The organism is Parazoarcus communis (assembly GCF_003111665.1).
Taxonomy (GTDB): domain Bacteria; phylum Pseudomonadota; class Gammaproteobacteria; order Burkholderiales; family Rhodocyclaceae; genus Parazoarcus; species Parazoarcus communis_B.
The window spans coordinates 1647114-1877799 of record NZ_CP022188.1 but is presented as its reverse complement, the minus strand read 5'-3'; the positions used below and the strand labels follow the sequence as shown (position 1 = coordinate 1877799).

Sequence of the window (230686 nt, the reverse complement as noted above, 5' to 3'; positions counted from 1 at the left end):
TGACCTTGGGCTGATAGTGAAGCCGAAACTCTCCCCGCTCGAAGCCCTGCCGGACGGCCTGGCGGCTGGCGTGCAGGGATTTGAGCTCAGCGTCGTAATTGACGTCGAAAAAGTAGCAGCGATTCTTGCCGCCCTGCTTGGCCAGGTACATGGCCTGGTCGGCATGGCGCATCAGCACTTCGGCCTCAGCAGCATCCTGCGGGTACAGCGTGACCCCGATACTCGCGGAAACACGCAGCACGAGCCCATCGACGGTCACCGACTCTGCCACCCCCTGCAGCATGCGATCAAGCACGACTTCACCGTCCTCCCGTGTGTGAAGGTCGGTCAGCACTGCGACGAACTCGTCGCCGCCAATGCGCGCCAGCGTATCGCCGTCCCGCAACGCATCCTTCATGCGTTTGGCAAGGACGATCAGCAGCTTGTCGCCGACATTGTGGCCATGCGCGTCGTTGACCGGCTTGAAGCCATCCAGATCGAGATAGGCGACGGCAAGCGACAGCCCCCGCCGCTGACTCTGCGCCATCGCATGCTTCAACCGGTCCGCCAGCAACACGCGGTTCGGGAGCCCGGTCAGTGCATCGTAGTGCGCGATATGCTCAAGCTGCTTTTCGTGCGCCTTCATCAGGGTGATGTCGGTCAGCAGGGCGACGTAGTTCGTGATGCCGCCGCTGATGTCCCGCACCGAACTGATCGTGAGCATCGCCGCATAGTGTTCGCCGCTCTTCTTGTCGCTCCAGATCTCGCCATACCAGTGACCGCGTTCTCGCAGCATCCGCCACATGGCGGCGTGATAGTCAGGCGTCTGGCTGCCCGACCCGAGCAAGTCCGCGGGCTGGCCGATGAACTCTTCGCGCGCGTAACCGGTGATGTCGCAGAAGGTCTGGTTTGCATCGACGATCCTGCCCTCGGCATCGGTGATGAAGATGCCTTCGCGGGCATGGGTGAAGACACTGGCGGCCAGACGAAGACTGGCCTCGGCCTGCTTGTCCGCGGTCACGTCCTCGACACTCGACCAGATCAGCCGCTCCCCACCGCGCTCAAGCACCATGCTGGATACGCGCACCGGAATGCTGTGGCCATCACGGTGCCGGTAATCGACTTCGTAACGGCAGCATGACTCCATGACGCGAAGACGTTCCAGCTGACGGACTTCGTCGTCGGCCCGTTCCGGCTCGATGATGTCCCGATAATTGAGCGCTTTGGTTTCCGCAATCGTGCGCCCGAGAATGGCGGCAAACGCCGGGTTGACGTCGAGCAGCCGCCCGTCCCGGGAGCGCAGCGCCAGACCGATCGGCGTCGTCTCGAACAGCATGCGGTTGTAGTTCTTGCTGTCCTGCAGCTGCTTCTCGGTCTCCAGCCGCTTTCTCGCCATGCGCGAGAAACGCTCCTGCAGCCGGACCAGCTCAAGCGCGCCCTTGAACTGCGCGACATGTTGATGCTTGCCTGACTCCAGCGCCCCCGTCGACCGGGTCAACTGCTCGAGAGGCTGCAGAATGCTCACCCGCACGCCCCACATCGCCGTCACGAACATCAGCGCGACGAAGAACAGCAGCATCAGCGCGCCCTTGATCGCCTGCGATTCGATCGCTGCCATCTGTGCATCGAAAGGGATGCCGACGCCGACAAAGACCGGACTGCCGAAATCGCGATCGACCAGCCGCATGAGGGCGAAGATGCGCGTTATTCCGCTCCCGTCCTTGCTGACCGCGACCGTGTAGTTCGAGGTACTGTCAGCGTCCGGCGTCTGGATGTTCAGCTCGCCGAGCTTCAGCCCCAGGCGATCCCGGGCCTCGGGAAAATGCGCCACGATCCGGTTGTCCGCATCGGCAATATAGGCAATCGAGTTCTCCGGCAGCCGCGTCTCGGCCAGGCGCTCGCTCCACCACGAGAGCGAAATGACCGCAACCGCGGCACCCGCGATGCGGCCGTCGGCCGGCGCAAATACAGGGTAGGCAAAATTCACGCTGGTCACGCCCGCGGCCCGGTCGGTCTGAAACTCGCCGATCGAAAACGCCCCCTCGTCCAGCGCGCGCCGGATGTAAGCCCGGTCTGCAACATTGACCCGCGCCTCCAGCGGCAAGGCGTTGCACAACAGTTCGCCGTCCGCACCCGGTACGCCCAGGTTGACGTAACGCTCCGTCAGCCCCAGCACCTTGGTCAGAAACGCGCTGCATGCAGGGGATGTCGGCTGCTGGACTTCCGGAAACTGGGCCAAGCGCTCCAGGTAGCGCCGCGTCTCCTCGATCAGGCGAGCCTGATCACTCGCCAGGAGGCTGGCGGTATCGATCGCCTTCTGCTGGGCACTTTCGATCGCCTCGATGCGCCCATTCCATGCGTTGACAGCCAGCATCGCCACACCCGGAAGGGCTACGAGTAGAACCAGTGCAACCAGCCTGGCGCGCAGTGAATGCAGAAATTGACGCATAAGTTAGCTGAACACGATCTGCAAACGGGAAAGTGCATGCCGGCCAAAAAAAGACTTGCCTTGGAAGGGCATTCTACGCTCAGCTTGCACACAAACCGGCAGCGCCCTGTCGTACCCTCGCACGTTTCACGAGTACAGGAGTGTCTGCCTCATGAGCCAACGCACGGCGGTCGATCTGAACAAGTCCTACCTGCTGCTGAACCACGGCCCGGTCACGCTCGTCAGCAGCGCAGCAGGCGCGCGCCGGAACGTCATGGCCGCATCGTGGGCAATGCCGCTCGACTTCGACCCACCCAAAGTTGCAGTGGTGATAGACCGCAGCACCCTGACGCGAGAACTGGTCGAGGCCAGTGGCGAGTTCGTACTCAATATCCCATCCCTGAGGATCGCCGAGACCGTGCTGCGGGCGGGGTCGGTAAGCGGCCGCGAGGGTGACAAGCTCGCAGCGCTGAAGATCACGACGAGCCCGGCCTCTGCCGTCGGCGCCCCACTCGTTGAAGGCTGCCTCGGCTGGCTGGAGTGCAGGGTGATTCCCGAACCGGAAAATCAGCGCAAGTACGATCTGTTTGTGGCCGAAGTGGTGGCCGCCTGGGCAGATCCGACCGTATTCAGCAACGGCCGGTGGTCATTTCAGGAGGAAGGAAAACGCACCATCCACTATCGCGCCGGCGGGCACTTCTTTGCGACCGGCGACGGCTTCGAGGTGTGACCCGGCAGACTCAGAAGCCGCCCGTCTCCAGCCAGCGCTCGATCTGAGGCAAGCGGTCGACACCCCAGAAGCACTCGCCATCGATGACGACATACGGCGAGCCGAAGATCCCGCGCGCAAGCGCCGCCTCGCATTCGGTCTTCAGTCTGGCCTTGATGGCATCGGCTGAGACAGCAATGCCGAGTTCGTCACCCGCGACGCCGACAGATTCGGCCACCTGCTTCACCGTGTCGAGCGACGAGATATCGCGACCGTCAACAAAGAACGCGCGATATACCGCCAACGCAAAGCGTCGCGCCAGCGCCGAGTCGGTGTCCTGCAGATGGTAGAACGCACGTGCGGCATGCTGGGTTGCCACCGGAAAGGGCTCGGGCACCACGAATGGCAGCCCAAGATAGCGCGCGCTGCGGATGATGTCGTGCAGCGAGTACTCGCCCTTCATCGGCAAGCCGGTCAGCGGCGCGCCGCCAGTGACCTTGTACACGGCACCCAGCAAGTACGGATGCCAGGCCACCTCGCGACCGTATCTGGCTGCCAGCGCATCGATCTTCTCGGCCATGAAATAGCCGTAGGGCGAGGAAAAGTCGAACCAGAATTCGATCGGGTTTGCAGTACCGGACACGGCAGTCACTCCATCAAGAGCGGAAAAAATCCTGCGGATTCAGCGCCGGGAAGAGAGGGAGGGAAACCCGCCACCACAACCCGCAGGACCGGAAACACGGCTGACGATCAGCCGGCGAGCGCGCGACCGATCACCAGCTTCTGGATATCGCTCGCACCCTCATAGATCTGGCACACGCGGACATCGCGGTAGATGCGCTCAACCGGAAAATCGCTGACGTAGCCATAGCCGCCATGCACCTGAATCGCGTCTGAACAGACCTTCTCCGCCATCTCGGAAGCAAACAGCTTGGCCATCGACGCTTCCTTCAGACAGGGACGGCCGGCATCCTTGAGCGTGGCGGCATGCCACACCAGCTGGCGCGCAGCCTCAAGCTGGGTCGCCATGTCGGCAAGGCGGAAGTTGACCGCCTGATGCTCGAAGATCGGCTTGCCGAAGCTCTCGCGCTCCTGCGCATACTTGACCGCCGCCTCCAGCGCGGCACGCGCCATGCCCAGGCACTGCGCGGCGATGCCGATACGGCCTGCCTCGAGGTTGGACAGCGCGATCTTGTAGCCCTGACCTTCCTCACCGATCACCGAGTCGGCCGGAATGCGACAGTTCTCGAACAGGATCTGCGTGGTGTCGGAAGCCTTCTGGCCCATCTTCTCCTCGATGCGCCCCACCTGGTAGCCCGGCGCGTTGGCGGGAACGAGGAAACAGGTAATGCCCTTCTTGCCCGCCGCCTTGTCGGTGACTGCGAACACGATGGCCATGTCGGCATGCTTGCCGGAGGTGATGAACTGCTTGACCCCGTTCAACACCCACTCGTCGCCCTCACGCACCGCCGAGGTCCGGATGGCAGAAGCATCAGAGCCGACATGCGGCTCGGTCAGGCAGAAGCAGCCCAGCTTCTCGCCGCGGGCGAGCAACTTCAGCCAGGCCTCCTTCTGCGCGTCCGTACCGAAGCGGTTGAGGATGCCGCAGGGCAGCGAGTTCTGCACACTGACGATGGTCGAGGTCGCACCGTCGCCGGCGGCGATCTCTTCCAGGGCCAGCACCAGGCTCATGTAGTCCATGCCGGCACCACCCCACTCCTCGGGCACCACCATGCCCAGCGCGCCAAGCTCGGCGAGTTCCTTCAGCGCCTCGCGCGGGAAGGTGTGGTTGCGGTCCCAGTCGGCCGCAAAGGGGGCGAGGCGCTCCTGTGCAAAAGCACGGATGGAGTCGCGGATCATTTCCTGTTCAGCAGTCAGAATCATTGTCTTTTCCCACGGAAGGCGGAGGCCTTCTTCGTTCGTATGTGTCTCAAATCACCCCGGACCCAAGCGGGTCGTGGCGCGGACTTCCGCAGCTGTCGAGGACTGTCCGAGCCCGCAGGGCGAGTTCCGCAGACTGCGGAGGAAGTCCCCGCCGCGGCCCGCGACGCGTGGCACGCACCCTCGCGCCCACCCTTCATCGCAGGCCGCGGCAGGCTCAGCCGCAGCTCACCGAAGCATTCACCTCGATGGCCATCGCAGTGGCCTCGCCCCCGCCGATGCACAGGCTGGCCACACCACGCTTGAGTCCCTGACGACGCAGCGCGCCGATCAGCGTCACCAGGATGCGCGCACCCGAAGCACCGATCGGATGACCGAGCGCGCAAGCGCCGCCATTGATGTTGACCTTGTCGTGCGGCAACTTCATTTCCTTCATGGCCGCCATGGTGACCACGGCAAAGGCTTCGTTGATTTCCCACAGGTCAACGTCCTCGACACTCCAGCCGGCCTTTGCCAGCACCTTCTGCATCGCACCGACCGGCGCCGTCGTAAACCACGCCGGCTCCTGCGCATGTGTGGCGTGCCCAATGATCGTTGCCACCGGCGAAAGGCCGAGCTTTTCCGCCGTCGACTTGCGCATCAGCACCAGCGCAGCCGCACCATCGGAGATCGACGACGAGTTTGCGGCCGTGACCGTACCGTCCTTCCTGAACGCAGGCTTGAGGCTGCCGATCTTGTCGAGCTGAGCCTTCGGCGGTTGTTCGTCCTTGTCGACCACGACGTCGCCCTTGCGCCCAGGTACGGTCACCGGAGCCACTTCCCAGGTGAATGCGCCATCCTTGATCGCGGCTTGAGCGCGGACCGTGGAGGTCGCGGCGTACTCATCCTGCGCCGCACGGGTAAAGTCGAAGTGCGACGCGCAATCTTCAGCAAAGGTGCCCATCAGGCGCCCCCTGGTCTCCTTCGAATAGCTGTCCTCCAGGCCGTCGAGGAACATGTGATCGAGCATCTGACCATGACCGAGGCGGTAGCCGCTGCGCGCCTTGGGCAGCAGGTAGGGCGCGTTCGACATCGACTCCATGCCGCCCGACACCATGACATCGTTGGTACCGGCCATCAGCAGATCGTGCGCCAGCATCGTGGCCTTCATGCCCGAGCCACATACCTTGTTGACCGTGGTGCAACCGGCCGACAGCGGCAGACCTGCACCCAGCGAGGCTTGACGTGCGGGTGCCTGGCCGACGCCTGCGGGCAGCACGCAACCCATGATGACCTCCTCGACCTGCTCGGGCGCCAGCCCGGCGCGTTCGACCGCCGCCTTGATGGCAACTGCGCCGAGCTGGGGGCCGGTCAGTCCGGACAGATCGCCCTGAAAGCCACCCATCGGGGTGCGGGCAACGGATACGATAACGACGGGATCAGACATGCAATTCTCCATTTTCGAACAATGACTGCACTCAGTTTCCGAGTGCTTCGAGCGCCGCGGCATAGCGCGGCATCAAATCTTCGCTGCGGCTGACGTTGATCCCGAGATCGCGAATCAGTCCGTTCTTCAAGCCATAGATCCAGCCATGCACGGTCAGGCGCTGGCCGCGCGCCCAGGCGTCCTGCACCACCACCGTCTGCGCCACGTTCACCACCTGCTCCATGACATTGAACTCGCACAGGCGGTCGTGACGCTGCTCCAGCGGCAAATCGTCCACAGCCCCGCGGTGCTTGACGTGGACGTCCTGCACATGACGCAGCCACAGATCGACCAGGCCGACACGATCGCGGTTGAGTGCTGCTTTCACGCCACCGCAGCCGTAATGGCCCACCACCATGATGTGCTTCACCTTGAGCACATCCACCGCGAACTGGATGACTGACAGGCAGTTGAGGTCGGTATGCACCACCACGTTGGCCACATTGCGATGGACGAACACCTCGCCCGGCAGCAGGCCGACGATCTGGTTGGCAGGCACGCGCGAATCCGAGCATCCGATCCACAGGTATTCCGGGCTTTGCAGATGTGACAGCTTCTCGAAGAAACCGGGGTCGACCTCCTGCATCTGGCGCGCCCACGCCACGTTGAAATCGAAGAGGTGGAACAGGTTCTCGTTGTTCACCTCGGCCTCTGACCAGTTGTCCAGATCGAGGGTCATGAACACCGTACCCTCGACCGGCGTCTGGTAGTAGGCAGGCGCCTCGGTAAAGCCGAGCTCGCGATACAGCTTTACCGCGATCCGCATCGCGGGCAGCGTATCGAGCATGACCCGGCGGTAGCCGAGCCCCTTCGCAGCCTGAATCGCGGCCATGGCGAGCTGACGCCCCACACCGGTGCCGCGCGCCTCGGGCTCGACGTAGAGCCGCTTCATCTCGCACATGCCGTCAGACAGGCGGCGCACACCGACACACCCGGCCGGACGACCATCCACCTCAGCGTAGAACAGACGCCCGTCGACTGCGCCATAGGCGCCGGGAAGATTGGCCACCTCCTCGGCGAAACCCTGAAAATTCATATCGACGCCCAGCCAGGCCGCGTAGTTGCGAAAGAACTGGCGCACGTGCGCAAGCTCAGCGGCGTCGCTGGCAGTAATCGTGAGCAGGCGGACGGTCATGCTTCGGTCTCCTCATTCCCTTGTGTCGGACGCCGCAGCACGCCGGCCATACCGACCTCAGGCTGCGCCGTCTTTCTTACCGTGCATGGCGATGATGGTCTGCTGCATCACCGCGCACAAGGTCCAGCGTTCGTCGCGCACCGCATACACCTCGGCGCGCGTAATCAACAGCGTGCGCCCGGGCTTGATCACCTCGCCCCGCGCCACCAGGCGCTGACCGTCCGCCGGCGCCAGCAGGTTGAGCTTGTACTCCACCGTCAGCACGCTTGTGTCGTGCGGTGTCAGCGTATTGGCCGCATAGCCTGCGGCCGAATCGGCAATCATGCCGACCACCCCGCCATGGATATAACCGTGCTGCTGGGTAATCTCCGGCCGGTGCGGCAGGTGAATCTCGGCAAACCCGGGTTCCAGTTCAGCCAGTTCTGCCCCGATCAGTTGCATCGCCTGCTGCATGCCGAAGCTTGCTCGCACACGGTCAGCATAGTCCGGATCCTTGGGCTGGAACTGAGGTGCCTCGTGTCTCATGGGTGTCTCCGTGGTTTAATTTTTATTTGTTTTTACGTTTACGTCAACGTAAACTGAAATTCAAAAAAATCAAGCCGGGTCTGCCGGCGAAGGACTCAGGCGGTGCTCGCGCTGTCGATATGCTTCACCAGTTCGGCCCGTGCTGCAGCAGCCCCTTCGGGGTTGTGACCCAGCAAGGCGTTGCACTGGCGCTCAAGACTGTCGATCTCGATCAACACGGCTTCGATGTCGATGCGCTGCTGTTCGAGCGCGGCACGGCGCTCGGCCAGCACCTTGGTAAAGCGCTCAAGCTGCGGCGCCGAATTGCGCACACCGCCGTACATGTCGAGCAACTCGTTGATTTCGGCCAGTGACAGGCCAAGACGCTTGCCGCGCAGAATGAGTTTGAGACGGGTGCGATCGGCCTTGGTATAGACCCGGGCGCGCCCGGTGCGGGCCGGCATGAGCAGGCCCTGGTCTTCGTAGAAGCGGATTGCACGCGGGGTGATGTCGAACTCGCGCGCAAGCTCGGTGATCGTGTAAGTCTGTTCGCTGGCCATTTTGAGCTGTTGCGGTCGCCGCCACAGGGCTGCGGACGGACGCGTGATTAGCGTGAGAAGGATTGACAATGGGTTCCGTACTGCGGAAAAGTTAAGCAGATTCCGGGGGTTTGGGCAATGTGAATCTCGCCCTCCGCCACACGACACGAGATCAGGAATGACGACAACAAACGAAATCGACTATCCCTTTGAGCATCTGCCGGACGGCGGCGCCGTTACGCCGGTCGCCCCCGGCATCGGCTGGGTGCGCATGCCCCTGCCCTTTGCGCTGGACCACATCAACCTGTGGCTGCTCGACGACGGCGAAGCGCTGGCCGCGGTGGACACCGGCTTCGGCCTCGAGCCGATCAAGGCCCACTGGTCACAGATCCTCGGTGCCGACGCCCGCCCCCTGTCACGCCTGATCATCACCCACTGCCACCCGGACCACCTTGGCCTGGCGACCTGGCTGACGGCGCGCAACGGTGCGACGCTGCATATGACGCAGGGTGAGTTCCTCGGCGGTCACGCCCTGTGGCATCAGCTTCCCGGTTATTCGGTCGCCGACATGATCATGCAGTTCCGCAGGCACGGTCTCGACGAAAAGCGCCTCGACGCCCTCACCGAACGTGGCAACGGATATCGTCGTGGCGTGCCCGAGATGCCCTCGAGCTACCAGCGCATGTTTGCGGGCGACCGCATCCGCGTCGGCGAGCATGAGTGGGAGGTCATCGTCGGCTATGGCCATTCGCCTGAACACGCCAGCCTGTATTGCGCTGCGCTCGGCGTGCTGATCTCGGGCGACATGCTGCTGCCGCGCATTTCCACCAATGTCAGTGTTTTTGCAGCAACGCCGGATGACGATCCACTGGGCTGGTTTCTGGATTCATTGCGCCGCATCAATCACTTGCCTGAAGACACGCTCGTGCTACCATCCCACGGCAAGCCTTTCCGTGGCATACGTAAAAGAGTCGACCAATTGATCGAACATCACCGCGAACGCTGCGCTGCACTATTGGCAGAATGCCGCACTGCACGGAGCGCTGGCGAGTTGCTGGGTACGCTTTTCCCCCGCGAACTGGACACGCATCAGGTCATGTTCGCCATGGGAGAGGCCATTGCCCATTTGAACCATCTCGTGAAGCGGGGAGAGCTTTGCAGGGTGGAGGGAGATGATGGGGCGATTCGCTTCATCAAGATAAGCTGATTGGTCTCCGGACCGATCCAACAAGGAGCACAACAACGATGGCTGCACCCAACGAGAACGCTCAAGCCGAGCTACCGGACCCGCAGGAAGTCGCTCAGACCTACGCCGAGGTCGCCAAACGCGCCTCCCACCTGATCAGCGATCATGTTCAGCGCCAACTCAAGAAGGGCGTGTCCACGCCCGCCGACGAACTCGGCATTGCACAGGCTTTCATGGACATGATGGCCAAGCTGCTGTCGAACCCGTACAAGCTCGCTCAGTCCCAGATGAACCTGGTGTGGGACTACTTCACCCTGTGGCAGCACTCGATGCTGCGCTTCGCCGGCATGCATGCTGCGCCTGTCGCCTCGCCCGAGCGCTCCGACAAGCGCTTCAAGGACGAAGAGTGGCAGGAACACTTCATGTTCGATTTCGTGAAGCAGTCCTACCTCATCGCCGCCCGCCACATCCACGACACCGTGAGCGGTGTGGATGGACTCGACGAGCAGTCGCAGAAGAAGGTCAACTTCTACACCCGTCAGTACATCGACGCGCTGTCGCCGTCCAACTTCGCCCTGACCAACCCGGAAGTGTTCCGTGAAACGGTCAAGAGCCACGGTCAGAACCTGATCAAGGGCCTGAACAACCTGCTGCGCGACGTCGAAGACGGCGGCGGTCAGCTGCGCGTCAAAATGACCGACACCACAGCCTTCGAGCTGGGCAAGAACGTTGCCACGACGCCGGGCAAGGTCGTGTTCCAGACCGACATGATGCAGCTGCTGCAATACACGCCGAGCACCGACAAGGTCCTCAAGCGCCCGCTGCTGATCGTCCCGCCCTGGATCAACAAGTTCTACATCCTTGACCTGCGCGAAAAGAACTCCTACATCAAGTGGTGCGTCGATCAGGGCCACACGGTGTTCGTGATCTCCTGGGTCAACCCGGACGAGAAGCAGTCCGAGAAGACCTTCGAGTCCTACGTCAAGGAAGGCATCCTCGCTGCGCTCGACGCCATCGAACAGCAAACCGGCGAGAAGGAAATCAACGCCGCGGGCTACTGCCTCGGCGGCACGCTGCTGGCCACCACGCTTGCCTACCTGGCAGGCAAGAAGCAGAAGCGCATCGCCTCGGCAACCTTCTTCACCACGATGACCGACTTCTCCGATCCGGGCGAGCTCGGCGTGTTCATCGACGAGCAGCAGGTCTCCAGCCTCGAGAAGAAGATGTTCGAGCGTGGCTATCTCGAAGGCTCGGAGATGGCTGGCACCTTCAACATGCTGCGTTCGAACGACCTGATCTGGTCCTTCGTGGTGAATAACTACCTGATGGGCAAGGATCCGTTCCCGTTCGACCTGCTGTACTGGAACTCCGACTCCACGCGCATGCCGGCCAAGATGCACAGCTTCTACCTGCGCGGCATGTACATGGAAAACCGCCTGGTACAGCCGGGTGGCGTGGTCATTGACGACGTGCCGATCGACCTGAGCAAGATCAAGGTGCCGTGCTACTTCATCTCGGCAATCGAAGATCACATCGCACCGTGGAAGAGCACCTATGCCGGTTCGCTCAACTTCGGCGGCCCGGTTCGCTTCGTCCTCGGCGGCTCCGGCCACATCGCCGGCATCGTCAACCCGCCGGTCGCCAACAAGTACGGCTACTGGGTCAACGCCGCAGCCAAGTCACCGGCCACCGCCGACGCGTGGTTCGAAGGTGCCCAGCAGAACGCCGGTTCGTGGTGGACCGACTGGCAGTCATGGGTTTCCGGCCATGACGCCGACCAGGTCGACGCACGCAACCCGGCCAAGGGCAAGCTCAAGGCCATCGAAGATGCGCCTGGCTCCTTCGTCAAGATGCGTCTCGACGCACCCAAGGCAGTAGCCTGATCCCAGGATAAGCGCCTGCTGACCGGGGGAAGGGTTCGCCCTTCCCCCTTTCTTTTTTCTGGAACCCCAATGACGGCCGCACGAAATCTGGTCCTCGACACCAATACGGTGATGGCCCTGTGGCACTTCAAGGACCCCGCGCTAGAAACACTGTCCAGAGCCATCGATGCCGGTACACTGAAACTGTTCAGCCGTGACGATGCACTCGAGGAATTCCGGCGGGTGCTGGCCTACACCCAGTTCGGCATCAGCCCCGACGATCAGACCCGGCTCTTCGACGTATATCGCAGCCGCATCAATCCGGCGCCCGCCACTGCAGCCGACGCATTGCTGCTGCCGGCCTGCCGCGACCGTGACGATCAGAAGTTTCTGGAAATTGCGCGCGACGCCGGCGTCGACCACCTGCTGACCCGCGACAAACTGCTGCTCAAGCTCGCGCGCCACAGCGTGCTGCGCGATCGCTTCCGGATCCTGACGCCGGAGCGCTTCATTGCCGAAGGTCTGTGCTAAGGCCTCGCGTCAGCGCCTTCACCCGGCCCGCTTCGGGCCAGGCTTCGCCTCAGCCCAGCCAGGTAGCGCAGCCCCTCGATTGCACGACTGCCGTACCACGACGCCATCTCGCCATCGATCAGGCCGGACGGCCGCTGCGCCAGCGCCCCGACTTCGGCCAGGTGCCGGGCGGTGAAGCGATAAGGCTCCGACGACAGAAAAACCCGCGCGACACCACTCATCCAGGGCGCACTCCAATCCAGCTCGGGATAGCGCGGCTCGTCTTCAGCCGGCAGACTCTGCCAGCCCACAGCCCCCAGCATCGCCGAGATGTAGGTCGCACGGGATACCGTCATCCAGGGCTCGCGCCAGATGAGGTAGAGCACCGCTTCCTCGCCGTACTCGGCCTTCACCGCTGCCGCCTCGTCAAGGGCGTCCTGCAGGCCGGCTGACAGTGCGGCCGCCTCCGCCTCGCGCCCGAAAATACCGCCAAACAGGCTGTAAAGCGCGAAATTGTCCTGTGGCACGCAGGGATGGGTCACGATCACGTTGGGCACGAACCCGGCCAGCGCCTCCACCGTCTCGCGCCGGTTCTCGTCGATATTCACGACTAGGTGAGTCGGTTCGAGCGCACGGACCACATCGAGCTTCACATCCTTGGTGCCACCAACCTTGGCCACCTTGCGCAGCGTCTCACGCGGGTGGATACAGAAGCCCGTACGTCCGACCAGCGCTTCGGAAAGCCCCAGTTCGCACAACAGTTCGGTCAGAGAGGGCACCAGGGACACGATCCGGGGCGCGGCGCCCGCCGGCAGATGGCGATTTCCGAACGCATCGCGCAAGTCGGCAGGCGCGTGCGCCGAGTCAAAGCCGGGAGTTGTCTTGGATGTCATGCGCAGATGATAACAAGCGCAGCACAGGCTGCACGCAAGTGACTCAGCCGCCTCGGACACGCCCCGGGAAACCGCGGTCAGGCCTGACGAAACTGGTACGGTGAATGCCACTGGCACCCGGACGTCACTTCGGGGTATCCCTCATTGGCGCGAGCCCGTATTCCATGTAGTCTGACTATCGCAAGACGTAATTTGTCCAGATTGTCACGGCAGGCCGCACAACAAGCGCGGCCAGCCTTCGCCAACGCACCCGATCTGGTGCGGTCCTCACTTGCACGGTTTCAGGAGAACTCATGAAGAAGCTCACCACGCTCGCAGCAGCACTCGTAATTGTCGGCTCCCTCGGCGCAGCGCCGGCTCAGGCCGAGACGAAGTTTGTGACCATCGGTACCGGCGGCGTAACCGGCGTGTATTACGCCGCAGGCGGCGCAATCTGCCGCCTGATGAACAAGGATCGCGCCCAGCACGGCATTCGCTGCTCGGTCGAAAGTACCGGCGGCTCGGTCTACAACGTCAACACCATCAAGGCCGGCGAACTCGACTTCGGTGTCGCCCAGTCTGATGTTCAGTTCAATGCAGTGAAGGGCCTCAACCAGTTCAAGGACGGCGGTGCCGTGACCGAACTGCGCGCCGTCTTCGGCCTGCACCCCGAGCCACTGACCGTCCTGGCCCGCAAGGAAGCCGGTATCACCAAGTTTGAGGACTTCAAGGGCAAGCGCTTCAACGTCGGCAACCCGGGTTCGGGACAGCGCGCGACGATTGACGTGCTGCTGCCGGCGCTCGGCATGAAGACGTCCGACTTCTCGCTGACCTCCGAGCTCAAGCCCGATGAGCACAGCGCTGCACTGTGCGACAACAAGATCGACGGTTTCGCCTATGTCGTCGGCCACCCCGCCGCCAACATTCAGGATCCGACCACGACCTGCGGTGCGAAGCTCGTTCCGGTCACCGGCCCGGGCGTCGACAAGCTGATCAAGGAATTCCCGTACTACGCAGCCGTCACCATCCCCGGCGGCATGTACGCGAACAACCCGGACGCCACCAAGACCTTCGGCGTGGTTGCCAGCTTCGTCACCTCCTCCAAGGTGTCTGACGACGTGGTCTACACCATGGTCAAGGCGGTCTTCGAGAACTTCGATGACTTCAAGAAGCTGCACCCGGCGTTTGCCAACCTTGAGCCGAAGAGCATGATCAAGGACGGTCTGTCTGCTCCGTTGCACAATGGCGCAATCAAGTACTACAAGGAAAAGGGCTGGATGTAATCCGGCTGCCGGCGTAACCATGCCGGCCTGGACGTCCCCCAAACTGCATAGCGGCGCGGGAGACGTCAGTTATCCAGACAACGCAGCGACAGGCCAAAAGTCTGTTGCTGCGTTTGCGTATCACCTGAATCCGGGGAGGCGTGGCGTATGACCCGCTCGAAGAAAACCAATACAACCCACGAACTGACCGACGAACAGCTGAAGCAGATCGTTGCCGAAGCCGATACCGGTGGTCGCAAACCCACGGGTCTTGCAGCGCAGTTCCTCCTTGTCATTGCGCTGGCGTGGTCTCTGTTCCAGCTCTGGATTGCCTCTCCCCTGCCGTTCTCGCTCGGCATTTTCGTCCTCAACGATACCGAGTCCCGCGCCATCCACCTGGCGTTCGCTGTCTTCATGGCCTTTGCCGCCTACCCGGCATTCAAGAGCTCACCTCGCGCCTACATCCCCGTCGTAGACTGGATACTGGCAACAGTCGCCGCATTCTGCGCAGGCTACCTATTCCTTTTCTACGCTGAACTGGCGTCGCGCCCCGGCATTCCGACCACGCTCGATCTGGTCGTCGCAGTCACCGGCCTCGTTCTGCTGCTCGAAGCAGCCCGTCGCGCCCTCGGCTTGCCGATGGTGATCCTGGCGGTCTTCTTCCTGATCTATATCTTCTTCGGCCAGCACATGCCGGACGTCATCGCCCACCGCGGCGCGTCGCTGTCCAAGGGCATGAGCCACCTGTGGCTCACCACCGAAGGCGTGTTCGGCGTCGCGCTAGGCGTGTCCGCCAGCTTCATCTTCCTGTTCGTGCTGTTCGGCGCCCTGCTGGAAACCGCCGGCGCAGGCAACTACTTCATCAAGTCCGCAATCGCGCTGCTCGGGCACATGCGCGGCGGCCCGGCGAAGGCTGCAGTCGTGGCCTCTGCCTCGACCGGCCTGATCTCGGGCTCGTCGATTGCGAACGTGGTCACCACCGGCACCTTCACCATTCCGCTGATGAAAAGCGTGGGCTACCGGGACGACAAGGCCGCCTCGGTCGAAGTCGCCTCCTCGGTGAACGGCCAGCTAATGCCGCCCGTCATGGGCGCGGCAGCCTTCCTGATGGTGGAGTACGTCGGCATCACCTACGTCGAGGTGATGAAGCACGCCATCGTACCGGCACTGATCTCCTACATCGCGCTGTTCTACATCGTTCACCTCGAAGCAATGAAGATGAACCTGCAGGGACTGCCGCGTCGCGAACCCCTGCCCTGGCAACGCGCCACCGTCACGACCTTGATGACGGTGTCCGGAGTGGTCATTCTGGCCGCCATTGTGTACTGGGGTTTTGGCTGGCTCAAGAACGTCGTTGGCGAGTCCGCCTTCCTGATCGTCGGCACCCTGATGCTCGTCGCCTACATCGCGATCATCCGCTTTGCAGCGAAGTACCCCGAGCTCCACATGGAGAAGCCGGGTGACAAGATGGAGTACCTGCCCGAGATCGGCCCGACCCTGAAGTCCGGCCTGCACTACCTGCTGCCGGTTGCAGCCCTGATCTGGAACCTGATGGTGGAGCAGCTCTCGCCTGCACTGTCCGCGTTCTGGGCCACCCTGTTCCTGATCTTCATCCTCGTCACGCAGCGCCCGCTGTTCGCCTTCTTCCGCGGCAAGGGCGAGTTCGGCGTGGCCCTGCGCCACGGCTTCCAGGATCTGTTCGACGGGCTCGTCACCGGCGCCCGCAACATGATCGGCATCGGCATCGCGACCGCCACCGCCGGCGTGATCGTCGGTACCGTCACCCTGACCGGTATCGGCCTGGCCATGACCGAACTGGTCGAGATCCTGTCCGGTGGCAACCTGATGATCATGCTGTCGCTGGTTGCGGTGATCTGCCTCATCCTCGGCATGGGCCTGCCGACCACCGCCAACTACATCGTGGTATCGACGCTGATGGCGCCAGTGATCGTCGAGCTCGGCGCCCAGCAGGGCCTGCTGGTGCCGCTGATCGCAGTCCATCTGTTCGTGTTCTATTTCGGCCTGATGGCCGACGTGACGCCACCGGTCGGACTGGCCTCGTATGCGGCGGCGGGCATTGCCAAGAGCGACCCGATCAAGACCGGCTTCACTGCATTCGGCTACAGCGCTCGAACGGCCATCCTGCCCTTCATGTTCATCTTCAACACGCAGTTGCTGCTGATCGGCATCACGGACGCTTTCCACCTGATCATGACGATCGTCAGCGCCACAATCGCCAGTCTGATGTTTGCCGCAGCCACCCAGGGCTGGTTCGTGACCCGTAACAAGATTCACGAAACGCTGATTCTGCTGCTGGTGACCTTCAGCCTGTTCCGCCCCGGCTTCTGGCTGGACATGGTGTATCCCGCATACGACGAAGTGCCGGCAAGTCAGCTTACCCAGCTGGTGGAAGCCGCACCGCCCAAGGGCGACCTGCGCGTGTGGGTGCAGGGCCTCACGCTCGAGGGAGATGAAGTGTCCAAAGGTGTGCTGCTGCCGCTGGGCGAGCCTGGCAACGCACGTGAGCGCCTGTCACGCATGGGTCTGACCCTGATGACACTGGGCGACGACGTTCAGGTGGCTGCGGTGAAGTTCGGTAGCCGCGCTGAAAAGCTCGGGCTTGAGCAGGGCTTCAACATCACCTCGATCGAACTGCCCGCAGCGGGTCGTCCGGACAAGGAATGGGTCTTCGTGCCCACACTCCTTCTCCTGGCAATGGTCTGGTTCATGCAGCGTGCCCGTGCGCGCCGCGAGCCGCCAAGGCCACCCCACAACCCGAATGCCTGATGACAAAAAGGGCGCTCCTCGGAGCGCCCTTTTTTTGTGTGCTGTGGCACACCAAGCGGGTCAGATCAGGGACGGGCCACTCACGATGGCAGCGGCCTCCCGCTCATTGATGCGCACGGTGGCACTCGCGAGGACATGCGCAATCAGCCAGTCCTTCAAACGTGCGACGCCCTCTTCGTCCAGTTCGACGAACCGGCAGCCAGCCTTGCGCGTATGACCTTCGCCCACCTGATTGACCACCTTTGCATGACCTTCGATACGATCCGGCACGCCTTCACGCTGAAGCACGAAGCGAAATTCGGCGCCGGGATCGAGGTCGTGCGAGACGGGCAGCGAAAACCCCTCCAGCGACAGGTCGTTGAGTGGACGGCGCTCACCGTTGACCATTGCCCAGAAACAGATATCACCGCGACGCGTTGCGACGAATCTCTGACGCGCACGACGCTCAGCCGCGTCATCGCCCACCGCTGCATTCATCAATTCGCTCCATGACGTGATTTTTCGCCTATGTTAGCGCAGCCTCGCCGCGCAAGGGCGTGAGGAATACCTCAGAGAGGAAGCCCGCGCGGTTTGCGTCCGGCCCGGGCAAACACACGGTCGAACACGCTGCGGGGCAGAATGCGCAAAAGCTTTGCCACCCAGCCCATCTGCCAGGGCGTCACGGCAAAGCGATCACCACGCTCGATAACGCGCGCAATCCGCTGCGCGGCCACATCGGCGTCGAGAATGAAGGGCATGGGATAGGGGTTGATCGCGGTCATCGGCGTGCGGATGTAACCGGGCGCCACGGTGACCACCTTCACACCGCTGTCGTGGAGCTCGACACGCAAGCTTTCCAGGTAGGCAAGCGCACCCGCCTTCGATGCGCTGTAGGCCCCCGCACCGGGCAAGCCGCGAATGCCTGCCACCGAGGCAATCCCGACCAGTCGCCCGCTACCGCGAAGACGCATGGCCTCGACGAAGGGCTGGAAGGTCGACACCATGCCGAGCAGATTCGTGCGCAGCACGCGCTCGAACGCATCGACGTCCTCTGCATATTCGGTGAGCGTCCCGACCGACACGCCGGCGTTGGCAATGACGATGTCGGGCACACCGAAGGCTTCGACAAACTGGTTGGCAGCGCCACGCAGTGCCAGCGGATCACCAACATCGGCGACCAGTACCTGGTGCGTGCCGGGGAGCGACGCCACCAGCGCGTGCATCGGCTCGGCACGGCGTGCAATCAGTCCCAGCGTTGCGCCCATGCCTGCATAGTGCCGGGCAAGCGCTTCGCCCAGGCCGCTGGACGCCCCCGTAATGAGGACGCGCAGCGGCAGCCCCGGCTCAGTCACTGCTGCAGCCGTTATGCAGGCACAGACACACCATCAGGTCTTGCGCGCTTCGCTGCGCACGCGTGCCAGCAGGCTATCGACCTGCTTCAGCGTACCTTCGTGGCTGCCGGTGAGAGAGGCCGAAGTGATGAAACGACCATCCACCGCCATCGTCGGCACGCCCTGAACCTTGTACGCGCGAGCGATCTGGTCCGCACGCTTGACGAGCGACTCCACGCCGAAGGACTTGTAGGCCTCCATGAACTTCGCGGTATCGATGCCGCGCTTGCCCACCCACGCGCGCACGCCGTCTTCGGTATTCAGCGGTTCCCTGTCGTCCTGAACCGCACCGAAAACCGGCTCGTGCAGGGCGTCGACCTGACCCGTCACCTCGAAGGTGTAGTAAAGCCGGGCCAGTGCCTGCAGCTGCGGGTTGCCCCAGATGGCCGGCACGCGCACGAAGCTGATATCGGCCGGCAAGCGCTTCTTCCACTGCTCAAGCAGCGGATCGAAGTCACGGCAGTGCGGGCAACCGTAGTGGAAAAACTCGATTACCTCGATCTTGCCCTTGGTCGCCGTCGGGACGGCCGGCTCCAGCACCTGGTACCCCTGACCGGAACCACTTTGGGCAAGCACCGCAGCTGCTGGACTGGCCAAAAGCGCAAACGCGCCAAGTTGCTGCAGGGCATGACGACGATTCATTCTTTACTCCCGTATTGGTTGACGCCGGTCTGACGCATGCAGAGCGCGCTTCGTTCCGCGTCAGCGCTAAAAATCACTGACCGGCGCGGGTCACAGTGGTGTTGAAGCCAGACGAGGCGAGACGGCTGCGAACCGGATTCAGCTCATCCGGGCCGGCGAAGGGACCGATCCGCACCCGGTGCACAGTGCGTCCATCGGGCAACTGGCCACGCTGCGAACTCGCCTCGACGCCGGCCAGCGCCAACCTTGCCTTCAGGTTGTCCGCCTCGGCCGCATTCTCGAACGCACCGAGCTGAAGATAGAGCTTTTCCACCGCGCGCTCTTCGACCGGTGCCCTCGGCGTTTCAGCCGGAGCCTGTGCCGCAGGCACGTTGTCGCCCTGCGGCAGGATCTTGTAGAACTCGAAGTCCTGCTTCACGACCGGGCGGTCGCCGGGCTTTCCGGGCAGCGCGGCAGGCGGCTGATTGACCGCTGGCACGCGTGGCGCGACCGGCGCCGACTGGAACGGGTTGGCGCGGGTGAAGAACCATGCCGCACCCGCAGCAATCAGCGCGCCCAGCATCAGGCCGATGAAAATGCCGATCAGGGTCCCGCCACCGCTGCGAGCGGGAGCACGACCCGACTTGCGGGGGGCTTTACGAGGCTGAGTCAAAACAATCTCCGGATTACATCGATTCAGGTGCGGACACACCGAGCACGGCCAGGCCGCTCACCAGCACCTGACGCACCGCCTCGGCAAGCGCCAGACGGGCGAGCTTGACGGCCTCGTCATCGACCAGCATGCGCTCGGCGTTGTACCAGCTGTGGAAGTCTGCCGCGAGGTCCTTCAGGTAGAAGGCAATCTGGTGCGGCGCGTAGTCAGCCGCTGCCGACTGCACCAGCTCGGGAAAGGTCGACAGGCTGGCACACAGCGCGAGCTCACGCTCGTTCTGCAGCTGGCCAAGATCGGCCTGTGCCAGTTCGTCACGCTCTCCGCCCCACTGATTGAGCACCGAGCACACCCGCGCATGTGCGTACTGCACGTAGTACACCGGGTTCTCGTTGCTCTGACTCTTGGCCAGATCGAGATCGAAGTCGAGGTGCTGGTCGGACTTGCGCAGCACGTAGAAGAAACGGCATGCGTCGTTGCCGACTTCCTTGCGCAGCTCGCGCAGGGTGACGAACTCGCCGGAGCGGGTCGACATCGAAGTCTTCTGCCCGTCGCGGTACAGCACCGCGAACTGCACCAGCGCCACGTTGAGCTTTTCCGTCGGCAGGCCAAGCGCAGCGATGGCGCCCTTCACGCGCGGGATGTAACCGTGGTGGTCTGCACCCCAGATGTCGATGATGCGGTCGAAGCCACGCTCATACTTGTTCAGGTGATAGGCGATATCCGACGCAAAATAGGTGTAAAGCCCGTTCTCGCGCTGAACCACGCGGTCCTTCTCGTCGCCGAATGCTGTGGAGCGGAACCACTTGGCACCGTTCTGGACGTAGATATGGCCCTGCTGCTCGAGCTGGGTCACCGCACGCTCGACCAGGCCGGTATCGAACAGGCTCTGCTCCGAGAACCACTTGTCGAAGCGCACGCCGAATTCCTGCAGGTCCTCACGACCGTCGCCCAGCTGCTCGTTGAGTGCAAAGCCATGCACCCAGGGGTAGTCCTCGCCGAGCAGACGCTTGGCATTGGCGATCAGGGCATCGAGGTGCAGTTCGCGCTGCTGCTTGGCTTCGTCGTCCTTGCGTTCGACGGGCGGCAGGCCGGGCGTGCCGGCCGTCACCTGCGCTGCGGTAAACCTGGCGAAACGGTCCTGATGGGCGTCGCGCATCTCACGCCCCATGGTCACGACGTAATCGCCCTGGTAGGCATTGGGCGGGAATGCGACCTCGATCCCGAAGAAGGCGAGGTAGCGCAACCAGGTCGACAGGGCCAGGATGTCCATCTGACGGCCGGCATCATTGACGTAGTACTCGCGGCTGACATCGTAACCGGCGAAGTCCAGCACGTCCGACAGCGAGGCGCCGTAGGCCGCACCACGGCCGTGGCCGACATGCAGGGGGCCGGTGGGGTTGGCGGAAACGAATTCCACCTGAACCTTCACGTTCTTCTTCTCGCCGCGTCCGAATGCAGCGCCCTTGGCGAGCACCTCGCTGACCACGGCCGTCTTGGCGGCAGTATTCAGCGTGAAGTTGATGAAGCCCGCACCGGCCACCTCGGTCTTCGCCACCAGCGTCGAGGCCGGCAATTCGGCCAGCAGTTTCGCCGCGAGTTCGCGCGGGTTGCGCTTCATCGGCTTGGCCAGCTGCAGCGCAAGGTTGGTGGCGAAATCCCCATGGCTCGCCTGCTTCGGGCGCTCCAGCAGGATCGGGGTATCGGCCAGATCGGGCGCAACGCTTTTCAGCGCGGCTTTCAGGAGATCGGCAAGTAGAACTTTGGGGTCGGCGCTCATGACACTTTCAGGGACATCGAAACCGTCGATTATAGCGGATCAACCCATCCCTCTCCCGCCCGGCATGTGAGCGCAGGTTACGTTCTCTGCCTTCCACCGCCCCCCCTTTCCCGCTAAAGTCCCGGTTCTCCTGCTACCGGTTGTCCAAAGTGCGTCTCCTGCGTCTCACCAAGATCGTTTCCGTCAGTCTGCGTTTCGGTCTGGACCGAATGATTCTTGACGCCGACGCCAGCGGTCGACTGGCCCGCGTTTGGAACGTCGTGTTCTTCTGGCGCACCTACGACGAACCTCGTGGCGTACGCCTGCGTCGGGCGCTCGAGTCGCTCGGCCCCATCTTCGTCAAGTTCGGGCAGATGCTCTCCACGCGGCGCGATCTGCTTCCGCCAGACCTCGCTGACGAGCTTGCAATGCTGCAGGACAGGGTGCCGCCCTTCCCCACCGAGCAGGCACTTGCGCTGCTGCAGACCATGTACGGCAAGCCGGTCGATGACGTGTTCGGCAACTTCAACCGCACGCCGGTGGCCTCCGCCTCGGTGGCGCAGGTGCACTTTGCCGAGCTGCCCGATGGCACCGAAGTGGCGGTCAAGATTCTGCGTCCGGGCATCGAGCATGTGATCGCGCACGATCTGGCCTTGCTCGAAGTCGCGGCCATGCTGCTGGAGAAGGTCTGGCCCGAGGGCCGGCGGCTCAAGCCGCGCGAAGTCGTTGCCGAGTTCACCAAGTATCTGAACGACGAACTCGACCTCATGCGCGAAGCCGCCAACTGCTCGCAGCTGCGGCGCAACTTCAAGGACTCGTCCCTGATGATCGTGCCCGAGGTGCACTGGGACTGGTGCGGCCGCAACGTGATGGTGATGGAGCGCATGCATGGCGTGCAGATCTCCCAGATCGAAGCGCTGAAGGCGCAGGGCACAGACCTGCCCGCACTGTCGCGGGCCGGGGTGGAGATCTTCTTCACCCAGGTGTTCCGCGACGGCTTCTTTCATGCGGACATGCATCCGGGCAATATCTTCGTGCATTCCGACGGGCGCTACATTGCACTCGATTTCGGCATCATGGGCACGCTCAACGAAGTCGACAAGAACTACCTCGCGACCAACTTCCTTGCCTTCTTCCAGCGCGACTACCACCGCGTCGCACTGGCCCATATCGAGGCGGGCTGGGTGCCGGCCAAGACCCGGGTGGACGAATTCGAAGCCGCGATCCGCACCGTGTGCGAGCCGATTTTCGACAAGCCGCTGAAGGACATCTCCTTCGGCAAGACCCTGTTGCGCCTGTTTCAGACCGCGCGCCGCTTCGAGATGGAGGTGCAGCCGCAACTGGTGCTACTGCAGAAAACCCTGCTCAACATCGAGGGCCTCGGGCGCCAGCTCGACCCTGAGCTCGACCTGTGGAAGACAGCAAAGCCTTTTCTCGAGCGCTGGATGAACGAGCAGATGGGCTGGCGTGCGCTGATCCGCGAAATCAAGACCGAGGCACCGAGCTGGGCCGGCACCCTGCCGCAACTACCCCGACTGATACACAACACGCTTACCGAAGGCAGCAAGCAGCAGGCTGCACAGCAGGCGCGCATGGAGCAACTCGCCCGCCAGCAGCGCCGGCAAGGGTGGCTGTTGTCGGCCATCGGCGTGCTTGCCGCGGCCCTGGTTGCGCTGGAGGCATACCGGATTTTCGGCGGCTGAGCGCCGGGACGGGCGCCATCCGGATAGGTTCGCAGCGAACGATTCTGCGCCGGCGCCCTCCAATGTTGTAACGTCACACAAGCACCCGCCGATCGGCGGAATGGGAGGTGCCTCATGACGAATACAACCCACCTGCCGGCCGGCCCCCACACCCGGCTCACCATCATCAGCGCGGCATCCGCGCTCGGCGCGCCGCATCCCGGCTCGGCCGCGGCAGCGCAGTACCTGCGCAGCAATGGTTTGAGCGAGCGCCTCTCGAACGCTGGCATCCATGCCGAATGGTCGGATGCCGTGCGCCCCACCCAGCCTCCGGCCCACATGGAGGGCACGGAGGACATGGCAGCCCGACTGGAAGCCTGCGCGGCATTCGCGCGACGCCTGGCTGACCGCCTGGCCGTACTCGACCCGGACGCGTTCCCGTTGATCCTCGGCGGCGATCACGCCATTGCCGCAGGAACCTGGCGCGGTATCGGCCGGCGCGCCGACGGTGCGCCCGGCCTGATCTGGATCGATGCCCACCTCGACAGCCACACGGCCGAGTCCACCCATTCGGGCAATATCCACGGCATGCCGCTGGCGGCCCTGCTGGGCGAGGGTGACCGCAGCCTGGTCGGCATCCCCGGCCCACGACTCGATCCGGCACGGGTGTGCGTCATCGGCGCCCGCGCCTGGGAAGCGGAAGAACACGAACGTCTGACTCAGCTCGGCGTACGCATCTTCGACATGAACGAAATCCGCGAACGCGGCCTGCCCGCCGTGTTCTGCGATGCGCTGACGATCGTGCGCGGCAGTGGCAGCCAGCCCGGCTTCGGCCTCAGTCTCGACGTCGATGCCCTCGACCCGCTGGCCGTGCCTGCCGTGACCTGCCCGGCTCCCGAAGGCATCGACCCCCAGGCGCTGGCCGACGTCCTGCTCACGCTCAGGACCTGCGGCGACTTCATCGCGATGGAGATCACCGAGTACCGGCCCGACCTCGACACCGACGGTCGCAGCGGGGACTGGGTGGCCGAAATCGCCTGCGCTGCGCTGGGACCGGGGAGCTACTGGCTGCGCGAAAAGGAGCGTCACTTCGGCGCCAGCAACTACGCGCCGCTGCCGGTCGTGTTTCACCGCGGCGAAGGCGTATGGCTGTGGGACGTCGAAGGGCGCCGCTACCTCGACATGATGAGTGCCTACTCGGCGGTGAGTTTCGGCCATGGTCACCCGCGCCTGCTGCGTGCGCTCGAAGACCAGGCGCGACGGCTCGCGCTGACCTCACGCGCGTTTTCCAACGACCGCCTTCCGCTGCTGCTCGAACGCATGTGCGGGCTGTTCGGCTTTGAACGCGCACTGCCGGTCAACACCGGACTTGAGGCCGTCGAGACCGCGCTCAAGGCTGCACGCAAGTGGGCCTATACGGTGAAAGGCGTCGCAGCAGACAAGGCGGAAATCATCGCCTGCGACGGCAACTTCCATGGCCGCTCGATCGCGATCGTCGGACTCTCTGCCAGCGAGCAGTACCGCGACGGCTTCGGCCCCTTCCCGCCCGGGCTGCGCCGCATCCCCTTTGGCGACTCGGCGGCGCTCGAAGCGGCAATCACGCCCGAAACCGCTGCCTTCCTGGTCGAACCGATCCAGGGCGAAGGTGGCATCATCGTGCCGCCCGCCGGCTACCTGGCGCGCTGCGCCGAGATCTGCCGTCGCCACCGCGTGCTGCTCATCGCCGACGAGGTGCAGACCGGGCTCGGCCGCACCGGCCGACTGCTGGCCTGCGACCACGACGGCGTGCGTCCGGACGGCCTCATTCTCGGCAAGGCGCTGGGGGGCGGCCTGCTGCCGGTATCGGCCTTCCTCGCCGACCGGGAGGTCATGGACGTCTTTCATCCCGGCGACCACGGCTCCACCTTCGGCGGCAACCCGCTCGGCGCAGCCGTCGCGCTGGAAGTGCTCGCACTGCTCGCAGAGGGCAGTCCCTGGAAGCGCGCAGACCAACTCGGCGAGCGCCTGCGAAGCCGCCTGGAAGCGGCAAAACTACCCAGCGTTCGCGAAATCCGCGGCCGCGGCCTGCTGATCGGCATTGCCATCGACCCGAACATCGCATCCGCCGCAAGCGTCGCCGAAACGCTGCTTGCCCGCGGCATTGCAACTCGCGACACGACCGGCAACGTGATACGCCTTGCGCCACCGCTGATCATCGACGAGGCAACGCTCGACGACAGTGCGGACACGGTCATCGACACCTTGGCCGCACTGGGCGGCTGATGCATGCAGTGCCGGGATGCAGTGCCGGGATGCGGAGCCCGCAGTGGCTGCACATCCCGGCACTGCCGAAAATCCCGACATTGACAGCGTATACAGGCCCTTAGCACGCATTTCGGCGCCACCTGCCAGCCATTCGTTGCTACACTCCGGCGCCCCCGCTCACCACGCTCCGGAAGAGACCTGTTCATGCTGCTCTGGCTCGTCGTCACCTACCTGCTTGTGTCCATTGCCATCGGCCTGATTGCAGCAACACGCGTGCACAACACCCGTGACTACATCACTGCCGGTCGCAACCTGCCGATGTTCGTCGTGCTTGCCATGGTGTTTGCCACCTGGTTCGGCGCCGAAACCGTACTCGGCATCTCCGCCACCTTTCTCGAAGAAGGCTTTCGCGGCCTGATTTCGGACCCGCTGGGTGCGGCGGTGTGCCTGGTGCTGTTCGGCCTCATCTTCGCCCGCCCGCTGTACCTCATGAACCTGCTGACGCTGGGCGACTTCTTCCGCCAGCGCTACAACCGCAGCACCGAGCTCATCCTGTCGATCTGCATCGTGCTGTCCTATCTTGGCTGGGTTGCGGCCCAGGTCACCGCGCTGGGGCTGGTCTTCAACGTGCTTTCTCAGGGCATGGTTTCGAGCAACGAAGGCATGCTGATCGGTGCCGGTGTAGTGTTGCTCTACACTCTGTTCGGCGGCATGTGGTCGGTGGCGATGACCACCTTCGTGCAGATGATCGTGATCGTGCTCGGCCTGATCTACGTCACCTGGCTTGCAGGCGACATGGCCGGCGGCTTTTCCAATGTGGTGGGCCAGGCGGCCGCCGAGGGCAAGCTCGACTTCCTGCCCACACTGGACTCAGCCGACATGATCGGCTGGATTGCGGCCTTTCTGACCATGGCGCTCGGTTCGATCCCGCAGCAGGACGTGTTCCAGCGTGTCAATTCGTCGCGCAACGAACGCATCGCGGTGTGGGGAACGACGCTGGGCGGCGTGTCGTATTTCTTCTTTGCCGCGGTACCGCTGTTCCTCGCCTATACCGCCCAGATCATCGACCCCGCCATGGTCGAGCGCCTGATCGAGGAGGACTCACAGCTCATCCTGCCGACCCTGATCATTCAGTACATGCCTTTTGCCGCACAGGTCATCTTCTTTGGCGCCCTGCTGTCGGTGATCATGAGCACCGCCTCCGGCACCTTGCTGGCACCCTCGGTCACCTTCTCCGAGAACGTGCTGAAGGGCTTCTTCCCCGGCATGAGCGACCGCCAGTTCCTGCTCAGCACGCGGGTCACCGTGGTCGTGTTCACCGTGCTGGTCACGCTGTACGCAACCAGCACCGAGTCGAGCATTCATCAGATGGTCGAGAACGCATACCGCGTTACCCTGGCCGGCGCTTTCGTGCCACTCGCGGCGGGGCTGTTCTGGAAGCGCGCCAACAACCTCGGCGCGGGCCTGGCCATTGCACTCGGCCTGTTCACGTGGATTTTCTTCGAACTCTTCGTCCCCGAAGGCGACATCGAGCCCCAGTTGTTCGGCCTCGCAGCCAGTGCGATCGGCATGCTGATCGGCGGTCTGGTGGGGGCACCGTCCCATCACCGTCCGCGCGCCGGTCATCACGGGGCTGCTGCCGCAACCCACCACACTTCGCGCTGAACACTGCCTGCGTTTGACCCGGGTCAAAGCACCCGGGTCAGTCGGCCACTAAGGTGGCGGAGCTTTGACTCCGCCACTCTGGTGCCCCCAATGAATTCGTCCCAGCAGATCGAACTCGTCTGCCCTGCCGGCAGCCTGCCGGCACTCAAGACCGCCATCGACCACGGCGCGAACTGCGTCTATCTCGGCTTCAAGGACGCGACCAACGCGCGCAACTTCACCGGGCTCAACTTCGACCCCAAGCAGATGCGCGACGGCATTGCCTATGCGCACCAGCGCGGCGGCAAGGTCCTGCTCGCGCTCAACACCTATCCGCAGGCCGGCAACTGGTCGAGCTGGACGGCAGCCGTGGACCGCGCCGCCGAGATGGGCATCGACGCGGTCATCCTCGCCGACCCCGGCCTCATGGCCTACGCCGCAAAGACCCATCCGCAGCTGCGCCTGCATCTGTCGGTGCAGGGTTCGGCCACCAGCTACGAGGCGATCAACTTCTATCACGAACGCTTCGGCATCCAGCGCGCCGTGCTGCCACGTGTGCTGTCGCTGCCGCAGGTGGAGCAGGTCATTGCCAACACCACGGTCGAGATCGAGGTATTCGGTTTCGGCGGCCTGTGTGTAATGGTCGAGGGCCGTTGCGCCCTGTCAGCCTACGCCACCGGCGAGTCGCCCAACTGCAACGGCGCCTGCTCACCCGGCAAGCACGTGCGCTGGGAACAGACCCCGAAAGGCATGGAGACCCGGCTCAATGGCATCCTCATCGACCGCTTTGCCGACGGCGAGCGCGCCGGCTACCCGACGCTGTGCAAGGGCCGTTTCGAGGTCAATGACGAAACCTATTACGCGATCGAAGAGCCGACCAGCCTGAACACGCTGGAGCTGCTGCCCGAGCTCGCCCGCATCGGCGTGCGTGCCATCAAGATCGAGGGCCGCCAGCGCAGTCCGGCCTATGTCGCCCAGGTCACCAAGGTGTGGCGCGCGGCGCTCGACCAGGTGATGCGCGCACCCGACGACTTCAAGGCGCTGCCGGCCTGGATGGCCGATCTCAACAAGGTTTCCGAGGGCCAGAGCCATACCCTCGGCGCCTACTACCGTCCGTGGAAATAAGCCCGATGAAACTCTCCCTTGGCCCCCTGCTGTACTACTGGCCCCGCCAGAGTGTGCTCGACTTCTATGCCGACATCGCCGACAGCGCGGCAGACATCGTGCATCTGGGCGAAACCGTGTGCTCGCGCCGCCACGAACTGCGCCTCGACGACTGGCTCGAGGTCGCCGCGATGCTCGCCGATGCCGGCAAGGAAGCGGTGCTCTCCACCCAGTCGCTGATCGAGTCCGAGTCCGACCTCAAGACCCTGCGCCGGCTATGTACTCAGCCACGCTTCCGCGTCGAAGCCAACGACATGGGTGCGGTACGTCTGCTGGCCGAGGCCGGTCGGCGCGACTGGATCGCCGGCCCCACGCTCAATATCTTCAACCCGCACACCCTGGATCTGATGGTGCAGTCCGGTGCGACGCGCTGGGTGGTCCCGCCGGAAATGTCCGGCACGCAACTCGACGAAATCCGCAACGCCCTGCCAGGCGCACTCGAAGCAGAGGTCTTCGCCTACGGCCGGCTGCCGCTGGCGCATTCCGCCCGCTGCTTCACCGCACGCCACTACAACCTGCAGAAGGACACCTGCGAGTTCCGCTGCCTCGGCATCAGCGACGGCCTGAGCCTGAGCACCCGCGAAGGCGAGCCCTTCCTCACCCTCAACGGCGTGCAGACGCAGTCGGCCCGGGTGCACAACCTGCTCGCCGACCTGCCCGCGCTGGCGAACAGCGCCGAGGTGCTGCGCATCAGCCCGCAGGGCAGCCACACCCGCGAGATTGTCGAGCTCTTCCGCGCCGCCCTCGACGCCCGTCAAACCCCCAGCGCGGCTTTCGATGCCAGCCTGCCCCTGATGCCCGACGCCCCCTGCAACGGCTTCTGGCATGGCAAACCCGGTGTCGATCAACTGGTCAGCGCCTGAAGGAATCAAGAGCATGCCCCACACCCATCCGCTTCCCGTCCCCCGCCTCTCCCATCTGCTGCCGGGCAGTCTGCGCCAGCGCGTTGTTCGGGGTCTGAGCAGTCTCAAGGTACCCGCCTTCACCCTGCCGGCAACACTCGCCCGTGTCGTCGCCCGCCTGCCGCAGCAGCCGCCGGCACAGGCACTCGTGAGCGCGCTCAACCTCGCGCTCGACCGCGTTCTGCCGCGGGATCAGCTCGAACCCCTGATCGGACGCAATCTGCGCATGCGCGTCAGCGATGCCGGCCTGACCCTGGACTTCAGTTTCAGCGAACGCGGATTTCATCGCGCCAAAGACGTCCTGAAGCCGGATCTCATTCTGTCGGCGACCGCCCGCGACTACCTCGCCCTGGCGCTGCGTGAGGAGGATGCCGACACCCTGTTCTTCAGCCGCCGCCTGATCATGGAAGGCGATACCGACCTCGGTCTGCTGGTCAAGAACACGCTCGATGCGGTTGACTGGGACGCACTGCTGGGTCGCCGCGGCTGAGCCCGGCAAAGCCACACCCACACTGCTGAAGCCCACGTCCGGGGGCATTGCGCCCCCGGACCACATCCGTTACAGATAACCCAGCCGTCCCGGCAACCACAGCGCAAGCTGCGGAAAGACGATCATCGCAGCCAGCCCCATCGCCATCGCCAGCACCAGCCAGATCACCCAGCGGAAGGTCTCCTCCATGCCGATGCCGGCAATGCGCGAGGTGATCATCAGCGAGATCGCCATGGGCGGCGTGAACTGGCCGATGGCCAGATTGATGGTCATCATCACGCCGAACCACACCAGATCCCAGCCCATCGCCTGCGCGATCGGCACCAGCAGCGGCAGCAGGATCAGGAAGATCGACACCGCGTCGAGGAACATGCCGGCGACCAGCAGCAACAGGTTCACCGACAGCAGCATCACCCACTCACTCGGGTGCATCTCGACCAGCGCCTTCGCCGCGGCATCAAAAATGCCCAGCGTATTGCCCGCCCACGCGAAAACAGACGCCACCCCGATGATCATCAGCACGACGGCAGACAGCTCGCCGGCTTCAATGAGCAGTCGGAACAGGTCTTTCACGCCGATGCTGCGATAGATCACCATGCCGACGAACACGCCGTAGGCCACGGCCACCACCGCCGCCTCGGTGGGCGTGAAGATGCCGGCGCGCAGACCGCCAAGAATGATCACCGGCGCCAGCAAGCCCCACACCGCATCGATGAGGCTCTTCAAGAACGGAGGCCGTTCGGCCTTGTAGTCGCGTCCGAACCCATGCTTGCGGCTGATCACCACAGCCGGTATCAGCAGGCACAGCGCCGCAACCAGACCGGGAAACAGGCCTGCTGCGAACAGCGCGGGCACGGTCGCCGCCGGCACCAGAACGCTATAGACGATGAAGGCGACCGACGGCGGAATGACGATGGCGGTCGAACCCGCCGCCGCAATCAAGCCAGCTGAAAAACCTTTCGAGTAACCGCGCTTGATCATCGACGGCAGCATGACCGCCGCCACCGCTGCAGCATCGGCCGGCCCCGAGCCGGAAATGCCGCCCAGCAGCATGGACACCAGCACCGCCACAACGGCGAGCGATCCGGTCCATTCGCCGACCATCGCGGTCACGAAGCGGACCAGGCGCAAGGCCACGCCCGAGCGCTCGAAGATCATGCCCGCGAGGATGAACATCGGGATCGCCAGCAGCGGATACTTCGCAATGCCCGCATAGATGTTGGTCGGCACGGCGAGCTGGTCGAAACCGGCCATCGCCAGCACCGCGATACTGGCCACCCCGAGCCCGACTGCGAGCGGCAGGCCCGCGACCAGCGCGAGCAGGAACAGGCCGACGAGCGTGGCGCCGATCATGTCCGCCTCCGCAGGCGCCCGTGAATCAAACGCAGCACGATGACCACCGCGAGCACCGGCATCCACACCGTGTACCACCACTGCGGCACACCGAGCGCCGGCGAGGTCTCCTCGAAACGGTACTGGTCGAACGCCAGCCAGCCCCCGTAGAACGCGATGAAGCCGAACAGCGCGGCGGTGACGACGAAGGACAGCCACTCTGCCGCGTGCCGTCCGGCACGGGGCAAGCGTTGAACCATGAAATTGACCCGGATGTGACGATCACATGCGAACGCGGTCGATGAACCGAGGAAGGCCAGCACGATCAGCAGCGCGATCGAGAATTCTTCTGTGGCCGCAAAGGACTGCGACGTCAGGTAGCGGGCAATCACGTTGCCCAGGGAAATCAGGACGATCAAGCCCATGACGACGCCGGTGAGGGTCTGTTCGATACTCAGCCTCCCCGCCGTTGCACCGGCTTCCAGATCATCGGACGGGCTTGATTCTGTTGTCATTACAGCATCCGTAAACATGAAAACGGGCAGGCCGGTGAAGGCACTGCCCGGAAAAGCATCGAAACCGCAGTTAAATCAGCGCTTGGCGATGTCTTCCTCGGCCTGCTTCACCAGCTCGGCGCCGATCTTGCCTGACCACTCCTTGTACACACCTGCAGTCGCCTTGCGGAAGGCCTCTCGCTCGGCGTCGCTCAGACGCACGACCGACACGCCGTTGGCTTCGATCTCCTTGAGCAGCGCGTCGTCGCCGGCCGAAATGCCGGCGCGGGCGCGGGCGACCTCTTCCTTCGCCGCCTGCAGCGCAGCTTCGCGCACCAGACCCTGGTCCGTCGCCGACCAGCTGTTCCACACGTTCTTGTTCACCACGAAAATCAGGGGATCTGCGACATAGCCCCACAGCGTCAGGTGCTTCTGGCTGACGGTATGCAGCTTGGCGGCATTGAAGACGGCAAGCGGATTCTCCTGACCGTCGACCGCGCCGGTCGCCATCGCCGGTTGCGCATCGGCCCAGCTCATCTGCGTCGGGTTGGCGCCCAGTGCGTTGAAGGTGGCCAGGAAGAGCGGCGAGCCGACCACCCGCATCTTCATGCCCTTCACATCTTCCGGCGTGCGGATCGGATGCTTGGAGTTGGATACCTCGCGAAAGCCATTCTCGCCCCAGGCCAGCGGCACCACATCACGCATGGCGAGCAGCTCGAACACCTTCTTGCCGACACGACCCTGCGTCAGGGCGTCGATCGCCTTGTGGTCGGGCATGAGGAAGGGCAGCGCAAACAGGTTCAGTTCCTTGACCTGCGGCGACCAGTTGATGGTGGAGCCGACTGCGATATCGATGATGCCCTGACGCAGCGCGGTGAATTCCTTGGTCTGGTCGCCCGACACCAGCGAAGTGCCGGGATAGACCTTGATCTTGATCCGCCCCTCGGTCTTTTCCTCAACCAGATCGGCCCAGCGCTTCGCCCCCCAACCCCAGGGGAAAGCCTCGCCGAGCACGGTCGACAGTTTGTATTCGTCCTTGTAGGGCGTCGCAGCCGCAGCGGGTACCGAAATACCCAGCACGGCAGATGCCATCAGACCGGCAATCAAAGTGGCGAAACGGCGTTTCTGCATTGAAGATCTCCAGAATCTGCTTTGTAAGTTCAGGGCCCAACCGACGGAAATGGCCATGGACCGCGGATTCTACAAACAACGGGGCAAATGACAAAAGCGAACCGGCAAATGAATTCATCATCAAGCCCCTCCACAGCAGCATGTCACGACACCAAAGCGCCCCGATTTGGTGCATTTAAATTATTGATTAATATGAACTTGTGCCGCACGGTACGACGGCCTCAGAATCCGCCCTGATTTTTTTCAGAGAATTTCAGTCCGATGCCGTATTCAGATCCCAGCAACCAGTACATTCCGCCCACCACCGCACTGATCGGAAGCGCCCACGGCTACGTCTTCAATGCAGACGAAGTCACGCTCGAAGCCGAGATTCATGCGGTCGACCCGCTTGCCACCAGCTACCTGAACTGGTCCCTGCAGCTGTGGGCAGGCGACGTCCTGGTTGCCGAAGCCTCCTTTGGTGCGCTCTATCCCGACAGCTTCGGCATCGCCCGCGTCGGCGCCACCGTGAGCGCCAATCTGCCTGCCGGCACGAACGAGCACATGCTGACCCTGGTCCTGGCCGGCGACGACGGCACCGGCCTGCAGCGCTATGACGCCGTGACCTACCCGCGCAGCGAGCGTTTCGTGCTGCCGCTGATCGAGGGCTCGGTTGCCTACCGGCTCGACACCGACTGCACCGAGATCAGCGCCGAGTGCATCCGCAACCCGCGCGCCGCCGACAACATGAGCGGCTCGCTGGTGCTCGAACTCTGGGCCTTGCCCGCTGCCTATCAAGGCGGCGCATTCAGCGGCATCCTGATCGGCAGCGAGTTTGTCGGCGCCCTGGCCGGCCAGTCGCAATGGAACAATGTCTCTGCCCGGCTTCCCGCATGCGAGCTGCCTGCGGGCAACTGGCATCTGGTCCTGATGCTGCGCGAGTGGGTCGGCAACACCTACCTGACCCGCGACTACCGCAACTTCGAACTCACCGTAGATGGCCCCGTGCCCGTGCTGCAGGAGTCCCCGGTAGCGGAGCCTGCGCCCGAAGCTGCGCCAGCCCCGGTCGCCGCCCCGACAAAAAAGCCCGCTGCAAAGACCACTGTGAAGGTCGCTCAGAAGCCGGTCGCAAAAGCCGTCGCCAAGACCGCTGAGAAGGCCGTTGAGAAAGTGGCGACCAAGACGAGTAAGCCCGCAGCAGCGGCAGCGTCGCCCGCCGCCGAACCGGTCAGTGCAGCCAAGCGCAGCGCCAAGCAGTCAGCCCCCGCCCACAAGCACGGCCGTGTTTCGGTGAATACGGCGAGCGTCAGCGACCTGAGCGCCGTGCGCGGCATCAACGGCGCTACCGCAGAAGGCATCGTCGCCGGCCGCCCCTGGAAGACGCTCGACGAGCTGATCACGGTCAAGGGCATCGGCACCAAGTCCCTCGACAAGCTCAAGCACCTGCTCAAGCTCTGATGCAAGCGGTGGGCACGCAATGTGCCCACCACGCACCATCGCCCGGCGTCGCAAATGGCCGGGCACGCTGCTGCGAAGACCGTGCGGGCACGAAAGCTGCGTTGACACGGCCTCCAACCTTTAGCAGCGAACCACCATGAACAAGCTCGACAGCGCCCTGCTCGCCATTCTGATCAAGGATGCGCGCGCCTCCTTTGCCGACATCGCCAGACAGCTCGACATCTCGCGCGCCCATGCGCGGACGCGGGTGCAGGCCCTGGTCGAGAGCGGCGTCATCGAGCAGTTTTCGGCAGTGGTCAATCCCGAGAAGCTGGGCAAGGTGGTGTCCACCTTCATCGATCTCAAGGTCACGCCCGCACGGCTGGAGCCGATTGCCGACGAGCTGGCCAACTGTCCCGAAGTGGTCAGTCTCTACATCATGAGCGACCTGCAGAGCCTGCACATTCACACCCTCACCGACAGCTACGAAACCTTCGATGCCTTCGTCCGGCAGCGCATCTTCAATCGTCCCGAGATTCTCTTTGTCGACTGCAAGACACTGATGTCGCGGGTGAAAAATCGCCGCGGCGGGGCCCGCCTGTAGTCCTTCACGGCGGCAAACGGGCGCACATGTTCGCACCGCCATGGTGCAAAAACGCCAGCGCAGTGCATACAAGACATTCGGCACGCTGCACAGCCGATGCTCCAACATCCGGCGCCAAATGGTATTGCGCACCTTCCGAATGTAATCAGAACCCGATGAAGCGGGTCATTTGTATGCCCACTTCTTTCACCCCGCGCCCCACTTTGTGCACCGCACTACACCTAAAGGCTTATCCACCCACATTGACTAATCGTTAAAAATTAACAGCTTACGAAAATTAACAAGCTGGCACGGCCATTGCTAAACCTGTCTCGAGTCACTTTACAAATGGCACCTCACAAGGGCGCCACATCGAGATCCCAACAGGAGCACGCAGCCATGACCCTGAATCGCCGCAAATTCCTCACCGGCGCAGCCGTTTCCGGCGCCATCCTCGGCGCACCTGCCATCGCCAGCGCACAGTCGAAGACCACCTTCAACTGGAAAATGACCAATGCCTATGGCCCGGGATCGCCCTTCTATGTTCAGGGCCCGGGCAGCCCGATGGATTTCTGCAAGAAGGTCGAGGAAATGTCGGGCGGCCGGCTCAAGATCCAGCACTTCGCCGCCGGCGAGCTGATTCCCGCACTTGAGGGCTTCGATGCCGTGTCCAAGGGCATGGTGGAGATGAACGCCGCCAACGCCTATTTCTGGGCCGGCAAGATTCCCGCCGCACAGTACTTCACCACCGTTCCTTTCGGCATGAACACCCAGGGCATGAATGCCTGGATGTATCACGGCGGCGGCATTGAACTGTGGAACGAGCTCTACGCCGCGCACGGCCTGGTTGCCATGCCCATGGGCAACACCGGCACCCAGATGACGGGCTGGTTCCGCAAGCCGATCGAGAAGGTTTCCGACTTCGACGGTCTCAAGATGCGCATTCCCGGTCTGGCCGGCAAGGTCTATGCCCAGCTCGGCGTAGCCGTGCGTCTGCTCCCGGGTGGCGAGATCTTCCCCGCGCTTGAGCGTGGCGTGATCGACGCGGCCGAGTTCGTCGGCCCCTACCAGGACCGCCGCATGGGCCTGCACAAGGCGGCCAAGAACTACTACACCACCGGCTGGCACGAACCCACCAACGTCACCGAGCTGATGATCAACAAGAAGGCGTGGGAGAGCCTGCCCAAGGACCTGCAGGCCATCGTCAAGGCAGCGGCCTCCGCCTGCAACGTCGAAAGCCACGCCTGGTGCGAAGCGGTGAATGCCGATGCGCTCACCGACCTCGTCACCAACCAGGGCGTGATCGCTCGGCCGCTGCCCAACGACGTCATTCTCAAGCTGAAGGAAGTCACCGCCGACACGCTCGAGAGCCTGGCCAAGGCCGACGCCGACACGCGCAAGGTGCACGACGCCTTCATGGCCTTCCGCAAGAAGCACGAGTCGTGGGCCGCCGTCAGCGAAAAGGCATTCCTGTCGCTGTAAGCACCCTCCGGAGACGCTGATGAACAAGCTGTTGAAGCCGCTCGAACTCGCGATTGTCGGGTTCGGGTGGGTTGCACGGGCCGCGGTCCTGGCGCTGGTGTTGATGGTGGCCTGCAATGTGTTGCTGCGCTACGTCTTCTCCTGGAGCCCGGTCGCTGCGCAGGAACTCGAGTGGCACCTGATCTCCCCGATCGCGCTGCTCGGCATGGCCTACGCGGTCTATCACCGTGCGGACGTGCGCGTGGATTTCATCTACGACCGTCTCGGCACCAGAAGTCAGGCCGTGATCGATCTGGTGAGCGGGGTGTTCACCCTCGCCGTCGGCGTGATCATCGCCTGGCTGGCCGTGCCCTACGTGATGCAGGCCTACGACATCGGCGAGGTCTCGCCCGACCCCGGCGGGCTTCCCATGCGCTACCTGGTCAAGGCCTTCATCCCGCTCGGCTTCTCCCTGCTTGCCCTTCAGGGTCTTATCGACACGCTACGCGCCGCCGCGACGCTGATCAGCGGCGCGCCGCACACCCCTCACGATTCGCTGGAAATACGCACATGAGCCCCAACGAATGGATTGCGCTCGGTCTCATCGGCGGCTTCCTGGCGCTGATGATGATCGGCATACCGGTGGCCATCGCGCTCGCGGTCTCCGGCTTCGTCGCCGGCTACCTCGGTTTCGGTTCGATGCTGTTCTCGCTGCTGCCGGCGCGCCTGTTCGGCGTGGTGACCAACTACACCATGCTGGCGATTCCGCTGTTCGTCTTCATGGGCGTGATGCTGGAGAAATCCCGCGTCGCCGAGGACATGCTCGAGACCATCGGCCGCGCCATGGGCGGGCTCAACGGCGGCATGGGCATCGCCATCATCCTGGTCGGCGTGCTGATGGGTGCCTCGACCGGCATCGTCGGCGCCACCGTGGTCACGGTCGCAATGCTCACCCTGCCCACCCTGATGCGTCGCGGCTACAAGCCCAGCATCGCCTGCGGCACGATCTGCGCATCCGGCACGCTGGGCCAGATCATCCCGCCCAGCCTGGTGCTGATCCTGCTCGCCGAGATCGTTGGCGAGTCCGTCGGCACGCTGTTTGCCGCAGCGTTCATTCCCGGCCTCGCGCTGGCACTGATCTACGTCATCTTCCTGCTCGTGGTCGGCAAGCTGCGTCCGTCGTGGGTGCCGGCGATTCCCGCCGCCGAACGCGCGCAGGCCGCCCCCGGCACGCTCGGGCGCGACCTCGTCCGCTCGGTGGTACCGCCGCTGCTGCTGGTGGTCGCCGTACTGGGCTCCATCATCGGCGGCATTGCCGCGCCGACCGAGGCGGCCTCGATGGGTGCGCTGGGCAGTGCGCTGATCGCGCTGTTCGCACGGCGCATGAGCTGGAAGCTGATCAGCGAGACCCTGCACGGCACGCTCACCATCACCGCCATGGTGTTCTTCATCCTGCTGTGCGCACAGCCCTTCTCGCTGGCCTTCCGTGGGCTCGGCGGCGAACAGATGGTGCACGACCTCTTCAGCCTGCTGCCTGGCGGCGAACTGGGTGCCCTGATCTTCCTGATGGTCCTGCTGTTCGTGCTCGGCTTCTTCCTGGAGTGGATCGAGATCTCCTACATCGCACTGCCGATGTTCCTGCCGGTGTTCCACGCCTACGGCACCGACATGGTATGGCTGGCCACCCTGGTGGCGCTGAACCTGCAGATGTCCTTCCTCACTCCGCCCTTCGGCTGGGCACTGTTCTTCCTCAAGGGGGTGGCGCCACCGGGCATCACCACGCGCGACATCTACGTCGGCGCCCTGCCCTTCGTGGTGCTGCAGATGCTCGCCGTCGCCCTTCTCTTCATCTTCCCCGGCATCGCCACCTGGCTGCCCAAATTCATCGGCTGGTAAGCCCCCGGAGGCAACACAATGGAATTTTTCGACGGCTACAGTGCCACCTGGCTGGCAGGGCTGGTCATTGCCCTGATCACCACCGGGGTGGTGGCCGGCATCCTTGCCGGACTGCTTGGCGTGGGTGGCGGCATCGTCATCGTGCCGGTGCTCTACCACCTCTTCACCCTGCTCGGCATCGACGAGTCGGTACGCATGCATGTGGCGGTGGGCACCTCACTCGCCACCATCATTCCGACCTCGATCATGTCGGCCCGCGCGCACCGCCGCCGTGGCAGCCTCAACCCCGAACTGCTGCGCAAGCTGATTCCGCCCGTCGTGGTCGGCGTCCTGATCGGCTCGGTCGCCAGCGGCTACTTCAGCGGCCAGGTGCTCACCTCCATCTTTGCCACGGTCGCCCTGCTGGTCGCGCTCAACATGGCCTTCAAGCGCGACGGCTTTGCGCTTGGCGAGGGTCTGCCGGGGCCGCTCGGCACCTCGATGATCGGCGTCACCATCGGCGGCATCTCGACCCTGATGGGCATCGGCGGCGGCACGCTCAGCGTGCCCACCCTCAACGCCTTTCGTACGCCGATGCATGTGGCCGTGGGCACCGGGGCCGCACTCGGCATGATCATCAGCCTGCCCGGTGCGATCGGCTTCCTGATCAACGGCATGGGCGTGCCCAACCTGCCGCCGGCCACCGTCGGCTATGTGAACCTGCTCGGGATGGCACTGATCGTGCCTGCGACCATGGTCACCACCTCATGGGGTGCTCGTCTGGCCCACGCCATCGACGCGCGCCGTCTGCGCCAGGTGTTCGCGGCCTTCCTCGCGCTCACCTCGCTGCGCATGTTCTACGGCCTGCTCGCCTGACCGGGCGCGGGCCACGCCACCAACAAGGAGACACTCATGCTGCACACCCTCACTGCCCTCGGCGGCATGCAGGTTGCCCCTCACCACCTCGCTGCCCAGGCCGGACGCGACATCCTGCGCGAAGGCGGCAACGCGGTCGAAGCCATGGTCGCCGCGGCCGCCGCCATCGCGGTCGTCTATCCGCACATGAACGCGATCGGTGGCGACGGTTTCTGGCTGATCCACGAACCGGGCAAGGCGCCGGTCGCGATCGACGCCTGCGGCTTTGCCGCCGGGCTTGCCGACCGCCAGTTCTACGCCGGGCTGGATGCCATCCCCGCTCGCGGCCCGAAGGCGGCACTCACGGTTGCCGGCACGGTCGGCGGCTGGAACAAGGCCCTGGAAGTCGCCGCCGAGTGGGGGACTGCGCTGCCGCTGTCGCGCCTGCTCGCCGACGCCATCCGCCATGCGCGCGACGGCGTGGCCGTCACCGCCAGCCAGGCCGCCCTCACGCGCCAGAAGCTCGACGGGCTGAAGGACGCGCCCGGATTCGCCGACACCTTCCTGGTCGATGGCGCGCCGCCCGAAACCGGACATCTGCTGCGCCAGCCCGCGCTGGCCCGGACGCTCGAGACCCTCGCTGCACGCGGACTCGATGACTTCTATCGCGGCGAGATCGCCGAACTGATCGGCGCCGAACTCGAACGCGTCGGCAGCCCGGTTCGCACCCACGACCTCAACGCCTACGCCGCACAGATCGTCGATCCGCTATCGGTGCGGCTCGGCGACAGCACGGTGTACAACCTGCCGCCCCCGACCCAGGGCCTGGCCGCACTGATGATTCTCGGCATCTTCGAACGCCTCGGTGTCAGCGAGGGCGAAGGCTTCGCCCATGTCCACGGCCTGGTCGAAGCCACCAAACGCGCCTTCCGCGTGCGCGACCGCGTCGTCACCGATCCGCGCCGCCTGCCCGCCGACCCGCGCAGCTTCCTCGACGCGCCTGCGCTCGACGCCCGCGCCGCCGATGTGGACATGCAGGTCGCGCTGCCCTGGCCCGATCCCGCCGCACCGGGCGACACCATCTGGATGGGCGCGATCGACCGCGAAGGGCGCGCAGTGAGTTTCATCCAGAGCGTGTACTGGGAATTCGGCTCCGGCGTGGTGCTGCGCGACACCGGCATCACCTGGCAGAACCGCGGCATGAGCTTCTCGCTCAACCCTGCCGCGCTCAATGCGCTGGAGCCCTCACGCAAGCCCTTCCACACCCTGAACCCGTCAATGGCGCTGTTCGACGACGGCCGCGTGATGCCCTACGGCACCATGGGCGGCGAAGGTCAGCCACAGACCCAGGCCGCCGTATTCACCCGCTACGCCCGCTTCGGCACGCCCCTGCAGCAGGCGGTCAGTGCGCCGCGCTGGCTGCTGGGCCGCACCTGGGGCGATGTCAGCACCAGCCTCAAGCTGGAGAGCCGCTTTCCGCCTGAGCTGGTACAGGCATTGCGCGACGCGGGGCATCAGGTCGAAGTGCTGGACGAGGCCTACAGCGACACCATGGGCCACGCGGGTGCACTGGTCAGACACCCGAACGGGCTGATCGAAGGCGCGGTCGACCCGCGCAGCGATGGCGTGGTTGCGGGCGTCTGATGAAAAGGGTGGCGCCGGCCCTTGCAGAGCATGAAGTCTGCAAGGGCCGGCACGCCATGAAAACAATATCGTGCGCAGGGCTCAGGCCCCATCTCAGACCGCCTTCAGCACCGGGGCTTCCCAGTCCTGATAGTCGTCGGCGGGGGTCGCCTGCAGGCTGCGTTCGGCCGAGCGCAGCGTGTTCTCGATCAGCATGGTCACCGTCATCGGCCCCACGCCACCGGGCACCGGCGTGATCCACGAGGCTTTCTCCTTCACCCCGTCGAAGTCCACGTCGCCGACGATGCGGTTGTCCGGCAGGCGGTTGATGCCGACGTCGATGACGATGGCGCCTTGCTTGACCATCTGCGGCACGATCAGCCCCGGCTTGCCTGCGGCCACGATCAGGATGTCGGCCAGAATGGTGTGCTGAGCGAGATCGCGCGTTTTCGCGTGGCAGATCGTCACCGTGGCTTCGCGCTGCAGCAGCATCAGCGCCATCGGCTTGCCCACGATGTTGCTCGCCCCCACCACCACCACGTTCTTGCCCGCGACCTCGGTGCCGGTGGTGTCGAGCAGCAGCTGCACGCCGTAGGGCGTGCATGGCGGGAAGATGGTGTTGCCCACCACCAGCCCGCCGACGTTGTAGAGATGAAAGCCGTCGACGTCCTTGTGCACCGAGATCGCTTCGAGCACCCGGCGCACATCGATGTGGCCGGGCAGCGGCAGCTGGATCAGGATGCCGTGCACCGTCGGGTCGGCGTTGAGCTGGGCGATGCGTGCCAGCATCTCCACTTCCGGCGTATCGGCCGGCAGCGCCACGTGCAGCGAACGCACGCCGCACTCCTCGCACGCCTTCACCTTGTTGCCCACGTACACCCGCGAGGCCGGGTTGTCCCCGACCAGGATGACCGCCAGCCCGGGGCGCACGCCCTGCTCCACCAGCCGTCCCACGCGCTCGCGAAAGCCCACCCGAAGCTGCTTCGACAGCGCCTTGCCGTCGATGATCTGTGCCGTCATGGCGGCCTCTCAGCGGAACACGACGGTTTTATTGCCATGCACCAGCACCCGGTCTTCCAGGTGGTAGCGCAGGCCGCGGGCGAGGACCGCTTTCTCGATGTCCTTGCCGTAGCGCACCAGATCTTCCGGTGCGTCCGAGTGGTCGATGCGGATCACGTCCTGCTCGATGATCGGGCCCTGATCGAGCTCCGAGGTCACGTAGTGGCAGGTCGCGCCGATCAGCTTCACCCCGCGCACATAGGCCTGGTGGTAGGGCTTGGCGCCGACGAAGCTGGGCAGGAAGCTGTGGTGGATGTTGATGATCTGGCCCGGGTAGCGCTCGCACAGCCCCGGCGACAGGATCTGCATGTAGCGCGCCAGCACCATCACGTCGCCCCGCGCCTCGCGGTACAGGTCCTCCACACTGGCATAGGCCTCGGCCTTGGTCTCGGGCGTGACCGGCACGTGATGGAAGGGAATGCCGTGCCACTCCACCAGACCGCGGAAGGTCTCGTGGTTGGAGATCACGCACGGGATCTCGATGTTCAGCTCATCGGCATGCCAGCGCGACAGCAGGTCGTACAGGCAGTGCTCCTGCTTGCTCACCATCACCACCACACGCTTCTTGCGCGCGCTGTCGCTGATCTTCCAGTCCATGCCGAATTCACGGGCGATCGGCGCGAACTTCTCGCGCAGCACATCGATCTCGAAGGGCAGCGAGTCGGCCAGGATCTCCTGGCGCATGAAGAAGCGCTTGCCGTCCACGTCCGCGTGGTGGTTCGCCTCGGTGATCCAGCCCTGATGGCTGGAGAAGAAGCTGCTGACGGTGGTCACGATGCCAACCCTGTCCGGGCAGGACAGGGACAGGGTGTAACGTCTCTCTGAGGGGCTCATGGGGGTGCTGTTTCCTGTTTTCGGTCTTGTTGCGCGGGGGCGTAGCGGGCGCACTCATGGCGCCCTTGCAAGGCTTCGCCCCTCAGCCCTTGGCGGTACGCTTGAGCTTTTCGGGATCGTCGAAAGGCAGCGTATGGGTGGTCGCCGCACAGCGCAGGGTGGCGCCGCGCAGTTCGAGCGCACGCCCGGGAACGGCGTAGGCCGGGTCCATGCGGGCGATGGCCATGCCGCGTCCGGTGAGACGGGAATACATTGCGCAGGTCACGAAGCCGACCTTGGTGTCGCCGTCCCAGATGGCATCGCCGCCTTGCGCGATTTCCTTGGTATCGAGCTCGACGCCGTAGATCTTGAAGCGCTCCCTGCCTTGCAGGCGGAAGTGCTCGGCCGCGCCGCGGAACTCCGTCTTGCCCGGCGACACGGTGAAGTCGAGGCCCAGCTCCCACAGGCTGTCGCCGATCGCTTCGCCTTCCATCGGGTACATGTCGGAGTTGTCGTAGGGATAGAACAGCAGGTAGCTCTCGACCCGCAGCCAGTCCAGCGCGGTGAAGGAGCAGGGCATGATGCCCATCGCCTTGCCTTCCTCCACGATGGTGTCCCAGATCAGCGGCGCATCGACACCCTTGCAGAACAGCTCGTAGCCACGCTCGCCGGTATAGCCGGTGCGCGAAATCGTGACTGGGCAGCCGAAGAGCCTGGTCTGCATGTGATGGAAGTAAGGCAGATCGCGGATGCCCGGCACATGCTTGGCCAGGTACTCCACCGCCAGCGGCCCCTGCAGCGAAAGGTCGTGCAGGTCGTCATCGAACAGCACCGCCACGTTGCGTCCCACCGCGCCGCGGGTCAGGATCTCGTGGCCCTGGCCCGAGCCATGCACCACCATGAAGGCGTTGGGGCCGTTGCGGTAGATCACGCAGTCGTCGATGAATTTGCCGGCTTCGTTGAGCATGCAGGCATACACCGACTTGCCCGGATAGAGCTTGCTGACATTTCGCGTGGTCGCGTAGTTGAGCAGGGCTTCCGCATGTGGCCCGACCAGGTGCACCTTCTTGAGCCCGGACACATCCATCAGGCCGGCGCGGGTGCGAATGGCCTCGTGTTCGTCGGCGAGATCGGTGTTGTAGGTCCAGGCTGTCGCCATCCCGTTCCAGTCTGCGAGGGTCGAACCCAGTGCGCGATGCCGGTCAGCCAGTGTCGACTGTCTCCATGAACTCATTTGAAACTCCCTTTTCAGCGAAGAGTGAAATTGAGTTCATTAAGCCAGTGTGCCGGGCACGCGAAAATACTCCTCTGGTACTACGCCCCGGCCTCCCACCACGGCGTCAGGCCTGGTGCCTCTCGTCCTCGCGCAGTTCGCGCAGCCACACCGCCGCCTCAAACCGGTTACGCAGATTGAGTTTCTGCAGCACGTGCTTCACGTGCACCTTCACCGTGCTTTCGGCAATGCCAAGCGCACGCGCCACGATCTTGTTCGATGCGCCCTTGGACACCAGCTCCAGGGTTTCCTGTTCGCGTGCGGTCAGCGAAGACCAGTGCTCGTCGAGCGTTTCCCGCGACGGCGGCGAAGGCTTGGCCAGCAAGCCCCCGACCTCGGCCGACAGCACCGTGCCCCCGGCCGCGACCTGGCGCAGCTTCATGCAGAACTCGTCCGGCTCCATGTCCTTGAGCAGGTAACCGCTGGCGCCCGAGTTCAGCGCCTCCATGATGTCGAAACTGGAGTCGGACACGGTGAGCATCACCAGGCGGGTGGTCGATCCCGCGGCCTTCAGCGCCCGCAGCACCGAGATGCCGTCGAGCCCCTTCATGTGCAGATCGATCAGCGCCACATCCGGCCGGTGCGTCAGCACCGCCTCGATCCCCTCCGCACCCGACGCTGCCTCGGCGACGACCTCGACATCGTCGTACATTGCCAGCAGCTGGCTGACCCCCTTGCGAAACAGTGCGTGGTCATCCACGACCACCAGTCTGATCGGTGTGCCGTGTCGATCCGGGTCGCCCCCAGCCGCGTTGTCCATGCTGTCCGTCCTCATTGCTTGATCAATCCGTTTCAGGCGCTGCCCGGCCGCGGCCGGAAGCGCATCTCGACGCAGGTGCCCTGCCCGCTCGCAGCCGCCCGCAAGCTCAAGGCCCCGCCAATCTGCCGGGCGCGGTCGCGCATGATCGACACCCCGTGGTGGCCATCGCCGCCGCTGCCCTCGCGCAGCCCGCGACCATCGTCCTCGACCGTGAGCACGACCTGTCCGTCGTCCTCCTCGTCGAAGCGCACCTGTGCGTGCTGCGCCCGCGCGTGACGCACGACATTGGTCAGTGCCTCGCGGACGATCTGCAGCAGGTGGAACTCCTCGTTGACCGACAGATGCCTGCTGCCCAGCCGGTAGTCGAAGCCGAGTTCGGTGCCCGAGCGTGCGGACAGCTCGTCCACCACCTCGCGCAGCGCCTGCTGCAGGCCGCCCGGCGGCATACTGGTGCGAAAGGCCGAGAGCAGTTCGCGCAGGTGGCGGTAGGCGCTGTCGAGCCCGTTCTTGATCTCGCCCGACACCTCCAGCACACGCTCGCCGGGACCACAGGCCGCACAGCTGCGCCCGATCTCCAGCTGCAGGCGCGCCACCTGCAGCTTCATGTAGGACAGGGCCTGGGCGAGCGAGTCGTGCAGCTCCCCGGCGATCGCGCTGCGCTCGTCCATCAGCGCCAGACGCCGGCGCCGGTGGTTGCGCTGCAGATTGCCCAGCGACAGCGCGAACAGCGAGGCCACCGCCTCGATCAGGCGGCTGTGGCGGCTCTCGAACATGAAGTCTCCCGGCGCCTCAACAATCAGTACGCCATAGGTGTCGCCGGCATCGCGCACCGGCACCGCCAGCTCAACATGCTCGCCTTCGGCTGCAGTCGATGCCCGGTGCCGGCCGTTTCCGCGCGACAGCTCCTCGACCGAAAACGCTTCCAGCAACTGCAGGCGGCGGACATCGCCCAGCCGTGACGGCACCCCCAGCCCCTCGGCCACCGGCTCCAGCAGCACCAGCGCACACGCACGCACCGCCAGGCAGTCGGCCATGTCCTCGAGCAGTGAGTTCAGCCAGGGTGCGCTCGCGCTGTGTTCGGCAAGGCAGAGGCTGGCCTGACAGATGAATTCGAGTGTCCGGGTGGCGAAGCGCTCATGCTCGGACGCCTGCCGCGACAGCCGTTCGCCCTCCGCAAGGTGGCAGGCGAGCTGGGTCGACACCCCATCCAGCGCCCGGTGCAGCCGGTCCACCTCATCCACGCCCTCGTCCCACGCCACCGTGGCACCAAAGACGTGCCGGTTGAGCCGCTCGAGGGCGAAATCGGTGCGCACCACGAGCATCTTGCGCGCGATCCGCAGCGTGGCCCCGCACCCCAGAAGGAACATCAGCGCGAGCAGGACCTGCAGCAGTTGCAGGACCGCAAGACGGGACGAAAGCGTCGGGTCCGAGGCGGTTCTGAGCGTCGCCTGCAGCCCGGCGGCAATGCCGGCGCTGACGAACAGGGTCGCGCACAGGCAGGCGAGACACACCAGAACGAGCACAAGACGCGAGAACAGCGGGTGTTTTTTCAAGATGGGCGGTCAGCAGGATGCAATGATCAGGCGTTAAATCGTTTAACCTGAAGCAACTTTTGCGCCCAGCAGGAATCAAGCATCACAGCATATCCCTGCGTGCCAGCCCACGTGCTGGAGTGAATCCTGCTTTGAGTAGCGCACCCGCCACCCACCTACAGCCCTGAACACTGCACCGATGACGCTTTACCTGATCGCCACCCTCCTTGCCTGCTCGACGGCCTTGCTCGTGCTCGGCGATGGCAGCGACACCTCACCCCTGCTGTGGATGCTGGCCATGATTCCACTGCTGACCTGGATCGCGCTGCGCCACGGCGCCCGCCACGGGCGCAGCAGCCCGACGACCGACGCGCTCTCCGCGCTGCAGTCGCTGAGCCGCTTCGCCGAACACAGCGGCCAGCCCGCCCTGCTGCTTGAAGGCGGGAACATCGCCAACGCCAACCGCGCCCTGCTCAAGCTCATCGGACTGGAGGATCGCGGCGACGAACTGGTCGGCATGCCGCTGGACAACATCGTGCATCCGAAGCATCACCGCCGGCTGGCCGCCCTCTTTTCACCCGGGGCGGACAACAGCGACGCCGGCACGCTGTCGCTGATGCGTGCCGACGGCACGCCGTGGCCTGCCCGTGTCAGCGTGTTCCAGGGGCACAGCTCACAGCTCACCCTGCTGCAGTTCTCCGCACCCCAGGATGGCCCGGTCAACAGCGGACATGAGTATCTGCAGGCGACCCGGCTGACCCATTTCTCGCGCGAGATCCTGTTCTCTCTCGACGCGCAGATGCAGCTCAGCTATGCCAATGCGCAATGGGAGCACAGCACCGGGCGCAGCGTTGCCGAGAGCCTGCAGCAACCCCTGCTGTCGATCTTCCACAGCGATGACCGCGCCGCCCTCGGCACCGGACTGCGGCAGCTGCAGGCGGGCAAGCGCGACAACCTCACGCTGGAGGTGCGCATCCGCGCCACCCGCGCCCACGCCGCACGCTGGGTCGAGCTGCGCGCGTGGCCGATGCCTCTCCCGGCGCTCGGCGAAACCGGGGTGAGCGGCATTCTGCTCGACATCGACCAGCGCCGCCGCGGCGAAGAGGCTCTGCGCGCACAGCGCCGCGGCCTGCACACCATGCTGGATAACCTCCCGGGGATGATTTACCGCGGCCAGAACGATCGCAACTGGACGATGGAGTTCGTCAGCGAGGGCTGCTTCGAACTCACCGGCTACACCCCGCTGGAACTGGTGGATAACCACTCGGCCTGCTTTGCCGAAATGATCCATGAGGAGGACCGCGATTTCGTGTGGAATTTCGTGCAGATGCGGCTCGACCGCCGTGAGCGCTACGAACTGAGCTACCGCATCGTGGACCGCGACGGTCAGACCCGCTGGGTATGGGAACAGGGGCGCGGCATCTATTCCAGCCGGGGCGAATTCCTCGGTCTGGAGGGCTTCATCACCGACGTCAGCGCCAGCCGGGGCGCGCAGGAGGAAGCGCGCCGGCGCCTGTTCTTCGACAACGCCACCGGTCTGATGAATCTGAGCCTGTTCCTTGACCGTCTGCAGCATCTGTACCGCCACGCGGCGATTGCCGATTACCCGTTTGCGCTGATCCACATCGAGATCGAAACGATCACCGAGATTGCCGAGCACTACGGGCCGGCAATGAGCGAACGCGTCAGCGTCGAGATCGGCAAGCGCCTGCGGCTTGCGCAGAGCGACTGCAACGGGGTTGCGCGTCACGCCGGCGGCTTTGCGGTGCTGATTTCGGACTTCCGCCCGCAGACGCTGAGCTGGGCCGGGCCGCCGAGTGCCGAACCGTCCTCGGCAGCCGGCCTGCTGCATCTCGCCCATGCACTCGCGGCGGAGATCAGCCGCCCGCTTCGCATCGATGCCCATAGCCTCAGCCTGAGCGCGCGCTTCGGCATCGCGACCGAGCGCGAAGCCCACGCCGATGCGAACGCCATGCTCGAGCAGGCAGCGCGCCACGACCATCCCGGCGCGCTGACGCCGCCGCCCGAGCAGGCTCACTGAGCAGGCAGGCTGAAAACCGGCCTAGCTGCGCACCCTGGACTTGGTCGGATCGTAGTGCGGGAAGGCCACGACGCGTGCATCGAGGCGCTTGCGGTGGCCGTCGAGCTGACCCACCTGCAGCGCCGTATCGAGCTCGGAACAGGCGACATCCACCCGCGCCAGCGCGACCTGTGCATTGAGCACCGGAGAGCGCACCGCGCTGGTGATCTCGCCCACCCTGGCGCGACCGATATAGACGCCGTCGCCGTGATGCACCGCTTCGTTGCTGTCGATCGCGAGCCCGACCAGCTTGCGCCGCGGGTGTGCCTTGCGTTCTTCGAGCGCCGCCCGGCCGATGAAGTCGTCGGGTTTGGACAGTGCCACGGTAAAGCCGATGCCGGCTTCGAAGGGATCGGTCTGGTCGCAGAATTCATGACCCGCGAACGCCAGCCCGGCCTCGATGCGCAGCATGTCGAGCGCATCGAACCCGAGCGGCACCAGACCGAGAGGGGCTCCGGCCTCGGCCACGACATTCCACAGCTCGAGGCCATCGCCGGGGTGACACCACAGCTCGAAACCGAGCTCGCCGGTGTAGCCGGTGCGGGAGACCACCAGCGGACGGCCGGTGGGTCCGCCCAGACGCGCTGCCATGAAGCGGAACCAGCCGAGTTCGGCAATGCCCGGCTGTGCCGGTGCGGTCCACAGGATCTTTGCCAGCAGCTCGCGGCTGCGCGGCCCCTGCACCGCAATGTTGTGCAGGCTGTCGGTGGCGTCACGGACATGCACCTTGAAGCCCCCCGCCGCAGCCTGCTCCTTCAGCCACAGGCCGGTCGTGTCCTCACCGCACACGAAGCGGAATACATCGCGCCCGAGGCGGAACACCGTGCCGTCGTCCATCATGCCGCCGTGGGCATGGCACACCGCGGTATAGACCACCTGCCCCACGGCCAGCTTGCGCATGTCACGGGTCACCACCTTCTGCAGCAGCGCCTCGGCGTCGGGCCCGGTGATGTCGAACTTGCGCAGCGCGGTCAGATCCATCACCGCGACCTTCTCCCGGCACGCCCAGTATTCGGCAATCGTGCCGTGGCCGACGAAGCTGCGCGGCAGCCAGAAGCCGTGATAGTCGATGAAGTCCCGCGTCAGTGTTTCGGTCACGCCGGCAAAGGCCGTGGGGCGGGTCAGGCGTACAGGAGCGTCGGGAGTCATTCGGTGGGCCATCGCGCGAGGGAATGAATGGGCCGCGTCATAGATGCGAACCTCGATGTCGGTCGGCTGCCAGGCGTTGGCGGGGTCGATGTCGTCGGCGCAGGACGACACCGCCACCACCAGATCCTTGAGCGCCCTGAGCAGCACGTAGTCACCCGGCTTCGACCACGGCTCGGCAAAGCCGAGGCTGCCGCAGGGCTGGATGAAGGTGTTGTAGAAAAAGTTGATCGCCGGCCAGCCTGCGCGGGGACGAACGCCCATCGGTTCGAGCACGGCGTTGAAGTTGTCGCTGCAGTTGGCGTGACCGGGAAAGCCCTGGTCCTCGTAATACTTCGCGGTGCAGGCAAGGGCAAAGGCATCGTGCCGCCCCACGGTGTCCTGCACGGTCTCAAGCAGGGGCTGCATGCGCGCATCGAAATACTTCGCGTGCAGACCGGGCATGGGATAGGACGAACCCGCCAGGGTGCGGGTCACCGTCGGGTCCAGCCCCCACTCTTCACCGGCGGCAAGCGCTGCGGCATCGAAGGCGAGGACATCCGAGCACTGACGCCCCTCCACATCGATGACCTGAATGAACTGCCCGGCCTTCAGCTCGAAGGCCCGGGCGCTCGCTGCCCCGACCCGGATCACCGTCAGCGGCTCGGGAAAGACCTGCTGCAAAGCGGGCTGTGCGTCCGCCTGCAGCAGGAAGGGGTCCTCTTCGATGAACGGCGGTGCCTTGTCGTTCATGCGCAGGCGTCCTTCGCAACCAGCTTGCGATAGCCACCGGCGCAGAACACCAGCGGTTCGCCATCGCGGAAACGCAGGTTGTCGACTTCGGCGACGAAGATGATGTGATCGCCGCCCGGATACTGTGCGAACAGGCTGCACTCGAAACTGGCGAGGGTGTCGTCCAGCAAGGGGGCGCCGAGCTCGCCCGGCGCATAGTTCAGATCGACCCACTTGTCCCCGCCGCCGCGGGCAAAGCGCGACGACAGCTCGCTCTGCTCGTGGCCGAGCACATGGATCGCCAGCGCCCCGCCGGCGGCGAACGCCTCGCAGCAGGCGCTGTTCCGCGCCAGGCTGAAGAGCACCAGCGGCGGATCGAGCGACACGGTATTGAAGGAGCTCACGGTCGCCCCCACCGGCCGTCCCTGATCGTCCCATGTGGTAACGATGGTGACCCCGGTGGGAAACAGGCCGAGGACCTGACGAAACAGCCGGCCATCGAACGGTGCGTGATGGGCGGCAAGGGGTTCCGGCCCGGGGGCCGGAACCTGCTTGAGTGCAACAGCGTGCATGGCAGGCTCCGTGGGTTGGCTCAGGCCTGAGCGTCTTCGAGCAGCTTGGCGGCGAACGCAGCCTTTTCCGGTTTGCTCATCTTCTTCAGTTCGTTGTTCAGCACGCGCTGATTCACCGACTGATTCCAGTAGTCGAGCACCTCAAAACCGAGCAGCGCCGACTTGCCGACGAACTGGCGCAGCACCTCGTTGGTGGGGCCCATCACCCAGCCCGCCTTGCCGTCACGCAGCAGGCGCTCGATGCCCAGTGCCGGCTTGTAACCGGTGCCACCGCAGGCGTGGAGCATCTTGTCGACCACGTTGGAGACGTTCTTGGAGGAGAAGAACTTGACCTGCCACAGCCAGTTCAGCAGGCCGGTGCGCGGCAGGTAAGTAACGTCGGCATGGCCGGACCAGTCGCAGCCACCGGTCTGATCGTCAAGCGCCTTGGCGGCCAGATAGACATAGCTGCGGCTTGCATTGGTGTCGATCAGGCATTCGCCCACGTAGTCCTGGATCGTCGGGTAGTCGGCGACGCGCATGCCGACGTCGTTGTGCACCTTGCGCGTGGTGTGGTTCTTGGCGATGTCCATGGCGGCCAGGCTGATGCCGTTCCAGCATGCGGACGAGCACACCAGGAAGAAGGGGTCGACCACCTCGTCGTTGGACTTGGCGCCGTCGCCGACCGGGCCGACCAGCGCATCGGGGGCGATATCAACCCCATCGACCGAGATCGGGCCGGACTGGTTGCCGCGCATGCCCAGGCCATCCCAGTTGGCGGGGTCGGCCTGGATCTGGTCCTTGGTCACCAGGAAGCAGGACAGGTCGGAGTAATTGCCGCCGAAGTCAGGCGAGGTGGTCTGGATGATGTACCAGTCGGCGAAGCCGCCGGAGGTGGTCCAGGATGCCTTCTTGAAGACCTTCCAGCCGTTCTCGGTGCGCTCGGCACGCGACGACATCGGATACCAGAAGTGCGAGCCGGTCTCCGGGTCGGAGAAGGACAGGGTGCCGATCAGCACGTCCTTGTCGACGCGCTTCAGGATGGCCTTGAGGCGTTCGTTGTCGTGGTGGCGCAGCAGCGCGGCGGCACATGCGCCGAGGTGCATGGTGTAGCACATTGCGGTGGAGGGGCAGCCGTAGCGGGCAATGGTCTCGACCACCATGGCGGCGCACAGGTGGCTCTCGCCCCGGCCACCCAGCTCCTTCGGCACGGTCAGGCCCAGCAGCCCCATGGCCGCGAGCGCCTCGAAGTTCTTGCGCGGGTAGATGTACTTCTTGTCGCTCTCGATCGCGTTCGGGCGCATGGTGCTCATGCACACGGCGATCAGTTCGGCCTGCAGGGCCAGCTGTTCGGGGCTGAGCATCCACTGCGGGCTCCATTCCGAGCTGATACCGGTGGGGGCGAGTTCATTGATGGCGTTCATGTCAGTGTCCTTTGTGGAAAGTGATGAATGGGCTGAAGTCGGATCAAAGGGGTGCGAGTTCGGTGATGTCCGGGCCGATGCCGGTGGCAAGCTCGGCGCCGTCATCGAGCGGTGCTAGCCAGGCCAGCGTGGCCGGCAGGTAACGGGTCAGGCCCTTGTACTCGACCAGTTCGGGCGGCAGCGAAGACAGCACCCGGTGCAGGCGCTTGCCCCACTTGGGCACACGCGCCAGCTCTTCGACCGAGATCAGGAAGCAGCGGATCGGGAACAGGATTGCGTTGCTGCGCGGCAGGCGCCACAGGGTCTGCAGTTCGACCCGCAGGTGCACCTTGCCGCCGGCGTTCTCAACGGTGACCGAGGCGCGGTCCGGGCCCCACTCCGGGTAACTCTCGGGCGAAGTGTCGAGTCGCGGATTGATGCTCATGGTCCAGTTCAGGCGACGCACCGGCTGGCCGAGGCGCAGCATGAGCAGATACTTGAGCGCACGCTCGAACACGCCGGCCTGATGCGCGAGCGGCACCGGACCGTGCCACTCCATGAAGTTCATGCCGACGTTGAACGCCAGCGACCAGTCGGCCTGCGAGGTGACCATGCCGGCGTCGAGGTAGAGGTTGTCCTCGCGCTGATCGCAGATCGCGAAGTCACCTTGGGCCTGACGGGTGATGTATTCGAAGGGCTCGCAGGGCAGCGTGTCGGGGTCGCCGAAAATGAAGCTCTGCTCGATACCCAGCGGGCGGTTGATCCAGGTCCAGCGGCTGCCGAACACGTCGCCTTCCTTGGTCAGCGAGAACTGCTCCGGATAGTCCGCTGCCATGTTCTCCATCAGCAGCTCGAGCGTGTCCCACTGCGCCGTCATCATGTGCGGCAGCGCCTGACAGCGGCCGGGGTCCTGCTCCAGCGTCAGCGCACGGTCGCGGCACTCGGCAACGTAGTGCTCGTCGATATCGAAGGGGCGGTGAAAAACGTCGGTCGGGCCACTGCGGACATGGGGCTCGATGTTGACGCTGTACATGTAGCGGTCTTCCGGAAACGGAAACGGGAAGCGCAGGATGGCTGCATCGCTGTTGCGGTAGGTGTAGTCGCCGCGGAAGGTTTCTTCGGGCTTGAATACCAGGCTCATGATTGCCTCCGGCTGATTGGGTTGTATGGGTTCAAAGATCGAGGACGAGACGGGCCGAGCGTGCCCGCGACACGCAGGGCATGATCAGTTGTCCGCCCTCACGCTCGTCCGCGCCGAGATAGTGGTCGCGATGCTCCGGCTCGCCCTCGAGCACGCCGGTGACGCACACGCCGCAGGCGCCACCACGACACAGGCAGGGCGCGCTCGCCCCGATACGCTCGATGGCTTCGAGCAGGCTTTCGCTCTCGCCCACCTCGACCTCGATGCCGGAGCGGCTGAGGAAGGCGGTGAAGGGCGTGCCGCCCGACAGCGCGGCACCGAAGTGCTCGCAATGCACATGGCTGGCAGGCCAGCCTGCATCGGCTGCGGCCTGAATGACCTGGTCGTTCAGTGCAGCGGGGCCGCACACATACAGGTGGGTCCCTGCGGGCTGCTGTGCGAGCAGTGCCGGGATGTCCAGACGATGACCGTCGGCGTCCCAGTAGTAGTTCAGGTCGCCGCAATCCTGCAGCCAGGGCGCGAAGGTGGCGGTCTCGGATTCGCGGCAGCACACGTGCAGCGCATGGCTCGCGCCGTTGTGGGCAAAGTCCGCGACATACGACAGAAAGGGCGTGATGCCGATACCGCCGGCGATCATCAGGTGATGACGTGCCGTGCGCTGCGGCGCGAACAGGTTGCTCGGCCAGCTCGCAACCAGGCGGTCGCCCGGCTTGAGCACTTCATGCACGAAGGCGGAGCCGCCACGCGATTCCGGCACCCGGCGCACGATGATTTCATACACATCGCGCCGACCCGGCTGACTGATCAGCGAGTACGCGTTGCGCCAGGTGCGCGCTTCACCCTGCAGCCGCAGCTGGATGTTGGCACCGGCCGAAGCTGGCGGCAGCTGCCCGCCGTCTGCCGCAGCCAGGCGCACGTGACGCAGGCTGGGTGCGATGTCGTCGACGCCGACGACGGTGAGTTCGAGGGTTTCGCCGATCATGGAAATACCTCCTCGCGCTGCGGCACTTCGCCGGGCGCTTCCGCATCCACCATCACGCCCATGAAGGCACCGAGGCGGCGCGAGAAGTGATCGCGAACCAGCAGCTCACGCCCGCAACCGGCACAGGTCGCGATGTTGGTGGTGACGTTCTCGGTGGTCTGGTGACAGTGGGTGCACCACACCCGGCGCTTCAGACTGCCGGCGTGCTGCATGCGGATCTGGGTCGGGCTCAGCCCGGCGCGGGTCGCAGCCGCCGCCAGCATCCACATGAAGGGCTCGGTGCCCTGCAGGTAGAGCCGGTCGGCAATGCCGAAACCTTCATCCATGTGCTCGAGCGTTGCAGCAGCCTCTTCGACGGTCTGCAGCTTGCGCACCCTGCCGGGTGCGAGCGCGGTGGCCGGTGCGCTCACCAGCCAGGTCTGCATGCGCTCCGCGACCGGGGCAAAGGCCGCCGCAAGCGCGGCCATCTGTCTGGGCGTGAGGGTGTCGCCCTCCACGATCAGCAGATGGGCACCCGCAGTGTCTTCGGCCACCAGCTCGCGATAGCGCGGACGGCTTGTAATCTGCGATTGCATCATGTCCGCCACCCTCAGAGCACGGCCACGGAGTGGGCGATGTAGACCACCGCGGCACCGGCAGCAAGCGTCACGTAGGGCAGGATGCCGGCCCGGCTGCGCACGCCTTCCTCTGCGCCGAGGTGCATGTCTTCGAGCATCGCCGCAGGGAACTTGCCCTTGTCGGTGATGTAGTGACGGAACATGAAGACCGGCACGATGCTCGCAGCCATCACCAGGCCGGACACCAGCGTGCCTGCGCCCCAGATGTCGGCGCCGATGCCCATCAGCCCCATGTTGCAGAAGGCCAGCACGGTGCCGACTGCGAGCAGCCAGTTCGGTGCCTTGAACGGACGCGTCCAGGTCGGACGGTCGAGGCGGTGAATCCAGGCGGCGTTGAGGTTGAGGAAGTTGAACAGGACGTAGCAGACGTTGGAGATGGCGAGGACGAAGATGTAGTCCGACATCATCAGCAGCAGCAGGTTGAAGCCGAGGTCGGTCCACATTGCCGGGGTCGGCGCACCGTTGCGATTGACGTGGGAGAGGTACTTCGGCAGCCAGCCATCGACCGAGGCCTGGTACAGGGTGCGCGAGGAGCCCGCCATCGAGGTCATGATCGACAGCACCAGTGCCAGCACCAGCATCGCCATCAGCACGCGCTCGACCATCGCACCGCCACCGATCATGTGCGCCATGGCCTGTGCAACGCCCATGCCGCTGTAGATCTCAGGCGCGAGGATTCCGTCATACACGGCGGCGCTCACCACGTTGCCGGCGGCATCGGTCACTTCCGGCGTCACCAGCTGACCGAGGCCCAGCGTGCCCTGGAAGGCAAGCGGCACCACGGTGAACACGAAGATGCACAGCAGACCCGAATACAGGATCGCCTTGAAGGTATCGGTGCGCGGGTTCTTGAATTCGCGGGTGTAGCACACTGCCGTCTCGAAGCCGTAGGTCGACCAGGCGGCGATGAAAAGGCCACCGGCGATCAGGGTCAGGCCACCCATGTCCCAGGCACCGTCGATCACCGCACCGGAAGCGTCATGGGCCAGCGGATACATCGGCGCCAGATTGGCGGTCGATACATCACCTGAGAGCAGCGGCCACAGGCCGACGAGCATCAGCGGTGCGAGTGCGGCAATGCCGAGCACCATCTGCATCCGTGCAGCCTGCAGGATGCCCCGGTGCTGGATCGCAAACGCGCCGAGCAGAACCGCTGCGCCCAGCACGAAGGTGGCGTTGATGCGCAGCGCCAGATCCGCACGAATCCAGCTCAGATCCAGCAGCGTGAGTTGCCAGGTGTTGATCGCCGCATCGGGTGCAAACAGGATGCTCAGGATGTAGCCCGCAGCCAGGCCGGAGCCGATGGCCAGCACCGGCGACCAGGCCAGCCAGTTGCACCACACCGAGAGCGGCGCGAGGATCTTGCTGTAGCGCACCCAGGCCACGGCGCCATACACCGACGCACCGCCCGACTTGTGCGGAAACAGGCCGGCGATCTCGGCATAGGAAAATGCCTGCAGAAAGCCGAAAGCGATCGACACGATCCAGATCGCCCACGATGGCTTGCCCACCGTTGCGGCAATCGAGCCAATTGAAAAAAGCACCAGGGCAGGTACGCCACTGGCCACCCAGAACGCCCCCGCCCATCCGATCTTGCGGTGGAGCGTCGCGCTCTGCTGGCTGCCCCCTGCGAAACCGGCGGCAAGCGGGTCAAGCACCGTTGTGTTCATCCGAGTTCTCCTGAAGGTCGAAACAAAATCGCAAACCGCTTGAATGCGATACGGCCTTCAATGTCCGCTTTGGTGCTGCGACGCACAATCCGACTTTGGGAGTAGCCCGGGGGAGTAAGCCAGGGGAGTAAGTCCGCATGTGGAGGCAGGCGCTCTCGACACATGCAGACAGAAAATGGACGAAACAGGCAGCTGCAGGGGCGGCCGCTGCGGGGCGGAAGAACGGAAGGAAGACGCCTGCCCGCACAGGGCGGGCAGGCCTCAGCGGGCCGGCAGCAAGATCAGGCCGCGGCCCTGACGGCCGACACCTGTGCCGGCCATTGCGCCATGCGGCTCACCGATACCCGGCGCGCGCCCGGCACCGCCGCCGGCTTGGCGATCGTTACCTCCAGCCGCCGGATGGCGAAGCGTTCGCCCAGGGTGTCGAGCATCACCTGGCTCAGGTGTTCGAGCAGGTTGAAGTGGCGCGCCGCGATCAAAGCTTCGAGACACGCCACCACTTCGTCGTAATCCACCGTGTGGCGGATGTCGTCGCTGCGCCCGGATGCGGCGCCGTCGATGCACAGGGTCAGATCCACCAGCAGGGTCTGGCGCGCGGCCAGTTCGTGCGGGTAGATGCCGATCGATGCTTCAAGCGCCAGCCCTTCGAGACGGATCACGCACTCGTCGGCGCCCATCTCAGACCGCCTTCAGCACCGGGGCTTCCCAGTCCTGATAGTCGTCGGCGGGGGTCGCCTGCAGGCTGCGTTCGGCCGAGCGCAGCGTGTTCTCGATCAGCATGGTCACCGTCATCGGCCCCACGCCACCGGGCACCGGCGTGATCCACGAGGCTTTCTCCTTCACCCCGTCGAAGTCCACGTCGCCGACGATGCGGTTGTCCGGCAGGCGGTTGATGCCGACGTCGATGACGATGGCGCCTTGCTTGACCATCTGCGGCACGATCAGCCCCGGCTTGCCTGCGGCCACGATCAGGATGTCGGCCAGAATGGTGTGCTGAGCGAGATCGCGCGTTTTCGCGTGGCAGATCGTCACCGTGGCTTCGCGCTGCAGCAGCATCAGCGCCATCGGCTTGCCCACGATGTTGCTCGCCCCCACCACCACCACGTTCTTGCCCGCGACCTCGGTGCCGGTGGTGTCGAGCAGCAGCTGCACGCCGTAGGGCGTGCATGGCGGGAAGATGGTGTTGCCCACCACCAGCCCGCCGACGTTGTAGAGATGAAAGCCGTCGACGTCCTTGTGCACCGAGATCGCTTCGAGCACCCGGCGCACATCGATGTGGCCGGGCAGCGGCAGCTGGATCAGGATGCCGTGCACCGTCGGGTCGGCGTTGAGCTGGGCGATGCGTGCCAGCATCTCCACTTCCGGCGTATCGGCCGGCAGCGCCACGTGCAGCGAACGCACGCCGCACTCCTCGCACGCCTTCACCTTGTTGCCCACGTACACCCGCGAGGCCGGGTTGTCCCCGACCAGGATGACCGCCAGCCCGGGGCGCACGCCCTGCTCCACCAGCCGTCCCACGCGCTCGCGAAAGCCCACGCGAAGCTGCTTCGACAGCGCCTTGCCGTCGATGATCTGTGCCGTCATGGCGATCGAATCTCCCTGAAAAAAAGGGCCGGCCCGGTAGCTCCGGACCGGCCCGATATCGCCTCATCGAGGCGATGGCGGAAATGCGCGAATCAGAAGCCCTGACCCGGAATCCAGTTGGTGCCAGCCAGCGGCAGACCGGCCATGGCGGCCGCCTCGATGGTGAGGGCAACCAGGTCCTCGCGTTCGAGGTGATGCACGTTCTGCTTGCCGCAAGCCCGGGCGATGGTGGTGAGTTCCATGTTCAGGGTCTTGAGGTAGTTCCTGAGGTGCTTGGCGCCAACTTCCGGCGACAGGCGCTGCTCAAGAATCGCATCCTGCGTGGTGATGCCAACCGGGCACTTGCCGGTGTGGCAGTGATGGCAGAAGCCGGGTGCTGCACCAATGGCGGTGTAGTCGGCTTCGGCACCATGCAGGGCGCCATTCTGATAGTAGGTCTCGCCGTTACAGCCCAGCGCAACCAGCACGCCCTGACCGATGGCCACTGCGTCCGCGCCCATGGCCAGCGCCTTGGCGACGTCGGCACCGGTGCGGATGCCGCCGGACACCACCAGCTGAACCTTGCCGATCATGTCGAGGTCTTCGAGCGCATTCACCGCCTGACGCACTGCAGCCAGGGTCGGGATGCCGATGTGTTCGATGAAGCAGGTCTGGGTGGCAGCGGTGCCGCCCTGCATGCCGTCAACCACGATCACGTCGGCACCGGAATGCACTGCCAGCTTGACGTCGTGGAAGGTACGGGTCGCGCCCACCTTCACATAGATCGGCTTCTCCCAGTCGGTGATCTCGCGCAGTTCCTGGATCTTGATCGCGAGATCGTCCGGACCGGTCCAGTCCGGGTGACGGCAGGCCGAACGCTGGTCGATGCCTTCCGGCAGGGTGCGCATCTTGGCCACACGCGGGGACACTTTCTGCCCCAGCAGCATGCCGCCACCGCCGGGCTTGGCGCCCTGCCCGATCACCACTTCGATCGCATCGGCGCGACGCACGTCGTCCGGGTTGAAGCCGTAACGCGACGGCAGGCACTGATAGATCAGGGTCTTGGAAGACTGGCGCTCTTCGGACGTCATGCCGCCATCACCGGTGGTGGTGGAGGTGCCCATCTCGGTCGCCGCTCGGCCGAGCGCTTCCTTCACGTTGGCCGAGAGCGAGCCGAAGCTCATGCCGGCGATCGTGATCGGGATGTCGAGTTCGATCGGCTTCTTGGCAAAGCGGGTGCCGAGCAGGGTCTTGGTGACACACTTTTCGCGATAGCCTTCGAGCGGGTAACGCGACATCGACGCACCGAGGAAGACCAGGTCGTCGAAGTTGGGCAGCTTGCGCTTGGCGCCCATGCCACGGATCTCGTACAGACCATGGGCGGCAGCGTTGCGGATGTAGTCGAGCGTCTTGCGGTCGTAGCCGTGGGACTCTTCGCGCGATACGTTCTTGAAATGCACGGGTTTGGTTTCCATCATCGAGCTCCTCTTGATTCCTGCTCAATATTCCTGGTTCGCGTCAGCGTTCCAGTGGTAGAGGGAACGCTGCGAGGCGATCCGCTTGAATGCCTTGGGGTCGTGATCCAGGCCAGCCTTGTCCAGCATGCCGGCCACGGTGGCGATGTCGGCGTCGGTCATCGGCTCGTACTGCGCATCGGCGCCGAGCGATTTCACCGAGCCCTTCACGTACAGCACCGCCTCGTACAGCGAGTCGCCGAGCGCGTCGCCCGCGTCGCCGCAGATCACCATGGTGCCGGCCTGGGCCATGAAGGCCGAGAAGCTGCCGACCGAGCCGCCAACCACGATGTTGCCGCCCTTGAGCGAGATGCCGCAGCGCAGCCCGGCATCGCCTTCGATCACCAGCAGTCCGCCCTGGGCGGAGGCGCCGGCGCCGTTCGAGGCAAAGCCCTTCACGTGCACCTTGCCGCTCATCATGTTCTCGCCCACACCGGTACCGGCGCTGCCGTTAATGGTGATGGTGGCCGACTTGTTCATGCCGCCCGCGTAGTAGCCGGCGTGGCCGACCACCTCGACGTTGATCGGGCAGTCGAGCCCGACTGCGATGTTGTGGGCGCCGTCCGGATTGACGACGGTAACCGCCTCCACCTTGCCTTCCTTGGCATCCGTGTGCAGGAAGGTGTTGAGCTCCCGCAGCGAAGTGGTGGCGAGATCGAAAGTCAGGCGTTCCATACGTACATCTCCTCGGGCGCAGGTTCAAACACATGGGCGTGCTTCACGCCCGGCAGGTGGGCCAGCGAACGGAATTCGGAGGCAATGGCCACGTAGTCATCGGTTTCCGCCACGACGGCGGGCTTGCAGGCAAAGGGATCGCGGATCAGCGCGAGCTTGTCCGGGGTGCCCATGAGGAAGGTGTAGAAGCCGTCGAGCTCCTCGAAGCCCTTCTGCAGCGCGGTTTCGAGGTCGTCGCCTTCGCGCAGGCGCCATTCCAGAAAGCGGCACGCAGCCTCGGTGTCGTTGTCGGTCTCGAAGCTGATACCGCGCGGCTCCAGCATGCGGCGGATGCCGTTGGGGTTCGACAGCGAGCCGTTATGCACCAGGCAGAAATCCTCGCCTGCGGTGAAAGGGTGGGCGCGATCCGGGGTCACTGCCGATTCGGTCGCCATCCGCGTGTGACCGACCAGGTGCGAACCCTTGAGACCGGCAAAACCGTAGCGCGCAGCGACTTCAGCCGGCGTGCCGATGTCCTTGTACAGGTCGATGCTGCGACCGGTCGAGAGGATGTGCAGCTTGGGGTAATGCTCCTTCACCCAGCGCTTCACCACCTCCGGCGCGAGGCCGAAGCTGAGGACCGCATGGTTGCCCTTGGCCTCGACCTGGGCGCTCACACCCAGGTGCGACTTCAGTTCGTGACTGAGGCCGAGCCAGTTGAAGTCCGCGCCGTCTTCGGTGAGGCCGGAATACAGGCTGATCTTGCGCTCGCTCTCGGGCAAGGGCTGGCCGAATACCGCGAGGCCGGCCGAGTCGGGTCCGCGCTCGGTCATGCCGATCAGCATCGGGACCATCAACTCGCCCAGTCTTTCACGCAATGCCGGTGTCTTGACCAGCAATCCGACGATTCCACACATGTTTGCTTCTCCTTGTTTCCAATCTTTTTGCGTCAGGCCGAATCAGAAGAATTCGAGGTAGTTTTTGACTTCCCAGTCCGACACGTGACGCATGTATTCCACCCACTCCATGTGCTTGAGGCGCAGGAATTCGTCGGCCACGGGGCCGAGTGCCTTGCACAGCACGGTGTCCTGCTCGAGTGCGATCAGCGCTTCATGCAGGTTCTGCGGCAGGATGCCGATCCCGGCTTCCTTCAGCTGCGCCGGGCTCATCTCGTACAGGTTCTGGTTGTGCGGCTCACCCGGGTCGAGGTTGCGCTCGATGCCATCCAGGCCGGCGGCGATCACCGCTGCAGTGGCCAGATAGGGGTTGCAGGCGCCGTCCGGCAGGCGCAGTTCGAGACGGCCGCCGGGGATACGCACCATCGACGAACGGTTGTTGTCGCCGTAGCTGATGTAGGCCGGTGCCCAGGTGGCGCCGGTCAGCGAACGACCCACCACCAGACGCTTGTAGGAGTTGACCGTGGGCGCGCAGATCGCGGCCAGCGCCGGGGCGTGAGCGAGGATGCCGGCGAGGAACTGGTAGGCCAGCTTCGACAGCCCGAGGCCGTACTTGTCGGTCTTGTCGGCGAACAGGTTGGCGTTGCCTTCCTTGTCACCGATCGACATGTGGATGTGCATGCCGTTGCCCGGCCGGTTGGCGAAGGGCTTGGGCATGAAGGAGCAGATCATGCCGAGGTCGTTGGCGATCTCGGAGGCCGCCATCTTGAACAGCAGATAGTGGTCGGCCGAGGTCAGGCAGTCGGCGTAGGTGTAGTTGATCTCGAACTGGCCGTTGGCGTCCTCGTGGTCGATCTGATAGACGTCAACATCGACCTCGCGCAGGCTCTCGACCAGTTTTTCGAGGAACTCGCGATTGCGCGACAGACCCTTGTAGTCGTAACAGGGCTTGGGCAGGGTGTCGGTCGGATCGGTCGGGATGATGTTGCCCGCGGCATCCTTCTTGAGCAGTGAGAACTCCGGCTCGAGCCCGGTGAAGAAGGTATAGCCCTTGGCATCGAGGCGCTTGATCTGATTCTTCAGCACCACACGGGTATCCAGCGGCCAGGGTTCGCGCTTGACGTGGCCGTCGCAGGCGATGCGGGCATAGCCCGGCTGCCAGGGCACCAGCGACAGGGTGTCGAGGTCGCCCACCGCCATGAAGTCGGGGCCGTTGGGTTCGATACCCAGACCCGTCACCGCGAAGCCGGCAAAGCCGGCGCCGTTGGTGATGTTCTCGTCGAAATGGGAGACAGGAACGGACTTGGTCTTGGCAGTGCCGTGAATATCGACAAACTGGGCCAGGATGTACTTGACCTTGTTGTCGGCGAGGAACTGCTTGGCTTCGATGGGCGTCATTGACACTCTCCGGATAGGAATGTTGGGATTGGGTTATGCGTATAGATGCTGGGGTAATACCGTGCCGCCACCGAGCTCGTGCGCGATGTCGTGAAGCGTTTCAAACAGATACCGGCCATAGCTGCCGTCACACCAGATGCGGTAAATCAGTCCCTTTGCGCTCTGCTCCGGGAGCACCGTCACGCCGACGCCGACCAGACTGGTGAGCACCACCGGACGGTCGGCGGGCTTGAGCGCGGCGAAGTTCACGTTGCAGGTCTGGCGCAGCAATTCATTCACCCGTTCGCCGCCGAGGATCAGCGCGGCATCTTCGTGCTGCACCGGATACACACCGGCGGCCCGCGGCGTCGTGGTGAGGCGCTCGACCACGGCCGCGTCGCCCTCGACCAGAAACTCCGTCATTCCCAGACGTGCGATGCGTCCGCCCTCGCCCAGCGGCAGCCAGGTATTGGGCTTCTCGGGCACCGGCACCGCCAGGCTGTCGAGCCAGGCGATGGTGCCGGGGCCCTTGCAGCCACAGCGCACATCCAGCGACACATCGGCAATGCCAAGGACTGCGGCGGCCTCGGCCTGCCGCGCTACGTCGGTCAGCAGTTCGGCAACGATCTCCGCCACCGGGCTGCTTGCTAGCGCCTGACTCATACCGCCTCCTTCTGCTTCATGTTTTCAGGGTCGTAGAACGGGGTTGCGCTGACCTCGACCTCGACCATGCTGCCGTCGGTCAGGCGGACGCTGACCTTGGTGCCCACGGTGGCGAGGTCAGGACGCAGGAAAACCAGTCCGATGTGGCGACCAAGGGCCGCGCTCCAGGCAATGCTGGTGACGCGACCGGCGATGTCGCCGTCGGCGATGACCAGGTTGCATTCCAGCGGCACGCCACCGCTGTAGCCCGGCGGCAGCGTGAAGCCTGCCAGCTGCTGCTTCAGCTTCTTCGAGGCGATGGCCTTGAGGCTGCGCTGACCGACGAAGAAGGGCTTGGCCATCTTCACCGCCCAGCCCATGCCGACTTCGAGCGGCGTGGTGAGGCCGTCGGTATCCTGGCCGATGATGATGTGGCCCTTCTCCAGCCGCAGCAGACGCTGGGCTTCGACACCGAAGGGGCGAACACCATGCGCAGCGCCAGCCGCCATCAGCGCATCCCACAACGCGCCGCCGAAGCGCGCCGGAACGTGAATCTCGTAGCCCCATTCGCCGACGAAGCCCACCCGCATCAGCCGGGCGGGGATGTCGGCCACGGTGCATTCACGTACCGCGAGGTAGGGGAAGGCAGCGGCCGAGAGATCGGTCGTGGTCAGTGTGGCCAGCACCTCGCGGGAGCGCGGACCGGCCAGGTTCATCGCAGCAAAGGCGCCGGTGTGATTGACGATGCCGCAATCCAGCCCCCACATCGTGTTGAGGCGCGACAGTTCGCGGTAGATCGTCGCCGCACCCGAGGTCGTAGTGGTGAAGTAGAAGTGGTCCTCTGCCAGTCGTGCGACCACACCGTCGTCGATGACCACACCCGACTCGTCGCACATCACCGCGTAGCGGGTCATGCCGACCTTGAGGTTGGCGTAGTTGGAGGTATAGACGCGCTCAAGGAACTCGGCGGCCTGCGGCCCGATCACTTCGAGCTTGCCCAGCGTGCCGACATCGATCAGGCCAAGGCCGCCACGCACGGCTGCGACCTCTTCGCGAATGCAGTCCAGCCTTGCCTTGCCTGCCACCTGGTAGAACTCGGGACGCTGCCACACGCCGGCCGGCATCCACTTCGCGCCCAGCGCATCATGGCGCGAGTGCAGCGGGGTGCGGCGCTCGGGGTTGAAGCCGCGTCCGGCCAGGATCGCCATCGGTACCGGGTGGTAGAAGGGACGCGCCGTCGTGGTGCCGACCTGCTGCGGCTCCTTGCCCGAGAGCCGGGCCAGAATGCGCAGGCCGTTCATGTTGGAGTGCTTGCCCTGGCTGGGGCCCATGCCCACGGTGGAGTAACGCTTGAGCAGCTCGATGTTGTCGAAGCCTTCCTGCACCGCGTTGTGGAAATCCTTGAGCTGCAGGTCCTCGTCGAAATCGACGAAGTTCTTGCCCTCGGGGTGGGCCACGATCGGCCACGGATGGCTGGGCGATTCCACTTCCGGCGCAAGCGCGCTGCCGACGGCCTCGCCGAAGCCTGCAGCCGCTGCGGCGTGACTGCCGGCACGGGTGCCATCGGCCATGCGCCGCGAGAGCTCATGCACACCGTTGACGCGGCCGCAGGCGAACACGCCGTCGGGCAGCACATCGGGTACGAACTGCTCGACCGCGCGGTCGAAGCGCATCCTGGTGCCAGCCTGATACAGCAGGTTGGCAGCCGGCGCCCAGCCCACACTCATCAGGATGCCGTCACAGGCGATGTCACGCAGGCTGGCGGCAGGCGAGCCGTCCGCCTGCACCGCGCCGACGCGCGCTGCGGCCACGCTCGCACCATCTGCACCCGGCACCGCCTCGACGACGCAGCTCGACATCAGCACCTCGACCTTGGCATCGCGCAACTGCTGCGCCAGCGGAGCCGCCATGCCCGCATCCGCACGCAGATCGACCACGGCCGCCACGGCCACGCCACGCGCCAGCAGATCGAGTGCCGCACGGTAGCCGTCGGCGTTGGCCGTCAGCACCACCGCACGCTGCATCGGCTTGACCCCGTAACGATGCATCAGGCGCTGCGCCGCCGAAGCCAGCATGATCCCGGGCAAGTCGTTGTAGCGGAACACCGCCGGCTGTTCGAAACCGCCGCTGGCCACCACCACGCTGCCGGCGCGCATCTTGAGCATGCGCTCGGCGCTGACCAGGGGCAGCCAGTGGTCCTTGTAGTAGCCCGCCGCATAGGTGCTGGTAAGCACCCGGATCCTCGGGTTGGCAGACACTTGGGCCATCAGGCCGGTGAGGAGCTCGACCCGCGCCGGATCGTTGCCGATCTGATAGCCGGCACTGCCGCCTGCGCGTGCGTTCTCATCCACCACCACGACCTCAGCACCCTGGGCAGCGGCGGCGAGCGCAGCGGACAGACCGGAGGGGCCGGCACCGATCACCAGCACGTCGCAGAAATCGTAAGCCTTGGGGGTACGACGGGTGGGACTGTTGAGATCGACCTTGCCCAGGCCGGTCATCGCACGGAACATGCGCTCCCACATCGGGAACAGACGCTTGGTATGAAAGGCCTTGTAGTAGAAGCCCACCGGCAGGAAGCGGGCAAAGCGGCCAAGTACCCGACCCTTGTCGCCGTCGAGGCCGCCGAAGGTGTTGACCGCGGTGAGATCCATGCCGGCCTGCAGCGGCACCACGTCGGCACGCACGTTGGGCTGGTCGCCCCACTGATGCAGCGCGTTGGTGTCGTGGTTGGCGAGCGAGAGCACGCCACGCGGGCGGTGATACTTGAAGCTGCGGCCGAGCACGCGGACATCCGCGCCCCACAGGGCAGAGCTCACCGTGTCGCCGGCGTAGCCGGTGTAGGTGCGGCCTTCAAACTTGAATTCGATGGGTGCGGAGCGGTCAATCCACTCGCCGCTGGTGGCGGGCAATCGCATCACGCATCTCCCTGATAGAAGTAGGTCTTGAGCACGATGTCCTTCTCGGTGTCGCGCTCGGCGATGAACCAGGTGTTGCTCGGGGTGTGGCACCACCACTCGCGCTTCACGCCGGGGGCGCCGTTGCGGTTGAATACGTAGTCGGCCCACTCGACGTCCGTGCAGGCGTCGGGGTCCGGCATCGGGCGCACTTCGCCCCAGTAAAAGAACTCGGAGACCGGGCGCGGGCCGTTCAGGGGACAGGTCATGATCTTCATGGCGTGATTCCTTTAGTGGCCGACCGAAGCCGCACCCTTTTCACCGGTCAGCGCGTAGTTGCTGAAGCGGTCGAGGGAGAAGCCGGTGATCAGGGGGTGCGGCGTGTCATTGACGAGGGTGTGGGCCATGGTCTTGCCGCACACCGGCGTCGCCTTGAAGCCCCAGGTGCCCCAGCCCGAATCGAGGTAGAAGCCTTCCACCGGCGTCTTGCCCATGATTGGCGCGAAGTCCGGCGTCATGTCGGCCATGCCGGCCCACTGCCGCATCACCTTCACGTTGGACATGAAGGGGAACATGTCGAGCATGTGCGAGGTGAGGCCCTCGACGAAGTCCAGCGTCGAGCGCGTCGCGTGCAACTCGTACGGATCGAGCGAGGCGCCCATCACCAGTTCGCCGCGTGCCGACTGGCTGATGTACACGTGCAGGCTGCCGGACACCAGGATCGGATCGAGCCAGGGCTTGACCGGCTCGCTGACCATGGCCTGCAGCGGATGGATGTAGATCGGTGTACGCACGTCGACCATCTTCAGGATGCGCGGGGTCGAACCGGCGACCGCACACAGCACCTTGTTGGTGGAGATGTAGCCGCGCGAGGTGTTGACCCCCTTCACCTTTCCGCCCTGCACATCGATGCCGAGCACTTCGGTCTGCTGGTGGATTTCCACCCCGCGCTGGTCGGCACCGCGGCCGTAACCCCAGGCCACCGCGTCGTGACGCGCAACCGAACCCGGTGCGTGATAGAGCGCACCGAGGATGGGCGAATGACCGGCGCACGAGAGGTCGATCATCGGCGCAGCTTCTTTCACCGCTTCCGGCCCGACCACTTCGGAATCGACGCCGTAGTGCTTGTTGACCTCGGCACGCCAGCGCATGGTGCGCAGCGCCGAATCCGTGTGCGCCAGCGTGAAGTGGCCGCGATTGGCGTAGAACAGGTTGAGGTCGAAGTCGCGCGACAGGTCCTGCCACAGGTTCACCGACTCGTCGTAGAACTTCACGCCCTCGGGCGTGAGGTAGTTGGAGCGGATGATGGTGGTGTTGCGGCCGGTGTTGCCACCGCCGATATAGCCCTTCTCGAGCACGCACACGTTCTTGATGCCGTGCTCGGTGGCCAGGTAGTAGGCCGCGGCGAGGCCGTGACCGCCGGCACCGATGATCACGACGTCGTAGCTCGACTTGAGCTTGTCGTGGGTGGTGAACATCCGGGGCTCCGGATGCTTCTTGTTCAGGGCGAAGCGCAATAGACGCCAGGGCATGGCTGTTCCTTAGCGGAAAACGACGGTTTTATTGCCATGCACCAGCACCCGGTCTTCCAGGTGGTAGCGCAGGCCGCGGGCGAGGACCGCTTTCTCGATGTCCTTGCCGTAGCGCACCAGATCTTCCGGTGCGTCCGAGTGGTCGATGCGGATCACGTCCTGCTCGATGATCGGGCCCTGATCGAGCTCCGAGGTCACGTAGTGGCAGGTCGCGCCGATCAGCTTCACCCCGCGCACATAGGCCTGGTGGTAGGGCTTGGCGCCGACGAAGCTGGGCAGGAAGCTGTGGTGGATGTTGATGATCTGGCCCGGGTAGCGCTCGCACAGCCCCGGCGACAGGATCTGCATGTAGCGCGCCAGCACCATCACGTCGCCCCGCGCCTCGCGGTACAGGTCCTCCACACTGGCATAGGCCTCGGCCTTGGTCTCGGGCGTGACCGGCACGTGATGGAAGGGAATGCCGTGCCACTCCACCAGCCCGCGGAAGGTCTCGTGGTTGGAGATCACGCACGGGATCTCGATGTTCAGCTCATCGGCATGCCAGCGCGACAGCAGGTCGTACAGGCAGTGCTCCTGCTTGCTCACCATCACCACCACGCGCTTCTTGCGCGCGCTGTCGCTGATCTTCCAGTCCATGTCGAACTCACGGGCGATCGGCGCGAACTTCTCGCGCAGCACATCGATGTCGAAGGGCAGCGAGTCGGCCAGGATCTCCTGGCGCATGAAGAAGCGCTTGCCGTCCACGTCCGCGTGGTGGTTCGCCTCGGTGATCCAGCCCTCGTGGCCGGCGAGAAAGCTGCTGACAGCGGCGACGACCCCCACCCGATCCGGGCAGGAAAGCGACAAGGTGTAGCGACGCGGTGGTGACATGCAAGGCCTCTGAAGTTTCATGTGACGAACTAATGATTCACATTCTGCACAGCAGCATTTTCTAAGTCAACTTTATTTCTTTACAGGAAACCCGAGTTTCCGGACCTTATGCAATAATTCTCGAAACGCCTGTTTTTCAAAGGAGAAAACATGTCCGAGTCGACCTCGACGGGGAGTCTCGAGCGCTATCTGGGCAACACGCTGCGCGAGATCCGGCTCAAGCACGGACTCACGATTGCCGACGTCGCCACGCTCGCCAACATCAGCCGCGGCATGCTGTCCAAGATCGAGAACGCCCAGACTGCGACCAGCCTGGAAACCCTGTCCCGCCTTGCGCAGGCGCTGGGTGTTTCACTCGCCACGCTGTTCAAGAGCTATGACGTTCCGTCCGGCAGCGCCCAGCTGGTGCCGAAGGGCGACGGCATGGAAGTGGTGCGGCGCGGCACGAAGCGTGGCCACACCTACCATTTGCTGTCTTACGGCCAGGGGCCGACAAAGACCTTCGAACCCTTCCTGATCACGATTGATCACGAATCCGAAACCTTTCCGATCTTCGAGCACCCGGGCACCGAGTTCATCTACATGCTCGAGGGCAGCATCGAATACCGTCATGGCCAGCACACCTATGTGCTCAACCCGGGCGACGCCCTCACCTTCGATGGCGAGGTTCCGCATGGGCCGGAAAAAATGATCCAGTGCCCGATCCGCTTTCTGAGCATCCTGATGTACCCGAACCCGGCCTGACCCTGAATGCCTGTGGCCTGCCGCCGATACCGGCGGCAGGCCACGAACACCCTTCCAATCAGGAGTGATAGGCGGTTTCGCCGTGCGAGCTGATGTCCAGGCCTTCGCGCTCTTCTTCTTCAGAGACACGCAGACCGATGGTCAGATCGACCAGCTTCAGAGCAATGAAGGACACCACGGCAGACCACACCACGGCTGTACCCACACCCCAGGCCTGGGCGATCACCTGCGACACCATGTCGTACTCGGCGACCGAGTCGGTCACGTAGTCCCACACCCCGGTACCGCCAAGCGCAGGCGCGGCAAACACGCCCGTCAGCAGCGCGCCGACGATGCCGCCAATGCCATGCACACCGAACACGTCGAGCGAGTCATCCACGCCGAGCGCACGCTTGAGGCCATTGACGCCCCAGTAGCAGATCACGCCGACCAGACCGCCCATGATCAGGCTGCCCATCGGGCCAACGAAGCCGCACGCGGGGGTGATGACCACCAGACCGGCGATCGCACCCGAGATCGCGCCAAGCATTGAAGGCTTGCCCTTGCGCGCCCACTCGGTCAGCGTCCACGCGAAGGTGGCGGCGCAGGTTGCGAGCATGGTGTTGATGACCGCCAGCGTGGCGACACCGGTGGCTTCCATGTTGGAGCCGACGTTGAAGCCGAACCATCCCACCCACAGCAGCGAGCCGCCGACCATCGTCATCGGCAGGTTGTGCGGAGCCATGGTTTCGCGGCCGTAACCAAGGCGCTTGCCCACCATGATCGCGGCGACCAGCGCGGCGATACCGGCATTGATGTGCACCACCGTGCCACCGGCAAAGTCGAGCGCACCCTTCTGGAACAGGAAGCCTGCCGTCGCGGTTGCGGCATCGGCAGCCTCGGCGCTGGTATAGGCGTCAGGACCGGCCCAGAACCACACCATGTGTGCCAGCGGCAGATAGGAGAAGGTGAACCACAGCGCCATGAATACCAGCACTGCCGAGAACTTGATGCGCTCGGCGAAGGCACCCACGATCAGTGCCGGGGTAATGGCAGCGAAGGTGAGCTGGAAGGCGATGTAGATGAACTCGGGCACAACCACGCCCTTGCTGAAGGTGCCGGTCAGCGAATCCGCCGTCACACCCTGCAGGAAGAGCTTGTCGAAGCCGCCAATGAAGGCATTGCCTTCAGTGAAGGCGAGCGAGTAGCCGTAGATCGCCCACAGGATGCCGAGCATGCAGAACACCACCAGGGTCTGCATCAGCACCGAAAGCATGTTCTTGGCGCGAACCATGCCGCCGTAGAACAGCCCCAGGCCAGGTGCAGCCATCATCACCACGAGCAGGGTCGACACGATCAGCCAGGTGACGTCGCCCTTGTCGGGTACCGGTGCAGCAACCGTGTCCGCCCAGGCGGGCGACATGAACAGCATGGCGAACAGCATCGCCAGCGGCGCGAAAATTCTTTGCATCATGTTCTCCTTACAGGGCCTGCGCACCGGACTCACCGGTGCGGATTCGTACGGCATTGAGAAGATCGAAAACGAAGATCTTTCCGTCGCCGATCTTGCCGGTGACGGCAGACTTCTCGATCGCGGCGACGGCGGCATCGACCAGCGCATCGTCCACCGCGACCTCAAGCTTGGTCTTGGGCAGAAAATCCACCACGTACTCAGCCCCGCGGTAGAGCTCGGTGTGCCCCTTCTGGCGTCCGAAACCCTTGACGTCGGTGACGGTGAGCCCCTGCACACCCACCTCTGCCAGTGCCATACGCACTTCGTCGAGCTTGAACGGCTTGATGATTGCGCTGATGAATTTCATTGCGCACGCCTTTGCGCCGGCATCGGCACCGCTGCTGTCCTGTTCATGTTCATGTTTTAGAAACTCCCTGTATTACGCTTGACGAAAAAATGTTTCCTCACATGAAAAGCAGGAGCCGTGCCAAGTGCGTGCCACCAGAAAAATCAACGATTTACCTGTATGAATATTTGATTCATGCACAAGAATGCGGCCTGAGGCCTGAATGCGCACCACGATGGACCGCGAATGCGCCGTGGCGCGGCAGTGACGGGAGGTCCGGGTGTCGGGTGCGGCGGGCACGTGCGCGGCGGAATGCCGACCGGCGCGGCGATGCCTGCTTCGCCAGCAGGATGGGTCGGCGCTGATTCTTTCAGACTGAAAGCAGATCGAAAGCAGTGCCTCGTATCTTCCGTCACGCGTCGTCAGCGCCCTTTGCGCGACGGCTGGATGAGATTACATAACGGAGGAGACCCGAGATGTTGAACAAGACCCTTATTGCCATTGCTGCCACCCTTGCCCTGGGCAGCGCCCACGCCGCCGCGCCGGAGAAGCCCGAGTGCATCGCGCCCGCCAAGCCCGGCGGCGGTTTCGACCTGACCTGCAAGCTCGTGCAGGGTGGCCTGCAGAACGGCAAGTTCATCGATGCCCCGATGCGCGTGACCTACATGCCGGGTGGTATCGGCGCAGTTGCCTACAACACCGTGATCGCACAGCGTCCCGATGAAGGCGGCACCATCGTGGCCTTCTCCGGTGGCTCGCTGCTCAACCTGGCCATCGGCAAGTTCGGCCGCTACAGCGTCGACGACGTGAAGTGGCTCGGTTCGGCCGGTGCCGACTACGGCGCCATCATCGTTCGTGCCGACTCGCCCTTCACCAACCTCAAGGAACTGATGGCCGCGATCAAGGCCGACCCGAGCAAGGTCGTGTTCGGTGCCGGTGGTTCGGTCGGCAGCCAGGACTGGATGAAGTCCGCGCTGGTCGCCAAAGCGGCCGGCATCGACTTCAAGACCATGCGTTACGTTGCCTTCGAGGGCGGCGGCGAGGCCATGACCGCGCTGCAGGGCGGTCACGTCCAGGTGTATTCGGGCGACGCTTCGGAAGTGGCAGCGCAAATGAAGGGCGGGCGCATCCGTGTGCTGGGCGTGCTGGCCGCAGACCGTCTGCCGGGCGAGCTGAGCGGCGTGGCCACGGCCAAGGAGCAGGGTTACGACGTCGAGTGGCCGATCATCCGCGGCTACTACATGGGCCCGAAGGTCTCCGACGCCGACTACAAGTGGTGGGTTGGCACTTTCGACAAGATGCTCGCCTCCCCCGAGTTCGCCAAGCTGCGTGAAACCCAGGGTCTGTTCCCGCTCAACCTCACCGGCGCCAAGCTCGACGCCTACGTGAAGGAACGCGTCAAGCACTACGCCGAACTCGCCAAGGAGTTCGGGATGGTCGCGCAGTGAGCATCTCTGTACCGGTTCCGGTGTGCTGAGCAGACGGGTACCGCCACGGCGGTGCCCGCGACTGTACACGGGCCCATTTCACGCGACTGGAGGACACCATGAGCGAACGCATTTTCGGCGTTTTTCTGCTCCTGCTCTCTGCAGGCGGCATCTATTCCGGTTGGGACCTCAAGGCCCCGATCTCGTATGAACCGGTGGGCCCCCGTGCCTTCCCGCTGCTGGTCTTCGCCCTGCTGGGCGTGTGCTCGCTCGGCCTGATGCTGAGCAAGCGCCCCGCCACCGAATGGGCGCCATCGCCCACGCTGGTGCGCGTTGGCGGCATGTTTGCAGTGATCCTGGCCTACGCATTCCTGTTCGACAAGCTGGGCTTCGTCATTTCCACCGCGCTCATGAGCATTCCGCTGGCACGCTTTTTCGGCGGCACCTGGAAGCAGTCGCTGATCGCGGGCGCCGGGCTCGGCGTATCGCTGTTCCTGATCTTCGACCGGCTGCTGGACGTCGTATTGCCGACGGGCCTCTGGCTCAAGCCACTACTGGGGTAAGTCATGGAAGTCATTTCACATCTGCTTGACGGCTTCGCCGTCGCCGGGACCCCGACCAATCTCCTGATCTGCCTGATCGGCGCCTTTCTGGGCACGATCATCGGCATGCTGCCGGGACTGGGGCCGATCAACGGGGTCGCCATCCTGCTGCCCATCGCCTACGCCATGAAACTGCCGCCCGAGTCGGCGCTGATCCTGCTCGCCGCAGTGTATTCGGGCTGCGAGTTCGGCGGCCGCATCTCGGCCATCCTGATCAACGTACCGGGTGATGCCGGCGCGGTCATGACCACGCTCGACGGCTATCCGATGGCCAAGATGGGACTGGCCGGACCGGCGCTGTCGATCTCGGCCGTCGCCTCGTTCACCGGCGCCATCATCGCCACCTTCGGCATCGTCGCCTTCGCCCCGCTGCTCGCCAACTGGGCGCTGGCGTTCGGACCCGCGGAGTATTTCGCGCTGATGGTGCTGGCCCTGTCCTGCCTCGGCGGCCTGGTGGGCGACTCGCTGCTCAAGGCCATGGTCGGCGTGCTGATCGGCCTGATGCTGTCATGCGTGGGTATTGACGCCAACAGCGGCGTCTATCGCTACACCTTCGATCTGCTCCATCTGTCGGACGGCATTCCCTTCATCGTGGTCGTGATCGGCCTGTTTGCGGTCAGCGAACTGATGCTGATGCTGCAAAGCCATCATGGCGGCGTGCAGCCGGTCGAGGTGACCGGGCGCACGATGTTCAACACGCAGGAATTCATGCGTGCCAAGTGGACCATCCTGCGTTCATCGGTGGTGGGTTTCTTCGTTGGCGTGCTGCCCGGCGCGGGCGCCTCGATCGCATCCGCGATGACCTACTCGATGGAGCGTCGCATGGCCGGCAAGGATCACAGCTTTGGCGAAGGCGACGTCCGCGGCGTGGCTGCGCCGGAAGCGGCGAACAATGCCTCGGCCTACGGTTCGCTGATCCCGATGCTGACCCTGGGCGTGCCCGGCTCGGGCACCACCGCGGTGATGATCGGCGCACTCACGCTGTACAACATCACGCCGGGCCCGACCCTGTTCCAGGACCAGCCGGTGATCGTGTGGGGCCTGATCGCCTCGCTCGCCATCTGCAGCGTGATGCTGGTGCTGATGAACATCCCGCTGGTAAAGCTGTTCGTGAAGTTCCTGCAGATCCCGAACTGGGTCCTGGTACCCGGCGTTGCTGCAGTGTCGATGGTCGGCGTGTATGCGGTGCATGGCACCACCTTCGACCTCATCGTCGGCACCCTGCTGGGCGGCTTCGGCTTCCTGCTGCGGGCGATGAACTTCCCGATGGCGCCCTTCATCCTCGGCTTCGTGCTCGGCGACATGATGGAGCAGAACCTGCGCCGGGCGCTGTCGATCAGCAATGGCGAGCTCGACATCCTGGTCTCGAGCCCGATCTCGATCGGTCTGTGGGTGGCCGCAATCGCGATGCTCGTCGGCCCCCGTCTGGCCAAGGCGATCGATGCACGCCGCAACCCGCAGGCTGCCGCGTAGTTCAAGGGCCTGGCGGACCTCCTCCCCGTCAGGCCTGCAACGATGTGTCGTGTCCAAATTCGCGACATATCCTTTTTTCGGGGCGCTTCGGCGCCCCGATTTTTTTGCCCGCGCTCAGGCCGCTGACTGCGCGCGCGGGAACTCCACCAGCACCATCAGGCCACGGCCATCGGCTCCTGCGTCGAGGGTGATGCTGCCGCCATGCGCAAGGACGATTTCGCGCACGATCGCGAGCCCCAGGCCACTGCCCGGCGCCTTGTCCTGCCCAAGAATGCGGTAGAAACGCTGGAACACCTTGCCCCGCTCCGCAGGCGGAATCCCCGGTCCCTGATCACTGACGCACAGTGCCACGCGGTCAGGCGTGACCCCGGTGGCAATCACCACCTGGGTATCGGGGGGGCTGTAGCGAATCGCGTTATCGAGCAGATTCGCGGCCAGCTCGCGCAACATCTGCAGGTTGCCGGCGACCATGGCTTCGCCACCGTCCTCGAAGGCGAGGTCGATGCGCTTGCGCAGCGCCACGGGCACCAGCTCGCCAGCCACCTCCCGCGCAAGCCGGCTGACATCCACCGCCTGCAGCCCCTCGACCGAGCGATCCACCGACTCGGCGTGCGACAGCGCCAGCATCTGGTCCGCCATCCGGCGGGTGCTGCGAATGGTACCGAGCTGACTCTTGAAGGCATGGCGAATCTCGGTCAGGTCGTCCAGGCGCAGACCATACTCGGCCTGGGTGCTGAGCACGGCCAGCGGCGTGCGGATCTGGTGCGCGGCATCGGCGAGAAAGCGCCGGCGCGCGGCGAGCATGCCCGACAGGCGCTCGGTGTGGTGATTGATGGCGTCGATCAGGGGCCGCACCTCGCTCGGCGCCCCGTCAGCCACGATTGGCGTCAGATCCTCTTCGTCCCGCCGGCGAATGGCTTCGCGCAATTCGAGCAGCGGCCTGAACGCAGAGGTCATCACGAACACCAGCACCACCGCGCCCAGCACCACCAGCAGCAACTGACGGCGCAGGCTGTCGAAGAACAGCTCCCGCGCCAGGGTCACGCGGGATTCGGTCGTTTCGGCAAAGACGATTGTTGCTGCATCGCCGCCCTCGAGGGCGGGGTCGTACAGGCGCTTCTTGATGGCACCGACGCGCACGCCCTCGCCGCGGTATTGACTGTCGACGATGCGCAGCGGACCGTCGTCGACCAGACCGTCGGGCGGCACGAGATCGTCGTAACCGGTCACCAGGCTGCCGTTGGGGCCGAGCACCGCATAGAAGATGCGCTCCTGCATGCCCTCGTCGAACACCTCGAACGCCGAATACGGGACATTCACCGAGATCGTGCCCTCCAGCGAATGCACCTGCTCGGCGATCGACTGGATCGAGGCCGTCAGCGAGCGGTCGTAGGCGCGATTGACCGCAGCGAGCGCGCCCAGATAGGAGAGCACGGCATTGATGAGCAGCAGCACGAGCAGCGAGGGCAGCAACCAGACCGCAACCCGTCGCCGCAGGCTGACGCTGCGCTTTACCGCCACGGTGCGTCAGTCCTCGACGGCTTCATCGATCAGGTAACCCAGACCGCGCAGCGTGGTCACCACCGCACCGGAGCCTTCAAGCTTCTTGCGCAAGCGGTGAACATAGATCTCGATCGCTTCGGCGCGCGCCTCCTCGTCGAAGGCGAAGATCTTTTCGAACAGGGTTTCGCGCGCGACCGGCCGCCCCTGGCGCGATATCAGCACTTCAAGCACCGCCAGTTCGCGCGGCGTCAGGGCCAGCGGCTTGCGCTCCACACTCGCAAGGCGGGAGGTGACGTCGAACTCAAGCCTGCCGATGCGCACGGTCGGCACCAGGTTGCCCGCACGTCGCAACAAGGCCTTGATGCGGGCCTCGAGCTCCGAAAGGTCGAAGGGCTTGGGCAGGTAATCGTCCGCCCCGAGGTTGAGGCCACGCACCTTGTCCTCGGTGCTGCTGCGTGCGGTCAGCACCAGCACCGGGATCTGCGCGGTCGCCTCGCGCTCGCGCATCCGCCGCAGCACCTCAAGGCCATCCAGGCCGGGCAGCGACAGGTCGAGGATGACCGCATCGTAGGGCTGCGTCACCAGCGCATGGTCGGCATGGTCGCCGCGGGTCATCACGTCGACCGCGTAACCGGCCTGAATCAGGGCCTTCGACACCCACTCGGCCAGGTCCGCATGATCTTCAACGAGAAGCAGACGCATGGTAATGAAAGTGGATCGAAAGGTTGATGGCCGATTATCCTGCCGGAAAAAATATTTCGTGCAAAGCTTCGCCCATGAAAACAGGAGGAAGCTCGTGATTCGACTGCCACCCGCCCTGACCCGGCTGCTGCTCCTCGCATGCGCATTGTTCGGTGCAGCGCAGACGACGCTCGCCGCAACCACGTCCGACATCGAGGCTGCAGCAAGGCGCGAAGGCGTTGTGGTGATCTACGCCGCCACCGACATCAGCGTCGCCCGGCCCCTGATCGAGGACTTCGGCAAGCTCTACCCCGATGTCCGCGTCGACTATCGCGACATGAGCTCCACCGATCTCTACCGCCAGTTTGTATCCGAGGCCAGGACAGGCGGGGGTGCCGATCTGGTGTGGAGTTCGGCCATGGACCTGCAGGTGAAGCTGGTCAACGACGGCTATGCTCAGGTCTACCATTCCGACGAGACTGCGGCGCTGCCGAAGTGGGCGGTGTGGAAGGACGAAGCCTTCGGCACCAGCCTCGAGCCGGTCGCCATGGTGTACAACCGCGAGCTCATGCATGCCGACGATGTGCCCCGCAGTCATGCGGAGCTGCTGCGCCTGCTGGCCCGCGCCCCGGCGCAGTTGCGGGGCAAGCTGATTACCTACGACCCTGCACGCTCGGGCCTCGGCTTTCTGCTCCACAGTCAGGACGTGCTCGCCAATCCGGTCGTGTTCTGGCGCCTCGCCGAAGCGTTCGGACGCCTCGGCGTGCAGACCGAACCCTCGACCGCGGACATGCTCGACCGCATCGCGGCAGGCCAGGCCACGCTGGGTTACAACCTGCTCGGCTCCTATGCCCAGCTCCGCGCGGAACAGGACCCGAGACTGGGGGTGGTGCTGCCGAGCGACTACACCCTGGTAATGAGCCGCGTGGCCTTCATCTCGCGCCAGGCGAAGCATCCGAATGCGGCGCGCCTGTGGCTCGACTACCTGCTGTCGATGCGCGGCCAGCGCTTGCTGTCGCGCAGCCCCGGATTCTACTCGGTGCGCACCGACGTACCCGCCGACGAAGCCGCAGACAACCTCAACAGGGAGCTCGGCAGCGCCTTCCGCCCGATTCGCATCGGTGCCGGCCTGCTCACCTACCTAGACCAACTCAAGGGCCGTGACTTCCTGATCCAGTGGCGCGACACCATCGCGCCACAGCCGTGAAGCACCGCATCGAACCGAAATCATTCCATGGCTCAACGTCCGCTCGCCGGCCATCTCCGCGCGCCTGCCCTCATCTGTCTGACGCTGGTCCTCGCCACCGCCGCCGGCGCCGCCGCACAGGCCGTTCATAGCCCCCTGCCGTGGATGATCGGGCCGCTGTTCGCGATCGCGCTGCTGCGCATTCTCGGCGCCCCGCTGCAAGGGCCACCGGGCGGACGGCACGCGGGCCAGTGGGCCATTGGCACCGCGCTCGGGCTGTACTTCACCCCGGAGGTCATCCGCCTGCTGCTCGACAACCTGTTGCTGGTCACCATCATCTCGGGGGGCGCGCTGGTGGTAGGTCTGCTGTGTGCCCTGCTCACCGCCCGCCTGGCAGCGGTGGACAAGCCCACGGCCTTCTTTGCGTCGCTGCCCGGCGGCGCCTCCGAAATGGCGGTGGTCGCCGAACGCTTCGGCGGCGCCATCGACCGCATCGCCGCCGCCCACGCCCTGCGGGTGATGGTGGTGGTGGCCGTGGTGCCGTTCGGCCTGAGCTGGTTCGGCGCACACGGCTCCGACCTGTACACGCCGCTGTCGACCGCGGTGCTGCCGGAACAACTGCCTGCGCTGGTCGGGGCCAGCCTGTGCGGGGTGGGCCTGCTGACAGCGCTGCGCATCGGCAATGCATGGGTGCTGGGGCCGCTGATCGGGGTGGGGCTGGTGACCGCACTCGGCATCAGCCTGTCGGCGCTGCCCTGGTGGGTGATCAACGGCGGCCAACTGCTGATTGGCTGCGCGCTGGGTTGCCGCTTCTCCCCCTCGTTCTTTCGTGCAACACCGCATTTTCTGGCGGTCGCCACCCTTTCCGCGCTGTTCGCCGTCGCCCTTGGCTGCGTGCTCGCCTACGTTGCCACCAGCGTGTCGGACACCCCGTTTGCCACCCTGGTGCTGTCTGCTGCACCGGGTGGCGTGGCGGAGATGTGCATCACCGCAAAGGTACTGCACCTCGGCGTGCCGATGGTGACCGTGTGCCATGCCTTGCGGGTCATGGTGCTCACGGTCGGCGCCCCATCGCTGTACAAGGTCTTCCTGCGCATCACCGGCTGACAGGCGCCGGGGCGCCGGCAGGCATTCGGCGCACCATCGTCGTCATGCGCCTCGACTGCCCGACACCGGCCTGGCAGCGGAGACGGACCATGCCGCTGCAGTTTGCGACAGCAGGGCGACCTCTTCTTCCGTACTGATGCCGTCCGCTTCGACGATGTCGTGCATCGTGCGCAGGATCAGCTGCTGGAACGCCGGGTCGCGAATTTCATCAAGCAGTCCGCGCAGCACCTCTGGTGCCAGGCGCAAGGCGATGCCGTCCAGATAGTCGGCGCCCTGCAGCAGGTCCTGGCAATATTCCTGCAACACCTGCTCGAAATCCGCCTCGGCGATCTGCAGCCGTCTGGCGGCCTCCGAGCGGGTGACGGAATTCAGCTCTGCCTGATCCAGGCCACCATCGGCCAGGATGGTGAGGGCCAGGATACGGGCGGCGGCCTGGGTGCTATCGGTTGCATATTGACGCATGTCTGTTTCTCCATGATCGAATTGGGCCACGCAGTCGGCTGCGATTGCTGCCGAGCGCTGCGGGCCCATCGACGGTCAGGCGAAATGCGCTGACTACGTAATCAAGATAGGCGATGGGCAACGCACGATAAAGTCGAATATATTGACGTCTGCCATCGATTTTTTGGATGTATTCGCACGATGACGCTCAACTACAAACATTTGCGCTACTTCTGGACCGTGGCGCGCGCGGGCAGCATTGCGCAGGCCGCCAGGCTGCTGCACCTGACGCCGCACTCGATCAGCGCCCAGCTCACGACCCTGGAAACCAGCCTGGGCGCCAGCCTGTTCCGCCGCGTCGGGCGGCGCCTCGAGCTCACCGATGCCGGGCGACGCATCCTGGGGCACGCCGATGAGATCTTTGCGCTCGGAGACCAGATCGTCGATCTGATGCGCGACGAATCCCTGAGCATCCCGTTGCCATTTCGCATCGGCATCGCGGACGCCATGCCGAAATCGGTCGTGTATCAGCTGATCGAGCCCGCGCTTCAGCTCGACAACGCGCCGCGCCTGGTGTGCCGCGAAGGCCGGCTGGAGAACCTGCTCGGAGAGCTTGCCGTGCATCGGCTCGACATCGTCATCGCCGACCGTCCCCTGCCCCCCGGTGTCAGCGTGCGAGGCTTCAGTCATCTGCTGGGCGAGAGTCCGTTATCGGTTTTTGCCAGCGCGGGCCTCGCTGCCCGCCTGCCGGCCAGCTTTCCCGCACTGCTCGACCGCGCGCCCTTCCTGTTGCCGGGCGAAGACGTTGCTTTCCGGCCAGCCTTGATGCAATGGCTTGAGCGCAGCAAGGTACAACCCCGGATCGTGGCCGAGTTCGACGACAGCGCGCTCATGAAGGCATTCGGCCAGGCGGGCGCCGGGCTGTTCGTGGGGCCACGCGCAATTGCGCCTTATATCTGCGAGCAATACAAGGTGCAGGTCATGGGTGAAATCGACAAGGTCAGGGAGCAGATCTTCGCCATTACAACCGAACGCAAACTCTCCCATCCCGCCATGCAGGCGATCAGTCAGCGCGCACGCGAGGCCATGCCCTGACCGGGCGCACCGGTCCGCAACCGCAACAGCGGACCGGATGCGCTTCAGATGGCATTGCGCCTGCGAGCAAGGCCTGGTAACGCCTGACAGGCGAAGGCCTCATGAGCCGGCACCGGCAATGACTGGCGGCAGGTTCTTGGGCACGAACTCGATGTACGGGGAGCTCACCGCCTGTCCGGGCGGCACGTATTCGGGCGCCGGGACGCCCGTCCCGCCAAGCTTGCGGATGTAGCGGTAGATGGCCTTGAGGTCTCCGTCACTCATCGCGATCAGGCTGGGCGACGGCATCGGCGGTCGCATCACGGTACGTGCATGGGCAATCCACTGCGCCTCGGTCATCTTCTGTACCGACAGGCGCAGATTGGATGGGTAGGTCACGCCCCACGGCCCCTGGAACCCCACCGGGCTCCCGACCAGCCATTGCTTTTCGGGCAACTTGCCCCCGGCCTCGGGATAGCCGGGTGTGTGACAATCGTTACAGCCACTGATCACGACCAGATAGCGCCCCCGGTCGTGTGCCTGCGGTGCCGCACCGTCTGCAGCCCGGGCCGGCATGCCGCAGAAAAGTCCCAGTGCCAGCAGCGCGCCCCAGGACATGTAAGGTATTTTCATCGTCTTCCTCGCCATACGTTACGTGGACGAAATTCCACGCCGCAAGCGTAATCCGGCGACATACCCCGGCTTGCTAAAAGAGCCCTATGCGAATCCTAAATTTTTCCTAGCCCGACGGGGACAGCAAACTGCAGCGTCTGCGCCAGTCGGATAGACTCGGGCATCGCCACCACGCTCCGACGCCATTTCGTGCCTCGTTCATCGCTCCCCCGCAACCTCGCCTTCGCATACGCCCTGCTGGTGGCCTACGCCTGCCTGCACCCGTTTGCCGGCTGGCGCGAGAGCGGTTTGCCGCTGTTCGACTACCTGATTGCGCCGTGGCCGAAATACTTCCAGATCGAAGACCTGGTGTTCAATGTGCTCGGCTACATCCCGCTGGGCTTCATTGTCGCTGCCGCGCTGCCTGTGAGCTGGCCGCTGCTGCGCATCATTGCCGTGGCGGCGCTGGGTGCGAGCCTGTTCAGCTTCGGGCTCGAGACCGTTCAGCACTTTCTGCCATCGCGGGTATCGAGCAACATCGACCTCGGTGCCAACAGCGCGGGCGGTCTGATCGGCGCGGCACTGGGCGCGTGCTGCGGCAGGCGACTGTTCGCGCCCCACGCCGGACTGGCACGCTGGCGCAGCGAACATTTCATCGGCGGCCATACCGGCGATGCCGGCCTGATTCTGCTCGGACTATGGCTGCTCACCCAGCTCACCCCGGACAGCCTGCTGTTCGGCAGCGGCGACATCCGCCGCATGCTGTTGATTCCGCCGCCACTGCCTTTCCGCCCCGAGCGCTTCATCGCCTTCGAAACCGCACTGACCGCCTGCACCATCGTCGCCATCGGCCTCTTTGCCCGCTGCATGATGCGCACGGCCGCCCCCTGGCCGATCCTGGTCCTGCTCGCGCTCGGCGTCGGCGCCAAGACCCTGGCTGCCGCCACCTTCTTCATGCCCACCGACCCCCTGGCCTGGGTCACGCCCGGCGCAGAAAGCGGGCTGCTCGTCGGTGCGGCCCTGCTTGCCGCCGCCTTGCTGCTGCCGCGGGTGGTCCAGCACGCCCTTGCCGGCACCATGCTGCTCGCCGCCACCGCACTGGTGAACCTGATGCCCGAGAACCCTTACCTCAGCAGCGGCCATACGATCCTGAGCCGTGGCAACTTTCTCAATTTCCACGGTCTGACCCAGCTCGTCGCCAGCATCTGGCCCTTCGTCGCCCTGGCCTACCTTTCGGCTCTGGGCCTGTGGCGGGGCGAACACCTCGACAACCCACGGCGCCTATAATCCGCACACCAACGGAGACCTGAATGAGCTACTTCAAACACCACGTCTTCTTCTGCTGCAATCAGCGCGCAGCCGGAGAAGACTGCTGCAACAACTTCAAGGCCAGTGAGTTGCAGACCTACGCCAAGGAGCGCAGCGCCCAGCTCGGCCTCAAGGGCAAAGGCAGCGTGCGCATCAACAAGGCCGGCTGTCTGGGCCGGTGCGACGACGGCCCGGTGCTGGTGGTGTACCCGGACAACGTCTGGTACACCTATCTGGACAAGGACGATGTCGACGAGATCATCGACCAGCATCTGGTGCATGGCCGCATCGTCGAGCGCCTGCGCCTGCCTGATGGAGGAAACGCATGACCCGGGCCCTACCCACGGAATCCGCCCTGCTGCGCGGCGCAGCGGGCAATATCGAAGTCCTCATCGACGCCCCGCAAACCGTTCGCGGCGTTGCCCTGATCTGCCACCCGCACCCGCTGTTCGGTGGCGCCAATACCAACAAGGTGGCGCACACCCTGGCGCGCAGCTATCGCGACCTGGGCTACGCGGCCATCCGCCCCAACTTTCGCGGCGTAGGCAAGAGCGAAGGCGAGCATGACCACGGCGAGGGCGAAACCGAAGACATGCTGTCTGTGATTGCCTGGGCACAATCGCGCTGGGGCAGTCTGCCGCTGGCACTGGGTGGCTTCTCTTTCGGCGGCTTCGTGCAGACGCGTATCGCCAATCGCCTCGCCGGCGACATCAACCCGCCGCGGCAGCTGATCCTCGTCGGCATGGCCGCAGGTGTGGCCGCAGATGGCGCACGCAGCTACGACACCCCGCCGGTGCCCGACACCATCCCCACGCTGATCATCCACGGGGAAGTCGACGACACCGTCGCGCTGAGCAACGTGCTCGACTGGGCACGTCCGCAGGAGCTGCCGATCATCGTCATTCCGGGCGCCGACCACTTCTTCCATGGCAAGCTGCATCTGATCCGGGACCTGATCGCCCGCAACGTTGCGCCGGCCGCCGGCCGCGCCTGACCCAGGAGAGAACAATGAAACTGCTCGCCTCGCTCACCAGCCCCTACGCGCGCAAGATCCGCATCCTGCTCGCGGAAAAGTCACTGCCCTTCGAGCTGGTCGTGGACTCTCCGTGGGAGACCAACACCCGCGTACCCGACGTCAACCCGCTGGGCAAGGTGCCTGCGCTGGTGCTCGACAGCGGCGAAGTCTTCTTCGACTCGCCCGTGGTTGCCGGCTATCTCGAAACCCTGAATGCCGCACCCGCCCTGCTCCCGGCTGGCGGCATCGAGCGCGTGCGAGTGCGCCAGACCGAAGCCCTCGCCGACGGCATTCTCGATGCCGCCGTTGTGGCCTTCCTCGAAAGCAAGCGCCCGCCCGAGCAACAGAGCGCCGTCAGCATCGAGCGTCAGCTGGACAAGATCCGGCGCTGCCTCGACGAACTGGAGAAGCACGCGAGCGGTCGTGAATGGCTCAGCGGCAAGACCATACAGCTCGACGACATCAGCGTCGGCGTGGCCCTTGGCTACCTTGACCTGCGCCTGCCGCAAACCGACTGGCAGACGGGCCGCCCCGCACTGGTCGCCCTCAGCAAACGGCTGTTCGCACGTCCGAGCTTCGCCGACACCGTGCCGCCCGCCGGCTGATGACGGCAGCGCTCGCCGGCACAGCCCTGGCAACACCCGCGGTATCGTCCACCCGTCCATCGCCGCTGCTGATCCACGGCCTGGTGAAGCGCTATGACGACACCGAGGTGGTTCGCGGCATCGACCTCGAGCTGCGCGCCGGCGAATGCTTTACCCTGCTCGGCCCCAACGGCGCCGGCAAGACCACCACGCTGCGCTGCGCACTCGGCCTCACTGCGCCCAGCGCAGGCAGCATCCGCCTGTGCGGCGAAGCGGTGCCCGAGCGCGCCCGCGAGGCGCGCATGCGGGTGGGCATCGTGCCGCAGATCGACAACCTCGACCCCGACTTCACCTGCGCCGAGAACCTGCTCGTCTATGGCCGCTACTTCGGTCTTGCCGATGCTGCGATCAAGGCCCGCATCCCGGAGCTGCTGGCCTTTGCCGGACTCGAGAACAAACGCGACGCCCGCATCCAGTCGCTGTCGGGCGGCATGAAGCGGCGCCTCACGCTGGCGCGCGCGCTGGTCAACCGGCCCGAGCTGCTGGTGCTGGACGAGCCAACCACCGGGCTGGACCCGCAGGCCCGCCATCTGATCTGGGAGCGCCTGAAGCAGCTCATCCGCAGCGGCACCACGGTGCTGCTGACCACCCATTTCATGGACGAGGCCGAGCGCCTGTCCGACCACCTGGCCATTCTCGACAATGGTCGCGTGCTCGCAGGCGGCAGCCCGCGCGAAGTCATCGCCGAGCATATCGAACCGCAGGTGGTGGAAGTCTTCGGCGACTGGACCGGCCACGCGCTGCCTGCGGGCGGTGGCGCCGCAGCCTGGGCCGATGCGCACGCGGCTGCGCTTTCCGACCGTTTCGAGATCAGTGGGGAAACCGCCTTCTGCTACCTGCACGATGCCGCGCCCCTGCTCACCCACCTCGCCACCCAGCCCGGCCTGCGCTACCTGCACCGCCCGGCAAACCTGGAAGACGTCTTCCTCAAGCTCACAGGTCGCGACCTTCGCGACTGAGACTGAGGCACGAAAAGAATGCATTCAATCTTACGGCTCACGCGCGCACGAACCTGGAGTGCGACCATCAGCCTCGCCCTGCTTGCCGGCTGTTCGGGCACGATTCGCGACTTCGAACCCGCCCCTGCAAGCCCGGCCGAGATACGCGCACACGTCGCGCGCCTGCTGCCACCCGGCACCAAGGACCGCGACGGCTGGGCCACCGACGTGCAGGTCGCGTTCACGAGCCTGGAGCTCACCCCAAGCGTGTCGAACCTGTGTGCCGCACTGGCCGTTGCGGAGCAGGAATCAGGCATCACTGCGGACCCACCGGTTGCCGGTCTGCCGAAGATCGCGTGGAGCGAAATCGAGCGGCGCGCCGACAAACTCGGCATCCCCATGCTCGCGGTGCGCATTGCGCTGAAACTCCCCTCGCCCAATGGCGACTCGTATGGCGAACGGCTCGACACGGTCCGGACCGAGCGCGAACTGAGCCTGATCTTCGAGGACTTCATCAGCATGGTGCCGCTGGGCAAGCGTCTGTTCGGCGACCTCAACCCGGTACGCACCGCAGGCGCGATGCAGGTGAGCGTCGCCTTTGCCGAGCAGCATGCGAAACGGCGGACCTATCCCTATCTGGTGCCCGACTCCATCCGCCGCGAGGTGTTCACCCGCCACGGCGGCATGTACTTCGGCATCGCTCATCTGCTCGATTACCCAGCAAACTACGACAGCCCGCTATACCGCTTTGCTGACTTCAATGCGGGGCGCTATGCCAGCCGCAATGCGGCTTTCCAGAAAGCGGTGAGCGCAGCGTCGGGGATCAAGCTGGCGCTCGACGGCGACCTGATCATCCACGGGAAAGCGGCATCCGATCCAGGTGCCACCGAACGCGCAGTACGCACGCTGGGCAAGTCGATCGACATGGACGAGCGCGCCATTCGCCGCGCACTCGAGGAAGGCGATACCGAAGGGTTTGAAGACACCCGCTTGTACAAACGCGTATTCGAACTGGCAGAACAGCGCGAGGGGCGCCCGCTGGCACGCGCCGTGCTGCCGCAGATTGCACTCGCCGGCCCCAAGATCAGCCGCAAGCTGACGACGGGGTGGTTCGCCAAGCGTGTCGAAACGCGCTATCGGCGCTGCCTTGCGCGCGGCGGGGAATCTGCCGATGCATAGGCATGTCCCCGTCCCCGGCGTGCCGGGCGCCGGCGAACGTAACGGACTCCCCAGATGACGCCCAATCACTGGCGCCTGCCGCAACTCTCGCTGCGTTTCGTCCCCGTATGGCAGCGCAACTTCCTGGTGTGGCGCAAGCTTGCGCTGCCCTCCGTGCTGGGCAATCTGGCCGACCCGGTCATCTACCTGTTCGGGCTGGGGTTCGGCATTGGCATGCTGGTGCCCGAGGTGGGCGGCGTGTCCTACATCAGCTTTCTGGCTGCGGGCATGGTGTGCTACTCGACGATGAACAGCGCCACCTTCGAGGTGCTGTATTCGAGCTTCTCGCGCATGCATGTGCAGCGTACCTGGGATGCAATCCTCAACGCGCCGGTGTCGCTGGACGACGTGGTGTTCGCCGAGCTGATGTGGGCGGCATCCAAGGCCTTGCTGTCGGGCGCGGCCATTCTGCTGGTGATCAGCCTGTTCGGGCTGGTCGACACGCGCTACGTGCTGTGGCTGCTGCCGCTGATCTTTCTGGTCGGGCTCACCTTTGGCGCACTCGGGCTGATCGTCACCGCGCTGGCGCCAAGCTACGACTTCTTCATGTACTACTTCACCCTGTTCATCACCCCGATGATGCTGGTGTCGGGGGTGTTCTTTCCAGCGGACCAGTTGCCACCCATCATCCGTGCGGCGACCACACTGCTGCCGCTGTCCCACGCCATCGAGCTCGCGAGGCCACTGCTGCTCGGCCGCATGCCCGAGCAGACCATCCTGCATCTGCTCGTGCTGATGGGCTATTGCAGCGTCGCGTTCTGGCTCGCCCTCTCCCTCACCCGGCGACGCCTGCTCAAGTAGGGCGCGGCCTGACTAGCTGCCGTTCTTGAGCTTGGCGATGCCGATGGCGCTCATCACCACCCGCTCGTAGACCGGCTCGGTCGTGCCCTTGCGCATCTTGCGCAGGAAGTACTTCTCGAAGCCGATCTTGGCCAAGTGCACCCACTTGCCCTGGCCGAACCAGTTCATGTTGCGCGGCGGGATCTGCGGGATCGCCACGAAAGCCGCGCCGGTGTCGCCGAAGTCGGCCAGACACACCGCGTTCCAGGTCGCCTTCTCGGTCGCCGGCTCGCCGTCGAGCAGCGAGCGGATGTTCATCGCCGTGGCGGTCACCATCGATTCGATCATGTAGCCCGTCTTCGGCGTGCCGGTCGGCACCGGTGTCGCCTCGACCGGCGGGATTGCCACACACACGCCAACGGAGAACACGTTGCGGAAGGTCGGGTTGCGCTGATGCTCGTCGATCATCACGAAGCCGCGCGGATTGACCAGCCCCTCGATGCCGAACACTGCCTCGACGCCCTTGAACGCAGGCAGCATCATCGAGTACTTGAACGGCAGTTCGTGGCGGCGCTTTTCCTTGCCCTCGTCGTCATGCTCGATGACATGCATCTTGCCGTCCTCGATACGCTCCACCTTGGCGTTGCAGATCCACTTGACGTGACGCTCGCGGAAGGCCGACTCCATGATGCCCTTGGAATCACCGACCCCCGCCAGGCCCAGGTGACCGATATAGGGCTCGGAGGTGACGAAGGTCATCGGCACGCGGTCGCGCAGCTTGCGCTTGCGCAGATCGGCGTCGAGGATCATCGCAAACTCGTAGGCCGGCCCGAAGCACGAGGCGCCCTGCACCGCGCCGACGACGATCGGCCCCGGATCGGCAACGAAGGCCTGCCATGCCTTCTCCGACGTGACGGCATGATCGACATGACACACCGACTGCGTGAAACCGCCGTGCGGCCCGAGGCCGGGCACTTCGTCGAAGGCCAGCCGGGGGCCGGTGGCGATGACGAGATAGTCGTACTCGATGCGGCGCCCATCCTCGAGTTCGAGTGCATTCTCGCCCGGTTCGACGCGCTTTGCCGCGACCGGGATGAAGTCGATATTGCGCCGGGCGAGCACTTCGGCCGGATCGACCTCAATGTCTTCGCGCGAGCGCCAGTTCACCGCAACCCAGGGGTTCGACGGCACGAAATGAAACTTCGCGTCCTTTGAAACGACGGTGATGCGATCCTCCGGGCGCGCGTGGTCGCGCATCTCGTAGGCCATCGGCAAGCCGCCGATTCCGGCGCCAATGATGACGATATGGGCCATGCTGTGCTCCTCCTCGTTATAGTTTGTTGATGCATGCATCACGGCCGAACGGATGCCGGAAACTGTCGAAGTGCACATTCGACCGCCGTCATCGAACCGAACGGCCATGCGAGCGACCTTGAAGCGCTCCTGAGCTCGGGCATCACCACGGGAATACGCCTGTATATTAGTAAGCGCTTATTTTATTGACAACAACTGTGTACGCGGCGTCGCAACAGAGGTTGCGTCTCATCCGGGGTCTATCTCAATAAAGGGGGCTCTCGACGCTGCTGCGGCACAGCAGCGATTGCTTGGCTCGGCACCGGCGCCAAGGCCACTCAGGGCGAAATGAAGTGGTCATTCGCTGAGTTGTTACGCGCAGCGCCCAAGGTACGACGGCAAACCGATCAGACCCGGGATCTCATCCGGGCGTCTTCGGCGGCAGCGCTTGCACGAATCGATGGCTGCGCTCGATCCAGCATGACAAATCCGGATCTCTCCTCCAATCCCGGGGGTCTGCATAGACACAGCCCCTCATGGGATATTCCTGTGGCCTGCGCCATCAGGAGGCAGCCGTCGAAGCGGAGGACGTGCTGCCCGCCAGGCACCTGCGCAAGGAGCCTGGCGCCGGTCAGTCCGGACTCAGGACTCAGGACTCAGGACTCAGGACTCAGGACTCAGGACTCAGGACTTCTCCAGCATCTTCCGCACCGCATCCAGATGCTCGGGCTCGTTGTGGCACATGCCCTGGAAGGCGGCACTGAGATCGAGGAAGTCTTTCAGCTCCATGCGCTGCGCCATCTTCATCAGGCGCTTGGTCAGACGCACCGCCTTGGGCGGTTGGGCAGCGAAGCGGGCGGCGATCTCGCCGGCACGGGTCATCAGTTCGTCGGGCGCCACCACGTCGAGCACGATGCCGATCTCCTTGGCCTCGGCCGCGCCCACGATGCGCCCGCTCAGGGTCAGCTCGAAGGCACGCTGGTAGCCGATCAGGCGCTGCATGAACCACGCGCCGCCGTCACCCGGGATGATGCCAAGGTTGAGGAAGGTTTCGCCGAACTTGGCTTTCTCCGACCCGATGCGGATGTCAGCCATGTTGGCGAGATCGAAACCGGCGCCGATGGCCGGACCGTTGACCGCGGCGATGATCGGCACCTCAACCTGCTGCAGCGCCAGCGGGATGCGCTGGATGCCGCGGCGGTAGCGGGTGGCGACTTCGGCAACGTCGCCGGCAAAGTCGCCACCGCGATCGGCCATGTCCTTGACGTTGCCGCCGGAGGAGAAGGCAGACCCGGCGCCGGTGATGACGAGCACCGACACCTCGTCGCAGCGGTTGATCCACTCTGCGACCTTGATGATGTCCTCGATGAGGCCGGTGCCGGTCAGTGCGTTGCGCACGTCGTGGCGGTTGAGGGTGAGCGTGGCGACCCGATTGCTGACGTCCAGCAGGGCATCGGTGAGTTGGGGCAGATTCATTGTGCAGGCTCCGGCAGGATCAGAGTACGGAACGGTTGATGATGATGCGGGCATCCACGGCGGCATAGCCGTCGGGATAGGCGATCACCGGATTGAGGTCGAGCTCGGAGATCTGCGGGTAGGCGCTGACGATGCCCGACACCTTGAGCAGCAGATCGACCAGCGCCGCCTTGTCGGCAGGCGGCTCACCGCGCGCGCCTTCCAGCACCTTGCGCGCCTTGAGCTGATCGACCATCGACTCGGCATCGAGCTGCGACAGCGGGATGGCGCGGAAGGCGACGTCCTTGAGGATCTCGACAAAGATGCCCCCCAGGCCGAACATCAGCACCGGCCCGAAGATGGGATCGCGGCTGACGCCGATGATGACCTCGGTGCCCTTCTTCGCCATCGGCGTCACCAGCACACCGCGGATGTCCGCATTCGGATCGTAGGTGCGACACGAGGACATGATGCTGTCGAAGGCCTGGCGCAGATCGGCCTCACCGCGCAGACTGAGCTTCACCCCGCCGGCATCGGACTTGTGCAGGATGTCCTTGGACACCACCTTCATCACCAGCGCCTGTTCGCCGAACTGCGCGGCAACGGCAGGCAGTTCATCCGCACTGCGCACGATCACTTCCGGCGCCACATCGACACCGTGGGCACGAAGCAGGGTCTTGGCCTCGAACTCGAACAGGTCGCGGCCTTCGTTCTGGGCGCGGGCGAACATCGCCTTCATGTCCTCGCTCGGCACCACCGAGGGCGCGAGCCTGTCGCCCGCATGGCTCTTGAGATAGATGCCGCGTTCGCCGAGGGCGGCAAGCACGCGCACCGCATGTTCGATCGAGGTATATACCGGCAGACCGGCCTCGTGCAGCCGACGCAGCGCGGGCGGTTTGACCGGCGCATAGAGGCTATAGACCACGACCGCCTTGTCGATACGGCGGGCGAGTTCGATCATCGACTCCGCCCCCCGCATCTCGCCGCCAAGCAGGTCTTCGGCGAAGCGAATGCTGTAGCCACCGAACATGCCGACCAGGAAGATGCTGTCCACGTTGTCGTCTTCGGCCACGATCTCCATGCACTCGGCGAGTAGCGCCGGGTTGGCATCGCTGCTGCCGGCCACGTCCACCGGATTCACCAGCGAGGCCTGGGGCAGCAGGATCTCGCCCAGGCGGCGCCGGGTGTGCTCGCTGAGCTCGGCCAGCTCAAGCCCGGCCTCGGCGAGACGGTCGGAGGCAATCGTGGCCTGACCGCCGCCGTCGGCGATCACTGCCACGCGCTTGCCCGGCGCCTTCTGCATGAGGCCAAGACCTTCGGCAACCGGCAGGATCTCGTTGGAATGCTGCACCACACTCACGCCCACCTGGCGCAGCAGATCGACCGTCATCGCATAGCTGCCGGCGAGCGATCCGGTGTGCGAACTGGCCGCCTTCTGACCCTGCTCGGTCGAGCCCGACTTGTACACCACCACCGGCTTCGTCGCCGAGATCTCGCGTGCCACCTCGAGGAAGCGCTGCCCGTCGCGGAAGCCCTCGACATAAAGCGTCGCCACCTTGGTCTGCGGATCTTCGCCGAGATAGCGCAGATAGTCGTTGAAGCCGATATCGGTCTGGTTACCCGGACCGACGTAGGTCGAAAAGCCGACGTGGCCGTTGTGCTCTGCCTCCAGCACCAGGGACAGCAGCATGTTGCCCGATTGCGAGATGAAGCCGATGTCACCTGCCTTGACGTTGGCCAGCGCGAGCAGGTTCACCTTCTTGTGCAGGTTGAACATGCCGGACGTATTCGGGCCGATCACCCGCACGCCGCCGGCACGCGCGGCGTCGAGCACCTGCTGTTCGAGCTTTGCGCCTTCGGCCCCGGTCTCCTTGAAGCCGCTGGCGAGCACGATCGCGCCTTTCACGCCTTTGCGGCCGCACTCGGCGAGGATGCCGGGCACCGTGCTGGCGGGCGTGCAGATCAGCGCCAGGTCCACCGGCCCCGGCACCGCATCGAGCGAGGCGCAGGTCTTCACGCCGAGGATCATGTCGGCCTTGGGGTTGATCGGATAGATCGCGCCACCATAACCGTCCTTGATCAGCCCGATCATGGCCTTGTAGCCGCGCTTGGTCGGGTCGGCCGAAGCGCCGACGATGGCGATCGAGTCCGGCGCCAGAAAGTCGTGCAACGGGCTCTTCATCGGCAGCACTGCAGGCTGGTCATGCATACTCATCTCATTCTCCCTTGAAGACCGGCGTACGCTTATCGGCAAAGGCATCGATGCCTTCCTGCCAGTCGCGCGTGGTGCCAACAAACGTCATCCCTTCCAGCTCGGCAGTGAGCGCCGCATCCAGCGTCCGGTCGGCTGCCATGTTGAGCTGCTCCTTGGCGAGCGCCATCGAGAACGGTGCCTTGGTCGCCAGCTTGTGCGCGAATGCACGCGCCGCCTCATGAAAGCCCTCATCCGCAAAGCTGCGATTGGCGAGGCCGATCCGCACCGCTTCCGCGCCGCCGATACGCTCACCCAGAAAGACCAACTCGCGAGCCTTGGCCAGCCCCACCAGCCGCGGCAGCAGCCAGGTCACCCCGCCACCGAGAAAGTTGCCGATGCTGATCTCGGGCAGGCCGATCTGCGCGCTTTCGGCCATCACGATGAAGTCGGACGCCATCGCCAGCTCGGCCCCCGCACCCAGCGCGTAGCCGTTCACCGCGGCAACCACCGGCTTGCCCAGCTGGATGAGCCGCTTGCACACGATCTGCTCGCCCTGCAGATACTGCCGGCGGTCGAAGGCCGTGCGCCCGACCTTGTGCTCCTTGAGGTCGGCGCCAACGCAGAAGGCGCGGCCTTCGCCGGTAATCAGCACGACGCGTGCGTCCTTGTCAGCCTCGGCAAGGCCAAGCGCCTCGTTGAACTCTTCATAGAGTTTCGCCGTGACCGCATTGAGACGGTGCGGGCGATTGAAACGGATCTCGGCAATGCCGTCCGTCATGGAATAGAGGATGTTTTCGTAGCTCATGGTTGTCCTTTTTTGCGTCGTACCGACGACGTGACTCATGTGCATCAGGCGCGCTTCGCGCTCAACGCATTTCGATATCCAGCTTTGCGATAAATTCTTCCTGGCGCTCGAGTGACTTCAGGGCCTTGCTGCCGAGCGCCTTGGCAACAAGATTGATCAGCCCTTCGCAGAACACCACATAGGCGCCAATGCTGTTGCTGATGAAACTGCTCGCATGGGGAATGAAAAACGCGTGATCTGCGCAGGCCGTCAGCGGAGATGCGCGGGAATCGGTGATCGCGATCACCTTGATACCAGCCGCGGATGCTGCGCGAGCCACAACCACCGCCTGTCGGCTGTAAGGGGAAACGCCCGACAGCAGGAGCACGTCGCCGCGCCCCAGGTGCGCAAGCGAGGCCGCGATGCTTTGCCCCGGCCCGTCGAGCAAGCCGACTTCGGGGCGGATCAGGCCAAGGCCATAGGACAGGAAGCTCGCCACGGCATGCATCTGCCGCGCGCCGAACACGCGCACCCTGTGCGCCCGCGCCAGAAGTGCTGCGGCAGCCGTGAGATCGCCGGCTTCAAGCTGGGCGAGACAGCCGTCGATATTGCGGATCGATTCCTGTGCCAGTTGCGCCACCACTGCAAGCGGACCGTCCGCAGCGTGCACGTCATCGTCGAGCAGACGCTGCCCCTGCTCGCTGTAGAAACGTTGCTGGCCGCGCGTCAGCGCGTTGCGAAACACCTGCTGGAACTGGGCGAAGCTGTCGTATCCAAGGCTGCGTGCCAGCCGGGACAGGGTGGAGGCATTTACCCCCACGCTGGCGGCGAGCGACATGATGCTGCTGACGGCAACCTCTTCCGGGCGTTCAACCAGACTCGCCAGCACCTTGAGTGCCTTGCTGCCGAGGGAAACCTCGGCTTCTCCGCGACTGATGCGGACCACCAGTTCGCGCAAGGCCTGCACCGTGGCCGGCGCCATTGCCACACTGCCTGCTTTCGTTTCTTCTGCCATGCGGGGCCTTAACAGGTCTTGCTTCCTCATCGCCGACATTGCGCATTGCGGACGAACAATGTGGAAAAAGGAGCAAGATAGATTTGCGCAAAACAATTTGCACATCCAATCTCCATGCAAGTTTAATTGCACGCAGATCAATCGTGCAAGCTGCATCGCAGATACCGGATGCAGGCTTGACTTGCGTTCGGCCCGCCACAGCAGGCGGAAAAACCAGGGTCATGCCGGCAATGAGCGGCGAGGGGGAGTAATGTCCATCGAGAGGTAACGCGCGCCAGGCGAGTGTTTCCGGCGCACCGGACCGGGTCGCGTTCGAGTGATTCGAACCAGACCTTGAAGTCGCCTGCGCCAACACGAGCGGCGCCCTTGCAAAAGTCCTGCGTTGCGCTAGAACACAGCAATAAGGCTCAAAGCGGATTTCAAGGTGGCCACAAGGTGGCACTGTTCGACGTCCCTACCCCGATTGGAAGGAGGCATCATGTCACTGCGTTCAATCACCTTGCTCGGGCTCACCGCGCTGTTCGCGGGAAACGTTCAGGCCGCCCTCTTTACCTACTCAAGCAGTCTGTCCGGCGCGGCAGAGGACCCGCCGAATGGATCGGCAGCGACTGGCACGGCAATCATCCTGTACGACGATGCTGCGCACACGCTGGTTTTCAATATCGATTTCGCGGGCCTGACTGCCCCCCCCACTGCCGCCCATTTGCACTGCTGCACAGCGCTGCCCAAGTCAGGAAATGCCAGCGTGGCGGTGACCTCCCCCTCCCTTCCCGGCTTCCCTGTTGGGTTGAGCTCGGGCACTTACAATGCGACCTTCGACCTCACGCTCGCAGCGAGCTTCAACAGCCAATTCCTTACTAACTCAGGAGGCACCCTCGCAGCCGCCGAAGCCGCACTCGCAGCCGGACTCGCGAGCGAACGGGCTTACTTCAACATCCATAACGCGATTTATCCTGCCGGCGAGATTCGCGGCTTCCCAACGAACGCAGCCCCCGAGCCGTCCGTGCTGTCGCTGCTCGGCCTCGGCCTGCTTGCCGGCCTGACTCTGCGCCGCCGTTCCTGACCGGAGCTCAGGGTCTCATGTGAGAGCGGCAGCCCATGAGGCCGCTCTCGCAAGTGCGACTCGGGGCATAACGCGCCAGTCCCTCCCCGCTTACTCCTGATCGTCCCGCACGGCACCGGCGCGCTTGCGCCCGGTTCCCTTTTGCGCGCCCGCGGACAGCGCCGTCACGGGCAATGCCACATGCTCGACCGGGCGCGACTCGTACTGCAACACGCGATCGAGCATCGCATACAGCTGATTCAGCATGTCCTCGCCCACCGCCGCCTCAAGATGGTGATACTGCGCTTCGATCAGCGGCGCCAGTTCTTCGACCATCGTCTGGCTGTGTGCGGTCAGCCGCACCAGCACCCGGCGCTGGTCTTCCGGGACTCGTCTCCGCTCCACCAGGCCAACATCCTCCATGCGTGAAAGCACTCCTGCGAGACTGGGGCTCAGGATCTGACATGTCTCGCAGATCTGCCACGGCTCAAGTTCCTCCTGCTCGCTCAGCGCACGCATCACCCGCCATTGCTGCTCGGTAACACCGTAGTGGGCGAGGATCGGACGAAAGTGACTGAGAAAACTCTCACGCGCCTTCAGTAACAACAGCGGGAGATTGCGATAAACGATCTTGCGCGGCATGGCCAGCGCTCCTTGCGTCAGTGGGTTGAAAAACGGAGATCACCAAAATTTTCGTGAAGCCATTTTAGCGCTTGACTTACTAAGATGTTAGCAGTTTAATTACTAACATATTAATAAGTTTCACGCGGCCTCGTTAATCACAGGCCCTCAACAAGGAGTGGAGACAATGACGATCCGGCAATTGCTGGCTAGCGCATGCCAGAAGGTGGCAGGGCTATGAGCACGACAGCCACACACGACCCAATGGGTCAGCCCCACGAACTGGTTGAACACAACCTCACCGAGCACTACCTGGTTACCGCGGCCAAGGGCATGGCGCTGATCGGCGGATTCCTTTTCATCGGCCTCATCTGCATGTCGCTCGTGTCGATCATCGGACGCAAGATTGGATTCGGTTCGGTCACCGGCGACATCGAGCTGATGCAGGCGGGCACCGCCGTTGCGGCAGCCGCCTTTCTTCCTTATTGCACCCTGCTCGGCGAGCACCTCAAGGTGGATTTCTTTACCGAAGGCATGCAGTCGCGCCTGAAGCGGTCGATCGATGGCTTCGCCGAACTGCTCGTAGCGATCTTTGCGGGTGTGCTCGCATGGAGAACGGCCCTCGCCGCAATCTCGATTCACGAAGCCGGCGAGGTTACACCGCTGGTGTCGCTGCCGGTCTGGATTCCGGTCGCAGCGCTGGTCCCCAGCCTGGCCATGATGGGCGTGTGCGCAGCGTATCGCTTCGCAGCCGCATTCTCTCAACGCAAGATGCTGACCGGAGGTGAAGCATGAGCGGCACGATGATCGGCATGATCGGCTTTACCGGCCTGCTCGGCCTGCTGGCCGTGCGCATCCATATTGGCATCGCCATGTTCATTGCTGGCGCGGCGATCTACCTGGCAGTGAACACCTGGGAGCCTGCAGGACTTCTGTTCACCCTCAACAACCTGGTCTATGCCCGCCTGTCGAATTACGACCTGGCCGTCATTCCCCTGTTCATCCTGATGGGCCAGTTTGCCACCCACGGCGGGCTGTCGAAGGCGCTGTTCCGCGCCGCCGGCACCCTGATCGGACACTGGCGCGGCGGTCTGGCCATGGCGTCCACAGCGGCGTGCGCGGCCTTCGGCGCGATCTGCGGCTCCTCACTGGCCACCGCGGCAACAATGGGTCAGGTCGCACTGCCCGAACTGCGCGCACACGGCTACTCCGGCAAGCTCGCCACCGCCACGCTGGCGGCGAGCGGTACGCTTGGCATCCTGATCCCGCCTTCCGTGCCACTGGTGATCTACGCCGTGCTCACCCAGGAGTCGATCGGCAAGCTCTTCGTCGCTGCGGTCATCCCGGGCATTCTCGCGGCCCTCGGCTATCTGCTGGTCATCCGCATCATGGTCACCCGCGATCCGTCAGCCGGTCCGGCCGGCGAGCGCGCCAGCCTGGGCACCATGCTGCGCGCCCAGCTCGGCATCCTGCCGGTACTGATGGTGTTTCTGGTGGTGATCGTCGGCATCTACGGCGGCTGGGCAAACCCCACCGAAGCTGCATCGATCGGTGCGGCTGCATGCGGGATCATTGCTGCGGTGTCGGGCGGGATGAAAACGAAGGACTTCGTGCAAAGCGTCTATGGCACCGCCCACGCCACTGCGATGATCTTTGTCGTGCTGCTCGGCGCCGACCTGCTCAATGCCTCGCTCGCACTGTCACAACTGCCGGTCGAGCTCGCCAACTGGGTGAAGGACAGCGGCTTCGAGCCGATGCTGGTGCTGCTCGCCATCCTGCTGATCTACCTGGTGCTGGGCTGCGTGATGGATTCGCTGGCCATGATCCTGCTGACCATCCCCATCTTCTACCCCGTGATCATGGGTCTGGACTTCTACGGCATGCCCGATTCGGACAAGTCGATCTGGTTCGGCATCGTCGCCCTGATGGTAGTCGAGATCGGTCTGGTCACGCCGCCGGTGGGCATGAACCTCTACGTGATCAACAAGCTCGCCCGCGACGTACCCCTGAAGGAGACTGCCAGCGGCGTGCTGTGCTTCCTCGCCTCGGATCTCCTGCGCATCGCATTGCTGATCTTCGTACCCGGAATCTCGCTGTGGCTGGTCCATGCAACCGGCGGCTGACCCCTAAATTCATTACCCAGAGTCCGAATCATGACGCCTAAATCGTCCTCTCCCCAGACACTGCCCCCGCAACCGGGCACGGTCTACGGTGTGGTCCTGAACGACCACCGCTCACTCGCCCGTTTCGGCGATGCACTTGAGGCTGCACCCTACAAAGGCGCGCCGAAAGCGCCGGCGATGTACGTGAAGCCGGCCAATACCGTCGTCGGCGACGGCGCCACGGTGCGCCTGCCGAATGGCGAAACCGCCGTCGAGATCGGCGCCACGGTCGGCATCGTCATCGGCCGCCCGGCTGCACGCCTGACTGCGGAAACTGCATTGGCAGCGGTTGCGGGCTATGTGCTGGTGGCGGACCTCAGCCTGCCGCACGCAAGCTACTACCGGCCGGCGATCCGCGAGAAATGCTTCGACGGCGCCTGCCCGGTCGCTGCACGGACCGTGCCCGCAGCCGAGACCGGCAGACTTGCGGCACTCAAGCTCACCATCTGCGTCGATGGTGCAGCCGTCGGCACACGCACATTTGCCGAACTGGTGCGCGACGTTCCCCGCCTGCTCGTCGACGTGACCGAGTTCATGACCCTGTCGGTCGGCGACGTATTGCTGCTCGGCGTCGAGTACCAGGCTCCTCAGGCCAGGGTCGGCAGCAGCGTGCACATCGAGGCGGGCCCGCTCGGCACGCTCGGGTTCAACATTCAAGCTGCAACGGAGGCCGCACAATGAGGCGCGCACGCATCGCCTGGCAGGGCGCAGTCCACGAAGCCGTGCCGCACGGCGAACATCAACTCAAGCTTGCCGACGGCCGCATCGTCGACGAGACCGAAGTCATCTGGCTGCCGCCGGTCGTACCCGGCACCGTGTTCGCGCTCGGCCTGAACTACGCCGACCATGCGAAGGAACTCGCGTTCAAGGCGCCCGAAGTGCCGCTGGTCTTCCTCAAAGGCCCCAACACCATCACCGGACACCGCGCTTTCAGCCGCCGCCCCGCCGATGCGACCTACATGCACTACGAGTGCGAGCTGGCAGTGGTCATCGGCAAGACCGGCACCCGCATCGCGAAATCCGATGCGATGGACTACGTTGCCGGCTACACCGTGGCCAACGATTACGCGATCCGGGACTACCTCGAGAACTGGTATCGCCCCAATCTGCGGGTGAAGAACCGCGACGCCTGCACACCGATCGGGCCATGGCTGGTCGATCGTGACGACATCGCCGACCCGATGCAGCTGGCACTCACCACCCGCGTCAACGGCGTCACCACCCAGCAGGGCACGACCGCCGACATGATCTTCGACATCCCGACGCTGATCGAATACCTGTCGTCCTTCACGACGCTCCGACCGGGCGATCTCATTCTCACCGGCACCCCGGAAGGCCTGGCCGATGTGAAGGCGGGCGATGTCGTGGAAACCGAGATCGAAGGCATCGGTTGCCTGATGAACACCATCGTCGATGACGAAACCTGGTTCGCCAACGACCCTTTCAAGAAAGCGAGAACAGCATGATCAAGCACATCATCAACGGCCAGAAGGTCGAGAGCGCGGAAACCTTCCAGACCATCAACCCGGCCACGGGCGAGGTTCTCGCCGAAGTCGCGAGCGGCGGCGCAGAGGAAATCAACGCGGCCGTGGCCGCCGCCAAGGCCGCCTTCCCGGGCTGGGCCGCCACGCCGGTCAAGGAACGCGCCCGCCTGGTACGCAAACTCGGCGAGCTGATCGCCGCCAACGTCGAACCGATCGCCGACATGGAAACCGCCGACTGCGGCCAGGTGACGAACCAGACCAAGCGCGTGCTGGTCCCGCGCGCGTCCGACAACTTCAACTACTTCGCCGAGCTGATCCAGCACATGCATGGCGAAACCTACGACTCCGACACCGGCCACCTCAACTACACGCTGTGGCAGCCGGTCGGCGTGTGCGCGCTGATCTCGCCGTGGAACGTGCCCTTCATGACCGCGACGTGGAAGACGGCGCCCTGCCTGGCCTTCGGCAACACGGCCGTGATGAAGATGTCCGAGCTCTCTCCGCTGACCGCCAACCGTCTGGGCGAACTGGCGCTGGAAGCCGGCATCCCCCCGGGCGTCTTCAACGTGGTGCAGGGCTTCGGCGACAAGGCAGGCGAGCCACTGGTGTCGCATCCTGACGTGCGCTCGATCTCCTTCACCGGCTCCACCGCCACCGGCAACCGCATCGTCAAGGCGGCAGGGCTGAAGAAGTTCTCCATGGAGCTGGGCGGCAAATCGCCCTTCATCATCTTCGACGACGCCGACTACGAGCGCGCCCTCGACGCTGCGATCTTCATGATCTTCTCGAACAACGGCGAACGCTGCACTGCCGGCTCGCGGATCATCGTGCAGGCCGGCATCTACGACAGGTTCGTCGCCGACTTCGCCGCCCGTGCGTCGCGTCTGACCGTCGGTGACCCGATGGACCCGAACACCGTGATCGGCCCGATGATCTCCAAGGGTCACATGGACAAGGTCAATTACTACATCGAACTCGGCAAGCAGGAAGGCGCTGAAGTCGTCTTCGGCGGCGGCACACCGGTCGTCGATGAGAAGTTCAGGAACGGCTTCTGGGTGCAGCCCACCGTTTTTGCCAACGTCGACAACAAGATGCGCATTGCCCAGGAAGAGATCTTCGGGCCGGTGCCCTGCATCATCCCCTTCAAGACCGAAGAGGATGCGGTGCGCATCGCCAACGACACCATCTACGGCCTGTCGTCCTACCTGTGGACCAACAACACCGGCCGCGCCATTCGTCTGGCCAAGGCCATCGAGTCGGGCATGACCTTCGTCAACAGCCAGAACGTGCGCGATCTGCGCCAGCCCTTTGGCGGCTCCAAGGCCTCGGGCACCGGCCGCGAGGGCAACCATTACAGCTTTGAAGTGTTCTGCGAGGCCAAGAACATCGCGGTTTCGTATGGCAACCATCACATCCCACGCTGGGGCATCTGAGCTGCGCACCGCAATAAGAACGAAACATCCATTCCGGATTAGAGAAAGAGGAGAACACCATGGGCAAACTCGCGCTCGCAGCAAAAATCACCCACGTCCCGTCAATGTACCTGTCGGAGATCGACGGACCGCACAAGGGCTGCCGCCAGCCCGCCATCGACGGCCACATCGAAATCGGCCGCCGCTGCCGCGAACTCGGGGTGGACACCATCGTCGTCTTCGATACGCACTGGCTGGTCAATGGCGGCTACCACATCAATTGCGCCCCACAATTCGAAGGTGTCTATACCAGTAACGAGTTGCCGCACTTCATCAAGAACATGCCTTACGCGTACGACGGCAACCCGGCGCTGGGCAAGATCCTGGCCGAGGTGTGCACCGCCGACGGCGTCCACACCCGTGCCCACGACGCCACCACGCTGGCACTGGAGTACGGCACCCTGGTGCCGATGCGCTACATGAACACCGACCGTCACTTCAAGGTGGTGTCCGTGTCAGCGCTGTGTACCGTGCATAACCTCGAGGACTCGGTGCGCCTCGGCGCTGCGATGCGCAAGGCCGTGGAGGAGCAGTACGACGGCACGGTGGCCTTCTTCGCCAGCGGTTCGCTGTCGCACCGCTTTGCGCAGAACGGCACGGCCGAAGCGTTCATGCACAAGATGTGGAGCCCCTTTCTCGAAACCATGGACCACGCGGTCGTCGACCTGTGGGAACGCGGCGACTGGAAGACCTTCTGCGCGATGCTCCCCGAGTACGCCGACAAGTGCCACGGCGAAGGCTTCATGCATGACACGGCGATGCTGCTCGGCGCCGTCGGCTGGGATCAGTACCAGGGCAAGGTCGAAGTGATCACCCCCTTCTTCGGCAGCTCCGGCACCGGCCAGATCAACGCCATTTTCCCACTCTGACCCCCCGACCCGGCCGCAGCCCCCCTCACCCAATCAAGCACGGAGCCCGCACAGATGGCGCACCTCATCTTCGAATACACCGACAACCTCGGCACCGCTGCAGACATCCCCGGTCTGCTGCGCAAGGCCAATCAGGTGATGATCGCCCAGGACGTATTTCCTGTCGGCGGCATCCGTTCGCGCGCGATCGAACTCAAGGACTACTGCGTCGCCGACGGCAGCGCCGACGACGCCTTTGTTCATGCAACGGTCAAGATCGGCGCGGGCCGCAGCGCAGAAGCACGGCAGAAGACCGGCGACGACCTGTTCGAGATGATGAAGGCCCACTTCGCTGCGCTCTACGCCAGTCGCGGCCTCGCGCTCTCGCTCGAGCTCATCGAGTTTTCCGAAGCCGGCACGTGGAAGCACAACAACATCCACGCCCGCTACCGCAAGACCTGAACCAGTTACAGGACCCGAAAACCATGCTCCCAACGGATACCATTGCCGCCATCGCGCAACGCCTTCACCACGCAGAGAAAACCCGCGAACAGGTGCGCGCGCCCTCGCTCGACCACCCCGAGATCACCATCCCCGATGCCTACGCAGTGCAGCGTGAGGGCATCCGCCTCAAGCTTGCTGAAGGCCGCACGATCAAGGGCCACAAGATCGGCCTGACCTCGCGCGCCATGCAGATGTCGTCGCAGATCGACGAGCCCGACTACGGCACCCTGCTCGACGACATGTTCTTCGACGATGGCGCCACCATCCCAAATGGCCGCTTCATTCTGCCGATGGTCGAGGTCGAGCTTGCCTTCATCCTGTCGCACCGCCTGGAAGGCGAAAACGTGAGCCTGTTCGACGTGATCTCGGCGTCGGAATACGTCACCCCGGCCATCGAGATCATCGACGCACGCTGTCACCGGGTCGACCCCGAGACCAAGCGCCCGCGCAAGGTCATGGACACCATCTCGGACAACGCGGCCAATGCCGGCATCATTCTCGGCGGACGCCCGATCAAGCCGCTCGACGTCGACCTGCGCTGGATCTGCGCCCTGCTCTATCGCAACGGCGTGATCGAGGAAACCGGCGTCGCCGCCGGCGTGCTGAATCACCCGGGCAACGGCATCGCCTGGCTGGCGAAGAAGTTTGCGCCCCACGGTGTCGCACTGGAAGCCGGCCAGGTGATTCTCGCCGGCTCCTTCACCCGCCCGGTGGCGGCACGCCCGGGCGACACCTTCCAGGCGGACTACGGCCCCATGGGCAGCATCAGCTGCCACTTCGCCTGAGGAAGCCGCCATGCAGATGCCCAAGAATCACTTCAAGCGCGCGCTCGCCGCGGGCGAGTTTCAGGTCGGTGCCTTTCTCGGCCTGATCGATCCCTGTTGCGCCGAGATCATGGCCAGTGCCGGATTCGACTGGCTGATGGTGGACGGCGAGCACGGGGCCAATGATCCGCGCTCGGTGCTTGCCCAGCTTCAGGCCATGGCGCCCTACCCGGTCAAAGTGGTCGTTCGCACCGTGGATCACGATGTTGCACGCATCAAGCAGTACCTCGACGTCGGCGTCCAGTCGCTGCTCGTGCCGATGGTCGAATCGGCAGAACAAGCGCGCGCGCTGGTTCGCGCAATGCGCTACCCGCCGTCCGGCATCCGCGGTGTCGGCACCGCACTGGCCCGCGCAGCGCGCTGGAACGGCGTCGAAGGCTACTTCGATCAGGCCGATGCAGAGATGTGCCTGATCGTGCAGATCGAATCACGTGCCGGACTCGAAGCAATCGACGAAATCCTCGCAGTGGAAGGTGTCGATGCCGTTTTCGTCGGCCCCTCCGACCTCGCCGCATCCCTCGGCCACCTTGGCAACCCCGGCCATCCGGAGGTGAGCGCCGCGGTAAGCGACGCCCTTTCGCGCATCGCCGCCGCCGGCAAGGCTGCCGGGGTGTTTTCCGCCGACCCCGCAGCTGCCGAGCGCTACCGCCAGGCCGGCGCCAGCTTCGTCGCCGCCGGCGTCGACACCCTGCTGCTGCGCAACGCCGCCGTGCAACTCGCCGGCCGCTTCAAGACTGCCGACGCCCCGCGCGCCGGCGCAGCTTACTGATCATCAGGAACATGCCATGCTGAACCTCAAGGATCCCGGCCTGCTGCGGCAGGCCTGCTACATCGACGGCCACTGGGTCGCCGCGGACAGCGGAGAACACTTTCCGGTCACCGATCCGGCCGACGGCCGCGTCATCGCCAGCGTACCCCGTGCCGGTGCGGCCGAAACCGAACGCGCCATCGCCGCGGCGGAGAAGGCACTGCCGGCCTGGCGCGCACGCACTGCAGCCGAGCGCGCCCGCGTCCTGCGGCGCTGGTACGAACTGATGCTCGCGCATCAGGACGACCTCGCGCTCATCATGACGGCGGAGCAGGGAAAGCCCCTCGCCGAGGCGAAAGGCGAGATCGCCTATGCCGCGGCCTATCTCGAATGGTTTGCCGAAGAGGCCAAGCGCGCCTATGGCGACGTGATTCCCTCACCATTCGCCGACCGCCGCATCGTGGTCACCAAGGAGCCGGTCGGCGTCTGTGCGGCCATCACACCGTGGAATTTCCCCTCGGCGATGATCACCCGCAAGGCGGGCCCTGCTCTCGCGGCCGGCTGCACGATGATCCTCAAACCCGCCGAACAGACCCCGCTGTCGGCGCTCGCACTGGCTGAACTGGCCGAGCGTGCCGGCGTACCCGCTGGCGTGTTCAGTGTCGTCACCGGCGATGCGCGTGCCATCGGCGGTGTGCTCACCGCCAGCCCTGTGGTGCGAAAGCTCACCTTCACCGGCTCCACCGAAGTCGGCCGTCTGCTGATGCAGCAATGTGCGCCGACGATCAAGAAGCTCTCGCTCGAACTCGGCGGCAATGCGCCCTTCATCGTCTTCGACGACGCCGACCTCGACGCCGCGGTCGCGGGTGCCATGGTGTCCAAGTACCGCAACGCGGGCCAGACCTGCGTGTGCAGCAATCGCTTCCTGGTGCAGGAAGGCGTGTACGAAGCCTTCGCCGACAAGCTCGCCACCGCTGTGGCGGCACTCAAGGTCGGCAAGGGCACTGAGGACGGCGTGACCCAGGGACCGCTGATCGATGAGGCCGCCATTGCCAAGGTCGAATCGCTGGTCGCGGATGCGGTCGGCAAGGGTGCGCAGGTCGTGACCGGCGGCGCTCGCCACGAATTCGGCGGCACCTGGTTCCAGCCCACCATCCTCACTGACGTGACCCCCGAAATGGCGGTGGCGAAGGAAGAAATCTTCGGCCCGGTCGCCCCGCTGTTCCGCTTCCGCACCGAAGAAGAAGCGGTCGCCATGGCCAACGACACCGAGTTCGGCCTCGCGGCCTATTTCTACGCACGCGACATTGGCCGCGTATGGCGGGTCTCGGGCCAGCTCGAATACGGCATGGTCGGCATCAATACCGGCCTGATCTCGACCGAGGTTGCGCCCTTCGGCGGGGTCAAGAACTCGGGCCTTGGCCGCGAAGGTTCGCACCATGGGCTCGATGAATACATGGAGTTGAAGTACCTGTCGATGGGCGGGCTCTAGCACCGTCTTTCGTATCTGCACAGCACACCCCAACCGCTCGCGCACCCGTTCGCGAGGCAATCTGATCATCAGGAGACAACCATGAACACCCTGCGCCTTTCATCCCTCGCCCTGCTCGCCGGCTTTGTTGCCCTTCCCGCCGCAGCGCAGGAAGTCACCCTCAAGGTGAGCCACTTCCTCCCCGGCATGGCGCTCGCCCAGAAAGCCGTACTCGAGCCCTGGTGCGACGATCTCGGCCGCGCCTCGGCCGGTCGCATCAAGTGCCAGTTCTTCCCGTCCATGCAGCTTGGCGGCACCCCGGCGCAGCTGCCCGACCTGGTCAAGAACGGCGTGGCCGACATCGTGTGGACCGCGCCGGGCTATTCGGCCGGTCGCTTCCCCAAAACCGAGGCGCTGGAGCTGCCCGGCGTGCTGCCGCTTGGCGGCGCCGCTCAGGGCCGGGCGATCTGGCCCTTCTTCGAGCAGCAACTGCAAGCCGAATACAGCGCATTCAAGGTGCTCGCAATGCACGGCGATGGCGGCATGAACATTCACACTGCAAAGACTGCCATCAATGTCTCTGACGACCTCAAGGGCCTCAAGCTGCGCGCGCCCAACCGCACCATCGCCCGCACCCTGACCGCACTCGGCGCCACGCCGGTGGCAATGCCGCCTGCGCAGATGACCGAAGCCATCTCCAAGGGCGTCGTCGATGGCGCGTCCGCGGTGTGGGAAGTCATCGTGCCGACCAAGCTCGACGAGGTCACCCACTTCCACATGGAAACCCCGGACGATCAACCGGCAATGGGTGCGACCATCCTGACCGTGCTGATGAACAAGGACCGTTACGCCGCCCTGCCCGCCGATCTGCGCGATATCATCGATCGCCATAGCGGCCCCGCGCTGGTGTCCCGTTTCGGTCAGGCATGGGACGGTGCCATCGCCACCGCGCGTGACAAGGTCAAGGCGGCCGGACACACCGTGACGCAGGTTGAAGGCGCTGCCTACACAAGCATGCGCGAACGTGCCCTTCCTGTTGAACAGGAATGGGTCGCCGATGCCAAAGGCAAGGGCTTCGATGGCGCTGCGCTGATTGCAGCAGCACGCACTGCAGCCGCCAAGTCCCGTCCCTGATTACACACATACAAAATCAACTGCCGTTGCCCCGGATGGGGTGGCGGCACAGCGCTCAAGGAGAACTCCGATGCCGAACACCAAACGCTACTACGAACACCCCGCCCGCTTCAGCGACACCGAATGGCAGGCCCGCGTGCAGCTTGCCGCGATGTACCGCATCTTTGCCTACCTCAAGTGGGACGAGTCGATCTACAACCATATCTCGCTGCGCGTACCGGGCGAGCCCGGCCACTTCCTGATCAATCCCTTCGGACTGCATTACAGCGAAGTCTGCGCATCCAATCTGGTCAAGATCGACATCGACGGCAACATCATCGGCCATGCTGACTGGCCAATCAATCCGGCTGGATTCACCTTCCACAGTGCGATCCATGCAACCGTGCCGGACGGCCACTGCGTGATGCACGTCCACACCACGGCGACTCAGGCCGTGTGCTGCCTGAAGGACGGCCTCTCGTTCAGCAACTTCTACGCCGCCCAGCTCTACGGCAAGATTGCCTATCACGACTTTGAAGGCATCACCGTTCATCTGGACGAAGGCAAGCGCATCCTTGCCAGCGCAGGGGACAAGCCTGTGCTGCTGCTGCGCAACCACGGTCCGGTCGTGATCGGGGCAACACTGGCGCAGGCTTTTTCCCTGATGTGGCTGGTCAATCGCGCCTGCGAAATTCAGCTCGCCACCCAATCCATGGGGCAGGAGCTTGAACTGCCGACACCGGTTCTGGAAAAATGCGTCGCGGATTCGCTGAACTTCGACCCCAAGTACGGTGCAGGAGAAGACGCCTTCGCCGCGTTCGTCCGCCTGGTCGAGCGGCAGGACCCGAGTTTCCGCCACTGATCAGCCAGGTTCAGGCTGCCTGCCACATGAAGGAGCACGAATGAAGATCTGTCTTTATGGCGCCGGCGCGGTGGGCGGTCTGATCGGCGCACGCATCGCCGCTAGCGGTCAGCCCGTGTCGGTGGTCGCGCGCGGTTCGACGCTGACGGCACTGCAGCGCGATGGCCTCGGCCTTCGGGACGCGGAAGGACTGCGTCACTTCCCGGCACGGGCAGTGGCCGACCCGGCCGAACTCGGACCGCAAGACCTCGTGATCGTCGCCGTCAAGGAACCGGCGATGGCCACGGTCGCAGCGGCCATCGGGCCGCTGATCGGCCCCGCCACCAAGGTCATGACGGCAATGAACGGCGTGCCGTGGTGGTTCTTCGACGGCCTGTCCGGACCGCTGGCCGGCGCCCCCCTCACCAGCGTCGATCCTGCAGGCGAGTTGCGCAGCCGCATTCCGTCCGCTCAGGTCATCGGCTGCGTCGTACATATCGCCTGCGCCACCCTGGCGCCCGGCGTGAGCCTGCACAGGATGGGCAACGGCCTGATCATCGGCGACGCCACCGGCCCCACCACGCCCGCCACCCGGGCAGTGGCTGAAGTGCTCACTGCTGCGGGTTTTGATCTCACCGTATCCGATCGCATCCAGCGCGACATCTGGTTCAAGCTGTGGGGAAACATGACGATGAACCCGGTGTCGGCGATTACCGGCGCCACCAGTGACCGGATCCTCGATGACGAACTGGTCGAGGCTTTCTGCGTGCAGGTCATGGAAGAAGCTGCTGCCGTGGGGGAGCGCATCGGCTGTCCGGTGACGCAAAGCCCCGGCGAGCGCAATGCGGTCACGCGCAAGCTCGGGGCAATGAAGACCTCGATGCTGCAGGACGTGGAAGCCGGCCGTGCGCTGGAGGTCGACGCGCTGCTCGGCGTGGTGCATGAGATCGCAGGCAAGGCCGGCGTCGCAGTGCCCAACGTGGCCGCCCTGCTCGGCCTGGTGAGACTGTTTGCCCGCACCCGCGGGCTGTACTGAAAAGACAGGGCGCCCCGCTTCGGACGCCCTGATCCTGCCGGTCACGGCAGCGTCGGCGTTATTCCGGCACGGTAATCGCGCCGCGCCGGATCTGGTCGCGTTCGAGCGATTCGAACAAGGCCTTGAAGTTGCCTTCGCCGAAGCCATCGTCACCCTTGCGCTGGATGAACTCGAAGAACACCGGCCCGAGCAGGGTCTCGGAGAAGATCTGCAGCAGCAGACGCTGCTTGCCGCCTTCGGTACTGCCATCGAGCAGGATGCCCCGCGCCTGGAGTTCGTCCGCATTCTCGCCATGCCCCGGCAGGCGTTCGCTCAGCATCTCGTAATAGGTGGCGGGCGGCGCCGTCATTAGCGGCACGCCTGCCGCGCGCAGCTTGTCCACGCTGCCGATGAGGTCGTCGGTGAGCAGCGCCACATGCTGGATGCCCTCGCCGTTGAACTTCATCAGGAACTCCTCGATCTGGCCCGAGCCTTTGGACGATTCCTCGTTGAGCGGGATACGGATCTTGCCGTCGGGCGCGGTCATCGCACGCGAGGTCAGGCCGGTGTACTCGCCCTTGATGTCGAAGTAGCGGATCTCGCGGAAGTTGAAGATGCGCTCGTAGAAACTGCCCCAATGGCTCATGCGGCCGCGATAGACGTTGTGCGTCAGGTGGTCGATGAGCTTGAAACCGTGGCCGACCGGATGGCGATCCACGCCTTCGATGAAGTTGAAGTCGATGTCGTAGATCGAGGTGCCATCGCCGTAGCGGTCGATCAGGTACAGCGGCGCGCCGCCAATGCCCCGGATCGCAGGCAGGCGCAGCTCCATCGGGCCGGTCGGCATGTCCAGCGGCTGGGCGCCGAGTTCGATTGCGCGCTTGAAGGCAAACTGCGCATCGCGCACGCGAAACGCCATGCCGCAGGCAGAAGGCCCGTGCTCGGCGGCAAAATAGGCGGGAATGCTGCGCGGCTCGCGGTTGACGATGAAGTTGATGTCGCCCTGACGATACAGCGTGACATCCTTCGAGCGATGCTGCGCCACGCGGGTGAAGCCCATCATCTCGAAAATGGGTTCGAGCACATTCGGCTTGGGCGAAGCGAATTCGACGAACTCGAAGCCCATCAGCCCCATCGGATTTTCAAACAGGTCGGTCATTGTGCTGCTCCTGATAGAGGGTCGGTAAAACCGTGGAACGGGTCGGTTTCTATCGGAACAGGGGTGGTGCACAGGGCACGCCGCGAACGCTGCGTGCAAGGTGATCTCCTACGAACAGCAGACTGCCCCGCTCACGGCGGTGCAACTGCACAGGGCAGTCGGCACGGCGGATTGCTGGGCGGCGCTTGAACATGATGTCTTCTCCGGGGGGCGTGACGCTTCTGCGAGCGCCATCGAATATTCATCATAGTCTAATAGTTTTACCAGCATCCAACATGGCCTTTTGATCGCATCAGACCGCCTGCCCCGCATCCGCCCCGAGCGCAAAGAACGTTCGCATACGCGCTTTCTGCCGGGAGAAGAGGCACAATCATCCCTCGTCGCATCCACAGGAAAGGAGCCCGCCAGTGACCGATCGTGTCTTTCATGCAGACAGCTATGCACGCCAGTGCGACACCGTGGTGACCCGCAGCGAACCGGGCATCGTCGAGCTTGAGCGCACGGTGTTCTACCCCACGGGTGGCGGGCAGCCCGGCGACCGCGGCGTGCTGATCCTTGAGGACGGAAGCCGGCTGACGGTCATCGACACGATCAAGGGAGAGGGCGAAGCCATCGTGCACCGCATTGCCGACGACGCTCCCGTGCCCGCCCCGGGAACGCGGCTTCAGGCCGAGATCGACTGGGAGCGGCGCCACACCCTGATGCGTTACCACACCTGCCTGCATCTGCTGTGCGCCGTGGTCGATGCGCCAGTGACCGGCGGCAGGATGGCAGAAGACAAGGCCCACCTGGATTTCGACATCGACATGGAAAAGCTCGTGGCCGCAGACATCGAAGCCGCGCTCAACGCCCTCATCGCGCGCGACCAGCCGGTGGAAACCGGTGCCATCAGCGACGCCGAGCTCGATGCGAATCCGGGGCTGGTGAAGACGATGTCGGTGCAGCCACCGCGCGGCCAGGGCAGCGTGCGCACCATCCGAGTAGGCGACATCGACTATCAGCCCTGTGGCGGCACCCATTTGCGCCGGACCGGCGAGATCGGCACGGCCAGCGTGGTCAGGATCCGCTCCGAGGGCAAGCGCAACAAGCGCGTGACGATCGTGCTCGGCGACTGAGCCGCCACGCGGCCCGATCGCTCACTGCAGACGAAAACGCAGCAGCGCCTCACGATCCGGGATGGTCACGAAACGGCGGCTGACACTGATCAGGCCGCAATCGGAGAGCTGCTGAAAATTCCGCGACAGCGTCGCGCCGTTGATATTGAGGTAGGACGCGATGATGCCCTTCTGCGCCGGCAGCACGGTATCAACACCACCGTCGCCGTTGTCGGTGCCGTGCGCGAGCAGAAAGTCGATCGTGCGCTCCATTGCGGTATGCAGGGTCAGGGCCGCGATCTCGCGAACCCGCTCGTGCATGCGCCGCCCAAGGTGCGCCGTCACCGCAGCAGCAAAAGCCGGGCTGGAAGACTGAAGCGCGCGCAGGGCGTCGGCTGGAATCATCAGCAGGGTGGAGGACGAGAGGCTGCGGGCCGTTGCCGGCGAAGCCCGGCGGGCGAGCACCTCGACTTCGCCCACGATCTGTGGCGCGACCATGATGTCGAGCACCTTCTCGTCGCCACGCTCGTTCGCGGCAAACACCCCCACCTGACCGCTGATGACAATGTAGAGCCCGGCCGGATCCGTGCCGTTCGCGAACAGCTGCTGCGACTTGTCGAGTCGAACCAGGCGTGCCTGCTGCTCGAGCGCAGTCATTTCATCCAGCGTCAGGCACATGAACAGGGGGTGGCGCGAGAGCGCAGTCCTGCCTGCATCTTCCGGAACTGCAGCCCGCTTCCCGGCCACCTCGCGCTGGGCTGCCGACAGCAGCACCAGAATGACGATGCGGCCATTGAGTACGAGATGGGTCACGCGGGCCGCTGCGGCCCCGGGCTTCCCGTCTGCACCGACGCACTCAAGCACGCCTTCGAAGCTGCCGTGCATCAGCACTTCGCTCATCACCACCGGCAGACGTTGAACCTGGGCATCACTGAACAGGCTGGTGCCGGGGCGTCCGCCAAGCGCCCCCGCCTCGGCGCCGAAATACGCCTCGGCAGCGGCATTGGCCTGAATCACCTCCCCGGGCAGCAAGGCCGCATCGAGTGCGACCACCAGTGCCGCGGAGCGGTCCCCGGAGATGAACGCCAGCACATCGGCTTCGCTGGCATGGAGCGCGGCGCTGCCCTGGGCGAGCGCATCCGCGAACATCAGCGGCGCGGCGGGTGCGGCCTGCGCGCGTGCGCTCGACTGCGCAGTGCTCAGGGCGGCATCGGTCGCCTGTCGTGCATCGCGCAGCCGCCGGGCGAGCCCCTGATCCTCGCCACGGATATGACGAATCAGCCAGTCACCGAGAAACGCCAGCAACTGCCGGCCGTCCGGCACTGCATCGTCGCCGAGTTCATCTGCCATGTCGCCCACGAGCGCGAGGAAGCGGTCGTGATTATGGTGGTGTGCCTGCGCGTAGGCAGGGGACAGTCCGCACAGGCTCATCAAGGCCTCTTCGGTGCTGAAATGGACTTCGGTGTAGTCCTTCAGGAAGCCCACCAGCGAGCGGACCTCCTCAGCGCTGAGTTCGGACTGATCTTCCAGCCGCGCCGCGGTGGCGTTGATCATGTCGACCAGCCCCCGGTGCTGCCGGTCGATGACGTCGATTCCCGTCAACAGTGCGTCACTCCACGCCAACTCTTGCATTCAGCCACTCCCCCGAGAATTAGGCCACGCCGCCCCCGACATGCGTCCCCGCGCAGCGGTACAAACGCAGTTTAACTTGAACGGGTGATGCCCGAAGCATTGTGCAGCGCGGCCGACGCGGTGTCTGCATCAGGCAATGGCGGCACCGCCGCCGTCCTGCCGTGCGCGACTTGGTCACGATCAAGGCACACCACACATCCGGGTGCTAGGATTTCTCCATGGATCAGTCCCTTGCGCATGACTCGAACAGCACCCGCGATCGCCTGTCGCACCTGCTCTCGCATCTCGAAAGCGGGTTGATCGAGCGTCGACGCGCGGTACGCTTCACCCTGCTCGCGGCACTCGCCGGCGAACACAGTCTGCTGATCGGCCCGCCCGGCACGGCGAAGAGCGAGCTTGCCCGGCGCCTGCACACGGTGTTTGCCAACGCACGCTATTTCGAGCGCCTGCTCACCCGCTTCTCGGTACCCGAAGAGCTGTTTGGCCCACTGTCGATCAAGGCCCTCGAGGAAGACCGCTACGAGCGTCACACCGCGGGCTTCCTGCCCGACGCCTCGATTGCCTTCATCGATGAAGTGTTCAAGGCCAACAGCGCAATCCTCAATGCGCTGCTGACGCTGCTCAACGAGCGCGAGTTCGACAACGGCGCCGGCCGCCAGCACTGCCCGCTGATCAGCGTCGTCGGTGCCACCAATGAAGTACCGGAGGACGAAGTCGCCGAAGCCTTTTTCGATCGGTTCCTGCTGCGGGTGCCGGTCGAGCCGGTCAGCCGTGACGGCTTCGCCCAACTGCTCGACACCGCGCACAAGGCCGACTGGACAGCCCCGCCAGCGGCGCTTCGCCTTGACGCAGACGCGCTGACTGCACTCACCCGACAGGCTGCGGCGGTGACGCTGCCGCACGCGGCGAGCACGATTCTGACCGAACTGCGCGAGCATCTGGCCAGCCTGCAGACCTGCGTTTCCGACCGCCGCTGGGTGAAGACCGTGTGGCTGCTGCGCGTGGCGGCCGCGTGCGAAGGGCGCACGGCGGTGGCGCTGTGGGATCTGCTCCTGCTGCCCTGGTGCACCGCGCCCGACGCTGCCCGCCAGGCTGCCGTCGGCACCTGGCTGCAGACGCGCATCGGCGTGAACGAGTGCTTCTCGCCGCCACGCCTAACCCGTGTGGTCGAAGCCTTCGAAGCGCAGCTCGACACCGAGCTGAAGGCCAACGACCTCGACTACGACGCGTCCGGCCGTCTGCGCTTCTCCGCCACCGAGCTCGCCGACGAAGTGGGCGATGCCAAGGGCGGCGCCGGCGCGCTGCGCATGCGCTACAGCCGCCAGCGCCGTTACGGTGCCCGCCACATCGCCGCCCGCACCGGCCAGATCGACGACCTCATCGAACGCATCTCAGGCTATGCCGAAGAACTGGCCGCACAGCGCCAGCACCTCGCCGCCTACCGCAGCACCAGTCTGTGGCTGGAGAGCGAACTGGCAGACCGGGTCGATGCAAACCTGTCGGCGGTCGCCGAAGCGCTTTCAGACCTGCGCCAGCGCGCCGCCGCGACGCGCGAAGGCTTCACCCGCCTGCCCCGCCTGCCCGAGGGCGAAGACCACGGCACGGCGCCGGAGCCGGTCGCCGTGCCGCTGCAACACGACGCATGAGCGCGCCTGCACCCTGCCCGCTGCTGTTCGAGGCCCGCGAACAGCGCCTGGCCGCGCTCGACGCGCTGGCGCGCAACTTGTGGCTGGGCGGCATGACCAATGCGCAGGGCACGCTGGAGGCCCGGCTGTCGGGCCTGCGCCTGCTCGTCGACAGTCTGCTTGCCGGCTGCCTGCCACCGCCCGCCGCGTGGCCGTGGCCACCACCGCCGCTTGCCGCCGCCCTGGCCACCACCATGGCGCAGCTCGGCCTGCCCGGCTACTGCCGCGGGCAACGCGACCTCAGTGTGACCGTGGTGATGAGCATCCTCTTCCACCTCGACCTGATCGTCGATTATCGCGACCGGGGTGCAGACGAGGACACCGCCACCGCCATGGCGCTCGACGCCTTTGCTGCCGACTGGCAGGAGCGCTGCGGCCACATCGACGAACTGGTGGAAGTCTTCGGCATGCTGCCCGATGGCGACCAGAACCTGCGCTGGGACATGATTTGCGGCCAGCTGCGCAGCGAGGGCTGGCAGGAGGTATTGCGCATCCGCCGACTGCTCGAACGCCTGCCCGAACTGGGTCGCCTGATCCGGCAGCTGGGGCGCAGCCGCCAGACCGACGAACCCGAGCGCCGCAGCCAGCGCACGGTGCCGGTCATGGAACGGGCGCTTGCGCAACACCCGCAGCCGCATGCAGTGCATGTGCCCGACCTGCCCGGCGAAACCCGCGGCATCAAGCGCTCGGACCGCATCGCCCGCATGCTGCCGGCCGAAGCCATGCTGCTCGGCCACCCGCGTCTGCGCCTGGTGTGGCACGCCCGCCGCGCCGAACGCACCCTGCTCGCGTACGAAGACGACGACCGCATGGCAGAAGTTCACCAGCACCGCTCACCCGTGTTGCGTCCGCAACCGCAGCCTGCGCCGGACCGACGCATGGAGATGGGCCCCATGCTGATCTGCGTCGACACCTCGGGCTCGATGCAGGGTGGCGCAGAGGCCGTTGCCAAGGCCACTGTCCTCGAAGCGGTGCGCAGCGCCCACGCGCAACATCGCGCATGCCATGTGTTTGCGTTCGGCGGCCCCGACGAGCTGGTGGAAATGGAGCTCGGCGTCGACGCCGGCGGCATCGAACGCCTGATCCGCTTTCTCGGACAGACCTTTCGCGGCGGCACCGACATCTGTGGTCCACTGGAGCGGGCGATCGAAAAACTCGATGCCGCACAATGGCGCCAGGCCGATCTGCTGCTGGCGTCGGACGGGGCATTCGGCGCCACCGCCGATGTCGTCAGCCGCCTCGATCAGGCCAAGACGACGCTGGGCCTGCGCGTTCAGGCCATCCTGATCGGCGACCGCGAAACCATCGGCCTGCTCGAACTGGCCGACGACGTCCTGTGGGTGCGCGACTGGCGTCGCTTCGGCGCATCGGATGCCGACTCGCCGGTTCATTCCAAGAGCCTCACCGCAATGTACTTCCCCGGGGCGCTGCGCAGCCCCGAAAACCGTCGCTCGACCGTTGCCGGCGACACCGCCTCTGCCGCCGTCCGTGCAGGATTGCACCGCGGCGAGCACCTTCCGGATCAGGAACAGACATGACCACCGCCAAGCCCGCACGTTTTGCGGACGACTACCTCGCCCAGCTCGAACGCTTCGCGGCCCGCAGCCCGCTGCCCCGCATCCGCGCACTGCACCTGCCGCCCGCGCAGCCCAACAACGATGGCCGTGGCGAGTTCTGCGCAATCGAACTGGACGATGGTTCGCTCGGCCTGTCCTACGTGCTGCTCGACGACACCCTCGCGCATCTGCACGCACACCCGAAGCACGCGGCCCTCACCGGCACCGATGCGCTCGACCTCGCCCGGCGCTACGCCAGCGGCAGCGGCATCGACAAGACCCTCGGCTTTGCTGCCGCCAACGCCCTGACCCGCTGCCTGTACGACCGCGCCGGTTTCCGCCCTGACGACAGCACCGACTCCATCGGCAGCCTGCAGCCCGCGCCAGGCGAAGCGATCGGCATGATCGGCCTGTTCAAGCCCCTCCTCGGCCGCATCATCGAGGCCGGTGCCAGGCTGACCGTGGTCGAACTCAAGGCCGAGCTCGCGGGCGAGCATGAAGGCTACCGGGTCACGACCGACGCCGAAGCACTCGCCACCTGCACCAAGGTGGTTTCGACCAGCACGCTCCTGCTCAACGACACCCTCGACCGGATGCTCGGCTGCTGCCGCCAGGCACGCTGGTTCGCAATGATCGGCCCCAGCGCCGGTTGCCTGCCCGACGCCCTGTTCGCCCGCGGCGTCACCTTCGTCGGCGGCAGCTGGATCACCGACCCTGCAGCCTTCATCGACGCGCTAAGAAGCGGAACGCGCAGCGCCAGCGCCAGCAAGTACGGCCTGACCCGCGACAACTATCCGGGCTTCGAGGCGCTGCTGGCACGGGTCTGAATTCGCCCGCCTGCTCCGCGATCAGCGCAGCCCCGTGCGCCACCTTCAGGCTGACCCGGCAAGGGAGTTGGAGATACCGATATTGCGGCTGCGGGGCGGCCGACCGGCCTCGTCAACCACTTTAAGGAACATGAGACAAATCAGCTGCTGCAGACAGTCGCGATGGCTCGCCCCTGCGTCGCACAGCGTGATTCAGAAGCGCCGGACACGGGAGGCAAACGATGCGCTTGCGTTCATACGGAATTAGCCTCGGATCAGATTCATGATCAGGTGAATCATCAGTCGCTTTTGCACCGGATCACTCTGCGCCACCAACAGTGCAATCGCCGCCAGCGCGTTGTCATTGATCTTCAGTTCGCCATCCGACTTCAGATGGTGCCGGTTTCGTTGCAGGAACCAGATAAACAGGAAGGCGCCAATGCGCTTGTTGCCATCCGTGAAGGGATGGTTCTTGATGACGAAATAGAGCAGGTGCGCCGCCTGCTCCTCGATGCTCGGGTACAGGTATTCGCCGCCGAACGATTGCAGGATGTTGCCGAGGATGCCGGCAAAGCTGTCGTCCTTCTGGTTGCCGAAAAGCGCCGACGCCTCGCCGCGTCCCAACAGATCCGCCTTCAGCGCAGCGATGCCGGCCAGCGCTTCATTTTCGCGGATTTCATAGTGAATCGTCGTCGCAAAGTCGCCGAGCGGCAGGCGTTCGCTGTCGAACTGATTGAGGAGCACGAAGGTGCGGGCGTAACCCGCGATCACACTCACCAGCCCGCGCGCCTCCGGCAGGCTGGCCTGCTCGATCAGGTTCTGCTGGAACAGGCTCAGCGTACGTTCCAGCTGGCGGATGTTTTCCTGCTGCTGCGCCAGCCGCTGCTGGTTCAGCGCATAACCCCGCACCAGATAATCCTTGAGGATGCGGTTGGCCCAGATGCGGAAGCGGGTGCCTTCTGGTGATTTGACCCGGTAGCCGACGGAGATGATGACGTCGAGGCTGTAGTGCTCGACCTGATAGGTTTTTCCGTCACTGGCAGTATGTGCAAATTTTGCACACACTGACTCTGCCTCAAGCTCACCCTCGACAAATACGTTACGCAGGTGCTTGGAAATCACCGAACGCTCTCTACCGAATAGCAGCCCAAGCTGAGCCTGCGTCAGCCAGACCGTTTCACCCTCCAGGCGCACTTCGGTCGCAATTGAGCCGTCGGCAGATTGATAGATGGCAACCGGCATTTGGGGACTGGTTTGGCTGACCATGATTGACCTCGACAAGTAACCCTATATTCCGAAAGCATGCCATCCACATTATCCTCGCTCCCCGGAATTTTCGTACCATCTTAGCAATTTGCGCGGATGCGTCCGAATAGGGCAGCAGCGCATCGTTGTTCGGGGCTCTGGTTTCAGGTCGCGTCAGCGGACGATGGTGCCCGGCGGTCTTCATCTACCGTCCCTGCTGCCGATCGCCAGCACCGCAAAAGGCCGTCGAGTTTCAGTCGTTCGAGGCTGACGGTGATCACGTAACAGTCCATACGCATGCAGCCCTTATAATCCTGCTCCATGGACACGCTGACCGCCGACGACGGCGAAACCATCCACTTGCGCATTTCCGGCCAGGGGCGCCCGCTGGTGCTGCTGCACGGCTGGACCTCGAGCCACCGCGACTGGACGCCTTTCATCGAGCCGCTGGCGGCGCACTTCCGCATCTTTCGCTGGGACGCCCGTGGCCACGGCGGGCACGCGCCGCTGACCACCACGGTGCCGACCGTGCAGCGGATGGCGCAGGATCTGCACCTCCTGCTGGCACACTACGATGCGCGCGACGCGGTTGTTGTCGGTCACTCGATGGGCGCGCTCACGCTGTGGCAGTACGTGCGCGACTTCGGCTGCGAGCGACTGGGCGGTGCAGTCATTCTCGACCAGTCTCCACGCCTGCTGACCGACTTGAACTGGACTCTCGGTGTCTATGGCGATTTCGACGCGCAGCGCAATGAAGCCTTCATGGCTGCGCTACGCAAGGATTTTGCCGAAGCGGTACTGCGCCTGGTGGCAGACGGCCGGAACGCAGCGGCTGCACAGGCTTATGCGGAGAATACCGAGGGCATCCAGGCCATGCGTCAGCGCCTGCGAAAGCTGGCACCCGCCCCCCTGATCGCCTGCTGGGACAGCCTGACCGCAGCCGACTATCGCCCGGTGCTGGCACAGATGAACATTCCGACCTTGCTGATCTACGGCGGCGAGAGCAATTTCTACTCGACCGCCACCGCCGAGTACGTGGCCAGCCATCTGCCGAACGCGAAACTGCACATCTACGAGGGCGTGGATCATGCCCCGCACCTGTGGAAGCGCGATGCGTTCATCGACGATCTGCTCGAGTTCGCGGGGATGAGCACACGCGTCTGAGTACGCGGCCACGCCGAAGCACATCTGCCAGGGTCACGCAGAAAAGTGGCCGCTCCGCTTATCGGCTATATTTCCCGATGCAGAAACCCGTCCTCAAGAGAACCATCATGTCCGAAGCACCTGCCGTCACCGAAGCCCAGATCGCCGAACTCGTGCAGGTTTTCTACGATCGGGCCCGGCTGGATGACGACCTCGGCCCGGTGTTCAACAACGCCGTCGGTGACTGGGATCACCACCTCGCCATCGTTACCGACTTCTGGTCCAACGCCCTGCTCGGCACCAAGCGCTACGCCGGCCATCCATTCCCGGTGCACATGCGCCTGCCGATCACACGCGAGCACTTCAGCCAGTGGCTGGCGCTGTTCCGCGAAGCCGCCGAAGAGATCCTGCCCCCCGAAACCGCCAAGCTCGCCATCGGCCGCGCCGAATTCATGGCAAAGAGCTTTCGGGCGGGCCTGTTTCCCTTCGATCCGGTCGTCCCATCGTCAGCGACCCGATCAAAAGACACCCCGGCCTGAGCCGGGAAGGCACGCGCAGCAACGCGTGCAATCAATTTGCTGACGTTTGCAGAGCAGGACGAGCACCAAAGCCGGCGTGGAACTGGATAGAATTACAGTCATGACCCATTCCCAGACTCCGTCCGCCACGCCTTCAGACTGGCTCGACCGCCTCAACCCCGCCCAGCGCGAAGCGGTGGAATTTGGCATCGGTCACGGCAGCAACGAGACTCCCGGCCCGCTGCTGGTCATTGCCGGTGCCGGCTCGGGCAAGACCAACACCCTGGCCCACCGTGTTGCACGCCTGATCGTCGGCGGAGCCGACCCTGGACGCATTCTGCTGCTCACTTTCTCGCGCCGCGCAGCGGACGAGATGGGACGGCGGGTGCAACGCATTCTCGGTCAGGCGGCAGCCGACACGCCCTGGCTGGCGCAAGCCAGCCTGCAATGGTCGGGCACCTTCCACGGCATCGGCGCACGCCTGCTGCGCGAGTACGCGGGGCGCATCGGGCTGGACCCAGCATTCACCATCCACGACCGCGAAGACTCCGCCGACCTGATGAACCTCGCCCGTCACGAGGCGGGGCTCTCATCACGCAGCAAACGCTTCCCGCAGAAGAACACCTGTCTCGCAATCTATTCGGCAGTGGTCAATACGCGTGCGCCGCTGAAGGACGTGCTGCAATCGACCTTTCCGTGGTGCGCAGAGTGGGCGGACGACCTGAAAGCCCTGTTCCGCGCCTACGTCGCCGCCAAGCAGGCGCAGCAGGTGCTCGATTACGACGACCTGCTGCTGTACTGGGCGCACATGGTGGCCGATCCGGCGCTGGCAGCAGAGGTCGGCGGCCTGTTCCAGCATGTGCTGGTGGATGAATACCAGGACACCAACCACCTGCAGGCCGAGATCCTGCTGGGCATGAAGCCGGACGGGCGTGGCCTCACCGTGGTCGGCGACGATGCGCAGTCGATCTACGCCTTTCGCGGCGCCACGGTGCGCAACATCCTCGACTTTCCCGCCTGCTTCGAGCCGCCCGCCCATCGCGTGACGCTGGAACAGAACTACCGCTCCACCCGCCCCATCCTCGACGCGGCCAATGCGGTGATCGCGCAGGCGGCGGAGCGCTACAGCAAGGATCTGTGGTCCGAGCGCGACAGCAGCGCCCGGCCGCAACTGGTGTCGGTGCGCGACGATGCCGATCAGGCCGCTTACGTGGTCGAACGCGCGCTCGCCCGCCGTGAGGAAGGCATCCGGCTCAAGCAGCAGGCGGTGCTGTTCCGCGCCGCCAGCCACAGCGCCCGGCTGGAGATGGAGCTGACCCGGCGCAACATCCCCTTCGTGAAGTTCGGCGGGCTCAAGTTTCTCGAAGCCGCCCACGTCAAGGACGTGCTCGCGCTGCAGCGCTGGGCAGAGAACCTGCGCGACCGCGTTTCCGGTTTCAGGGTCGTGCAGTTGCTGGCCGGCATCGGCCCCAAGACCGCCGGTCGCATCCTCGACAACGTGTGTACCGCGCCCGAGGGCTGCGCCCTGCTCGCCGAACAGCCGGTACCCGATGCGGCTCAGCAGGCGTGGAACGAGTTCGCCGCGCTGGTCGAACACCTCGGCCGTGACGATGCACCGTGGCCGACCAGCTTCGAGCTGGCCTGCCGCTGGTACGAAGCGCAAATGCCACGCCTGTACGACGATGCGGCCGTGCGCCAGGGCGACATCCAGCAGATCGGCCGCATTGCCGCCACCTATCCCAGCCGGCAGCGCTTTCTCACCGAGCTTACGCTCGACCCGCCCAGCGCCACCAGCGACGAAGCCGGCATGCCGTTGCTCGACGAGGACTACCTGATCCTGTCCACCCTGCACTCGGCCAAGGGTCAGGAATGGAATGCAGTCACCGTGCTCAACGTGGTGGATGGCTGCATTCCGTCCGACATCGCCACCCGCCACACGGCCGAGATCGAAGAAGAGCGCCGCCTGCTCTATGTCGGCATGACGCGCGCAAAGGACCACCTCGACCTCATCGTGCCGCAGCGTTTCTATGTCACCCAGCAGCAGGGCATGGGCGACCGTCATGTGTATGCCGGGCGCACCCGCTTCATTCCCAACCGCCTGCTGCCGCACTTCGAACAGCACACCTGGCCGGAACCGCCTCCGGAACTGCGCGGCACGCCCGCATCGCGTCAGGCTGCACTCGATCTGGCCGCGAAAATGCGCGGCATGTGGGACTGAGCCCGCCCGCCCCGCAAGACTCGCCTTGAAACTCCGCCAGCACCGACTACGCTGGATGGATGGAGAAAAGCCGGCCCGGCATCGGCGACACCCCGCAGGCTCGTGCGCGGGACTGAAGATCCGCAAAGGCTCCTTCTCCAACATGCATCTGCCACACAAGGCGAGGTCCGGACCTGCCGGGCAGTTGCATCCAGACCGGGTCAAACCCGGCGTCGAGCAAGGAGCGGGCAATGAGAGAGACAAAGGAACACGGCGCTTCAGCCGAGGTGATGGAGCGTCTTCACGCCATGACGCGTGGCCGCAAGATCGTGCTTGCGGTGTTTGTCATCTGGGCGGCACAAGCCATCCCGAAATGGACCGCTGCAATCCTGGCTGATGGCGAGGCATCGGCAACGATCATGAGCTATTTCATCAAGCCACTGGGCTGAGTCTGCTGCCCCAAGGGGCGCGCAGCAAGAACGTCCGGACCGCGGCAGTCAATCGGCTGCGAGCGCGGCGTCCCCGCCTGCAGGCGACACGCCGCAGACACAGCCGCGTCCGGCGCGCTTGGCCTCGTACATGCAACCGTCGGCCTCGCGGATCAGGGCTTCGAGCACCTCATGCTGCCTGCGCTCGACAACCCCGAGGCTGGCCGACAGACAGGCGGCACCGACCTGATCCGCAACCGACATGGCGCGGATATCCGACAGCAGGCGGATGGCCATTGTGCGGGCCTGCTCCGCACTGGTTTCCGGCAACAGCAGGATGAACTCCTCGCCGCCCCACCGTGCGGAGATGTCTCCGCGCCGGCAGTTGCGGTTCAGGGCGCCGGCAACCGCCATCAGCGCCCGATCACCGGTTTCATGCCCGTAGGTATCGTTGATTGCCTTGAAATGGTCGAGGTCGATCAGGATGATCGACAGCGGGCGCCCCTTGCGCACCGCCGTACTCCACACCCCCTCGGCCAGGCCGAGAAAGGCGCGCCGGTTCAGCAAGCCGGTCAGCGGATCGATGCGTGACAGATGCTCGGCCTCGGTGCGTGCAGCCTGAACCAGGCGCATGCGGTAAGCCAGGGCCAGCGCCAGCAGGCTGCCCTCGAGCACCATGCCCAGTTCCGCGGCATGAAAGAAGGCTTCGGAGTACGGCAAGCCGGCCCACACACTCGTCGCGGTCACCGCAGCCCCCGCCATCGCCACCACCGCACCGGCCAGGAAATAACTGGCCGGCCGCCGCCCGTGGCGCAGGCTCAGCACGCCGAGCCCGACCATCAGCACCGAGAAAGCGAGCACGAAAACAAACGCCACCACCGCTGCCGCAGCCTGCGATTGCATGACGACAGTGAGTGCAATGGCCCCCAACCCGATCCGCATGAGGACGCGCACACCACGCTCGGCCTGCGGATGCAGCCGTCCGAGCTCAAGAAAGCTGGAGGCAAAGCGCAGCCCGGCACAGCCAAACAGCACCATCAGCACCAGCGTGACGTACTGCTGGAAGATGACACTCTCCGGCCACAGCCATTCATAGCCGCGCCCCGAGTAGGAGATATTGAGCAGGATGAAGGTGGCGAGATAAAGCGCGTAGTTCAGGTGACTGCTGTCCCGCAGTCCGGCGTAGAGCATCGCGTTGTAGGCAATCAGCGCCAGCAGGAAGCCATACACCATGCCGTAGCCGTAGTCCTGCAAGCGCATTGCCGCCGTCGCGGCATCCGGACTCAACAGGCGAACCGGCAACACCAGCGGGTCGGCGGTCTCGGCACGCAACAGGATCTCGGTGATTCCCGGCTCGAAGTCGTGATCGAAGGCGTAGCCCAGACTGCCCAGCGGATGACGGCGGCTCGCGTCGCCATCGCCCGCAACCCACTGCGAGACAGGCACCCCGCCGCGCACGATGAAGACGTCGAGGCGCTCGATCCAGGATGCTCCCGCCAGCAGTCGCCGGGACACGGCATGACCGCCACGATTGTCGACGGCCAGGTGAAACCACACCGGCTGCGATCCGATACCAAACTTGGGAACCGCCACCCCGGGACGCTCGAACGCGCCCTGCCGCTGCAGTTCCAGGGCCTCCTCCGCGGAGAACGCACCGCCATGCTCAAGCATCACGGCACCCGCACGCCCGAGTGGTTCGGACGTCAGGCTGTCCAGCGCGACGCCCTGCGCATGGGCGGGCGACACACTCATCAATGCAATCCACAGGAGGCCGGACGCCAGCGCCGACCGCATCGCTGCGACACGCACACGACGCAGGCAAAACAGCACAAAGATGGCAATGCGGCCCGGCTTCAGCATGGATCTGACCGGGATTTCAGGCGCCCGGGGGCCGGGCCGTTCGTGAATCGTTTCTGGTATGCGCGCATCAATGCCCTGCTGCCTCATGACTGCGGTGTGCCGCGCGGCACAACCCGCACATCATATTTCATAAATTCACGCAAATGCAGTGGATTTATGTTTTCACGAGACCGAAAACATTAATTTGTGCACAAATACAACGTCCACCAAAGTGAAGCCGCGGACTGGCAAACCCCAAGCCCGCAGGGGCCGCACATTGGAGGGCGTGGACAGGCGATGCCGGTCAAAACTGTGACGACCTGAGCTCAGCCGCGAATCACGCCATCAGTGGAGAAGGCCCGGCACAGGGCCGCGACGGACCTTCATCGACTCACTTTTTCTTGAAGTCGTTGTGGCAGGACTTGCAACTGTCGTACACCTTTTCGTAAGCGGGCCCGACCTGCTCAAGCTCGCGCGTCTGTGCCGCGGCAAGCAGCGCGTCGGTCGCATCGAAGAAGGTCTGACGCTCGCGCTCGAATTCATCTGCGCGCTCCCACACCGCGGCCTTGGCCTTGGTCGGCGGATAGAGCGTATCGGCGGTGAAGTAGGCCCACGGGGCTTCCCGGCGCGCCACCAGATCGGCAGACAGCTCGGCGAACTTCCCGGCGTCGTACTGTTTGTCGCGAAGCATGACGCCCATCGGCTCAAACGCGCGGAGCATCGCCTTGAACGCGTCCTGGCGATGCTTCACCGGCTGCCCCGGCCCGGTATCCTCCACCTGCTGATTACAGGCGGCAAGGGCAAGCACCATGAAAAGGGACGAAACAAACAATCGCAGCATGCGGGCATCCAGAAAGAGGGGTCTGAAGGTGGTCGGGCGGCCTGCGCCGCACGTCCGGGGTGACGATTATAGGGTGCCCAATCCGGGCTAAGTTCCCCATGCCCCTGAATCCCGTTCTGCAGAAGGGGTTTTGCGACCTGCGGGCCATGCCCTCGAACCGTGTCATGACATGCGTCACACAAGGCCGGGCCGCCGTGCTTGCACCCCCGGATGCTCCTCAGTATTTTGTACACCCTCGCCAGCCCGATCGGCGTGCACTGTCCCCATCAGCAGGCCACCAGCCGAAGGAGTTCGCATGGCGCTCAAAAACAAGGTGCAGCTCATTGCCTATCCGAACCGGATCGGCACCCACCTGAACGATCTTGCCGATTTCATCGAACAGCATCTGGGCAAGGCGATCGGCGGACTGCACCTGCTGCCCCCCTTTCCGTCGAATGCCGACGGCGGCTTCTCGCCCCTGACGCACAAGGAGATCGATCCGGTCTTCGGCGACTGGGCGGACGTTGAGCGCATCGCAAGCCATTACGACGTCTGCCTCGACCTGATCCTGAACCACATCTCGGATCAGTCGCGTGAGTTTCAGGACTTCAAGAAGAAGGGCAAGGCCTCCGAATTTGCGGCGCTGTTCGTCGATGTCGATGCGCTGGGCGAAATCGGCCCTGACGATCTCGCCAAGATCCACATCCGCAAGGAGAAGGAACCCTTCCGCGACGTCACCTTCGCGGACGGCACGCATGGCCGCGTGTGGTGCACCTTCAGCGAGAGCCAGATCGACCTCGACTACAATGCCGAGGAAACCTACGCGATGATGACCGACACCATCACCTTCCTCGGCGAACGTGGTGTCAAGCTGCTGCGACTTGACGCCTTCGGTTACACCACCAAGAAGATCGGCACCAGCTGCTTCCTGGTCGAACCGGACGTGTGGCGCATTCTGGAATGGTTCCGCAAGACCGCCGCCGAACGTGGCATCGAAATCATGCCCGAAGTCCACGACCACCCGAGCTACCAGTACGCGATTGCCCGCCGCGGCATGTGGGCCTACGCCTTCGCCCTGCCGCCCCTGCTACTGCACGCGCTGATGGACCTCAACAGCAGCTATCTCAAGTCCTGGCTGCGGATGTGCCCGCACAATCAGGTCACCGTGCTCGACACCCACGACGGCATCTGCATCCCCGACGTCGAGGACATCCTGCCGCGCTACCACGTCGAAGCGGTGATCAAGAACGTCTCCGACCGCAGCGCCGACCCCATCCTGCGCCGCTCGGCGGCCAATGCCCACAGCGTCGGCGCCATCTACCAGCTCACCTGCACCTTCTTCGAAGCCGTGCAGTGCAATGACGACGCCTATATTGCGGCGCGCGCGATCCAGATGTTCGCGCCCGGCATCCCGCAGGTCTATTACGTCGGCCTGCTGGCCGGTCGCAACGACTTCGAGCTGATGGAGAAAACCGGCGAGGCGCGCGACATCAACCGCCACTACTACACCGTGGACGAAGCGGTCGCAGCCCTCGGCAGTGAAGTCGCCCAGCGCCAGTGCAAGCTGATGGAGCTGCGCTCGACGCACCCGGCCTTCGACGGCGAATTCGAACTGCATTATTCGAACGACTCCAGCGTCTCGATGGGCTGGCGCAATGGCCCACACAGTGCGCTGGTATTTGTGGACCTGAACTTCCGCACCGCCACCGTGACCTGTACCGACCCGGACACCGGCCACGAGATCAGCTACCGGGTCTGAGCCTTACGCCGATGTCGATTTTCGAGATCCTCGCCGAACAGCGCATCGCGGACGCAATCCGTCGCGGCGAGCTGGACAACCTGCCCGGCGCGGGGCGTCCGCTCGTGTTCGACGACGAACTCTTTCTGTCCGGCGAACAGCGCATGATCAACCGGGTGCTCAAGAACGCCGGATTCACCCCGCCCGAGGTGCGACTGCGCAAGGAACTGGCCGATCTGCGGGAAGCGCTTGCACGGCACCCCGATGACGAACGGCGTGAGCTGCTTCAGCGCGAGCTGAACATGGTGCTGCTCAGACTGGGCGCACTGCGCCGCCACTGAGCCCCTCGCCCCGGCGCTGCACGTACCGGGGCGTTTCCGGCCGGTGTGCGGCGCAAAAATTTTGCACCGAACGTGCAAACAGATCACGGCAAATCCGGGCCTTTGCGATACTCTCAGCGGTATACAAAATTCGAGCGTACGCGGCGAAGGCGCGATGATCATGAGGGTTGCGGACAAGAGCGTTAACCGGTTGCAGCTGCAGCCACACCCACCCGCTTCCGCGGCACCCGGCCTTCCGCATCGCGGGGATCCGCTGCGACCGGAATGACACAGATGCAAGCGGACGCAGCTTCCACATCGACACCACCCGCAGTGCGCAGCGACGCAGCGTGGCAGTTCGCACGCATGGCCCGGGACTACTGGAGCTGCGACCGCAAATGGACCGTCCGCGGCGCCGTGCTGTCGCTGTTCGTGCTGACAGCAGCCCAGGTCGGCCTGGTCATCTGGGTCAGCTACTGGCACCGCGAGCTGTTCGACGCCCTGGAGGATCGCTCGCTCAGCGAGTTCCTGCGCCTGATCCTGACCTTCGTGCTGATCTTTGCCCTCACCATGGGGGTCACCGCGCTGCACATGCACGTCAAACGCTGGGTCCAGCTCGACTGGCGACGATGGATGACCAGCCTGCTGCTCGACGAATGGCTGTCGCATGCCAACCACTACCGTCTGCAGTTCTCCAGCGGCGAGCACGACAACCCCGACGGGCGTATCGCCGAGGACATCCGCATCGCCACCGAGGCGGCAGTCGGGCTGGCGCATTCGCTGCTGTATTCGATCCTCATCCTCGGCAGCTTCATCGACATCCTGCTCAGCGTATCGGGAAGCGCGAACCTGCCCGGCACCGAGTACTCCGTACCGGGTTACATGGTGCTGATGGCTTTCGTCTATGCCGGCGTTGGCACCGCTTTCGGCTTGCTGCTGGGGCGACCGCTGATCCGCACCACCAACCGTTTGCAGTCAGTTGAAGCCAGCCTGCGCTTCGGCCTGGCGCGCGCACGCGAGCACTCCGAAGCCATTGCCCTGATGCATGGCGAGCCATTGGAGCGGCGCAGTGCCGATCGCCTGTTCAAGGACGTCGGTCGCGGCTGGGACCGCCAGACCTTTGCCTATCTGGGCATCATCTCGTTTTCGACCGGCTACGGCACGCTGCTGCCGGTGTTTCCGATCCTGATCGCCGCGCCGCAGTACATCGCCGGTGCAATGAGCCTTGGCTTGCTGATGCAGGCCGCCCAGGCCTTCCAGCGCCTGACCTCGGCGCTTTCGTGGCCAATCGACAACCTCGGCGAACTGGCACGCTGCCGCGCCTCCATCGACCGTATCGTCAGCCTGCATGAGGAAATGCTGGAACTCGAAGCGCAGGATCGGCAGAAAGTTACCGGCAAGGAAAAGATCGAGCTGCAGCAATCGGTCCACGCCGAACTCGACATCCGCCACCTGCAACTGGCCTCGCCTTCGGGGCAGGTGCTGCTGGACGATTTCAACCTGCACGTACGACACGGCGAACGCATCCTGATCACCGGCGACCCTGCGGTCACCATCAGCCTGTTCAAGGCCGTGGCCGGACTGTGGCCGTGGGGCAGCGGCGTCATCAGCCTGCCTGCAGGACACAACATGATGTTCATTCCGCAGCGCCCCTTCCTGCCCGAAGGCAGCCTGCGCGCGGTGCTCAGCTACCCGCACGACGCCAGCCACTACACCGCTCCCTGTCTGCACCGTGCGCTGGAGTGCGCCGGCATTGCCTGGCTTGCGCCCCGGCTCGACGATCATGACGACTGGGGCCGGGCACTGCCACTGCGAGCGCAGCAGCGCCTGGGCGTCGCACGCCTGTTCCTGCAGCAACCGGGCTGGGTGTTCATCGAAGAGGCGACCGACGCCTTCGACGCCAAGGACGAGATCGCCACGCTGGAACTGCTGCACCACGAGTTGCCGAGCGCGACCCTGCTCAACATCAGCCTGCACAACGGCCTGGACCATTTTTACGACCGCAAGCTGGTGCTCAACCGCGTGCGCGGCGGGCGTGTTCGCCCGGCTGATGCACCCGGTGCAGCGGGTACGACGCCGGCTGCGGCTGCGGCCACCTTGGCGCCCGCAGCGCGCACGAATAACAAGCTGTTACCTGAAGCTTGAGGGCAGCCAGCCGCGTTCTACCGACTCGCGGAAACACCAGGCCGGCGTGGTTTCGGTCTTGTAGCTCCAGAAAAACCACCCGAACAGCTTCTCGAAGGCCAGCAACTGTGCCGAGGCATAACCACGGCTGGCCACATCCTGCTGGAACGCGTCCATGTGCTCCAGCGCATGGTTGTACGGCCCCTCAGCCCACAGCGACACCACCCGCAGATCCAGCCCCAGACTCCACTCGCCACATACCGCCGGCAGGCCCATCGCGGCGTTGATCGAGTCGGCCTCGTCACGCCATTCGACAGCAGCCTTGGTCATGTGGCCGTAGATGTCGGTATCGATGTCGCGGCGGTCGAAGCACTGGTAGCGGTGGTAATCGAAGATCACGTTCTGCCACTGCGGCGCCTGCATGAAGCCAAGGAACTCGCGGTAGGAGCGGAAGCCGTCATGAAACACCACCGCCACGCGCTCTGCCGGGCAGTGTTTGCGGATGCGGTCGTAGGCCGCAAGGTAGTAGGCCTTCAGGTACTCGGTCGGCACATCCCAGCGCGGCTCGTTGAGCACCTCGATCGCATGCAGTGCAGGATGCGCGCGGTAGCGCTCGGCCAGGCGCTCGAGCACCAGCAGCGAATGCTCGAGGTACTCCGGTTTGGTATGCCACTCGACCACGCCCATGATGCCGCCGTTGTCGAAGCCGTTCTGGCACCCCGGCGCGGCATGGAGATCGAGCATGACCCGCAGGCCGAGCTTCTGCGCCCAGTCCATCGCCCGGTCGAGCACATCGATGCCGCCGGTGACGAAGGGGTGGCGGTTCTCGCCATAGCTGGGGTGGTAGGGATAATCGGGGCCGAAGATCCAGTGCCCGACCGGAATCCGCACCGCATTGAGGCCGCGCTCGGCAATCCAGGCGAAGTCCTCGTAGGTCACGAAGCTTTCCCAGTGCTTGCGCAGCCTGTCGCTCGCTCCCGAACCCATCTCCGCACACCAGGTGGTTTCATCGGTCGCCGCCAGCCCCTCGAACACGCTGGGCACCATCCACTTTTCCAGCAACAGCCAGCTACCGAGGTTGACGCCACGCAATTTCATGCCTGTCGCATCCATCGCACACCTCCCGCAAAAGGGTCATCTTCACGCGCCCTGAACAAGGAACGCACATGCGCTGCCATGCCGACAAGATTACGCCTGGGCGCGCGCCTTGGGGCGATTACCCGCGTCATCCGGCGCGAAAATCCATGCGCAGAATCCACTCGCCGGCGGCATGCACGAAGCCTACAATCGACGACGCAGCAGGATCGCAGAATGGCACCCGGGAGCCGCGAGAAATGAAGAACAGATGGTGGCGCGAAGCGGTTGTGTATCAGCTCTACCCGCGCAGCTTCATGGACACCAACGGCGACGGCATCGGCGACCTGCCCGGCGTGCTCGCCCGCCTCGACTATCTGCAATGGCTCGGCATCACGGTGATCTGGCTGTGCCCGGTGTTCCGCTCGCCCAACGACGACAACGGCTACGACATCTCGGACTACCAGGCCATCATGGACGAGTTCGGCACCATGGCCGACTTCGACCGCCTGATGGCCGAGACCCGGCGCCGCGGCATGCGCATCATTCTCGACCTGGTGGTCAATCACACCAGCGACGAACACCCCTGGTTCATCGACTCGCGCAGTTCGCGCGACAACCCGAAGCGCGACTGGTACGTGTGGCGCGATGGCAAGGACGGCCACCCGCCCAACAACTGGGAAAGCATCTTCCGGGGCCCCGCCTGGCAGTACGACGCTGCCACCGACCAGTACTTCCTGCACCTGTTTACCGCCCGCCAGCCCGACCTCAACTGGGAGAACCCGGACGTGCGCAGCGCCATCTGCGACATGGTGCGGTGGTGGATGGACAAAGGTGTGGATGGCTTTCGCATCGACGCCATCACCCACATTAAAAAGGCGCCCGGCCTGCCCGATGCGCCCGGTGCGGCACCTGACAGGCCTGTGCCGGCCTATGACTTCCACATGAATGTCGACGGCGTGCTCGATTACGTCGACCAGATGGCCCGCGACGCCTTCGACCACGGCGACATCATGACCGTAGGCGAAGCCAACGGCATCAGCGCACATCAGGCCGAAACCTGGGTGGGCGACACCCGCGGGCGGCTGTCGATGATCCTGCAGTTCGAGCACTGGCACCTGTGGTCGGGCAATCCGCGCGCCGGGCTCGATGTGCGCCGGCTGAAGACCATCCTGAGCCGCTGGCAGCGCGAACTCGACGGCCGCGGCTGGAACGCGCTCTACCTCGAGAACCACGACCTGCCGCGCGTCGTATCGCGCTGGGGCGACCCGCAGCATCACCGCCACGCCAGCGCCACCGCGCTCGCCACGATGTACTTCCTGATGCAGGGCACGCCCTTCATCTACCAGGGGCAGGAACTCGGCATGGCCAACACCGTGTTCCACAGCCTCGCCGACTTCGACGACGTGTTCGCCCGCCACCGCATCGCCGAGATGCGCGCCAGCGGCATGGACGAAGCCGCCATCTTCGACGAGATGGCGCTCACCGCCCGCGACAACTCGCGCACGCCGATGCCGTGGGACGACAGCCATAACGCGGGTTTCAGCACGGGTACACCATGGCTGCCGCTGAACCCCGACTATCCGGACGTCAACGTCGCGCAGCAGCAGCGCGATCCGCACTCGGTGCTGAACTTCTACCGCAGCATGATCGCCCTGCGCGCCGCCGAGCCGGCGCTGGTGCATGGCCGCTACACCCTGCTGCTCAGGGACAACCCGCAGATCTACGCCTACACCCGCGTGCTTGGTGACGAAGGCTTCGTGGTGATCTGCAACCTCAGCGCGCGACCGGCACGCTACCGCCATGCCGGCTTCACCCTTCGCCATGCCGATTGCGTACTGGCCAACATGAAAGTCGCCTCGCATGACGATTTAATGTCTTTTGCATTGAGTGAGTATGAAGTACGCGTGTATCGGATTTCCCCACAAGGGTCCGATAACCTAAACTAGCGGGCTCACTGTCACTGGAACACGATCATGTCCGCCATACCCGCCTGCCCCCAATGCACCCTGGAGAACACTTACCCGGACGGCGAAAACTACGTGTGCGCGGACTGCGGCTACGAATGGCCGATGGCCGAAGTGGCCGGCGCCGACGAAGATGACGAGGCTGTGGTAAAGGATGCCAACGGCAACGTACTCGCCAACGGCGACTCGGTGGTGCTGATCAAGGACCTCAAGGTCAAAGGTTCGTCGACCACGCTGAAGGTCGGCACCAAGGTCAAGAGCATCCGCCTCGTCGGTGGCGATCACGAAGTCGACTGCAAGATGGACGCCGGCAACTTCATGCTCAAGGCCTGCTACCTGCGCAAGGTCTGAGCCCGGGCGCCTGCCCTACGGGGCGGCAGGCAGAGAACGCATTGTTCGATTACGAATGGATGGATAACGCCATGAAAAGACTGCTTCTGCTTGCTGCCCTGTTCACTACCCCCGCCCTCGCACAGGACACGCGCTTTCTGGCGCCGCTGCCGCCCGCAGCACAGGAAACCCTGCGCAAGGAAATGCTCGACAACCTTCTCGCCCTCAACGAGATCATCACGCTGCTCGCGTCCAACAAGGTGCGCGAAGCCGGCGAAGTGGCCGAACTGCGACTCGGGCAGACCGCCATGGGCAAGAACGCCGCCCTGCCCTACGACGCCCGCCCCGGACCGCAGATGCCGATCGAGATGCACGGCCTCGGCCGCGACGGACACGCTGCGGCCAGCGCGTTCGCCCGCGCAGCCGCCACCGGTGATGCCACCAAAGCCATGGCCGCGCTGCCCAGGCTGACGGGTTCCTGCGTCGCCTGCCACGCCCTCTATCGCACGCGCTGACGCCCCCCGGACCGGCCCGCGCCCGGCCAGAATCCGCCAGGCATGTCCTTACGGAGCCGGCCCGAATTGCGCATCCCGCTCACTCGGACGTGCCCTGTCCGTCTTCGCCAGCGCTCATGTCTGCAACGGGCAAAATGCTGCACCGTCCTCACTGCGGATCGCTCCGCAGCACGAGCGACACACCGCATTTGTCTCGCAACGCAGCATGCTTCGTTTCAGTGCGTGGCCGCACCCGGAAAGTCGCAAAAACCGAACTTTCCCTTAATGCTCAATATCTTGCAGCGCACAATGCTGGTGCCCTAAGTCCACTGCACGCACCACATTGGAAACAATAATTTCAAACTTGCGATTCTGAAATTTGTGTTTTAGAGTGAATTCAACACGCCGCTATCGCGGCCCGAAAACACTCAACACATTATTCAGGAGTCATGCATGAGCTTGACCGCACTGGCGCAAAGGATGGAAGGCATCGGTCGCCGCTTGAACCGGGTGGTCGAATGGCTGTGCGCCGGCCTGATCGCGGTCATGGTGCTGGTGGTGTGGCTCGGTGTCGGCGGGCGCTACTTTACCCAGGACGGCATCAGCTGGACTGAAGAGCTCTCGCGCTACCTGATGATCTGGGCCGCGCTGCTGGCCGTGTCCTGCGGGGCATGGTGGCGCGAGCACGTCGGGCTCGACCTGATCCCCTCCCGCCTGCCCGAGACCGCACGCCGCTTCCTCAAGCTGGCCACCGATGGACTCACCGTCGGCTTCTTCGTCTTCATGTTCATCTACGGCATCGACATGACGCTCGAAGGCCGCACCCAGTTCTCCACCCTGTTCGGCATGACGATGGAAGTCCCCTTCGCCGCCGTACCGGTGTCCTCGGCGCTGGCCGCCTTCCAGTTCGGGGTGCGACTGCTCACCGACTTCGTCAACCTGCCGCGCGCCGAAACGGCCGCGGTTCCTTACTGAGCCGGCCATCATGTGGATTGTTGCAGTCGCCTTCTTTGGTCTCATGTTGCTGGGCATGCCGATCGGCGTCGTCATCGGCATCTCCGGCGCAATCGGGCTGGTACAGCTCGGCGACGTGTCTTTCCTCGCCATGGCGCCCAAGCGCTACTTTGAAGGCCTGGACATGTTCACCTTCATGGCCATGCCCTTCTTCATCCTCGCCGGCGAGCTGATGAACGCCTCCGGCATCACCCAGCGCCTGATCGCATTTGCGTTGTCGCTGGTCGGCTACCTGCGCGGCGGCCTCGCCCACGCCAACATGGTGGCTTCGGTGCTGTTCGCCGGCATGACCGGTGCCGCGGTGTCGGATGCCGCCGCGATGGGCAACACCCTGGTGCCGGCGATGGTTAAACAGGGCTACAGCAAGCCCTTCGCCTGTGCCGTCACGGCAGCGGGCTCGATCATCGGCCCCACCATTCCGCCGTCCAACCTGATGGTGATCTACGGCTCCATCATGGGCGTGTCGATTGCAGGTCTGTTCGCAGCCGGCATCGTCCCCGGCCTGCTGATCTGCGCCATCTGCATGGGCGTCATCGCCGCGCTCGGCAAGAAGCTCGGCCTGCCCAAGGGCGAGAACCGCCCCAGCCTGATGTCCATTCTGATCAGCTTCAAGGACAGCCTGATCGGACTCACCATGCCGGCGATCATCCTTGGCGGCATCCTGTTCGGCATCGTCACGCCCACCGAAGCGGCTTCGATCGCGGTGGGCTATGCGATGTTCGTCGGCTTCGTCATCTACCGCACCCTCACGCTGCGCCAGGTCGGCATCATGCTGATCCGCACCGCGCGCATCACCGGCAGCGTGTTCCTGATCATTGCCGCCGCCTCCATCCTGTCGTGGTGGCTGACCTTCCACCAGATCCCGCAGATGATCGCGCAGGCCATGCTGTCAGTGGCGTCGAGCAAGGAAGGCGTGCTCGGCCTCATCCTCCTGCTGCTGCTTTTCGTCGGCATGTTCCTCGACATCACCGCCGCGCTGATCATCCTCGCCCCGGTGCTCGGACCGCTCACCGCCGCCGTCGGCATCGACCCGGTTCATGCGGGCATCATGATCATCCTCGCCCTCAACATCTCGCTGATGACGCCGCCTGTCGGCGCCTGCCTGTTCGTGCTGTGCTCGGTCACCGGCGAAAAGATGGAGCGCATCGCCCGCGCGCTCATGCCCTTCCTGCTTGCCGAGGTCGCGATCCTGTTCCTGATCACCTACTGGTCAGATCTCACCCTGTTTGTCCCCCGCCTGTTCGGCTACGTCCAACCCTGAGGAGTTCCACCCATGAAGCTCAAGACCCTGCTCACCGCCGTCGCCACCACCATGGTCTTTGCCGTTGCGCCGGCCCATGCGGAAAAGATTCTGAAGATCCATCACCTCAACGTCGACGATCCGTTCGAGAGCACCACCGGCGCACTGGTCACCGTGTTCAAGAACCTGGTCGAAGCCGGCACCGGCGGCTCGGTGAAAGTGCAGACCTTCCCCAGCGGCCAGCTCGGCAAGGACAACGAGGTACTGTCCCAGGTCAAGGCCGGGCTGGTGCAGTCGGGCGTGTTCTCGGTGGGTGGTTTCGCCAGCACCTACCCGATGATCGGCGTGCTCGACATGCCCTTCGTCTTCCCCGACATCTCCACCACCTACACTGTGCTCGACGGCCCCTTCGGCCAGAAGCTGGGCGACGACATCGAGAAGAAAACCGGCATGGAAGTGCTTGGCTTCGGTGACTCGGGCGGCTTCTTCGCCATCACCAACTCGAAGCGGGCAATCAAGACCCCGGCCGACATGAAGGGCCTGAAGATCCGTACCCAGACGCTCGAATCGCACAAGCGCGTGATCAGCAGCCTCGGCGGTCAGCCGGCAGCCATCGCCTGGGCCGAGGTGTACACCGCCCTGCAGACTGGCGTTGCCGACGGCCAGATGAACCCGATCCCCATCGTGGCCATGGCCAAGTTCAACGAAGTGCAGAAGCACATCACCCTCACCGACCACCTGTTCGCACCGTACGTGTGGGTGATCAACCGCAAGTTCTTCGACAGCCTGACGCCTGAAGAACAGGTCGTGGTGAAGAACGCCGCCAAGAGCGCCATCGTTGCCAACCGAGGCATCAGCCGCATCATCGAAGCCTCGTCCAAGGGCCTGCCGGAACTGGCCAAGACCATGACCGTCACCACGCTCACGCCCAAGGAAAAAGCCGCCTTCCGTGACGCTGCACAGCCGGCCGTGAAAGCCTACATCGTCGACACCTTCGGCAAGGAAGGCGAGGAGATGCTCGGTGCCCTGCAACAGGCTGTAGAAGCCGCCTCCAAGTGAGCATGTCCATGTCCACGCTAGACCTTCCCGGTCAGCTCGCCGTCCTGCCGCTGGCGCATTGCGCCGGCGTGGCAGGGCCGGCAGCAGGCCCCTACCCTGATCGGCTCAAGCCCATCCTCAGTCTGGCCGCACACGCCGAAGCCATGACCGAGATCAGCGAGTGGCCCGGCTACGCGCCGACGCCGCTGGTGAACCTTGCCGGCATGGCCCGCGCCGCCGGCGTGGGTGCCATTCACTACAAGCATGAGTCCAGCCGCTTCGGCCTCGGCAGTTTCAAGGCCCTGGGCGGCGCCTACGCCGTGCTGCGCCTGCTGAAAAAGGAGATCCTGCGCCGTACCGGGCAGGACGCCAGCAGCCGCGACCTGATCGACGGCAAGTTTGCCGACATCGTTTCCGGCATCACCGTCACCTGCGCCACCGATGGCAACCACGGCCGCTCGGTGGCCTGGGGGGCGCAGACCTTCGGCTGCAAGTGCGTGATCTACATTCACGCCACCGTGTCCGAAGCTCGCCGCGAAGCGATCGCCCGCTATGGCGCCGAGGTGATCCGCACCACCGGCAACTACGACGACGCCGTGCGCACCGCTGACGTCGACGCCAAGGCGCATGGACGCTTCATCGTCTCCGACACCTCCTACCCCGGCTATACCGATGTGCCGCGCGACGTCATGCAGGGCTATTCGGTCATGGTCGAAGAAGCGCTGCGTCAGTGGCCGGAAACCCAGCCCCCCACCCACGTCCTCATCCAGGGCGGCGTTGGCGGACTGGCTGCAGCCGTGTGCGCGCAGATGTGGGAACGCCTCGGCAACAAGCGCGGCCGCTTCATCGTGGTCGAGCCCGACCGCGCCGCCTGCCTGTACGCCTCGGCGCTGGCCGGTGCCCCGACCGCCGTCCACGGCGATCTCGACACCCTGATGGCGGGCCTGGCCTGCGGTGAGGTTTCACTGATCGCGTGGGAAGTGCTCGAGGCCGGCACCAGCGACTTCCTCACCATCCCAGACGCAGCGGCGGTAACGACCATGCGCCTGCTGGCCGACTCGCCTTTTGGCGACACCCCGGTCGCCGCCGGCGAATCCGCCGTGGCCGGACTGGCTGCGCTGCTGATGGCGTGTTCGCGTCCGCAGATGGCCGCCACGCTTGGGCTGGATTCGGACAGCCGGGTGCTGCTCTTCGGCAGCGAAGGCGCCACCGACCCCGAGCTGTACACCAAGCTCGTGGGGCGCAGTGCCGAAGCGGTGGAAGCACAGCCAGAGGCCAGATCATGACCGCCACCCTGCGCATCAAGGGCGAACGCCTGCAACAGCGCATCGCACAGCTGGCCGAAGTCGGCGCCATCGACGGCGGCGGTTGCGCCCGTCTGGCCCTTTCCGACGAGGACAAGGCCGGGCGCGACCTGGTCTGCGACTGGATGCGCGAACTCGGGCTCAGCCTGACGGTGGACGCCATCGGCAACGTGGTCGGCACCCGTGCCGGCCGCGTGCCAGCCGCGGCGGTGATGACCGGCTCGCACATCGACACCGTGCGCACCGGCGGCCGCTACGACGGCAATCTGGGCGTGCTCGCCGGGCTGGAAGTGATTGCCAGCCTCAACGAGGCCGGCATCGAAACAGAACGCCCGCTCGCGGTGGCCTTCTTCACCAATGAAGAGGGCGCACGCTTTGCCCCCGACATGATGGGCAGCCTCGTGTTCACCGGCGAGCTCGCGCTCGACGAAGCCCTGCAGACGAAAGGCATCGACGGCAGCACCGTGGCGGACAACCTCGCCCGCATCGGCTATGACGGCACGGCACCGACACCGGCCGCCGCCCCGCACGCCTTCGTCGAACTGCACGTGGAGCAAGGCCCGGTGCTCGACCGCGAAGGCATCGAGATTGGCGTCGTTGAATCCGTGCAGGGTATCTCCTGGACCGAGATCGAGATCCTCGGCACCTCCAACCACGCCGGCACCACGCCAATGTCGCTGCGTCGCGACGCGGGCTGGGCGGCAGGGTCGATCATCAGTTTCGTGCGCGAACTGGCGCAGGAGTTTGGCGGCGACCAGGTCGCGACCGTCGGCCGAATCGAGTTCTTCCCCAACCTGGTCAACGTGGTGCCCAACCGCGCCGTGCTCACCGTCGACCTGCGCAACACCGACGAGGCCCTGCTGCAACGCGCCGAATCCAGGCTGGCCGCACACCTCGACGCCCTGCGTGACGCCGAGAAGGTGGAGATCAACACCCGCAAGCTCGCCCGCTTTGCCCCGGTGCCCTTTGCCCCGGAGATGACCGACCGCATCGAACGCCACGCCCTCGCCCAGGGCCTGAGCACCCGGCGCATGCCCAGCGGCGCCGGCCACGACGCGCAGATGATGGCGCCGGTGTGCCCGACGGCGATGATTTTTGTGCCCAGCGTCGACGGCATCAGCCACAACGTCCGCGAATACACCCACCCCCAACATATCGAAGCCGGAGCCAATGTGCTGCTCGCCGTTCTGTGCGAACTCGCGGGCGCCACACTGCCGGCAGGAGAACCCACATGAGCCGCAAGATCACCGTCGGCGCCGCCCAGCTCGGCCCCATCGCCCGCTCGGAATCGCGGCGTCAGGTCGTCGCACGCATGATCGACCTGATGCGCGAAGCCAAGTCCCGTGGCTGTCACTACGTGGCCTTTCCGGAACTGGCACTCACCACCTTCTTTCCGCGCTGGTACACCGAGAACCAGGCCGAGATCGACGCCTGGTTCGAAACCGAGATGCCCGGCCCGGAAACCCTGCCTCTGTTCGAGGAAGCCAAGAAGCTCGGCATCGGCTTCTACCTCGGCTACGCCGAACTGGCACAGGAAGACGGCGTCACCCACCACTACAACACCTCGATTCTGGTCGACCCGACCGGCACCATCGTCGGCAAATACCGCAAGGTACACCTGCCCGGCCACCGCGAGAACGAACCCTGGCGCGCCTTCCAGCACCTCGAAAAGCGCTACTTCGAGCGCGGCAACCTCGGCTTCGGCGCCTGGCGCGCACAGGCCGCCACGGAAAAGGGCATTTTCGGCATGGCGCTGTGCAACGACCGCCGCTGGCCCGAAACCTACCGCGTGCTCGGCCTGCAGGGCGTGGAAATGGCCTTCATCGGCTACAACACCCCCATCCATTACCCGCCGGTGCCCGAGCACGACCACCTGCAGGGCTTCCACAACCACCTGGTCATGCAGGCTGGCGCCTATCAGAACGGCATGTGGATCGTCGGCATCGCCAAGGCCGGCAAGGAAGAAGATTGCGACCTGCTGGGCCAAAGCTGCATCATTGCGCCCACCGGCGAAATGGTGGCGATGTGCTCCACGGTGGAAGATGAACTGGTGACCTCGGTGTGCGATCTCGACCGCTGTCGCGAGCTCAAGGACAATGTCTTCAACTTCGGCCTGCATCGCGAACCGGAAACCTATCGCCTGATCGTCGACACCAAGGGCCCGGTCGAACCCGCCTGAGCCCTTGCCGGCGCCGCGGGTGGCGCCGGCAGCAACACCCCGTCCATGAGAACCCACGCCCGAGAGCAGCCCCGCGCATGACGCCCAAGCCCGCCAAACGCTTCAAGCCGATCGACGAACGCATCGAAGCGCTCAGCGAAACCCTGCCCGACTCCGAGCACAAGCTCGCGCAGCTGCTCACCGCGCAACCCGCCCTGCTCGCCACCCACTCGGCCACCGAGCTGGCGGCCATCGCCGGCAGCTCCAAGGCCGCGGTAACGCGCTTCATCCAGCGTGTAGGCTACGACGGTTTCGCCTCCGCCCGGCGCGAAGCGCGCGAGGCGCAACGCTGGGGCGCCCCCGGCCTGCAGGCCGCACCCGGCCTCCCTGCAGCCTCGGAAGAAGCCTTCGGCGAACACCTCAGGCGCGACCTGCAGAACCTTGCCCGTACCTTCGAGAAACTCACCAGCGGCGTCGTAGAGCCCGCCGTCACCACCCTCGCCCGCGCTCGCCGGGTCGGCGTGATCGGCTACCGCAACAGCCACGCCCTGGCGCAATACTTCGCCCGCCAACTCGTGCTGCTCAAGGACCACGTCGCCCTGCTCCCCCAGGCCGGCCAGACCATCGGCGAAGACCTCGCCGCCTTCGGCCCCGACGACATGCTCGTCATCCTCGCCTTCCGCCGCCGCGTGCCAGTGGTCGCAGAGATCGCCCGCCACGCAAAGAAAGCCGGCGTGCCGGTGCTGGTGCTGATGGACGCCACCACGCCCGCAAAGGAAGTCGACGCCACCTGGCGCATCGCCTGCGAGACGAGCGGCTCCGGCCGATTCGATTCCTATGCCGCGGCAATGAGCGTACTCAACCTGCTCGTATCAACACTGGCAAACCGGCCGGAAGTGGAAGCAGGCAACCGACTGCGCGCAGCAGAAAGGCTGCATGAGGGGCTGGAAGAGCTGTAACGATCGCATCAAGGGCGATGCAGGGCAGGCTGCGCGCTTCCCATTTCACCGGGAGGATCAAAGGGGTCAGAGTCGTTTGAAAATGCGTTTCAAACGACTCTGACCCCTTTGATCCTTTGAGTTCCGGACGTTCTGACTACGGTCACCTGTCCATCTTCTACTCCGACCGCTTTTCCCGACCCGTATCCATCTGCCGCCATGAGAATGGCCGCATTGGTAATTGCTGGGGTAGATGCAGGCTGATAATCCGGATTCTCAATCATGTTTCCGATTAGCTCTACCAGTTTGGTCGCAATTCCAGAAGGCTTCTCGGAAACTTCTCTTACCGAAACCTCAGACGCGCTCCGCTCTTTCACGTACTCGTGGAGACTTTCCCAGAGTCGGCCGAATAGTGGGTTCGGGGGAAAACCTTCGCAGATAGTTCAGTAAAGCGTTGAAAAGAACTGAGCTTGGCGTAGAAGGCTTTATAGTCCGATACCGGCTCCACATAGCACCCGACGAAAGAATTTTCGTAGGTCGCCTCAATGATTGACTTAAAGCGCCGCGGGAAAATTTGTTCCTGAATGCCATTCCAAACATGCAGAAAAGCTAAGCCAGAAAATTCTGGCAGATACACGAATGGTGCGCTGGCCTCGAGCAAGTTTGGAGCAAGCGCCTTGATTTGTTGGCGCGAGTTCTCGTCGACAATCATAACTCTTCCTTATTTGGCATATTTTGCGAGATTTCCAAAGATATATGGTTGGGAAGAGTCTCTTCCGTCGACTACACCAGTGATCGTCCAATCGAATTTCCCGATCTCAACCACAGGTGGATGAAGCAGTGCATTCTGCAGTCGTTCTTGGTCGAGAGTACCGAGTTTTACAACTCGGCCCATGTAATATCTCCCTCTTCTCATACTCTGGCTTTTAATTTTCTTAGGTCACTTGCGAAGGTGCTAACGTCATAGCTTTAACGCCAAGCTTTGCGGCAATTTTGTAGCCGCGAAGCGGTGGAAAAATTGTCCGGCAAGAGCGCCGTGTTAGTTGTATTTCTCAAGTACATCCGTTGCCTTCATTAAGTCTTCAATTTCGTTCTTTAAGTCAACAGCGACTTGGTATTGATTGCAGGTATTATTAAACATCCCAAGCTTCAAAAGTTCCAAGATGGAACAGTATGCAACCTCTCCTGTAGAGAGTTCGCGTTTCACATTCATCAATGTATCTGTTAGTTCCGCAAGCTCTTCGCACTCCTTCCTGTCGCGACTTAGGTCAACATTGCAAAAGTTTTCATGAAGTTGAGATATCCCGGTAAATTCCGCTCTTAACTGGTGTGCCGCCAAGAGACTTATCAGTGTGACAACAAAAATTAAGCCGACTAACCAACAGAGACCTTTTATATATTTCATGTACTTCTCGATTAACGCCAATGACAACTAACGTGTTGTAGACCGCAAATCTGCGGACTCATCTGCTGCGTTGCGGTATATCTGACTCGAATCCGCAGCCGTAAGCGTTTGATGTAATTTATTTTTCATAACAAACCATGTTTATTAACATTTATAAACAGCCTGACAAACCACGCACGCCTTTTTGAGAGGCACCAGCTCCGTTACAGTCCGTTCGCTTGCTTAACCCGATTCGAACATGCAATCGCAAGAAGCGTTACAGCTATCAACTCGATCCGCAATATGTCTTTTGGGTTCGCCTTGCCTGCAATGTTCAGACTCGGTTGAGAGTGCAAAGCCCACTTAAAACCCACATTTCAGCCCCCACATCTCATCCTTCACTTCCTTTCGCCGCGTCTTCAGTCGCTCCTGCTGCTGTGCGCTGATACCGTTGCGTGCAGCAGCATCTATCCGCGCAACCTCCCTCTCTAAACCAGCGCACAGCGCAACGTTCCCGCTACCAAGACTCGGTGTGCGCGAGACGAATCCGACCTTGCCACCTTCAGCCTGCGCCAGTGGCGCTGGTGCAGGGGCTGACTTCGCAATGGGCGGTGGGCTGACGACGCTCATGGTGCCGCGGTCAACCTGAGCCTGGCGGGCGCCCGATGGGCAGGGGCTGGACTGGTAGGTGACAGCGCCACGGTGTTCGCAACGGAAAAGCGCGTTGGCCCCTGGCGCCGGACGGGTTGCGCTCGGGGGCGGTGTTGGGGTCTGTGCGAGTGAGCGTGTCGGTGGCTGTGCTGGCTGAACATGCGGAGCAAGCGTTGCCGCGGGCTGTTTGTTCGCATCCCACCACAGGAACGCGCCAGCCCCCGCTGCAATCAGCAGTGTCAGACCTGTCGCAAGCGCTTTCTCGTTCGCCAATCTGCTCTCCGGAAGTTCGTCCCGTGCTTGCTCGCGATCAGCCAACGCGCGTTCAATGGGTTCAGGCGATGAAATAGCACAACGCAATAATGCGAGGCAAGTACTACCCTACATCCCGTCAGCACATCACCGTTGCAATCTCTATGCCTAAAGCAAAACGGACCACCCGAAGGCAGCCCGCTTTTCAAAGGGGTCAGAGTCGTCAAAGGGGTCGGAGTCGTTTGAAGTTCTGTTTACGTATCTCCGAAAGAATCAATCGACTCTGACCCTTTCGACTCGCCCACGTCATAAAAGCAAATTTTGTTACGCCCAGCCTCTTTTGCCTGATACATGGCTGTATCCGCACGCCTGAGGATGTCGCCCTCGGTCGCATCATGGCTGATGAACAGTGCAATGCCGATGCTCACCGTACATTGGTGCTCCACAATGCCGTCAGCTTTGTCTTCGTGCTGCACTGTAAGGACGTAGGCTTTGGCTAAAGAACTGCGAACCTTCTCGGCAATGCGCATGGCCAGCACTTCTGAGCCAGCTCGGTCCTCCATCAGTTCGCTGATCAACACCACAAATTCATCGCCGCCGAAGCGAGCCACGGTGTCGGTTTCACGCACACATTTCTTCAGCCGGTCCGCCGCCTCGATCAGTAGCAGGTCTCCAACGGCATGCCCATATTTGTCGTTTAGTGGCTTGAAGTTGTCCAGATCGAGAAACATCACTGCAGCGTAGCAACCTCCGCGCTTGCTGATCGCCATCGCTTGAGTGAGGCGATCGTTGAGTAGCCGACGATTTGGCAACTTGGTCAACGGGTCATAGAAGGCGAGCAGCCGCACCTGATCTTCCATCTGCTTGCGCTTGGTGATGTTCCGGGTCACGCCCAGAATGCCAAAAAACTCACCGGCAGCGTTTCGCATGCCAGAGGTGCTCACTTCGGTCCAAACGGTCGACCCGTCCTTGCAAGGCTGTTCGAGTTCTCCCTGAAACTCTACAAAGGGCTTGCCTTGAACCATCGCTGCAATGGAGCTTGCAAGTGCTTCCTTTGCAATCGGGATGGACGCTGCGGTCAATGCCTGTTCCATGGGCTGCCGCATGACCTCTTCGCTGCTATATCCCCGCAGCTTCTCCACCGATGGGCTGACATAGGTGAATTGACCATCGAGATTCATCGTCCAGATCACGTCGGTGGCGTTATCGGCCAACAGGCGATGCCGCTCCTCACTGACCCTGAGCAGCTCGTGATCCCTTTTGCTGGTGATCAGTGCCAGGGTCAGGCGCCTGTTGATTCGATAAATATAGAATGCGACGGCGCTCACGATGACAAGCAGGATGCCTGCGAGGTAGAGCCAGGTCAGATCACGCTCTGATTCGGCGTTATAGACGAATCCGTCGAACACAAAGTTTTCCGGCAGCAAGCCAAGCTGGGCGTAGGTGTCCGCAATATGACGCCAGCGACCTGGGTTCATGTACCCGATCTCGATCAGATCCGTTCGAAAGAGCGGCTCCATGCGGCTGGCCTCGAACAGGTAGAACTCGCGGGGATGTTGCTGCGAGTATTTGTCCAGGATCAGGTCGGCGATTTCTTCAGGATGCGCCATCGCGTACTGCCATCCGCGCAGACTCGCTTCACGAAACGCTTTTACACGGGCCGGATGCTTGCTCAGCTCATGTTCGGTTGTGAACAGGTTGTCGCCGTAAAAGTCGATGCCAGCGGAGCGCGGGGTGTAGGTGTGATACTCGAAGCCCGTGCGATCCAGAAAGTAGGGCTCGTTGGTCACGTAGGCAGAGATCGCATCTGCCTTGCCGTCAATCAGGTCCTGTGGCCGGAAACTGTGCTCGACGCGGGTAATACCGGCCAAGGGGATGCCCTCTTGCTTGAGATAGGCCAACAGTTCGTCGGACTGGGGTTCGATCATCAGGCGCTTGCCCGCCATGTCGTGAATTCCCTGAACCGGCCCTTCGCGGCGGACAAGCAGCACCACAGGCGAATGCTGAAACAGGACGGCCAGCACCACCACGGGCTGCCCCGAACTTCGCGCCAGAAGCAGACTGCTATTACCAACCCCATACTGGGCATTGCCATCAAGCACGTTTTTTACCGGGTCATCTCCCGGACGCGCTTCATGTATTGCGACATCAAGCCCCACCTCGCGGTAGTAGCCCTTTTCCTTCGCGGCGTAGTAGCCGGCGAACTGGAAAGCGTGGCTCCATTTGAGTTGAAGCGTGACAGCGTCCAAGGCATGAGCAGCAGCAGTCCATCCGCACAACGCAATCAGGATTGCGCCCAGCGGGAACCGAAGGAAAAACCCGAACCGTGCGCGTGGCGAAGGCATACATCAAGTCTAACGTGATCGCGGATGTTGCTGAATTTATCCCCCTTCTCGCCTCCGAGCACAACTGACAGGATCAAAGGGGTCGATCAAAGGGGTCAGAGTCGTTTGAAGCCGCAGGAAAAGCCAGAGCGGTCGGAGCATCTTGGCATTTGCGCATCCGTGAAAGGATCAAACGACTCTGACCCTTTTGATTCTTCTAACCTGTTCGTCCTCCTCGCCTTTCGCCTCCGCCTGCCAGTGCGGGCGAAGGGGGAATTGCCCGCGAGCGACGGAGCAACGGTATGAGAGCAGTAGGTCTGAGGGGGATGCGGATGCGCGCTCTATGGCTTTCGTCCAATTTACATCTCCCCGAAAGATAGCGACGATGCAGAGCCCATCATCAGGAACATACTTGTTCCTGTTTACCGGGCCTTTCCGGGCAAGGATCACGACCCGACATGGTCACAAAGCTGAACTCTCTTGCCGATTACAAGCGGGCGCTGCTGCTGCCTCTTGCCGCAGGCTTGCTGACCTTGCTGCTGGTGGTTGGCGTGGCAGAGTTCTTGCGCGAACGCGGAGCGATCGACGAACAGCGTGCGATTGCGGTTGAAGGCGTCAAGTCCGCGCTGAAACTTGCAATCGACCGGGACTCCGACAAGCTTAGCGGTCTGCTCGAACTGCTCACGCGAAATGCCGACTTGCAGCAGGCCTTCGTCCGTCGTGATTTTGACGAATTGCTCGCTGTGGCACAGCCCTACTACACCGTCCTGCGCGCCAGGCACAACATCACCCATTTCTATTTCATTGCGCCGGACCGCCGCATGTTCCTCCGTGTGCAGGCCCCGGAACGCCGCGGTGACGAGATCAACCGCTACACGCTGGGTGAGGCTGAGCGCACGGGCAAACCGAGCGCTGGCCTGGAGCTGGGGCCGATGGGCATCTTTACGCTGCGCGTGGTCCATCCCTGGATTGACGCCACCGGCCAGCGGATTGGCTACATCGAACTCGGCATCGAGATTGACCGCACACTGGAGCAATTGCATTCGCTGACCGGCGTGAGCCTTTATTCACTGGTCGAAAAGAAATATGTCCAGCGCGAGCGCTGGGAGGCCGGCATGCGCATGATCGGGCGCAACCACGATTGGGACCGTTTTCCGGACCACGTAGTGGTGGGGCGTCCCGAGGGCTCCGACCGCACCAACGTTCCGCACAGTCTGCTGCTTGAAGCGACCTCGTCGGCCGACGTAAAGCGCGCGCGGGTGGCCGCGCGCAGCCTGGTCGTGGAGACCACGCCACTGACCGACGCTTCCGGGCGCAGCGTGGGCCGGATGCTGCTGGTGATGGATGTTTCCGCGAGCGAGGGCCGATACGGCCGCGCGATTGCACTCCTGGTGGGGGCTGGTCTGCTGATCGGGCTGGGCACACTGCTGATCGCCGACCGGGTCATCACCCATGTCTATCTCCGCCTGAACGAAACCCGGCAAGAGCGCGATGACTATCTTGAGCGCGCAGAGCGCGATGCGCTGACCAGCCTGCTCCGGCAGGACGTCTTCATGCAGGCCCTGAACAAAGAATTGCACCGTATCCGCCACGATGACAGCACATCCGGACTGCTGATGATCGACATCGATTTCTTCAAGCGGGTCAACGACACTTACGGCCACCGCAGCGGCGACCATGTGCTGCAGTCGGTGGCCCACCTGATCCGCGACTGCGTGCGTCCGCAAGACCTCGTCGCACGCTACGGCGGGGAGGAATTCACCGTCATCCTGCCCGGCGCAGGGCACGACACCGCCTGGGCAGTCGCCGAGCGCATCCGCAGCAGCGTCGAGCAGTTTCCCTTTCTGGTCGACGGCACCACGCTGAAGATCACCCTGAGCATCGGCATCAGCATCGCGCACGGAGGGGGCACGACCACCGAAGCCCTGATCCGAACCGCCGACCGTGCGCTCTACGACGCAAAGAACAGCGGCCGCAACCGCATCATCAGTCACGCAAGGAGCTGAGGCGCACCGCCTCCCCAAAGAACCGCGCACGCGAGTTCAAAGGGCTCAGAATCCATCGGTCAAGGGAAAGCGGGTACCGTGGAACGCCGGATGACCGCTCGCCCTCCAATGGGGGGCGAGCCCGGCGCCAGTTGAGGACGGCATCGACGCTGCCTGCCCCCATTGGTGCTACGGTATCGTCTATCGTATCGGGGGCGACGCGATGCGGATTGCACAGTCCCGATTCACTACCACGCGCTAGAGCCGGGGCGTTCCCTGCATTCATCAGGCTAGGGACGTTTCATCCAGGGAAGACAAAATGCCACATTGCATCATCGAGCACTCGACAGACTTTGATAGTGACCAGCTGGTAAGCGAGGTATTCACTGCTGCCCTGCATTCCGGCCTTTTTGACCCGGATGGCAATGACATAAAGGTACGGGCACTGAGTTTCAGCAGCTATCTGACAGGCCCGCGGAAGTCCCCATTCATTCACGTTGCGCTGAAAATCCTGTCCGGACGAACCCCCGAACAGCGATCAAATCTATCCAGTACCGTTGTCGCGCAATTGCGCGCACTTGGCTTCAGCAACACCTCGATCACAGCCGAAGTTGTGGAAATGGAACGGGGTAGCTACGGCAAAGTGATCGTATAGATGAACGCTGCTGCCAACGCCACCGATCAAACGACTCTGACCCCTTTGATTCACCCCTCAAGACGGCCGGCCCCATGCCAACTGAACGCCAGCGCCTGATCCAGTCTCTGTTCGAGGACTACATCGAGATGTATGCCTCGCGCGACGCGCGCCTGATAACGTGCTTCAGCGAAAACTTCAGTGGCTACGCAGGCAGCAGCGATGTTCTGGTCACCGACAGGGCTGAGTGGATTCGCATCACCGCGCTGGATTTCGCACAAGTGCCCGAGCGCCTCCACATCGAAATGCTGGATCTGGCGCTTCAGGATCTGGCCGACGATGTGGTCGCCGTGACCGCTTTCTTTCACATCCACCTTCCTTTTCCGGAAAGCATTCTGGCGCGAGAAACGGCGCGCCTGGTGCTGATCTTCCGCCTTGAGGGCGATGCCTGGAAAATTGCACACAGCGGCATCTCAATTCCATTCGGTCTTGCCGGGGACGATGAAATCTACCCGATGGTTAACCTGCGTGAGCGCAATCGCGAACTGGAAGCGCTGATCGAAACGCGCACTCACGCCCTGGCGGAAGCAAACAGAAAGCTGGAGGCCTTGAGTAACACCGACGGCCTGACCGGCGTCGCTAACCGCCGGAGCTTCGATCAGGCGCTTTCCCGGGAATGGGACCGCGGGCAGCGCTCCGGCGCGCCGCTGTCGCTGGTCATGCTCGACGTCGATCTGTTCAAGCATTTCAACGACACAAATGGACACCTCGCAGGCGACGCGTGCCTGCAGGCGTTGGCCAGGCTGTTGGCGCAGTCGGCGCGCCGTGCAGGAGACCTGGTGGCACGTTTCGGCGGCGAAGAGTTCGTGGTGCTATTACCCGAGACTGGCGAAGATGACGCAGTGAAGTTCGCCACCCACCTGCTGGATGAAATCCGTTCACTGGCACTGCCACATGCCGGCGTACCCGCAAGCATCGTCACCGCCAGCATTGGCGTGGCCAGCCTGACACCTTCCCGGCACAACCCACCCGAGTATCTGGTGGAGCATGCCGACCGGGCGCTGTACCGCGCCAAACAAGCCGGGCGCAATTGCATGTACTTCGCCGGCGAGTCGCTCACGGACTGAGTCGACCTCGACGGTATCCTGCAGGCGATCAAAGATTCCGGCCAAGGCTTTCAGCGCCAAGATCACTCATTCCGGTCGCGAGGATCAAACGACTCTGACCCCTTCTGCCCTCAGATATCCGATGCCGCCTGACGCCCAAGGAAGCGTTTTGTTATGTAATTCAAGAATACTCATATGCATAGAGAAGCAAAGGGAGAACTGCAATACATAAATTGATGGCCATACCGAAAAACCCGGGCTTCACCAAGTAGCTTTTCGCGGGGTTTTTTGGGTGATAAAACACATTAACAGTGCCATCTTCATTTTTCTGAACACCGTTCAACTGCTTCTTCAACAAGAATCTGGCATTGTGAGATGCGATTATTATCCAAGGCGATACTCGCTTTCCTTGGTAACTTTTTTCGGAAACATGATACTCATACAATGAATCAACTTTGTAATCCTGGTCCGATAGAACCAGCTCCGAAATCCCCCACTTCTCAACAGAAGCACTTAGCAGACGGCCTTTTGCTACCGGCCACCGTCTTATCAGAACTTGTCTGAAGAAAGAATACAGGCACACAATCAACGCATAAACTACTACAAAGAATAGTACTCCTTGCTTATCCCCTTCAAAGGCAAGCGCCCACATATCGGTTGCATACTCAATCATATTTTTTGATTTCCCCTCACATAACCTAAAGCTGACCAGCAACCGAAGGGAGCGAGGCCGAGTGCAATTTTATGCGCAATCAAAGGGATCAGAGTCGTTTGAAGCCGCAGGAAGAGCCCGAGCGGTCGGCGCATCTCGCTTTTTACGTTTTTCTGGAAGAATCGAACGACTCTACCCCTTTTGATCTTCACAGCGGATGATCGGCCGTCACGCGCGATTCCAGCGAAAAGTAGTGAAACATTGAGAACCGGGGATCAAGTTGGCCGCACGTCATTTCAGTGCAGGGGGTATCGAGGCTCATCTATGACAAAGATTTTATCTGATTGTTCGCCGAATTCTGCCTCACCCGATTAGGGATAACTTCCCGGCCGGTTGCTGTTGTGCTTGGTAGGCATGTTTGCGATCAGGTAATACTTAAGCGCAATTGCAGTATGCCAATAGCCTAGATGAAAGCCTATGGTTATCAATGCTCCTGCCTCTGCCAGCCTCTCGTCATGGGCACGGTATAGCCCTTGTTTTTCAACGCGAACATAACCGCCGATTCTGGCTCCAAGACCATGACCCTCATAGCCTTTTTTGCGTCGGCTTACTCCGCTACCTACGTAGGTGATTTCTCCGTCTTTAACAAAAGCGTATACACCTTGTTTGTCGTAGTTTGGGGCAGAACCTGAAAGCCTCCACTCCTTTGACCATTTTGGAGCAGCCTCGCCGATTGCTTGTTCATTCCAGTGAAGCTTGAAGAAATCGCGGGTATCCTTTTTTAGGGATTTTAGAGATGTCGGCATAGCACTTCCTAACGTGGCGCTTCAGCAGACGGAGAAATGCACAGCGTTCTGACGATCCGCTGCAAGCATTTTTTGGGCTCGTCGGCTGCGCACTTATCATTTTTCACGGTTCTTCACCTTCTCGATGAATTCGTTTCGCGCGAGCTCGTCCAATGGCGCGAAGCTGCCGAGATAAATGAACTTGCAATCTGCAATCCAAGTCGAGCCGTACGTGCCGTCCGGGGCATAGTTGTACCAGTAACAAGTCGTGAGCCAGGAGACGTGCTCATTCCATGTGAAGGAGTCAGGGCTGCTCGGTGCGGAGCGCGGCGCCCACGCTAACAACTCTCCCTTGCCAATAAAGCCGTTACGGTCGCTTCTTGGCATAAGAAGGATGTCTTCGTTGACAGCGACGGTTAAGTGAAGGCGAGTGCGGAAAGTGGTTTGTCCCAAGAGTCCAACTATGTCTGGAGGTACTGCGGTGCACGCATCAACTAGGCGGCAGCCGAAGGATTTTGCGAAGTACTTGTATAGGTTGCGCTGTAAGACCTCCCACCCAACACCGTACACTTCTTCAAAATCGATGAAGCGACGACGGAGGACTAGATCGTCATTCGCCATTACCCAACTGATCAGCGCGTCGTACGCACGGTCGAACGGTTGGGTGTAAGTATTGTTGCAGTGCTTACAAAGGCTCGGGAGATATTTCAGGGATTGTGAGCCAGGTCCCTGTACTAAACTTTCCATTCCGGCGCGAACGTGGGATAACGCCGATGGCCCGACATAAGGGCCGCGACCGTGGGCACGAACTAAATCTGCTTTCTTGAAACGGTGCTCGGCGCTATCAGCGTTCGCACCGCAGATCCAGCATGTTCTGCTCACCTGTCGCCCCCCAACCCCTCAACATCCACAATCCGCCGGCTGAACTCGTTCTCCCCTGAACTCGCCATCAACAGATACCGCCGTGCCCGCGTCATTCCCACGTACAGCAAGCGTGCCGATTGCTGGCGTTGCTCGCCTTCATCTTCCATCTGCCCGATGCCAATCATGATCACGCGCTCGAACTCGAGGCCCTTGCTGCTATGGATGGTCAGCAGCGTGAGTGCATCGCTTTCGGCGTCGTAGGCCATCTTCTGGGCGCGGCTGCCCAGCCACTGGTGGGGAACGTCGTCTTTCTCCAGGCGCCGGCTCAGTTGGGCGCCTTGGGTGTTGGTGGCGTACAGCACCCCAATGTCCTTCAGTTCCACGCCATTGCTGCGCCACTTCCGGATGCAGGCGCAAGTGTAGTCGAGCTCGTCGGCAAAGGACTTCAGGCGTTTGGCGACCGGGGCGGGGCCGCTGATGCCGGCGGCTTCGGGCTCGACCAGGGGGATGTGGTCGTCGTCCGATTGCTGCGGGTCGAGGTAGTGGCGGGCGAAGCCGAAAGCAAAGCTGAGGATCTCGCGGGTGTTCCGATAGTTGAGGCGCAGGATTGAGGTGCGGCCCTGAGCCTGGATGCCGACGCTCGACAGGGTGAAGCCGAGCCCCGCCTTCTTCTTGTAGATGGATTGGGCGTCGTCGTAGAGCAGCAACAGGGAATTGCTTTCGGGGTCGACCATCTGCACCACCAGCTTGAGCCAGTCGGCCTGCATGTCGTGGCCTTCGTCGATCAGCAGCGCGCCGTACTGGGCGCGCGGGATGAAGCCCTGCTCCACCGCGTGGATGACGGCGCTGACCTGACGCTCGAAGTGCGGGCCCTCGCCCGCAGGAACATCGACGCTGTAGGTTCTGAGCTGCTGCCCGCACCAGTCATGAAAGTGATAGACCTGCACCTGGGCACCGATGCCCTTGGCCGAAATGAAGGCGCGCAACCGCGCCGCCAGGGTGATGTTGAAGCACAGCACCAGGATGGGCTTTTGCAGCGTCTGCGCCAGATACAGGCAACGGTAGCCCAGGATCATGGTTTTGCCCGATCCGGCCACACCGTGGATGACGCGGTGCCCTTCGCCCAGGCTGCGGGCAAGCTGCTCCTGCTGGATGTCCATGATGCGGATGATGTCGGGCAGGGTCTGCTCGATTTCGCCGGCGGCCTGCAGCGGGTCAGCGAAGAGTTCGGTCTGCAGCGGCGCGTCGATGCGCACTTCGGGGAAGAGGTGCCACCGGATGCGGTCAATCTGCGGCAGGCTCAGGGGCTGGCCAAAGCGGTAGGTGAACATGTCCCACAGCCTTTGCTGGAAGGCTTCGGGCTCCGTGTTCTCGGAAAACTCACCCTTGTAGATCATCAGGTGCTCGGGCAGCAGAATGTCGCGACTTTCCTCCGGCATCGAAGCGGCGATCTGCTTGCGCGTGATATTGGTCAGCACCACGCCCCAGCCGTAAGGCATGACGAGCTTGCCCTGATGCGGGCCGGACTGATGGCACAACTGCGGGTCGCGCGACAGCAGGGCGATGACTTCGTAGGCGTACTGGCGCGCCTGCTCAAGCGGGTGGACTTCGAGCACCTGCCCGCGTTCGGTGTGCAGGGTGACCTCGCTCTTGCTCAGGCGCTTGAGCGTTTCCGGCTTCCAGTCCTTGATTTCCAGAAACAGCAGGCCGCGCGAGGGATGCAGGATGATGAAGTCGGGGTAGCGCCTGCGTCTTGCAACCGGAATGTCGTACCAGACGAGGTAATCATCCTCCAGCACCGCAGCGAGCGTTTGCGCTACACGCCGTTCACCCGAGGTCATGCGGGCGAGCGTGTGGCGATTGAGGCTGGGGATGATCTTCGCCATGCTAGCGCACGCGAATGGCGACTAATGAGCGGAGCATGGCAGCGAATAGCACGGAAAATCGAACAATGCCGATATGCTATGCCAAATACCATGCCGCGATAAGCCTACTTCATCACACTCGACTGTCCGGACGGCCCGCCGAAGCTACCGTCCGCCATGCCAAGGTGATAAGCCATCGGCACATCGTCTGCACGATGCGCCGATGGCTTTCCTTCACTTCTTGGCGACTTCGAAACCCGTCTCACGATAGATCGATTCGAGGAATTCCTGGCCAACGCGAGGTGCCATCGTGGCATGCACCTTTACCATCGCGCGCTTCCACTCGTTGCGCTCCTGCGGCGTCGGCGTGAACACCGCCATCCGTCCGCTGCTCTTGATCATCTCGAGGGCTGCTTCGTTGTCCTTGCGTGCGACGTCGTTGGCGAATGCGGTCGCGTCCTTCATTGCGCCTTCGAGTTCAGTGCGGATCTCAGGCGGCAGCTCGTCCCAGAACTTCTTGTTGGTCACTACCGCGTAGCCCGTGTAGCCGTGGTTGCTGACCGTCATGTGCTTTTCGACTTCATAGAACTTCTGCGTCCAGATGTTCGGAGTCGATTGCTCGTCACCGTCGATGACGCCCGTCTGCAGCGCGGTATACAGCTCGGAGAAGGCCATCACCTGCGGCAGCACACCGAGGGACCGCATCTGCTCTTCGATGACCTTGGACGACTGAATGCGAATCTTCATGCCCTTGAGGTCTTCCGGCTTGTGCATCGCCCGGTTGCCGGTGAATTGCTTGAAGCCGCTGTCCCAGAACGCAAGTCCGGCCAGTCCACGTGTTTCCAGCTTCTTCAGCAGCCCACCGCCGATCGGGCCCTGCAGCACCTTGTGCACATCGTCGTAGTTGTCGAAGATGAAGGGCAGCGCGAAGGCGTCGAACTCCCTGAACCCGAGCGGGCCGAACTTGGCGGTGGACGGCGCAAGCATCTGCACCGCGCCCAGTTGCAGCGCCTCGAGCTCTTCCTTGTCCTTATAGAGCACGCTGTTCGGATAGACCTCAACCTTGACGCGACCGTTGGTGCGCTCTTCCGCAAGCTTTCTGAACATCTCGGCAGCCTTGCCCTTGGGCGTCTCGGCGGCCACGACGTGGCTGAACTTGATGACGATGGGCGCAGCGTTCTGAGCCTGGGCCGACGCGCCGAAAAGGATGCCGGTCGAGGCGATCAGGGCGGCAAGCAGTTGGTTCGTTTTTTTCATAGTCTCCTCCGAGATGAGTGTTGTTGCGGGTACGTGAAAGGTTCTCAGGCCGCTTCGGGGCAGGCCTGACGTTGTGTGCGCTTGCCCGCCTGCAGCACCTGCCCGGGTACCGGGTGGCCAAGCAGCGTGGGCAGTTCGCGAGCAAGATCGAGCAGCGCATCGAGGTCCACACCCGTGTCGATGCCACAGGCCTCGAGCATGTGCACGGTGTCTTCGGTGCAGATGTTGCCGGTAGCACCTGGCGCGTAGGGGCAGCCCCCGATGCCGCCGAGCGAGGCGTCGATGCTGTCGACGCCGGCATCGACCGCAGCAAGCACGTTCGCGAGACCCATGCCGCGCGTGTTGTGGAAATGCGCGGTGACAGGGACGCCCGGAAAAGCGGTGCGCACGGCGCGGCAGAAGTCTGCCACCTGCTGCGGGTGTCCCATGCCGGTGGTGTCGGCCAGCGTCAGGCTGTGCATGCCCATCGCAAGATATTCGCCGGCCGCCCACAGCACGCGATCGAGCGGCTGCTCGCCGTCGAAGGGGCAGCCGAAGGCCGTCGCAATTGTGCCATTCACGCGCACTGGCGCAGCGGCGACCAGCTTCATGATGTTGCGGAACTGCGCGAGCGACTGATCGCAGCGCATGCGCATGTTCGCGAGGTTGTGCCGCTCACCGATCGACATCACCAGGTTGATCTCGTCGGCAGCACAGGCGAGTGCGCGCTCGGCACCCTTCTCGTTCGGGACCAGCGCGGTATATATGACACCCGGTACGCGGGTGATGGCCTGCATGACCTCGGCCGCATCGCGCAGGTTCGGAATCGCTTTCGGCGACACGAAGGACGTGACCTCGATCCGGGCCAGGCCGGTGGCGGAGAGTGCGTCGATCAGACGGATCTTGTCTTCGGTCGGGACGAAAACCGCTTCGCTCTGGAAACCGTCGCGCACCGAGACTTCATTGAGGCAGACGCGCCGGGGCGCATGTTCGAACAGCATGGTGGAACTCCTTCAGATCACGCCGTCGGCTTGCAGCGCCGCCAACTCGGTAGTGTCGATGCCCAGGCCTGCGAGCACTTCGGCGGTGTGTTCGCCAAGTGCGGGGCCGAGCCAGCGCGTCTTGCCTGGCGTTGCCGAGAGCTTGGGCACGATGCCCGGCAGCTCGATCGGCTCGCCGTCCGGCATCTCGTAACGGCCGATCATTTCGCGCGCGGCGTAGTGCGGGTCTTCGTGGATATCGGCGGCGGTGTAGATGCGACCGCTCGGCACCTCGGCGGCCTCGAGTGCGCCGAGCACCTCCTCCAGCTCACGCTGCGAAGTCCAGGCGGTGATCGCGGCGTCGAGCATGCCGTTGTGCCTGACCCGGCCGTCGTTGCGGGCCAGTTCCTTGTCCTCGGCCAGATCGCTGCGCCCGATCGCGACCATCAGGCGGCGGAAGATGCTGTCGCTGTTACCGGCGATGATGACGTAGCGCCCGTCCTTGCAGATGTAGGTGCTCGACGGCGAAATGCCGGGCAGGCTCGCGCCGGTGCGTTCGCGGATATGGCCGAGGGCGGCGTATTCGGGGATCAGGCTCTCCATGATGCCGAACACCGCTTCGTACAGCGCAACGTCGATGTACTGGCCCCCGCCCTTGTTCACGTTGATGTGATGCAGCGCGAGCATGGCGCCAATGGTGCCGTAGAGCGATGCGAGGGTGTCGCCAAGACTCACACCGACGCGAACCGGCGGACGGTCCGGGTAGCCGGCGAGGTTGCGCAGCCCGCCCATCGACTCGGCGATTGCGGCAAAGCCGGGACGATCCTTGTACGGGCCCGTCTGGCCGTAGCCGGAAACGCGCACCATCACGAGCTTCGGGTTGATCTTCGACAGTGCATCCCAGCCGAGCCCCCAGGCTTCAAGCGCACCGGGGCGGAAGTTCTCGATGACGATGTCAGTGTTCCTGACCAGATCCCTGACGATCTCCTGCGCACGCGGCGACTTCAGGTTCAGCGTGACCGACTTCTTGTTGCGGCTCTGCGAGTACCACCAGTAGGACGTCCCCTTGTGCAGCTTGCGCCAGCTGCGCAGCGGGTCGCCGCCGCCGGGCGACTCGACCTTGATGACCTCGGCGCCGAACTGCGCGAGCAGGCTCGCTGCATAGGGTCCGGCGATCAGCGTGCCAAGCTCGAGGACCCTGACGCCAGCGAGCGGCTGCGGTTGATCCTTGGTGGAACTGTCAGCCTGCTCATTGGGGTTAGGGCTTGCCATCTCGCTTCTGTCCTTTCGCATCTGTTGAGGTCGGACGGTCGTACGCGATCTGTCCGTTTCGGGACGCGATAATGACGAAGACAAGGCGGTGTGAAAATCGACATTTTGCGAGCTTGCCATCGCGAATCGCGATGGCAAGCCGTAATTCCAAGATATTGCACCGCACAATTGCCAGAATGAGATAGCTACAGCAGCAGGTAACACGCTGCAGGCGCAGCGGCAATCCAGGGCAATGGGGCCGCACAGACCTCAGTCGTCGTGGCGAAGGTGATCCAGTAACAGCCGCGCCGCGACCGGGAGCGCCGCGCGAGACCGAACGCACAGTTTGAGCTCGCGCTCGGCCCACGGCTCGTCCAGACGCAGCTGTGCGATCTCCAGGGTGCCGAGGTAACGCCGCGCGACAGCTTCGGGGAGGACGCCGATGCCGAGACCGGTTTCAACCATCAGGCACAGCGCCTCGTAGCTTGTTACCTGAATGCGCATGCGTACCGTGCGATCGAGGTCGGTCGCGGCCTTGACCAACTGCAGGTTGATCGCACTGCCGACATGCAGGCCGACGAACTCATAGTCCAGCGCCTCGGCAAAACTCACTTGCCCGCGCGCTGCCAGCGGGTGGTCACGCGGCGTGATCAGAACAAGGTGATCCTTGCGGTAGCGGTAGGTCTCGACCTCCTGCCCGAACGGCACGTGGGCGAAGATGCCGATATCGGCCTGATTCTCGGCCACCGCCTTGGTGACCATTGTGCTGATCAGCTCTTCAAGGTGAATCTGAACCTGGGGATGCAGCCCGAGGAACTGCTTGATCTCGCTGGGCAGGAACTGCGTGATCGCCGACAGGTTCGCTGCAACGCGCACCTGGCCGCGCACCCCTGTCGAATACTCGGCCATCTGCGCCGCGATCTCGTCAAGGCTGTGGAGTACGCCACGCGCCAGGTTCAGCAGCGCGAGTCCGGCGGCAGTCGGCTCCACCCCTTTGTTGGTCCGCCGCAGCAGCGTGGTCTTGAGCGCCGTCTCAAGATCGCTGATACGCCGGCTCACCGCAGACGCGGCCACATGCTCGCGCTCGGCTGCTGCGGAGATGGTGCCGGTTTCGACGATGCTGACGAAGAGCTTGAGTGAAACCGGGTCGAGGCGCATCGAGGATCCTGAAGATTCGTAATCTGAACGGCCTATTCTAGTGTCTCGCCCTTCAGATGGCGGAAACCCGGGCCATGGCTGAAGCCTTGACCCGGGTTCTTCAGGCAGCCGACGGTAGTGCCAACTCCGTGTGCCGGCGGAGGCACTGGCTCCCAGGCCCCCACCGCTAGCTACCTGATGGGGCATCCCGTCATGCGACGTGGTCGTTCGCGCGTTCTCAGACTTCAACCACCACCTTGCCAATAGCCTGTCCGCTGCTCAGACGGGCGTATGCCTTGCCGATTTCGTCGAGGCCAAAGCGGGTTTCGTCCAGCAAGGGCTTGAGTGCGCCCGCGTCGACGATCTCGGCCAGCTTGGCCAGGATGGCGCCGTGCTGCTCGCGCTTGTGCGTGTACAGCATCGGGATGAGCATGAACACGACGTGCAGCGACAGGCCCTTGAAGTGCGCGGGCGAGAGGTCAAGCTCCAGCAGGGATACGGTAGTGGCAACCTGCGCATTCAGGGCGGCGGCCTCGAAGGAGTTGCTCATGTTGGCGCCGCCAACGGTGTCGAACACCACGTCGAAGCCTGCTCCGGCGGTATGTTTAGCGACGTAGTCGGCGACTTTCTCGGTCTTGTAGTCGATGGCGGTGGCGCCATAGCCTTGAATGATCTCCGCCTGCTTCTGACCGCCGCAGGTGGCATAGACGTCTGCGCCAAGGTGCTTGGCCAGTTGCACCGCAAGGTGTCCGACACCGCCCGTGCCGCCATGAACCAGCACTTTCTGCCCGGCCTGGGCGCCAGCGCGTTGCAGGCCTTCGTAGGCGGTGATGCCGACCAGCGGCAGTGCGGCCGCTTCGCGCATCGAAATGCTCTTCGGCTTGTGGGCGATCAGCCTGGCGTCGGCCAGCATGTATTCGGCAAGCGCACCCTGCAGATCGGCGAGCCCGCCGGCGCAGCCGTACACCTCGTCGCCCGGCACGAAGCCGGTGACACCCTCGCCCACTGCCTCGACGGTGCCGGCGAAGTCCATCCCGAGCACGGCGGGCAGGTCCGGCGAGAGCGGCAGATCCTTGCCCATCTGGCGGATCATGGTATCGACCGTGTTCACGCTGGTGGCGGCAACACGCACGACCACATGACCCGCCTTGACTGCGGGCTTGGGCAGGTCTGCGACCTGGAATTCGGAACTGACGCCATATTCATTGAGGACCATCGCTTTCATCGAAACTCTCCTGAGGCTGTGTGATTAGCTAGTGCATGCAAGATATCTTTCGATCAAACGATGTAAAAGCCCATCAAAACGAGTTCAGTATTCGTCAAATCCATATAATCGAATGAGTTCTCTGCGGCCCCCGAAGCCGGCGCGATCAGGTGGACCGCGGCCAAGGCATCGATCAAACGACTCTGACCCCTTTGATCCTGCTGACCCTTTTGATCCTGAAATTCCGTGGTGCCATCTGCTGCGCCGCAGCGCCGCCGGCGGTAAACGGACGCCGCGCCGGGATAAACGTTGCGATAGCCGGAGTTAATTAATGCTGCACTGCGCCAATACAGCATAACTATGTAGCCGATGAATTTAATTCGTTAGAAGTGGTCATACCGCACAGCTATTGTGACTACATGGCGTATCGCTTACCTCGATCAACAATGACAACGGGAGACATCCATGAGTAACGAAAGCAAGTGCCCCTTTGCAGGACATCATGCGGCGAGCGCTGCGGCCGGAACGCGTTCCAACCGTGACTGGTGGCCGCACCAGCTGAACCTGAACATCCTGCACCAGCACGCGCCGGCCTCCAGCCCGCTGGGCGAGGACTTCGACTACGCGGAAGAATTCAAGAAGCTCGACCTGGCCGCGCTGAAGAAGGACCTGGTTGCGCTGATGACGACCTCGCAGGATTGGTGGCCCGCTGACTGGGGTCACTATGGCGGCCTGTTCATCCGCATGGCCTGGCACAGCGCCGGCACCTACCGCACGGCGGACGGGCGTGGTGGCGCGGGTACCGGCAACCAGCGCTTTGCCCCGGTCAACAGCTGGCCTGACAACGGCAACCTGGACAAGGCGCGCCGCCTGCTGTGGCCAATCAAGCAGAAGTACGGCAACAAGATCTCGTGGGCCGACCTGATCGTCCTAGCCGGCAACTGCGCAATGGAATCGATGGGCTTCAAGACCTTTGGTTTCGCTGGCGGCCGCGCCGACATCTTCCAGCCCGAAGAGGACATCTACTGGGGCGCCGAAGCGGAGTGGCTGGCCACCAGCGACAAGCCCAACAGCCGCTACTCCGGCGACCGCGAACTGGAAAACCCGCTCGCCGCCGTGCAGATGGGCCTGATCTATGTAAACCCGGAAGGCCCGGACGGCAATCCAGACCCGGTGGCCTCGGGCCGCGATGTGCGTGAGACCTTCGCCCGCATGGCGATGAACGATGAAGAGACTGTAGCGCTCACCGCGGGCGGTCACACCTTCGGCAAGGCCCACGGTGCGGGCGACCCGGCCCTTGTCGGCCCCGAGCCGGAAGGTGCGCCCATCGAGGAACAGGGCCTGGGCTGGATCAACCAGTTCGGCTCCGGCAAGGGTGGCGACACCACGACCAGCGGCATCGAAGGTGCGTGGAAGCCCAACCCGACAACGTGGGATAACGGCTACTTCGACATGCTGTTCGGCTACGAATGGGAGCTCACCAAGAGCCCGGCCGGCGCCCACCAGTGGGTGGCAAAGGACGTGAAGCCGGAACACATGATTCCGGATGCCCATGATCCGTCGAAGAAGCACCCGCCGATGATGACCACGGCGGACATGTCGATGCGCTTCGATCCGATCTACGAGCCGATTTCGCGTCGCTTCCACAAGGACCCGCAGGCCTTCGCAGATGCATTTGCGCGTGCCTGGTTCAAGCTCACGCACCGCGACATGGGCCCGAAGGCGCGTTACCTGGGCGCGGAAGTCCCGGCGGAAGACCTGATCTGGCAGGACCCGATCCCCGCGGTCGACCACCCGCTGATCGACGCCGGCGACGTCGCTAACCTCAAGGCCAAGGTCCTGGCATCCGGCCTGTCGATTGCCGAACTGGTATCCACTGCCTGGGCTTCGGCCTCGAGCTTCCGTGGCTCGGACATGCGCGGCGGCGCCAACGGCGCTCGCATCCGGCTTGCACCCCAGAAGGACTGGGCAGTCAATCAGCCCGCCCAGCTGGCCAAGGTGCTGGCAGCCCTCGAAGGCATCCAGCAGGCCTTCAACGGCGCGCAGAGCGGTGGCAAGAAAGTGTCGATGGCCGACCTGATCGTGCTGGCCGGCAACGCAGCCGTCGAAGCCGCCGCCAAGGCCGGTGGTCATGCGGTGGACCTGCCCTTCACGCCGGGACGCACCGACGCATCGCAAGCGCAGACCGACGTTGAATCGTTCGCGGTGATGGAGCCGGAAGCCGATGGCTTCCGCAACTACCGGAAGGCGAACTACACGGTGCCGCCCGAGGCCATGCTGGTGGACAAGGCTCAGCTGCTGAAGCTGAGCGCGCCCGAAATGACGGTGCTGGTCGGTGGCCTGCGCGTGCTTGGCGCCAACACCGGCGGCTCGAAGGACGGCGTGTTCACCCAGCGTGCCCAGACCCTGAGCAATGACTTCTTCGTCAATCTGCTCGACATGGGGACGACCTGGAAGCCGACCTCCGAGAGCGGGGAGCAGTTCGAGGGACGCGACCGCAAGACGGGCGTGGTCAAATGGACCGGCACGCGCGTGGATCTGATCTTCGGCTCCAACTCGCAGTTGCGTGCGCTGGCCGAGGTCTATGCGCAGGAAGACGCGAAGGAGAAGTTCGTGCGCGACTTTGCGGCAGCCTGGACCAAGGTCATGAACCTCGACCGCTTCGACCTGAAGTAAGCACCACGAGCGAGTTCGGCGCAGGCCCACGAGCTTGCGCCGAACTCGTTTCAGCCCGTCAGCACCCGAAGATCCATCTGCCCGTCGCACATCGGCGGGCACCAGTAATAGCCGCCCGTTGTCGGCTGGCTGAAACGGAACAGTGCATCGGTGATGCCGTCGTCCAGCCCCGCCATGCGACGCAGCTGCGCCTCGTAGGCGTCGAGCGAATGGCCAAAGGCGACGAACAGCAGCCCGGCCTCGCGCCCTTCCACCCACGGCATCGAGCGTCGCAGCACGAAGGCTTCGGGCTCGAAGCTCTCCTGTGCGGTGCGCTTCACGTGCGCCGAAACCGGCGCGTCGTCCAGTTCTTCGTTGTCGCTCCTGCGCCGCCCGATCACGTTATCCTGCTCCGCCGCCGGCATGGCAGCGAAGGTGTCGAGATCGTGCTGCCAGTGCTGAACCGCAACATAGCTGCCACCCGCCGCACCCGGCCCGGCACGCTCTGCCACAAAAGCCGCGGCCAGCGCATCGTCGCCTTCGGGGTTCTCGGTGCCGTCTTCGTAGCCGGTCAGGTCGCGACCGTTGTCGTAGCAGAAGGTGTCGGTCGCCTGCACCAGCACCAGCGCCGGCGCCACTGCGGCCTCGATCGCGCGCGCGCGGTGCAGCAGTTCGCCGCGATCCCCTCCGCGCAGCCAGCACCACAGGGCATGCTGGGTTGACGGCACATCAACCCCCGCGCCCGAGATCGGCGGGAAGGCACGCAGACCGCCCAGCGAACCCGACAGCGCATGGCGCACCGACTCGCCGAAACCCACCACCGTCGCCTCGCCGTCCACCAGCGCCGCGAGCGCATCGAGCGCAGCCGGCAGTGCCTCGGTCGACTCGATGGCGAAGAAGAGATGGCGCGCCTGCGCCGGCAGCGGGGCGAGGATGCCTTTCTGGAATTGGCTCATCGCATATCCTGTCAGATAAAAGGGTGATTCTACGTCGCACGCCACCCGGTGCAAGCGCGGACAAGGACGAAACGCCGCAACAGGCCCCGAAATTGCTCGGCATCCGGGTTCGAGGGCACACTCCCGCCTTCCTGCCTCAAACCCGACGGAGATCGAAACATGCCTTACACCCCGGTGTGCAGGCTGAGCAGCCTGATGGAAGGCGATGCGGCGCCCTACACCGTTGAAGGACGCGAAGTCATCCTGCTGTGGCCGGAAGGCGGCGAGCTGCAGGCCTTCAACGGCCTCTGCCCGCATCAGAACGTGCCGCTCTACCGTGGCGAGTTCAACGGCCGCTACCTCACCTGCCCCGTCCATGAGTGGGTGTTCGACGGACGCGACGGCAGCTGCGTACGGGGCGAGGAATGCAGCCTGCCGAAAATCCCGCTGCGCGTGGTCAACGGAATCGTGGAGATCGAAACGCGCGCCAGCACAGCGCCGTCAGCGGCGTAAGCCAGCAACACTCACGAGCCCCGGTCAGCGTGGTGCGCGACGCTCGGCCAGTGCGCAGAAAAAGGGCACGTACTGCGCGTGACCGCCACAGAACACAAAATCGAGCCGCAGCGGGTCGGCGGGGTCGGTGATGCCTTCCAGCGCGGGCCAGGGCTCGAGCGCTGGGTCCGCAGCACGCTGCTGCAGATGGGTCGCGTCCAGCCCGGGACGACGCACCTCGCCGCCGCTGCTGTCGATATAGATCACGGTGCTGCCGGCTCCTGAGGTTTCGCCCAGCGCCTGCACCAGCGTGAGAAAGCCGCGATCGCTGCCGCCACGCAACTGGAGGCGCTGCCCGTCCACCGTCTGCGTACTGGACGTGACCGTATCGCCGACACCCACGATGTGGGGCATGTGTGCGGGATCGAAACGCTCACGCGCCAGTCGCAGCAGTTCGCCGTGATCGCGCGGCGCCTGGCGGGCGTTGAAGTGCTCACCCAGCGGATAGTGGCCGGTGTGATCGAAGTAGTACTGATTGAGGATCACCAGCACGCCGACTTCCTTGACTGCCCCCCGGATCATGAACTGGAAATCGGTGGTGCCGGCGCTGCTGTCATCTCCATGCCTGATGCGCTCCCGTCCCTGCGCATCCGTGCCGAGGTTGGGCGCGAGGTGCACGAAAAAGGCCTGCTCCAGCCCGGCGCTCGCCGCCTCGCGTTGCAGCCCGTCCATGAACGCTTCGACTGCCTGCTGCAGCTGGCGGTAGCGCGCGGGCTGTGCGCCGAAGCGGTGGTAGAGCTGGTTGATGTTGATGGTGGGCGAAGCGATGTTGTCGAGCACGGTCGACGCCACTGCGTCGTCAATCTCGCCCGCATCGAGCCCGTACGGTGCCGTCGCCAGCAGTTCGCGCAGAAAGCGCTCTGCCCGCGCGGGCACGGCCTGCAGGAAGGCCAGCTCATCGTCACTCACGCCGGGGTGCGACACCGCGCCGTAACGGTCCTGAAACTGCACGCCACCGGCGGCCAGTCCAGGCAGGTAGAGGCCGTGATCCTGCGCACCTGCAGCCGCATCGAGCGCCTTGTCGACGATGTCATTCACGCCGCGGCGGCCGACGTGTTCGCCATTGGTGAGCACGTAGAACTGCCCCGCAAGCCTGCGCGCCGCTTCGACGTAGCGGGCTTCGATGCTGCGGGTCAGCGGGTCGCGAACCAGGCCCATGCAGACACCATCGAGGTCCTGGATGATGAGCAGCCTGTCGTGAGCGGCAAGGGTGCCGAGCAGGCCGGCATGGTCGAGCGAAAAGGCAGGAGCGGCATGTGTCATGGCCTCATTCTATCGCCTGCAGCAGGCCACACCCGAACACCACGGCTGCGGGCCCTGCCCGCGCGCCTCAGTCGAGCCGCGCCAGCGCCGGGTAATACCAGCCGAGCGAGAAGGTGCGCGCCACGTAGTTCACATAGAGCGCAGCCCACAGGCCGTGATTGCCCCAGGGCTGCAACAGCCACCAGGCCAGCACGAAGACCGCAGTCGAGAACAGCATGGCGTTGCGCATCTCGACGCTGCGCGTGGCACCGATGAAGATGCCGTCGAGCTGGAAGGCCAGTACGCCGGCAAGCGGCGCCAGTGCGGCCCAGGGGAGATAGATGCGTGCCGCCGAACGGGTGTCCGGGTCGGTGGTGAGTGCATCCACCACCCAGGGCCCTGCAATGAAGTAGACGCTACTGACCAGCAGGGCCACCAGCACCGCCCACAGGGTGCTGACGCGGACCGCCGCGCGGAAGCCGGCGCGGTCGCGCGCACCCAGCGCACGCCCCACCAGCGCCTCTGCAGCAAAGGCGAGCCCGTCGAGAAAATAGGCGCTGATCGATACGAACTGCATCAGCACCGCATTGGCAGCCAGCGTGACGTCGCCATAGCGTGCGCCCTGGGCCATGAACCAGACAAACACGAAGATCAGCGCCAGCGAGCGGATCATGATGTCGCGGTTCACCGCCAGCGTGCGCTTCAGCCGCTCGGTCACCAGCAGATTGCCAAAACGCAGCTGCGCACCGTGACGGCGCATGTAGCGCACGGCGATCACCAGCCCGACCAGGGCGGCGAAATACTCGGCAAACAGAGTGCCGAGCGCCACACCGCGCACGTCGAGCCCCAGCCCGAGCACGAAGAGGGCGTCGAGGGCGATATTGACGAGGTTCAGCACCAGCTGCAGCACCAGACCGATGTCGGTGCGGCCCAGCCCGATGAACCAGCCCAGCAGCGCATAGTTGGCCAGGGTGGCAGGTGCGGCCCAGATGCGGATATCGAAATAGCTGCGCGCCAGCCCCTCGGTCCTGTCACTGGCTTCGAGCAGCGCAAAGGCGATCTCGCGTATCGGCCACTGCAGGCTGACCAGCGCAGCTCCGACCACCGCGGCGATCAGCAAGGCCCGCCCCAGCCCGGCCACCAGCTCTTCGGTATCGCCGCTGCCTAGCGCCTGCGCAGTCAGGCCCGTGGTGCCCATGCGCAGGAAGCCGAAGCCCCAGAACACGAAGGTGAACACCAGTGCGCCCAGTGCCACTGCTGCGATATAGGCGGGATCGGGAATGCGCCCGACGATGGCCGTGTCGACAACGCCGATCAGCGGCGTAGACGCGTTGGAGAGCATCACCGGCAGGGCGATGCGGAGAACAGTGCGGTGATTCATGAAAGACGGGGGGTGTTGGGGGCGACCGGCCGAAGCCTAACCGTTCAGGCGTGGCGGTGGAATGAAGGGCAGGAAATTCCCTGCCTTATCCGGCGCTCAATAGACGCCCGACCACATGCACACCCGGTTACGCCCGCCTTCCTTGGCTTCGTAAAGGGCCTGGTCGGCGCGCGAGAGCATGCTCTCGGCCGGGGCGCCATCGAACACGGACAGGCCAATACTGATCGTGATCTGGATCAGACCACAGTCGCAATCGAGCGGGGCATTGCATACCGCCCGCCGCAAACGTTCGGCAAGGCCGAAGGACGTCTCGTTCGTCGTGCCGCGCAGCAGGACGGCAAACTCCTCGCCCCCCAGACGCCCGGCGACATCCTCTCGCCGCAAGACCTTGGTGATCACGTCCGCCAGGTGCTTGAGTACGCGATCGCCTACCGGATGACCGTAAGTATCGTTGACCCGCTTGAAGTGGTCGATGTCAAGCATCAACAGGGCTCCCGGGCGGTCGTCCGCGCCCTGCTGCTCGGCCACCGTGCGTTCGAGCTCGGCCATGAAGCTGCGGCGGTTGGGCAGCGTGGTCAGCGGGTCCGTGGCCGCCAGCGTGGCGAGCTTTCTTTCGTAGAGCTTGCGCCCGGTGATGTCGCGCACCAGCCATACATGGCCGAGGCGCTCGTCACCATGCATGATCGTCACCCAATCGACTTCAAACGACTGGTTGCCCGCCGAGTCGACTTCGATCGTGTGTGCCAGCCCGACGTGTGCCCCCTCTTCCAGTTGCAGCCATCTCAGGTCGAGATCGGGGAAGCGCTCGCCCAGCGACTGTCGCGTCATGCCCACCAGCGAAGACGACGGCAAGGGAATCGACAGCAGTTCGCACAAACCCTGGTTGACCATCACGATACGGTCGGCCGAGTCCTCCAGCAGCACGCCACCCGGAAAGCGCTCGAGCAGGGCGGTAAGGCGCGTGCGCTCGGTGATGAGTGCCGCTTCTGCGGCCTTGCGTTCGGTGATGTCCACCAGGGTCCACAGCATCTCGCTGTCGGGCTGCTCCAGATCGAGCAGCGTGCCGTGCATGTCGAACCAGCGCGCCTTGCCTTCGGCCTCGCGCAGCGGGTATTCGAAGCGCGTGAACCCGGTTGCGCGCAGCCCTTCGACGTACTCGCCCATGGCCCGCCACGACGCGTCGTCGACATGCAGGGTGCGCAACTCCGCCCCCTGCAACATCTCACCCGGCGGCGCAAAGATCTGGTGTGCGCGCTCATTGGCATACAGCACATACCCGTCCGGGGAGGACACCACGATCGCGGCTGCGTTCTGGTCGAGCAGCGCACGGCGGAACTGGTTGGCGGCCACCCTCTGCGTGACGTCGGTAATGGTGCCGATCATCTTTTTCGGGACGCCGTTTTCACGCTCGACGACGCGTCCCCGCCATTCGATCCACAGCCAGTCGCCCGACCCCTTCTTTACACGGAACTCTTCGGTCGCGACCTCATCCGGTCTGAAGCGGATCTGATTGGCCAGACTCGACTTGATGCGCGCCCGGTCCCGGGGATGAACGAGCGCCATGAACGCGTCGTAGGTGGGCTCGATGGCCCCCTCGGCGTATCCCGCCATGCTGTAACAGCGCGCATCCCATTGAGCCTGGCCACTTACGAGATCCCATTCCCACAATCCGTCCCGAACCGCTGCCACGGTCATGCGCAGACGCGCTTCGCTGCGGCGCAGGGCGTCGGCCGCTGCATGGGCTTCGCTCACGTCCTGAATGTAGCCATGCCACAGCGTATGGCCCTCGGGCGTACGCTCCGGACTGGAATGCCCGAGCAGCCAGCGCACCTTGCCGTCTTCGGTACACACGCGATACTCGCAGCGCCAGATGGAGAGCTGACTGGCTGAATCGCGAATCGATGCCTTCACCCGCAGCAGATCGTCTGGATGAATGACGGCAAAGACCTTTTCTGCCGAATACTCGACCTCATCCGGCGAAATGCCATAGATGTCGATAATCCCGGGACTGACGTAAGAAAAACAGTCCGTACCGTCGGTGCGTTCGAGATACTGATACACCATCCCCGGCACCTGCGCGACCAGCTTGGCCAGCCGCGCCCGCAGAGCGAGCTCACGCGCTTCGGCCAGCTTGCGCTCCGTAATGTCCAGATGCGTGCCAACCATCCGCACGGGTTCGCCGTTCTTGTCGCGGGCCATGATCTGGCCACGGCTGTGCACCCAGACCCAGTGCCCGTCGCGGTGACGCGCCCGGTAGTCGGCTTCGTAATAGTCGCGTTCGCCCCGGAAGTGCGCATCGAGCGCAGACTGCACGGCGTCCCAGTCGTCCGGGTGCGCGAGCCTGGACAGAGACTTGAGGTCATGTTCGGCCTCGTCCGCCTCATAACCCAGCATCTGCGCCCAGCGCGCATTGCCCTGTATCTTGCCGCTCGACAGATCCCAGTCCCACGATCCGAGGTCTCCCCCGCGCAGAGCAAGTTCAAAGCGCTCCCGGCTTTCGTTCAGATGTGCAAAGTCCCGACGCTTCTGCGCAAACAGCCAGGTAATCCAGGCCGCGGCCAGCACGAGCAGCGCCGAACCGAACAGGTTGTGCAGGACCGCCGCATCGACGGCTTCCGCGATCCCACCCATCGCCACGCCTTTGTGCAGCCCCAGGCTGACGACCACCGGGTAAGCTGCCACGCGCTGCCAGGCGTAGAAGCGCTCCACACCATCGACGGCGGCCACGGCATCGTAGCTGCCGTGTGGCGCTCCGAGACCATCGATAAAGGGCCGTGCGTCAGGAACGCGCTTGCCCAGCACCTCCTCGAGCATCTGCGAACGCGTCAGATATGCGCCGTCTTCGCGCAGCAGCATCACGACGTCGGACGGATCAGGGAAGATCTGACGGAAAGACTGGGCGAGATACTCCGGCGAGATCGAGATCACGACGACGCCCGCAAACACGCCATGCGTCAGGACCGGCCGGGAGAACTGCACCGACCAGCGCTGCGACACACGACCGAAGACCGGGTGACTGATGTAGAGCGCAGGCACAATGCCGGACCCGTGCGCCTTGAAATGGGCGCGGTCGGCGATGGACACCCGGGATTCACCTTCAGCGGGCAGGCCGAGATTCGAGAACACCATGTGGCCCTCGCCGTCGGCCACGCTGGCCTGAACCAGCGCCCCTTCAGGAAGCGCGTCGCTCGCCTCGGCAACGGCTTGGCGCAAGCGCTCATCGTCACCCGAAATCCACGCCGACGCCATGTTGCGGGCAATATGGTCGATATCGAGCACCATCGACTCGACCTGTGCGGCCAGCGCCTGTGCCGTCTGGCCGGCGCGAAGGCGGGCCTGACGCTCGGCATCGAGAAGTTGCTGCTCGTTCGAGTTCAGCAGCGAAGCCCAGTAGATGAACAGGGCGACAAGCAGCACCGCCCAGCCGATGACGACACGCGGAGACAGCACGTACTTGAGCGAAGCCAGAACTCTCATTGGCTCCCCGCTCCCTTCATGGCACGAGGGGATAATGCTTTAGCTATAAACATGGGCAGACGCATCATAGCCGACACCTCCACCTCCCTTCCATGCGATTTTGCGCAGCGCCGATCAGATCGGATGCCCGGCATGCACGCTCTTTGCAAGCGTCCGATGCTTGCGCAGATAGTTGGCAAGTTCGCTCACCGGCATCGGTACGCCTAGCAGATAGCCCTGCAACACGTCGCATCCGTTGGCACGCAGGAAGTCTGCCTGAGCCTCGGTTTCGACGCCCTCGGCCACCACGTTAATGCCCAGTGCATGCGCCATCTGGATGACGGCAATGACGATCGCCGCATCCTCCTGGTCCGCCGGCAGGTCACGCACGAAGCCCTGATCGATCTTCAGCGTACTCACATCGAAACGCTTCAGATAACCCAGCGACGAGTAGCCGGTGCCAAAGTCGTCGATGGACAGTTTGAAGCCGGCAAGGCGGAACGCCTCAAGCACCGTGGCACCACGCGCATCGGTCAGCGCACTTTCGGTGAGTTCGAACTCGAACCTGCACACGGCTTCGCCGTGGGCGGCAATCGTGTCGCAGAAGCGCTCAACCAGGGCCGCGCCCTGGAGCAGCTGGTGCGAGGACACGTTGACCGCGACCGTGGGCAACTCGAAGCCGGCGGCTCGCAGAAGGCCGAGATCCGTGCAGATCCGTTCCAGCATGCAGTCGCCGAGCGCGGAGATCAGGCCCGTGCGCTCCGCCACCGGAATGAACTCGCCCGGTGAAACCGCCTGACCATCCGGCATGCGCCAGCGCGCCAGCGCTTCCACACCGACCACCTCTCGCGTTTGCGCGCACAGCTTGGGCTGATAGGCGACCCACAGGCCTGTGCCGTTGTTCTCCAGTGCCTGGCGCAAGGCGGACTCAAGCCTGAGATCCTGGCGCACCTTGCCGTCGATCGCTTCGGAAAAGAACTGGAAGCGGTTCTTGCCCAGCGCCTTGGCGACATACATCGCCATGTCGGCGTGGCGCAGCAAGGCAGCCGGATCGTCGCCATCGACCGGCATCATGGAGATGCCCACACTGAGCCCGATATGGGTCGGCGTGGGCTCGGTCGAGAACGGCTTGCCGATCGCCGCAATCAGGTTACGGGCCACCATTGCCGCATTGTCCGGGCCACCGATATCGAACAGCACCACGGCAAACTCGTCCCCGCCAATGCGCGCAACGACATCGCCGTTGCGCACGGTGTGCAACAGGCGCTGCCCGATCATGCACAGCACCTGATCACCGACCTCGTGGCCGAAAGAGTCGTTGACCTTCTTGAAGTCGTCGACATCCAGGAAAAGCAGCGCAGCCGAATTCGCGTCGCGCCCGACACGGCCAACAGCCTTGCGCAGCTCCTGTTCGAACAGGCGCCGGTTGGGCAGGCTGGTGACATGGTCGTACAGGGCGAGGCGCTCCAGGCGTCGTTCAGTGCTGGACACCTGCTTGCGCAACCTGCCGGTGAGACGATAGGCGAGGCTCAGCGCCACCGATGCAATACCGAGCACACCGCCCGCATATTCGAGCAGGCGCCAGTACAGGGAGCTGAAATCCACGTTCAGGACCAGGGTGCCGACGGTGCCATCCTCCACCCGAACCGCTTCGCGCATCACCCCACCCATCAGACCCAGCGTGGTTTCGCTCGGCAGCGCATTGGCGCCGAGCCAGTCGCCGTCGATGTCCGGCTCCAGCGAGGGCGGAAAAGCCGGATCATTCTCCGGCCACGAGGCCAGGAAACTGTTGTCGGCACGGTACAGTGCCCCCGACAGGATGCGCGGCGTCAGGCGGATGGCCGCAATGATCTCGCCCGCTGCGCCGGCATCGTTGAACACCACCGCAGCGTTGCTGTTCTCGGCAATGATCGCGGCTTCGGTCGCGAGCTCGTCAAGCAGGACCTGGCGTCCGACGAAATACTGATGAACGATCAGCAGGACGAAGGCAATGAGCAGCGCCAGGCCGGTCGACAGGAAGCTCAGACGGTGAGCGCGCGGAAGGCGGTGTGCGACGGCCATGCCTACTCCCTCACCGAGCGCGCAAGACGCAGCGCCTTCGAGCTCAGGTTCAGCCCGGAGCGGCGCAGCGCAGGCAGGTCGACATCGAAGGCGACTTTCCCCGCGGCCAGCTCGAGGTTGATCATGACCCCACGGTCAAGATAGCCCGGCGTGTCACCGGCAAGCAGCACGCCGCCGGGCAGCACGTCGCCGCGCATGCGGCTCAGCAGCGCATCGTCGCCCGGCGCAAGATAGGCCGCATGGCAACGACCGAGCGCACTGGCATCGACCTGCTTCACGCTGAGCAGCCTGTTGCGGATCATCCGGCCATCGAGCGCGACCAGCGCGTCCGCAACCGGACTGCTTCTGAAGTAGCACACGGACAGGGCTTCGCCCGGCTGCGCGTCAGACACTGGCCAGTCGATGAACAGCAGCATGTTGATCAGGATGGCCGCCTTGAGGTCGGGTTCGGGGGCCCGTTGCTGAGCCATCGCATGGCCAGGCAGCGCGACCGCGAATGCCAGCACGGCGGCGCAGACCAGAACGAGAAAACGCATCGCAGACTGGCTCACAGCGCCACCTGCCAGCGCACGCGAATCTGCCGCCGGTCCTGGTCGATGCTGTCCTGCACGAAGGCGGACGAGGCGGGGTCGGCGTAGCGCTGATCAGTGAGGTTGTAGACGCCGACGCTCCACTCGCCCCAACCGGCAAGCGGGGCCGACGACAGCACGACGTTGAGCACGCCATGACCGGGAACCCGGTCCGATTTCGACTGCCGGGACGTCATGCCCTGCCACTGGCCGGACAGCTTCCAGCGTGAATCCAGCGGCATCGAAAACACCACCTTCCCGAGCAGGTCCGGCGAGTTTTTCAGGCTGCCGCCATCGCTCAGGCGCGAACGCTGCCATGCAAGGCTGCCGCGAAGCACATACCCGCCCGACCAGCTGTGTTCGGCATCAACTTCGACGCCATGAACCCGCACTCGCGGCAGATTGGCATAGGCCCACATGCCGTCGTTCGCGTCGAGCTGCTCGCCGATCATGTCGTAGATGACGTTGCGATAAATACTGACGCCAGCCCTGCCGCTGCGACCGAGGCGAACATCGGCCGCGAGCTCGACGCTGCGGATCCGCTCTGGATCGAGGTCCGGATTCGCCTTCTGCAACACCCCGTCGACGTAGTAGCGTTCGTAGGCATTGGGCGGCCGATACGAATGCATGTAGGCCGCTCTCAGGGTCAGGTCCCGGTCGGGCTGGTAGATCAGCGCAATCCGGGGCGAAATGATGGCGGCGTAGTCGCTGTGCTTGTCGTGACGCAGGCTCAGATTGAGCAGCCACTGCGGGTGGAAGCGCCATTCGTCCTGCACGAACACGCCGAACGTGCTTGAGGGATCGTTGGTGTTCAGGACCTCAGTGTAGGGCTCCCGATCGAAATTGCGCTGCTTCAGGGTGGTGTTCCACTGCGCTTCGGTACCGAGCATCCAGCGGTGACTTTCGCCTGCAGTTCCGTTCAGCCGGTAGTTCAGTCCGCTCCAGTCGGCAACAGCCTCGTCACGATTCGCAACCCCGCCCACGTAGCGGTAATCACCCTGGTAAAGGTAGGCACCGCTGAAGACCGAAAAATGCTGCTGCCACCCGGTGCTCAGGGTGTCATCGTAGGACAGTTCGAGCAGCGAGCTGCGGTCGAGGATCTCGCTGCCGGGTTCGCCGAACACCGTGCCGAATGGCGCGCCCGGCATCGCCTTGTCGCGCGTCGAGAAGCTGCCCAGCAGACGCCAGTTGCCAAGTCTCAACTTGCCATAGATCTTGTGGTAGTGCTCACCATCGAGGCCGCGCGCCCAGCCATCGCTCGGGCCGCTGTCGTATTCCTGGTAGTAGCGGTCCTTGCCCTCGGCACCGTAGGCGGCGAAGCCGAGGAACCAGTCGCCCCCGCCCTCCATGCGCTGGCCGGCGACCACACCGACGCGCCGGCTCTGCCCGCTACCCGCATCGACACTGACCCGCGTGCCATTGACATCACTACCATCGAGCATCACCAGGTTGATGATCCCGAACAGCGCGTTGCCCCCATATACAGCCGAGGATGGACCGGACACGAACTCGAGGCGCTTGATCCAGTCGATCTCGACCGGAGACTCATTGCCGATCAGGGCCTGATCGAAAAGTGCGTCGTTGCGCCGGGCGCCGTCGGTGACCAGCAGCACGCGGGAGTTGTAATCGCCGGAGCGGTTGAAGCCTCTGACGCCGAGGTACGTATAGTTCTGGTCGCCGGACGTAAACACGCCGCGCACGGTGGAAAGCGCCTCACCGAGATTGCGATAGCCCTGGTTCCGCAGTTCGTCAGCGCCAATGACGGTGACCGAGGCGGGGGTGTCGGACAAGGGCTGCGCGTAGCGCGTCGCGCCCACGACTTCGATTCGCAACAGATCGTCGAGTGACAACTCGGCAAGCTCGAACTCATCAGCCCCTGCGGCAGACACGGTACTGCCATGGGACGCGAGTCCGAATGCAAGTGCAAGAAGCAGCGATCGTATCCGCCGGTCCTGCGTCAGATTCTGTGCGGCATCTTGTTTCATTGTTCCAAGCCGGTTTCGGCGTTTGATTCACAGGCCGAATGTGCGGCACATGCCGTAACGGATTGCCTGAAGCGGCCCGCGCATCCCATAACGGAGAATGCAGCACCATTGTAGGCGACTCCTACTTCAGCCCGGAGAGGTAGTCGGCGACCGCATCGATGTTGTCCTTGCCGAGTTGGGTGACGGCTGCCGTCATCGGTGCGTAGAAACGTTCTCCCGACTGCGTCAGATAGCGCGTCAGACTGAGGCGGATATATTCGCGCTGCTGCCCGGCCAGACGGGGAAACGTGTCGCCACCGCGTGCATCGTCGCGGTGGCAGCGCGCGCACAGCCTGGCAAAGTAGGCCTCACCCTCCCCGGCACGGGGGCCGGGCGCAGTCGCGGGCTGCACCGGAGCGGCCGCGTAAAAAAGCGCAACGGCTGCCTTGTCGCGTTCGCTGAGCACTTTCATCAGGCCCTGCATGAACTCATTCTTGCGCTTGCCGGTCAGAAAGGCATCGATCTGCCTGAGCAGATAGTCGGGATGCTGAGCGGCCAGATTGGGGACTTCGGGATAGCGGCTCATGCCAGTCTCGCCGTGGCAGTTTGCGCAGAATGCCGAGGACTTCCTGCCCTCGGCCTGCGCCGCCTGCAGATCAGCCGGACTGCTTTGCAGTTGCGCAACCAGTTTGTCTGCCGCAACCGCATCTGCCGCGCCGAACGACGATAGCGGCAGTCCGCCAAGCATGAACAGGCAGCAGGCCAAGGCCAGAAACTGCCTGGCATTCGTATGAAACATCAACACTCTCCTGACAATCAACAGCCCTGAACATGTCATCGAAATTTATAACTTTAGACATAGAGCCAAAACATCGTTCCGCTGCCTTCAGCATTGCTCTACGCGCTCTGGTGCGCGCTCGTGGATTCTACCTTGGGCTTAACGGTGCAGGCTTGATCAGGCGCAAACCCGGCGTCCGTCGGACCCAGCATGGCCTTGCGGCGTGCCCGCACAGCGCCTCACGTGAAACGCGAGAATGGAGACCGGCATGAGAAGCCTGATGACCTGCCTGTTGTTGCTGTTCAGCACAGGGGCGATCGCCGATGACGAATCCCTCTGGGCGGCCCTCCGTGCGGGCGGACATGTAGCGCTGATGCGCCATGCGCCCGCCCCCGGCATCGGAGACCCGGCGGGCTTCGTGCTCGGGGACTGCAGCACCCAGCGCAACCTCTCCCCCGCGGGGCGCGCTCAGGCCACCGCTACCGGCGAACGCTTGCGCGCGCAGGGCATCACCCGCGCCACCCTCCACTCGAGTCGCTGGTGCCGCTGCCTCGACACCGCGCGCCTGCTCGGCCTCGGCCCGGTCATTCCGACGCCGGCGCTGGACTCCTTCTTCAACGAGCGCGATCAGGCTGCGGAGCGCAGTGCCGCCGTGCGCGCCCTGGTGCGGGACGCGGACACCGCAGCAGGACCACTGATCCTGGTCACGCATCAGGTGAACATCACGGCGCTGAGCGGGGTCTATCCGGTTTCGGGCGAACTCATCATCATGCGCATCGCTGGCGACGAGCTCGAACTCGCGGGCCGCATTCAGCCCTTGCCGTGACAAGCGCATCGACGTGACGCGATCGCTGCCGAATTGACTGAAGGCAAGCCGCGATCGCCGCGACTCCGCGATAATGGCGCTCACGCTCCCGCACGATCCCCGACATGACTCCGAACCTCATCGTCCTCACCAACCTGCCCGACCAGCCTGCGGCCGAGGCGCTCGCCGAGCGACTGGTCGCGCAGCGCCTAGCCGCCTGCGTCAACATCCTTGCCCCCTGCACATCGGTGTATCGCTGGCAGGGAGAAACCGAGCGCAGCACCGAGGTGCCGATGCTGATCAAGACCACGGCCGCGTGCTACGCCGCACTCGAGGCGGCGATCGTCGAAGCACACCCTTACGAACTTCCCGAGATTGTTGCAGTCCCTATCGAGCTTGGCCTTGCCGCCTACCTCGGCTGGATCGAGAACGAAACCGCGCCCGACGCGCCTGCCTCCTGACACGAAAAGAACACGATGCAACGTCTGCTGATCCTGCTCGCCCTGCTGGCGAGCCTGTTTTCCCTGCCCGGCCAGGCCGCCGATCCCATCGAACCGGAAAAGGCCTTTGCGATGACGGCCCGCGCACTCGACCCGCAAACGGTCGAAGTCGTGTTCGACGTGGCGCCCGATTACTACCTTTACGGCAGCAAGTTCCGTTTCGATGCCGAGCCGGCGAGCGTGGTGCTGGGCGAACCCGACCGTCCGCCCGGCAAGATCAAGCAGGACGAGTTCTTCGGCGAAGTCGAAACCTATCGCGGTGAGCTGCGCATCCTGCTGCCGGTCACCGCACCGGCCGACGTCAAGCGCTTCGTTCTCCATGTGAGCAGTCAGGGCTGCTGGGACGGCGGCATCTGCTATCCGCCCACCCCGCAATCGGCCGACATCGATCTCACCACGAGCGCCGCACCGGCGGGCAACAGCCTGCTGCAACGTGCGCTCGACCAGGCGCCGAATGCGGCGTCGACACCGGCCGCAACGGCATCCGGCGCAGCATCTGCGGTCAGCGGCGACGAGAGCGGCCGCATCGCCGGCCTGCTCAGGAATGCAAGCATCCCGCTGGTGCTGGCGAGCTTCTTCGGCTTCGGGCTGCTGCTGGCCTTCACCCCCTGCACCTTCCCGATGATCCCCATCCTGTCGGGCATCATCGTCGGTCACGGTCATCACATCTCGCGCGGCCGCGCCTTCATGCTGTCGCTCGCCTACGTGCTGGGCATGGCGGTCACCTATGCCGCCGCCGGCGTGGCCGCCGGCCTCACCGGCACATTGCTGTCGGCCGCATTGCAGAACGTCTGGGTGCTGTCGAGCTTTGCGCTGGTGTTCGTTGCGCTGTCGCTGTCGATGTTCGGCTTCTACGAACTGCAGCTGCCGTCGTCGCTGCAGAGCAAACTGGCCGATACCGCCAGTCACAACAAGGGCGGCCACCTCGGTGGCGTGGCGGTGATGGGCGTGCTCTCGGCACTGATCGTCGGCCCCTGTGTGGCCGCCCCGCTGGCGGGGGCCCTGCTCTACATCGCGCAGACGGGCGACGCGGTGCTCGGCGGCTTTGCGCTGTTCGTGATGGCGCTTGGCATGGGCATGCCGCTGCTCGCTGTGGGTCTCGCTGCACGTTCGGTTCTGCCCAGGACGGGGCCGTGGATGGAAGGTATCAAGAAAGCCTTCGGCGTACTCTTGCTGGCGGTTGCGGTGTGGATGCTGATGCCGGTGCTGCCCGCGCTGGCCAGCATGCTTGCGTGGGCAGCGCTGCTGTTGTTCTCGGGCATTTTCCTGCACGCCATCGACCCCCTGCCGCCCGGCGCCAAGGGCTGGCAGCGTTTCTGGAAAGGTGTGGGCGTGATGCTGCTGATCGGCGGTGCAGCCATGCTGGTGGGCGCCATGGCCGGCTCGCGCGATCCGCTGCAACCGCTGGCCGTCCTCCGCGCCGAAGCCGCTGCCACGGCACCCGCACCGGCCTTCGAGAAGGTCGGATCGATTGCCGAGCTCGACGCCCGCCTCGCAGCCACAGACCGCCCGGTGATGCTCGATTTCTACGCCGACTGGTGCGTCTCGTGCAAGGAGATGGAGCGCTTCACCTTCTCCGACCCGCAAGTGGCCGGACGCATGAGCCAGATGCTGCTGCTCAAGGCCGACGTCACCGACAACAACGACGAACACAAGGCGCTGCTCAAGCGCTTCGGCCTGTTCGGGCCACCCGGCATCATCTTTTTCGACCCTGCAGGCAAGGAGCGTGACGGTTTGCGTGTGGTCGGATTCATGCCGGCGCAGGCCTTTGCCGAAGTGCTCGATCGCGCCCGCTGATGCCCCTGCACAAGCCGTTTCTGCAGGCGCGAACGGGGGCGAGTGGACGCCCGGAATTCCCTTGCCGAAAGGCCTTGGCGGACAGATCCCGGGGGGCGAAGGGCAGCCCGAATCGCGCCGAAGCCGCCGGTTTCGCCTACAATCCCGCTTTTCCCCTTTTCCTTCAGTCCCTTCATGTTCTCAGGCATCGTCGCGGCAGTCGGCCGCATTGAACACATCGAAGCCCTCGCTGACGGCGTGCGGCTGACCGTAGACACCCGCGGACTCGACCTTGAAGACGTGATTGTCGGTGACAGCATCGCCAACAGTGGCGTGTGCCTCACCGTGATTGCACGCGATGGCGCCAAGGTGAAGTTCGACGTTTCGCGCGAGACGCTGAACTGCACCGTGGGGCTGGATCAGCCCGGTGGCGAGGTGAACCTGGAGAAGGCGCTGCGCATGGCCGACCGTCTTGGCGGTCACCTGGTAACCGGCCACGTCGATGGCGTGGGCGAAGTGGTGAAGTTCGAGCCGGTCGGCGAAAGCCACGAGCTCGTGATCCGCGCGCCGGCTGCGATTGCCGGCTACATCGCCAAAAAGGGCTCGATCACGGTCAATGGCGTCAGCCTGACCGTCAACCGGGTCGAACATCGTGATTTCTCGATCAACCTGATTCCGCACACGGTCGAGGTGACCAACCTCAAGCACCTGAAGGCTGGAAGCCGGGTCAATCTGGAAATCGACCTCATTGCCCGCTACGTCGAGCGCATGCTCGCCTGGCGCACCGAAGAAGAGCAGGCGCAACAAGCCTGACACTGGAAAGGACCCCAAATGAGCGCACTCGCTCCGATTTCCGACATCATCGCCGAGATCAAGGCCGGCAAGATGGTGATCCTCGTCGACGAAGAGGACCGCGAGAACGAGGGTGACCTCGTGATGGCAGCCGAATTCGTCACCCCTGAAGCCATCAACTTCATGGCCCGTTACGGCCGTGGCCTGATCTGCCTGACGCTCACCGAAGAGCGCTGCCGCCAGCTCGGGCTGCAACAGATGGTGCGCGACAACCGCACCCCGCACGGCACCGCCTTCACCACCTCGATCGAAGCCGCCACCGGCGTCACCACCGGCATTTCGGCCCATGACCGCGCCCGCACCGTACAGGTTGCCGTGGCCCGCCATGCCACACCTGACGATATCGTGATGCCGGGCCACATCTTCCCGCTCACCGCCCAGAAGGGTGGCGTGCTGATCCGTGCCGGCCACACCGAAGCCGGTTGCGATCTCGCACACCTCGCGGGCGTCGAACCCGCATCGGTGATCTGCGAGATCCTCAAGGACGACGGCACCATGGCCCGCCTGCCGGATCTGATCGAGTTCGCCAAGGAGCACGGTCTCAAGATCGGCGCAATCCGCGACCTGATCGAGTACCGCGCAGCAAACGAGCACCTGGTGGAAAAAGTCACCGAGAAGGAAGTCGAGACCGTGCACGGCACCTTCCTGCTGTCCGCATTCGAGGACAAGACCTCGGGCGACGTGCATTTCGCCCTGTCGCGCGGTGACATCCGCCCCGAGAACGAGACCCTGGTGCGGGTGCACGAGCCGATCTCGGTCGTGGACTTTCTCGACCCCGAAAGCAATCGTCACAGCTTCCCGGTCAATCACTCGCTGGCACGGCTTGCTGCGGCCGACGCCGGCGTGATCGTGCTGCTTTACCGCCCCCAGTCCGGTCGCGAACTGCTGGCGGGCCTGACCGGTACCGCGGATCGTCCGGTGAAATGGGATGCCCGCCTGTTCGGCGTGGGCGCGCAGATTCTGCGTGCGCTCAATGTCGGCAAGATGCGGCTGCTATCGAACCCGCGCAAGATTCCGAGCATGACCGGCTTCGGCCTCGAGATCACGGGTTTCGTCGACCAGGACTGAGCGCAAGCGAAGCGGCCAGCGCACCTGCGCCGCGCCCCTTCACCTGCGCGGGGTGCCATGCGTGGCACCGCCCACAAACCAACCTAATATTGAATCGAAACCATGCCACGTTACGAAAACATCCATGAGTACGAGAACGACCTGAACGGCAAGGGCCTGCGTATCGCAGTCGTCATGAGCCGTTTCAACCAGGACGTTTGCGAAGGCCTGCTGTCGGCCTGTACCGCAGAGCTGATCGAGCTTGGCGTCGCACCCGACCTGATCCGCATCGCCACCGTTCCCGGCGCACTCGAAATTCCGCTGGTGCTGCAGAAGCTCGCCAACAGCGGCAAGTTCGACGCCCTGATCGCACTCGGCGCGGTCATCCGCGGTGAAACCTACCACTTCGAACTGGTTTCGAACGAGATGGGCGCAGCCATCACCCGTGTCGGTCTCGATACCGGCATTCCGATCGCCAACGGCGTGCTCACTACCGAGGACGACGACCAGGCCATCGCCCGTACGCACGAAAAGGGCAGCGACTGCGCCCGTGCGGCGGTCGAGATGGCCAATCTGATGAAGGTACTGCCATGAGCAAGATGGCCCGTCGTCGCGCACGCGAACTTGCACTGCAAGGCGTGTACCAGTGGCTGCTGTCGGGAAACTCGATGACCTCGGTGCAGAAGCACCTCGAGGCCGACACCGAGAATCTGGACAAGGTCGACCGCGAACTCTTCGTCAGCCTGCTGCACGGCACCCTCGATAACGTCGAGTCGCTGCAGGCCTCGTTCGCCAAGCTGATCCACCGCCCGGTGAATGAGCTGTCGCCGATCGAGCACGCCATCCTGCTGATGGGCGCACACGAACTGCGGCACAACCTCGAAACGCCCTACCGCGTGGTGATCAACGAAGCCATCGAGCTGGCCAAGGGCTTTGGCGGCACCGACGGCCATCGCTTCGTCAACGGCGTACTCGACAAGCTCGCCGCCAACATCCGTCCTGAAGAAGTCGAAGCCGCACGCGCAGCCAAGGGCTGAACCCCCGGTCGACCGGGGCGACGCGGGGCACCCCGCCCCTCGCCCCGGCTCACGACGCATCGCGCCTTCACAGGCAAAAAAAATCCCGCCGAAGCGGGATTTTTTACATCTGAGGCAACAGCCCTGAAGGCTTAGCCGCGCGAGCTGCGGTCACGGCGATCGCCATGGCTGCGCTCGCTGCGGCTGGACGGATGGCCGTCACGGCCACCGTAACCGCCGCCACCACCCGCGCCACGGCGTTCGCCATTGCCGGCTGCCGGACGACCGAAGCCACCACCATTACCGAAGCGGCGACCATTGCCAGCACCTGCCGGACGCGGACCCGAAGGCTTGCGCGGCGACGGCTCCATGCCGGGAATGGTGTGCACTTCAAGACGGTCACCGGTGAAACGCTCGATCGCACGGATCAGGCCGGTTTCACGCGGGCCCGACAGGGTGATCGCGATACCGTCACGACCGGCACGACCGGTACGGCCGATACGGTGCACATAGTCTTCTGCCTGACGCGGGGGATCGAAGTTGATCACGTGGCTGATGCCGGCAACGTCGATACCGCGGGCGGCAACGTCGGTTGCGACCAGCACGCCGATGCGGCCCTGGCGCAGACGGTCGAGGGTACGGTTACGCTGGGTCTGGTGCATGTCGCCATGCAGCGCAGCGGCAGAGAAACCTTTTTCCTGCAGGCTCAGCGAAAGTTCGTCGGCGCTGCGCTTGGTCGCGGTAAACACCACGGCCTGCTGCAGACCATCGTGACCCAGCAGGGCCTCGAGCAGACGGCTCTTGTGACCCATGTCGTCAGCAAACATCAGGCGCTGCTCGATCTGGCCGCGGTCTTCCTTGGCGACTTCGATCTCGATGCGTTGCGGGTTGCGCGTCATGCGCTCGGCCATGCGACCGACCACGCCATCAAGCGTTGCCGAGAACAGCAGGGTCTGGCGCTGGGCCGGGGTTGCTGCAACGATGGCGTCGATGTCTTCTGCGAAGCCCATGTCGAGCATGCGGTCGGCTTCGTCGAGGATCAGCACTTCAACGTCGGAGAGCTTGATCTTGCGACGGTTCAGGTGATCGAGCAGACGGCCCGGGGTGGCGACAACTACGTCGACCGGACGCTGCAGCTGCTTGACCTGGGCAAAGAACGGCGCGCCGCCGACGAGGCAGGCGGTGTTGAGCCAGCGCAGCGCCTTGCCGTAGGTCTGCACCGCTTTCTCGACCTGCTGGGCAAGTTCGCGGGTGGGCGTCAGCACCAGAACGCGCGGACCTGCACCAGGCGCCGGACGACGGTCGATGAGCTTGTGCAGCGACGGCAGCGTGAAGGCTGCAGTCTTGCCGCTGCCGGTGTGGCTCGACACCAGGAGGTCCGAACCGGCAATGGCGGCGGGAATGGCCTGCATCTGTACCGGGGTCGGGATGGTGTAGCCGGTTTGCTCAACGGCTTTGATAAGTTCGTCGGCGAGGCCGAGGCTCTGAAATGTCATGATTCTTCCTGTATTGCTGGCTGGCTTGTGGCCAGACGGATTCGGATCCGAAAATTCGGACCACAAGGCATCGCGCCGCCACGCAACTGCGGGTAGGCAGTTCCGGAGCGTCGGGCGACAAGCGCGCGATGGGCGTGGGCCGGTCATCAGGCAAGCCTGAAGACCGCGCATCGGCACCAACCGGTTGTCGCGATGCCAATCGATCGGAAGAACGAGAGGATTTTGGCGGGAGGTCGGGGGCGATGGGGCTGTGATAACAGTCCCTGGGGCCGGTCCGGCGGAAAGTTTTCCGCATCTCAACCTTGTAAGGCCCTGCTGCTGCATTGCACAACGACGCGAATTATAAAGGCTTTCTCTTCCGCTGTCGAAGATTCATTTACGAAAGTCGTAAAAAAGGCGACGAGCACATTACAGTGCGTCGTCGCCTCTTCAGCGAACCCTGTGGGTATTACTTGCCGTTTACGGCGGCCTTCAGCGTTGCGCCAGCGGTGAACTTCGGCACGCTGGAAGCGGCGATTTCGATGGCTGCGCCGGTCTGCGGATTGCGGCCGGTGCGTGCAGCGCGCTTGGACACTTCGAACGAACCAAAGCCGGTGAAGGCAATCTTGTCGCCCTTGGAGAGTTGTTCGGCAACAATGTCGAGCACGGAGGACAGCGCGCGATCAGCCTGAGCGCGGGAAACATCCAGACGGTCGGCCAGGGCTTCGACGAATTCACCTTTGTTCATGCTTTTCCTCGATTTGATTGGTGTGTAAGGAATGAAATACTGGATCTACCGGCGGATTCTAGCACTGTCCCACGCACTGGCGCAGTCAGTAACAACCCGAAAGCACTATGTAGCGTCATCTTTGCGACATTCAGCACACTCATGGCATTCAGCGCCCACCGGAGCAGCCTGCGATGGTACCGCGAAGCGCTGACGAATGTGGAAGGCGTTCCCCCCTGAATGTGCCTGAACATGGTCTTCAGTCGGCCTTGTACGGCCCGCCGCCCAGGCCGATCGGTGCAGGCGCGGCTGCCACGAGCCTGGAAAAGATGCGCTGAAAGTCTTCATGCGTGGCCGGGTCACCGGTGCCCGCCATCGGGTCTGCGTTTTCGCGGAACCCCGCCGCAGATTCGGCCCAGTCCTCTGCGGTGAAATACTTCTTCACCAGCGGCAGGATCACGTGCTCTTCCAGCAGCATGTGATTGCGATAGAACTCGGCAAAGCGCTCGAACGCCTGCGAGAAGGCATCGAAACCGTCGCGCGCGCCACTTGCATACTGATGCAGAGCAGCCTCGAGCGCCTTGATGCGATCATCGCCCACAGCGTGCTCCTGCTCGAGCCTGGCCATCGCCTCGGCCCCCTCGCTGGTGCGCTTCTTGAGAATGGCGAAAAGGTACTGGTCTTCCTTGGGGTGGTGCTTCTTCTCCGGATAGGCATCGAGATAGTGCACCATGGCCTTCAGCAGACCGAAGTCCGGCTGCAGCTTGCCTTCGCCGATCTCCTTGATCATGTGACGGATGGCGTGAAGGATGGCCGCCAGCGACTGATGTTCGTCCTGGATGATACGCAGCGCTTCCATGATTTCTGTCCTTGTCCGACTGTCGTGTCAAACGACGTGTTTGGTGAAGTGCTCGTGGCCATGGCCGAGCACCGGCGAGAAGGGCAGCAGGCGCTGCCCTGCCCCTTCAGGTGGCCAGCATCTCCTGGTGCTTGCCACCCAGACCGAGGTAGGCCTCGATCACACGCGGGTCGTCGCGCAGCTGCACGGCCGGTCCTTCCATCGCGATCGCGCCGGTCTCGAGCACGTAGGCGTAGTCGGCCACCTGCAGCGCGGCGCGCGCGTTCTGCTCCACCAGCAGGATCGACACCCCGCGCCGGCGCAGCTCGGCGATGATGCGAAAGATCTCGCGCACGATCAGCGGCGCGAGCCCGAGGCTGGGTTCGTCGAGCATCAGCAGTTTGGGCTTGGCCATCAGCGCGCGGCCCACCGCCAGCATCTGGCGCTCGCCGCCCGAGAGCGTGCCGGCAAGCTGGCCGCGGCGCTCTTTGAGGCGCGGGAACAGGGTGTAGACCTCTTCCATTGTCTTGGCCTGATCGCGGTGCCCCATGCGGTAGCGCTGGAAGGCGCCCAGCGTGAGGTTGTCTTCCACCGTCATCTCGCCGAAGAGCTCGCGCTTCTCGGGCACCAGGTTCATGCCGCGCGCGACCATGCGCTCGACCTCGGGCACCGACTCGATGCTGCCGTCAAACTGCACCTGGCCCTTGGAGCCGAGCACGCCCATGATGGCCGACAGCATCGTGGTCTTGCCTGCGCCGTTGGGGCCGATCACGGTCACGATCTGGCCTTCGCCCACCACCAGGTTGGCGTTGGAGAGCGCCTCGACCTTGCCGTAGGACACGCACAGGTCCTGAATCTCGAGCACCTTGTTCTTCGGGGTGTTCGCGGCGCTTGCCGCGTCGTTCGGTGTGTTTGCCATGTTGGTTTCCATCACTCCACCCCACCCAGATAGGCTTCGAGCACTGCGGGGTCTTTCTGCACGTCTTCGGGCAGGCCTTCGGCGATCTTCTCGCCGAACTCCATCACCACCACCCGGTCGACCAGACCCATGACGAAGTCCATGTCGTGTTCGACCAGCAGCGTGGCCATGCCTTCGGCCTTGAGTTTCTTCAGCAGCTCGCCGAGCGCCTGCTTCTCCTTGAAGCGCAGACCGGCGGCCGGTTCGTCGAGCAGCAGCAGGCAGGGGTCGGAGCACAGCGCGCGGGCGATCTCCATGATGCGTTGCTGACCGAGCGCGAGGCTGCCGGCTTCGTCGAACATGTGTTCGGCCAGGCCCACGCGTTCGATCTGGCGCGCGGCTTCGGCCAGCAGGCGGGCTTCTTCTTCGCGGTCCATGCGCCAGGCCGAGCTGATCACGCCCTTGTCGCCGCGCAGGTGGCCGCCGATGGCGACGTTCTCGAGCACGGTCATGGTCGGCAGCAGCTTCACATGCTGGAAGGTGCGGCTCATGCCCATGCGGGCGATCTCGCGCGAGTCGTGGCCGGCCACCGGCTTGCCCATGAACAGCACCTCGCCCGAGGTCGGGGTATCGACGCCCGAGATCTGGTTGAACATCGTGCTCTTGCCCGCGCCGTTGGGGCCGATGAGCGCGAGGATCTCGCCTGCGCGCACCTCCAGGCTCATGTTGTTGTTGGCCACCAGCCCGCCAAACTTGCGCGTCACCGCCTTGGCTTCGAGGATGCGCTCGCCGACCTTGGGCAGCGTGCGTCGTGGCAGGGCGACGGCACTGGGGTCGATGGTCTTCTGCTTCGCCTTCACCGGCACGAAGCGGGTGAGGATGGGCCACAGGCCGTCGCGGGCCCGTTGCAGCACGAGCACCATCATCAGGCCGAACACGATCACCTCGAAGTTGCCGCTAGTGCCAAGGATGCGCGGCAGCAGATCCTGCAGCCACTGCTTGAGGATGGTGATCACGCCCGCACCGACGAGCGCGCCCCACACGTGACCGGCACCGCCGACCACGGCCATGAACAGATACTCGATGCCGATGTGCAACCCGAACGGGGTCGGGTTCACGAAGCGCTGCATGTGCGCATACAGCCAGCCCGAGGCGCAGGCGTGCAGCGCGGCGATGACGAAGATGATCATGCGCGAGCGCGAGGTGTTCACCCCCATCGCCTCGGCCATCACCATGCCGCCCTTCAAGGCGCGGATCGCACGGCCTTCGCGCGAGTCGAGCAGGTTCTGCGTGGTGAGCACGGCCGACAGCAGGAAGGCCCAGATCAGGTAGAAGATCTCCTCGCCCTGATCGAGCTCCCAGCCGAAGATCGAGATCGGCGGGATGCCGGTGAGGCCGGTGTGGCCACCGAGCGTCTCCATGGTGCCGAACAGGAAATACAGCGAGATGCCCCACGCGATCGTGCCCAGCGGCAGGAAGTGGCCCGAGAGCTTGAGCGTGAGCGAGCCGAGCACGATGGCCACGGTCGCGGTGAACACCAGCCCGACCACGAGCGCCAGCCACGGCGAGCCGCCCAGCCACGACAGCCAGCCCGGCAGGTCGGTCGCGGTGGTGAGCACCCCGGTGGTGTAGGCGCCGAGGCCGACGAAGGCCGCCTGGCCGAAGCTGGTGAGTCCGCCCACGCCGGTGAGCAGCACCAACCCGAGCGCGACCATCGCGTACAGGCCGATGTAGTTGAGCAGCGTGACGTAGAACGGCGACAGCACCAGCGGCGCCACGAGCAGGATGCCGAGGAAGGCGACCAGCATCACGCGCGGGGACAGGAAGGCATTATTGGCAGCGGCGGATTTCATTCTTCCTCCTCCATATGGTGGCTGGTCAGCGAACGCCACAGGAGAACGGGGATGATCAGGGTGAATACGATGACTTCCTTGTAGGCACTGGCCCAGAAGGACGAGAAGGCTTCGAGCAGGCCCACCAGCACGGCGCCGACGGCGGCGATCGGATAGCTGCCCAGTCCGCCGATAATGGCGGCGACGAAGCCCTTGAGGCCGATCAGGAAGCCGGTGTCGTAGTAGATGGTGGTGATCGGTGCGATCAGCACACCCGACAGCGCACCGATGAAGGCGGCCAGCACGAAGGTGAGCTTGCCTGCGAGCGAAGGCGAGATCCCCATCAGCTGCGCACCGACGCGGTTGATCGCGGTGGCACGCAAGGCCTTGCCGTAGATGGTGCGTTCGAAGAACAGGTAGAGCGCGACGATGAGCGCGAGCGAGGCGAGGATGACCCAGATCGTCTGCCCCGACACCAGCAGCGGGCCGACTTCGAAGCGCGCATCACTGAAGGGCGGCGTACGCTGGCCTTCGGCACCGAAGAACAGCAGGCCCAGCCCGACCATGGCCACGTGGGTGGCGACCGACACGATCAGCAGAATCAGCACGGGTGCCGCGGCAATCGGCTGAAACACCAGGCGGTACATCAGCGGCCCCATCGGCACCACCACGGCCAGCGCCAGTAGCACCTGCGCGAGCATCGGCAGTTCCTTCAGCGGCAGCGCCGCGAGCAGGCCGGCCAGCCCCAGCGGGTAGGCCAGGTTCCAGCCCAGCACACCGGTCAGCTTCTTCGTCTGCCCCGAGCGCAGCGCCGCACTGCCGTCGATCGCCGCCGTCAGCGCGCCCATGATCACCAGCAGCCACACCGTGGCCGGGATCGCCCCGCCCTGCAGCATCGCAAGCGTCAGCGCGCCATAGGCGACGAATTCGCCCTGGGGAATGAAGATCACCCGCGTCACTGCAAACACCAGCACCAGGGCCAGCGCCAGCAAGGCGTAGATCGCTCCGTTGGTAATGCCGTCCTGTCCCAGCAACAGCGCTATCTGAAAATCCATGACGAACTCCTGCCCCACCGTCGCCCAGGGCGGTCGGTGCAGCTCGCAGACTTGGTTCTCTATCGGTTTGGTATGCGGCGCAGGAGCAGAAAGCCCCTGCGCCGGATCAGCGACTTACTTCACCAGCTTCCAGGTGCCGTTCTGGATCTCGACCATCACGCGCGAACGCTGGTCGAAACCGAGGTGGTCGGTCGGGCTCATGTTGAAGATGCCATGGGCGCCCGGCAGCTCCTTGATGCCTTCGAGGGCATCACGCATCGCGGCACGGAACTCCACGGTGCCCGGCTTGGCCTTCTTCAGCGCCACCGGGATGGCCGCGCTCATCAGCTGACCAGCATCCCAGGCATGGGCGCCGAAGGTCGATACCGAACCCTTGCCGTGCGCAGCTTCATACTTGGTGATGTATTCCATGGCCGCCTTCTTGACCGGATCGCTGTCGGGCAACTGGGACGCGACCAGCACCGGGCCGGCGGGCAGGAAGGTGCCTTCGCAGTCCTTGCCACAGACGCGCAGGAAGTCGTTGTTGGCGACGCCGTGGGTCTGATACAGCTTGCCGGCATAGCCACGCTCCTTCAGCGTCTTCTGCGGCAGGGCGGCCGGCGTGCCGGAACCGGCGATCAGCACCGCGTCCGGACGTGCAGACATGACCTTCAGCACCTGACCGGTCACCGAGGTGTCGTTACGGTTGAAACGCTCGTTGGCCACGATCTGCAGCTTGCGTGCCTCAGCCACCGACTTGAACTGCTCGTACCAGCCCTCGCCATAGGCATCGGCGAAGCCGATGAAACCGACAGTCTTCACGCCGCTGTTGCTCATATGCGTGACGATGGCGGTCGACATCTGCGCATCGTTCTGCGGGGTCTTGAAGACCCAGCGGCGCTTGTCATCGACCGGCTCGACGATGCGGGCGGAGGCTGCCATCGAGATCATCGGCGTCTGCGCTTCGGCGGCGACGTCGATCATGGCCAGCGAGTTCGGGCTGATCGTGGAACCGATCACCACATCGACCTTGTCCTCGGAGATCAGCTTGCGGATGTTCTTCACCGCGGTGGTGGTGTCGGACGCATCGTCGAGGACGATGTAGTTGACCTTCTCCCCGCCGATCGTCGTCGGCAACATGGCCAGCGTGTTCTTTTCCGGGATCCCGAGCGACGCGGCAGGACCGGTCGCAGACACGATCACGCCTACATTGACGTCGGCCTGTGCTGCGGTGGCGACGAATGCGAGGCCGATGGCGGCCAGCAGAGTGTTCTTCAGCTTCATGGTGTCTCCTCCTCTTGGTTTATGTGAGTAAACGGGCTTGAGGTGTCCCGGTTACCTGCCGCAAAATTATTACATACCTAATTCGTTAAAAACTAACGAATTGTGACGACATCGCAGATCAGACCCGCTCGATGATCATTGCGATGCCCTGTCCCACCCCGATGCACATGGTGCACAAGCCGTAACGACCGCCCGTCGCCTCCAGCTGACGCAAGGCGGTAAGCACCAGGCGTGCGCCCGACGCGCCCAGCGGATGACCGATGGCGATCGCGCCGCCATTGGGATTCACGCGCGGATCGTCGTCGCGCAGTCCGAGCTGGCGCGTCACCGCCAGCCCTTGGGCTGCGAACGCTTCGTTGAGTTCGATGACGTCCATCTGCTCGAGCGTGAGACCCGCTTTCTCGAGCACCTTGAGCGAGGCAGGCGCCGGCCCGATGCCCATGATGCGCGGTTCGACCCCGGCGGTCGCCATGGCCACGATGCGCGCACGCGGCTTGAGGCCGTGCTTTGCCGCCGCCTCACCGGACGCGATCAGCAGTGCCACCGCGCCATCATTGACGCCCGAGGCGTTACCCGCGGTGACCGAGCCGTCCGGGCGCACCACGCCCTTGAGCCGTGCCAACGTGTCGAGCGTGGTGTCGGCACGCGGATGCTCGTCCGCCGCAACCACGATCGGATCGCCCTTCTTGCGCGGGATCTCCACCGGACACAACTCACCGTCGAAGAAACCACGTTCGGCCGCCGCCGCGTAGCGCTGCTGACTGCGCAGCGCAAAGGCGTCCTGGTCGGCGCGGCTGACCTTGAAATCGGTGGCCACGTTCTCGGCGGTTTCCGGCATGGAGTCGATTCCGTACTTCGCCTTCATCAGCGGATTCACGAAGCGCCAGCCAATGGTGGTGTCCTCGATCTTCGCGCTGCGCGAGAAGGCCGTGTCGGCCTTGCCCATGACGAAGGGCGCGCGGCTCATGCTCTCGACGCCGCCGGCAATCATCATCCCGGCCTCACCGGCCTTGATGGCGCGGGCCACGATGCCCACCGCATCCATGCCCGAACCGCACAGGCGGTTGATGGTCGAGCCCGGCACGTCGATCGGCAACCCCGCCAGCAGGCCGGCCATGCGCGCAACGTCACGGTTGTCCTCGCCGGCCTGGTTGGCGCAGCCGTAGTAGATGTCCTCAACGGCTGCCCAGTCGACCGTGGGATTGCGCTCACGCAGCGCCCTGATCGGCAACGCTGCAAGATCGTCCGCACGCACGCCCGACAAGGCGCCGCCATAGCGCCCGAAGGGTGTCCGGATACCGTCGCAGATAAAGGCTTCTGTCACTGAGTGTCTCCTCGTCATTGTTGCCGCTGCGCCTGTGCTGGCAGACAGCGTCTATTCGTTTTCCACCGCCGTTGCCGGCCGCATTTCAGTCTTGAGCAAACCCTTGACGCCGTTGAGCAGAATTGCGGTCACCACCGGCGCCATATCGCCATAGGTGTAATGACCGTCCGAGCGCAGCCAGGTAAAGGTCCAGTTGATCATGCCGAACAGGATCATCGCCACCGGCTTGTCGAGGTTGCGCGACCTGAGCCCGGGCTCGACGCGCTCGATGGCATCGGCAAACGCCGCCACCACCTTGCGCTGCTTGCCCACCACATATTCTTCCTGGGCGGTCTGGAGAAACTTCACGTCCTGCACCAGCACCACGTGCTGGTTCTGTGAATGCTCGTATTCCTCCATGAAGCGCATGACCAGCCCCGACAGATGCGGCTCGGCCTCCAGGTCCTGCGACTCCACCCCAGCCACGATCGCAAGCAGCTGATCCATGTAGCTGTCGGCGATGTCGAACAGGATGTTTTCCTTGTCCTTGTAATAGTGGTAGAGCAGCGGCTTCGACACCCCGCAGGCTTTGGCCAGCTCGGCCATCGACGCGTTGTGAAAACCCTTGTCGGCAAAGAGCCGCGCCGCCTCCTGAAGGATGACGCCGCGCTGTACCTCGAATGTGGGAGATTTGCCCCTGGCCATTGTTCGCTTCCGTTCCTGTGCAAATGAGTTCGCTCACCCGCACGCGTCTGGGATGCCGCCTTTCAACGATCGTCGAAGCTGATGACCACCCGCTCGGTCAGCGGATGGGACTGGCAGGTGAGCACATAACCGGCGTCAACGTCGGGTTGTTCGAGAGTGTAGTTCTTGTCCATGCGAACCTTGCCCTCGATGACCTTGGCGCGGCAGGTGCAGCATACCCCACCCTTGCACGAGTACGGCAGGTCCATGCCCGCGCGCAGCGCGACATCCAGGATGGACGGATCCTCGGCGCGGAAATCCATCTCGCGCTTGAGGCCGTCGGCGATGATCGTGATCCGTGCCTGCGGTGCGTCGCCCGCTTCCACATGATGGGCGGGACCGCTGTCGGGTACACCGAAACGCTCGAGGTGGATGCGCCCCGCGTCGACGCCGCTGGCCAGCAGACCGGCTTCGACCTCGTCGATCATGCCGCCGGGTCCGCAGATGAAGGCGGCATCGATGGTGTCGGCCGGGATCAAGGTGTCGAGGAAACTCGCCACGCGGGCACGGTCGAGACGACCATTGAACAGCTCGACGTCCTGCTCTTCGCGCGAGAACACGTGGTACATCGTGAAGCGCGTCATGTAGCGGTCTTTCAGATCCTCCAGTGTCTCGGAGAAGATCACGCTGCCCTGACGCTGGTTGCCGTAGATCAGGGTGAAGCGGCTGTCGGGCTCGGCGCGCAGCGTGGTCTTGATCAGCGACAGGATCGGGGTGATGCCGCTACCGGCCGCGAAGGCGACGTAGTGGCGGGCATTCGCGGGATCGAGTTCGGTATGAAAGCGCCCCTCGGGGGTCATGACCTCGATCACGTCGCCGGCCTTGATGCTGGCATTGGCCCAGGTGGAGAAACGTCCCCCGCCGATCTTCTTGATCGCGACGCGCAATTCGCCGTCGTCGACTCCGGCACAGATCGAGTAGGAGCGGCGCAACTCCTCGCCACCAACATTGGCCTTGAGCGTGAGGTGCTGCCCCTGCACGAAGCGGTAATCATCGGCCAGGTCTGCGGGCACATCGAAGCGCAGGCTGATGGCTTCGGGGGTCTCGCGGCGCACTTCGGCGATCGTGAGCGGGTGAAATTTCGGCGTCATGGTTTGTCTCCGGTGTCCGTCTTGTGGGGCGGATCAGATCGGTTTGAAATATTCGAAGGGTTCGAGGCAGCTCTTGCAGCGGTACGTTGCCTTGCACGCGGTCGAGCCGAACTCGGACAGGCGCTCGGTATCGTTCGAACCGCAGCGCGGGCAGGTCAGCGTCTTCTTCACGAAATGGATCGGTTGCGCACCGCCCACCGCAGCCTTGCCGGTCGGCGGAACGATGCCGTAGGCACGCAGCTTCTCGCGCGCCGCCTCACCGATCCAGTCGCTGGTCCATGCCGGATCGAGCCGGGTTTGCAGCTCGACCTTGCCCACACCGGCGGCCAGCAGGGTGTCCCGAATCGCAAGCCCGATGACCTCGGTGGCGGGACAGCCGGAGTAGGTCGGCGTCACCACCACGGTGATCACGTCGTCCGCGCAGTGCAGCTCGCGGATGATGCCGAGTTCCACCACCGATACCGCCGGCACTTCGGGGTCGGGCACGCTGTCGAGCAGCTTCCAGGCCTGGTCTTCGGTCAACATTGTGTATCTCCAGGAAGTGTGGAGAAGCCGCTGCAAGCAGCAGGCTTGTCCATTCTTCGTCTCACCACTGCGCGCCGGGATAGGTGCGCTGCATGTACTGCATGGTCGCCAGCAGATGCCCCATGTGCTCGGAGTGACGGCCGAATTTGCCGAAGCTCTTGAACGGCGTGCGCGCCGGCACCACCAGCGTGGCCTGCGCGAACACCGGCAGCACCATGGCTTCCCACTCAGCCTCGAGCTCGCCCCAGGCCGGGCCGATAGCGGCCGCGGAAACGGCTTCATCGGTCGGGTTGGCAGCGAACAGCTCGGCGGTGTAGGGCCACAGATAGTCGAGTGCGGCCTGGGTCTTCGCATGCGACACGTCGGTGCCATCGCCAAGACGGATCACCCACTCGGCCGAGTGATTGAAGTGATAGCGGGCTTCCTTCAGGCTCTTGGCTGCGATGGCGGCGAGTTCGGTATCGGACGATGTGGCGAGCTTCTGCCACAGCAGGATCTGAAACGTGCTGTAGAGGAAGTTGCGTACCGTCGTGCGACCGAAATCCTCGTTCGGCACTTCCATCATGGTGATGTTGCGATAATCGCGCTCGACACGCAGGAAGGCCATCTGGTCTTCGTCGCGGCCCTTGCCTTCGAGATTGCCGGCATGGGTCAGCAGCAGGCGGGCCTGACCGACCAGATCGAGTGCCATGTTGGCGAGCGCCAGATCCTCTTCGATGACCGGCGCGTGTCCGCACCACTCCGACAGGCGCTGACCGAGGATCAGGGCGTTGTCGCCGAGGCGCATCACGTATTCGATGTGTTCCGCTGAAGCGGCAACGGTTTGGACTGAGGTTTGCGTCATGTCGTCCGCCATTACATGTGGTTAACTTCGTCGGGCAGCTGATAGAAGGTCGGATGACGATAGATCTTGTCTTCCGCCGGATCGAACAGCTCGGGCTTGGCATCCGGATCGGAGGCGACGATGTCGGACGCCTTCACCACCCAGATCGACACGCCTTCGAGGCGACGGGTATAGACGTCGCGTGCCATCTGCAGCGCCATCTTTGCGTCCGGCGCGTGCACGCTGCCGCAATGCTTGTGGTCGAGGCCGTTACGGCTACGGATGAAAACTTCCCACAGGGGCCATTCCTTGCGTTCCATGTCTCTCACTCCTCAATGTGTGTGCTGTCGGGCCCGTGCTTTGCGGGCCCGCGCTTCGATTCCGTTACTGGATCAGGCGGCCTGACGTTCGCGCGCGGCCATTTTCTCGGCGTGGGCGATTGCGGCTTCACGCACCCAGGCACCGTCGTCCCAGGCCTTGTTGCGCGCCGCCAGACGATCGACGTTGCACTGGCCATGACCACCGACCACGTTCCAGAACTCGTCCCAGTCGATCACGCCGAAGTCGTAATGACCGCGCGCCTCGTTCCACTTCAGGTCGGGATCGGGCAGGCCGACGCCCAGCACCTCGGCCTGCTTGACCGTGGCGTCGACGAACTTCTGCCGCAGGTCGTCGTTGGAGATGCGCTTGATGCCCCAGCGCGCAGAATCCGTGTGCACGCTGTCCTTGTCGTGCGGGCCGAACATCATGATCGACGGGAACCACCAGCGATCGACCGCGTCCTGCACCATCTCGCGCTGCTCTTCCGTGCCCTTCATCATCTGCAGCAGCAGGTCATAGCCCTGGCGCTGATGGAAGGACTCTTCCTTGCACACCCGCACCATGGCGCGGGCATAGGGGCCATAGCTGCACTTGCACAGCGGAATCTGGTTCATGATCGCCGCGCCATCGACCAGCCAGCCGATCACGCCGATATCCGCCCAGTTCAGCGTGGGGTAGTTGAAGATCGAGCTGTACTTCGCCTTGCCCGAGAGCAGCGCTTCGGTCAGTTCGTCGCGCGACACGCCGAGGGTTTCGGCCGCCGCATACAGATACAGACCGTGGCCGCCCTCGTCCTGCACCTTGGCCAGCAGAATGGCCTTGCGCTTGAGGCTGGGTGCGCGGGTGATCCAGTTGCCTTCGGGCAACATGCCGACGATCTCGGAGTGGGCGTGCTGGCTGATCTGGCGCACCAGGGTCTTGCGATAGGCCTCGGGCATCCAGTCCTTGGCCTCGATGAAGCCGCCGGCATCGATCTTGGCGTTGAACTCGGCCAGATACTCGGGGTTTTCGACCTTGCGCGGCTTCTTGGTGTCGCCGTCGGGAATGCTGAGTGACTGTGTGTACATGGTGGACTCCTCGTGGGGTTCACAAGCGGCACAGCGGGATAGCTGGCCGCGGGAGATGCTTTATTCTTTCGGCCGGCGATCGACTACGCGCTTGGCCTTGCCGACGGTCACCCGTTCGATCGAGAACGGCTCGCCAACCACGACCTTGCACGACACACCGATCAGGGCCTTGATGTGATGGGTGAGCTCCTTGGCCAGCGCCTCTTTCTGCTCCGGATGACGACCAACATTGGCCTCGGCGTTGACCTCGACCTTCACCGTCAGCGTGTCCATGTGGCCGTTCTTGTCGACCTCGAGCAGATACTGCGGTGCCAGCTTGGGCATCTTGCAGATCAGCTCTTCGATCTGGGTCGGGAACACGTTCACACCGCGGATAATGAGCATGTCGTCCGAGCGCCCGGTGATCTTGGCCATGCGGCGCATGCTGCGTGCAGTCGGCGGCAGCAGACGGGTGAGGTCGCGGGTGCGGTAACGGATCACCGGCATCGCTTCCTTGCTCAGGGACGTAAAGACAAGCTCGCCTTCCTCGCCGTCCGCCACGACTTCACCGGTTTCCGGGTTGATGATCTCGGGATAGAAATGATCTTCCCAGATCGTCGGGCCATCCTTGGTTTCGACGCACTCGTTGGCGACGCCCGGCCCCATGACTTCGGACAGACCGTAGATGTCGACCGCGTCGATCCCCGCACGGGCCTCAACCGCCAGGCGCATCGCCGGGGTCCAGGGCTCGGCACCGAAGATGCCGATCCTGAGCGAGGTGCTCTTGGGGTCGATGCCCTGCGCTTCCATCTCGTCGAGGATGGTCAGCATGTAGGACGGCGTCACCATGATGATGCTGGGCTTGAAGTCCTGAATGATCTGGACCTGCTTCTCGGTCTGCCCGCCCGACATCGGGATCACCGTGCAGCCAAGACGCTCGGCACCGTAGTGCGCGCCCATGCCGCCGGTGAAGAGACCATAGCCGTAGGAGATATGCACCATGTCACCCGGCCGGCCGCCCGAGGCACGAATCGAGCGCGCCACGACGTTGGCCCAGGTGTCGATGTCCTTCAGCGTGTAGCCGACCACGGTCGGTTTGCCGGTGGTGCCGGAGGAGGCATGCACCCGCGCCACCTTGTTCATCGGCACTGCGAACATCCCGAAGGGGTAGTTGTCGCGCAGGTCGTGCTTGGTGGTGAAGGGAAACTTCGCCAGATCCTCGAGCGTCTTCAGGTCGTCCGGATGCACGCCCTTGTCGTCGAAAGCCTTGCGGTAGTGCGGCACGTTCTCGTAGGCGTGGCGCACGCTCCACTTGAGTCGCTCAAGTTGCAGGGCACGCAGTTCGTCGATGCTGGCCTTTTCGATAGGCTCGAGTTCGGGTGGGGAATATGTATTCACCGTCATTTTTGTCTCCTGCTCCTCTATGTCCGATCTGATTCTGGTGTTCTTGTATTTTTGTATTCGTTACAGCTCAACCACTGGCCGGCCCTTCATCCGGTAAGACTTGCCGCGCATCACGGCGATCAGCTCGCCCGTCTGGTTCGTCACCGTGATGTCGTACACGCCGGTACGGCCCGAGGCGGAGACTTCGCGTGCCTCTGCGCTCAATACGTCTCCCGGACGGCCGGGCGCCATGAAGTCCACGCTGATGCCCGAAGCCACGGTCATCTCGTTGCCGCTGTTACAAGCATAGGCAAAGGCGGTATCGGCGAGCGTGGTGATGAAACCGCCGTGGCAGATGCGAAAGCCGTTGAGCATGTCCTCGCGCACGGTCATGGTCATCGTCGCACGCCCCGGCCCCACATCGGTAAAGGTCATGCCGAGGCCACGCGCAGCCTGGTCGCGCTCGAACATGCCATCGCGCACGCGCTCGGCCAGCGCCTGGGGGTCAAGACCGGCGTTCAGGTCACGATTCATCACTTCACTCATGAAAGCTGTCTCCGTTATGGCTTTTTCTCAGGATCAGCGGCGAGACGCGGTAACGCTCCTCACCATAATGCTCACGCAGGTTGTGCAGCACCCGCGCCACGAAGCGCACACCGATCTGGTCCGCCCAGGCCAGCGGCCCTTTCGGATAGTTGGTGCCGAAGCGCATCGCAAGATCGATGTCGGCCGCAGAGCCGATGCCTTGCAGCACCGCATCCGCGCCCTCATTGGCAAGCATGGCGACCGTGCGCACACCGATCAGCCCGGCCACGTCGTCGATGCGCGACACCGCCAGGCCAGCCTGCTGCAGCGTGCCGACCACCGCATGCCACGCGCCCAGACCGCAGTGGTCCGCACGTGACAGCACAACGCGCGGCGTGGTGGCGTAATCGAGACACAGATCGAGCAGCACGAGATTGCTCAAGCCCTCTTCGGCCGTGCGACGGGCGGCAGTGCGGCCGTCGCAAAGCATCAGGCGCCCGCGGCCGATCTCCAGCCACCCGGCAGCCCCCGTCGGTCCAGCCTTGCGCGTCACCCCGACACCCGCGGCTTCGAGCCTGGCCAGCAGCGGCTCGGCCACACCGAGACTGCCCACCGCAGTCACGCTGCGCTCGGCCGTCGCGGGCGCCTCGGTCCTGGCCACGGGTTTCGCGACGTCGGCCCCGTAGGCGTAGAAACCGCGCCCACTCTTGCGTCCGAGCCGTCCGGCGAGCACCAGATCCTGCTGGATCAGGCTCGGCGTGAAACGCTTGTCACCAAAATAGGCATCGAATACCGAGCGCGTGACGGCGTAGTTCACATCGTGGCCGATGAGGTCCATCAGCTCGAACGGCCCCATCGGAAAGCCGCAGCATTCGCGCATTGCGGCGTCGATGCTCGCGGGCTCGGCCGCGCATTCATTGAGCACCCGCAGCGCCTCGGCGTAGAAGGGTCGTGCCACCCGGTTGACGATGAAGCCAGGCGTGGATTTCGCATGTACGGCCACCTTGCCCCACGCTTTTGCGGTGGAGTACAAGGTATTGGCCACTGCACGGTCAGTCGCGAGGCCGGAGACGATCTCGACCAGCTTCATGCGCGGCGCCGGATTGAAGAAGTGCAGGCCGGCAAGGCGCTCAGGACGGGCCAGCACTGCGGCCATCGCGGTAATCGACAGCGACGACGTATTGGAGGCAAGGATGGCCTCGTCGCCGAGCAGGCTTTCGAGCTGCAGGAAGAGCTTCTGCTTGATCTCGAGGTTTTCGACGATGGCTTCGATCGCAAGACCCGCATCACTGGCAGCGGCCAGATCCGTCACAGCGGTCAGCCGCGCCATGGCCGCATCACGCGCGGTGGATTCCAGCTTGCCCTTCGAAACCAGAAAATCGAGATCCTTCGCGATCCCGCCAAGGCCCTTGTCGATAGCTTCGGCGCGGGTGTCATACAGATACACCGGATGTCCGGCCAGCGCAGCGACATGGGCGATGCCCGCACCCATGGCACCGGCACCGATGACCAGCACCTTTACATTCTTGTCGAGGGCCACGGCTCAGTCCCCCTTGAACTCGGGCGTGCGCTTTTCCATGAAGGCGGCGACACCCTCACGATAATCGTGCGAGCGACCGCAATCGCGCATCATGTCGCGTTCGAGGTCGAGCTGGGTGTCAAAGTCATTGGTGGAGCTGGCCCAGATCGCCTTCTTGGTCTGGGCAAAGCCGAAGGTCGGCCCCTTGGCCATCTGTGCTGCAAGCGCCTGCACCGTGGGCATCAGGGATTCGTCGTCGACGCACTTCCAGATCAGACCCCAGGCTTCGGCCTGCTCTGCTGCCAGCTTGTCGCCGAGGAGCGCCAGCCCCATTGCCCGCGCAGGGCCCAGCAGCCGCGGCAGAATCCAGGTGCCGCCGGTATCGGGAATCAGGCCGAGCTTGCAGAAGGCCTGGATGAAGCTCGCCGAGCGGGCTGCAAACACCATGTCGCAGGCCAGCGCCAGGTTGGCACCGGCGCCGGCCGCCACGCCATTGACGGCACAGATCACCGGCAGATCGAGATTGCGCAGCGTCATCACCAGCGGCTTGTAGTTCTTTTCCACCGACGCACCCAGATCAGGCGCCTCGCCGCCGGCCGCAACCGAACGGTCGGAGAGATCCTGTCCGGCACAGAAACCGCGCCCCGCACCGGTGATGACCAGCACCCGGACCGAACCGTCCGCCCGCCCCGCCTTCACCTGTGCAAGCGCGGCACGCATTTCCCCGTGCATCTGATCGTTGAAGCTGTTCAGACGATCGGGTCGGTTCAGGGTCAGTGTGGCCACCCCCGCATCGATTTCGAGGCGAATGGTTTCACCGTATCCGGCTGCTGCGCTCATCTTGTCTCCTCCTGGCCTTGTCTTGCCCCGCGCGCTGGTGCACGCTGGGGAATTGTTCTTTCCGGAGTTCAACTCCGGGATCGGGACGACAACTGTTTTCGTTGTTTGACCGACCGGTCAATCAATAGTAATCTTGATCCAGATCAAAAGACAAGCTTTTTTCACTTGCCCTTTTTCTGCACCATCGACATACGAAGCACCCCGCGCGGACCCGTCCGACGGCCCCAAAAAATCTGAGGAGACAAGGCATGACCCATCCGCTGTTCGAGAAGCACAAGGCCACCCTGGACGCAGCCATCGCCGCCATTCACGGTCGCGGTTACTGGACACCGTTCCCGGAAATGCCCAGCCCCAAGGTATATGGTGAAACGGCTGCCGACGATGGCAAAAAGGCTTTTGACGCCTGCCTCGGCAAGGAATTTGAGCTCGATCAGCCGGGCCAGACCGGCTGGGCAGCCACCGAACGTTCGCCCTACGGCATTGCACTCGACGTGCGCTACCCGGTGTGCGAGCCCGAGGCCCTGATTACCGCCGCGCAGAACGCAATGGAAGGCTGGCGCAAGGTCGGCGCAGAAGGCCGTGTCGGCGTCTGCCTCGAAATTCTCGACCGCCTCAACAAGCGCAGCTTTGAAATTGCGCACGCAGTAATGATGACCACCGGTCAGGGCTGGATGATGGCCTTCCAGGCCGGCGGCCCGCATGCGCAGGATCGCGGCCTGGAAGCCGTTGCCTACGCATGGGACGAGATGAGCCGGGTGCCGGCCGAAACCATCTGGGAAAAGCCGCAGGGCAAGAACCCGCCGCTGAAGATGAAGAAGCACTACGAGATCGTCGGTCGCGGCGTCGGTCTGGTCGTCGGCTGCGGCACCTTCCCGACCTGGAACACCTACCCCGGCCTGTTCGCCACGCTGGTCACCGGCAACCCGGTCATCATCAAGGCCCACAGCAACTCCATTCTGCCGGCAGCGATGACGGTGAAGATCGCGCGTGAAGTGCTGAGCGAAGCCGGCCTCGACCCCAACCTGGTGTCGCTGGCCGTGGTCGAGAAGCGCGCCGCCACCCAGGCGCTCGCCACCCACCCCGCAGTGAAGTCCATTGATTTCACCGGCAGCAACGTCTTCGGCCAGTGGCTGATCGACAACGCCCGCCAGGCCCAGGTGTATGCCGAACTCGCAGGCGTGAACAACGTCGTCATCGAATCCACCGACAGCTACAAGGCAATGATGCGCAATCTCGCCTTCACCCTGAGCCTGTACTCGGGCCAGATGTGCACCACCACCCAGGCCATCCTGGTGCCGGCCGGCGGCATCGACACCGACCAGGGTCACAAGTCCTTCGACGAAGTCGCCGCCGACCTCGGCGCCGCCATCGACAAGTTCCTGACTGACCCGGCGGTCGCGACCGCCGTGCTCGGCGCCATCCAGTCCGAAGCCACCCTCGGCCGCATCGCTGAAGCGGGCGAATACGGCAAGGTGGTACTGGCTTCCAAAAAGGTCGAACATCCCGACTTCCCGCAGGCCGAAGTCCGCACCCCGGTGCTGCTCACCTGCGACGCGGCCGACGAAAAGAGCTACATGGAAGAGCGCTTCGGCCCGGTCAGCTTCGTGGTCAGGGTCGCCGACGGCGCCGCAGCCATCGCCCTGTCGGAACGCATCGTCAAGGAACACGGCGCGCTCACCGTTGGCCTGTACTCAAGCAAGCAGGACGTCATCGACGCCATGACCGACGCCAGCCTGCGTGCCGGCGTGGCCCTGTCGATCAACCTCACCGGCGGCGTATTCGTAAACCAGTCCTCAGCCTTCTCCGACTACCACGGCGTAGGCATGAACCCGGCAGCCAACGCGAGCTACTCCGACAGCGCCTTCGTCGCCAATCGCTTCCGCGTCGTACAACGCCGCTACCACGTAGAGTAAGACCACGGCGAACTGGGTCAGAGCCTTCAGCAATTCAGGCTTTTCGCTCTTACCCAGATCACGCCCCCTCGCTCACGGCGCCCAGCCGTGGCGCGGGCGGCCCGGCGGCAACTTCTGTCGTGCCGAGCGGCGGGCCTGCGCAGGGGAAACAAGGCGATGCATGTCTGAGTCCGGCGCAGCCGGGCGAGTTTGCATCGCCTCCCCTGCGCAGGTTCGCAGCGAGGGCAGCCGAAGGCCACGACAGCAGGCGCCGACGGACCGCCCGCGCCGCGACTGGGCGCCAGGCACGAACCAGAATACGCAACAATCCAGCACTGCCGCATAAAAATGCAGAAGACGAGACCAGGAGACACCCAATGCCCTGCTACGAAATCGACGGTCTCAAACCCGTCATCCACCCCACCGCCTTCGTCCACCCCGATGCTGTACTGATCGGTGACGTCATCGTCGGCCCGCGCTGCTATGTCGCCCCGCTCGCCTCGCTGCGCGGCGACTTCGGCCGCATCGTGCTGGAAGAAGGCAGCAACATCCAGGACACCTGTGTGATGCACGGCTTCCCCGGCACCGACACCGTGATCGAAGTCGATGGCCACGTCGGCCACGGCGCAGTGCTGCATGGCTGCCGTGTCGGTCGCAACGCCCTGATCGGCATGAACGCCGTCATCATGGACAACGCCAGCATCGGCGAATCGAGCATCGTCGCCGCCTGCGCCTTCGTCAAAGCCGGCATGGAAGTCCCCGCAGGGAAACTCGTCGCCGGCATGCCCGCCAAGATCATGCGTGATCTGTCGGAGCAGGAAATGAACTGGAAAGTCGACGGCACCCGCTGCTATCAGGACCTGACCGTGCGCAGCCTCGCCACACTCAAGCCCTGCGAGCCGCTCACCGAGATGGAAGCCGGGCGCAAGCGCTTCGAGTTCGAAGGCGTCGTTCCCCTCATCGACGCCAAGAAAGGCAGCTGAAGGCCGCCACAAAGGCGGCTGTACCCGACTATGCTTAGTTCAGCAGGCGGGCCGACCGACCTCGGCCGCCCGCCTCGCCCCGCACACGGGAGCTGCGCATGGACGGGATTTTCATCAGCTATCGCCGCGAGGACTCATCGGGTTACGCAGGCCGCCTCTATGACCGGCTCGCGGCCCGCTTCGGGCGTGAGCGCGTGTTCATGGATGTCGAAGGCATCGACCCCGGCACCGACTTCATCGACGCCATCGACAGCGCGGTCGCCTCATGCACCGTCCTGCTCGTGCTCATCGGCCCCAAATGGCTGGGCGAGGACATCGGCAGCGACAAACGCCGCATCGACGACCCCCACGACTTCGTCCGCCTTGAGACCGCCGCCGCACTGCGGCGCAAGATCCGCGTACTGCCGGTACTGGTCAATGATGCGGAAATGCCCGGCGAAGATGCGCTCCCGCCCGACCTCAAGGCACTTGCACGACGCCAGGCCATCGAGATCAACCACAAGCAGTGGGATGCATCGACAGGCGAAGTCCTGAAGGCGCTCGATCGCATCTTCGGTACCGACAAGCCGCGCTGGCGCCTGCCGGCGATCATCGGAGCGACCTGCGTCGCGCTCGCAGCGGGTGGCTGGCTGTCATGGCACGAGCTGACGATTGACGATGCCACACGCCCGGCAACCAGCGTCGGCGAACCGGGAGACGCTGTCACCGATCACCCCACCCCCACCCTGCTCGCCGCAGCGGAGCCGCCTGCCCCTGCACCCCCGGCAGCCGCCACCGACGGGGCCACACCCTCCACGCCGGCCGAGGCCGCGGGCGCAAACCCACCAGCGGAAGCCCCCACCAAACAGGCGGTCACTGCACCACCCGCCGCCGCACCACCAGCTGCACCTGCTGCACCCGCTGCACCCACGCCCGCAGCAAAGCCCCGCGAGACCACCACGCCGCCACCGCAGCCTGCGCCCAAGCCAGCCCAAACCGCCAAGCCCGCCGCGACCGCCCCCCCCCAGCCCGAACGTACCGCGCCCGAAGCCGTGATCGTCACCCGGCCTGAAGCGGCGCCGAAAACCGCGCCTGTGCGCCCTCGACCGGCGCCAGCCGCCGTCGATAGCCGCTTGCCGCGAGCGGGCGAAAGCTGGGTTTATCGGACGCGCGGACTGTGGGCAACCAGCCCGAAACGTACTGTTGTCGTCACCGTAAGCGCCCAGGACGGCACCGCAGTCACCGAACGCATGCAGGACACCGAGCCCGCCCCCGGGCCTGCCGGCACCCAGGTGAGATGGCGCGGCAGCGAAGCACGCATCGCGCATGATGGCGGCCTCGGCACCGAGTTCAGCCCCTTCATCAGCGCCTTTGCCGAGCTTCAGCAGGACACGTCGTGGCGCGGCATTCCGACCCCCGACCTCGATGGCAACTGGGGCGGCTGGTACGGCACCGGCGAAGTGATCGGACGCGAAACCGTCCGCGTACCGGCCGGCAGCTTCGACGCCTGGAAGGTCGAAGTCTGGAGCACCCGCCACGCCACCGGGGGTCAGACCATCGCCGGCCTCGAGCCGGTGCGGATTCACTTCCTGATCTGGTATGCCCCGGGCGAGAAACGCTACGTGAAGATGCAGCGAACGCTGATCTCCGCACTTAGCCGCGACCTGGAAAAAGACACGATTGAACTGGTCAGCAGCGCGCCATAAGAATAGGCTAATAAGGGATCGATACTAAAATAGAGCCTATGACTTTCGAACGAGAAACACGCAGCGCGACACTGCTGCAGTCCACCGGCAACCTGTTTGCCGATCTCGGCGCTCCAGAAGGCGGTGAAAAATTCCTGCCGCTGCTGCAGACGGACACCACCTGCGTCGAACGGATCGTCTCCCACGGCAGCGCGAGCCCGCCCGGCTTCTGGTACGACCAGCCCGACGACGAATGGGTCATGGTCGTGACCGGTAGCGCGGAGCTCGCTTTCGATGACGACAGCCGCATGTCCATGCGACCGGGTGACTGGGTGACCATCCCCGCCCACTGCCGCCATCGCGTCGAATCCACTGCACCCGACACCGTCTGGCTCGCCGTTCATGTCCGCCACCTGCCCGCAACGGTGTCCTGCGCCTGAGGCTGGGCCGCACCGGTTCACCGCCGCGGCGCAGACCTGACACGCCTTCAGCGCTGCGCGCCGAGTTCGCTCAGAGACAGATCCCAGCGGCTCAGGGCGTGGCGCAGCAAGGTCTGCTCGGGCTGGGAAATCCGCCCGTCCGCCTTCGACAGCACCAGCATGGCCTGGCAGGTCAGGGACCGCAGCGACGGATCGGTGACGCGATCGAGCATGTGCTCGACCTGCTCCAGATCCAGCAGGCGCACGGCCTCCGTATTCCCTCCACGCGCCAGCAGCTCCTGGCAGTGATCGATGACGGCCTGAATCAGTACGTCGCGGGGGATCCCCAGCAGTGCCGCAATCTCGTGCCGGTCCAGCGCCTCCACCTCGCGATTGGCGAGTTCTCCGTCCGAGATCAGCGTCAGCGCGACCAGGCGGGCAGCAATCGTGCGTTGCTCGTTCAGCGGAATGTTCATCGAGAGTGTCTCCTTGAAATGTCGGATGCTTCGACTCCGCCCATATGTGCCGGGTTCAACCCGTCCGATTACATCATCAGGAACAAGGACATGTGGCGTACGGCACGGGCTGAATTCAGCCGACGTATGTATAATTAGTAAGATTTTGTCAGGCAAGCACTTTCCCGCATGGGTCGCCTGTCGCACGTCACTTCATGAGCCTCGGCCACCCCTGTCAACATTCGGTTAGTCCGACCTCCTGCACCAGACCCGTCATGTTCGCTTCAGGCTCCGCTCCCGGCTTTCGCCCGTTTCTCCGTCGCCTCGCCCTGAGCGCATGTGTACTGGCGCTGGGCGCCTGCGCGACCGCTCCGCAGCGCCCGCCCGACCTCCAACGCGGCGACTTCCGCTATGCGATCGAGCGCGCCCGCTGGCTGATCGAGCAGGAGATGGCCGACAACAAGGTCACCGGCCTGTCCGTTGCGCTGGTCGACGACCAGCGCGTAGTCTGGGCAGAGGGCTTCGGCTACGAAGACGCCGAGCGCGAGATCGCCGCCACACCCGGCACCCCTTACCGGCTCGGGTCAATCGCCAAGGTGCTCACGGCAACCGCCGCCATGCAGCTTGCAGAAGAGGGCCGCATCGACATCGACCGCCCGCTGAAAGAAGCACTGCCGGCCTTCTCGGTGCGATCTCGCTTCGACAACACGACGCCGATCACGCCGCGCAACATCATGCACCACCACTCCGGCCTGCCCGCCAACCACCTGAGCGGCATGCTGACCACCTCGGCTCCGGCGCCCTTCACCAGCCTGGTGGAGGCCGTGCGCAACGAATACGTCGCCTATCCGCCCGAGTTCATCTTCGGCTACTCGAATCTGGCTGTCAGCCTGCTGGGTGCGGCAATCGAGCACACCGCCGGCACGCCCTTCGAGCAGCATCTGCAACAGCGCCTGCTCGCCCCGCTGGGCATGGTGCACACCCGCTTCGAGTCGCAGCCTGCGCTCAAGGTGTACAACCGCCACGAAGAAATCGACGCGCTGGCCCTGCGCGACCTGCCGTCCGGCGGACTCGTCTCGAACGTCGACGACATGAGCCGCTTCATGCGCTGGGTGTTTGCCGACGGACGTGCCGGCGAGCGGCAGTTGCTCGGCGCCGACACCCTTGCCGAGATGCTGCGCCCGCAGAATACCCATGTGCAGCTCGACATGGGCTTTCGCGTCGGACTGGGCTGGCTGCTGTCGGGTATCGAGATCCGCAACGCGGGCACCGTGGCCAGTCACGGCGGCACCCTGCTCGACTCCCACAGCATGATGGTGGTCTTGCCCGAGCACAAACTTGGCATCATCGTCGCTTCCAACTCGGCCACCTCGCAGGGCGTGGTCAAGACGGTCGCCACCGAAGCGCTGAAGCTTGCCCTCGAAGCCAAGGCCGGCATCGTTCAGCCCGAGCCGGTGCTAGCCTCCAGCGCCGACGTGGCGCTGCCGCCAGACCAGCTTGCACGCTACTTGAGGTAGGCTGAAAAAAATGGAGTCCAACGTTTTGTAAAATTGCACGAACGGAGGACGCACATGGAACGGATGCCGAAAGGGATTTACACGCCGGAATTTCGGGCGGAAGCAGTGAAGTTGGTGGAGGCAGAAGGGCTTTCGGTGGATGCAGCGGCCAAGCGCCTTTCGGTGCCGAAGAGCAGTCTTGGCAACTGGGTCAGGGCCTCGCGTGCGGGCAAGCTTGCCAAAGTGGGGCAAGGCCAACGGTTGCCGACAGAGACGGAAGTTGAGCTGGCGCGATTGCGCAAGGAATTGGCGGAAGTGAAGCTGGAGCGCGATCTGCTAAAAAAATGTGCGGCGTATTTCGCGAAGGAGTCGCGGTGAAGTACGCACAGATTGACCAACTGCGACTACACCACCCTGTGGCGGTGATGTGCCGGCTGCTGAGTGTTTCGGAGAGCGGCTATCACGCCTGGCGCCAACGCCCACCCTCGTTACGGGCGCAAGAGAATGCGCACCTGGAGACCGAGATCAAGGTTGCGCATCGACGCACACGAGAAACCTACGGGCCACAACGCCTGCAATCAGATCTTGCGGATCACGGCATCCCGGCCAGCGTGTATCGCATCAAAAGGTTACGCACAAAGCTGGGACTGCGTTGCAAGCAGAAACGCAAATTCAAGGCGACAACGAATTCGAATCATTCACTGCCGCTGGCGCCTAATCTGCTGGATCGTCAATTTGATGTGGCAGCGCCCAATCGGGCTTGGGTGGCCGACATCACCTACATTGCGACCGATGAGGGCTGGCTATACCTTGCTGGCGTCAAGGATTTGTTCAACGGCGAATTGGTCGGCTACGCCATGGCTGAGCGGATGACCAAAGAGCTGGTTACGAAAGCATTATTCCGAGCAGTCGTCGCGAAGCGACCGACCAAAGGGCTGATTCACCATTCGGATCGCGGCAGTCAGTATTGCGCGTACACCTATCAGACATCGCTGCGGCAATTCGGCATGCGCGCATCAATGAGTCGCAAGGCGGACTGCTGGGACAATGCCCCGATGGAAAGCTTCTGGGGTTCTCTGAAGAACGAACTGGTCCATCACCAATCCTATGCCACCCGCGAGCAGGCGAGGCGTGAGATCACCGAATACATCGAGATCTTTTACAACCGCATACGCAAGCAGGCACGCCTTGGCTATCTCTCACCTGCCGCTTTCAGTCAGCAGTACTATGCAAAACAGATGGCAGCTTAATCCGTTGGACTCCACGATTGACGACCTACCTCAACTCGGCCTGGTACGACTCGATGGTCGGGCTGGTCCGGGTGCGCCCGGGCGACGATGCGCTCGATGCCAGCGTGATGGGCCATACCCTGCAGCTCAAACCCCGCCCCGAGGGGCAGTTCGGCCTGCGCTACAAGCTGTTCGGCATGATCCCGGTGCAGGTCAGCGCATTCGACGGCATCCGCATCTCGATGGCAAAGGTGGCAAACCATGACGTGCTGGTAGGGCATTTCGGCGACGACACCATGCTCGTCGGCGAGCGCCTGAGGCCGGCGCCGGTGCCGCAGCGACTGCTCGACTACGTTGGTGAATACCGGATCGTCGGGCAGAAGCTGGGCATCATGCCCGACCGCCTCGCCCTTCGCCTCGAGGACGGCTTGCTGGTGGGCGAATGCAGCTTCTCCGAACTCCCCGGATTCGTGCTGCGTATCGGCCTCAATCCGATATCGGACACCGAACTGCTGGTGTCGGGGCTTGGCACCGGCAAGGGCGAAACCATCCTCGCCACCAGCAAGGGCAAGGACAAGGTGCTGCTGTTCTCCGGCCTCGAACTGCACAAAGTCACCAACTGACCGGCACGGCCTGTGAAGAACGTTCTCGTTGTCCATTATTCCCAGAGCGGCCAGCTGTCGGATGTCGTTTCCGCGATCTTGCGCCCGCTCGAGGACGCCGGCATCCGTGTGCATCAGGAAGTCCTGCGCCCGCAGACGCCCTTTCCCTTCCCGTGGCCGTTTTTCCGCTTTCTCGACGCGTTTCCCGAGTCGGTGCGGCTCGACCCGCGGCCGAACCTGCCGTTGACGGTGGCCCCGGACGCCAGTTTCGACCTCGTGATCCTGGCCTGGCAGGTGTGGTACCTGTCGCCCTCGCAGCCGGTCACCGCCTTCCTGCAAAGCGACGAAGGAAAGCGCCTGCTTGCCGGCAAGCCCGTCGTCAGCGTCGTTGCCTGCCGCAACATGTGGATGACCGCCTACGACAAGCTCGTGACGCTGCTCGGTGCTGCCGGCGCACGCCTCACGGATCACGTCGCCTTCACCGACAACGCCAACCCGCTGGCAACCTTCATCACCACGCCGCGCTGGATGTTCACCGGCCGCCGCGACCGCTTCCTCGGCCTGCCGGCTGCCGGCGTCACGCCGACCGAGACCGCAGCAGCCGCACGCTTCGGCCATGCGCTGGTCACGGCGCTGGCCCGGGACGAAGAGCGCAGTGGGGCCCCGATGCTCACCGGCCTGCGCGCCGTCAGCGTCAATCCGCGCCTGGTGGTCAGCGAACGCGCCGGGCAACGCGCCTTTCGCGTGTGGTCCGGCTTCGTGCGCCTGTTCGGCAAACCCGGACAACTGCGCCGGGTGCCGGCGCTCGCACTGTTTGTGACCTACCTCATCGTCCTGATTATTACGGTGGTACCCTTGAGCCTTGTGCTGCAGCGCAGCTTCGCTCCCCTGCTCCGGAACCGCCTCGATGCGCTGCGCGCGCGCTACGAACAGCCCTCCGGTTCGGGCAACGCACGCATGACCGAACATGACTGAACCCCGCTCCGTATATATCACTGCCACGGCCTGCTGCCTGCCCAATGCCCCTGTCGACAACGAGGCCATCGAGTCGGTACTCGGCCGCATCGGCGAACGGCCTTCGCGTGCCCGTCGCATCGTGCTGCGCAACAACGGCATCCGCCAGCGCCACTACGCCATCGACCCCGCGACCGGTGCAGCCACCCACAGCAACGCCGGCATGACGGCCGAGGCCATTCGCGGACTGGCGACAGACGGATTTGCGCTCGACGACATCGAATGCCTTGCCACCGGCACCTCGCTGCCTGACCAGATCATGCCCAATCACGGCGTGATGGTGCACGGCGAACTCGGCAACCCCGCATGTGAAGTCGTCAGCACCGCAGGCATCTGCCTGGCCGGACTCACCGCGCTCAAGTACGGCTGGCTGTCGGTGCTCGCCGGCAACACGCGCAACGCCGTCACCACCGGCTCCGACCGCCCCTCGGCGGTGCTGCGCGGGAGCAGTTTCGAGGCCGAGAACGAACACCGCGTGGCCGCACTCGAGCGTCATCCCGAGATCGCATTCGAGAAGGACTTCCTGCGCTGGATGCTGTCCGACGGCGCCGGCGCCTTCCTGCTGCAGGATGCACCGCGCACCGGTGCACGCGCACTGCGCATCGACTGGATCGAGCTCTCGTCGCAGGCCCACGCCCAACCGGTGTGCATGTATGCCGGCGGCGAACGCGACGACAGCGGCAGGCTGCAGGGCTGGGCCGGGTACGCGCCCGAGGCCTGGGGCAGGGAGTCGATCTTCGCCATCAAGCAGGACGTGCGTCTGCTCAACGAGCAGGTGGTCGCAAGCACGCTCGAAGCGCCGCTGCGCCGGCTGATCGAGCGTCGCCAGCTCCGCGCCGACCGGATCGACTGGTTCCTGCCGCACATGTCCTCGCACTATTTCCGCGACCAGATCGCCGACTGCCTGCAGCGGCTCGGCCTGCCGATCGCGCCCGAGCGCTGGTTCACCAACCTCGCGACCCGGGGCAACACCGGCGCGGCCTCGATCTACATCATGATCGACGAACTGCTGCGCAGCGGCCGCCTGAGCGAAGGCGAGCGCCTGCTGTGCTTCGTACCCGAAAGCGGCCGCTTCTCCAGCGGTTTCATGCACCTGACCGTGGTCTGACGATGGACGCAAACGAAGTTCCACAGGAAGGCAACGCCACCCTCGGCGGCCACCGCAAGGCCATGTACGCGCGCGGCGCCGATGGCCGCATCGGCATCGTGCCCTCGAGCGGCTGGGAGGCCGAGGAAATCGTCACCCTGCAGGCAGTGGAAGACCTCGACCGCCTTGCGGCTGACGCGCGCAAGCGGGCACGTGCAGGCAGCACGTCGCCGCTTGAGTATCACATGTACAAGGCACGCATGGATCTCACCCTGTTGTCCCAGATCAGCGGCATCTGGGCGTGGCGGGTGCGCCGCCACCTGCGCCCGGACATCTTCGCCCGTCTGCGTCCCGCTCTGCTCGCGCGCTACGCCGAGGCGCTGGGCATCAGCGTCGACCAGCTCAAGCGGGTGGATTGAATGCAGGACACCCCAAACACATTCAGCCACCAGCACGCCTCGCATTGCGAGAGCGGCGTGATGTCGGCCATCGTGCGCCACTACGGCCTGCCCCTGTCCGAGCCGATGGCGCTCGGCCTGTCGTCGGCCGTGTCCTTCGCCTACCTGCCCTTCATCAAGCTCGGTGGGCTGCCGCTGGTGGCCTACCGCATGCCGCCGCGCGCGATCATCCGCGGCCTGCAGAAACCGCTTGGCATCCGCATGCGGACCGAAACCTTCCGCTCCACTGCCCGTGGCGAAGCACGCCTCAACAGCCTGCTCGACGAGGGCAAGGTGGTCGGCCTGCAGACCTCGGTGTTCTGGTTGCCGTATTTCCCCGGCGACATGCGTTTTCACTTCAACGCCCACAACGTGCTCGCCTATGGCCGCGACAGCGCCAGCGGCGAATACCTGCTGTCCGACCCGGTGTTCGAAGAGCCGATGCGCTGCGCACCGGCCGACCTCGCCCGTGCGCGCTTCGCCCGCGGCGTACTCGCGCCCAAGGGCCTGCTCTATTACCCGGAAACCCGCCCCAGCGAGCCCGACTGGGGCAAGGCGGTTCCGGCGGCCATCCGCAAGACGGTGCGCATCATGCTGCGCGCCCCGATTCCGCTGATCGGCATTCGCGGCATGGAGCGGGTAGCGCGCGCCGTCGAGCGCCTGCCCGCCAGTGGCGATCTGCAGAAATCCAAGCTCTTCGTCGGCCATCTGGTGCGGATGCAGGAAGAAATCGGCACCGGTGGCGGCGGTTTCCGCTACATGTACGCCTCCTTCCTCGAAGAAGCCGCCAGCCTCGCGGCGCGTCCGGCGCTGACCGAACTGGCCGGCGAACTGGTCGAGATCGGTGACGGCTGGCGCGAGTTCGCGCTGGCCACCGCGCGCATGATCCGCGACCGCGACCCCTTCGATCCGGCCCGTCTGGCCGCCCTGCTGCGCCAGCAGGCAGCCCGCGAAAAGACCTTCTTCGGCAGCCTCGACCGCGCCATCCAATGATCGCCATCGAGCGCATCAGCCATCGCTATCGCAGCGCCAGCATGGCTGCCCTCGATGCCATCACGCTCGATGTCGGACGCGGCAGTCTGTTCGGCCTGCTCGGCCCCAACGGCGCGGGCAAGACCACGCTGATCTCGCTCATCGCCGGCCTCATCGCCCCGCAGCAGGGGCAGATCAGGGTCAGCGCTCAGACGCTGTCCGACTTCCGCCGCGCCCGCCCCAATGCGATCGCCCTGGTACCCCAGGACTACGCCTTCTACCCCATGTTGACGGTCGCCGAGAACCTCGCCTTCTTTGCCGGCGTGCAGGGGCTGGACCGGCATCAGCAGCAGGCCCGCAGCAGCGAGGCCATCCGTTTCGCCCGCCTCGAGAGCGTCGCCAGACAGCTTGCCGGCGAACTCTCCGGCGGCTTGCGCCGGCGGCTGAACCTTGCCATCGGCCTGCTCGGCGACCCCGCGCTGCTGCTACTGGACGAGCCCACCGTCGGTGTCGATCCGCAGTCGCGCCACTTTCTGCTCGACGCCATCCGCGACCTGCGCGACGCCGGCAAGACGGTGATCTACACCAGCCATTACATGGATGAGGTCGAAGCCATCTGCGACCGTATCGCCATCATCGACCACGGCCGGGTGCTCGCCAGCGGCACGCTGGCCGAGGTGCTCGGTGCCGGCGAGTCGCAACTGCTGCTCCGCCTCGACCGCGATCTGCCGCAACCGCTGCTCGAGCGCTGGGAAGCAGCGCATACGGTCACGACGCAGGGCGCAAACAGCATCTGCCTGACCCCGGTCCCTGCCGCCGCGCTGCCGCAGATCCTGCAGGATCTCGCCGCGCACGGGCTCACGCCGCTGGCCCTGAACCACGGCCAGCAGAATCTGGAGCAGGTCTTCATGCACCTGACCCAGCGTTCGCTGCGGGACTGAACAATGACTGCAGCCTGCACCCTGATCCGGCTCGCCGCCCTGTGGCGCAAGGAAGCGCTTGCGCTGCTGCGCGATCGTCACGGGCTGGCCGCCCTGTTCCTGATGCCGGCCATCTTCATCCTGGTGATGTCGATGGCTCTGCGCGACGCCTTCGTACCCGGCGTACCCGCCGACCTGGGCTACGCCATCGTCGACCTCGACCGCAGCGAAGCCTCGCAGGCGCTGGAGGGACAACTCGCCGGCATCGACCTGCTGCGCGAGTTCGGCACCCTGGACAGCGAGCAGATCGGGCGCGAAGCAGTGGCGGACGGTCGCATCGCCTTCGTACTGGTAATTCCGCAAGACTTCGAGCGCGGGCTTGGCAGCGCCGCCAGCCCAGCCCCTGACGCGGCGGGCGTGCGCCTGCTCGCCGACCCCACGGTGCCGCTGGCGGTACGCAACGGCTTTCGCCAGCAAGTCGAAGCCGAACTCACCCGCCTGCAACTGAGCACCCTGCTCGCGCGCATCGGGCGCAGCCTGTTGATCCCCGAACTGCGCGACGTGGCGGGCAAGGCACCGCCCCTGCCGGTCGTGGTCGAAGCCGTTCGCAGTCCCACGCTCGCCGACGGGTCGGAAAGCGCCGCCACCCTGCCTTCATCGGTGCAGCAGAACGTGCCGGCATGGCTGATCTTCTCGATGTTCTTCGTCGTGGTGCCGATCTCTGCCGTATTCATCGCCGAGCGCCAGCACGGCACGCTGCAGCGCCTGGCCACGCAGCAGGTGTCCTTCGGCCTGATCCTCGCCGGCAAGCTGCTGCCCTTCTTTGTCGTCAATCAGGTGCAGGCGGTGCTGATGGTGCTGGTCGGACGCTATCTCGTACCGCTCGCCGGCGGCGAAGCCCTCACCCTGCCCACGGGCGCCGCCTCGCTGCTCGCGCTGTGGCTGATGAGCGCAGCGGTCAGCGTCGCCGCCGTGGCCTGGGCCCTGCTGATTGCCAGCAGCGCGCGCAGCACCGAGCAGGCCACCGTGATCGGCGGTGTGGGCAACATCCTGATGGGTGCGATCGGCGGCATCATGGTGCCGAAATTCGTCATGCCGGCCGGCATGCAGCCCCTGACCGACCTGTCGCCGATGGCATGGGCGCTGGACGGCTTTCACCGCGTGATGTTGCGCGGCGGCGCCATCGCCGACGTCCTCGGCCCCGCCGCCGCACTGCTATCCTTCGGCCTCGCGGCGCTGGCCGTCGCGATCCTGCTGAACCGGCGCGCCCTGCGCGCGCTCCGCTGACGAGCCAAGATGAACGACCTCAAACACGCGATCAAACAACTGATCGTCGACGCCTGCGACAAGGACTGCGACCCGGCGTCGATCACCGACGACGAAATCCTGTTCGGGCCCGAAGCACCGCTGGCGCTGGATTCGCTCGACGCCCTGCAGCTGTCGATGGCCATCCAGAAGAAATACGGCCTGCGCCTGACCGACAGCAAGGAGACGCGCCGCATCCTCTCCAGCGTCAGCAACCTGGCCGAACAGCTCGACGCCTTCATCGCCAGCCGCCCATGACGCGGACGGTGCGGATTGCCGCCTTCGCACACTGCTCGACGCTGGGCCAGCGCGCGCACGAGGCCGCCGCCGAACTCGCCCGCCCGGCCTGCGCACCCGGCGAACGCAAGGTGCTCGGCGAAGCCTGGCCCTGGTTCGCGATGGCGGTGGATGACGCCGACTGGAGCGCCCGCGCATGCACCGCCATCACCCGGGTTGGCAGCGACCTCGCAGCCGCCCTGCCCGCACCAGACTGGGCCGACACGCCTTTGTTCGTCGCCTCGTCCTCACTGCAGATGGGCGCGCTCGAGCACGCTGCGCGCGCGAGCGGCACAACCGACATGCCGCCCGATGCCGCGGCCTTCCCGCAGCAGGTCGCCGACTGGCTCGGCATTGCCGGCACCCCTTGGACCGTGTCCACCACCTGCACCTCGGGCTTCGCCGCGATCGATGCCGCAGCCAGCCTGATCCGCCAGGGCGTGATCGACCGCGCCCTCGTCATCGGTATCGAGCTGGCCAACGACACCACGCTGGCAGGCTTTGCCGGCCTCGGCCTGCTCGCGCGCCAGGCGGGCGACAAGGGCCTGGTGCTCGGCGAAGCGGTGGCCGGCGTGCTGTTGCGCGCGAACGCAGACAGCGGCTGGGAGCTTGCCGCCTGCCGCCTTGGCGTCGATGGTCATTCACCCACCGGCCCCGCGCCCGACGGCCGGGTGATTCGCGCCACCATGGATGCGGCACTGGCCGATGCCGGACTGCGCGCCGACGACATCGACCTGCTCAAGCTGCACGGCGGCGATCTCGCCGCCACCGCCGAGGCCGAAAGCTGCGCAGTGAGCGCGGTGTTCGGCGACGCCCGCCCGGCCACCATCAGCTTCAAGCACCGTCTCGGGCACACGCTGGGCGCAAGCGGCGTGGCCGAGCTCAGCCTGCTGCTGGCGGTGCTGGATGGAAAAGCACAGCCGCCTCAGCACATCCTGCTCAATCTCGTCGGCTTCGGTGGCAGCATTGGCGCACTCGTGCTCAGGGCGTCGCCAGACGCCCCACCCGCGCAGGTGGAAGACACGGGCGCGGATGAGGGCACACGGTCCATCGCCGCAAACGAATGCGCCCGCATCGCACTCGCATTCGACAGCGCAGAACTGAACGCGCGTGCGCGCGCCGTTGCCGCTGCGATCTCCGCACCGCCGCTGCGCCGCGCCGGCGCGCTCGCCGAACTGTGCCTCGCAGGGGTCGATGCCTGTGCCCCAGCCGATGAGCATGCCGGGGCCACCGCCATCCTCGTCGCCTCGCGCAGCGGCCCGCGCCAGGCCTTTGCGCGCGTGCTCGAAGACCTGTGCCTGCGCAGCGAAGCACCCATGCCCTTCGATTTTCTCGCCACCCAGGCGGTACTTGCCGCCCTGCCAGTGCAGAAGCGCCTGCCCGGACTGGATGCCTTTTACTACCTGCCCGGCACGGACGACAGCGCCCTGCTGTGGCAGCGCATGGCGCAGCTCGCCAGTGCCTGGCTTGCCTGTGGCCGCCACCGCCATGTGCTGATCGGCATCGTGGAACCGGGCGCGGCGCAGCATCGCTGCGAATGGCGTCGCCTCGGCGGCTGAAACCACGCATTCGCGCGGCCTGCCGTTGTCAGCCCCTGCCTATACGGATGAATTCATTGCATATTTTTCCAGCCCGAGGACATATAACCCTTATCTGAACGCTGGAAATACCGCACAATTCGGGTAAAACATGCCTGCCTCCGGGCACCGCCAACACAGAGAGCTCCGAACATGCGCGTAACCCTCGTTCATCCCGCCGGGTTCAACTTCGTGCCCGGGCAGCCCGATTTTTCGGTTCTGGCCAACCGCATGGCACCGATCGGCATCCTGCAACTGGCTTCGTGGCTGGAGAAACACGGCCACCCCACCCAGGTCCATGACTGTCTCGGCCCCTATGCACCCCCCTCGCTGGAAGCCAACGTCGAGCAGATTCTTGCCACCAGGCCGGAGCTCGTAGGCTTTTCCGCCACTACCTCGGGCTTCATGGACGCGGTGGACATGGCAGCCGAGATCAAGCGCAGGCATCCGCACATCAAGACCTTTTTCGGCAACGTCCATGCCTCGTCGGTGGGCGGACCGCTGCTCGACCACTTCCCCGAGATTGACTACCTGTGCATCGGCGAGGGCGAAGGCGCCATTCTGGACGTGGCCGAAGGCATGGCCGACAAGGACATCGCCAACATCATCTACCGTGACGGTGGCGGCCACGCGGTGATCAACGAACGTCGCGCGCGCATCCTCGACCTCGACGAACTGCCCTTCCCCGCCTACGAGAAGCTCGCCGGCTTCCCGCATGGCTACCACCTGCCGCTGTTCTCCTACGAGAAGCGCTGGGGCGCGACCATGATCACCTCGCGCGGCTGCCCCTACACCTGCTCCTTCTGCGACCGCACGGTGTATGAGCGCCTGTACAAGTACAACTCGGCGCAGTACGTGCACGACCATATCCGCCACCTGCGCGACAACTTCGGCGTACATCACATCAACATCTACGACGACCTGTTCACCGCGCACAAGAAGCGCATCCACGAGCTGTGCGAACTGCTCATCTCCAAGCCGCTGGGCGTGGATTTCAACTGTGCGATCCGTACCGGCCACACCTCGGACGAAATGCTCGCCCTGCTCAAGCGCGCAGGCGCGCTGATGGTGTCGATGGGTATCGAATCGGCCGATCCGGCGATGATGGAAAGACACAAGACCGGCGTCACCCTGGACGCGGTCAAACAGACCGTCGAGCAGATCCATGCCGCCGGTCTGCGCGCCAAGGGCCTGTTCATCTTTGGCCTGCCGGGCGAAACGCCCGAAACCCTGAAGGCGACCAGCGACTTCATCCTCTCGCTCGATCTCGACGAGATGAACATGACCAAGTTCAGCCCGATGTACGGCGCACCGATCTGGGACGAATGCGTGTCCGGCGCCGAGGGCGAGTTCGACGAGGACTGGCGCCTGATGAACTGCCTCAACTTCGTGTTCAAGCCCAAGGGCTTCGAATCGCGCGAAGAAATGGACGCGCTCTACAACTGGCATGTGCGCCGCTACTACGACAGCAAGCCCTACCGCCGCCGCTTCTCGAAGAAGCTGTGGCAGCACCGCTGGAGCCTGTGGCACGTGGTACGCCACCTGCCGCAGATCATCCAGGCTGCACGCTACTTCAGCGCCGGCAAGGCCGAACTGGAGGCCGCCAAGCACAGCTTTGCACCGCACCCGCGCCAGCCACGCGGCCTGTCGCCCTTCCTCAGCCCGGAGCTGCAGGCCGATGCAATTGCCGCGATGTCGCCGGTCAAGGTATCGCGCAAACCCAGGCCGCAGCTTCCGCCCACAGCCGGTCGCATCATCGAGATCGTGCAGACGGCCTGAACCCGGGCGCCACGCCGAACAGAAACATCAGGTAAATCCGGGCCTTGCCCCCTGTCACTGGCGCCACAAAAAAGCGAAAATTCACCCTTGGCGCCAGACGCCAGTTAACATTCCGCCTTTGCACCCGTCGCGACCCGGCGGCCAGCCCGCGCGCAGGCCATCACGAAACGCGCCGGGACCGACCGTTTCTGCCAGTTGATCCAAGATGACCGAGACCACACCCTCCTCCGCTGATGCTGCACTGCTGACCGAAGTCGCGGAGCTGATCGTTTCTTCCCTCAACCTCGAGATCGCCCCCAGCGAGATCGAAGCCGATGCGCCGCTGTATGGCGAAGGGCTCGGGCTGGATTCGATCGACATCCTTGAAGTCGCGCTGGTCGTATCCAAGCGCTTCGGCTTCTCGCTACGCGCCGACAACGAGGACAACCTGAAGATCTTCTCTTCGCTGCGCAGCCTGGCCGATTACATCGCTGCCCACCGGGTAGCCTGATGACCCGCGGCATGCGCCTCGGCCGCACCTTGCTGCTGGCCGTCGCGTTCGGCGCCTATCTGCTGCTCGCCCACCTCACCACCGCACCGGACCAGCCCAGCACGCTTGGCGCCCTGGTGGCCGTTGTGCCCTACATGGCGATCGCCTTCGGGCTGGCAGTGCGCAGCACGCATCGCGCACTTGCGCTGATGCTGTGGACCGCCGTTGTAGTGCTGCTGTGGCGCGCCTGGCCACTGGTCGAGTCGCGCTTCGAATGGATCTATTTCATCCAGCACTTCGGCGCCTTCTCGCTGCTGGCAATCGGCTTCGGCCGCAGCCTGGTCGAGGGCGCCGAGCCGATGATCACCCGCTTCGCACGCATCGTCCACGGCAGGGAGCTGGCCCCGGCGCTGGTGCGCTACACCCGGCGTGCCACGCTGGCGTGGGCCCTGTTCTTCGTCGCCATTGCGGCGACATCCACGCTGCTGTTCTTCGCCGGTTCGATGCAGGCCTGGTCGCTGCTGATCAACCTGCTGACCCCGATCCTCGTCGCGGCAATGTTCGTCGTCGAGTTTGCGGTGCGCATGGTCGTGCTCCCACCCGCCCTGCGCACCGGCCTTGCCGACTCGGTACGCGCCTTCATCCATGCCTCGCGTGGTGTCACGCCACCTGCAGCCTGAGCTCAACCCGTGTCCAGCTTCCCCCTCGTTTCGCACACTGACCCGGATGCCGTCGTCGCCCGCCGCCATGGCGAAGCGATCAGCCTGCGCCGCTTTCTGGCCGACATCGAGCGGGTCGCCGCAGCGCTGCCAGACTGCGGTCACATCCTCAACGTGTGCACCGACCGCTACCGCTTCGCCGTGGGCCTTGCCGCCAGCATGATCTCCGGCAGGGTCAGCCTGCTGCCGTCGACCTACACGCCTGAAACCCTGCGCCATCTCGCCGCTTTCGCGCCCGACTGCCAGATCCTGACCGATGGCGACCCCGCGCAGCTGTCGCTGCCGGCGGTGAGCTTCCCCGCCCTGTGCGAGGCGCAGGACGTGCCCGCAGCGATGCCTGCCATACCCCGGCTCGATGCCGCGCAACTGGTGGCCTGGGTATTCACCTCCGGCTCCACCGGCACGCCGGTGCCGCACCGCAAGACCTGGGGTCGGCTGGTGATCAACGTCCGCGCCGAAGGCGTCGCGCTCGGGCTCGATCCCGCGCGGCCCGCCACGCTGATTGGCACGGTGCCGCCGCAACACATGTACGGGTTCGAATCCACCGTGCTGGTGGCCTGGCAGAGCGGCACCGCGTTCGACGCCGGCCGCCCCTTCTATCCGGCCGACATCGCGGCCACCCTGGCCAGCACGCCGGCCCCCGCGGCCCTGATCACCACACCCTTTCATCTGCGCACACTGCTCGACGAGGGCATCGCCCTGACACCGGTCGCACTGGTCGTCTCCGCGACCGCCCCGCTGCCGGTAGAGCTTGCCCGGGCTGCGGAAGCAGGTCTGCAGGCGCCGCTGCTCGAAATCTACGGCTCCACCGAAACCGGCCAAATCGCGACACGGCGCAGCGCGCAGACCGAGCAATGGACGCTGTTTCCCGATATCCGGCTCGAGGACCGCGACGGTCAGACCTGGGCGGACGGGGGCCACATCGAGGTCGCGGTGCCGATGTCCGACGTCATCGAGCAGGCCGGCAACGGTCGATTCCTGCTCAGGGGGCGGAACGCCGACCTCATCAACATCGCCGGCAAGCGCACCTCGCTCGGCTACCTCAACCAGCAACTGCTGGGCGTGAGCGGTGTGCGCGACGGCGGCTTTCACCTGCCCGACGGCGAACGCGATGGTCACATCACCCGCCTCGCCGCCTTCGTCGTCGCACCCGGCGTCGACCCGGCAAGCCTGCGCGCCGCCCTGCGCGAGCGCATCGACCCGGCCTTCATGCCGCGTCCGCTGATCTTTCTCGATGCCCTGCCGCGCAACGCCACCGGCAAGCTGCCGCGCGACACCTGTGAAGCCCTGCTGCAGGCGCACCGCGCCAGCCGGGAGCAAAGCGCATGAGCCCCGGACGCTGCGCGCTGAACATCGCCCCCGACCACCCCGCCTTTGCCGGCCATTTCCCGGGACAGCCCATCGTGCCCGGCGTGGTGCTGCTCGACGAGGCGGCCTGCGCGCTGGCGCGTGCGCTGAAGCTCGATCGTCCGTTGTGGCAGGTCGGAAACGTCAAGTTCATCCGTCCGGTGGGCCCCGGCGAGGCCGTGTTCCTGAACTGGAAGGCACCCGCAGCGAGCGGCGCCATCGCCTTTGCCATCGACACGACGGACGGCCAGGCGGTGGCCAGCGGCAGCTTCACCCCTGCGCCCCGCCCCGCAGCAGACCGATGAGCGCACGTCAGACATCCGAGCGCGCGGCAAGTGTGCCCGCCAGCGCCGAGTGGGCGAGACAGCCCGAGCGCAGCAACATGGCCATGCTGCGCCTGATGGCCTGGCTGTCGCTGCGCCTGGGGCGTCCCGCAGGGCGCGTCGTGCTGCACCTGATCGCCGCCTATTTCTTTCTCTTCGCTCCGTCCGCACGGCGGGCCTCACGCGCCTATCTGCCGCGTGCGCTCGGTCGCCCGGCACGTATCGGCGACGGCTACCGTCAGGTGTTCAGCTTTGCGGCGACGATTCACGACCGCGTTTACCTGCTGAAGGACCGCTTCGACCTGTTCGACATCCGCATCGAGGGCGAAGCATTGATCCGCGACCAGATCGCCAGCGGCGAAGGTGCGCTGCTGTTCGGCGCTCACGTGGGCAGCTTCGAGGTGATTCGCGCAATCGGTCGCACCCAGCCCGGGCTCAAGGTCGCGCTGGCGATGTTCGAGGACAATGCACGCCGGATCAACAGCCTGCTTGCCGCACTCAACCCCTCCGCCAGCCCCGAGGTGATTGCGCTGGGCAAGCTCGACGCCATGCTCAGGATTCACGCCCGGATCGAGGACGGCGCACTGGTGGGCGTGCTCGCCGACCGCAGCCTGGGTGACGAACTGCGCAGACCGGTTAAACTGCTCGGGACCGCTGCCGATCTGCCGGTCGGCCCGTTCCGGATGGCGGCAATGCTCGGCGCCCGCATCATCTTCATGGCCGGCCTGTATCACGGTGGCAACCGCTACACGATCCGTTTCGAACCCATCGCTGACTTCAGCGAGGTCGGGCGGCACGAACGCGAGGCTGCAATCGATGCCGCCATGCAGGCCTACGCTGCGGCACTCGAACGCTGCTGCCATGACGCGCCTTCAAACTGGTTCAACTTCTTTGATTTCTGGAACGACTTCGGTCCGACCGGATCCGCTCAATCACGATGACCCTCCGCCTGTTTGCACTCCTGATGGGGCTTCTTGCCGGCCACGCCCATGCCGCGGGCTGGGATGTCGCGGAGCTGATGAAGACCCTCGCCACCAATGGCGGCGGGCGGGTGCGCTTCGTCGAGACCCGCCACCTGGCCATCCTCGACCAGCCCCTGAGAACGACCGGCGAACTGGTCTACCACGCACCGGCCAGGCTCGAGCGCCACACCGAAACGCCTGTGCGCGAGTCCATGGTGCTCGATGGCGACACCCTGACCCTCACCCGCGACGGCAAGACCCACAGCTTGCGCCTGCGCGATTACCCGGAGATCGCCGCGCTGATCGCGAGCATCCGCGCCACGCTGGCCGGTGATCGCAAGACGCTCGAGCGCAGCTATGCCTTGTCGCTGTCTGGCAGCGCAACGCAGTGGTCGCTCGAGTTGCTGCCTTCCGACCCTGCCGTGGCGAAGGTCGTCTTGCGCATCAGCATCAGCGGCAGCCGGGGCGAAGTGCGCGGCGTCGACATTCTCCAGGCCGACGGCGATCGCTCGGAGATGCGTATCGAGCCGGTACTGCGATGAGCATGCGCCCGCGCCTGTCCGCCTTCCTGATGTGGCTGGCCATTGTCGGCGTGCTGGCCACGATCGTTGCCCGCGCCAGCTTCACCGCCGACATGTCGGTGTTCCTGCCCCGTAGCCCGACCCCGGAACAGCAGCTGCTCGTCGACCAGCTGCGCGACGGCATGGTGTCGCGGATGACCCTGATCGGGCTGTCAGGTGGCAGCATCTCCAGGCGCAGCGAGGTGTCGCGCAAGATGGCCGCCGCCCTGCGCGCCGACGAGCGCTTCGCCGCGGTCAATAATGGCGAAGCGGTACACCTCGAGGCCGACCGGCGCTGGCTGTTCGAGAACCGCTATGCCCTCAGCAGCGCGGTCACCCCGGAACGGTTCAGCGTCGATGGCCTGCGCAGTGCACTGCAGGATTCGATCAACCTGCTCGCGTCTCCCGCCGGGCTGCTCGCCAAACCCCTGCTCACCCGCGACCCCACCGGCGAGCTCATGCAGCTGCTGAGCGCACTCGACAGCGCGGAGCAGCCGCGGCGCGATGGCGACGTGTGGATCTCGCGCAATGGCGACACCACCCTGCTGCTGGCGATGAGCCGCGCCTCCGGCGCCGACATCGACGCCCAGGAGGCCGCGATGAATGCCATCCGCGCCGCGTTCGAAGAGGCCGTCAGCGAGTACGGCAACAACCGGAACGGCAACGCCATCCGCCTCGACATGACCGGGCCTGGCGTGTTCTCGGTGCAGTCGCGCACCACCATCAAGGACGAAGTCACCCGCATCGCCGCCATCGGCAGCAGCCTGATCATCGTCCTGCTGCTCATCATCTACCGCTCCGTGCCGGTGCTGCTACTCGGCCTGCTGCCCGTGATCACCGGCACCCTGGCCGGCATCGCCGCGGTGAGCCTCGGCTTTGGCGTGGTGCATGGCCTCACCCTCGGCTTCGGCACCACCCTGATCGGCGAGGCGGTGGATTACGCCATCTATCTTTTCGTGCAGCGCGGGCAGCCGCGGGACAGCAAGAACGGCTTCTGGCCCACCATCCGCCTCGGCCTGCTGACCTCGGCCTGCGGCTTCGTCGCCCTGCTGGCTTCGGGCTTTCCCGGACTGGCACAGCTCGGCCTGTATTCCCTTGCCGGCCTCATCGCGGCGGCGCTGATGACGCGCTACCTGCTCCCGGCCATGCTGCCGGCCGATTTCCGTCTGCGCGACGTGAGCCCGCTCGGCCGGCGCCTGGCCGGACTGGTGTCGGCTGCCACCCGCCTGCGCTGGCTGGTGATCACGCTGGCCCTGAGCAGCCTGGCGCTGATCGCGATCCAGCGCCAGGCCATCTGGAACAGCGAATTGCTCGCACTGAGCCCGGTTCCGATCGCCGACCAGGTGCTCGACCAGCGCCTGCGCAGTGAACTCGGCGCACCCGACGTGCGCTATCTGATCGTGGTCGACGGGCATGATGCCGAAGCCGCACTGCAGGCCGCCGAAGCACTGGCTCCAGCACTGAACCGACTGCAGGACGCAGGCCTCATCAGTGGCTGGGACAGCGCCACGCGCTACCTCCCCAGCCAGGCGACCCAGCGCGCCCGCATCAACAGCCTGCCGCTGCGCGACGCGCTTTCCGCCCGCCTGCAGGAGGCCAGCGCAGATCTGCCGCTGCGTGCGGAGCGCCTGCAACCCTTCCTCGATGAAGTGGAGGCCGCGCGCCAGCGCCCGCTGCTGAACCGCGCTTCGATGGAGGGCACCTCGCTCGCGCTCGCCGTTGACGCCATGCTGATCGAAACCGACCACGGCGTACGCGCGTTGCTTCCGCTACGCGCGCCCACCGAAGGCCGCCAGGCGGGGCTGATCGACGCCACCGCGGTCCGTGCCGAACTGGCCACCGCTCCGCCCCCGGCCGATGGCTCGCCAGCGCTCTTCCTCGACCTCAAGCACGAATCCGACACGCTCTACCGCGGCTATCTCGGCGAAGCCATCCAGCTCTCGCTCGGTGGCGTATTCGCAATCCTTGCCCTGCTGCTGGTCTTCCTGCGCAATCCCATGCGGGTCGTCCGCGTTGCCCTGCCGCTGGCCGCCTCCATCCTGGTGGTGCTTGCTGCGCTGACGCTGGCCGGCAAGCAGCTCATCCTGCTGCATCTGGTCGGGCTGCTGCTGATCGTCGCGGTCGGTTCCAACTACGCGCTGTTCTTCGACCGCGGCGCCTCCGACAACACGGCACCCAGCCCGGCCACGCTGGCGTCCCTGCTGTTTGCCAATCTCACGACCGTAGCCGGTTTCGGACTGCTGGCCTTTTCCGAGGTGCCGGTGCTGCAGGCCATCGGCATCACCGTCGGCCCGGGCGCCATCCTGGCCCTGGTGTTCTCGGCCATGCTCAGCCCGCGCCGCCCTCTGCCACCCGGCCCCTGAGCCCGCTGCGATGACGCTCAACACCCTGAGCCTGCCTGCCGCAGCCGGCGTCACGGCGCCCACGCTGCTGGTCATGCTCGCAGGCGCCTACGACAAACCGGCAGACTTCATCGACGCCGGTTTCGGCGCGGCCCTGCACGCCAGCGGCCGGGCCGTCGACCTGATCCTGGTGGAAAGCGATCTGGCAGCGGTCTGCGACGGCAGCCTTGCCACCCGCGTCGAGGCCGAAATCATTGCGCCGCAGCGGGCGATCTATCCGCACATCCTCACCGGCGGGATCTCGATCGGCGGGATCACCGCGCTGATGCATGCCGATCTGCATCCGGGTGGCAGCGACGGGCTGGTGCTGCTCGCGCCCTACCCCGGCAACCGCAGCATCACCCGCGAAATCGCCGCGGCCGGCGGCCTGGCCGCGTGGCAGGCCGACGACGGCCTCGCCGCCAACGACGAGCGCCGTGGCTGGCGCGCCTTGCGGGACGCGGCCCGCACCCGCACGCCACCGGTGTGGCTGGGCTATGGCAATGACGACCGTTTCTCCGGCGGACATGCGCTGATGGCCGCGGTGCTGCCAGCAGCGCAGATCTGTCGTATCGCCGGGGGCCACGACTGGCCGACCTGGCTTCAACTGTGGCAATCCTATCTCTCGCTCCATCCGCTTCAAGCGCCCTGACGCAATGCCCACTCCCACCCTGCTGCGCCCGGCAAGCCTCGTGCTGCTTGCCTTCCTCATGCTGTCCAGCGCGCTGCCTGCATACGCCGAAGCACCGCTCCAGCGCCCCCGCATCGGCCTCGCCCTGTCCGGCGGCGGCGCCCGCGGTGCCGCCCACATCGGCGTGCTGCAGGTGCTCGAAGCCCTGCGCATTCCGGTCGATTGCGTCACTGGCACCAGCATGGGCTCCATCGTCGGCGGCGCCTATGCCGCGGGCTTGTCCGCAGACGATCTCGAAGCGGCGGTCGTCGCCACCGACTGGGATGACGTGTTCAACGACAAGCCGCCCCGTCAGGAGCAGTCGATCCGGCGCAAGGCCGATGCGCTGAAGGGCTTGAGCGAAGTCGAACTGGGGCTTAAGGGTGATGGCATTGCCGCCGCCCGCGGCCTGGTCAGTGGCGTCGAGATCGAGAGCTTCCTGCGCCGCCTCACCCGTCCGGTGGCCGACGTGGAGCGCTTCGCCGATCTGCCGATTCCGTTCAAGGCCGTGGCCACCGACATCGAGACCGGTGATGCCGTCATCCTCGATCACGGCAGCCTGCCGCAGGCGATGCGGGCCAGCATGGCGATTCCGGGCGTGATGGCACCGGTCGAGCTCGACGGCAAGCTGCTGGTCGACGGTGGCATTGCCAACAACCTGCCCATCGGCCTGGTACGCCAGACCTGCGCCGATGTGGTGATCGCGGTCAATATCCAGTCCACCCTGCTCAAACGCGAGCAACTCAGCTCAGCCTTCTCCATCACTGGCCAGCTCATCAACCTGCTCGGCAAGAGCCGTGTCGACGCCGAACTCGCCACCCTTGGCGAAAACGACATCCTGATCGCCCCCGACCTGGGCGACATCACCTCGGGCAGTTTCGAGCGCCAGCCCGAAGCCATCGCCCGCGGTCGTGACGCGGCGCAGGCCCTTGCCGCCACCCTGCGGCGCTACAGCCTGCCCGAAGACGAGTACCTCGCACTGCGCAGCAGCCAGACGCTGGCCAGCAACGGCCTGGGCAAGGTCGCACAGATCCGCTTCGAAGGCCTCAAGCGCACCAACGATGCCGTGCTGCGCGACCTGATGCACAGTGCGAGCGAGGACACCCTGTCCGAAGAAACCCTCGCCGCCGACATGCGCCGCATCTACGGACGCGGCGACTTTGAAGGCATCGACTACCGCATCGCCCCGCAGGACGGCGTCCGCACGCTGATCGTGAGTCCGCGCGAGAAGAGCTGGGGCCCGGACTATCTCGGCTTCGGTCTTGGCGTGGCCTCGGACTTCACCGGCGACTCCCAGTACAACCTGATCGTGCAGCACCGCAAGACCTGGATCAATCCGCTTGGCGCGGAATGGGCCACCGAACTCAAGATCGGCTGGCGCAACCGCATCAGCTCGGAGTTCTACCAGCCGCTCGACGCCGCCGGACGCGCCTTCGTCCAGCCTTACGTGTCGGCGGAGACCTACAAGCAGAGCCTGTACGTGAACAGCGAACGCATCGCGACCTACGCCTTTGAGCAGGGCACTGTGGGGATGGACCTGGGCTACAACTTCGGCACCGTAGGCATGCTGCGTGCCGGCCCGGTGTGGCGCAAGGGCAGCTTCACCCGCGACACCGGCACGGCGCTGGTCGCCGGCGGCGACTACGAAACCACAGGGCTGCAGGTCCGCCTGCTGGTCGACCAGCTCGATCGTGTGCGCCTCGCCAGCGAAGGATATGCGCTCAATCTCACCGCCATCAAGGCGCGCCAGCGCGACGGCACAAAGCTCGACTACTCGCTGCTGGAAGGCCACGGCCAAGTGTTTCTCAATCAGGGCCCGCATACCCTGGGCATCAGTGCCGAGGCCGGCACCAGCTTCGACAACGGCCTGCCAGGACAGGATCTGTTCCAGCTCGGCGGGCCGCTGCGCCTGTCGGGCTATCGCTTCGGGGAGTTTCTCGGGGCGCAGTACGATTTTGTCCGCTTCGAATACCGCAACCGCGCCATCCGGCTGCCGGCCATCCTCGGCTCTGGCGTCTTCCTCGGCGGCAGCCTCGAAAGCGGACGCATGGACAAGCTGCTCAATGCCGGCGAGAGCTCGGGCCGGCGCTACTCGACCTCGATCTTCCTCTCGGCCAACACCGCACTTGGTCCGGCCTACCTGGGGTTCGGCGTGGGTGACAAGGGCAGCAAGACCCTGTTCCTGGTCATCGGGGTGCCCTGAACAATGCACAGCACACGAACGATGCAAGCGCCGCTGCCGGTTACAATCGCGCCCACATGAATACCCCGCACACCAGCCGCCCGTGGCGGCCCACCCCGCTGATTACTGCCACCCTGATCCTGCATCCGGGCGCACTTGCCGCATGGCTGATCTGGCCACAGAGCTGGCCCTGGGCACTGGCTGCCGTCGTTGCCAGCCATCTCGCGCTGACCGCAGCCGGCCTGTGGCCCCGCAGCCGGCTGCTCGGCCCCAACATCACCCGCCTGCCTGAGGCGGCGATTGCCCGCGGCGAGATCGCGCTCACCATCGACGACGGCCCTGAACCGACGGTCACCCCGGCGGTGCTCGAGCTGCTCGAACGCCACGGGGCGCGCGCCAGTTTCTTCTGCATCGGCGAGCGCGCCGCCGCCTACCCCGACCTGATTGCCGAGATCGTGCGTCGTGGCCACGCGGTGGAGAACCACTCGCACCGCCACCGTCACCATTTCTCGCTGTTCGGCCCGAAGCGCATCCGTCACGATCTGAGTGAGGCTCAGGCGCAGCTCACCGCGCTGGCCGGCAGCCAGCCACGGTTCTTCCGCGCCCCGGCCGGCCTGCGCAACCCGTTTCTGGAGCCGGTGCTGGCCGCACTCGGACTGCAGCTCGCGAGCTGGACGCGGCGCGGCTTCGACACGCGTGAAGCGCAGCCGCACAAGGTGCTCGCCCGCCTCACCCGCGATCTCACCGCCGGCGACATCCTGCTGCTGCACGACGGCCACTGCGCACGCACGCCCGAACGGCGGGCGGTCATCCTGGAGGTGCTGCCGCCCCTGCTCGACACCATCCGCGCGGCCAATCTCCGCCCCGTCACCCTTCGCCAAGCCCTGCAATGAGTTCGTCCTTCCGCAAACGTCTGCTTGACGCCGCCACTGCCCCCTACCGCCAGGCCGGCCACTTCGCCTGGCACTTTGCCCGCGGCAAGCTCGGCCGCGACCCGGTGTTCTTCAGCCTGCTGGCCAGTGGCGCCTTCCCGCAGCAGGCGCGCATCGTCGACCTCGGCTGCGGCCAGGGACTGCTGTCGAACTGGCTTACCGCGGCCGCCCGCCTGCACGCCGCAGGCGACTGGCCCGCCGACTGGCCGGTTGCGCCGCAGCTGACAGCCTATCGCGGCATCGAACTCATGCCGAAGGATGTCGAACGGGCCCGCCCCGCGCTGCCGTCGGGCGCAGTGGTGGAACAGGGTGACATCCGCGACGTGACGCTCGGCGACGTCAATGTGGTGGTCATCCTCGATTCCCTGCACTACATCGAAACCGCTGCGCAGAACACGGTGCTGCAACGGGTCAGCGATGCGCTGGCGCCGGACGGCACGCTGATCATGCGCGTCGGCGATGCCGCTGCCGGCCTGCCCTTTTTGCTGTGCAACTGGGTGGATCAACTGGTCACCCGCGTACGCGGCCACCGCCTCCCCACCCTCTACTGCCGTCCTGCAGCCGAATGGCAGCGTCAGCTCGAACAGCTCGGGTTCCGCGTCACCCCGCAGGCAATGGATGCGGGTACGCCGTTTGCCAACACCCTGCTGCTGGCCCGGCGCAACGCCGGTTAGCGGCCGGTTTGTTAGAATCCGTTCATATTCCACCGGATCTGCGCGTTGAAACCTCTGCTCATCTCCCGCTATACCGCCACCAGTTGCATCGGCACCGGGCTGGACGCCACCCGCGCAGCGCTGGCTGAAGGCCGGAGCGGCCTGCGCCACTGCGACTTCGAGACCATCACGCTCGACACCTGGATTGGTCGCGTACCGGATCTCGAAGCCGTGGTGATGTCGCCCGCGCTGGCCGACTACGATTGCCGCAACAACCGCCTGGCCCTGCTCGGACTGATGCAGGACGGATTCATCGACGCTGCCATAGATGCGGTGAGCCGGTATGGCGCGAAGCGGGTCGCCGTGCTGCTCGGCACCAGCACCTCCGGCATTCTCGAAACCGAGCTGGCGTACCGGCGACGCGACCCGGTCAGCGGCGCGCTGCCGCCAGAGTTCCACTACCGCGGCAGCCACAACATCTTCTCGGTTGCCGAGTTCGTGCGCCACGCCATCGGTGCCGGCGGTCCGGCCTGGGTGATCTCCACCGCCTGCTCATCGAGCGCAAAGGTGTTCGCCAGCGCAGCCCGTCTGCTCGAGCTCGGCCTGATTGACGCGGCCATCGTCGGCGGCGTCGATTCCCTTTGCCTGACAACGCTTTACGGCTTCAACTCACTCGAACTCGTCGCACCCGAGCCCTGCCGCCCCTTTGACCCCGCACGCAGCGGGATCTCGATTGGCGAGGCCGCCGCCTTTGCCCTGCTCGAGCGTGCGCCGGCCCGCCCTGCTGACGATGCACTCCTGCTCAGCGGCTACGGCGAATCGAGCGATGCCCACCACATGTCATCGCCTCATCCCGACGGTCTGGGTGCGCGCATGGCCATGGAGCAGGCACTCTCGCGCGCCGGGCTTGAAGCCGCGGACATCGACTACATCAACCTGCATGGCACTGGCACGCCAAGCAACGACAGCGCCGAAGGGGCTGCCGTGCGCCAGCTGTTCGGCACGACCACGCCGGCCAGCTCGACCAAGGGCGCCACCGGACATACGCTGGGCGCCGCAGGTGGACTGGAGGCGGTGTTCTGCGCGCTGGCGCTGAGCGACGGGCTGATCCCCGGCAGCCCCGGCACCCGCAGCCTGGACCCGGACATCGACATCGACTACCGGCAGACGCCGCGACAGGCAACGCTACGCCATGTGCTGTCGAACTCCCTCGGTTTCGGCGGCACCAATTGCAGCCTCATCCTGTCGCGTGCGGGCGGAAGAACATCATGAGTACCCAGCCACTATCCGCAAGCATCCGCGGCGTCGGCCTCATCGGCCCCGGCTTCGACAGCTGGCCCGAAGCCCGCGCCGTGCTCGCCGGCAACGCGCCCTGGGCAGCTGCCGCCACCCGCGTCCCCAGCCCCGGCGTGCTGCCACCGGCCGAGCGCCGCCGTGTCGGTGCCGTGGTCAAGCTGGCGCTGTGCGCGGGCATCGAGGCCGCCAATGCCGCAGGCGCAGACGCTTCGAAACTGGCTACGGTGTTCGCATCGGCCGGCGGCGACGGTGCAAACTGCCATGCCATCTGCGAAGCGCTGGCGAGCGACGACCGCCGGATCTCGCCGACTCGCTTCCACAATTCGGTGAATAACGCCGCCTCCGGTTACTGGGGCATCGCCACCGGCGCCATGGCAACTTCGACCATCATCTCGTCCTACGACGGCAGTCTGGCCGCCGGGCTGATCGAAGCCCTCGCGCTGGCGCACGAACTTGCGCAGCCGGTGCTGCTGCTGGTGTACGACCACCCTTACCCGGAACCGCTGGCGGCGGCACGTCAGGTCAGCGACGCCTTTGCCATGGCCTTGCTCCTCGACCCGAACGGCGAGGACTCCCCGCGCCTGCAGCTCGGCGACTTCAGCACCGCGGCGGCAGACACGATGACCGACGCCGCGATGGACGCGGTGCGCAGCGGCATCCCCGCCGCTCGCGGCCTGCCCCTGCTCGCGCTGCTGGCACAGGGCCGCAGCGGCTCCGTCGTCATCGACTATCTCGACGATCTGCGCCTCGAGCTGAGCCTGTCCGCGTGAGCGCCGCCCTGCCCGATCGCGACTGGATCGCCGCACACATTCCGCACCACGGCCAGATGTGTCTGCTCGACACCGTCGAAGCCTGGGATGCAGCGCATATCCGCTGCAGCAGTGCCACCCACCGCGCCGCCGACAATCCGCTGCGCAGCGGCGGCCGCCTTGGCGCGCTCAACGCCATCGAGTACGCCGCCCAGGCCATGGCCGTGCATGGCGCACTGCTGGCAGATGCGGCGAGCGCGGCAACGCCCCCGAGCCCCGGTTTTCTGGGCAGCGCGCGCGGCGTGAACTGCCTGGTCGAGCGCCTCGACAACATCGAGGCCCCGCTCTCCATCTGCGCAGAACGCCTGTCGGCCGACGCGCGCACGCTGCTGTATGCCTTCACCGTCTCCGCTGCCGAACGCCTGCTGGTGCAGGGACGGGTCGCGGTGGTGCTCGGCCGCACGCCTTCTTCTTCCTGACCCCGGATACCCGATCATGACCCTTCGCGCACTCGTCAGTGGCGGCAGTGGCGGCATCGGCCGCGCAATCTGCCAGCGCCTCGCAGCCGACGGCTACGCCGTGCTCGTTCACGCCAACCGCAGGCTCGACGCCGCCGAGGACGTTGCCGCCGCCATCCGCAATGCAGGCGGACAGGCCCAGGCCGTCGCCTTCGATCTCACCGATGCGGCAGCCACCTCGACAGCGCTCGAGAAGCTGGTTGCCGAAGGGCCGATCCAGGTCGTGGTGAACAATGCCGGCATCCATGACGATGCGGTGTTTCCCGGCATGTCGGCGCAGCAGTGGCATCGCGTCATCGACGTCAGCCTCAACGGATTTTTCAACCTCACCCAGCCGCTGACCATGCCAATGATCCGCACCCGCTGGGGACGCATCATCAACATCACCTCGATCGCCGGGCTCACCGGCAATCGCGGCCAGGTCAATTACGCCGCGGCCAAGGGGGCGCTGCACGCCGCCACCAAGTCGCTGGCGCTGGAGCTGGCCAGCCGCGGCATCACCGTCAACGCTGTGGCCCCCGGCATTATCGATACCGCGATGAGCGAAGCCGCCTTCGATGCCGAGGCCATCGGCCGCCTGGTGCCGATGAAACGCGCAGGGCGCGCGGACGAGGTAGCTGATCTGGTGGGGTTTCTGGCCTCGAAACAGGCCGGCTACATTACCGGCCAGGTCATTTCGATCAACGGCGGCATGATCTGAACGCCCCATGAGCACCGCCGCCACTGCAATGAACGCCGCCGGCGTGCACAAGACCGAAGCACTGCTGTTCTTCACCCTGATGCAGTTGGCGGTCATTATCCTGGTGGCACGCGCAGGCGGCGAGATTGCGCTGCGGCTGGGGCAATCGTCCGTGGTCGGCGAAATCGTCACCGGCATCCTGCTCGGCCCGTCGCTGTTCGGCTGGCTCGCGCCCGGGCTGTTCAAGCTCGTGTTCCTCAGCGCTCCTCCCGAGCCGATGCAGATCCTGTCCCAGATCGGTCTGCTGCTGCTGATGTTCCAGATCGGGCTCGAGTTCGATTTCAGCCACCTCACCGAGCGCAAGCACCGCCATACGGTGGCATGGGTCGCCAGCGCCGGGCTGACGCTGCCCTTTGCCCTCGGTTTCGCCCTCGGCTGGCTGGCCACGCCGCTGCAACCCGCTGGCGCCGACCCCCTGGTGTCCGGGCTGTTCGTGGCCACCGCGTTCTCGATCACCGCGCTGCCCATTCTTGGTCGCATCATGATCGAGTTCCAGCTCACCCGCAGCCCGCTCGGGGTGATCGCGATCAGCGCAGCCGCGATCAACGACGTGGTGGGCTGGCTGCTGCTGGCACT

At 64.4% G+C, this 230686-nt stretch carries 209 protein-coding genes and 1 pseudogene (2 of these 210 only partly in view); 113 read left to right on the top strand and 97 right to left on the bottom strand.

What is annotated here, in order from left to right; genetic code table 11:
* Positions 1-2428, bottom strand: partial view of an EAL domain-containing protein gene (locus tag CEW87_RS08525; RefSeq protein WP_108972300.1) — the 5' portion only. It extends 758 nt beyond the left edge of the window; the window shows 2428 of its 3186 coding nt (coding positions 1-2428); the start codon lies at positions 2426-2428; the stop codon falls past the left edge of the window.
* A gap of 151 nt (positions 2429-2579) precedes the next feature.
* Between CEW87_RS08525 and CEW87_RS08520 the strand changes: the two genes are divergently transcribed.
* Positions 2580-3137 (top strand): flavin reductase family protein, encoded by a 558-nt coding sequence (locus tag CEW87_RS08520; RefSeq protein ID WP_108972299.1) that lies wholly within the window; start codon positions 2580-2582, stop codon positions 3135-3137.
* Positions 3138-3147: 10 nt separating this feature from the next.
* On the opposite strand, the gene CEW87_RS08515 is transcribed toward CEW87_RS08520, so the two are convergent.
* From CEW87_RS08515 to CEW87_RS08490, 6 genes are all read right to left on the bottom strand, one after another.
* Positions 3148-3759, bottom strand: coding sequence for a 2-hydroxychromene-2-carboxylate isomerase (locus tag CEW87_RS08515; protein ID WP_234421704.1), 612 nt, complete (start codon positions 3757-3759; stop codon positions 3148-3150).
* A 107-nt stretch (positions 3760-3866) separates the two neighbouring features.
* Positions 3867-5000 (bottom strand): acyl-CoA dehydrogenase, encoded by a 1134-nt coding sequence (locus tag CEW87_RS08510; protein WP_108972298.1) that lies wholly within the window; start codon positions 4998-5000, stop codon positions 3867-3869.
* A 214-nt stretch (positions 5001-5214) separates the two neighbouring features.
* Positions 5215-6423, bottom strand: a complete 1209-nt coding sequence (locus CEW87_RS08505) for an acetyl-CoA C-acetyltransferase (RefSeq protein ID WP_108972297.1) — start codon at positions 6421-6423, stop codon at positions 5215-5217.
* A 31-nt stretch (positions 6424-6454) separates the two neighbouring features.
* Positions 6455-7597 (bottom strand): carbonate dehydratase, encoded by a 1143-nt coding sequence (gene can / locus CEW87_RS08500; protein ID WP_108972296.1) that lies wholly within the window; start codon positions 7595-7597, stop codon positions 6455-6457.
* 57 nt (positions 7598-7654) lie between these two features.
* Positions 7655-8122: a PaaI family thioesterase gene (locus tag CEW87_RS08495; RefSeq protein ID WP_108972295.1), complete on the bottom strand. Its 468-nt coding sequence runs from the start codon at positions 8120-8122 to the stop codon at positions 7655-7657.
* Between the two features lie 95 nt (positions 8123-8217).
* Complete coding sequence (locus CEW87_RS08490; RefSeq protein WP_108972294.1) at positions 8218-8661, bottom strand: MerR family transcriptional regulator; 444 nt, start codon at positions 8659-8661, stop codon at positions 8218-8220.
* 157 nt (positions 8662-8818) lie between these two features.
* On the opposite strand from CEW87_RS08490, the gene CEW87_RS08485 reads away from it, so the two are divergent.
* From CEW87_RS08485 to CEW87_RS08475, 3 genes are all read left to right on the top strand, one after another.
* Complete coding sequence (locus CEW87_RS08485; RefSeq protein ID WP_108972293.1) at positions 8819-9847, top strand: MBL fold metallo-hydrolase; 1029 nt, start codon at positions 8819-8821, stop codon at positions 9845-9847.
* A gap of 38 nt (positions 9848-9885) precedes the next feature.
* On the top strand, positions 9886-11709 hold the full coding sequence (locus tag CEW87_RS08480; RefSeq protein WP_108972292.1) for a PHA/PHB synthase family protein: 1824 nt from the start codon (positions 9886-9888) through the stop codon (positions 11707-11709).
* A gap of 69 nt (positions 11710-11778) precedes the next feature.
* Positions 11779-12219 carry a PIN domain-containing protein gene (locus tag CEW87_RS08475; RefSeq protein ID WP_108972291.1) on the top strand — a complete coding sequence of 147 codons (441 nt, stop codon included), beginning with the start codon at positions 11779-11781 and terminating at the stop codon, positions 12217-12219.
* On the opposite strand, the gene CEW87_RS08470 is transcribed toward CEW87_RS08475, so the two are convergent.
* Positions 12216-13091, bottom strand: a complete 876-nt coding sequence (locus CEW87_RS08470) for a helical backbone metal receptor (RefSeq protein ID WP_108972290.1) — start codon at positions 13089-13091, stop codon at positions 12216-12218. The two genes, CEW87_RS08475 and CEW87_RS08470, sit on opposite strands and share 4 nt — an antisense overlap.
* Before the next feature lie 293 nt (positions 13092-13384).
* On the opposite strand from CEW87_RS08470, the gene CEW87_RS08465 reads away from it, so the two are divergent.
* Both CEW87_RS08465 and CEW87_RS08460 read left to right on the top strand, forming a co-directional pair.
* Positions 13385-14353, top strand: a complete 969-nt coding sequence (locus tag CEW87_RS08465; RefSeq protein WP_108972289.1) for a TAXI family TRAP transporter solute-binding subunit — start codon at positions 13385-13387, stop codon at positions 14351-14353.
* Positions 14354-14500: 147 nt separating this feature from the next.
* Positions 14501-17119, top strand: a complete 2619-nt coding sequence (locus CEW87_RS08460; RefSeq protein ID WP_108972288.1) for a TRAP transporter permease — start codon at positions 14501-14503, stop codon at positions 17117-17119.
* Positions 17120-17179: 60 nt separating this feature from the next.
* On the opposite strand, the gene CEW87_RS08455 is transcribed toward CEW87_RS08460, so the two are convergent.
* From CEW87_RS08455 to argS, 5 genes are all read right to left on the bottom strand, one after another.
* Positions 17180-17596: a PilZ domain-containing protein gene (locus CEW87_RS08455; protein ID WP_108972287.1), complete on the bottom strand. Its 417-nt coding sequence runs from the start codon at positions 17594-17596 to the stop codon at positions 17180-17182.
* A gap of 71 nt (positions 17597-17667) precedes the next feature.
* On the bottom strand, positions 17668-18450 hold the full coding sequence (locus tag CEW87_RS08450) for an SDR family oxidoreductase (RefSeq protein ID WP_234421703.1): 783 nt from the start codon (positions 18448-18450) through the stop codon (positions 17668-17670).
* Positions 18451-18483: 33 nt separating this feature from the next.
* Entirely contained in the window at positions 18484-19131 is a 648-nt protein-coding gene (locus CEW87_RS08445; RefSeq protein WP_108972286.1) for a thiol:disulfide interchange protein DsbA/DsbL, read from the bottom strand.
* Between the two features lie 73 nt (positions 19132-19204).
* Entirely contained in the window at positions 19205-19783 is a 579-nt protein-coding gene (locus CEW87_RS08440; RefSeq protein ID WP_108972285.1) for an SPOR domain-containing protein, read from the bottom strand.
* A 13-nt stretch (positions 19784-19796) separates the two neighbouring features.
* A complete protein-coding gene (gene argS, locus CEW87_RS08435; protein ID WP_108972284.1) occupies positions 19797-21560 on the bottom strand; it encodes an arginine--tRNA ligase in 1764 nt (587 codons plus the stop codon).
* A gap of 149 nt (positions 21561-21709) precedes the next feature.
* Between argS and ubiB the strand changes: the two genes are divergently transcribed.
* The 6 genes from ubiB to ubiT all read left to right on the top strand — a co-directional run bounded on the left by ubiB (position 21710) and on the right by ubiT (position 29665).
* On the top strand, positions 21710-23242 hold the full coding sequence (gene ubiB, locus CEW87_RS08430; protein ID WP_108977040.1) for a ubiquinone biosynthesis regulatory protein kinase UbiB: 1533 nt from the start codon (positions 21710-21712) through the stop codon (positions 23240-23242).
* Between the two features lie 114 nt (positions 23243-23356).
* Positions 23357-25483: an ornithine--oxo-acid transaminase gene (gene rocD, locus CEW87_RS22930; protein ID WP_108972283.1), complete on the top strand. Its 2127-nt coding sequence runs from the start codon at positions 23357-23359 to the stop codon at positions 25481-25483.
* Positions 25484-25669: 186 nt separating this feature from the next.
* Positions 25670-27130, top strand: a complete 1461-nt coding sequence (locus CEW87_RS08420; protein ID WP_108972282.1) for a sodium:solute symporter family protein — start codon at positions 25670-25672, stop codon at positions 27128-27130.
* Positions 27131-27220: 90 nt separating this feature from the next.
* Positions 27221-28234 carry a ubiquinone anaerobic biosynthesis protein UbiU gene (gene ubiU, locus CEW87_RS08415; RefSeq protein WP_108972281.1) on the top strand — a complete coding sequence of 338 codons (1014 nt, stop codon included), beginning with the start codon at positions 27221-27223 and terminating at the stop codon, positions 28232-28234.
* 5 nt (positions 28235-28239) lie between these two features.
* On the top strand, positions 28240-29136 hold the full coding sequence (locus tag CEW87_RS08410; protein WP_108972280.1) for a U32 family peptidase: 897 nt from the start codon (positions 28240-28242) through the stop codon (positions 29134-29136).
* Positions 29137-29149: 13 nt separating this feature from the next.
* Positions 29150-29665, top strand: coding sequence for a ubiquinone anaerobic biosynthesis accessory factor UbiT (ubiT, locus tag CEW87_RS08405; RefSeq protein WP_108972279.1), 516 nt, complete (start codon positions 29150-29152; stop codon positions 29663-29665).
* Positions 29666-29734: 69 nt separating this feature from the next.
* On the opposite strand, the gene CEW87_RS08400 is transcribed toward ubiT, so the two are convergent.
* From CEW87_RS08400 to CEW87_RS08390, 3 genes are all read right to left on the bottom strand, one after another.
* Positions 29735-31018, bottom strand: a complete 1284-nt coding sequence (locus CEW87_RS08400; RefSeq protein WP_108972278.1) for a TRAP transporter large permease — start codon at positions 31016-31018, stop codon at positions 29735-29737.
* Positions 31015-31512 carry a TRAP transporter small permease gene (locus CEW87_RS08395; RefSeq protein WP_108972277.1) on the bottom strand — a complete coding sequence of 166 codons (498 nt, stop codon included), beginning with the start codon at positions 31510-31512 and terminating at the stop codon, positions 31015-31017. The genes CEW87_RS08400 and CEW87_RS08395 overlap by 4 nt, the downstream gene beginning before the upstream one ends.
* 75 nt (positions 31513-31587) lie before the next feature.
* Positions 31588-32622, bottom strand: coding sequence for a DctP family TRAP transporter solute-binding subunit (locus CEW87_RS08390; protein WP_108972276.1), 1035 nt, complete (start codon positions 32620-32622; stop codon positions 31588-31590).
* A gap of 261 nt (positions 32623-32883) precedes the next feature.
* Between CEW87_RS08390 and CEW87_RS08385 the strand changes: the two genes are divergently transcribed.
* The 7 genes from CEW87_RS08385 to CEW87_RS08355 all read left to right on the top strand — a co-directional run bounded on the left by CEW87_RS08385 (position 32884) and on the right by CEW87_RS08355 (position 40456).
* Positions 32884-34059, top strand: a complete 1176-nt coding sequence (locus tag CEW87_RS08385) for a ComEA family DNA-binding protein (RefSeq protein WP_108972275.1) — start codon at positions 32884-32886, stop codon at positions 34057-34059.
* 136 nt (positions 34060-34195) lie between these two features.
* Positions 34196-34642: an Lrp/AsnC family transcriptional regulator gene (locus tag CEW87_RS08380; RefSeq protein WP_108972274.1), complete on the top strand. Its 447-nt coding sequence runs from the start codon at positions 34196-34198 to the stop codon at positions 34640-34642.
* A 378-nt stretch (positions 34643-35020) separates the two neighbouring features.
* A complete protein-coding gene (locus CEW87_RS08375) occupies positions 35021-36103 on the top strand; it encodes a TRAP transporter substrate-binding protein (RefSeq protein ID WP_108972273.1) in 1083 nt (360 codons plus the stop codon).
* Positions 36104-36122: 19 nt separating this feature from the next.
* Positions 36123-36656 carry a TRAP transporter small permease subunit gene (locus tag CEW87_RS08370; RefSeq protein WP_108972272.1) on the top strand — a complete coding sequence of 178 codons (534 nt, stop codon included), beginning with the start codon at positions 36123-36125 and terminating at the stop codon, positions 36654-36656.
* Complete coding sequence (locus CEW87_RS08365) at positions 36653-37978, top strand: TRAP transporter large permease (RefSeq protein WP_108950360.1); 1326 nt, start codon at positions 36653-36655, stop codon at positions 37976-37978. The genes CEW87_RS08370 and CEW87_RS08365 overlap by 4 nt, the downstream gene beginning before the upstream one ends.
* Positions 37979-37996: 18 nt before the next feature.
* Positions 37997-38833, top strand: coding sequence for a sulfite exporter TauE/SafE family protein (locus tag CEW87_RS08360; protein WP_108972271.1), 837 nt, complete (start codon positions 37997-37999; stop codon positions 38831-38833).
* 36 nt (positions 38834-38869) lie between these two features.
* Positions 38870-40456, top strand: coding sequence for a gamma-glutamyltransferase family protein (locus tag CEW87_RS08355; protein ID WP_108972270.1), 1587 nt, complete (start codon positions 38870-38872; stop codon positions 40454-40456).
* Positions 40457-40549: 93 nt separating this feature from the next.
* Here CEW87_RS08355 and folD (CEW87_RS08350) read toward each other — a convergent pair whose 3' ends face one another.
* The 5 genes from folD (CEW87_RS08350) to CEW87_RS08330 all read right to left on the bottom strand — a co-directional run bounded on the left by folD (CEW87_RS08350) (position 40550) and on the right by CEW87_RS08330 (position 45893).
* Complete coding sequence (folD, locus tag CEW87_RS08350) at positions 40550-41455, bottom strand: bifunctional methylenetetrahydrofolate dehydrogenase/methenyltetrahydrofolate cyclohydrolase FolD (protein WP_108972256.1); 906 nt, start codon at positions 41453-41455, stop codon at positions 40550-40552.
* Between the two features lie 9 nt (positions 41456-41464).
* Positions 41465-42328 carry a formyltetrahydrofolate deformylase gene (gene purU / locus CEW87_RS08345; protein ID WP_108972269.1) on the bottom strand — a complete coding sequence of 288 codons (864 nt, stop codon included), beginning with the start codon at positions 42326-42328 and terminating at the stop codon, positions 41465-41467.
* An 82-nt stretch (positions 42329-42410) separates the two neighbouring features.
* Positions 42411-43541: an aminomethyltransferase family protein gene (locus tag CEW87_RS08340; RefSeq protein ID WP_108972268.1), complete on the bottom strand. Its 1131-nt coding sequence runs from the start codon at positions 43539-43541 to the stop codon at positions 42411-42413.
* A 106-nt stretch (positions 43542-43647) separates the two neighbouring features.
* The gene (locus tag CEW87_RS08335; RefSeq protein ID WP_108972267.1) at positions 43648-44340 is read right to left on the bottom strand and encodes a response regulator; all 693 of its coding nucleotides are present in this window, start codon (positions 44338-44340) and stop codon (positions 43648-43650) included.
* 32 nt (positions 44341-44372) lie between these two features.
* Entirely contained in the window at positions 44373-45893 is a 1521-nt protein-coding gene (locus CEW87_RS08330; RefSeq protein WP_108972266.1) for an ATP-binding protein, read from the bottom strand.
* Positions 45894-46071: 178 nt separating this feature from the next.
* On the opposite strand from CEW87_RS08330, the gene CEW87_RS08325 reads away from it, so the two are divergent.
* The gene (locus CEW87_RS08325; protein ID WP_108972265.1) at positions 46072-47913 is read left to right on the top strand and encodes a PAS domain S-box protein; all 1842 of its coding nucleotides are present in this window, start codon (positions 46072-46074) and stop codon (positions 47911-47913) included.
* Positions 47914-47934: 21 nt separating this feature from the next.
* On the opposite strand, the gene CEW87_RS08320 is transcribed toward CEW87_RS08325, so the two are convergent.
* From CEW87_RS08320 to purU (CEW87_RS08235), 18 genes are all read right to left on the bottom strand, one after another.
* Entirely contained in the window at positions 47935-49830 is a 1896-nt protein-coding gene (locus tag CEW87_RS08320) for a DUF1989 domain-containing protein (protein ID WP_108972264.1), read from the bottom strand.
* Positions 49827-50381, bottom strand: a complete 555-nt coding sequence (locus CEW87_RS08315) for a flavin reductase family protein (RefSeq protein WP_108972263.1) — start codon at positions 50379-50381, stop codon at positions 49827-49829. Before CEW87_RS08315 ends, CEW87_RS08320 begins: the two co-directional genes overlap by 4 nt.
* 20 nt (positions 50382-50401) lie before the next feature.
* Positions 50402-51784, bottom strand: a complete 1383-nt coding sequence (locus tag CEW87_RS08310; RefSeq protein WP_108972262.1) for an acyl-CoA dehydrogenase family protein — start codon at positions 51782-51784, stop codon at positions 50402-50404.
* A 43-nt stretch (positions 51785-51827) separates the two neighbouring features.
* Positions 51828-52904 carry a heme-dependent oxidative N-demethylase family protein gene (locus CEW87_RS08305; protein WP_108972261.1) on the bottom strand — a complete coding sequence of 359 codons (1077 nt, stop codon included), beginning with the start codon at positions 52902-52904 and terminating at the stop codon, positions 51828-51830.
* Between the two features lie 31 nt (positions 52905-52935).
* A complete protein-coding gene (locus tag CEW87_RS08300) occupies positions 52936-53886 on the bottom strand; it encodes a PDR/VanB family oxidoreductase (RefSeq protein ID WP_108972260.1) in 951 nt (316 codons plus the stop codon).
* On the bottom strand, positions 53883-54464 hold the full coding sequence (locus tag CEW87_RS08295; protein ID WP_108972259.1) for a dimethylamine monooxygenase subunit DmmA family protein: 582 nt from the start codon (positions 54462-54464) through the stop codon (positions 53883-53885). Before CEW87_RS08295 ends, CEW87_RS08300 begins: the two co-directional genes overlap by 4 nt.
* 11 nt (positions 54465-54475) lie before the next feature.
* Positions 54476-56173 carry an APC family permease gene (locus CEW87_RS08290; protein WP_108972258.1) on the bottom strand — a complete coding sequence of 566 codons (1698 nt, stop codon included), beginning with the start codon at positions 56171-56173 and terminating at the stop codon, positions 54476-54478.
* 281 nt (positions 56174-56454) lie between these two features.
* On the bottom strand, positions 56455-56850 hold the full coding sequence (gene folB / locus CEW87_RS08285; protein WP_108972257.1) for a dihydroneopterin aldolase: 396 nt from the start codon (positions 56848-56850) through the stop codon (positions 56455-56457).
* Between the two features lies 1 nt (position 56851).
* Complete coding sequence (gene folD / locus CEW87_RS08280) at positions 56852-57757, bottom strand: bifunctional methylenetetrahydrofolate dehydrogenase/methenyltetrahydrofolate cyclohydrolase FolD (protein ID WP_108972256.1); 906 nt, start codon at positions 57755-57757, stop codon at positions 56852-56854.
* 92 nt (positions 57758-57849) lie between these two features.
* Positions 57850-59211 (bottom strand): FMN-binding glutamate synthase family protein, encoded by a 1362-nt coding sequence (locus CEW87_RS08275; protein ID WP_108972255.1) that lies wholly within the window; start codon positions 59209-59211, stop codon positions 57850-57852.
* A 24-nt stretch (positions 59212-59235) separates the two neighbouring features.
* Positions 59236-59925, bottom strand: coding sequence for a protein glxC (locus CEW87_RS08270; RefSeq protein ID WP_108972254.1), 690 nt, complete (start codon positions 59923-59925; stop codon positions 59236-59238).
* The gene (locus tag CEW87_RS08265) at positions 59913-60821 is read right to left on the bottom strand and encodes a class II glutamine amidotransferase (protein ID WP_108950341.1); all 909 of its coding nucleotides are present in this window, start codon (positions 60819-60821) and stop codon (positions 59913-59915) included. The genes CEW87_RS08270 and CEW87_RS08265 overlap by 13 nt, the downstream gene beginning before the upstream one ends.
* Before the next feature lie 42 nt (positions 60822-60863).
* The gene (gene glnT / locus CEW87_RS08260) at positions 60864-62198 is read right to left on the bottom strand and encodes a type III glutamate--ammonia ligase (RefSeq protein ID WP_108972253.1); all 1335 of its coding nucleotides are present in this window, start codon (positions 62196-62198) and stop codon (positions 60864-60866) included.
* Between the two features lie 33 nt (positions 62199-62231).
* Complete coding sequence (locus CEW87_RS08255) at positions 62232-62840, bottom strand: hypothetical protein (protein ID WP_108972252.1); 609 nt, start codon at positions 62838-62840, stop codon at positions 62232-62234.
* Entirely contained in the window at positions 62837-65737 is a 2901-nt protein-coding gene (locus tag CEW87_RS08250) for a 2Fe-2S iron-sulfur cluster-binding protein (protein ID WP_108972251.1), read from the bottom strand. Before CEW87_RS08250 ends, CEW87_RS08255 begins: the two co-directional genes overlap by 4 nt.
* Positions 65737-65994: a sarcosine oxidase subunit delta gene (locus tag CEW87_RS08245; RefSeq protein ID WP_108950337.1), complete on the bottom strand. Its 258-nt coding sequence runs from the start codon at positions 65992-65994 to the stop codon at positions 65737-65739. The genes CEW87_RS08250 and CEW87_RS08245 overlap by 1 nt, the downstream gene beginning before the upstream one ends.
* A 12-nt stretch (positions 65995-66006) precedes the next feature.
* The gene (locus CEW87_RS08240; RefSeq protein ID WP_108972250.1) at positions 66007-67248 is read right to left on the bottom strand and encodes an FAD-dependent oxidoreductase; all 1242 of its coding nucleotides are present in this window, start codon (positions 67246-67248) and stop codon (positions 66007-66009) included.
* Positions 67249-67257: 9 nt separating this feature from the next.
* Positions 67258-68118, bottom strand: coding sequence for a formyltetrahydrofolate deformylase (gene purU, locus CEW87_RS08235; RefSeq protein ID WP_108972249.1), 861 nt, complete (start codon positions 68116-68118; stop codon positions 67258-67260).
* A gap of 150 nt (positions 68119-68268) precedes the next feature.
* Here purU (CEW87_RS08235) and CEW87_RS08230 point away from each other — a divergent pair, with 150 nt between their 5' ends.
* Complete coding sequence (locus CEW87_RS08230) at positions 68269-68862, top strand: helix-turn-helix domain-containing protein (RefSeq protein WP_108972248.1); 594 nt, start codon at positions 68269-68271, stop codon at positions 68860-68862.
* A 58-nt stretch (positions 68863-68920) separates the two neighbouring features.
* Here CEW87_RS08230 and CEW87_RS08225 read toward each other — a convergent pair whose 3' ends face one another.
* Both CEW87_RS08225 and CEW87_RS08220 read right to left on the bottom strand, forming a co-directional pair.
* Positions 68921-70312: an ammonium transporter gene (locus CEW87_RS08225; RefSeq protein ID WP_108972247.1), complete on the bottom strand. Its 1392-nt coding sequence runs from the start codon at positions 70310-70312 to the stop codon at positions 68921-68923.
* Positions 70313-70322: 10 nt separating this feature from the next.
* Positions 70323-70661 (bottom strand): P-II family nitrogen regulator, encoded by a 339-nt coding sequence (locus CEW87_RS08220; protein ID WP_108972246.1) that lies wholly within the window; start codon positions 70659-70661, stop codon positions 70323-70325.
* A 455-nt stretch (positions 70662-71116) separates the two neighbouring features.
* Between CEW87_RS08220 and CEW87_RS08215 the strand changes: the two genes are divergently transcribed.
* The 3 genes from CEW87_RS08215 (at position 71117) to CEW87_RS08205 (ending at position 74142) form a co-directional block, all read left to right on the top strand.
* Positions 71117-72088: a Bug family tripartite tricarboxylate transporter substrate binding protein gene (locus tag CEW87_RS08215; RefSeq protein WP_108972245.1), complete on the top strand. Its 972-nt coding sequence runs from the start codon at positions 71117-71119 to the stop codon at positions 72086-72088.
* A 98-nt stretch (positions 72089-72186) separates the two neighbouring features.
* The gene (locus CEW87_RS08210; protein WP_108950331.1) at positions 72187-72630 is read left to right on the top strand and encodes a tripartite tricarboxylate transporter TctB family protein; all 444 of its coding nucleotides are present in this window, start codon (positions 72187-72189) and stop codon (positions 72628-72630) included.
* A gap of 3 nt (positions 72631-72633) precedes the next feature.
* The gene (locus tag CEW87_RS08205) at positions 72634-74142 is read left to right on the top strand and encodes a tripartite tricarboxylate transporter permease (RefSeq protein ID WP_108950330.1); all 1509 of its coding nucleotides are present in this window, start codon (positions 72634-72636) and stop codon (positions 74140-74142) included.
* Between the two features lie 114 nt (positions 74143-74256).
* On the opposite strand, the gene CEW87_RS08200 is transcribed toward CEW87_RS08205, so the two are convergent.
* Together CEW87_RS08200 and CEW87_RS08195 are read right to left on the bottom strand one after the other, a co-directional pair.
* Positions 74257-75663 carry a sensor histidine kinase gene (locus CEW87_RS08200; RefSeq protein ID WP_108972244.1) on the bottom strand — a complete coding sequence of 469 codons (1407 nt, stop codon included), beginning with the start codon at positions 75661-75663 and terminating at the stop codon, positions 74257-74259.
* Positions 75664-75669: 6 nt separating this feature from the next.
* The gene (locus tag CEW87_RS08195) at positions 75670-76347 is read right to left on the bottom strand and encodes a response regulator (protein WP_108972243.1); all 678 of its coding nucleotides are present in this window, start codon (positions 76345-76347) and stop codon (positions 75670-75672) included.
* A gap of 94 nt (positions 76348-76441) precedes the next feature.
* On the opposite strand from CEW87_RS08195, the gene CEW87_RS08190 reads away from it, so the two are divergent.
* Entirely contained in the window at positions 76442-77533 is a 1092-nt protein-coding gene (locus CEW87_RS08190) for an ABC transporter substrate-binding protein (RefSeq protein ID WP_234421702.1), read from the top strand.
* Between the two features lie 27 nt (positions 77534-77560).
* Entirely contained in the window at positions 77561-78619 is a 1059-nt protein-coding gene (locus CEW87_RS08185) for an AbrB family transcriptional regulator (RefSeq protein WP_108972241.1), read from the top strand.
* 42 nt (positions 78620-78661) lie between these two features.
* Here the strand turns inward: CEW87_RS08185 and CEW87_RS08180 are convergent, their stop codons facing one another.
* On the bottom strand, positions 78662-79081 hold the full coding sequence (locus CEW87_RS08180) for a hypothetical protein (protein ID WP_108977038.1): 420 nt from the start codon (positions 79079-79081) through the stop codon (positions 78662-78664).
* A gap of 180 nt (positions 79082-79261) precedes the next feature.
* On the opposite strand from CEW87_RS08180, the gene CEW87_RS08175 reads away from it, so the two are divergent.
* Complete coding sequence (locus CEW87_RS08175; protein ID WP_108972240.1) at positions 79262-80155, top strand: LysR family transcriptional regulator; 894 nt, start codon at positions 79262-79264, stop codon at positions 80153-80155.
* Positions 80156-80254: 99 nt separating this feature from the next.
* Here the strand turns inward: CEW87_RS08175 and CEW87_RS08170 are convergent, their stop codons facing one another.
* Positions 80255-80767 (bottom strand): cytochrome c, encoded by a 513-nt coding sequence (locus tag CEW87_RS08170; protein ID WP_234421701.1) that lies wholly within the window; start codon positions 80765-80767, stop codon positions 80255-80257.
* 189 nt (positions 80768-80956) lie between these two features.
* Between CEW87_RS08170 and CEW87_RS08165 the strand changes: the two genes are divergently transcribed.
* Genes CEW87_RS08165 through CEW87_RS08135 form a run of 7 tightly spaced genes read left to right on the top strand, consistent with a single transcriptional unit; the run spans position 80957 to position 86670 of the window.
* Positions 80957-82033 carry a VanZ family protein gene (locus CEW87_RS08165; protein ID WP_108972238.1) on the top strand — a complete coding sequence of 359 codons (1077 nt, stop codon included), beginning with the start codon at positions 80957-80959 and terminating at the stop codon, positions 82031-82033.
* A 23-nt stretch (positions 82034-82056) separates the two neighbouring features.
* Complete coding sequence (locus CEW87_RS08160) at positions 82057-82383, top strand: (2Fe-2S) ferredoxin domain-containing protein (protein ID WP_108972237.1); 327 nt, start codon at positions 82057-82059, stop codon at positions 82381-82383.
* The gene (locus tag CEW87_RS08155) at positions 82380-83048 is read left to right on the top strand and encodes an alpha/beta hydrolase (protein WP_108972236.1); all 669 of its coding nucleotides are present in this window, start codon (positions 82380-82382) and stop codon (positions 83046-83048) included. Before CEW87_RS08160 ends, CEW87_RS08155 begins: the two co-directional genes overlap by 4 nt.
* A 14-nt stretch (positions 83049-83062) precedes the next feature.
* On the top strand, positions 83063-83674 hold the full coding sequence (locus CEW87_RS08150; RefSeq protein ID WP_108972235.1) for a glutathione S-transferase: 612 nt from the start codon (positions 83063-83065) through the stop codon (positions 83672-83674).
* The gene (locus CEW87_RS08145; RefSeq protein WP_108972234.1) at positions 83674-84672 is read left to right on the top strand and encodes an ATP-binding cassette domain-containing protein; all 999 of its coding nucleotides are present in this window, start codon (positions 83674-83676) and stop codon (positions 84670-84672) included. Before CEW87_RS08150 ends, CEW87_RS08145 begins: the two co-directional genes overlap by 1 nt.
* Positions 84673-84690: 18 nt before the next feature.
* The gene (locus tag CEW87_RS08140) at positions 84691-85830 is read left to right on the top strand and encodes a DUF1615 domain-containing protein (RefSeq protein WP_108972233.1); all 1140 of its coding nucleotides are present in this window, start codon (positions 84691-84693) and stop codon (positions 85828-85830) included.
* Between the two features lie 54 nt (positions 85831-85884).
* The gene (locus CEW87_RS08135; protein ID WP_108972232.1) at positions 85885-86670 is read left to right on the top strand and encodes an ABC transporter permease; all 786 of its coding nucleotides are present in this window, start codon (positions 85885-85887) and stop codon (positions 86668-86670) included.
* 12 nt (positions 86671-86682) lie between these two features.
* Here the strand turns inward: CEW87_RS08135 and CEW87_RS08130 are convergent, their stop codons facing one another.
* The 5 genes from CEW87_RS08130 to CEW87_RS08110 form a co-directional block, all read right to left on the bottom strand.
* Entirely contained in the window at positions 86683-87963 is a 1281-nt protein-coding gene (locus CEW87_RS08130) for an NAD(P)/FAD-dependent oxidoreductase (protein ID WP_108977036.1), read from the bottom strand.
* A gap of 663 nt (positions 87964-88626) precedes the next feature.
* Positions 88627-89418, bottom strand: a complete 792-nt coding sequence (locus CEW87_RS08125) for an enoyl-CoA hydratase-related protein (protein WP_108972231.1) — start codon at positions 89416-89418, stop codon at positions 88627-88629.
* Positions 89419-89437: 19 nt separating this feature from the next.
* Positions 89438-91612, bottom strand: coding sequence for an acetate--CoA ligase (locus tag CEW87_RS08120; RefSeq protein ID WP_234421700.1), 2175 nt, complete (start codon positions 91610-91612; stop codon positions 89438-89440).
* Between the two features lies 1 nt (position 91613).
* Positions 91614-92396, bottom strand: coding sequence for an enoyl-CoA hydratase/isomerase family protein (locus tag CEW87_RS08115; RefSeq protein ID WP_108972230.1), 783 nt, complete (start codon positions 92394-92396; stop codon positions 91614-91616).
* 61 nt (positions 92397-92457) lie between these two features.
* On the bottom strand, positions 92458-93390 hold the full coding sequence (locus tag CEW87_RS08110) for a MurR/RpiR family transcriptional regulator (protein WP_199917148.1): 933 nt from the start codon (positions 93388-93390) through the stop codon (positions 92458-92460).
* 478 nt (positions 93391-93868) lie between these two features.
* On the opposite strand from CEW87_RS08110, the gene CEW87_RS08105 reads away from it, so the two are divergent.
* Complete coding sequence (locus CEW87_RS08105) at positions 93869-94453, top strand: CHRD domain-containing protein (protein ID WP_108972229.1); 585 nt, start codon at positions 93869-93871, stop codon at positions 94451-94453.
* A 90-nt stretch (positions 94454-94543) separates the two neighbouring features.
* Here CEW87_RS08105 and hpaR read toward each other — a convergent pair whose 3' ends face one another.
* Positions 94544-95074 carry a homoprotocatechuate degradation operon regulator HpaR gene (gene hpaR, locus CEW87_RS08100; RefSeq protein ID WP_108972228.1) on the bottom strand — a complete coding sequence of 177 codons (531 nt, stop codon included), beginning with the start codon at positions 95072-95074 and terminating at the stop codon, positions 94544-94546.
* Positions 95075-95290: 216 nt separating this feature from the next.
* On the opposite strand from hpaR, the gene CEW87_RS08095 reads away from it, so the two are divergent.
* The 13 genes from CEW87_RS08095 to CEW87_RS08035 all read left to right on the top strand — a co-directional run bounded on the left by CEW87_RS08095 (position 95291) and on the right by CEW87_RS08035 (position 107556).
* Positions 95291-95848: a TRAP transporter small permease gene (locus CEW87_RS08095; protein ID WP_159098115.1), complete on the top strand. Its 558-nt coding sequence runs from the start codon at positions 95291-95293 to the stop codon at positions 95846-95848.
* On the top strand, positions 95845-97176 hold the full coding sequence (locus tag CEW87_RS08090) for a TRAP transporter large permease (protein ID WP_108972226.1): 1332 nt from the start codon (positions 95845-95847) through the stop codon (positions 97174-97176). The genes CEW87_RS08095 and CEW87_RS08090 overlap by 4 nt, the downstream gene beginning before the upstream one ends.
* A gap of 30 nt (positions 97177-97206) precedes the next feature.
* The gene (locus tag CEW87_RS08085) at positions 97207-97896 is read left to right on the top strand and encodes a fumarylacetoacetate hydrolase family protein (protein ID WP_108972225.1); all 690 of its coding nucleotides are present in this window, start codon (positions 97207-97209) and stop codon (positions 97894-97896) included.
* The gene (locus CEW87_RS08080) at positions 97893-98681 is read left to right on the top strand and encodes a fumarylacetoacetate hydrolase family protein (RefSeq protein ID WP_108972224.1); all 789 of its coding nucleotides are present in this window, start codon (positions 97893-97895) and stop codon (positions 98679-98681) included. The genes CEW87_RS08085 and CEW87_RS08080 overlap by 4 nt, the downstream gene beginning before the upstream one ends.
* On the top strand, positions 98678-100132 hold the full coding sequence (hpaE, locus tag CEW87_RS08075; protein WP_108972223.1) for a 5-carboxymethyl-2-hydroxymuconate semialdehyde dehydrogenase: 1455 nt from the start codon (positions 98678-98680) through the stop codon (positions 100130-100132). Before CEW87_RS08080 ends, hpaE begins: the two co-directional genes overlap by 4 nt.
* 59 nt (positions 100133-100191) lie before the next feature.
* On the top strand, positions 100192-101040 hold the full coding sequence (gene hpaD, locus CEW87_RS08070; RefSeq protein ID WP_108972222.1) for a 3,4-dihydroxyphenylacetate 2,3-dioxygenase: 849 nt from the start codon (positions 100192-100194) through the stop codon (positions 101038-101040).
* Positions 101041-101094: 54 nt separating this feature from the next.
* Positions 101095-101481, top strand: a complete 387-nt coding sequence (locus tag CEW87_RS08065) for a 5-carboxymethyl-2-hydroxymuconate Delta-isomerase (protein WP_108972221.1) — start codon at positions 101095-101097, stop codon at positions 101479-101481.
* A 23-nt stretch (positions 101482-101504) separates the two neighbouring features.
* Entirely contained in the window at positions 101505-102308 is an 804-nt protein-coding gene (gene hpaH / locus CEW87_RS08060) for a 2-oxo-hept-4-ene-1,7-dioate hydratase (protein ID WP_108972220.1), read from the top strand.
* Positions 102309-102318: 10 nt separating this feature from the next.
* Positions 102319-103116, top strand: coding sequence for an aldolase/citrate lyase family protein (locus tag CEW87_RS08055; protein ID WP_108972219.1), 798 nt, complete (start codon positions 102319-102321; stop codon positions 103114-103116).
* Between the two features lie 16 nt (positions 103117-103132).
* Entirely contained in the window at positions 103133-104587 is a 1455-nt protein-coding gene (locus tag CEW87_RS08050) for an NAD-dependent succinate-semialdehyde dehydrogenase (RefSeq protein WP_108972218.1), read from the top strand.
* Between the two features lie 81 nt (positions 104588-104668).
* On the top strand, positions 104669-105700 hold the full coding sequence (locus CEW87_RS08045) for a TRAP transporter substrate-binding protein (protein ID WP_108972217.1): 1032 nt from the start codon (positions 104669-104671) through the stop codon (positions 105698-105700).
* A gap of 70 nt (positions 105701-105770) precedes the next feature.
* Positions 105771-106541, top strand: coding sequence for a class II aldolase/adducin family protein (locus tag CEW87_RS08040; RefSeq protein ID WP_108972216.1), 771 nt, complete (start codon positions 105771-105773; stop codon positions 106539-106541).
* A gap of 40 nt (positions 106542-106581) precedes the next feature.
* On the top strand, positions 106582-107556 hold the full coding sequence (locus CEW87_RS08035; protein ID WP_108972215.1) for a 2-dehydropantoate 2-reductase: 975 nt from the start codon (positions 106582-106584) through the stop codon (positions 107554-107556).
* A gap of 58 nt (positions 107557-107614) precedes the next feature.
* Here CEW87_RS08035 and hppD read toward each other — a convergent pair whose 3' ends face one another.
* Positions 107615-108694, bottom strand: a complete 1080-nt coding sequence (gene hppD, locus CEW87_RS08030) for a 4-hydroxyphenylpyruvate dioxygenase (protein ID WP_108972214.1) — start codon at positions 108692-108694, stop codon at positions 107615-107617.
* A gap of 407 nt (positions 108695-109101) precedes the next feature.
* On the opposite strand from hppD, the gene CEW87_RS08025 reads away from it, so the two are divergent.
* Entirely contained in the window at positions 109102-109809 is a 708-nt protein-coding gene (locus tag CEW87_RS08025; RefSeq protein ID WP_108972213.1) for an alanyl-tRNA editing protein, read from the top strand.
* Between the two features lie 21 nt (positions 109810-109830).
* Here CEW87_RS08025 and CEW87_RS08020 read toward each other — a convergent pair whose 3' ends face one another.
* Positions 109831-111420, bottom strand: coding sequence for a bacteriohemerythrin (locus CEW87_RS08020; RefSeq protein WP_108972212.1), 1590 nt, complete (start codon positions 111418-111420; stop codon positions 109831-109833).
* A 218-nt stretch (positions 111421-111638) separates the two neighbouring features.
* Here CEW87_RS08020 and CEW87_RS08015 point away from each other — a divergent pair, with 218 nt between their 5' ends.
* The 3 genes from CEW87_RS08015 to CEW87_RS08005 are packed head-to-tail and all read left to right on the top strand — an operon-like array spanning position 111639 to position 115488.
* On the top strand, positions 111639-113066 hold the full coding sequence (locus CEW87_RS08015; protein ID WP_108972211.1) for an AAA family ATPase: 1428 nt from the start codon (positions 111639-111641) through the stop codon (positions 113064-113066).
* Entirely contained in the window at positions 113063-114643 is a 1581-nt protein-coding gene (locus CEW87_RS08010) for a VWA domain-containing protein (protein ID WP_108972210.1), read from the top strand. The genes CEW87_RS08015 and CEW87_RS08010 overlap by 4 nt, the downstream gene beginning before the upstream one ends.
* Positions 114640-115488, top strand: coding sequence for a Rossmann-like domain-containing protein (locus tag CEW87_RS08005; protein ID WP_108972209.1), 849 nt, complete (start codon positions 114640-114642; stop codon positions 115486-115488). Before CEW87_RS08010 ends, CEW87_RS08005 begins: the two co-directional genes overlap by 4 nt.
* Positions 115489-115731: 243 nt before the next feature.
* Here CEW87_RS08005 and rhuM read toward each other — a convergent pair whose 3' ends face one another.
* Positions 115732-116733 carry a virulence protein RhuM/Fic/DOC family protein gene (gene rhuM, locus CEW87_RS08000; RefSeq protein ID WP_108972208.1) on the bottom strand — a complete coding sequence of 334 codons (1002 nt, stop codon included), beginning with the start codon at positions 116731-116733 and terminating at the stop codon, positions 115732-115734.
* A 300-nt stretch (positions 116734-117033) separates the two neighbouring features.
* On the opposite strand from rhuM, the gene CEW87_RS07995 reads away from it, so the two are divergent.
* The 4 genes from CEW87_RS07995 to CEW87_RS07980 all read left to right on the top strand — a co-directional run bounded on the left by CEW87_RS07995 (position 117034) and on the right by CEW87_RS07980 (position 121019).
* Entirely contained in the window at positions 117034-117876 is an 843-nt protein-coding gene (locus CEW87_RS07995) for an alpha/beta fold hydrolase (protein ID WP_108972207.1), read from the top strand.
* A gap of 107 nt (positions 117877-117983) precedes the next feature.
* Positions 117984-118394 carry a group III truncated hemoglobin gene (locus CEW87_RS07990; protein ID WP_108972206.1) on the top strand — a complete coding sequence of 137 codons (411 nt, stop codon included), beginning with the start codon at positions 117984-117986 and terminating at the stop codon, positions 118392-118394.
* 100 nt (positions 118395-118494) lie between these two features.
* Entirely contained in the window at positions 118495-120591 is a 2097-nt protein-coding gene (locus CEW87_RS07985) for an ATP-dependent helicase (RefSeq protein WP_108972205.1), read from the top strand.
* 230 nt (positions 120592-120821) lie between these two features.
* On the top strand, positions 120822-121019 hold the full coding sequence (locus CEW87_RS07980; protein ID WP_108972204.1) for a hypothetical protein: 198 nt from the start codon (positions 120822-120824) through the stop codon (positions 121017-121019).
* Between the two features lie 48 nt (positions 121020-121067).
* On the opposite strand, the gene CEW87_RS07975 is transcribed toward CEW87_RS07980, so the two are convergent.
* A complete protein-coding gene (locus CEW87_RS07975; protein WP_159098114.1) occupies positions 121068-122858 on the bottom strand; it encodes a diguanylate cyclase in 1791 nt (596 codons plus the stop codon).
* Between the two features lie 370 nt (positions 122859-123228).
* The gene (locus CEW87_RS07970; protein WP_108972202.1) at positions 123229-123678 is read right to left on the bottom strand and encodes a c-type cytochrome; all 450 of its coding nucleotides are present in this window, start codon (positions 123676-123678) and stop codon (positions 123229-123231) included.
* Positions 123679-123973: 295 nt separating this feature from the next.
* Here CEW87_RS07970 and gtfA point away from each other — a divergent pair, with 295 nt between their 5' ends.
* The 3 genes from gtfA (at position 123974) to CEW87_RS07955 (ending at position 127860) form a co-directional block, all read left to right on the top strand.
* The gene (gene gtfA / locus CEW87_RS07965) at positions 123974-125416 is read left to right on the top strand and encodes a sucrose phosphorylase (protein ID WP_108972201.1); all 1443 of its coding nucleotides are present in this window, start codon (positions 123974-123976) and stop codon (positions 125414-125416) included.
* An 11-nt stretch (positions 125417-125427) separates the two neighbouring features.
* On the top strand, positions 125428-125736 hold the full coding sequence (locus CEW87_RS07960; RefSeq protein ID WP_108972200.1) for a DUF1992 domain-containing protein: 309 nt from the start codon (positions 125428-125430) through the stop codon (positions 125734-125736).
* A 273-nt stretch (positions 125737-126009) separates the two neighbouring features.
* Positions 126010-127860: an ABC transporter ATP-binding protein/permease gene (locus CEW87_RS07955; RefSeq protein ID WP_199917147.1), complete on the top strand. Its 1851-nt coding sequence runs from the start codon at positions 126010-126012 to the stop codon at positions 127858-127860.
* Here the strand turns inward: CEW87_RS07955 and CEW87_RS07950 are convergent.
* Positions 127846-128952, bottom strand: a complete 1107-nt coding sequence (locus tag CEW87_RS07950; RefSeq protein WP_108972198.1) for a glycoside hydrolase family 5 protein — start codon at positions 128950-128952, stop codon at positions 127846-127848. The genes CEW87_RS07955 and CEW87_RS07950 overlap by 15 nt on opposite strands.
* Before the next feature lie 221 nt (positions 128953-129173).
* Here CEW87_RS07950 and CEW87_RS07945 point away from each other — a divergent pair, with 221 nt between their 5' ends.
* The 10 genes from CEW87_RS07945 to CEW87_RS07900 all read left to right on the top strand — a co-directional run bounded on the left by CEW87_RS07945 (position 129174) and on the right by CEW87_RS07900 (position 139417).
* Positions 129174-130862: a glycoside hydrolase family 13 protein gene (locus CEW87_RS07945; protein ID WP_108972197.1), complete on the top strand. Its 1689-nt coding sequence runs from the start codon at positions 129174-129176 to the stop codon at positions 130860-130862.
* Between the two features lie 27 nt (positions 130863-130889).
* Complete coding sequence (locus CEW87_RS07940; protein ID WP_108972196.1) at positions 130890-131231, top strand: zinc ribbon domain-containing protein YjdM; 342 nt, start codon at positions 130890-130892, stop codon at positions 131229-131231.
* Between the two features lie 71 nt (positions 131232-131302).
* Complete coding sequence (locus tag CEW87_RS07935; protein WP_108972195.1) at positions 131303-131725, top strand: cytochrome c; 423 nt, start codon at positions 131303-131305, stop codon at positions 131723-131725.
* A gap of 432 nt (positions 131726-132157) precedes the next feature.
* Entirely contained in the window at positions 132158-132679 is a 522-nt protein-coding gene (locus CEW87_RS07930) for a TRAP transporter small permease (protein WP_108972194.1), read from the top strand.
* 10 nt (positions 132680-132689) lie between these two features.
* Positions 132690-133979 (top strand): TRAP transporter large permease, encoded by a 1290-nt coding sequence (locus tag CEW87_RS07925; RefSeq protein ID WP_108972193.1) that lies wholly within the window; start codon positions 132690-132692, stop codon positions 133977-133979.
* 12 nt (positions 133980-133991) lie between these two features.
* A complete protein-coding gene (locus CEW87_RS07920; RefSeq protein WP_108972192.1) occupies positions 133992-135017 on the top strand; it encodes a DctP family TRAP transporter solute-binding subunit in 1026 nt (341 codons plus the stop codon).
* Positions 135018-135025: 8 nt separating this feature from the next.
* Positions 135026-136282, top strand: coding sequence for a diaminopropionate ammonia-lyase (locus CEW87_RS07915; protein WP_108977030.1), 1257 nt, complete (start codon positions 135026-135028; stop codon positions 136280-136282).
* Positions 136279-137535, top strand: coding sequence for a M20 family metallo-hydrolase (locus CEW87_RS07910; RefSeq protein WP_108972191.1), 1257 nt, complete (start codon positions 136279-136281; stop codon positions 137533-137535). Before CEW87_RS07915 ends, CEW87_RS07910 begins: the two co-directional genes overlap by 4 nt.
* On the top strand, positions 137532-138479 hold the full coding sequence (locus tag CEW87_RS07905; RefSeq protein WP_108972190.1) for an N-carbamoyl-D-amino-acid hydrolase: 948 nt from the start codon (positions 137532-137534) through the stop codon (positions 138477-138479). Before CEW87_RS07910 ends, CEW87_RS07905 begins: the two co-directional genes overlap by 4 nt.
* A gap of 77 nt (positions 138480-138556) precedes the next feature.
* Positions 138557-139417: a MurR/RpiR family transcriptional regulator gene (locus tag CEW87_RS07900; protein WP_108972189.1), complete on the top strand. Its 861-nt coding sequence runs from the start codon at positions 138557-138559 to the stop codon at positions 139415-139417.
* A 352-nt stretch (positions 139418-139769) separates the two neighbouring features.
* Here the strand turns inward: CEW87_RS07900 and CEW87_RS07895 are convergent, their stop codons facing one another.
* The 3 genes from CEW87_RS07895 to CEW87_RS07885 form a co-directional block, all read right to left on the bottom strand.
* The gene (locus CEW87_RS07895; RefSeq protein WP_108972188.1) at positions 139770-140108 is read right to left on the bottom strand and encodes a hypothetical protein; all 339 of its coding nucleotides are present in this window, start codon (positions 140106-140108) and stop codon (positions 139770-139772) included.
* Positions 140109-140435: 327 nt separating this feature from the next.
* Entirely contained in the window at positions 140436-140801 is a 366-nt protein-coding gene (locus CEW87_RS07890; RefSeq protein WP_159098113.1) for a hypothetical protein, read from the bottom strand.
* 1136 nt (positions 140802-141937) lie between these two features.
* Positions 141938-144028 (bottom strand): ABC transporter substrate-binding protein, encoded by a 2091-nt coding sequence (locus CEW87_RS07885; RefSeq protein ID WP_108972186.1) that lies wholly within the window; start codon positions 144026-144028, stop codon positions 141938-141940.
* A gap of 437 nt (positions 144029-144465) precedes the next feature.
* On the opposite strand from CEW87_RS07885, the gene CEW87_RS07880 reads away from it, so the two are divergent.
* The 3 genes from CEW87_RS07880 (at position 144466) to CEW87_RS07870 (ending at position 147753) form a co-directional block, all read left to right on the top strand.
* Entirely contained in the window at positions 144466-146013 is a 1548-nt protein-coding gene (locus CEW87_RS07880; RefSeq protein WP_108972185.1) for a sensor domain-containing diguanylate cyclase, read from the top strand.
* Between the two features lie 298 nt (positions 146014-146311).
* Positions 146312-146647 (top strand): 5-carboxymethyl-2-hydroxymuconate Delta-isomerase, encoded by a 336-nt coding sequence (locus tag CEW87_RS07875; protein WP_108972184.1) that lies wholly within the window; start codon positions 146312-146314, stop codon positions 146645-146647.
* A gap of 74 nt (positions 146648-146721) precedes the next feature.
* Entirely contained in the window at positions 146722-147753 is a 1032-nt protein-coding gene (locus tag CEW87_RS07870) for a GGDEF domain-containing protein (protein ID WP_108972183.1), read from the top strand.
* A gap of 160 nt (positions 147754-147913) precedes the next feature.
* Here CEW87_RS07870 and CEW87_RS07865 read toward each other — a convergent pair whose 3' ends face one another.
* The 10 genes from CEW87_RS07865 to CEW87_RS07820 form a co-directional block, all read right to left on the bottom strand.
* Entirely contained in the window at positions 147914-148405 is a 492-nt protein-coding gene (locus CEW87_RS07865) for a DUF3592 domain-containing protein (protein WP_108972182.1), read from the bottom strand.
* 350 nt (positions 148406-148755) lie between these two features.
* Positions 148756-149190, bottom strand: coding sequence for a hypothetical protein (locus CEW87_RS07860; protein WP_108972181.1), 435 nt, complete (start codon positions 149188-149190; stop codon positions 148756-148758).
* A gap of 96 nt (positions 149191-149286) precedes the next feature.
* Positions 149287-149790 (bottom strand): hypothetical protein, encoded by a 504-nt coding sequence (locus tag CEW87_RS07855; RefSeq protein WP_108972180.1) that lies wholly within the window; start codon positions 149788-149790, stop codon positions 149287-149289.
* Positions 149791-150047: 257 nt separating this feature from the next.
* Complete coding sequence (locus CEW87_RS07850; RefSeq protein ID WP_108972179.1) at positions 150048-151919, bottom strand: DEAD/DEAH box helicase; 1872 nt, start codon at positions 151917-151919, stop codon at positions 150048-150050.
* Between the two features lie 213 nt (positions 151920-152132).
* The gene (locus tag CEW87_RS07845; protein ID WP_108972178.1) at positions 152133-153155 is read right to left on the bottom strand and encodes a TRAP transporter substrate-binding protein; all 1023 of its coding nucleotides are present in this window, start codon (positions 153153-153155) and stop codon (positions 152133-152135) included.
* A gap of 44 nt (positions 153156-153199) precedes the next feature.
* Complete coding sequence (locus CEW87_RS07840; protein ID WP_108972177.1) at positions 153200-154135, bottom strand: hydroxymethylglutaryl-CoA lyase; 936 nt, start codon at positions 154133-154135, stop codon at positions 153200-153202.
* Between the two features lie 12 nt (positions 154136-154147).
* Positions 154148-155386 carry a CaiB/BaiF CoA transferase family protein gene (locus CEW87_RS07835; protein ID WP_108972176.1) on the bottom strand — a complete coding sequence of 413 codons (1239 nt, stop codon included), beginning with the start codon at positions 155384-155386 and terminating at the stop codon, positions 154148-154150.
* Between the two features lie 249 nt (positions 155387-155635).
* On the bottom strand, positions 155636-156523 hold the full coding sequence (locus tag CEW87_RS07830) for a LysR family transcriptional regulator (protein WP_108972175.1): 888 nt from the start codon (positions 156521-156523) through the stop codon (positions 155636-155638).
* A gap of 217 nt (positions 156524-156740) precedes the next feature.
* Positions 156741-157727 (bottom strand): zinc-dependent alcohol dehydrogenase family protein, encoded by a 987-nt coding sequence (locus tag CEW87_RS07825; protein ID WP_108972174.1) that lies wholly within the window; start codon positions 157725-157727, stop codon positions 156741-156743.
* 53 nt (positions 157728-157780) lie between these two features.
* Positions 157781-158062: a hypothetical protein gene (locus tag CEW87_RS07820; protein WP_108972173.1), complete on the bottom strand. Its 282-nt coding sequence runs from the start codon at positions 158060-158062 to the stop codon at positions 157781-157783.
* Positions 158063-158171: 109 nt separating this feature from the next.
* Here CEW87_RS07820 and katG point away from each other — a divergent pair, with 109 nt between their 5' ends.
* A complete protein-coding gene (gene katG, locus CEW87_RS07815; RefSeq protein WP_108972172.1) occupies positions 158172-160382 on the top strand; it encodes a catalase/peroxidase HPI in 2211 nt (736 codons plus the stop codon).
* 50 nt (positions 160383-160432) lie between these two features.
* On the opposite strand, the gene CEW87_RS07810 is transcribed toward katG, so the two are convergent.
* Positions 160433-161317, bottom strand: coding sequence for a Dyp-type peroxidase (locus CEW87_RS07810; RefSeq protein ID WP_108972171.1), 885 nt, complete (start codon positions 161315-161317; stop codon positions 160433-160435).
* A gap of 159 nt (positions 161318-161476) precedes the next feature.
* Here CEW87_RS07810 and CEW87_RS07805 point away from each other — a divergent pair, with 159 nt between their 5' ends.
* Positions 161477-161809: a Rieske (2Fe-2S) protein gene (locus CEW87_RS07805; RefSeq protein WP_108972170.1), complete on the top strand. Its 333-nt coding sequence runs from the start codon at positions 161477-161479 to the stop codon at positions 161807-161809.
* A 24-nt stretch (positions 161810-161833) separates the two neighbouring features.
* Here the strand turns inward: CEW87_RS07805 and stpA are convergent, their stop codons facing one another.
* The 7 genes from stpA to CEW87_RS07770 form a co-directional block, all read right to left on the bottom strand.
* A complete protein-coding gene (stpA, locus tag CEW87_RS07800) occupies positions 161834-163111 on the bottom strand; it encodes a glucosylglycerol 3-phosphatase (RefSeq protein ID WP_108972169.1) in 1278 nt (425 codons plus the stop codon).
* A gap of 67 nt (positions 163112-163178) precedes the next feature.
* Entirely contained in the window at positions 163179-164471 is a 1293-nt protein-coding gene (locus CEW87_RS07795; RefSeq protein ID WP_199917146.1) for an MATE family efflux transporter, read from the bottom strand.
* A 96-nt stretch (positions 164472-164567) separates the two neighbouring features.
* Entirely contained in the window at positions 164568-167948 is a 3381-nt protein-coding gene (locus tag CEW87_RS07790) for a PAS domain-containing protein (protein WP_108972168.1), read from the bottom strand.
* 114 nt (positions 167949-168062) lie between these two features.
* Positions 168063-169988, bottom strand: a complete 1926-nt coding sequence (locus CEW87_RS07785; protein WP_108972167.1) for a putative bifunctional diguanylate cyclase/phosphodiesterase — start codon at positions 169986-169988, stop codon at positions 168063-168065.
* A gap of 2 nt (positions 169989-169990) precedes the next feature.
* On the bottom strand, positions 169991-170524 hold the full coding sequence (locus CEW87_RS07780) for a YfiR family protein (RefSeq protein WP_108972166.1): 534 nt from the start codon (positions 170522-170524) through the stop codon (positions 169991-169993).
* Positions 170525-170535: 11 nt separating this feature from the next.
* Positions 170536-172542 (bottom strand): TonB-dependent receptor plug domain-containing protein, encoded by a 2007-nt coding sequence (locus tag CEW87_RS07775; RefSeq protein WP_108972165.1) that lies wholly within the window; start codon positions 172540-172542, stop codon positions 170536-170538.
* 121 nt (positions 172543-172663) lie between these two features.
* On the bottom strand, positions 172664-173320 hold the full coding sequence (locus CEW87_RS07770) for a c-type cytochrome (RefSeq protein WP_234421699.1): 657 nt from the start codon (positions 173318-173320) through the stop codon (positions 172664-172666).
* Between the two features lie 247 nt (positions 173321-173567).
* Between CEW87_RS07770 and CEW87_RS07765 the strand changes: the two genes are divergently transcribed.
* From CEW87_RS07765 to nusB, 7 genes are all read left to right on the top strand, one after another.
* Entirely contained in the window at positions 173568-174125 is a 558-nt protein-coding gene (locus CEW87_RS07765) for a histidine phosphatase family protein (protein WP_108977024.1), read from the top strand.
* Positions 174126-174229: 104 nt separating this feature from the next.
* A complete protein-coding gene (cutA, locus tag CEW87_RS07760) occupies positions 174230-174565 on the top strand; it encodes a divalent-cation tolerance protein CutA (RefSeq protein WP_108972164.1) in 336 nt (111 codons plus the stop codon).
* A gap of 15 nt (positions 174566-174580) precedes the next feature.
* On the top strand, positions 174581-176401 hold the full coding sequence (dsbD, locus tag CEW87_RS07755; protein ID WP_108972163.1) for a protein-disulfide reductase DsbD: 1821 nt from the start codon (positions 174581-174583) through the stop codon (positions 176399-176401).
* Between the two features lie 174 nt (positions 176402-176575).
* The gene (locus tag CEW87_RS07750; protein WP_108972162.1) at positions 176576-177193 is read left to right on the top strand and encodes a riboflavin synthase; all 618 of its coding nucleotides are present in this window, start codon (positions 176576-176578) and stop codon (positions 177191-177193) included.
* A gap of 18 nt (positions 177194-177211) precedes the next feature.
* Positions 177212-178300 carry a bifunctional 3,4-dihydroxy-2-butanone-4-phosphate synthase/GTP cyclohydrolase II gene (gene ribBA / locus CEW87_RS07745; protein ID WP_108972161.1) on the top strand — a complete coding sequence of 363 codons (1089 nt, stop codon included), beginning with the start codon at positions 177212-177214 and terminating at the stop codon, positions 178298-178300.
* A gap of 102 nt (positions 178301-178402) precedes the next feature.
* Positions 178403-178873 carry a 6,7-dimethyl-8-ribityllumazine synthase gene (gene ribH, locus CEW87_RS07740; RefSeq protein ID WP_108972160.1) on the top strand — a complete coding sequence of 157 codons (471 nt, stop codon included), beginning with the start codon at positions 178403-178405 and terminating at the stop codon, positions 178871-178873.
* On the top strand, positions 178870-179316 hold the full coding sequence (gene nusB, locus CEW87_RS07735; RefSeq protein ID WP_108972159.1) for a transcription antitermination factor NusB: 447 nt from the start codon (positions 178870-178872) through the stop codon (positions 179314-179316). Before ribH ends, nusB begins: the two co-directional genes overlap by 4 nt.
* Positions 179317-179447: 131 nt before the next feature.
* On the opposite strand, the gene CEW87_RS07730 is transcribed toward nusB, so the two are convergent.
* From CEW87_RS07730 to paaG, 18 genes and pseudogenes are all read right to left on the bottom strand, one after another.
* Positions 179448-180791, bottom strand: coding sequence for a DEAD/DEAH box helicase (locus CEW87_RS07730; RefSeq protein ID WP_108972158.1), 1344 nt, complete (start codon positions 180789-180791; stop codon positions 179448-179450).
* Positions 180792-181239: 448 nt separating this feature from the next.
* Positions 181240-181518: an HU family DNA-binding protein gene (locus tag CEW87_RS07725; protein ID WP_108950253.1), complete on the bottom strand. Its 279-nt coding sequence runs from the start codon at positions 181516-181518 to the stop codon at positions 181240-181242.
* 238 nt (positions 181519-181756) lie between these two features.
* Complete coding sequence (locus CEW87_RS07720) at positions 181757-182356, bottom strand: hemerythrin domain-containing protein (protein WP_108972157.1); 600 nt, start codon at positions 182354-182356, stop codon at positions 181757-181759.
* A gap of 106 nt (positions 182357-182462) precedes the next feature.
* Positions 182463-183254 (bottom strand): ABC transporter ATP-binding protein, encoded by a 792-nt coding sequence (locus CEW87_RS07715; protein WP_108977022.1) that lies wholly within the window; start codon positions 183252-183254, stop codon positions 182463-182465.
* A gap of 11 nt (positions 183255-183265) precedes the next feature.
* The gene (locus CEW87_RS07710) at positions 183266-185086 is read right to left on the bottom strand and encodes an ABC transporter permease subunit (protein WP_108972156.1); all 1821 of its coding nucleotides are present in this window, start codon (positions 185084-185086) and stop codon (positions 183266-183268) included.
* Positions 185083-186120 carry a branched-chain amino acid ABC transporter permease gene (locus CEW87_RS07705; RefSeq protein ID WP_108972155.1) on the bottom strand — a complete coding sequence of 346 codons (1038 nt, stop codon included), beginning with the start codon at positions 186118-186120 and terminating at the stop codon, positions 185083-185085. Before CEW87_RS07705 ends, CEW87_RS07710 begins: the two co-directional genes overlap by 4 nt.
* Positions 186121-186234: 114 nt before the next feature.
* Positions 186235-187383, bottom strand: coding sequence for an ABC transporter substrate-binding protein (locus tag CEW87_RS07700; protein WP_108972154.1), 1149 nt, complete (start codon positions 187381-187383; stop codon positions 186235-186237).
* A 118-nt stretch (positions 187384-187501) separates the two neighbouring features.
* Positions 187502-188707: a 3-oxoadipyl-CoA thiolase gene (pcaF, locus tag CEW87_RS07695; RefSeq protein ID WP_108972153.1), complete on the bottom strand. Its 1206-nt coding sequence runs from the start codon at positions 188705-188707 to the stop codon at positions 187502-187504.
* 51 nt (positions 188708-188758) lie between these two features.
* Positions 188759-189391 carry a TetR/AcrR family transcriptional regulator gene (locus CEW87_RS07690; protein WP_108972152.1) on the bottom strand — a complete coding sequence of 211 codons (633 nt, stop codon included), beginning with the start codon at positions 189389-189391 and terminating at the stop codon, positions 188759-188761.
* 62 nt (positions 189392-189453) lie between these two features.
* A complete protein-coding gene (gene paaE, locus CEW87_RS07685; protein ID WP_108972151.1) occupies positions 189454-190521 on the bottom strand; it encodes a 1,2-phenylacetyl-CoA epoxidase subunit PaaE in 1068 nt (355 codons plus the stop codon).
* 33 nt (positions 190522-190554) lie between these two features.
* Positions 190555-191046 carry a 1,2-phenylacetyl-CoA epoxidase subunit PaaD gene (paaD, locus tag CEW87_RS07680; protein WP_108972150.1) on the bottom strand — a complete coding sequence of 164 codons (492 nt, stop codon included), beginning with the start codon at positions 191044-191046 and terminating at the stop codon, positions 190555-190557.
* 61 nt (positions 191047-191107) lie between these two features.
* Positions 191108-191890 carry a 1,2-phenylacetyl-CoA epoxidase subunit PaaC gene (gene paaC / locus CEW87_RS07675; protein ID WP_108977020.1) on the bottom strand — a complete coding sequence of 261 codons (783 nt, stop codon included), beginning with the start codon at positions 191888-191890 and terminating at the stop codon, positions 191108-191110.
* Positions 191891-191901: 11 nt separating this feature from the next.
* Positions 191902-192117 (bottom strand): annotated as a pseudogene (gene paaB, locus CEW87_RS07670) (1,2-phenylacetyl-CoA epoxidase subunit PaaB); the annotation flags it as partial.
* A 144-nt stretch (positions 192118-192261) separates the two neighbouring features.
* Complete coding sequence (gene paaA, locus CEW87_RS07665) at positions 192262-193257, bottom strand: 1,2-phenylacetyl-CoA epoxidase subunit PaaA (RefSeq protein WP_108972149.1); 996 nt, start codon at positions 193255-193257, stop codon at positions 192262-192264.
* Between the two features lie 60 nt (positions 193258-193317).
* A complete protein-coding gene (gene paaK / locus CEW87_RS07660) occupies positions 193318-194640 on the bottom strand; it encodes a phenylacetate--CoA ligase PaaK (RefSeq protein WP_108972148.1) in 1323 nt (440 codons plus the stop codon).
* A 60-nt stretch (positions 194641-194700) separates the two neighbouring features.
* Positions 194701-195165 (bottom strand): hydroxyphenylacetyl-CoA thioesterase PaaI, encoded by a 465-nt coding sequence (paaI, locus tag CEW87_RS07655; protein ID WP_108972147.1) that lies wholly within the window; start codon positions 195163-195165, stop codon positions 194701-194703.
* The gene (gene paaH / locus CEW87_RS07650; RefSeq protein ID WP_234421742.1) at positions 195158-196636 is read right to left on the bottom strand and encodes a 3-hydroxyacyl-CoA dehydrogenase PaaH; all 1479 of its coding nucleotides are present in this window, start codon (positions 196634-196636) and stop codon (positions 195158-195160) included. Before paaH ends, paaI begins: the two co-directional genes overlap by 8 nt.
* Positions 196637-196687: 51 nt before the next feature.
* Positions 196688-197503, bottom strand: a complete 816-nt coding sequence (gene paaG, locus CEW87_RS07645; protein WP_108972145.1) for a 2-(1,2-epoxy-1,2-dihydrophenyl)acetyl-CoA isomerase PaaG — start codon at positions 197501-197503, stop codon at positions 196688-196690.
* A 248-nt stretch (positions 197504-197751) separates the two neighbouring features.
* Between paaG and paaN the strand changes: the two genes are divergently transcribed.
* The 4 genes from paaN to CEW87_RS07625 all read left to right on the top strand — a co-directional run bounded on the left by paaN (position 197752) and on the right by CEW87_RS07625 (position 202482).
* Entirely contained in the window at positions 197752-199416 is a 1665-nt protein-coding gene (gene paaN, locus CEW87_RS07640) for a phenylacetic acid degradation protein PaaN (RefSeq protein ID WP_108972144.1), read from the top strand.
* Positions 199417-199772: 356 nt separating this feature from the next.
* Entirely contained in the window at positions 199773-200378 is a 606-nt protein-coding gene (gene paaY, locus CEW87_RS07635) for a phenylacetic acid degradation protein PaaY (RefSeq protein WP_108972143.1), read from the top strand.
* 98 nt (positions 200379-200476) lie between these two features.
* Positions 200477-202063, top strand: a complete 1587-nt coding sequence (locus tag CEW87_RS22565) for a toll/interleukin-1 receptor domain-containing protein (protein ID WP_199917145.1) — start codon at positions 200477-200479, stop codon at positions 202061-202063.
* 38 nt (positions 202064-202101) lie between these two features.
* Positions 202102-202482, top strand: coding sequence for a cupin domain-containing protein (locus CEW87_RS07625; protein WP_108972142.1), 381 nt, complete (start codon positions 202102-202104; stop codon positions 202480-202482).
* A 47-nt stretch (positions 202483-202529) separates the two neighbouring features.
* Here CEW87_RS07625 and CEW87_RS07620 read toward each other — a convergent pair whose 3' ends face one another.
* Positions 202530-202937, bottom strand: a complete 408-nt coding sequence (locus CEW87_RS07620; protein WP_108972141.1) for a TerB family tellurite resistance protein — start codon at positions 202935-202937, stop codon at positions 202530-202532.
* A 254-nt stretch (positions 202938-203191) separates the two neighbouring features.
* On the opposite strand from CEW87_RS07620, the gene CEW87_RS07615 reads away from it, so the two are divergent.
* The 28 genes from CEW87_RS07615 to CEW87_RS07485 all read left to right on the top strand — a co-directional run.
* Positions 203192-204433 carry a serine hydrolase domain-containing protein gene (locus tag CEW87_RS07615; RefSeq protein WP_159098112.1) on the top strand — a complete coding sequence of 414 codons (1242 nt, stop codon included), beginning with the start codon at positions 203192-203194 and terminating at the stop codon, positions 204431-204433.
* A 54-nt stretch (positions 204434-204487) separates the two neighbouring features.
* Positions 204488-205662, top strand: a protein-coding gene (locus CEW87_RS07610; RefSeq protein WP_108971792.1) for an IS3 family transposase whose coding sequence is annotated in 2 segments (ribosomal slippage) — positions 204488-204749 and positions 204749-205662 — 1176 coding nt in all. Because the reading frame shifts where the segments join, the coding sequence is not laid out codon by codon here.
* A gap of 17 nt (positions 205663-205679) precedes the next feature.
* On the top strand, positions 205680-206264 hold the full coding sequence (locus CEW87_RS07605; RefSeq protein ID WP_108972139.1) for a hypothetical protein: 585 nt from the start codon (positions 205680-205682) through the stop codon (positions 206262-206264).
* 12 nt (positions 206265-206276) lie between these two features.
* The gene (locus CEW87_RS07600; protein WP_108972138.1) at positions 206277-207218 is read left to right on the top strand and encodes a hypothetical protein; all 942 of its coding nucleotides are present in this window, start codon (positions 206277-206279) and stop codon (positions 207216-207218) included.
* Positions 207211-208365, top strand: coding sequence for a beta-ketoacyl-ACP synthase III (locus CEW87_RS07595; RefSeq protein ID WP_108972137.1), 1155 nt, complete (start codon positions 207211-207213; stop codon positions 208363-208365). Before CEW87_RS07600 ends, CEW87_RS07595 begins: the two co-directional genes overlap by 8 nt.
* Before the next feature lie 2 nt (positions 208366-208367).
* On the top strand, positions 208368-208763 hold the full coding sequence (locus CEW87_RS07590; RefSeq protein ID WP_108972136.1) for a hypothetical protein: 396 nt from the start codon (positions 208368-208370) through the stop codon (positions 208761-208763).
* Positions 208764-209774 (top strand): BtrH N-terminal domain-containing protein, encoded by a 1011-nt coding sequence (locus tag CEW87_RS07585; protein ID WP_108972135.1) that lies wholly within the window; start codon positions 208764-208766, stop codon positions 209772-209774. It begins immediately after the preceding gene.
* Entirely contained in the window at positions 209771-210694 is a 924-nt protein-coding gene (locus CEW87_RS07580; RefSeq protein WP_108972134.1) for an ABC transporter ATP-binding protein, read from the top strand. Before CEW87_RS07585 ends, CEW87_RS07580 begins: the two co-directional genes overlap by 4 nt.
* 3 nt (positions 210695-210697) lie before the next feature.
* On the top strand, positions 210698-211960 hold the full coding sequence (locus CEW87_RS07575) for an ABC transporter permease (protein ID WP_108972133.1): 1263 nt from the start codon (positions 210698-210700) through the stop codon (positions 211958-211960).
* Between the two features lie 9 nt (positions 211961-211969).
* Positions 211970-212236: a phosphopantetheine-binding protein gene (locus CEW87_RS07570; protein ID WP_108950227.1), complete on the top strand. Its 267-nt coding sequence runs from the start codon at positions 211970-211972 to the stop codon at positions 212234-212236.
* Positions 212233-213813 (top strand): beta-ketoacyl synthase N-terminal-like domain-containing protein, encoded by a 1581-nt coding sequence (locus CEW87_RS07565; RefSeq protein WP_108972132.1) that lies wholly within the window; start codon positions 212233-212235, stop codon positions 213811-213813. The genes CEW87_RS07570 and CEW87_RS07565 overlap by 4 nt, the downstream gene beginning before the upstream one ends.
* A 171-nt stretch (positions 213814-213984) precedes the next feature.
* Complete coding sequence (locus tag CEW87_RS07560; protein ID WP_108972131.1) at positions 213985-215610, top strand: B12-binding domain-containing radical SAM protein; 1626 nt, start codon at positions 213985-213987, stop codon at positions 215608-215610.
* A 205-nt stretch (positions 215611-215815) separates the two neighbouring features.
* Positions 215816-216100, top strand: coding sequence for a phosphopantetheine-binding protein (locus tag CEW87_RS07555; protein ID WP_108972130.1), 285 nt, complete (start codon positions 215816-215818; stop codon positions 216098-216100).
* The gene (locus CEW87_RS07550; RefSeq protein ID WP_108972129.1) at positions 216100-216759 is read left to right on the top strand and encodes a hypothetical protein; all 660 of its coding nucleotides are present in this window, start codon (positions 216100-216102) and stop codon (positions 216757-216759) included. The genes CEW87_RS07555 and CEW87_RS07550 overlap by 1 nt, the downstream gene beginning before the upstream one ends.
* Positions 216760-216768: 9 nt before the next feature.
* On the top strand, positions 216769-218127 hold the full coding sequence (locus CEW87_RS07545; RefSeq protein WP_199917144.1) for an AMP-binding protein: 1359 nt from the start codon (positions 216769-216771) through the stop codon (positions 218125-218127).
* Positions 218124-218450 (top strand): 3-hydroxyacyl-ACP dehydratase FabZ family protein, encoded by a 327-nt coding sequence (locus tag CEW87_RS22560; RefSeq protein WP_199917143.1) that lies wholly within the window; start codon positions 218124-218126, stop codon positions 218448-218450. The genes CEW87_RS07545 and CEW87_RS22560 overlap by 4 nt, the downstream gene beginning before the upstream one ends.
* Entirely contained in the window at positions 218447-219409 is a 963-nt protein-coding gene (locus tag CEW87_RS07540) for an acyl-CoA synthetase (protein ID WP_108972128.1), read from the top strand. Before CEW87_RS22560 ends, CEW87_RS07540 begins: the two co-directional genes overlap by 4 nt.
* Positions 219406-219972 (top strand): LolA-related protein, encoded by a 567-nt coding sequence (locus CEW87_RS07535; protein WP_108972127.1) that lies wholly within the window; start codon positions 219406-219408, stop codon positions 219970-219972. The genes CEW87_RS07540 and CEW87_RS07535 overlap by 4 nt, the downstream gene beginning before the upstream one ends.
* Positions 219969-222353, top strand: coding sequence for an MMPL family transporter (locus CEW87_RS07530; protein ID WP_108972126.1), 2385 nt, complete (start codon positions 219969-219971; stop codon positions 222351-222353). Before CEW87_RS07535 ends, CEW87_RS07530 begins: the two co-directional genes overlap by 4 nt.
* 10 nt (positions 222354-222363) lie before the next feature.
* Positions 222364-223023: a hypothetical protein gene (locus tag CEW87_RS07525; protein WP_108972125.1), complete on the top strand. Its 660-nt coding sequence runs from the start codon at positions 222364-222366 to the stop codon at positions 223021-223023.
* A 4-nt stretch (positions 223024-223027) separates the two neighbouring features.
* Complete coding sequence (locus tag CEW87_RS07520; protein WP_108972124.1) at positions 223028-225244, top strand: patatin-like phospholipase family protein; 2217 nt, start codon at positions 223028-223030, stop codon at positions 225242-225244.
* A 56-nt stretch (positions 225245-225300) separates the two neighbouring features.
* On the top strand, positions 225301-226116 hold the full coding sequence (locus CEW87_RS07515) for a polysaccharide deacetylase family protein (protein WP_108972123.1): 816 nt from the start codon (positions 225301-225303) through the stop codon (positions 226114-226116).
* On the top strand, positions 226113-226829 hold the full coding sequence (locus CEW87_RS07510) for a class I SAM-dependent methyltransferase (protein WP_108972122.1): 717 nt from the start codon (positions 226113-226115) through the stop codon (positions 226827-226829). The genes CEW87_RS07515 and CEW87_RS07510 overlap by 4 nt, the downstream gene beginning before the upstream one ends.
* A 45-nt stretch (positions 226830-226874) precedes the next feature.
* Positions 226875-228080: a beta-ketoacyl-[acyl-carrier-protein] synthase family protein gene (locus CEW87_RS07505; protein ID WP_108972121.1), complete on the top strand. Its 1206-nt coding sequence runs from the start codon at positions 226875-226877 to the stop codon at positions 228078-228080.
* A complete protein-coding gene (locus CEW87_RS07500) occupies positions 228077-228874 on the top strand; it encodes a beta-ketoacyl synthase chain length factor (protein WP_108972120.1) in 798 nt (265 codons plus the stop codon). Before CEW87_RS07505 ends, CEW87_RS07500 begins: the two co-directional genes overlap by 4 nt.
* A complete protein-coding gene (locus CEW87_RS07495; protein WP_108972119.1) occupies positions 228871-229332 on the top strand; it encodes a hydroxymyristoyl-ACP dehydratase in 462 nt (153 codons plus the stop codon). Before CEW87_RS07500 ends, CEW87_RS07495 begins: the two co-directional genes overlap by 4 nt.
* A 16-nt stretch (positions 229333-229348) precedes the next feature.
* Complete coding sequence (fabG, locus tag CEW87_RS07490; RefSeq protein ID WP_108972118.1) at positions 229349-230071, top strand: 3-oxoacyl-ACP reductase FabG; 723 nt, start codon at positions 229349-229351, stop codon at positions 230069-230071.
* Positions 230072-230078: 7 nt separating this feature from the next.
* Positions 230079-230686: the 5' end (the start) of a cation:proton antiporter gene (locus tag CEW87_RS07485; RefSeq protein ID WP_108972117.1), read on the top strand. Its footprint extends 697 nt past the window's final position; the window shows 608 of its 1305 coding nt (coding positions 1-608); its start codon is at positions 230079-230081; its stop codon lies beyond the right edge, outside the window.

Excerpts from the sequence above, each read along its gene's own strand:
- CEW87_RS07905 (WP_108972190.1), top strand. The coding sequence starts at position 137,532 with ATGAGCCGCAAGATCACCGTCGGCGCCGCCCAGCTCGGCCCCATCGCC.
- CEW87_RS08485 (WP_108972293.1), top strand. The coding sequence starts at position 8,819 with ATGACGACAACAAACGAAATCGACTATCCCTTTGAGCATCTGCCGGAC.
- CEW87_RS08080 (WP_108972224.1), top strand. The coding sequence starts at position 97,893 with ATGAGGCGCGCACGCATCGCCTGGCAGGGCGCAGTCCACGAAGCCGTG.
- hpaR (WP_108972228.1), bottom strand. The coding sequence starts at position 95,074 with ATGCCGCGCAAGATCGTTTATCGCAATCTCCCGCTGTTGTTACTGAAG.
- CEW87_RS08315 (WP_108972263.1), bottom strand. The coding sequence starts at position 50,381 with ATGCACGCTGTTGCACTCAAGCAGGTTCCGGCCCCCGGGCCGGAACCC.
- CEW87_RS08085 (WP_108972225.1), top strand. The coding sequence starts at position 97,207 with ATGACGCCTAAATCGTCCTCTCCCCAGACACTGCCCCCGCAACCGGGC.
- CEW87_RS07730 (WP_108972158.1), bottom strand. The coding sequence starts at position 180,791 with ATGACATTTCAGAGCCTCGGCCTCGCCGACGAACTTATCAAAGCCGTT.
- CEW87_RS07690 (WP_108972152.1), bottom strand. The coding sequence starts at position 189,391 with ATGGCCAGGGGCAAATCTCCCACATTCGAGGTACAGCGCGGCGTCATC.
- CEW87_RS08050 (WP_108972218.1), top strand. The coding sequence starts at position 103,133 with ATGCTGAACCTCAAGGATCCCGGCCTGCTGCGGCAGGCCTGCTACATC.
- CEW87_RS07975 (WP_159098114.1), bottom strand. The coding sequence starts at position 122,858 with ATGCTGAAGCCGGGCCGCATTGCCATCTTTGTGCTGTTTTGCCTGCGT.
- CEW87_RS08215 (WP_108972245.1), top strand. The coding sequence starts at position 71,117 with ATGTTGAACAAGACCCTTATTGCCATTGCTGCCACCCTTGCCCTGGGC.
- CEW87_RS08005 (WP_108972209.1), top strand. The coding sequence starts at position 114,640 with ATGACCACCGCCAAGCCCGCACGTTTTGCGGACGACTACCTCGCCCAG.
- CEW87_RS07570 (WP_108950227.1), top strand. The coding sequence starts at position 211,970 with ATGAACGACCTCAAACACGCGATCAAACAACTGATCGTCGACGCCTGC.
- CEW87_RS08400 (WP_108972278.1), bottom strand. The coding sequence starts at position 31,018 with ATGATCGGCGCCACGCTCGTCGGCCTGTTCCTGCTCGCGCTGGTCGCG.
- CEW87_RS08255 (WP_108972252.1), bottom strand. The coding sequence starts at position 62,840 with ATGAGTCAGGCGCTAGCAAGCAGCCCGGTGGCGGAGATCGTTGCCGAA.
- CEW87_RS08470 (WP_108972290.1), bottom strand. The coding sequence starts at position 13,091 with ATGACATCCAAGACAACTCCCGGCTTTGACTCGGCGCACGCGCCTGCC.
- CEW87_RS07915 (WP_108977030.1), top strand. The coding sequence starts at position 135,026 with ATGTCCACGCTAGACCTTCCCGGTCAGCTCGCCGTCCTGCCGCTGGCG.
- CEW87_RS07930 (WP_108972194.1), top strand. The coding sequence starts at position 132,158 with ATGAGCTTGACCGCACTGGCGCAAAGGATGGAAGGCATCGGTCGCCGC.
- CEW87_RS07620 (WP_108972141.1), bottom strand. The coding sequence starts at position 202,937 with ATGAACATTCCGCTGAACGAGCAACGCACGATTGCTGCCCGCCTGGTC.
- CEW87_RS07705 (WP_108972155.1), bottom strand. The coding sequence starts at position 186,120 with ATGGATTTTCAGATAGCGCTGTTGCTGGGACAGGACGGCATTACCAAC.
- CEW87_RS07850 (WP_108972179.1), bottom strand. The coding sequence starts at position 151,919 with ATGGCGAAGATCATCCCCAGCCTCAATCGCCACACGCTCGCCCGCATG.
- CEW87_RS08090 (WP_108972226.1), top strand. The coding sequence starts at position 95,845 with ATGAGCGGCACGATGATCGGCATGATCGGCTTTACCGGCCTGCTCGGC.
- nusB (WP_108972159.1), top strand. The coding sequence starts at position 178,870 with ATGAGCAAGATGGCCCGTCGTCGCGCACGCGAACTTGCACTGCAAGGC.
- paaH (WP_234421742.1), bottom strand. The coding sequence starts at position 196,636 with ATGGGTGCGGGCATCGCCCATGTCGCTGCGCTGGCCGGACATCCGGTG.
- paaY (WP_108972143.1), top strand. The coding sequence starts at position 199,773 with ATGCCCTGCTACGAAATCGACGGTCTCAAACCCGTCATCCACCCCACC.
- CEW87_RS08465 (WP_108972289.1), top strand. The coding sequence starts at position 13,385 with ATGAAGAAGCTCACCACGCTCGCAGCAGCACTCGTAATTGTCGGCTCC.
- CEW87_RS07615 (WP_159098112.1), top strand. The coding sequence starts at position 203,192 with ATGTTCGCTTCAGGCTCCGCTCCCGGCTTTCGCCCGTTTCTCCGTCGC.
- CEW87_RS08195 (WP_108972243.1), bottom strand. The coding sequence starts at position 76,347 with ATGCGTCTGCTTCTCGTTGAAGATCATGCGGACCTGGCCGAGTGGGTG.
- CEW87_RS22565 (WP_199917145.1), top strand. The coding sequence starts at position 200,477 with ATGGACGGGATTTTCATCAGCTATCGCCGCGAGGACTCATCGGGTTAC.
- CEW87_RS07715 (WP_108977022.1), bottom strand. The coding sequence starts at position 183,254 with ATGGCAAACACACCGAACGACGCGGCAAGCGCCGCGAACACCCCGAAG.
- CEW87_RS08160 (WP_108972237.1), top strand. The coding sequence starts at position 82,057 with ATGAGCTACTTCAAACACCACGTCTTCTTCTGCTGCAATCAGCGCGCA.
- CEW87_RS08065 (WP_108972221.1), top strand. The coding sequence starts at position 101,095 with ATGGCGCACCTCATCTTCGAATACACCGACAACCTCGGCACCGCTGCA.
- CEW87_RS07750 (WP_108972162.1), top strand. The coding sequence starts at position 176,576 with ATGTTCTCAGGCATCGTCGCGGCAGTCGGCCGCATTGAACACATCGAA.
- CEW87_RS07890 (WP_159098113.1), bottom strand. The coding sequence starts at position 140,801 with ATGAAATATATAAAAGGTCTCTGTTGGTTAGTCGGCTTAATTTTTGTT.
- CEW87_RS08140 (WP_108972233.1), top strand. The coding sequence starts at position 84,691 with ATGCATTCAATCTTACGGCTCACGCGCGCACGAACCTGGAGTGCGACC.
- CEW87_RS07995 (WP_108972207.1), top strand. The coding sequence starts at position 117,034 with ATGGACACGCTGACCGCCGACGACGGCGAAACCATCCACTTGCGCATT.
- hpaE (WP_108972223.1), top strand. The coding sequence starts at position 98,678 with ATGATCAAGCACATCATCAACGGCCAGAAGGTCGAGAGCGCGGAAACC.
- fabG (WP_108972118.1), top strand. The coding sequence starts at position 229,349 with ATGACCCTTCGCGCACTCGTCAGTGGCGGCAGTGGCGGCATCGGCCGC.
- CEW87_RS08150 (WP_108972235.1), top strand. The coding sequence starts at position 83,063 with ATGAAACTGCTCGCCTCGCTCACCAGCCCCTACGCGCGCAAGATCCGC.
- CEW87_RS07725 (WP_108950253.1), bottom strand. The coding sequence starts at position 181,518 with ATGAACAAAGGTGAATTCGTCGAAGCCCTGGCCGACCGTCTGGATGTT.
- ubiT (WP_108972279.1), top strand. The coding sequence starts at position 29,150 with ATGCCCCACACCCATCCGCTTCCCGTCCCCCGCCTCTCCCATCTGCTG.
- paaI (WP_108972147.1), bottom strand. The coding sequence starts at position 195,165 with ATGAGTGAAGTGATGAATCGTGACCTGAACGCCGGTCTTGACCCCCAG.
- folD (WP_108972256.1), bottom strand. The coding sequence starts at position 57,757 with ATGACGGCACAGATCATCGACGGCAAGGCGCTGTCGAAGCAGCTTCGC.
- CEW87_RS07775 (WP_108972165.1), bottom strand. The coding sequence starts at position 172,542 with ATGAAACAAGATGCCGCACAGAATCTGACGCAGGACCGGCGGATACGA.
- CEW87_RS08360 (WP_108972271.1), top strand. The coding sequence starts at position 37,997 with ATGGAATTTTTCGACGGCTACAGTGCCACCTGGCTGGCAGGGCTGGTC.
- CEW87_RS08115 (WP_108972230.1), bottom strand. The coding sequence starts at position 92,396 with ATGAGCTACGAAAACATCCTCTATTCCATGACGGACGGCATTGCCGAG.
- purU (WP_108972269.1), bottom strand. The coding sequence starts at position 42,328 with ATGAGCCCCTCAGAGAGACGTTACACCCTGTCCCTGTCCTGCCCGGAC.
- CEW87_RS07855 (WP_108972180.1), bottom strand. The coding sequence starts at position 149,790 with ATGGCGAATGACGATCTAGTCCTCCGTCGTCGCTTCATCGATTTTGAA.
- CEW87_RS07525 (WP_108972125.1), top strand. The coding sequence starts at position 222,364 with ATGACGCTCAACACCCTGAGCCTGCCTGCCGCAGCCGGCGTCACGGCG.
- CEW87_RS08495 (WP_108972295.1), bottom strand. The coding sequence starts at position 8,122 with ATGAGACACGAGGCACCTCAGTTCCAGCCCAAGGATCCGGACTATGCT.
- hpaH (WP_108972220.1), top strand. The coding sequence starts at position 101,505 with ATGCTCCCAACGGATACCATTGCCGCCATCGCGCAACGCCTTCACCAC.
- stpA (WP_108972169.1), bottom strand. The coding sequence starts at position 163,111 with ATGACACATGCCGCTCCTGCCTTTTCGCTCGACCATGCCGGCCTGCTC.
- CEW87_RS07980 (WP_108972204.1), top strand. The coding sequence starts at position 120,822 with ATGAGAGAGACAAAGGAACACGGCGCTTCAGCCGAGGTGATGGAGCGT.
- CEW87_RS22560 (WP_199917143.1), top strand. The coding sequence starts at position 218,124 with ATGAGCCCCGGACGCTGCGCGCTGAACATCGCCCCCGACCACCCCGCC.
- CEW87_RS07960 (WP_108972200.1), top strand. The coding sequence starts at position 125,428 with ATGTCGATTTTCGAGATCCTCGCCGAACAGCGCATCGCGGACGCAATC.
- paaC (WP_108977020.1), bottom strand. The coding sequence starts at position 191,890 with ATGACGCAAACCTCAGTCCAAACCGTTGCCGCTTCAGCGGAACACATC.
- CEW87_RS07500 (WP_108972120.1), top strand. The coding sequence starts at position 228,077 with ATGAGTACCCAGCCACTATCCGCAAGCATCCGCGGCGTCGGCCTCATC.
- ubiU (WP_108972281.1), top strand. The coding sequence starts at position 27,221 with ATGAATTCGTCCCAGCAGATCGAACTCGTCTGCCCTGCCGGCAGCCTG.
- CEW87_RS07790 (WP_108972168.1), bottom strand. The coding sequence starts at position 167,948 with ATGAGAGTTCTGGCTTCGCTCAAGTACGTGCTGTCTCCGCGTGTCGTC.
- CEW87_RS08365 (WP_108950360.1), top strand. The coding sequence starts at position 36,653 with ATGAGCCCCAACGAATGGATTGCGCTCGGTCTCATCGGCGGCTTCCTG.
- CEW87_RS07540 (WP_108972128.1), top strand. The coding sequence starts at position 218,447 with ATGAGCGCACGTCAGACATCCGAGCGCGCGGCAAGTGTGCCCGCCAGC.
- CEW87_RS07810 (WP_108972171.1), bottom strand. The coding sequence starts at position 161,317 with ATGAGCCAATTCCAGAAAGGCATCCTCGCCCCGCTGCCGGCGCAGGCG.
- CEW87_RS07950 (WP_108972198.1), bottom strand. The coding sequence starts at position 128,952 with ATGGATGCGACAGGCATGAAATTGCGTGGCGTCAACCTCGGTAGCTGG.
- CEW87_RS08110 (WP_199917148.1), bottom strand. The coding sequence starts at position 93,390 with ATGGCAGAAGAAACGAAAGCAGGCAGTGTGGCAATGGCGCCGGCCACG.
- CEW87_RS07830 (WP_108972175.1), bottom strand. The coding sequence starts at position 156,523 with ATGCGCCTCGACCCGGTTTCACTCAAGCTCTTCGTCAGCATCGTCGAA.
- CEW87_RS08295 (WP_108972259.1), bottom strand. The coding sequence starts at position 54,464 with ATGATGCAATCGCAGATTACAAGCCGTCCGCGCTATCGCGAGCTGGTG.
- CEW87_RS08225 (WP_108972247.1), bottom strand. The coding sequence starts at position 70,312 with ATGCAAAGAATTTTCGCGCCGCTGGCGATGCTGTTCGCCATGCTGTTC.
- CEW87_RS07885 (WP_108972186.1), bottom strand. The coding sequence starts at position 144,028 with ATGCCTTCGCCACGCGCACGGTTCGGGTTTTTCCTTCGGTTCCCGCTG.
- CEW87_RS07595 (WP_108972137.1), top strand. The coding sequence starts at position 207,211 with ATGACTGAACCCCGCTCCGTATATATCACTGCCACGGCCTGCTGCCTG.
- CEW87_RS07550 (WP_108972129.1), top strand. The coding sequence starts at position 216,100 with ATGACCCGCGGCATGCGCCTCGGCCGCACCTTGCTGCTGGCCGTCGCG.
- CEW87_RS07945 (WP_108972197.1), top strand. The coding sequence starts at position 129,174 with ATGAAGAACAGATGGTGGCGCGAAGCGGTTGTGTATCAGCTCTACCCG.
- CEW87_RS08490 (WP_108972294.1), bottom strand. The coding sequence starts at position 8,661 with ATGGCCAGCGAACAGACTTACACGATCACCGAGCTTGCGCGCGAGTTC.
- paaG (WP_108972145.1), bottom strand. The coding sequence starts at position 197,503 with ATGAGCGCAGCAGCCGGATACGGTGAAACCATTCGCCTCGAAATCGAT.
- CEW87_RS08445 (WP_108972286.1), bottom strand. The coding sequence starts at position 19,131 with ATGAATCGTCGTCATGCCCTGCAGCAACTTGGCGCGTTTGCGCTTTTG.
- CEW87_RS08230 (WP_108972248.1), top strand. The coding sequence starts at position 68,269 with ATGTCCGAGTCGACCTCGACGGGGAGTCTCGAGCGCTATCTGGGCAAC.
- CEW87_RS07515 (WP_108972123.1), top strand. The coding sequence starts at position 225,301 with ATGAATACCCCGCACACCAGCCGCCCGTGGCGGCCCACCCCGCTGATT.
- folB (WP_108972257.1), bottom strand. The coding sequence starts at position 56,850 with ATGGGCGCCGACGAGTGCGTGATCCGTCTCGAAGGGCTGGCGCTTGAA.
- CEW87_RS08035 (WP_108972215.1), top strand. The coding sequence starts at position 106,582 with ATGAAGATCTGTCTTTATGGCGCCGGCGCGGTGGGCGGTCTGATCGGC.
- CEW87_RS08385 (WP_108972275.1), top strand. The coding sequence starts at position 32,884 with ATGCCGTATTCAGATCCCAGCAACCAGTACATTCCGCCCACCACCGCA.
- CEW87_RS08300 (WP_108972260.1), bottom strand. The coding sequence starts at position 53,886 with ATGATCGGCGAAACCCTCGAACTCACCGTCGTCGGCGTCGACGACATC.
- CEW87_RS07925 (WP_108972193.1), top strand. The coding sequence starts at position 132,690 with ATGTGGATTGTTGCAGTCGCCTTCTTTGGTCTCATGTTGCTGGGCATG.
- CEW87_RS08170 (WP_234421701.1), bottom strand. The coding sequence starts at position 80,767 with ATGAAAATACCTTACATGTCCTGGGGCGCGCTGCTGGCACTGGGACTT.
- CEW87_RS08510 (WP_108972298.1), bottom strand. The coding sequence starts at position 5,000 with ATGATTCTGACTGCTGAACAGGAAATGATCCGCGACTCCATCCGTGCT.
- hppD (WP_108972214.1), bottom strand. The coding sequence starts at position 108,694 with ATGACCGACCTGTTTGAAAATCCGATGGGGCTGATGGGCTTCGAGTTC.
- CEW87_RS07510 (WP_108972122.1), top strand. The coding sequence starts at position 226,113 with ATGAGTTCGTCCTTCCGCAAACGTCTGCTTGACGCCGCCACTGCCCCC.
- CEW87_RS07580 (WP_108972134.1), top strand. The coding sequence starts at position 209,771 with ATGATCGCCATCGAGCGCATCAGCCATCGCTATCGCAGCGCCAGCATG.
- CEW87_RS07560 (WP_108972131.1), top strand. The coding sequence starts at position 213,985 with ATGCGCGTAACCCTCGTTCATCCCGCCGGGTTCAACTTCGTGCCCGGG.
- rocD (WP_108972283.1), top strand. The coding sequence starts at position 23,357 with ATGACGAATACAACCCACCTGCCGGCCGGCCCCCACACCCGGCTCACC.
- CEW87_RS07805 (WP_108972170.1), top strand. The coding sequence starts at position 161,477 with ATGCCTTACACCCCGGTGTGCAGGCTGAGCAGCCTGATGGAAGGCGAT.
- CEW87_RS07935 (WP_108972195.1), top strand. The coding sequence starts at position 131,303 with ATGAAAAGACTGCTTCTGCTTGCTGCCCTGTTCACTACCCCCGCCCTC.
- CEW87_RS07825 (WP_108972174.1), bottom strand. The coding sequence starts at position 157,727 with ATGAAAGCGATGGTCCTCAATGAATATGGCGTCAGTTCCGAATTCCAG.
- CEW87_RS08270 (WP_108972254.1), bottom strand. The coding sequence starts at position 59,925 with ATGGAACGCCTGACTTTCGATCTCGCCACCACTTCGCTGCGGGAGCTC.
- CEW87_RS08410 (WP_108972280.1), top strand. The coding sequence starts at position 28,240 with ATGAAACTCTCCCTTGGCCCCCTGCTGTACTACTGGCCCCGCCAGAGT.
- CEW87_RS07530 (WP_108972126.1), top strand. The coding sequence starts at position 219,969 with ATGAGCATGCGCCCGCGCCTGTCCGCCTTCCTGATGTGGCTGGCCATT.
- CEW87_RS07700 (WP_108972154.1), bottom strand. The coding sequence starts at position 187,383 with ATGAAGCTGAAGAACACTCTGCTGGCCGCCATCGGCCTCGCATTCGTC.
- CEW87_RS08395 (WP_108972277.1), bottom strand. The coding sequence starts at position 31,512 with ATGACAACAGAATCAAGCCCGTCCGATGATCTGGAAGCCGGTGCAACG.
- CEW87_RS07780 (WP_108972166.1), bottom strand. The coding sequence starts at position 170,524 with ATGCGTTTTCTCGTTCTGGTCTGCGCCGCCGTGCTGGCATTCGCGGTC.
- CEW87_RS07880 (WP_108972185.1), top strand. The coding sequence starts at position 144,466 with ATGGTCACAAAGCTGAACTCTCTTGCCGATTACAAGCGGGCGCTGCTG.
- folD (WP_108972256.1), bottom strand. The coding sequence starts at position 41,455 with ATGACGGCACAGATCATCGACGGCAAGGCGCTGTCGAAGCAGCTTCGG.
- CEW87_RS08340 (WP_108972268.1), bottom strand. The coding sequence starts at position 43,541 with ATGAGTTCATGGAGACAGTCGACACTGGCTGACCGGCATCGCGCACTG.
- CEW87_RS08380 (WP_108972274.1), top strand. The coding sequence starts at position 34,196 with ATGAACAAGCTCGACAGCGCCCTGCTCGCCATTCTGATCAAGGATGCG.
- CEW87_RS07555 (WP_108972130.1), top strand. The coding sequence starts at position 215,816 with ATGACCGAGACCACACCCTCCTCCGCTGATGCTGCACTGCTGACCGAA.
- CEW87_RS08120 (WP_234421700.1), bottom strand. The coding sequence starts at position 91,612 with ATGAGTATGCATGACCAGCCTGCAGTGCTGCCGATGAAGAGCCCGTTG.
- CEW87_RS07895 (WP_108972188.1), bottom strand. The coding sequence starts at position 140,108 with ATGATTGTCGACGAGAACTCGCGCCAACAAATCAAGGCGCTTGCTCCA.
- CEW87_RS08335 (WP_108972267.1), bottom strand. The coding sequence starts at position 44,340 with ATGGACAACGCGGCTGGGGGCGACCCGGATCGACACGGCACACCGATC.
- CEW87_RS08250 (WP_108972251.1), bottom strand. The coding sequence starts at position 65,737 with ATGCGATTGCCCGCCACCAGCGGCGAGTGGATTGACCGCTCCGCACCC.
- CEW87_RS08130 (WP_108977036.1), bottom strand. The coding sequence starts at position 87,963 with ATGGCCCATATCGTCATCATTGGCGCCGGAATCGGCGGCTTGCCGATG.
- CEW87_RS07575 (WP_108972133.1), top strand. The coding sequence starts at position 210,698 with ATGACTGCAGCCTGCACCCTGATCCGGCTCGCCGCCCTGTGGCGCAAG.
- CEW87_RS07900 (WP_108972189.1), top strand. The coding sequence starts at position 138,557 with ATGACGCCCAAGCCCGCCAAACGCTTCAAGCCGATCGACGAACGCATC.
- paaE (WP_108972151.1), bottom strand. The coding sequence starts at position 190,521 with ATGACGCCGAAATTTCACCCGCTCACGATCGCCGAAGTGCGCCGCGAG.
- CEW87_RS08325 (WP_108972265.1), top strand. The coding sequence starts at position 46,072 with ATGACGCTTTACCTGATCGCCACCCTCCTTGCCTGCTCGACGGCCTTG.
- CEW87_RS08520 (WP_108972299.1), top strand. The coding sequence starts at position 2,580 with ATGAGCCAACGCACGGCGGTCGATCTGAACAAGTCCTACCTGCTGCTG.
- CEW87_RS08185 (WP_108972241.1), top strand. The coding sequence starts at position 77,561 with ATGGCTCAACGTCCGCTCGCCGGCCATCTCCGCGCGCCTGCCCTCATC.
- katG (WP_108972172.1), top strand. The coding sequence starts at position 158,172 with ATGAGTAACGAAAGCAAGTGCCCCTTTGCAGGACATCATGCGGCGAGC.
- paaN (WP_108972144.1), top strand. The coding sequence starts at position 197,752 with ATGACCCATCCGCTGTTCGAGAAGCACAAGGCCACCCTGGACGCAGCC.
- CEW87_RS07795 (WP_199917146.1), bottom strand. The coding sequence starts at position 164,471 with ATGAATCACCGCACTGTTCTCCGCATCGCCCTGCCGGTGATGCTCTCC.
- cutA (WP_108972164.1), top strand. The coding sequence starts at position 174,230 with ATGACTCCGAACCTCATCGTCCTCACCAACCTGCCCGACCAGCCTGCG.
- CEW87_RS08275 (WP_108972255.1), bottom strand. The coding sequence starts at position 59,211 with ATGGAAACCAAACCCGTGCATTTCAAGAACGTATCGCGCGAAGAGTCC.
- CEW87_RS08290 (WP_108972258.1), bottom strand. The coding sequence starts at position 56,173 with ATGAACACAACGGTGCTTGACCCGCTTGCCGCCGGTTTCGCAGGGGGC.
- dsbD (WP_108972163.1), top strand. The coding sequence starts at position 174,581 with ATGCAACGTCTGCTGATCCTGCTCGCCCTGCTGGCGAGCCTGTTTTCC.
- CEW87_RS08460 (WP_108972288.1), top strand. The coding sequence starts at position 14,501 with ATGACCCGCTCGAAGAAAACCAATACAACCCACGAACTGACCGACGAA.
- CEW87_RS08095 (WP_159098115.1), top strand. The coding sequence starts at position 95,291 with ATGAGCACGACAGCCACACACGACCCAATGGGTCAGCCCCACGAACTG.
- CEW87_RS07625 (WP_108972142.1), top strand. The coding sequence starts at position 202,102 with ATGACTTTCGAACGAGAAACACGCAGCGCGACACTGCTGCAGTCCACC.
- CEW87_RS08480 (WP_108972292.1), top strand. The coding sequence starts at position 9,886 with ATGGCTGCACCCAACGAGAACGCTCAAGCCGAGCTACCGGACCCGCAG.
- CEW87_RS08125 (WP_108972231.1), bottom strand. The coding sequence starts at position 89,418 with ATGAATCTGCCCCAACTCACCGATGCCCTGCTGGACGTCAGCAATCGG.
- can (WP_108972296.1), bottom strand. The coding sequence starts at position 7,597 with ATGACCGTCCGCCTGCTCACGATTACTGCCAGCGACGCCGCTGAGCTT.
- CEW87_RS08015 (WP_108972211.1), top strand. The coding sequence starts at position 111,639 with ATGGATCAGTCCCTTGCGCATGACTCGAACAGCACCCGCGATCGCCTG.
- CEW87_RS08390 (WP_108972276.1), bottom strand. The coding sequence starts at position 32,622 with ATGCAGAAACGCCGTTTCGCCACTTTGATTGCCGGTCTGATGGCATCT.
- CEW87_RS07820 (WP_108972173.1), bottom strand. The coding sequence starts at position 158,062 with ATGCTGTATTGGCGCAGTGCAGCATTAATTAACTCCGGCTATCGCAAC.
- CEW87_RS07565 (WP_108972132.1), top strand. The coding sequence starts at position 212,233 with ATGACGCGGACGGTGCGGATTGCCGCCTTCGCACACTGCTCGACGCTG.
- CEW87_RS08135 (WP_108972232.1), top strand. The coding sequence starts at position 85,885 with ATGACGCCCAATCACTGGCGCCTGCCGCAACTCTCGCTGCGTTTCGTC.
- CEW87_RS08145 (WP_108972234.1), top strand. The coding sequence starts at position 83,674 with ATGACGGCAGCGCTCGCCGGCACAGCCCTGGCAACACCCGCGGTATCG.
- CEW87_RS08175 (WP_108972240.1), top strand. The coding sequence starts at position 79,262 with ATGACGCTCAACTACAAACATTTGCGCTACTTCTGGACCGTGGCGCGC.
- CEW87_RS08155 (WP_108972236.1), top strand. The coding sequence starts at position 82,380 with ATGACCCGGGCCCTACCCACGGAATCCGCCCTGCTGCGCGGCGCAGCG.
- CEW87_RS08055 (WP_108972219.1), top strand. The coding sequence starts at position 102,319 with ATGCAGATGCCCAAGAATCACTTCAAGCGCGCGCTCGCCGCGGGCGAG.
- CEW87_RS07875 (WP_108972184.1), top strand. The coding sequence starts at position 146,312 with ATGCCACATTGCATCATCGAGCACTCGACAGACTTTGATAGTGACCAG.
- CEW87_RS07865 (WP_108972182.1), bottom strand. The coding sequence starts at position 148,405 with ATGATTGAGTATGCAACCGATATGTGGGCGCTTGCCTTTGAAGGGGAT.
- CEW87_RS07710 (WP_108972156.1), bottom strand. The coding sequence starts at position 185,086 with ATGAAATCCGCCGCTGCCAATAATGCCTTCCTGTCCCCGCGCGTGATG.
- CEW87_RS08455 (WP_108972287.1), bottom strand. The coding sequence starts at position 17,596 with ATGAATGCAGCGGTGGGCGATGACGCGGCTGAGCGTCGTGCGCGTCAG.
- CEW87_RS07990 (WP_108972206.1), top strand. The coding sequence starts at position 117,984 with ATGTCCGAAGCACCTGCCGTCACCGAAGCCCAGATCGCCGAACTCGTG.
- CEW87_RS08020 (WP_108972212.1), bottom strand. The coding sequence starts at position 111,420 with ATGCAAGAGTTGGCGTGGAGTGACGCACTGTTGACGGGAATCGACGTC.
- CEW87_RS07785 (WP_108972167.1), bottom strand. The coding sequence starts at position 169,988 with ATGGCCGTCGCACACCGCCTTCCGCGCGCTCACCGTCTGAGCTTCCTG.
- CEW87_RS08505 (WP_108972297.1), bottom strand. The coding sequence starts at position 6,423 with ATGTCTGATCCCGTCGTTATCGTATCCGTTGCCCGCACCCCGATGGGT.
- CEW87_RS08265 (WP_108950341.1), bottom strand. The coding sequence starts at position 60,821 with ATGTGTGGAATCGTCGGATTGCTGGTCAAGACACCGGCATTGCGTGAA.
- CEW87_RS07770 (WP_234421699.1), bottom strand. The coding sequence starts at position 173,320 with ATGTTTCATACGAATGCCAGGCAGTTTCTGGCCTTGGCCTGCTGCCTG.
- paaD (WP_108972150.1), bottom strand. The coding sequence starts at position 191,046 with ATGTTGACCGAAGACCAGGCCTGGAAGCTGCTCGACAGCGTGCCCGAC.
- CEW87_RS07590 (WP_108972136.1), top strand. The coding sequence starts at position 208,368 with ATGGACGCAAACGAAGTTCCACAGGAAGGCAACGCCACCCTCGGCGGC.
- CEW87_RS08375 (WP_108972273.1), top strand. The coding sequence starts at position 35,021 with ATGACCCTGAATCGCCGCAAATTCCTCACCGGCGCAGCCGTTTCCGGC.
- CEW87_RS08010 (WP_108972210.1), top strand. The coding sequence starts at position 113,063 with ATGAGCGCGCCTGCACCCTGCCCGCTGCTGTTCGAGGCCCGCGAACAG.
- CEW87_RS07535 (WP_108972127.1), top strand. The coding sequence starts at position 219,406 with ATGACCCTCCGCCTGTTTGCACTCCTGATGGGGCTTCTTGCCGGCCAC.
- CEW87_RS08210 (WP_108950331.1), top strand. The coding sequence starts at position 72,187 with ATGAGCGAACGCATTTTCGGCGTTTTTCTGCTCCTGCTCTCTGCAGGC.
- CEW87_RS08310 (WP_108972262.1), bottom strand. The coding sequence starts at position 51,784 with ATGAACGCCATCAATGAACTCGCCCCCACCGGTATCAGCTCGGAATGG.
- CEW87_RS08045 (WP_108972217.1), top strand. The coding sequence starts at position 104,669 with ATGAACACCCTGCGCCTTTCATCCCTCGCCCTGCTCGCCGGCTTTGTT.
- rhuM (WP_108972208.1), bottom strand. The coding sequence starts at position 116,733 with ATGGTCAGCCAAACCAGTCCCCAAATGCCGGTTGCCATCTATCAATCT.
- CEW87_RS08220 (WP_108972246.1), bottom strand. The coding sequence starts at position 70,661 with ATGAAATTCATCAGCGCAATCATCAAGCCGTTCAAGCTCGACGAAGTG.
- CEW87_RS07845 (WP_108972178.1), bottom strand. The coding sequence starts at position 153,155 with ATGAAAAAAACGAACCAACTGCTTGCCGCCCTGATCGCCTCGACCGGC.
- CEW87_RS08245 (WP_108950337.1), bottom strand. The coding sequence starts at position 65,994 with ATGAAGATCATGACCTGTCCCCTGAACGGCCCGCGCCCGGTCTCCGAG.
- CEW87_RS08475 (WP_108972291.1), top strand. The coding sequence starts at position 11,779 with ATGACGGCCGCACGAAATCTGGTCCTCGACACCAATACGGTGATGGCC.
- paaA (WP_108972149.1), bottom strand. The coding sequence starts at position 193,257 with ATGTACACACAGTCACTCAGCATTCCCGACGGCGACACCAAGAAGCCG.
- CEW87_RS07860 (WP_108972181.1), bottom strand. The coding sequence starts at position 149,190 with ATGCCGACATCTCTAAAATCCCTAAAAAAGGATACCCGCGATTTCTTC.
- paaK (WP_108972148.1), bottom strand. The coding sequence starts at position 194,640 with ATGACGGTGAATACATATTCCCCACCCGAACTCGAGCCTATCGAAAAG.
- CEW87_RS08040 (WP_108972216.1), top strand. The coding sequence starts at position 105,771 with ATGCCGAACACCAAACGCTACTACGAACACCCCGCCCGCTTCAGCGAC.
- CEW87_RS08320 (WP_108972264.1), bottom strand. The coding sequence starts at position 49,830 with ATGAACGACAAGGCACCGCCGTTCATCGAAGAGGACCCCTTCCTGCTG.
- CEW87_RS07585 (WP_108972135.1), top strand. The coding sequence starts at position 208,764 with ATGCAGGACACCCCAAACACATTCAGCCACCAGCACGCCTCGCATTGC.
- CEW87_RS07985 (WP_108972205.1), top strand. The coding sequence starts at position 118,495 with ATGACCCATTCCCAGACTCCGTCCGCCACGCCTTCAGACTGGCTCGAC.
- ribBA (WP_108972161.1), top strand. The coding sequence starts at position 177,212 with ATGAGCGCACTCGCTCCGATTTCCGACATCATCGCCGAGATCAAGGCC.
- CEW87_RS08370 (WP_108972272.1), top strand. The coding sequence starts at position 36,123 with ATGAACAAGCTGTTGAAGCCGCTCGAACTCGCGATTGTCGGGTTCGGG.
- glnT (WP_108972253.1), bottom strand. The coding sequence starts at position 62,198 with ATGACGCCCATCGAAGCCAAGCAGTTCCTCGCCGACAACAAGGTCAAG.
- CEW87_RS07970 (WP_108972202.1), bottom strand. The coding sequence starts at position 123,678 with ATGCTGCGATTGTTTGTTTCGTCCCTTTTCATGGTGCTTGCCCTTGCC.
- CEW87_RS07765 (WP_108977024.1), top strand. The coding sequence starts at position 173,568 with ATGAGAAGCCTGATGACCTGCCTGTTGTTGCTGTTCAGCACAGGGGCG.
- CEW87_RS08355 (WP_108972270.1), top strand. The coding sequence starts at position 38,870 with ATGCTGCACACCCTCACTGCCCTCGGCGGCATGCAGGTTGCCCCTCAC.
- CEW87_RS07835 (WP_108972176.1), bottom strand. The coding sequence starts at position 155,386 with ATGGCAAGCCCTAACCCCAATGAGCAGGCTGACAGTTCCACCAAGGAT.
- ribH (WP_108972160.1), top strand. The coding sequence starts at position 178,403 with ATGCCACGTTACGAAAACATCCATGAGTACGAGAACGACCTGAACGGC.
- CEW87_RS07910 (WP_108972191.1), top strand. The coding sequence starts at position 136,279 with ATGACCGCCACCCTGCGCATCAAGGGCGAACGCCTGCAACAGCGCATC.
- CEW87_RS07720 (WP_108972157.1), bottom strand. The coding sequence starts at position 182,356 with ATGGAAGCGCTGCGTATCATCCAGGACGAACATCAGTCGCTGGCGGCC.
- CEW87_RS08205 (WP_108950330.1), top strand. The coding sequence starts at position 72,634 with ATGGAAGTCATTTCACATCTGCTTGACGGCTTCGCCGTCGCCGGGACC.
- purU (WP_108972249.1), bottom strand. The coding sequence starts at position 68,118 with ATGTCACCACCGCGTCGCTACACCTTGTCGCTTTCCTGCCCGGATCGG.
- CEW87_RS07940 (WP_108972196.1), top strand. The coding sequence starts at position 130,890 with ATGTCCGCCATACCCGCCTGCCCCCAATGCACCCTGGAGAACACTTAC.
- CEW87_RS07520 (WP_108972124.1), top strand. The coding sequence starts at position 223,028 with ATGCCCACTCCCACCCTGCTGCGCCCGGCAAGCCTCGTGCTGCTTGCC.
- CEW87_RS08420 (WP_108972282.1), top strand. The coding sequence starts at position 25,670 with ATGCTGCTCTGGCTCGTCGTCACCTACCTGCTTGTGTCCATTGCCATC.
- CEW87_RS07955 (WP_199917147.1), top strand. The coding sequence starts at position 126,010 with ATGCAAGCGGACGCAGCTTCCACATCGACACCACCCGCAGTGCGCAGC.
- hpaD (WP_108972222.1), top strand. The coding sequence starts at position 100,192 with ATGGGCAAACTCGCGCTCGCAGCAAAAATCACCCACGTCCCGTCAATG.
- CEW87_RS08105 (WP_108972229.1), top strand. The coding sequence starts at position 93,869 with ATGTCACTGCGTTCAATCACCTTGCTCGGGCTCACCGCGCTGTTCGCG.
- CEW87_RS08240 (WP_108972250.1), bottom strand. The coding sequence starts at position 67,248 with ATGCCCTGGCGTCTATTGCGCTTCGCCCTGAACAAGAAGCATCCGGAG.
- CEW87_RS08305 (WP_108972261.1), bottom strand. The coding sequence starts at position 52,904 with ATGAGCCTGGTATTCAAGCCCGAAGAAACCTTCCGCGGCGACTACACC.
- CEW87_RS08180 (WP_108977038.1), bottom strand. The coding sequence starts at position 79,081 with ATGCGTCAATATGCAACCGATAGCACCCAGGCCGCCGCCCGTATCCTG.
- gtfA (WP_108972201.1), top strand. The coding sequence starts at position 123,974 with ATGGCGCTCAAAAACAAGGTGCAGCTCATTGCCTATCCGAACCGGATC.
- CEW87_RS07870 (WP_108972183.1), top strand. The coding sequence starts at position 146,722 with ATGCCAACTGAACGCCAGCGCCTGATCCAGTCTCTGTTCGAGGACTAC.
- CEW87_RS07840 (WP_108972177.1), bottom strand. The coding sequence starts at position 154,135 with ATGCTGTTCGAACATGCGCCCCGGCGCGTCTGCCTCAATGAAGTCTCG.
- CEW87_RS07920 (WP_108972192.1), top strand. The coding sequence starts at position 133,992 with ATGAAGCTCAAGACCCTGCTCACCGCCGTCGCCACCACCATGGTCTTT.
- argS (WP_108972284.1), bottom strand. The coding sequence starts at position 21,560 with ATGAGCGCCGACCCCAAAGTTCTACTTGCCGATCTCCTGAAAGCCGCG.